This is a genomic window from Actinomadura kijaniata (assembly GCF_014138665.1).
Taxonomy (GTDB): Bacteria; Actinomycetota; Actinomycetes; order Streptosporangiales; family Streptosporangiaceae; genus Spirillospora; species Spirillospora kijaniata.
The window spans coordinates 220,664-435,552 of the sequence record NZ_JACJIA010000008.1 but is presented as its reverse complement, the minus strand read 5'-3'; the positions used below and the strand labels follow the sequence as shown (position 1 = coordinate 435,552).

Annotated in this window: 215 protein-coding genes, 2 tRNA genes and 3 pseudogenes; 119 read left to right on the top strand and 101 right to left on the bottom strand. The window is 73.6% G+C overall.

Annotation, left to right across the window (positions count from 1 at the left end; all coding sequences use genetic code 11):
* Positions 1-101: 101 nt before the first annotated feature.
* The 3 genes from HNR61_RS29620 to HNR61_RS29610 form a co-directional block, all read right to left on the bottom strand.
* Complete coding sequence (locus tag HNR61_RS29620) at positions 102-1,532, bottom strand: amino acid permease (RefSeq protein ID WP_246443890.1); 1,431 nt, start codon at positions 1,530-1,532, stop codon at positions 102-104.
* Positions 1,533-1,897: 365 nt separating this feature from the next.
* Positions 1,898-3,442 (bottom strand): hypothetical protein, encoded by a 1,545-nt coding sequence (locus HNR61_RS29615; RefSeq protein ID WP_182846445.1) that lies wholly within the window; start codon positions 3,440-3,442, stop codon positions 1,898-1,900.
* A 103-nt stretch (positions 3,443-3,545) separates the two neighbouring features.
* A complete protein-coding gene (locus tag HNR61_RS29610) occupies positions 3,546-4,283 on the bottom strand; it encodes a PaaX family transcriptional regulator C-terminal domain-containing protein (protein ID WP_182846444.1) in 738 nt (245 codons plus the stop codon).
* A 65-nt stretch (positions 4,284-4,348) separates the two neighbouring features.
* Here HNR61_RS29610 and HNR61_RS29605 point away from each other — a divergent pair, with 65 nt between their 5' ends.
* The 5 genes from HNR61_RS29605 to HNR61_RS29585 all read left to right on the top strand — a co-directional run bounded on the left by HNR61_RS29605 (position 4,349) and on the right by HNR61_RS29585 (position 10,042).
* Entirely contained in the window at positions 4,349-6,112 is a 1,764-nt protein-coding gene (locus HNR61_RS29605; protein WP_182846443.1) for an acyl-CoA dehydrogenase family protein, read from the top strand.
* 70 nt (positions 6,113-6,182) lie between these two features.
* The gene (locus HNR61_RS29600; RefSeq protein ID WP_182846442.1) at positions 6,183-6,728 is read left to right on the top strand and encodes a PaaI family thioesterase; all 546 of its coding nucleotides are present in this window, start codon (positions 6,183-6,185) and stop codon (positions 6,726-6,728) included.
* On the top strand, positions 6,728-7,495 hold the full coding sequence (locus HNR61_RS29595) for a crotonase/enoyl-CoA hydratase family protein (protein WP_182846441.1): 768 nt from the start codon (positions 6,728-6,730) through the stop codon (positions 7,493-7,495). The genes HNR61_RS29600 and HNR61_RS29595 overlap by 1 nt, the downstream gene beginning before the upstream one ends.
* 204 nt (positions 7,496-7,699) lie before the next feature.
* A complete protein-coding gene (locus HNR61_RS29590) occupies positions 7,700-8,938 on the top strand; it encodes a cytochrome P450 (RefSeq protein WP_312898156.1) in 1,239 nt (412 codons plus the stop codon).
* Positions 8,939-8,941: 3 nt separating this feature from the next.
* The gene (locus HNR61_RS29585; RefSeq protein WP_182846440.1) at positions 8,942-10,042 is read left to right on the top strand and encodes an NAD(P)-dependent alcohol dehydrogenase; all 1,101 of its coding nucleotides are present in this window, start codon (positions 8,942-8,944) and stop codon (positions 10,040-10,042) included.
* Between the two features lie 25 nt (positions 10,043-10,067).
* Here HNR61_RS29585 and HNR61_RS29580 read toward each other — a convergent pair whose 3' ends face one another.
* Positions 10,068-10,487: a VOC family protein gene (locus tag HNR61_RS29580; RefSeq protein ID WP_182846439.1), complete on the bottom strand. Its 420-nt coding sequence runs from the start codon at positions 10,485-10,487 to the stop codon at positions 10,068-10,070.
* Positions 10,488-10,574: 87 nt separating this feature from the next.
* Here HNR61_RS29580 and HNR61_RS29575 point away from each other — a divergent pair, with 87 nt between their 5' ends.
* A complete protein-coding gene (locus tag HNR61_RS29575; protein WP_182846438.1) occupies positions 10,575-11,159 on the top strand; it encodes a TetR/AcrR family transcriptional regulator in 585 nt (194 codons plus the stop codon).
* Between the two features lie 2 nt (positions 11,160-11,161).
* Here the strand turns inward: HNR61_RS29575 and HNR61_RS29570 are convergent, their stop codons facing one another.
* Entirely contained in the window at positions 11,162-11,452 is a 291-nt protein-coding gene (locus tag HNR61_RS29570) for a hypothetical protein (RefSeq protein WP_182846437.1), read from the bottom strand.
* Between the two features lie 99 nt (positions 11,453-11,551).
* Positions 11,552-12,475 carry an NAD(P)-dependent oxidoreductase gene (locus HNR61_RS29565; protein WP_182846436.1) on the bottom strand — a complete coding sequence of 308 codons (924 nt, stop codon included), beginning with the start codon at positions 12,473-12,475 and terminating at the stop codon, positions 11,552-11,554.
* 68 nt (positions 12,476-12,543) lie between these two features.
* On the opposite strand from HNR61_RS29565, the gene HNR61_RS29560 reads away from it, so the two are divergent.
* The 6 genes from HNR61_RS29560 (at position 12,544) to HNR61_RS29535 (ending at position 17,771) form a co-directional block, all read left to right on the top strand.
* Entirely contained in the window at positions 12,544-12,921 is a 378-nt protein-coding gene (locus tag HNR61_RS29560; protein WP_182846435.1) for a hypothetical protein, read from the top strand.
* Positions 12,914-13,930 carry a nitronate monooxygenase gene (locus HNR61_RS29555; protein WP_312898154.1) on the top strand — a complete coding sequence of 339 codons (1,017 nt, stop codon included), beginning with the start codon at positions 12,914-12,916 and terminating at the stop codon, positions 13,928-13,930. The genes HNR61_RS29560 and HNR61_RS29555 overlap by 8 nt, the downstream gene beginning before the upstream one ends.
* 55 nt (positions 13,931-13,985) lie before the next feature.
* The gene (locus HNR61_RS29550) at positions 13,986-14,819 is read left to right on the top strand and encodes a polysaccharide deacetylase family protein (RefSeq protein ID WP_220509915.1); all 834 of its coding nucleotides are present in this window, start codon (positions 13,986-13,988) and stop codon (positions 14,817-14,819) included.
* 106 nt (positions 14,820-14,925) lie between these two features.
* Complete coding sequence (locus HNR61_RS29545) at positions 14,926-15,858, top strand: ABC-three component system protein (RefSeq protein WP_182846434.1); 933 nt, start codon at positions 14,926-14,928, stop codon at positions 15,856-15,858.
* Positions 15,842-16,105, top strand: coding sequence for an ABC-three component system middle component 6 (locus tag HNR61_RS29540; RefSeq protein WP_182846433.1), 264 nt, complete (start codon positions 15,842-15,844; stop codon positions 16,103-16,105). The genes HNR61_RS29545 and HNR61_RS29540 overlap by 17 nt, the downstream gene beginning before the upstream one ends.
* Positions 16,083-17,771, top strand: a complete 1,689-nt coding sequence (locus HNR61_RS29535; protein WP_182846432.1) for an ABC-three component system protein — start codon at positions 16,083-16,085, stop codon at positions 17,769-17,771. Before HNR61_RS29540 ends, HNR61_RS29535 begins: the two co-directional genes overlap by 23 nt.
* 10 nt (positions 17,772-17,781) lie before the next feature.
* Here the strand turns inward: HNR61_RS29535 and HNR61_RS29530 are convergent, their stop codons facing one another.
* The gene (locus tag HNR61_RS29530) at positions 17,782-18,978 is read right to left on the bottom strand and encodes an exonuclease domain-containing protein (RefSeq protein WP_182846431.1); all 1,197 of its coding nucleotides are present in this window, start codon (positions 18,976-18,978) and stop codon (positions 17,782-17,784) included.
* A 288-nt stretch (positions 18,979-19,266) separates the two neighbouring features.
* Here HNR61_RS29530 and HNR61_RS29525 point away from each other — a divergent pair, with 288 nt between their 5' ends.
* Complete coding sequence (locus HNR61_RS29525; RefSeq protein WP_182846430.1) at positions 19,267-19,791, top strand: SRPBCC family protein; 525 nt, start codon at positions 19,267-19,269, stop codon at positions 19,789-19,791.
* Entirely contained in the window at positions 19,791-20,819 is a 1,029-nt protein-coding gene (locus HNR61_RS29520; protein WP_182846429.1) for an LLM class flavin-dependent oxidoreductase, read from the top strand. Before HNR61_RS29525 ends, HNR61_RS29520 begins: the two co-directional genes overlap by 1 nt.
* Here the strand turns inward: HNR61_RS29520 and HNR61_RS29515 are convergent.
* Positions 20,803-21,699, bottom strand: coding sequence for an alpha/beta fold hydrolase (locus HNR61_RS29515; RefSeq protein WP_220509914.1), 897 nt, complete (start codon positions 21,697-21,699; stop codon positions 20,803-20,805). The genes HNR61_RS29520 and HNR61_RS29515 overlap by 17 nt on opposite strands.
* Positions 21,700-21,869: 170 nt before the next feature.
* Between HNR61_RS29515 and HNR61_RS29510 the strand changes: the two genes are divergently transcribed.
* The gene (locus tag HNR61_RS29510) at positions 21,870-22,409 is read left to right on the top strand and encodes a hypothetical protein (RefSeq protein WP_182846428.1); all 540 of its coding nucleotides are present in this window, start codon (positions 21,870-21,872) and stop codon (positions 22,407-22,409) included.
* Here HNR61_RS29510 and HNR61_RS29505 read toward each other — a convergent pair.
* Both HNR61_RS29505 and HNR61_RS49455 read right to left on the bottom strand, forming a co-directional pair.
* A complete protein-coding gene (locus HNR61_RS29505; protein WP_182846427.1) occupies positions 22,393-23,394 on the bottom strand; it encodes a YihY/virulence factor BrkB family protein in 1,002 nt (333 codons plus the stop codon). The two genes, HNR61_RS29510 and HNR61_RS29505, sit on opposite strands and share 17 nt — an antisense overlap.
* A gap of 189 nt (positions 23,395-23,583) precedes the next feature.
* Positions 23,584-25,026, bottom strand: a complete 1,443-nt coding sequence (locus HNR61_RS49455) for an aminotransferase class I/II-fold pyridoxal phosphate-dependent enzyme (RefSeq protein WP_312898153.1) — start codon at positions 25,024-25,026, stop codon at positions 23,584-23,586.
* A 110-nt stretch (positions 25,027-25,136) separates the two neighbouring features.
* On the opposite strand from HNR61_RS49455, the gene HNR61_RS29495 reads away from it, so the two are divergent.
* Positions 25,137-25,496: a DUF3140 domain-containing protein gene (locus HNR61_RS29495; RefSeq protein WP_182846425.1), complete on the top strand. Its 360-nt coding sequence runs from the start codon at positions 25,137-25,139 to the stop codon at positions 25,494-25,496.
* 29 nt (positions 25,497-25,525) lie between these two features.
* Positions 25,526-25,717 (top strand): hypothetical protein, encoded by a 192-nt coding sequence (locus tag HNR61_RS29490; RefSeq protein ID WP_182846424.1) that lies wholly within the window; start codon positions 25,526-25,528, stop codon positions 25,715-25,717.
* Between the two features lie 55 nt (positions 25,718-25,772).
* Here HNR61_RS29490 and HNR61_RS29485 read toward each other — a convergent pair whose 3' ends face one another.
* The 3 genes from HNR61_RS29485 to HNR61_RS29475 all read right to left on the bottom strand — a co-directional run bounded on the left by HNR61_RS29485 (position 25,773) and on the right by HNR61_RS29475 (position 27,698).
* The gene (locus HNR61_RS29485) at positions 25,773-25,958 is read right to left on the bottom strand and encodes a hypothetical protein (protein ID WP_067827300.1); all 186 of its coding nucleotides are present in this window, start codon (positions 25,956-25,958) and stop codon (positions 25,773-25,775) included.
* A 14-nt stretch (positions 25,959-25,972) separates the two neighbouring features.
* Positions 25,973-26,524 (bottom strand): hemerythrin domain-containing protein, encoded by a 552-nt coding sequence (locus tag HNR61_RS29480; RefSeq protein ID WP_182846423.1) that lies wholly within the window; start codon positions 26,522-26,524, stop codon positions 25,973-25,975.
* Positions 26,525-26,921: 397 nt separating this feature from the next.
* A complete protein-coding gene (locus HNR61_RS29475; RefSeq protein WP_182846422.1) occupies positions 26,922-27,698 on the bottom strand; it encodes a GAF and ANTAR domain-containing protein in 777 nt (258 codons plus the stop codon).
* A 132-nt stretch (positions 27,699-27,830) separates the two neighbouring features.
* Here HNR61_RS29475 and HNR61_RS29470 point away from each other — a divergent pair, with 132 nt between their 5' ends.
* On the top strand, positions 27,831-28,433 hold the full coding sequence (locus HNR61_RS29470; RefSeq protein ID WP_182846421.1) for a DsbA family oxidoreductase: 603 nt from the start codon (positions 27,831-27,833) through the stop codon (positions 28,431-28,433).
* A 5-nt stretch (positions 28,434-28,438) separates the two neighbouring features.
* A complete protein-coding gene (locus HNR61_RS29465; protein WP_182846420.1) occupies positions 28,439-31,132 on the top strand; it encodes a helix-turn-helix transcriptional regulator in 2,694 nt (897 codons plus the stop codon).
* A 1-nt stretch (position 31,133) separates the two neighbouring features.
* On the opposite strand, the gene HNR61_RS29460 is transcribed toward HNR61_RS29465, so the two are convergent.
* Both HNR61_RS29460 and HNR61_RS49450 read right to left on the bottom strand, forming a co-directional pair.
* A complete protein-coding gene (locus tag HNR61_RS29460) occupies positions 31,134-32,033 on the bottom strand; it encodes an alpha/beta fold hydrolase (RefSeq protein ID WP_182846419.1) in 900 nt (299 codons plus the stop codon).
* A 71-nt stretch (positions 32,034-32,104) separates the two neighbouring features.
* Positions 32,105-34,744: a helix-turn-helix transcriptional regulator gene (locus HNR61_RS49450; RefSeq protein ID WP_182846418.1), complete on the bottom strand. Its 2,640-nt coding sequence runs from the start codon at positions 34,742-34,744 to the stop codon at positions 32,105-32,107.
* A 285-nt stretch (positions 34,745-35,029) separates the two neighbouring features.
* Here HNR61_RS49450 and HNR61_RS29450 point away from each other — a divergent pair, with 285 nt between their 5' ends.
* Together HNR61_RS29450 and HNR61_RS29445 are read left to right on the top strand one after the other, a co-directional pair.
* Positions 35,030-35,632: an RNA polymerase sigma factor gene (locus HNR61_RS29450; protein ID WP_312898152.1), complete on the top strand. Its 603-nt coding sequence runs from the start codon at positions 35,030-35,032 to the stop codon at positions 35,630-35,632.
* Entirely contained in the window at positions 35,625-36,716 is a 1,092-nt protein-coding gene (locus HNR61_RS29445; RefSeq protein ID WP_182846417.1) for a CU044_5270 family protein, read from the top strand. The genes HNR61_RS29450 and HNR61_RS29445 overlap by 8 nt, the downstream gene beginning before the upstream one ends.
* A 208-nt stretch (positions 36,717-36,924) precedes the next feature.
* Here the strand turns inward: HNR61_RS29445 and HNR61_RS29440 are convergent, their stop codons facing one another.
* Together HNR61_RS29440 and HNR61_RS29435 are read right to left on the bottom strand one after the other, a co-directional pair.
* The gene (locus HNR61_RS29440) at positions 36,925-37,110 is read right to left on the bottom strand and encodes a DUF397 domain-containing protein (RefSeq protein ID WP_182846416.1); all 186 of its coding nucleotides are present in this window, start codon (positions 37,108-37,110) and stop codon (positions 36,925-36,927) included.
* Complete coding sequence (locus HNR61_RS29435; RefSeq protein WP_182846415.1) at positions 37,101-37,928, bottom strand: helix-turn-helix domain-containing protein; 828 nt, start codon at positions 37,926-37,928, stop codon at positions 37,101-37,103. The genes HNR61_RS29440 and HNR61_RS29435 overlap by 10 nt, the downstream gene beginning before the upstream one ends.
* 154 nt (positions 37,929-38,082) lie before the next feature.
* On the opposite strand from HNR61_RS29435, the gene HNR61_RS29430 reads away from it, so the two are divergent.
* From HNR61_RS29430 to HNR61_RS29420, 3 genes are read left to right on the top strand one after another with little or no spacing between them, the layout of a single operon-like run.
* Positions 38,083-38,484: an ATP-binding protein gene (locus tag HNR61_RS29430; RefSeq protein WP_182846414.1), complete on the top strand. Its 402-nt coding sequence runs from the start codon at positions 38,083-38,085 to the stop codon at positions 38,482-38,484.
* Positions 38,481-38,684, top strand: coding sequence for a hypothetical protein (locus HNR61_RS29425; protein ID WP_182846413.1), 204 nt, complete (start codon positions 38,481-38,483; stop codon positions 38,682-38,684). Before HNR61_RS29430 ends, HNR61_RS29425 begins: the two co-directional genes overlap by 4 nt.
* Positions 38,681-38,974: a hypothetical protein gene (locus HNR61_RS29420; RefSeq protein ID WP_182846412.1), complete on the top strand. Its 294-nt coding sequence runs from the start codon at positions 38,681-38,683 to the stop codon at positions 38,972-38,974. Before HNR61_RS29425 ends, HNR61_RS29420 begins: the two co-directional genes overlap by 4 nt.
* 199 nt (positions 38,975-39,173) lie before the next feature.
* On the opposite strand, the gene HNR61_RS29415 is transcribed toward HNR61_RS29420, so the two are convergent.
* Positions 39,174-39,704 carry a DUF6879 family protein gene (locus tag HNR61_RS29415; protein WP_182846411.1) on the bottom strand — a complete coding sequence of 177 codons (531 nt, stop codon included), beginning with the start codon at positions 39,702-39,704 and terminating at the stop codon, positions 39,174-39,176.
* Between the two features lie 237 nt (positions 39,705-39,941).
* Here HNR61_RS29415 and HNR61_RS29410 point away from each other — a divergent pair, with 237 nt between their 5' ends.
* The 6 genes from HNR61_RS29410 to HNR61_RS29385 all read left to right on the top strand — a co-directional run bounded on the left by HNR61_RS29410 (position 39,942) and on the right by HNR61_RS29385 (position 42,707).
* Complete coding sequence (locus tag HNR61_RS29410) at positions 39,942-40,259, top strand: hypothetical protein (RefSeq protein ID WP_182846410.1); 318 nt, start codon at positions 39,942-39,944, stop codon at positions 40,257-40,259.
* 4 nt (positions 40,260-40,263) lie between these two features.
* Positions 40,264-40,746, top strand: coding sequence for a DUF6879 family protein (locus HNR61_RS29405; protein ID WP_182846409.1), 483 nt, complete (start codon positions 40,264-40,266; stop codon positions 40,744-40,746).
* Between the two features lie 6 nt (positions 40,747-40,752).
* Positions 40,753-41,613, top strand: coding sequence for a helix-turn-helix domain-containing protein (locus HNR61_RS29400; RefSeq protein WP_182846408.1), 861 nt, complete (start codon positions 40,753-40,755; stop codon positions 41,611-41,613).
* A gap of 244 nt (positions 41,614-41,857) precedes the next feature.
* The gene (locus HNR61_RS29395; protein ID WP_182846407.1) at positions 41,858-42,046 is read left to right on the top strand and encodes a hypothetical protein; all 189 of its coding nucleotides are present in this window, start codon (positions 41,858-41,860) and stop codon (positions 42,044-42,046) included.
* Entirely contained in the window at positions 42,039-42,257 is a 219-nt protein-coding gene (locus HNR61_RS29390; RefSeq protein ID WP_182846406.1) for a DUF397 domain-containing protein, read from the top strand. The genes HNR61_RS29395 and HNR61_RS29390 overlap by 8 nt, the downstream gene beginning before the upstream one ends.
* Before the next feature lie 21 nt (positions 42,258-42,278).
* Positions 42,279-42,707 (top strand): hypothetical protein, encoded by a 429-nt coding sequence (locus HNR61_RS29385; protein WP_182846405.1) that lies wholly within the window; start codon positions 42,279-42,281, stop codon positions 42,705-42,707.
* Positions 42,708-42,717: 10 nt separating this feature from the next.
* Here the strand turns inward: HNR61_RS29385 and HNR61_RS48345 are convergent, their stop codons facing one another.
* Both HNR61_RS48345 and HNR61_RS50535 read right to left on the bottom strand, forming a co-directional pair.
* Positions 42,718-42,897 (bottom strand): zinc-binding dehydrogenase, encoded by a 180-nt coding sequence (locus HNR61_RS48345; RefSeq protein WP_246443887.1) that lies wholly within the window; start codon positions 42,895-42,897, stop codon positions 42,718-42,720.
* Between the two features lie 473 nt (positions 42,898-43,370).
* A pseudogene (locus tag HNR61_RS50535) lies at positions 43,371-43,631 on the bottom strand (alcohol dehydrogenase catalytic domain-containing protein); the annotation flags it as partial.
* 190 nt (positions 43,632-43,821) lie between these two features.
* On the opposite strand from HNR61_RS50535, the gene HNR61_RS29375 reads away from it, so the two are divergent.
* The gene (locus HNR61_RS29375) at positions 43,822-44,592 is read left to right on the top strand and encodes a MerR family transcriptional regulator (protein ID WP_182846404.1); all 771 of its coding nucleotides are present in this window, start codon (positions 43,822-43,824) and stop codon (positions 44,590-44,592) included.
* A 21-nt stretch (positions 44,593-44,613) separates the two neighbouring features.
* On the opposite strand, the gene HNR61_RS29370 is transcribed toward HNR61_RS29375, so the two are convergent.
* The 6 genes from HNR61_RS29370 to HNR61_RS29345 form a co-directional block, all read right to left on the bottom strand.
* The gene (locus HNR61_RS29370; RefSeq protein WP_182846403.1) at positions 44,614-45,825 is read right to left on the bottom strand and encodes a serine hydrolase domain-containing protein; all 1,212 of its coding nucleotides are present in this window, start codon (positions 45,823-45,825) and stop codon (positions 44,614-44,616) included.
* A 127-nt stretch (positions 45,826-45,952) separates the two neighbouring features.
* Positions 45,953-47,413, bottom strand: a complete 1,461-nt coding sequence (locus tag HNR61_RS29365; protein WP_182846402.1) for an aldehyde dehydrogenase family protein — start codon at positions 47,411-47,413, stop codon at positions 45,953-45,955.
* 103 nt (positions 47,414-47,516) lie between these two features.
* The gene (locus tag HNR61_RS29360; RefSeq protein WP_312898151.1) at positions 47,517-47,975 is read right to left on the bottom strand and encodes a carboxymuconolactone decarboxylase family protein; all 459 of its coding nucleotides are present in this window, start codon (positions 47,973-47,975) and stop codon (positions 47,517-47,519) included.
* A gap of 14 nt (positions 47,976-47,989) precedes the next feature.
* A complete protein-coding gene (locus tag HNR61_RS29355) occupies positions 47,990-48,448 on the bottom strand; it encodes a carboxymuconolactone decarboxylase family protein (protein WP_182846401.1) in 459 nt (152 codons plus the stop codon).
* A 74-nt stretch (positions 48,449-48,522) separates the two neighbouring features.
* Positions 48,523-48,990, bottom strand: coding sequence for an RrF2 family transcriptional regulator (locus tag HNR61_RS29350; protein ID WP_182846400.1), 468 nt, complete (start codon positions 48,988-48,990; stop codon positions 48,523-48,525).
* A 16-nt stretch (positions 48,991-49,006) separates the two neighbouring features.
* Positions 49,007-52,012 (bottom strand): AfsR/SARP family transcriptional regulator, encoded by a 3,006-nt coding sequence (locus HNR61_RS29345; protein WP_182846399.1) that lies wholly within the window; start codon positions 52,010-52,012, stop codon positions 49,007-49,009.
* 100 nt (positions 52,013-52,112) lie between these two features.
* On the opposite strand from HNR61_RS29345, the gene HNR61_RS29340 reads away from it, so the two are divergent.
* From HNR61_RS29340 to gdhA, 3 genes are all read left to right on the top strand, one after another.
* On the top strand, positions 52,113-53,003 hold the full coding sequence (locus tag HNR61_RS29340) for an NAD(P)-dependent oxidoreductase (protein ID WP_182846398.1): 891 nt from the start codon (positions 52,113-52,115) through the stop codon (positions 53,001-53,003).
* 167 nt (positions 53,004-53,170) lie between these two features.
* Complete coding sequence (locus tag HNR61_RS29335; RefSeq protein ID WP_182846397.1) at positions 53,171-54,499, top strand: MFS transporter; 1,329 nt, start codon at positions 53,171-53,173, stop codon at positions 54,497-54,499.
* A gap of 73 nt (positions 54,500-54,572) precedes the next feature.
* On the top strand, positions 54,573-55,895 hold the full coding sequence (gene gdhA, locus HNR61_RS29330) for an NADP-specific glutamate dehydrogenase (RefSeq protein ID WP_220509964.1): 1,323 nt from the start codon (positions 54,573-54,575) through the stop codon (positions 55,893-55,895).
* Here the strand turns inward: gdhA and HNR61_RS29325 are convergent.
* Entirely contained in the window at positions 55,888-56,244 is a 357-nt protein-coding gene (locus HNR61_RS29325; protein WP_182846395.1) for a winged helix-turn-helix transcriptional regulator, read from the bottom strand. The two genes, gdhA and HNR61_RS29325, sit on opposite strands and share 8 nt — an antisense overlap.
* Before the next feature lie 59 nt (positions 56,245-56,303).
* On the opposite strand from HNR61_RS29325, the gene HNR61_RS29320 reads away from it, so the two are divergent.
* Complete coding sequence (locus HNR61_RS29320) at positions 56,304-56,918, top strand: NAD(P)-dependent oxidoreductase (RefSeq protein ID WP_182846394.1); 615 nt, start codon at positions 56,304-56,306, stop codon at positions 56,916-56,918.
* Between the two features lie 44 nt (positions 56,919-56,962).
* On the opposite strand, the gene HNR61_RS29315 is transcribed toward HNR61_RS29320, so the two are convergent.
* From HNR61_RS29315 to HNR61_RS29305, 3 genes are all read right to left on the bottom strand, one after another.
* Complete coding sequence (locus HNR61_RS29315) at positions 56,963-57,565, bottom strand: hypothetical protein (protein ID WP_182846393.1); 603 nt, start codon at positions 57,563-57,565, stop codon at positions 56,963-56,965.
* Between the two features lie 54 nt (positions 57,566-57,619).
* On the bottom strand, positions 57,620-58,678 hold the full coding sequence (locus tag HNR61_RS29310; protein WP_182846392.1) for an RNase A-like domain-containing protein: 1,059 nt from the start codon (positions 58,676-58,678) through the stop codon (positions 57,620-57,622).
* Positions 58,679-58,861: 183 nt separating this feature from the next.
* Positions 58,862-60,094 (bottom strand): GNAT family N-acetyltransferase, encoded by a 1,233-nt coding sequence (locus HNR61_RS29305; RefSeq protein ID WP_182846391.1) that lies wholly within the window; start codon positions 60,092-60,094, stop codon positions 58,862-58,864.
* A 339-nt stretch (positions 60,095-60,433) separates the two neighbouring features.
* On the opposite strand from HNR61_RS29305, the gene HNR61_RS29300 reads away from it, so the two are divergent.
* The gene (locus HNR61_RS29300) at positions 60,434-61,138 is read left to right on the top strand and encodes a DUF5995 family protein (RefSeq protein WP_182846390.1); all 705 of its coding nucleotides are present in this window, start codon (positions 60,434-60,436) and stop codon (positions 61,136-61,138) included.
* A gap of 39 nt (positions 61,139-61,177) precedes the next feature.
* Entirely contained in the window at positions 61,178-62,293 is a 1,116-nt protein-coding gene (locus tag HNR61_RS29295; protein ID WP_182846389.1) for a hypothetical protein, read from the top strand.
* On the opposite strand, the gene HNR61_RS29290 is transcribed toward HNR61_RS29295, so the two are convergent.
* Positions 62,266-62,847: a TIGR03086 family metal-binding protein gene (locus tag HNR61_RS29290; protein WP_182846388.1), complete on the bottom strand. Its 582-nt coding sequence runs from the start codon at positions 62,845-62,847 to the stop codon at positions 62,266-62,268. The genes HNR61_RS29295 and HNR61_RS29290 overlap by 28 nt on opposite strands.
* 126 nt (positions 62,848-62,973) lie before the next feature.
* On the opposite strand from HNR61_RS29290, the gene HNR61_RS29285 reads away from it, so the two are divergent.
* Positions 62,974-63,537 (top strand): PadR family transcriptional regulator, encoded by a 564-nt coding sequence (locus HNR61_RS29285; protein ID WP_182846387.1) that lies wholly within the window; start codon positions 62,974-62,976, stop codon positions 63,535-63,537.
* Here HNR61_RS29285 and HNR61_RS29280 read toward each other — a convergent pair.
* The 3 genes from HNR61_RS29280 to HNR61_RS29270 form a co-directional block, all read right to left on the bottom strand.
* Positions 63,527-64,285, bottom strand: a complete 759-nt coding sequence (locus HNR61_RS29280) for an SGNH/GDSL hydrolase family protein (RefSeq protein ID WP_182846386.1) — start codon at positions 64,283-64,285, stop codon at positions 63,527-63,529. The two genes, HNR61_RS29285 and HNR61_RS29280, sit on opposite strands and share 11 nt — an antisense overlap.
* Before the next feature lie 81 nt (positions 64,286-64,366).
* Complete coding sequence (locus HNR61_RS29275; protein ID WP_182846385.1) at positions 64,367-65,164, bottom strand: class I SAM-dependent methyltransferase; 798 nt, start codon at positions 65,162-65,164, stop codon at positions 64,367-64,369.
* A 54-nt stretch (positions 65,165-65,218) separates the two neighbouring features.
* A complete protein-coding gene (locus tag HNR61_RS29270) occupies positions 65,219-65,848 on the bottom strand; it encodes a class I SAM-dependent methyltransferase (RefSeq protein ID WP_182846384.1) in 630 nt (209 codons plus the stop codon).
* Between the two features lie 175 nt (positions 65,849-66,023).
* On the opposite strand from HNR61_RS29270, the gene HNR61_RS29265 reads away from it, so the two are divergent.
* The 4 genes from HNR61_RS29265 (at position 66,024) to HNR61_RS29250 (ending at position 68,578) form a co-directional block, all read left to right on the top strand.
* A complete protein-coding gene (locus tag HNR61_RS29265; protein WP_182846383.1) occupies positions 66,024-66,782 on the top strand; it encodes an SDR family oxidoreductase in 759 nt (252 codons plus the stop codon).
* A gap of 19 nt (positions 66,783-66,801) precedes the next feature.
* Positions 66,802-67,248, top strand: a complete 447-nt coding sequence (locus tag HNR61_RS29260) for a nitroreductase family deazaflavin-dependent oxidoreductase (RefSeq protein WP_182846382.1) — start codon at positions 66,802-66,804, stop codon at positions 67,246-67,248.
* 46 nt (positions 67,249-67,294) lie between these two features.
* Positions 67,295-67,756, top strand: a complete 462-nt coding sequence (locus HNR61_RS29255; RefSeq protein ID WP_182846381.1) for a DUF7919 family protein — start codon at positions 67,295-67,297, stop codon at positions 67,754-67,756.
* Positions 67,757-68,173: 417 nt separating this feature from the next.
* Entirely contained in the window at positions 68,174-68,578 is a 405-nt protein-coding gene (locus HNR61_RS29250; protein ID WP_182846380.1) for an ATP-binding protein, read from the top strand.
* Positions 68,579-68,605: 27 nt separating this feature from the next.
* Here the strand turns inward: HNR61_RS29250 and HNR61_RS29245 are convergent, their stop codons facing one another.
* The gene (locus HNR61_RS29245; RefSeq protein WP_182846379.1) at positions 68,606-68,767 is read right to left on the bottom strand and encodes a hypothetical protein; all 162 of its coding nucleotides are present in this window, start codon (positions 68,765-68,767) and stop codon (positions 68,606-68,608) included.
* Between the two features lie 698 nt (positions 68,768-69,465).
* On the opposite strand from HNR61_RS29245, the gene HNR61_RS29240 reads away from it, so the two are divergent.
* A complete protein-coding gene (locus tag HNR61_RS29240) occupies positions 69,466-70,416 on the top strand; it encodes a GlxA family transcriptional regulator (protein WP_182846378.1) in 951 nt (316 codons plus the stop codon).
* 13 nt (positions 70,417-70,429) lie between these two features.
* On the top strand, positions 70,430-71,014 hold the full coding sequence (locus HNR61_RS29235; protein ID WP_182846377.1) for a DJ-1/PfpI family protein: 585 nt from the start codon (positions 70,430-70,432) through the stop codon (positions 71,012-71,014).
* On the opposite strand, the gene HNR61_RS29230 is transcribed toward HNR61_RS29235, so the two are convergent.
* The gene (locus HNR61_RS29230; RefSeq protein ID WP_182846376.1) at positions 71,015-74,269 is read right to left on the bottom strand and encodes an NACHT domain-containing protein; all 3,255 of its coding nucleotides are present in this window, start codon (positions 74,267-74,269) and stop codon (positions 71,015-71,017) included.
* Positions 74,270-74,779: 510 nt separating this feature from the next.
* Here HNR61_RS29230 and HNR61_RS29225 point away from each other — a divergent pair.
* A complete protein-coding gene (locus HNR61_RS29225; RefSeq protein ID WP_182846375.1) occupies positions 74,780-76,339 on the top strand; it encodes a serine/threonine-protein kinase in 1,560 nt (519 codons plus the stop codon).
* Positions 76,340-76,474: 135 nt separating this feature from the next.
* Here the strand turns inward: HNR61_RS29225 and HNR61_RS29220 are convergent, their stop codons facing one another.
* The 3 genes from HNR61_RS29220 to HNR61_RS29210 form a co-directional block, all read right to left on the bottom strand.
* The gene (locus HNR61_RS29220; protein WP_182846374.1) at positions 76,475-77,155 is read right to left on the bottom strand and encodes a hypothetical protein; all 681 of its coding nucleotides are present in this window, start codon (positions 77,153-77,155) and stop codon (positions 76,475-76,477) included.
* Positions 77,156-77,344: 189 nt separating this feature from the next.
* Positions 77,345-77,587, bottom strand: coding sequence for a hypothetical protein (locus HNR61_RS29215; RefSeq protein ID WP_182846373.1), 243 nt, complete (start codon positions 77,585-77,587; stop codon positions 77,345-77,347).
* Positions 77,588-77,649: 62 nt separating this feature from the next.
* Positions 77,650-78,504, bottom strand: coding sequence for a TIGR03619 family F420-dependent LLM class oxidoreductase (locus HNR61_RS29210; RefSeq protein WP_182846372.1), 855 nt, complete (start codon positions 78,502-78,504; stop codon positions 77,650-77,652).
* 167 nt (positions 78,505-78,671) lie between these two features.
* Here HNR61_RS29210 and HNR61_RS29205 point away from each other — a divergent pair, with 167 nt between their 5' ends.
* On the top strand, positions 78,672-79,868 hold the full coding sequence (locus tag HNR61_RS29205; protein WP_312898149.1) for a PP2C family protein-serine/threonine phosphatase: 1,197 nt from the start codon (positions 78,672-78,674) through the stop codon (positions 79,866-79,868).
* A 12-nt stretch (positions 79,869-79,880) separates the two neighbouring features.
* On the opposite strand, the gene HNR61_RS29200 is transcribed toward HNR61_RS29205, so the two are convergent.
* Positions 79,881-80,942: a hypothetical protein gene (locus tag HNR61_RS29200; protein WP_182846371.1), complete on the bottom strand. Its 1,062-nt coding sequence runs from the start codon at positions 80,940-80,942 to the stop codon at positions 79,881-79,883.
* A gap of 499 nt (positions 80,943-81,441) precedes the next feature.
* Here HNR61_RS29200 and HNR61_RS29195 point away from each other — a divergent pair, with 499 nt between their 5' ends.
* The 4 genes from HNR61_RS29195 to HNR61_RS29180 all read left to right on the top strand — a co-directional run bounded on the left by HNR61_RS29195 (position 81,442) and on the right by HNR61_RS29180 (position 87,141).
* The gene (locus HNR61_RS29195) at positions 81,442-82,752 is read left to right on the top strand and encodes a tyrosine-type recombinase/integrase (RefSeq protein ID WP_182846370.1); all 1,311 of its coding nucleotides are present in this window, start codon (positions 81,442-81,444) and stop codon (positions 82,750-82,752) included.
* 274 nt (positions 82,753-83,026) lie between these two features.
* Positions 83,027-84,070: an anti-sigma factor RsbA family regulatory protein gene (locus HNR61_RS29190; RefSeq protein WP_182846369.1), complete on the top strand. Its 1,044-nt coding sequence runs from the start codon at positions 83,027-83,029 to the stop codon at positions 84,068-84,070.
* A complete protein-coding gene (locus HNR61_RS29185) occupies positions 84,057-85,118 on the top strand; it encodes a chemotaxis protein CheB (protein ID WP_182846368.1) in 1,062 nt (353 codons plus the stop codon). Before HNR61_RS29190 ends, HNR61_RS29185 begins: the two co-directional genes overlap by 14 nt.
* 67 nt (positions 85,119-85,185) lie before the next feature.
* A complete protein-coding gene (locus HNR61_RS29180; RefSeq protein ID WP_182846367.1) occupies positions 85,186-87,141 on the top strand; it encodes a CheR family methyltransferase in 1,956 nt (651 codons plus the stop codon).
* Between the two features lie 33 nt (positions 87,142-87,174).
* Here the strand turns inward: HNR61_RS29180 and def are convergent, their stop codons facing one another.
* Together def and HNR61_RS29170 are read right to left on the bottom strand one after the other, a co-directional pair.
* Complete coding sequence (gene def / locus HNR61_RS29175; RefSeq protein ID WP_182846366.1) at positions 87,175-87,693, bottom strand: peptide deformylase; 519 nt, start codon at positions 87,691-87,693, stop codon at positions 87,175-87,177.
* Positions 87,694-87,754: 61 nt separating this feature from the next.
* Positions 87,755-87,949 (bottom strand): hypothetical protein, encoded by a 195-nt coding sequence (locus tag HNR61_RS29170; RefSeq protein ID WP_182846365.1) that lies wholly within the window; start codon positions 87,947-87,949, stop codon positions 87,755-87,757.
* Positions 87,950-88,059: 110 nt separating this feature from the next.
* On the opposite strand from HNR61_RS29170, the gene HNR61_RS29165 reads away from it, so the two are divergent.
* The 3 genes from HNR61_RS29165 to HNR61_RS29155 are packed head-to-tail and all read left to right on the top strand — an operon-like array spanning position 88,060 to position 92,793.
* Positions 88,060-88,527, top strand: coding sequence for a MarR family winged helix-turn-helix transcriptional regulator (locus HNR61_RS29165; RefSeq protein WP_182846364.1), 468 nt, complete (start codon positions 88,060-88,062; stop codon positions 88,525-88,527).
* Between the two features lie 7 nt (positions 88,528-88,534).
* Positions 88,535-91,579, top strand: a complete 3,045-nt coding sequence (locus HNR61_RS29160) for an ATP-binding protein (protein ID WP_182846363.1) — start codon at positions 88,535-88,537, stop codon at positions 91,577-91,579.
* Between the two features lie 35 nt (positions 91,580-91,614).
* Positions 91,615-92,793: an FAD-dependent monooxygenase gene (locus tag HNR61_RS29155; protein ID WP_182846362.1), complete on the top strand. Its 1,179-nt coding sequence runs from the start codon at positions 91,615-91,617 to the stop codon at positions 92,791-92,793.
* A 33-nt stretch (positions 92,794-92,826) separates the two neighbouring features.
* On the opposite strand, the gene HNR61_RS29150 is transcribed toward HNR61_RS29155, so the two are convergent.
* On the bottom strand, positions 92,827-93,945 hold the full coding sequence (locus tag HNR61_RS29150; protein ID WP_182846361.1) for an MFS transporter: 1,119 nt from the start codon (positions 93,943-93,945) through the stop codon (positions 92,827-92,829).
* Between the two features lie 156 nt (positions 93,946-94,101).
* On the bottom strand, positions 94,102-94,707 hold the full coding sequence (locus HNR61_RS29145) for a class I SAM-dependent methyltransferase (RefSeq protein ID WP_182846360.1): 606 nt from the start codon (positions 94,705-94,707) through the stop codon (positions 94,102-94,104).
* Between the two features lie 156 nt (positions 94,708-94,863).
* On the opposite strand from HNR61_RS29145, the gene HNR61_RS50130 reads away from it, so the two are divergent.
* Positions 94,864-96,234, top strand: coding sequence for a serine hydrolase (locus tag HNR61_RS50130; protein WP_220509910.1), 1,371 nt, complete (start codon positions 94,864-94,866; stop codon positions 96,232-96,234).
* Here HNR61_RS50130 and HNR61_RS29135 read toward each other — a convergent pair.
* On the bottom strand, positions 96,210-97,166 hold the full coding sequence (locus HNR61_RS29135; protein ID WP_182846358.1) for a GlxA family transcriptional regulator: 957 nt from the start codon (positions 97,164-97,166) through the stop codon (positions 96,210-96,212). The two genes, HNR61_RS50130 and HNR61_RS29135, sit on opposite strands and share 25 nt — an antisense overlap.
* Positions 97,167-97,261: 95 nt before the next feature.
* Between HNR61_RS29135 and HNR61_RS29130 the strand changes: the two genes are divergently transcribed.
* Complete coding sequence (locus HNR61_RS29130; RefSeq protein ID WP_182846357.1) at positions 97,262-97,726, top strand: nuclear transport factor 2 family protein; 465 nt, start codon at positions 97,262-97,264, stop codon at positions 97,724-97,726.
* Positions 97,727-97,730: 4 nt separating this feature from the next.
* On the opposite strand, the gene HNR61_RS50125 is transcribed toward HNR61_RS29130, so the two are convergent.
* On the bottom strand, positions 97,731-98,768 hold the full coding sequence (locus HNR61_RS50125) for a PucR family transcriptional regulator (RefSeq protein WP_312898148.1): 1,038 nt from the start codon (positions 98,766-98,768) through the stop codon (positions 97,731-97,733).
* 84 nt (positions 98,769-98,852) lie between these two features.
* On the opposite strand from HNR61_RS50125, the gene HNR61_RS46970 reads away from it, so the two are divergent.
* The 3 genes from HNR61_RS46970 (at position 98,853) to HNR61_RS29115 (ending at position 101,628) form a co-directional block, all read left to right on the top strand.
* Entirely contained in the window at positions 98,853-99,782 is a 930-nt protein-coding gene (locus HNR61_RS46970) for a proline dehydrogenase family protein (RefSeq protein WP_220509909.1), read from the top strand.
* A 144-nt stretch (positions 99,783-99,926) separates the two neighbouring features.
* Positions 99,927-101,144, top strand: a complete 1,218-nt coding sequence (locus tag HNR61_RS29120) for a DUF6745 domain-containing protein (protein WP_182846356.1) — start codon at positions 99,927-99,929, stop codon at positions 101,142-101,144.
* 13 nt (positions 101,145-101,157) lie between these two features.
* Positions 101,158-101,628 (top strand): DUF8820 family protein, encoded by a 471-nt coding sequence (locus HNR61_RS29115; RefSeq protein ID WP_182846355.1) that lies wholly within the window; start codon positions 101,158-101,160, stop codon positions 101,626-101,628.
* A 145-nt stretch (positions 101,629-101,773) separates the two neighbouring features.
* Here the strand turns inward: HNR61_RS29115 and HNR61_RS29110 are convergent, their stop codons facing one another.
* Together HNR61_RS29110 and HNR61_RS29105 are read right to left on the bottom strand one after the other, a co-directional pair.
* Complete coding sequence (locus tag HNR61_RS29110; protein WP_182846354.1) at positions 101,774-104,170, bottom strand: ABC transporter permease; 2,397 nt, start codon at positions 104,168-104,170, stop codon at positions 101,774-101,776.
* Positions 104,170-104,901 (bottom strand): ABC transporter ATP-binding protein, encoded by a 732-nt coding sequence (locus HNR61_RS29105; RefSeq protein WP_182846353.1) that lies wholly within the window; start codon positions 104,899-104,901, stop codon positions 104,170-104,172. Before HNR61_RS29105 ends, HNR61_RS29110 begins: the two co-directional genes overlap by 1 nt.
* 132 nt (positions 104,902-105,033) lie before the next feature.
* Between HNR61_RS29105 and HNR61_RS29100 the strand changes: the two genes are divergently transcribed.
* Positions 105,034-105,639 carry a response regulator transcription factor gene (locus HNR61_RS29100; RefSeq protein WP_312898147.1) on the top strand — a complete coding sequence of 202 codons (606 nt, stop codon included), beginning with the start codon at positions 105,034-105,036 and terminating at the stop codon, positions 105,637-105,639.
* 10 nt (positions 105,640-105,649) lie between these two features.
* Here HNR61_RS29100 and HNR61_RS29095 read toward each other — a convergent pair whose 3' ends face one another.
* Complete coding sequence (locus HNR61_RS29095; RefSeq protein ID WP_182846351.1) at positions 105,650-106,000, bottom strand: DoxX family protein; 351 nt, start codon at positions 105,998-106,000, stop codon at positions 105,650-105,652.
* A gap of 3 nt (positions 106,001-106,003) precedes the next feature.
* The gene (locus tag HNR61_RS29090) at positions 106,004-106,837 is read right to left on the bottom strand and encodes a sigma-70 family RNA polymerase sigma factor (protein WP_312898146.1); all 834 of its coding nucleotides are present in this window, start codon (positions 106,835-106,837) and stop codon (positions 106,004-106,006) included.
* Between the two features lie 174 nt (positions 106,838-107,011).
* On the opposite strand from HNR61_RS29090, the gene HNR61_RS50120 reads away from it, so the two are divergent.
* Positions 107,012-107,341 carry a hypothetical protein gene (locus HNR61_RS50120; protein WP_182846349.1) on the top strand — a complete coding sequence of 110 codons (330 nt, stop codon included), beginning with the start codon at positions 107,012-107,014 and terminating at the stop codon, positions 107,339-107,341.
* A gap of 21 nt (positions 107,342-107,362) precedes the next feature.
* Here HNR61_RS50120 and HNR61_RS29080 read toward each other — a convergent pair whose 3' ends face one another.
* Positions 107,363-108,259, bottom strand: coding sequence for an RNA polymerase sigma-70 factor (locus HNR61_RS29080; protein ID WP_182846348.1), 897 nt, complete (start codon positions 108,257-108,259; stop codon positions 107,363-107,365).
* 202 nt (positions 108,260-108,461) lie between these two features.
* Here HNR61_RS29080 and HNR61_RS29075 point away from each other — a divergent pair, with 202 nt between their 5' ends.
* Positions 108,462-109,223, top strand: coding sequence for an SDR family oxidoreductase (locus tag HNR61_RS29075; RefSeq protein ID WP_182846347.1), 762 nt, complete (start codon positions 108,462-108,464; stop codon positions 109,221-109,223).
* Between the two features lie 156 nt (positions 109,224-109,379).
* On the opposite strand, the gene HNR61_RS29070 is transcribed toward HNR61_RS29075, so the two are convergent.
* Complete coding sequence (locus tag HNR61_RS29070; RefSeq protein WP_182846346.1) at positions 109,380-110,057, bottom strand: hypothetical protein; 678 nt, start codon at positions 110,055-110,057, stop codon at positions 109,380-109,382.
* Positions 110,058-110,233: 176 nt separating this feature from the next.
* On the opposite strand from HNR61_RS29070, the gene HNR61_RS29065 reads away from it, so the two are divergent.
* Positions 110,234-110,686 carry an iron chaperone gene (locus HNR61_RS29065; RefSeq protein ID WP_182846345.1) on the top strand — a complete coding sequence of 151 codons (453 nt, stop codon included), beginning with the start codon at positions 110,234-110,236 and terminating at the stop codon, positions 110,684-110,686.
* Positions 110,687-110,709: 23 nt separating this feature from the next.
* Here the strand turns inward: HNR61_RS29065 and HNR61_RS29060 are convergent, their stop codons facing one another.
* Complete coding sequence (locus HNR61_RS29060; RefSeq protein WP_182846344.1) at positions 110,710-111,231, bottom strand: hemerythrin domain-containing protein; 522 nt, start codon at positions 111,229-111,231, stop codon at positions 110,710-110,712.
* Positions 111,232-111,332: 101 nt separating this feature from the next.
* Between HNR61_RS29060 and HNR61_RS29055 the strand changes: the two genes are divergently transcribed.
* From HNR61_RS29055 to HNR61_RS29045, 3 genes are all read left to right on the top strand, one after another.
* Positions 111,333-111,920, top strand: a complete 588-nt coding sequence (locus HNR61_RS29055; RefSeq protein WP_312898145.1) for an HD domain-containing protein — start codon at positions 111,333-111,335, stop codon at positions 111,918-111,920.
* Positions 111,921-111,990: 70 nt separating this feature from the next.
* Entirely contained in the window at positions 111,991-112,449 is a 459-nt protein-coding gene (locus tag HNR61_RS29050; RefSeq protein ID WP_182846342.1) for a DUF5946 family protein, read from the top strand.
* A 110-nt stretch (positions 112,450-112,559) separates the two neighbouring features.
* Positions 112,560-113,588, top strand: a complete 1,029-nt coding sequence (locus tag HNR61_RS29045; RefSeq protein ID WP_220509908.1) for an alpha/beta hydrolase — start codon at positions 112,560-112,562, stop codon at positions 113,586-113,588.
* Between the two features lie 15 nt (positions 113,589-113,603).
* Here HNR61_RS29045 and HNR61_RS29040 read toward each other — a convergent pair whose 3' ends face one another.
* Positions 113,604-114,347 carry an SDR family oxidoreductase gene (locus HNR61_RS29040; RefSeq protein WP_182846341.1) on the bottom strand — a complete coding sequence of 248 codons (744 nt, stop codon included), beginning with the start codon at positions 114,345-114,347 and terminating at the stop codon, positions 113,604-113,606.
* A 92-nt stretch (positions 114,348-114,439) separates the two neighbouring features.
* Here HNR61_RS29040 and HNR61_RS29035 point away from each other — a divergent pair, with 92 nt between their 5' ends.
* A complete protein-coding gene (locus tag HNR61_RS29035) occupies positions 114,440-114,802 on the top strand; it encodes a winged helix-turn-helix transcriptional regulator (RefSeq protein ID WP_182846340.1) in 363 nt (120 codons plus the stop codon).
* Between the two features lie 21 nt (positions 114,803-114,823).
* Here the strand turns inward: HNR61_RS29035 and HNR61_RS29030 are convergent, their stop codons facing one another.
* From HNR61_RS29030 to HNR61_RS29015, 4 genes are all read right to left on the bottom strand, one after another.
* Entirely contained in the window at positions 114,824-115,810 is a 987-nt protein-coding gene (locus HNR61_RS29030) for a CU044_5270 family protein (protein WP_182846339.1), read from the bottom strand.
* A gap of 4 nt (positions 115,811-115,814) precedes the next feature.
* Positions 115,815-116,411: an RNA polymerase sigma factor gene (locus HNR61_RS29025; RefSeq protein WP_312898144.1), complete on the bottom strand. Its 597-nt coding sequence runs from the start codon at positions 116,409-116,411 to the stop codon at positions 115,815-115,817.
* A gap of 97 nt (positions 116,412-116,508) precedes the next feature.
* Positions 116,509-118,566: a sensor histidine kinase gene (locus tag HNR61_RS29020; RefSeq protein WP_220509907.1), complete on the bottom strand. Its 2,058-nt coding sequence runs from the start codon at positions 118,564-118,566 to the stop codon at positions 116,509-116,511.
* 33 nt (positions 118,567-118,599) lie between these two features.
* Positions 118,600-119,460 (bottom strand): helix-turn-helix domain-containing protein, encoded by an 861-nt coding sequence (locus HNR61_RS29015; RefSeq protein ID WP_182846338.1) that lies wholly within the window; start codon positions 119,458-119,460, stop codon positions 118,600-118,602.
* A gap of 103 nt (positions 119,461-119,563) precedes the next feature.
* Between HNR61_RS29015 and HNR61_RS29010 the strand changes: the two genes are divergently transcribed.
* The 3 genes from HNR61_RS29010 to HNR61_RS29000 all read left to right on the top strand — a co-directional run bounded on the left by HNR61_RS29010 (position 119,564) and on the right by HNR61_RS29000 (position 121,349).
* Positions 119,564-120,121, top strand: a complete 558-nt coding sequence (locus HNR61_RS29010) for a YceI family protein (protein WP_182846337.1) — start codon at positions 119,564-119,566, stop codon at positions 120,119-120,121.
* A 50-nt stretch (positions 120,122-120,171) separates the two neighbouring features.
* Entirely contained in the window at positions 120,172-121,023 is an 852-nt protein-coding gene (locus HNR61_RS29005) for a 3-methyladenine DNA glycosylase (protein WP_182846336.1), read from the top strand.
* Positions 121,024-121,112: 89 nt separating this feature from the next.
* The gene (locus HNR61_RS29000) at positions 121,113-121,349 is read left to right on the top strand and encodes a hypothetical protein (protein ID WP_182846335.1); all 237 of its coding nucleotides are present in this window, start codon (positions 121,113-121,115) and stop codon (positions 121,347-121,349) included.
* Positions 121,350-121,352: 3 nt separating this feature from the next.
* Here the strand turns inward: HNR61_RS29000 and HNR61_RS28995 are convergent, their stop codons facing one another.
* Positions 121,353-122,063 (bottom strand): DsbA family oxidoreductase, encoded by a 711-nt coding sequence (locus HNR61_RS28995; RefSeq protein ID WP_182846334.1) that lies wholly within the window; start codon positions 122,061-122,063, stop codon positions 121,353-121,355.
* Between the two features lie 429 nt (positions 122,064-122,492).
* On the opposite strand from HNR61_RS28995, the gene HNR61_RS28990 reads away from it, so the two are divergent.
* The 5 genes from HNR61_RS28990 to HNR61_RS28970 all read left to right on the top strand — a co-directional run bounded on the left by HNR61_RS28990 (position 122,493) and on the right by HNR61_RS28970 (position 125,521).
* The gene (locus HNR61_RS28990) at positions 122,493-123,425 is read left to right on the top strand and encodes a hypothetical protein (protein WP_182846333.1); all 933 of its coding nucleotides are present in this window, start codon (positions 122,493-122,495) and stop codon (positions 123,423-123,425) included.
* 57 nt (positions 123,426-123,482) lie between these two features.
* Positions 123,483-123,944 (top strand): hypothetical protein, encoded by a 462-nt coding sequence (locus HNR61_RS28985; RefSeq protein ID WP_182846332.1) that lies wholly within the window; start codon positions 123,483-123,485, stop codon positions 123,942-123,944.
* 76 nt (positions 123,945-124,020) lie between these two features.
* Positions 124,021-124,389 (top strand): hypothetical protein, encoded by a 369-nt coding sequence (locus HNR61_RS28980; RefSeq protein WP_182846331.1) that lies wholly within the window; start codon positions 124,021-124,023, stop codon positions 124,387-124,389.
* Between the two features lie 82 nt (positions 124,390-124,471).
* Positions 124,472-125,041: a TetR/AcrR family transcriptional regulator gene (locus HNR61_RS28975; protein WP_182846330.1), complete on the top strand. Its 570-nt coding sequence runs from the start codon at positions 124,472-124,474 to the stop codon at positions 125,039-125,041.
* A gap of 93 nt (positions 125,042-125,134) precedes the next feature.
* Complete coding sequence (locus tag HNR61_RS28970; RefSeq protein ID WP_182846329.1) at positions 125,135-125,521, top strand: DUF6463 family protein; 387 nt, start codon at positions 125,135-125,137, stop codon at positions 125,519-125,521.
* Between the two features lie 341 nt (positions 125,522-125,862).
* On the opposite strand, the gene HNR61_RS28960 is transcribed toward HNR61_RS28970, so the two are convergent.
* The 3 genes from HNR61_RS28960 to HNR61_RS28950 form a co-directional block, all read right to left on the bottom strand.
* Positions 125,863-127,389 (bottom strand): serine hydrolase domain-containing protein, encoded by a 1,527-nt coding sequence (locus HNR61_RS28960; RefSeq protein ID WP_182846328.1) that lies wholly within the window; start codon positions 127,387-127,389, stop codon positions 125,863-125,865.
* Positions 127,390-127,416: 27 nt separating this feature from the next.
* Positions 127,417-128,928 carry an MFS transporter gene (locus HNR61_RS28955; RefSeq protein ID WP_182846327.1) on the bottom strand — a complete coding sequence of 504 codons (1,512 nt, stop codon included), beginning with the start codon at positions 128,926-128,928 and terminating at the stop codon, positions 127,417-127,419.
* Between the two features lie 119 nt (positions 128,929-129,047).
* Complete coding sequence (locus HNR61_RS28950; protein ID WP_182846326.1) at positions 129,048-130,334, bottom strand: aspartate aminotransferase family protein; 1,287 nt, start codon at positions 130,332-130,334, stop codon at positions 129,048-129,050.
* A 103-nt stretch (positions 130,335-130,437) separates the two neighbouring features.
* Here HNR61_RS28950 and HNR61_RS28945 point away from each other — a divergent pair, with 103 nt between their 5' ends.
* Together HNR61_RS28945 and HNR61_RS28940 are read left to right on the top strand one after the other, a co-directional pair.
* On the top strand, positions 130,438-131,361 hold the full coding sequence (locus HNR61_RS28945) for a LysR family transcriptional regulator (RefSeq protein WP_182846325.1): 924 nt from the start codon (positions 130,438-130,440) through the stop codon (positions 131,359-131,361).
* Positions 131,362-131,456: 95 nt separating this feature from the next.
* Positions 131,457-132,395: a hypothetical protein gene (locus HNR61_RS28940; protein ID WP_182846324.1), complete on the top strand. Its 939-nt coding sequence runs from the start codon at positions 131,457-131,459 to the stop codon at positions 132,393-132,395.
* On the opposite strand, the gene HNR61_RS28935 is transcribed toward HNR61_RS28940, so the two are convergent.
* From HNR61_RS28935 to HNR61_RS28920, 4 genes are all read right to left on the bottom strand, one after another.
* A complete protein-coding gene (locus tag HNR61_RS28935; RefSeq protein WP_182846323.1) occupies positions 132,364-133,407 on the bottom strand; it encodes a hypothetical protein in 1,044 nt (347 codons plus the stop codon). The genes HNR61_RS28940 and HNR61_RS28935 overlap by 32 nt on opposite strands.
* Positions 133,408-133,497: 90 nt before the next feature.
* The gene (locus HNR61_RS28930) at positions 133,498-135,120 is read right to left on the bottom strand and encodes an alkaline phosphatase family protein (RefSeq protein WP_182846322.1); all 1,623 of its coding nucleotides are present in this window, start codon (positions 135,118-135,120) and stop codon (positions 133,498-133,500) included.
* A 158-nt stretch (positions 135,121-135,278) separates the two neighbouring features.
* Complete coding sequence (locus tag HNR61_RS28925; RefSeq protein ID WP_182846321.1) at positions 135,279-135,746, bottom strand: SLOG cluster 4 domain-containing protein; 468 nt, start codon at positions 135,744-135,746, stop codon at positions 135,279-135,281.
* 110 nt (positions 135,747-135,856) lie between these two features.
* Complete coding sequence (locus tag HNR61_RS28920; RefSeq protein WP_182846320.1) at positions 135,857-136,387, bottom strand: DoxX family protein; 531 nt, start codon at positions 136,385-136,387, stop codon at positions 135,857-135,859.
* A 165-nt stretch (positions 136,388-136,552) separates the two neighbouring features.
* On the opposite strand from HNR61_RS28920, the gene HNR61_RS28915 reads away from it, so the two are divergent.
* Positions 136,553-137,077: a winged helix-turn-helix transcriptional regulator gene (locus HNR61_RS28915; protein WP_182846319.1), complete on the top strand. Its 525-nt coding sequence runs from the start codon at positions 136,553-136,555 to the stop codon at positions 137,075-137,077.
* A 10-nt stretch (positions 137,078-137,087) separates the two neighbouring features.
* Here the strand turns inward: HNR61_RS28915 and HNR61_RS28910 are convergent, their stop codons facing one another.
* From HNR61_RS28910 to HNR61_RS28895, 4 genes are all read right to left on the bottom strand, one after another.
* Positions 137,088-138,560, bottom strand: coding sequence for an alpha/beta hydrolase (locus HNR61_RS28910; RefSeq protein WP_182846318.1), 1,473 nt, complete (start codon positions 138,558-138,560; stop codon positions 137,088-137,090).
* Positions 138,561-138,702: 142 nt separating this feature from the next.
* A complete protein-coding gene (locus tag HNR61_RS28905) occupies positions 138,703-139,938 on the bottom strand; it encodes an alpha/beta hydrolase family protein (RefSeq protein ID WP_182846317.1) in 1,236 nt (411 codons plus the stop codon).
* A 289-nt stretch (positions 139,939-140,227) separates the two neighbouring features.
* Entirely contained in the window at positions 140,228-140,506 is a 279-nt protein-coding gene (locus tag HNR61_RS28900; protein ID WP_067821582.1) for a GlsB/YeaQ/YmgE family stress response membrane protein, read from the bottom strand.
* A gap of 91 nt (positions 140,507-140,597) precedes the next feature.
* Positions 140,598-141,245 (bottom strand): peroxiredoxin-like family protein, encoded by a 648-nt coding sequence (locus HNR61_RS28895; RefSeq protein ID WP_182846316.1) that lies wholly within the window; start codon positions 141,243-141,245, stop codon positions 140,598-140,600.
* Positions 141,246-141,350: 105 nt separating this feature from the next.
* Between HNR61_RS28895 and HNR61_RS28890 the strand changes: the two genes are divergently transcribed.
* The gene (locus HNR61_RS28890; protein ID WP_220509905.1) at positions 141,351-141,980 is read left to right on the top strand and encodes a TetR/AcrR family transcriptional regulator; all 630 of its coding nucleotides are present in this window, start codon (positions 141,351-141,353) and stop codon (positions 141,978-141,980) included.
* A 189-nt stretch (positions 141,981-142,169) separates the two neighbouring features.
* Here HNR61_RS28890 and HNR61_RS28885 read toward each other — a convergent pair whose 3' ends face one another.
* The 3 genes from HNR61_RS28885 to HNR61_RS28875 all read right to left on the bottom strand — a co-directional run bounded on the left by HNR61_RS28885 (position 142,170) and on the right by HNR61_RS28875 (position 144,642).
* Entirely contained in the window at positions 142,170-142,517 is a 348-nt protein-coding gene (locus tag HNR61_RS28885) for a DoxX family protein (RefSeq protein ID WP_182846315.1), read from the bottom strand.
* A 95-nt stretch (positions 142,518-142,612) separates the two neighbouring features.
* Positions 142,613-144,211, bottom strand: coding sequence for a multicopper oxidase family protein (locus tag HNR61_RS28880; protein WP_182846314.1), 1,599 nt, complete (start codon positions 144,209-144,211; stop codon positions 142,613-142,615).
* On the bottom strand, positions 144,208-144,642 hold the full coding sequence (locus HNR61_RS28875; protein ID WP_220509904.1) for a hypothetical protein: 435 nt from the start codon (positions 144,640-144,642) through the stop codon (positions 144,208-144,210). The genes HNR61_RS28880 and HNR61_RS28875 overlap by 4 nt, the downstream gene beginning before the upstream one ends.
* 132 nt (positions 144,643-144,774) lie before the next feature.
* On the opposite strand from HNR61_RS28875, the gene HNR61_RS28870 reads away from it, so the two are divergent.
* Positions 144,775-145,680 (top strand): LysR substrate-binding domain-containing protein, encoded by a 906-nt coding sequence (locus HNR61_RS28870; protein WP_182846313.1) that lies wholly within the window; start codon positions 144,775-144,777, stop codon positions 145,678-145,680.
* Positions 145,681-146,297: 617 nt separating this feature from the next.
* On the opposite strand, the gene HNR61_RS28865 is transcribed toward HNR61_RS28870, so the two are convergent.
* The 3 genes from HNR61_RS28865 to HNR61_RS28855 form a co-directional block, all read right to left on the bottom strand.
* Complete coding sequence (locus HNR61_RS28865) at positions 146,298-146,660, bottom strand: cupin domain-containing protein (protein WP_067821646.1); 363 nt, start codon at positions 146,658-146,660, stop codon at positions 146,298-146,300.
* Between the two features lie 403 nt (positions 146,661-147,063).
* Entirely contained in the window at positions 147,064-147,312 is a 249-nt protein-coding gene (locus tag HNR61_RS28860) for a hypothetical protein (RefSeq protein WP_182846312.1), read from the bottom strand.
* Positions 147,313-147,641: 329 nt separating this feature from the next.
* Positions 147,642-147,727, bottom strand: a tRNA-Leu gene (locus tag HNR61_RS28855).
* Positions 147,728-147,848: 121 nt separating this feature from the next.
* Between HNR61_RS28855 and HNR61_RS28850 the strand changes: the two genes are divergently transcribed.
* The 3 genes from HNR61_RS28850 to HNR61_RS28840 all read left to right on the top strand — a co-directional run bounded on the left by HNR61_RS28850 (position 147,849) and on the right by HNR61_RS28840 (position 152,248).
* Positions 147,849-149,159, top strand: a complete 1,311-nt coding sequence (locus HNR61_RS28850) for a M20/M25/M40 family metallo-hydrolase (RefSeq protein WP_182846311.1) — start codon at positions 147,849-147,851, stop codon at positions 149,157-149,159.
* 103 nt (positions 149,160-149,262) lie between these two features.
* Positions 149,263-149,961 carry a hypothetical protein gene (locus tag HNR61_RS28845; RefSeq protein ID WP_182846310.1) on the top strand — a complete coding sequence of 233 codons (699 nt, stop codon included), beginning with the start codon at positions 149,263-149,265 and terminating at the stop codon, positions 149,959-149,961.
* A 190-nt stretch (positions 149,962-150,151) separates the two neighbouring features.
* Complete coding sequence (locus HNR61_RS28840) at positions 150,152-152,248, top strand: chaplin (protein ID WP_182846309.1); 2,097 nt, start codon at positions 150,152-150,154, stop codon at positions 152,246-152,248.
* A gap of 397 nt (positions 152,249-152,645) precedes the next feature.
* On the opposite strand, the gene HNR61_RS28835 is transcribed toward HNR61_RS28840, so the two are convergent.
* Positions 152,646-152,831, bottom strand: coding sequence for a DUF5703 family protein (locus tag HNR61_RS28835; RefSeq protein WP_067821619.1), 186 nt, complete (start codon positions 152,829-152,831; stop codon positions 152,646-152,648).
* Positions 152,832-153,104: 273 nt separating this feature from the next.
* On the opposite strand from HNR61_RS28835, the gene topA reads away from it, so the two are divergent.
* The 3 genes from topA to HNR61_RS28820 are packed head-to-tail and all read left to right on the top strand — an operon-like array spanning position 153,105 to position 159,079.
* Positions 153,105-155,834: a type I DNA topoisomerase gene (gene topA / locus HNR61_RS28830; RefSeq protein WP_312898143.1), complete on the top strand. Its 2,730-nt coding sequence runs from the start codon at positions 153,105-153,107 to the stop codon at positions 155,832-155,834.
* Positions 155,835-155,862: 28 nt separating this feature from the next.
* A complete protein-coding gene (gene tmk / locus HNR61_RS28825) occupies positions 155,863-157,911 on the top strand; it encodes a dTMP kinase (RefSeq protein WP_182846308.1) in 2,049 nt (682 codons plus the stop codon).
* A gap of 28 nt (positions 157,912-157,939) precedes the next feature.
* Positions 157,940-159,079, top strand: coding sequence for a DNA polymerase III subunit delta' (locus tag HNR61_RS28820; protein WP_182846307.1), 1,140 nt, complete (start codon positions 157,940-157,942; stop codon positions 159,077-159,079).
* A 15-nt stretch (positions 159,080-159,094) separates the two neighbouring features.
* Here the strand turns inward: HNR61_RS28820 and HNR61_RS28815 are convergent, their stop codons facing one another.
* Entirely contained in the window at positions 159,095-159,598 is a 504-nt protein-coding gene (locus tag HNR61_RS28815) for an FBP domain-containing protein (RefSeq protein WP_182846306.1), read from the bottom strand.
* A gap of 197 nt (positions 159,599-159,795) precedes the next feature.
* On the opposite strand from HNR61_RS28815, the gene HNR61_RS28810 reads away from it, so the two are divergent.
* The 4 genes from HNR61_RS28810 to HNR61_RS28795 all read left to right on the top strand — a co-directional run bounded on the left by HNR61_RS28810 (position 159,796) and on the right by HNR61_RS28795 (position 163,631).
* A complete protein-coding gene (locus tag HNR61_RS28810; RefSeq protein ID WP_182846305.1) occupies positions 159,796-161,526 on the top strand; it encodes a S8 family peptidase in 1,731 nt (576 codons plus the stop codon).
* Between the two features lie 114 nt (positions 161,527-161,640).
* Complete coding sequence (locus tag HNR61_RS28805; protein ID WP_182846304.1) at positions 161,641-162,177, top strand: permease-like cell division protein FtsX; 537 nt, start codon at positions 161,641-161,643, stop codon at positions 162,175-162,177.
* Positions 162,178-162,210: 33 nt separating this feature from the next.
* Complete coding sequence (locus HNR61_RS28800) at positions 162,211-162,753, top strand: SigE family RNA polymerase sigma factor (protein ID WP_246443885.1); 543 nt, start codon at positions 162,211-162,213, stop codon at positions 162,751-162,753.
* Positions 162,750-163,631, top strand: a complete 882-nt coding sequence (locus HNR61_RS28795; RefSeq protein WP_182846303.1) for a permease-like cell division protein FtsX — start codon at positions 162,750-162,752, stop codon at positions 163,629-163,631. Before HNR61_RS28800 ends, HNR61_RS28795 begins: the two co-directional genes overlap by 4 nt.
* Before the next feature lie 26 nt (positions 163,632-163,657).
* Here HNR61_RS28795 and HNR61_RS28790 read toward each other — a convergent pair.
* Positions 163,658-164,535 (bottom strand): annotated as a pseudogene (locus HNR61_RS28790) (IS982 family transposase).
* A gap of 57 nt (positions 164,536-164,592) precedes the next feature.
* Positions 164,593-165,021, bottom strand: coding sequence for a hypothetical protein (locus HNR61_RS28785; protein ID WP_182846302.1), 429 nt, complete (start codon positions 165,019-165,021; stop codon positions 164,593-164,595).
* A 79-nt stretch (positions 165,022-165,100) separates the two neighbouring features.
* On the opposite strand from HNR61_RS28785, the pseudogene HNR61_RS28780 reads away from it, so the two are divergent.
* A pseudogene (locus HNR61_RS28780) lies at positions 165,101-165,340 on the top strand (IS982 family transposase); the annotation flags it as partial.
* A gap of 282 nt (positions 165,341-165,622) precedes the next feature.
* Here HNR61_RS28780 and HNR61_RS28775 read toward each other — a convergent pair.
* Together HNR61_RS28775 and HNR61_RS28770 are read right to left on the bottom strand one after the other, a co-directional pair.
* Positions 165,623-165,829: a hypothetical protein gene (locus HNR61_RS28775; protein WP_182846301.1), complete on the bottom strand. Its 207-nt coding sequence runs from the start codon at positions 165,827-165,829 to the stop codon at positions 165,623-165,625.
* The gene (locus HNR61_RS28770) at positions 165,826-166,248 is read right to left on the bottom strand and encodes an ATP-binding protein (protein ID WP_182846300.1); all 423 of its coding nucleotides are present in this window, start codon (positions 166,246-166,248) and stop codon (positions 165,826-165,828) included. The genes HNR61_RS28775 and HNR61_RS28770 overlap by 4 nt, the downstream gene beginning before the upstream one ends.
* Positions 166,249-166,417: 169 nt before the next feature.
* On the opposite strand from HNR61_RS28770, the gene HNR61_RS28765 reads away from it, so the two are divergent.
* From HNR61_RS28765 to HNR61_RS28735, 7 genes are all read left to right on the top strand, one after another.
* Positions 166,418-167,212, top strand: coding sequence for a helix-turn-helix domain-containing protein (locus tag HNR61_RS28765; protein ID WP_182846299.1), 795 nt, complete (start codon positions 166,418-166,420; stop codon positions 167,210-167,212).
* The gene (locus HNR61_RS28760; RefSeq protein WP_182846298.1) at positions 167,203-167,388 is read left to right on the top strand and encodes a DUF397 domain-containing protein; all 186 of its coding nucleotides are present in this window, start codon (positions 167,203-167,205) and stop codon (positions 167,386-167,388) included. The genes HNR61_RS28765 and HNR61_RS28760 overlap by 10 nt, the downstream gene beginning before the upstream one ends.
* 98 nt (positions 167,389-167,486) lie before the next feature.
* Positions 167,487-167,672: a DUF397 domain-containing protein gene (locus HNR61_RS28755; RefSeq protein WP_182846297.1), complete on the top strand. Its 186-nt coding sequence runs from the start codon at positions 167,487-167,489 to the stop codon at positions 167,670-167,672.
* A 36-nt stretch (positions 167,673-167,708) separates the two neighbouring features.
* Positions 167,709-168,188 (top strand): low molecular weight protein-tyrosine-phosphatase, encoded by a 480-nt coding sequence (locus HNR61_RS28750; protein WP_182846296.1) that lies wholly within the window; start codon positions 167,709-167,711, stop codon positions 168,186-168,188.
* The gene (locus tag HNR61_RS28745; RefSeq protein ID WP_312898142.1) at positions 168,185-169,027 is read left to right on the top strand and encodes a fructosamine kinase family protein; all 843 of its coding nucleotides are present in this window, start codon (positions 168,185-168,187) and stop codon (positions 169,025-169,027) included. The genes HNR61_RS28750 and HNR61_RS28745 overlap by 4 nt, the downstream gene beginning before the upstream one ends.
* Before the next feature lie 227 nt (positions 169,028-169,254).
* The gene (locus HNR61_RS28740; RefSeq protein ID WP_182846295.1) at positions 169,255-170,286 is read left to right on the top strand and encodes a hypothetical protein; all 1,032 of its coding nucleotides are present in this window, start codon (positions 169,255-169,257) and stop codon (positions 170,284-170,286) included.
* A gap of 102 nt (positions 170,287-170,388) precedes the next feature.
* Positions 170,389-171,219 carry a PSP1 domain-containing protein gene (locus tag HNR61_RS28735; RefSeq protein ID WP_220509902.1) on the top strand — a complete coding sequence of 277 codons (831 nt, stop codon included), beginning with the start codon at positions 170,389-170,391 and terminating at the stop codon, positions 171,217-171,219.
* Positions 171,220-171,258: 39 nt separating this feature from the next.
* On the opposite strand, the gene HNR61_RS28730 is transcribed toward HNR61_RS28735, so the two are convergent.
* From HNR61_RS28730 to HNR61_RS28710, 5 genes are all read right to left on the bottom strand, one after another.
* Positions 171,259-171,765 carry a hypothetical protein gene (locus HNR61_RS28730; protein ID WP_182846294.1) on the bottom strand — a complete coding sequence of 169 codons (507 nt, stop codon included), beginning with the start codon at positions 171,763-171,765 and terminating at the stop codon, positions 171,259-171,261.
* Between the two features lie 191 nt (positions 171,766-171,956).
* Positions 171,957-173,093: a fatty acid desaturase family protein gene (locus HNR61_RS28725; protein ID WP_182846293.1), complete on the bottom strand. Its 1,137-nt coding sequence runs from the start codon at positions 173,091-173,093 to the stop codon at positions 171,957-171,959.
* An 11-nt stretch (positions 173,094-173,104) separates the two neighbouring features.
* Positions 173,105-174,181 (bottom strand): ferredoxin reductase, encoded by a 1,077-nt coding sequence (locus HNR61_RS28720; protein ID WP_182846292.1) that lies wholly within the window; start codon positions 174,179-174,181, stop codon positions 173,105-173,107.
* Positions 174,182-174,367: 186 nt separating this feature from the next.
* On the bottom strand, positions 174,368-175,129 hold the full coding sequence (locus HNR61_RS28715) for a DUF427 domain-containing protein (RefSeq protein ID WP_182846291.1): 762 nt from the start codon (positions 175,127-175,129) through the stop codon (positions 174,368-174,370).
* 55 nt (positions 175,130-175,184) lie between these two features.
* On the bottom strand, positions 175,185-176,150 hold the full coding sequence (locus tag HNR61_RS28710; RefSeq protein ID WP_312898141.1) for a glycoside hydrolase family 6 protein: 966 nt from the start codon (positions 176,148-176,150) through the stop codon (positions 175,185-175,187).
* Positions 176,151-176,309: 159 nt separating this feature from the next.
* On the opposite strand from HNR61_RS28710, the gene HNR61_RS28705 reads away from it, so the two are divergent.
* From HNR61_RS28705 to HNR61_RS28690, 3 genes are all read left to right on the top strand, one after another.
* Entirely contained in the window at positions 176,310-177,809 is a 1,500-nt protein-coding gene (locus HNR61_RS28705; protein ID WP_246443884.1) for an alpha/beta hydrolase, read from the top strand.
* A 55-nt stretch (positions 177,810-177,864) separates the two neighbouring features.
* Positions 177,865-177,937 (top strand) — tRNA-Thr (locus HNR61_RS28700).
* A gap of 514 nt (positions 177,938-178,451) precedes the next feature.
* Positions 178,452-179,540 carry a hypothetical protein gene (locus HNR61_RS28690; RefSeq protein ID WP_182846289.1) on the top strand — a complete coding sequence of 363 codons (1,089 nt, stop codon included), beginning with the start codon at positions 178,452-178,454 and terminating at the stop codon, positions 179,538-179,540.
* A gap of 176 nt (positions 179,541-179,716) precedes the next feature.
* Here the strand turns inward: HNR61_RS28690 and HNR61_RS28685 are convergent, their stop codons facing one another.
* Both HNR61_RS28685 and HNR61_RS28680 read right to left on the bottom strand, forming a co-directional pair.
* Entirely contained in the window at positions 179,717-181,030 is a 1,314-nt protein-coding gene (locus HNR61_RS28685) for an aspartyl protease family protein (protein WP_182846288.1), read from the bottom strand.
* 252 nt (positions 181,031-181,282) lie between these two features.
* Complete coding sequence (locus HNR61_RS28680; RefSeq protein ID WP_182846287.1) at positions 181,283-181,732, bottom strand: DUF6292 family protein; 450 nt, start codon at positions 181,730-181,732, stop codon at positions 181,283-181,285.
* Between the two features lie 210 nt (positions 181,733-181,942).
* On the opposite strand from HNR61_RS28680, the gene HNR61_RS28675 reads away from it, so the two are divergent.
* The 3 genes from HNR61_RS28675 to HNR61_RS28665 are packed head-to-tail and all read left to right on the top strand — an operon-like array spanning position 181,943 to position 185,246.
* A complete protein-coding gene (locus tag HNR61_RS28675) occupies positions 181,943-182,407 on the top strand; it encodes a helix-turn-helix transcriptional regulator (protein WP_182846286.1) in 465 nt (154 codons plus the stop codon).
* Between the two features lie 5 nt (positions 182,408-182,412).
* Positions 182,413-182,823, top strand: coding sequence for a VOC family protein (locus tag HNR61_RS28670; protein ID WP_182846285.1), 411 nt, complete (start codon positions 182,413-182,415; stop codon positions 182,821-182,823).
* A gap of 44 nt (positions 182,824-182,867) precedes the next feature.
* The gene (locus HNR61_RS28665; RefSeq protein ID WP_182846284.1) at positions 182,868-185,246 is read left to right on the top strand and encodes an ATP-binding cassette domain-containing protein; all 2,379 of its coding nucleotides are present in this window, start codon (positions 182,868-182,870) and stop codon (positions 185,244-185,246) included.
* A gap of 32 nt (positions 185,247-185,278) precedes the next feature.
* Here HNR61_RS28665 and HNR61_RS28660 read toward each other — a convergent pair whose 3' ends face one another.
* A complete protein-coding gene (locus HNR61_RS28660; RefSeq protein ID WP_182846283.1) occupies positions 185,279-186,157 on the bottom strand; it encodes an NAD(P)-dependent oxidoreductase in 879 nt (292 codons plus the stop codon).
* Between the two features lie 45 nt (positions 186,158-186,202).
* On the opposite strand from HNR61_RS28660, the gene HNR61_RS28655 reads away from it, so the two are divergent.
* Together HNR61_RS28655 and HNR61_RS28650 are read left to right on the top strand one after the other, a co-directional pair.
* Positions 186,203-186,553 carry a winged helix-turn-helix transcriptional regulator gene (locus HNR61_RS28655; RefSeq protein ID WP_182846282.1) on the top strand — a complete coding sequence of 117 codons (351 nt, stop codon included), beginning with the start codon at positions 186,203-186,205 and terminating at the stop codon, positions 186,551-186,553.
* A 166-nt stretch (positions 186,554-186,719) separates the two neighbouring features.
* Entirely contained in the window at positions 186,720-187,061 is a 342-nt protein-coding gene (locus tag HNR61_RS28650; RefSeq protein WP_182846281.1) for a VOC family protein, read from the top strand.
* Positions 187,062-187,071: 10 nt separating this feature from the next.
* Here HNR61_RS28650 and HNR61_RS28645 read toward each other — a convergent pair whose 3' ends face one another.
* Positions 187,072-188,013 (bottom strand): tetratricopeptide repeat protein, encoded by a 942-nt coding sequence (locus HNR61_RS28645; protein WP_182846280.1) that lies wholly within the window; start codon positions 188,011-188,013, stop codon positions 187,072-187,074.
* Between the two features lie 162 nt (positions 188,014-188,175).
* On the bottom strand, positions 188,176-189,027 hold the full coding sequence (locus HNR61_RS28640) for an SDR family NAD(P)-dependent oxidoreductase (protein ID WP_182846279.1): 852 nt from the start codon (positions 189,025-189,027) through the stop codon (positions 188,176-188,178).
* Between the two features lie 348 nt (positions 189,028-189,375).
* On the opposite strand from HNR61_RS28640, the gene HNR61_RS28635 reads away from it, so the two are divergent.
* The 3 genes from HNR61_RS28635 to HNR61_RS28625 all read left to right on the top strand — a co-directional run bounded on the left by HNR61_RS28635 (position 189,376) and on the right by HNR61_RS28625 (position 191,951).
* A complete protein-coding gene (locus HNR61_RS28635; RefSeq protein ID WP_182846278.1) occupies positions 189,376-189,888 on the top strand; it encodes a protein-tyrosine phosphatase family protein in 513 nt (170 codons plus the stop codon).
* Positions 189,889-190,150: 262 nt separating this feature from the next.
* Complete coding sequence (locus HNR61_RS28630) at positions 190,151-190,738, top strand: TMEM165/GDT1 family protein (protein WP_182846277.1); 588 nt, start codon at positions 190,151-190,153, stop codon at positions 190,736-190,738.
* Positions 190,739-190,748: 10 nt separating this feature from the next.
* The gene (locus HNR61_RS28625) at positions 190,749-191,951 is read left to right on the top strand and encodes a YibE/F family protein (RefSeq protein ID WP_182846276.1); all 1,203 of its coding nucleotides are present in this window, start codon (positions 190,749-190,751) and stop codon (positions 191,949-191,951) included.
* 98 nt (positions 191,952-192,049) lie between these two features.
* Here HNR61_RS28625 and HNR61_RS28620 read toward each other — a convergent pair whose 3' ends face one another.
* A complete protein-coding gene (locus HNR61_RS28620; protein ID WP_220509900.1) occupies positions 192,050-192,481 on the bottom strand; it encodes an SSI family serine proteinase inhibitor in 432 nt (143 codons plus the stop codon).
* Between the two features lie 144 nt (positions 192,482-192,625).
* Positions 192,626-193,051 carry a MarR family winged helix-turn-helix transcriptional regulator gene (locus HNR61_RS28615; RefSeq protein WP_246443883.1) on the bottom strand — a complete coding sequence of 142 codons (426 nt, stop codon included), beginning with the start codon at positions 193,049-193,051 and terminating at the stop codon, positions 192,626-192,628.
* Positions 193,052-193,126: 75 nt separating this feature from the next.
* Between HNR61_RS28615 and HNR61_RS28610 the strand changes: the two genes are divergently transcribed.
* A complete protein-coding gene (locus tag HNR61_RS28610) occupies positions 193,127-194,581 on the top strand; it encodes an MFS transporter (RefSeq protein ID WP_245681840.1) in 1,455 nt (484 codons plus the stop codon).
* A gap of 62 nt (positions 194,582-194,643) precedes the next feature.
* Here the strand turns inward: HNR61_RS28610 and HNR61_RS28605 are convergent, their stop codons facing one another.
* Complete coding sequence (locus tag HNR61_RS28605; RefSeq protein ID WP_182846273.1) at positions 194,644-195,516, bottom strand: LysR family transcriptional regulator; 873 nt, start codon at positions 195,514-195,516, stop codon at positions 194,644-194,646.
* 80 nt (positions 195,517-195,596) lie between these two features.
* On the opposite strand from HNR61_RS28605, the gene HNR61_RS28600 reads away from it, so the two are divergent.
* Positions 195,597-196,808: an MFS transporter gene (locus HNR61_RS28600; protein ID WP_182846272.1), complete on the top strand. Its 1,212-nt coding sequence runs from the start codon at positions 195,597-195,599 to the stop codon at positions 196,806-196,808.
* 128 nt (positions 196,809-196,936) lie between these two features.
* On the opposite strand, the gene HNR61_RS28595 is transcribed toward HNR61_RS28600, so the two are convergent.
* Both HNR61_RS28595 and HNR61_RS28590 read right to left on the bottom strand, forming a co-directional pair.
* Positions 196,937-197,593: a LysE family translocator gene (locus HNR61_RS28595; RefSeq protein ID WP_312898140.1), complete on the bottom strand. Its 657-nt coding sequence runs from the start codon at positions 197,591-197,593 to the stop codon at positions 196,937-196,939.
* Positions 197,594-198,103: 510 nt separating this feature from the next.
* Positions 198,104-198,760: a response regulator gene (locus tag HNR61_RS28590; RefSeq protein ID WP_182846271.1), complete on the bottom strand. Its 657-nt coding sequence runs from the start codon at positions 198,758-198,760 to the stop codon at positions 198,104-198,106.
* 695 nt (positions 198,761-199,455) lie between these two features.
* Between HNR61_RS28590 and HNR61_RS48315 the strand changes: the two genes are divergently transcribed.
* A complete protein-coding gene (locus tag HNR61_RS48315; protein ID WP_246443881.1) occupies positions 199,456-199,695 on the top strand; it encodes a hypothetical protein in 240 nt (79 codons plus the stop codon).
* 53 nt (positions 199,696-199,748) lie between these two features.
* Here the strand turns inward: HNR61_RS48315 and HNR61_RS28580 are convergent, their stop codons facing one another.
* The 3 genes from HNR61_RS28580 to HNR61_RS28570 form a co-directional block, all read right to left on the bottom strand.
* A complete protein-coding gene (locus HNR61_RS28580; protein WP_246443925.1) occupies positions 199,749-200,147 on the bottom strand; it encodes a TetR/AcrR family transcriptional regulator C-terminal domain-containing protein in 399 nt (132 codons plus the stop codon).
* A gap of 963 nt (positions 200,148-201,110) precedes the next feature.
* Positions 201,111-203,582: a VIT domain-containing protein gene (locus HNR61_RS28575; protein WP_182846270.1), complete on the bottom strand. Its 2,472-nt coding sequence runs from the start codon at positions 203,580-203,582 to the stop codon at positions 201,111-201,113.
* A 2-nt stretch (positions 203,583-203,584) separates the two neighbouring features.
* Positions 203,585-204,523, bottom strand: a complete 939-nt coding sequence (locus tag HNR61_RS28570; protein WP_182846269.1) for a MerR family transcriptional regulator — start codon at positions 204,521-204,523, stop codon at positions 203,585-203,587.
* Between the two features lie 141 nt (positions 204,524-204,664).
* On the opposite strand from HNR61_RS28570, the gene HNR61_RS48310 reads away from it, so the two are divergent.
* The 4 genes from HNR61_RS48310 to HNR61_RS28550 all read left to right on the top strand — a co-directional run bounded on the left by HNR61_RS48310 (position 204,665) and on the right by HNR61_RS28550 (position 209,339).
* Positions 204,665-205,408 carry an NERD domain-containing protein gene (locus HNR61_RS48310; RefSeq protein ID WP_182846268.1) on the top strand — a complete coding sequence of 248 codons (744 nt, stop codon included), beginning with the start codon at positions 204,665-204,667 and terminating at the stop codon, positions 205,406-205,408.
* Between the two features lie 210 nt (positions 205,409-205,618).
* Positions 205,619-207,340, top strand: a complete 1,722-nt coding sequence (locus tag HNR61_RS28560) for a sigma-70 family RNA polymerase sigma factor (RefSeq protein WP_182846267.1) — start codon at positions 205,619-205,621, stop codon at positions 207,338-207,340.
* A 2-nt stretch (positions 207,341-207,342) separates the two neighbouring features.
* Positions 207,343-208,020 (top strand): hypothetical protein, encoded by a 678-nt coding sequence (locus tag HNR61_RS28555; RefSeq protein WP_182846266.1) that lies wholly within the window; start codon positions 207,343-207,345, stop codon positions 208,018-208,020.
* A gap of 95 nt (positions 208,021-208,115) precedes the next feature.
* On the top strand, positions 208,116-209,339 hold the full coding sequence (locus HNR61_RS28550) for an NlpC/P60 family protein (RefSeq protein ID WP_312898139.1): 1,224 nt from the start codon (positions 208,116-208,118) through the stop codon (positions 209,337-209,339).
* A gap of 175 nt (positions 209,340-209,514) precedes the next feature.
* On the opposite strand, the gene HNR61_RS28545 is transcribed toward HNR61_RS28550, so the two are convergent.
* Positions 209,515-210,006, bottom strand: coding sequence for an inorganic diphosphatase (locus tag HNR61_RS28545; protein ID WP_067825409.1), 492 nt, complete (start codon positions 210,004-210,006; stop codon positions 209,515-209,517).
* A 218-nt stretch (positions 210,007-210,224) separates the two neighbouring features.
* Between HNR61_RS28545 and dacB the strand changes: the two genes are divergently transcribed.
* From dacB to hpt, 4 genes are all read left to right on the top strand, one after another.
* On the top strand, positions 210,225-211,541 hold the full coding sequence (gene dacB / locus HNR61_RS28540; RefSeq protein ID WP_312898138.1) for a D-alanyl-D-alanine carboxypeptidase/D-alanyl-D-alanine endopeptidase: 1,317 nt from the start codon (positions 210,225-210,227) through the stop codon (positions 211,539-211,541).
* A 199-nt stretch (positions 211,542-211,740) separates the two neighbouring features.
* Positions 211,741-212,877 carry an Rv3626c family coenzyme F420 biosynthesis-associated protein gene (locus HNR61_RS28535; protein WP_067825405.1) on the top strand — a complete coding sequence of 379 codons (1,137 nt, stop codon included), beginning with the start codon at positions 211,741-211,743 and terminating at the stop codon, positions 212,875-212,877.
* A gap of 36 nt (positions 212,878-212,913) precedes the next feature.
* Positions 212,914-214,011, top strand: a complete 1,098-nt coding sequence (gene tilS / locus HNR61_RS28530) for a tRNA lysidine(34) synthetase TilS (protein ID WP_182846263.1) — start codon at positions 212,914-212,916, stop codon at positions 214,009-214,011.
* A 25-nt stretch (positions 214,012-214,036) separates the two neighbouring features.
* A complete protein-coding gene (gene hpt, locus HNR61_RS28525) occupies positions 214,037-214,591 on the top strand; it encodes a hypoxanthine phosphoribosyltransferase (RefSeq protein ID WP_182846262.1) in 555 nt (184 codons plus the stop codon).
* Positions 214,592-214,889: the final 298 nt, after the last annotated feature.

Here is a 214,889-nt window from a genome sequence, read left to right as displayed (position 1 = left end):
GGGGGGGGCGCGGGGGGGGCCCGCGGGGGGGGGGGGGGGGGGGGGGGGGCCGGGGGGGCGGGGGGGGGGGCCCCCCCCGGGCCCCCCCCCCGCCCGCGGGGTCACTCGGACTTCCCGGCCCTCCGGCCGAGCAGCGAGTGCCGGTGGCTGTAGGCGAAGTACACCAGCGTCCCCAGCAGGAACCAGGCCGCGAACCGCAGCCAGGTCTGCCACTGGAGGAACGTGATCAGCCAGAACGAGAACACCACGCCGATGATCGGCACGACCGGCATGCCCGGCGTGCGGAACTCGCGCGGCAGGTCGGGCCGCTTGTACCGCAGCACGACCACCGCGATGCACACCACGATGAACGCCAGCAGGATGCCGATGTTGGTGAGCTCGGCGGCCTCGGCGATCGGCAGGAACCCGGCGATCAGCGCCGATCCCGCGCCCAGGATCCAGGTGATCCGGGTCGGCACATTCCGCGTGGGGTGCGTCTTGGCGAACCACATCGGCAGCAGCCCGTCGCGGCTCATCGAGAACCACACCCGCGCCGCGCCCATCATGAACGTGAACAGCACGGTCAGCACGCCGAGGATCGCGCCGACCGCGATGACGATCCCGACGGTGTTCAGCCCGACCGACTGGAACGCCGAGGAGAACGCCGCGTTGGGGTCGATGTCGCGGTAGTCGACCATGCCGGTCAGCACCAGGCAGGCCAGCACGTACAGCACCATCGAGATCGCCAGCGAGTACATGATCGCCTTCGGCATGTGCCGCCGGGCGTCCTTGGACTCCTCCGCCGCGGTGCTCATCGCGTCGTAGCCGAAGACGGCGAAGAACACGGTGGCCGCGCCGGTGACGGCGCCGCCGACCCCGAACGGGAAGAACGGCGAGTAGTTCCCTGCGTTGATCTTGAAGACACCGACCACGATGACCAGCAGCACGATGCCGACCTTCAGGTACACCAGCGCCGTCTCGAACCGCGCCGCGTTCTTCATCCCGAGGTTCAGCACCCACGCGATGAGCAGGCACAGCAGGGCCGCGAACAGGTTGACCTTGTAGCTGCCCGCCGCGACGCCCTCGGGTTCGGTCCCGGGCGCGCCCATCATCCACAGGGGCAGGTCGACGTGCATGAACCCGAGCAGGTCGTTGAAGTACCCGGAGATGCCGATCGCGACCACCGCCACGATCGCGGTGTACTCCAGCAGCAGGTCCCACCCGATCGCCCATCCGGCGAACTCGCCGAGCACGGCGTACCCGTAGGTGTAGGCGGATCCGGCGCGGGGGATGAGCCCGGCGAACTCGGCGTAGGAGAACGCCGCCGCCGCGCTCGCCACCCCCGCGATCAGGAACGACAGCAGCACCGCGGGTCCGGCCGTCTTGTTGGCCACCGCACCGGCCAACGAGAAGATCCCGGCTCCGATGATGCCGCCGACGCCGATCGCGGTGAGCTGCCACAGGCCGAGCGTCCGGCTGAGGCCGGACGACTCGCTCTCGTCATCGATCTGGTCGACGGGTTTGCGCCGCGTCATCGCGTGCAACACCGACATAGCGAGCCTCCTTACGCTGGCCTGCCACGTTGCAGGCCAACGCAGAACCATGCCCCCGGCGGCCCCGCTCGTCACTTCCGCAACCATCACAATTCGGTCACCCGAAACCCGGGCGCCGGATGGGGGAGGGGAAGGCGGGCGCCGCGCGGCCGCCCGAAGCGGCCGCGCGGCGTTCTTCCCGCTGTGCCCGTGCGGCTCGACGATCCCGGCGGAGCCCTTACCCCCCAGTTCGGGCGCCCGGTCGGAGCCCGCAGCGGACGAGATAGAAGGTAGCCGCGACCGCCCGCGCCGGGGCCCGTTCCCACCTCCCATCCGGCAAGCGGTGGGGACGGTGCGACGAACGGCCCCCGGCGCGGGGCGAGCGGTCAGCGCACGCCGTACGCGTTGGTGATCGTCTGCACGGAGGTCGCGCCCGCGTCGTCCTTCGCCGTGGCGCGCAGGGACACGAATCCCGCCGCGTTCGGGTTGCGGACCCGCACCACCCAGTGCGATCCCTCGCGCTTGACGGCCAGCTTCCGCCAGGTCCTGCCGCCGTCCGCCGAGGCCTCGACGACCAGGGACTTCAGCGTGGTGCGGGAGTCGGGGTGCCCCTTCACCGTCAGCGGGACGGAGGTCAGCGAGCCGCGGGCGGCGTGGTTGCGGGCGTCCAGGCCGCGCGGCGCGTAGACGGTGGTCAGCGCGCGCACCCCGCCGTGGCCGAGGCCGTCGTCGTAACCGCGCGCCTTGAACCGCAGGGTCGCGGCCACGCGGGTGGACAGCAGCGCCCCGGCCGGACGCCGGGCCTCGACCTTCAGCGTGTACCAGGCCGCCCTGGTCGGGATCTTGACGCGCAGGTCGCCCTTGCCCTGGGCCAGCAGGGTCGTGCCCCGGTACAGCCTGGCGGTCTTGGTGACGCCGCTCAGGCCGCAGTCCTGGTTGACGGTGCGCGGCGGCTGGCAGATCAGGGAACGCGGCGTCAGGTAGAGGTGGCGGCCGTCGATGGAGCCGCCGACACCGTTGCGGGACGGTCCCCACACGGCCCGGCCCCACGTCTCGGTGAACCGGCCCTTCTTGTAGGTCGGGTCGTCGTTGTGGTCACTGATGGTGGCGTTGCCGTGCGGGCCGCTGATGGTGACGTCCGGGTTCCAGCGGAGCCCCGGAGTCCGGTAGGAGACCACGGTGCGGGGGAGCGCGCCGAGCTCGGTGCGCATGTGGGTGAGCCATCCCCTGTTGTCGGGGGCGGCGGCCCGCAGGTCCATCCCACCGGTCTGGCCGTTGTCGAACGAGCGGACGTGCACGTCCACGCGGGCCAGGTCGGCGCGCTTGGAGCGGTACACCGGCGTGGTCGGGATACCGCCCTTGGCGACGCGGACCAGGTCGTACCGGTACGGGCTGGGGTTCTCCGCGCCGGAGCCCCTGCGCTCCAGCACGGCGTGCGCGGCGAGCGACACGTACTTGCTGGTGGTGGGGATGACGTAGGTGGCGTTCGGCGGGGACCAGCCGGAGATCGGGTTGACCGACCAGTCGCCGTTCACCAGCGGCAGCACGTTCAGGCCGGTGACCTCGGCGGTCGGGTCGTCCACCGAGAAGCGGACCTGCCGCCCCTTGCGGGCGTCGAACGCGACGGTCTGGCTCCTGGTGACCTTGACGACGCGGGTGCCGAGGGTGAGGGCCTCGCCGGTCTCGATCAGGGTGGTGACCGCGTAGGTCCCGGCCCGGACGCGGACGCCGCGTCCGCCGGGCACCTCCCGGCCCTGTCCGGTCCGGACGTCGATGAGGTAGGCGCCGGGCTTGACGGCCGCGCCGTCGCGGCCGACGGCGGTGACGGCGAGCGCGTGGGTGGCGGCGGCCTCGGCCGGGACCGCGGTCAGGCCGAGGGAGAGTCCGGCCGTGAGCGTGAGCGTGACGGCACGGAGGGGGCGACTGTGCAATGGAGCCTTCGCGTGAGGAAGAGGGGCGCGTCTGGGAGGGACGCGTGGGGCTGACGGTGCGGCGGGGGGAGGGCGTAATGATCCCGAGCGCCGGGACCCGCCGTCAAGATCCCAGGATGTGGGCGGTGAGCAGGTCCCGGAAGCCGGACTCGAACCGCTCGTAGTGCGCGCGCAGCCCCGGGCCCGGCCAGTCCCCGGGCAGCAGCTCGCGCGGCAGCAGCGGGTCGGCCAGCAGGTGCCGCAGCACCGCCGCCGCCACCGTGAACCGCTCGGCCATCGCGTCGGCCTCGTCCAGCGCCGCCCGCAGCGCCCGCGCGGTGTCCGCCCAGCCGGTCAGGTCCCACAGCGCCCCGGCCAGCGTGACCGGGTCCTGCTCGGGGCGGCCGGTCAGGAACGCGCACTGCCGCGCCACGATCTCCGGCCGGGGGCGCGCCAGGTTCGCCGGGCGCAGCCAGGCGCCCTCGCGGATCTCGGCGAGCCGCAGCTCCGACATGGCCTGGCGCAGGGCCGCGCGGTCGGCGGCGGGGCGGCGGTCGGCGGTGACGACGGCGATCTCCCAGGTCCCGTCCCAGGGGCGGGTGCGGGGCGAGCGGCTCTCGTCCTGCCGCCGCTGGCGGCCGAGGAGCCGTTCGGTGAGCTGGTAGTGGCCGTCCACCTGCGCCAGGTCCCCGGCGGCGACCATCCGCGACAGCGCGACCCGGACCGTCCCCTCGGCGATCCCGAACAGCTCGCCGACCCGGACCAGGTGCCGCGTGCGCAGCCGGGGCGGGTGCATGCCGAGCAGCGTGCTCAGCACCACCGAGCGGGCCGTGAGCGGACGCAGTCCCAGGGCGTTGGTCATCGTGCTCGGGACCCTACCGCGATTACACTCTTCCATCACGTGTAGAAAAGACGTAATGTCCGGGCATGGGTTCCTACCTCATCGAGCCGGTGGACCGGCTCCCGTTCGGCGGTCCGGACAAGGCGCGCCGCTACGCGACCGAGCGCTACCGCGGGGCCGTCGGCCTCGACTGGTACGCCTGCGACCCCACCCTCCGCTTCCTGCTCCGCCACCACCTCGGCGAACGCGGCCTCGCGTGGGCCGAGCCCCGGCTGCGGGAGCTCGGCGCGCTGATGGGCGGCCCGATCGCCGAACGCGCCGAGGAGACCGACCGCAACCCGCCCCGCCTGGAGAAGTACGACCGGTGGGGCCGCGACGTCAGCCGCGTGGTGATGCCGCCGTCGTTCGAGGAGGCGCGCCGCGACCTGGTCGCCACGAGCCTCACCCGCCCGGAGTTCCTGGCGGAGGCGCGGCGGGCGGGCGTGGACCCCGTGCCGCTGGCGGTGACCTGGAGCTACCTGCTGGACCAGGCCGACATCGGCATGGCGTGCGCGCTCGGCACCGGCGGCGACATGGTGGTGGGCCTGGCCGAGATGTTCGCGCCCGAGGACGTGAGGGAGCGGGTCCGCGAGCTGTTCGCCGCCGGGTACTTCTCCGGCGAGGCCGCGCAGATGCTCACCGAACGCTCCGGCGGCTCGGACCTCGGCGCGCTGGAGTCGACCGCGACCCCGGACGGCGACGCGTGGCGGCTCAACGGGTTCAAGTGGTTCGCCTCCAACGCGGGCGGCTCGGCGTTCGTCGTGCTCGCCAAGCCCGAGGGCGCGCCCGACGGCGTGCGCGGCGTCGCCCCGTTCCTGGTGCTGCGGGAACGCCGCGACGGCTCGCGCAACGGCGTGCGCATCCGCCGCCTGAAGGACAAGCTGGGCACGCGGTCGGTGGCGTCGGGGGAGGTGGAGTTCACCGACGCGGAGGCGTTCCTGCTGGCCCCGTCCGGGACCGGTGGCGGCGGCGGTGACGGCAGGGGGCTGGCCCGCATGATGGAGATGACCAACGCCGCCCGCCTCGGCATCGCGATGATGGGCCTGGGCTGCGCCCGGCGCTCCCTGGTCGAGTCGCTGTGCTACACCCGGGCCCGCGAGGCGTTCGGCGGCCCGCTGTACGACAAGCCGCTGATGCGCCGCCGGCTCGCCGAGATGATCGTGGAGACCGAGGCGGTCCAGGCGATGGTGTTCGACGGCTATCTCGCGAGCCCCCGCCTGCGCGTCGGGGCACCGCTGATCAAGCTGCGCGCCGCGCGTCTCGGCGTGACCGCCGCCAGTGCCGCGGTCGAGATCCACGGCGGCAACGGCTACATCGAGCAGTGGCCGGTCGCCCGTATCCTCCGCGACGCCCAGGTCAACCCGATCTGGGAGGGCGGCGACAACATCCTCTGCCTGGACGTCCGCCGCGCGATCGAACGCCACGACGCGCACGAGCCGTTCTTCGACCGGCTGGCCGCCGCGCTCGCGGACGCCCCCGCCGACGCCCCGGCCGACCTGGTCGCCGACCGCGCCGGCCACCTGCGCGAGGCGGTCGAGGCGTGGCGCAAGCTGGACCCGGAGACCGCCGAGGCGCGGCTGTACCCGCTGGCGGGCTACATGGCCGACGTGTACGCGGCGGCCCTGCTGGTGGAGCAGGCGGCCTGGGAGCGCGCGGAGCACGGCACCGACCGCAAGGCCCTGGTCGCCCGCCTCTACGTCCGCGCCCGCCTGGCCGACCACGGCCCGCTGCGCGGGATCGACGGCCCGGCCGAGGACCTGGAGCGCTTCGCCGACCTGGCGGACGGAGCCCTGGTGGACGACCGGTCGTAAGCGTTCCCGTACCCTCGGAGCCCGCAGGAAACCGAACTTCGCTCGGTATTCGATGCGGAAGGAGCCCCCGATGACGACGCCCTCCGTGGACCGCCTCCCCGCCGGCCCCGCCTCCTCCCGGACCACGCCTCCGCCCGGCGCGGCCGTCCCGGAGGAGGCCGGGCCCGACCCGCGGCTGACCGACGGCGTGCTGGCCGGCTACGCGGGATGCTTCGGCTGCGGCGAGGAGTCCCCCCACGGCCTGCGCCTCCGGCGCACCGGCCACGCCGACGGCGTCGTCCGCGCCGAGTACGTCGTCCAGCGGGCCCACCAGGGGGCGCCCGGCCTGGCGCACGGCGGGGTGCTCGCCACCGCGATGGACGAGATGCTCGGCTGGGCGGCGTGGCTGCTGGGCAGGCGGTACGTCACCGGCCGCCTGGAGACCGACTTCCTGCGGCCCGTCCCCGTCGGCGCCACGCTGCACCTGAGGGCGTGGTGCCGGGGCGTGGACGGCCGCAAGGCGTACCTCGAAGGGGAGGGGCGCGTCGGCGCGCCGGACGGGCCGCCCGCCGTGCGCGCGGCGGGACTGTTCGTCGAGGTCCCCCGGGAACACTTCACGAAGGAGCGGATGAACTGATGCCCACGGTACGCACCGAGCGCCGAGGCCCCGTCACCACCGTCATCCTGTCCCGGCCCGAGGTCCGCAACGCGGTGGACGGGCCCACGGCCGCCGCGCTGGCGGACGCGTTCCGGGCGTTCGACGCCGATCCGGACGCCGCCGTCGCCGTGCTGTGGGGCGAGGGCGGGACGTTCTGCGCGGGCGCCGACCTCAAGGCGATCGGCGCGGGCCGGGGCAACCGGGTCGCCCCCGACGGCGACGGCCCGATGGGCCCGACCCGGATGCGCCTGTCCAAACCGGTGATCGCCGCCGTCGCGGGCCACGCGGTGGCGGGCGGGCTGGAGCTGGCGCTCTGGTGCGACCTGCGGGTGGTGGAGGAGGACGCGACGTTCGGCGTGTTCTGCCGCCGCTGGGGCGTCCCGCTGATCGACGGCGGGACGGTCCGGCTGCCCCGCCTGATCGGCGCGTCCCGCGCCATGGACCTGATCCTCACCGGCCGCCCGGTCCCGGCGCGGGAGGCCCTGGAGATCGGCCTGGCCAACCGCCTGGTCCCGCCCGGCGCCTCCCGCGCGGCCGCCGAGGAGCTCGCGGCCGAGATCGCCCGCTTCCCCCAGACCTGCCTGCGCGGCGACCGCATGTCGGCACTGGAACAGGACGGCCTCACCGAGGAGGCGGCCATGGCCAACGAGCTGGAACACGGCACCAGGGCCCTGCACGAGGCCGCCGAGGGCGCCGCGAGATTCGCGGCGGGCCACGGCCGCCACGGCGACTTCGCCGACATCTAGCGCGGAGCCCGCTTCCGGCCGCGTTTCGCGGCGGGGTGGGCTCCTCCTGCGGAGATGTCGCAAGCGAGGGGTCGGATATGCCCGTTGGGCCCCGTTCGAGAAAATGATCTTCCTTGACCGGGTCGGGCTCGGCTCCTAGGTTCGCTCACGGGGTCGGGTCTCTCAGGGGATGAGGCGAGCATGGACATGATCGCGGGCTTGACCGTGGACGAGGCGGGCCGCGCGCTCGCCGACCCCACGGCGTACGCCGACGACCGGCGGCTGCACGAGGCACTGGCGCTGCTGCGCCGCGAGGACCCGGTGCACCGGGTGGAGCGGGAGGGCTACAACCCCTTCTGGGCCGTCACCCGGCACGCCGACATCATGGAGGTCGAGCGCGCCCACACGCGCTTCCTCAACGCCCCGCGCCCGGTGCTGGTCACCGCCGAGCTCGACGCGATGAACGCCGAACGCGCCGCGCAGGGCATCGCGCTGCGCACCCTCATCCACATGGACGACCCGGACCACCGGGTGATCCGCGCGATCGGCGCCGACTGGTTCCGCCCCAAGGCGATGCGCGCGCTGGAGCCCCGCGTCCGCGAGCTGGCCAAACGCTACGTGGACCGCATGGCCGAGCTCGGCGGCGCGTGCGACTTCGTCCAGGACGTGGCGGTCCACTTCCCCCTCTACGTGATCCTGTCGCTGCTCGGCCTGCCCGAGTCCGACTTCGACCGGATGCTCAAGCTCACGCAGGAGATGTTCGGCGGCGACGACACGGAACTGCGCCGGGGCACGAGCCCGGAGGAACGGCTCGCGGTCCTGATGGACTTCTTCGCCTACTTCCAGGAGCTCACCGCCGCCCGCCGCGCCCACCCCACCGACGACCTCGCCTCCGCGATCGCGAACGCCCGTGTCGACGGCGAACCCCTCAACGACCTCGACATCGCCTCCTACTACGTCATCATCGCGACCGCCGGGCACGACACCACCAGCTCCACGATCTCCGGCGGCCTGCGCGCCCTGGTCGAGCACCCCGACCAGCTCGACCGGCTGCGCGCCGACCCGTCCCTGATGCCGCCGGCCGTCGACGAGATGATCCGCTGGGTCACGCCGGTCAAGGAGTTCATGCGCACCGCCGTGGAGGACTGCGAGGTCGGCGGCAGGCGGATCCGCGCGGGGGAGGCGCTGCTGCTGTCCTACCCGTCCGGCAACCGCGACGAGGAGGTGTTCGAGGACCCGTTCCGCTTCGACGTGGGCCGGGATCCGAACCGGCACCTGGCGTTCGGGTTCGGCGTCCACTACTGCCTGGGCGCGGCGCTGGCCCGCATCGAGGTGCGCGCGTTCTTCGAGGAGCTGCTGCCGCGCCTGGAGTCCATCGAGCTGGGCGGGGAGCCGGAGGGCATCGCGACCACGTTCGTGGGCGGCCTGAAGCACCTGCCCGTCCGCTACACCCTGAAGGGCTGAGCCGTGCGGATCGAGGCGGCGGTGCTGCGCGCCCATGACGCCCCCTACGCGATGGAGTCCCTGGAGCTGCGCGACCCGGGCCCCGGCGAGCTGGTCGTCCGCATCGCGGGCACCGGCATGTGCCACACCGACCTGCTGGGCCGCGCCCCCGACGACCGCGTGGCGAAGCCGGTGGTCATGGGCCACGAGGGCGCCGGGACGGTCGAGGCGGCCGGCCCCGGCGTGGCGCTGGAGCCGGGAACGCCGGTCGTGCTGTCCCTCGACTCCTGCGGCGCGTGCGCCAACTGCCGCGCCGCCCGGCCCGGCAACTGCGCGCGGATGGCGGCGCTGAACATGTACTCCGCGCCGCTGGACGGCGTCGCCCGCCTGACGGCCGCCGACGGCACGCCGGTCAACAACCGCTGGTTCGGGCAGTCGTCGTTCGCGACGCACGCCCTGGCGACGGTCCGCAACACGGTCCCGATCGACCCGGACGTGCCGCTGGCGCTGATGGGCCCGCTCGGCTGCGGCATGCAGACCGGCGCGGGCTCGGTCCTGGTCTCCCTCGGCGTGGGCGCGGGCGACAGCCTCGCGGTGTTCGGCGCGGGGGCGGTGGGCCTCGCGGCCGTGATGGCGGCCCGCGTCGCCGGGGCCACCACGATCGTCGCGGTGGACCTGCACGAGTCCCGTCTCGACCTGGCCCGCGAGCTGGGCGCGACGCACGCCTTCGACGGGGCCGACGAGGACCTGGCCGCCCGGATCAGGGCGCTGACGCCCGGCGGCGAGGGCGTGCAGTACGCGCTCGACACCACGGCGGTCCCCGAGGTCGTGAGCGCGGCCGTCGCGTCCCTGCGCACCACCGGGGTCTGCGGCCTGGTGGGGGTGGGGGCGCGGGAGTACCGCCTGGACCCGACGCTCCTGCTGATGGGCCGCACGGTGAAGGGGATCATCGAGGGCGACGTCGTCCCCCAGCTGTTCATCCCGCGCCTGGTCGAGCTGTGGAAGCAGGGCCGCTTCCCGTTCGACCGGCTGATCGAGACCTATCCCCTGGCCGACGTCAACCGGGCCGAGGCCGACTCGCTGTCCGGCAAGGTCGTCAAGCCGGTCCTGCTGACGGAAACCTGACCTGCCGGCCCCGGCCGGGTGAGCGTCACTCCGGTGACGCGTACTGGGCGGCGTACTCCCCCGAGGGCGGGATCTGCGTGATGACGTCGACGAGGACGCCGTTCGGGTCGGCGACGATGAAGTGGCGCTGACCGAAGTCCTCGCTGCGCAGTGACAGCTCCTCCGCCAGGCCCTCCTTGACGACCAGGCGCTCGTGCTCGGCGTCCACGTCGTCGACCTCGAAGTTCAGCAGCAGGCCCCGCACCGGCCTGCGGTAGGCCTCCGGGACGGTCGGGTGCGCGTGGTCCACGAACGCCAGCTCGTAGTGGGGCGCGTCCGGCCGGCGCAGGCTGACGTACCAGTCCGCCTCGAACGTCACCTCGAACCCCAGCAGGCGGGTGTAGAAGTCGCGGGTCTCGGCGACCCGTTCGGTGCAGAGCACCGGATAGAAACCGGACAGGGACATGGCGTCCTCCAGGGCGGGCAGCGTGACATACCGTCGGTATGTGGCGCTAACGTAGGACGCATACCATCGGTATGTCAAGGAGGCCGGATGGACGCCAGAGCGGAACGCAGGGACCGGACGCGCGCCACGCTGATCGCGGAGGCCCGCCGGCTGTTCGCGGCCCGGGGCTACGGCGCGGTCGGCCTGGCGGAGATCGTCGCCGCCGCGGGCGTCACCAAGGGCGCGCTCTACCACCACTTCGCCAACAAGACCGACCTGTTCCGCGCGGTGCTCGACCAGGTCCAGCACGAGGTCGCCGACCGCGTGGCGGCCGCCGCCGACGCCCGCCCCGACCCGTGGGACCGGCTGGTGGCGGGCTGCCGCGCGTTCCTGGAGGTCGCCACCGACCCCGAGGCGCAGCAGATCATGCTGATCGACGGCCCGGCCGTCCTCGGCTGGAACGAGTGGCGCGCGATGGACGAGGAGAACTCCGCCCGCCACCTGGCCGACGCCCTGCGCGAGCTGACCGGGGCGGGCGTCATCCCCGCCCGGCCGGTGGAGCCCCTGGTCCACCTGCTGTCAGGCGCGATGAACGAGGCCGTCCTCTGGCTGGCCCGGACCGACGACCCGGACGCCCTCGCCACCACGACCGAGGCCCTGACCCGCCTCCTGGACGCCCTGCGCGCCCCCTGACGTCACCCGGGCGGCTGGACGGCCTGCCAGCGCCAGGAGTCGCCGTCGCGCGTCGCCTCCAGCACCACCAGCGGCGCGCCGTGGTCGGCCCGCCACCGGGCGAACTCCCCGGCCAGCTCCACGTCGAACCCCCCGGGCAGCGGAGCCCCGCCCGGATCGAGCGCGACCTGCAACGACGCCTCGGGGTTGTCCAGCGGCCAGACACGCGCCTCCAGCCCGTTGGCGCTGATCCGGAAGATCGACGACTCCCGGATCAGATGACCGTCAACACTGCGGACCCACACATCACCCATGTCCCCGCGTTACCCGCTCAGCGTCCGGGAAATCACGCTCTGTCCGCTTCGTTCCAGGGTCGGCGGGAGCAGGGCCGGGCCCCCGTCGAGGAACGCCTCTCAGCGGACGCGGTGCAGCAGCTCCTCCCCGGCGGCCAGGCGGCGGCAGTTCTCCGCCGCCACCTCGAAGTAGCGCGCCCACGTCTCGTGCGTCAGCCACGCCACGTGCGGCATCACCACCACGTTCTCCATGCCGAACAGCGGGTTGCCGGCCCCCACCGGCTCCTTCTCGAAGACGTCCAGGCCCGCGCCCGCCAGGTGCCCCGAACGCAGCGCCTCCACCAGCGCCGACTCGTCGATCACCGCGCCCCGCGCCGTGTTCACCACCACCGCCCCCTCCGGCAGCAGCGCCAGGCGCTCGCGGTCCAGCAGGTGGTGCGTCTCGTCCGTCAGCGGGATGTGCACCGACAGGACGTCGCTGGAGCGGAGCAGCTCCTCCAGCGGCCGCCACGCCGGGTCGCCGGGGCGCGGTGTGCGGGAGGTGTAGTGCACCGTCGCCCCGATCGCCTCCAGCATCCCCTTCAGCAGCATCGCGATCTGACCGCCGCCCAGCAGCCCCACCGTCCGGCCCGCGACCTCCCCGCCGGTCAGGGACCGCGGCGCGGGCCACCCCTCGCCGGCCCGCGTCCGCGCGTCGAACGCCACCACCCGCCGCAGCGTCGCCAGCGTCAGCAGCAGCGACGTCTCCGCCACCGCCTGCGCGTTCGTCCCCGGCATGTTCGCCACCGCGATCCCGCGCGCCGCGGCGGCGTCCAGGTCGATCGTGTTGACGCCCGTGCCCAGCTTCTGGATCAGCCGCAGCCGCGGCGCGCGGTCCATGTCCTCGGCGGTGATCGGGCGCAGCACGTGCCACAGCACCTCGGCCTCCGGCAGCAGCGCGTGGAAGCGGTCGTCGTCCTCCTCCGGGCAGCCCACGATGTCCAGCCCGGGTTCGCGCCCGGCGATGGCGCCGTGGTCGGCGTCGTAGTGCAGCAGCACCCGCATGTGATGGCCCTTCGCGATCCGTGAACTGCGCTTTCCGCACCCAGTGTGCTCCGGCTATCTTGCCGATCATGAATGGGGTCGACGCTCCCGGCCACGGGGCCATGGCGGTGCCGCGGTTCCTGGCCGAGCTGGCCGCCTGGGTGGCGGCGCCGTGGGCGCTGGCGCCGCACTCGGTGCCGCTGGCGGTGCTGGCGGTGGTCGTGCTGGTCGGGCTGCCGACGGTGTTCGCGACGCCCGGCGACAAGGCCAGCGTGATCGTCGCCGTGCCCGGGTATGTCACGGTCGCGCTGGTGCTGCTCCAGCTCGCCGCCGCCGTCGCGGCGTCGTGGGCCGCCTGGCCGCCGCCGGTCGCCGTGGCCGTGACCGCGCTGTGCGCCGCGGTGGTGGTGTTCGAGGTCCCGCGCTGGCGGTGGCTGCTGACCGAGAGGAGGAACGCCCGTGTCTGACTGGCTGCCGGAGGTCCCGGTCGTGCAGGCGCCGATGGCGGGCGGGGCGAGCACCCCCGAGCTGGTCGCGGCCGTGTGCGAGGCCGGGGGCCTGGGCTTCCTCGCCGCCGGGTACCGGACCGCCGCCCGGATGCGCGCCGAGATCACGCGCACGCGGGAGCTGACCCGCCGCCCGTTCGGCGTGAACGTCTTCCTGCCCGCCGCCGACCCCGTCGACGACGCCGCGGTCGCCGCCTACCGGGAGCGCCTGCGCCCCGAGGCCGAACGCCTCGGCGTCGAGCCCGGCGCGCCCGGCCCCCGCGACGACGACTGGGACGCCAAGGTCACGGACCTGCTGGCCGACCCGCCCGCCGTCGTCGGCTTCACCTTCGGCCGCCCGGACGCCGCGGTCGTCCGGGCGTTCCAGCGGCGCGGCACGGCCGTCGTCGTCACCGTCACCACCCCGGACGAGGCCCGCCGGGCGGGCGCCGCCGACGCCCTCTGCGTCCAGGGCAGGGAGGCGGGCGCGCACCGCGGCTCGTTCACCAACGGCGACGGGGAGCACCTCCCGGTCCGCGAGCTGGTCCCCCGGGTCAGGGAGGTCACCGCCACGCCGCTGATCGCCGCCGGGGGCATCGCCACCGCCGACCACGTCAGGGAGATGCTGCTGCTCGGCGCGGTCGCGGTCCAGGCGGGGACGGCGTTCCTGCGCGCCCCCGAGAGCGGCGCGAGCGAGGTGCACAAGAACGCCCTGGCCGACCCCCGCTACACCCGCACCGCGATGACCCGCGCGTTCTCCGGGCGTCCGGCGCGCGGGCTGGTCAACCGCTTCCTCGCCGAGCACTCCCCGCACGCCCCGGCCGCGTACCCGGACGTCCACCACCTGACCGCGCCGCTGCGCCGGGCCGCCGCCGCGCGGCGCGACCCGGAGGGCGTGAACCTGTGGGCGGGGGAGTCCTGGCGGCTCGCCACGGCCGAGCCCGCGCACCGGATCGTCGCCGCCCTCGCCGGAAAGATCACAAATTCGTGATCAACCGGTAGGTTCGGACCGAACCACTGAGAAGCCGGCACGGGGGAGGCGGCGCATGCTGCCCGGGGGACGCGGGGTTCGCGCGGCGGCGGGGGCCGTCGCGTTCGGACTCCTGGTAGGCGCGTGCGACGGCCCGAAGGCGGCCGACCCGCCGAAGCGGGAACGCGGGGCCGGCACCGTCGCGGGCGGGAAACGCGACGAGCGCGCGCTCTGGGCCCGGTGGGGCCTGAAGCCGCTGCGGCCCGCCCCGGCCCCGCCCGCCGTCAGGCCCCTCCGGCTCACCCGCAAGGACGTCAGGGTCTTCAACCACGTCCCCACCGGTGACCGCGTCGTGTTCATCACGATCGACGACGGCGCGGAGAAGGACCCGAAGTTCGTCCGGATGCTGGAGGACCTGCGGGTCCCCGTCTCGATCTTCCTCACCGACGACGCGATCCGGCCGCACTACGCGTACTTCCAGCCGATCCAGCGGCTCGGCAACGCCGTCCAGAACCACACCCTCAACCACCCGGTCATGACCGGGCTCGGCCTCGACGGGCAGAAGCGCCAGATCTGCGGCGCCCAGAGGATCCTGAAGCAGCGCTACGGCGTGAGCCCCACGCTGTTCCGCCCGCCGTTCGGCCTGTGGAACTCCCTCACCAAACAGGCGGCGGCGTCCTGCGGCGTGCACGGCATCGTGCTGTGGCGCGCCTCGATGCAGATCAACGACATGCAGTACGACGACCCCGCCCGGAAGCTGCACCCCGGCGACGTCCTGCTGGCGCACTTCCGGGGCCCGAAGGAGCTCAAGGGCCGCACGATGACCCACATGTTCGGCAGGATGCTCATGCGCATCCGCCGCCAGGGGTTCAGCGTCGCCCGCCTTGAGGACTACGTGCAGACCCCCTGACCGCGTTCCTCCCCACCCCTCCCTCACGCACCGTCACCGCCCGGCGCGGGGTTACCGTGAAATTGGGGACGACGGCGTGTCGCCGCGATTTCGTGTGTGAGGGCGGATGGGGCCGTACGACGGCCGGGACCGGGCCTGGTTCCACAGCCAGTTCATGTCGTTGTCGGTGCGTAAGACCGGCATGGAATGGCAGGCCTTCGTCAACGACCTGATGCACGCCGTCCACCCCGGCGAGTTCATGGCCGTGGACCCCACCGGGCGCGGCGACAAGGGCTGCGACGGCTGGGTGGGCGGGCTGATGCTCGCCTGCTACGGCGCCACCTCCCCCCACCAGGGCCGCGTCGCCAGGAAGGTGAACGACGACTTCCACACCGCCCTGCGCTACTGGGGCGACCACATGGAACGCTGGGCGTTCGTCCACAACAACGCCAACGGGCTGCCGGAGATGGCCGCCCGCGCCGTGCTGGACCTGCGCCGCCGCCACCAGGGCTCGATCCGGATCGAGGTGTGGCCCCCGCAGGTGCTGTGGAACCACTGCGCGTTCCTGGCCCGCGACCGCCTCGCCGAGATCGTCGGCTCGCCGCCGTCCGACCACCCCGCCGGGATGACCTACATCGCCCGCTGCGTCGAGTCCCTGGCCCGCACCCGGCTGCAACCCGGCCTCGACCCGGTCCGCGAGGTCGCGTTCGGGAAGATCGAGCACAACGGGTTCGGTCCCGAGGTCGCCGACCTCATCAAGCACCACCAGGCCCACACCGGCCACGTCCGCTACTACTTCGCCTTCGCCTCGCCCGGCGAGCAGGCCCAGGTCTCGGAGAACCTGCTGACCCGCTTCGCCGGGCTGCGGGCGGTCCTGCCCACCTCCGACGCGGTGTTCCACGCGCTGTGCGACGACCTGGTGGCCGAGGCGTTCGCCGGGGGCGGCTGCCCCGACCCGGCGCAGCGCCGCAGCGCCGCGCTCATGGTCGTCACCCACTTCTTCGAACGCTGCGAGATCTTCGAGTCCCCGGTGGAGGGCCGCCGTGCTGCTTCCTTCTAAGACCCTGCCCGCCGACCAGGCGCTGGTCGCCGTCGCCGCGCAGATCCTGCTGCAACTGGACCGCCCCCGCAGCGTCTCGGCGACCTGGGACCGGCTGCTGGAGTGGCGGTCGGCGCGCGGGATGGACCCCACGCCGCCGTTCTGGTGGTTCTCCCTGGCCCTGGACCTCCTCTACGCGATCGGCGCCGTCGAGCATCGCGACGGGGAACTGACGAGGAAGCACCGTGCTGCACGACCTGACCAGTGACCTGCCCGCCTTCCGGCCCGTGCGGTTCGGCGCGGGACTGAACGTCGCCGTCGCGCGCCGCCCCCGCGACCACGAGGGGGACGACCGCGACCCGGCCGGCACGACCGGCCTGGTGCGCCTGCTGGACTTCCTGCTCGGCGGCGACGTCCGCGTCGGCCACCCGCTGCGCCGCGCCGAGCTCGCCGGGGCCCGCTTCGCCCTCACCCTCGACCTGTCCGGCCGCCCGGCCACGATCACGCGCGGCGCGGCCGACCCCGCCACGGTCCGGATCGACGACGAGACGATGCGCCTGCAACGCCTCCGCGCCCACCTGGGCCGCGCCCTGTTCGGGCTGACCGGCGAGGGCAACGAGCCGTCGTTCCGCTCGGTGGTCCCGTACTACCTGCGCGACGTGGCGGCGGGAGGCTACGCGTCGCCGGTGGAGACCCACCGCGGGCAGCGCGCCACCGACGCGCAGCCCGCGCTGGCCCACCTGTTCGCCCTGGACGTGGACCTGGTGGCGAAGATGCGGGAGGTCGGCGAGACCGACCGGCAGCTGCGCGCCCTGCGCCGGGCCGCCAAAGAGTCGATCATGGGGATGACGCTGGGCCGCCTCGGCGACCTGGACGCCCGGATCCGCGCGCTGCGGGCGCAGCGCGCCGAGCTGGCCGCCGACCTCGCCGCGTTCCGCCTCGCCGGCCGCTACGACCGCCACCGCGACCGGGCCGACGCGCTCAGCCGCCGCATCCGCGAGATCAACGACCATCTCGCCGTCACCGAGCGCCGCATCCGCGACATCGAGACGGCGATCGCCGACGACGCCGGCGACCTGCCCGACCACGCCTACCTGCGCCAGGTGTACGAGCAGGCCGGGGCGGTGCTGCCGGACCTGGTGACGCGCCGGTTCGAGGAGGTCCGCGCGTTCCACCGGTCGGTCGTCGCCAACCGCCGCCGCTACCTGGAGTCCCAGCACGACCGGCTCCGCCGCGAGCGCGAACGCGAGCACGCCGAGCTGGACCGCCTGGACCGCGAACGCGCCGAGGTGATGCGCCTGCTCGACGCCGACGGGGCCCTCGCCGCCTACACCGAGCTGCACCGCCGCCTGGCCCACCTCGACGGACGCCTCGCCGAGCTGGCCGAACGCCGCGCCGTCGTCGCCCGCTGGAGCGAGGCGGGCCGCCACGTCCGTCACCGGTCCGGCGAGATCGAACGGCAGATCGGCGACGACCTGCACGACCGCCGCGACCGCGTCGCCGCCGTCTCCCGCCGCTACGCCTCCTACGCGCGGCGCCTCTACGGCGCCCGCCGCACCGCCGACCTGACGATCGAGGCGGGCCGTTCCGGCTACCGGTTCCTGCCGTCCATCGGCGGGAACGCGACGCCCGACGGGCGCGCGATGGCGCTGTTCTGCTTCGACCTGTGCCTGGCGGTGACGGCCCGCCGCTCCGGGCACGGCCCCGACTTCCTGGTCCACGAGAACCACCTGTTCGACCACGTGGACGCCCGCCGCACGGCCCTGGCGCTGGAGCTGGCCGCCGACGTGGGCGACCGCGAGGGCCTCCAGTACGTCGTGACGCTGGACTCCGGCCGCCTCGACGAGGCCCTCGCCCACAGCCCCGGCCTGCGCCACCACGTGTGCGCGGAGATGGCCGGGCGGGAGGGCGGCCTGTTCGGGATCCGCTACTGACCCGCGCCCGCTACTGACCCGCGAGCCGCAGGAACGTCCCCGGCGTCACGATCGGGACGCCGTAGATGCGGGCGCGCCGCGCCTTCTGCGACATCGTGTCCGGGTCGGCCGCGACCAGCAGCTTCACCCGGCGCGTCACGCGTGGATGCGGCACGTAGCCCATGGCGCGCACGCGCCCCTCCCACACGTGGCGCTGCTCGTCGGCCTCGCCGGTGAACGCCACCAGGTCGCCCGGCTCCAGCCGGAACCGCGCCAGCGGCGGCACGGCCGTGTCCCGCGCCCGCCGCAGCGCCTGGTCCGCCGCGTCCAGCGGCAGGTCCAGCAGGCGCGTGACGTGCACCAGCTCGGTGCGGCGCGCCTCGGTCGGCTCGCCGTCGGCCAGCGCCGCGCGGGCCAGCGCCGCCAGGTAGTCCAGGTGCAGCCGGTGCAGGTCGCTCCAGCTCAGTCCCACGCCCGCCGCGAACGCCACCAGCGCGTCCGCCGCCGTCGGCGAGATGTCGTGGTCGAGCAGCACCCGGTCCAGCAGCCCCAGGTAGGTGTCGGCCCCGCGCGGCTCGGGCACGCGCGGCAGCGTGTCCAGCACCCGCGCCAGGAAGTGCGTGTCCCGCTGCGTCGCCACGCCGCGCCGCACCGGCGGGGCCTCGCTGACCGGCAGGTCCGGCCAGAGGGTCCGCTCCGCCGTCGCCAGCAGCCCGGCCCACGGGACGTCCCCCTGGGCGCGCTGGATGTAGCAGCCCAGCAGCCGCGCCGCCGCCCGCGCGTCCACCAGCGCGTCGTGGTGCCCGTTGAGCGGCACCTCCGCCAGCGCGCAGCACCCGGCCAGGTTGCGGGGCGCGCCCGGCAGGAAGCGGGGCGCCCAGCGCATCGTGCACACGCCGTTCTCCGGGTCGCGCAGCGGCGCGGCGACGCCCGCCCGCCGGAACTCGGTGTACAGGAACGACTGGTCGAAGCGCAGGTTGTGGGCGGTGAGGACCCGGCCGCGCAGCAGCCCGGCGACCGTTCCGGCGATGTCGGGGAACGACGGCGCGTGCCGCACGTCCCGCGCGCTGATCCGGTGGATGCGCTGCGGCCCGAGATCGCGGCCCGGGTTGACGAGCGTGCCCCACTCCCGGGTGATCCGGCCGGAGGGGTCGACCTGGACGATGCCCACCTCGATGATCCGGTCGTGCCGTCCGGGCCGCAGCCCCGTCGTCTCGACATCGACCACCGCATACCCGTACGCGCCCACCGGCACCGCCCAGTCTTCTCGAAGTGCTGATCAGAACATTCCCGCTCTGACCAGCACCGACCCCCACAAACAGGGGTTTGCGTTATATATCTGACCCGGGCCTCAAGCGCCTGCCGGAGGCCTCGCCTGCAACACGCCCCGCGACCCCTGGACCCGCGTCCCACGCGCCCCTTACTGATCGGATGCGTGACCGAAAACCGGGCGTTGACATGCTGAGTCCATTTACGAAACCATCTCGGCACCCCCCACGCACGGAAGGTGGCCGCCATGGAGTGGACCGGCGCGCGCTACGCCGACGGACCGACCGCCGAGGTCGAGACCTGGATCGACGCCCCACCCGAACGCGTCTGGCCGGTCGTCACCGACGTCGCGGCGATGGCCGAGCTGAGCGAGGAGGTCCAGGAGGTCGCCTGGCTCGACGAGGGGGACGGCCCCGCGCTCGGCCGCCGCTTCACCGGCCGCAACCGGCACGCCGCCATCGGCGAGTGGACCACCACCTCCCACGTCGTCGAGTGCGAGGAGCCGCGCGTGTTCGCCTGGGCCGTCGAGGACCCCGACAACCCCAGCGCGACCTGGCGCTTCACCCTCGAACCCCGGGACGGCGGCACGCTGCTGCGGCAGTGGGTGCGGATCGGCCCGGGACCGTCCGGGCTCACCCTCGTCATCGACGCGCGGCCGGACCGGGAACAGAAGATCGTTTTCGTGCGGATGCGCGAGCACGAGCACGCCATGACCCGCACCGTCGCCGGCATCAAGGCCCGCGTCGAGGCCCGCGTCGAGGGAACGGGCTGATGCGCACCGCGACCACCGTCGAGCTGTCGCGCGACGCCCGCGCCACCCTCGACTTCGCCCTGGAGGCGGAGAAGCTGGGCCTGGACGTGTGCTGGGTCGCCGAGGCGTGGGGCTCCGACGCCCCCTCCGCGCTCGGCTACCTGGCCGCCCGCACCGAGCGGATGCTGATCGGCTCGGCCGTGATCCAGCTCGGCACCCGCACCCCCGTCGCCATCGCGCAGACCGCCCTCACCCTCGCCGAGCTCTCCCAGGGCCGGTTCCTGCTCGGACTGGGCGCGTCGGGCCCGCAGGTCATGGAGGGGCTGCACGGCGTCCCGTTCGACCGGCCGCTGACCCGGATGCGCGAGACGGTCGACATCATCCGGCGGGCCTGGGCGGGCGAGAAGATCAGCTACTCCGGGGAGACGGTCCGGATCCCGCTGCCCGGCGAGGCCCGGCCGATGCGCCTGTCCACCGCGCCCAACCCCGGCATCCCCCTCTACCTGGCGGCGCTGTCGCCGAGGATGCTGGAGCTCACCGGCCGCGTCGCCGACGGCTGGCTCGGCACCAGCTTCGTCCCCGAGGGGGCCGGCGCCTACCTCACGCACCTGGACGCGGGCCTGGCCGCCGCCGGGCGCACCCGCGCCGACCTGGACGTCTGCCAGGGAGCCGAGGTCGCGATCTTCGACGACGAGGAGCCGATGCGCGCCCACCTCCAGAGCCGCAGGGCGGAGCTGGCGTTCAGCATCGGCGGCATGGGCACCGCCACCACCAACTTCTACAACGCCGCCTACGCCCGCCAGGGCTGGTCCGACGTCACCGGCGAGATCTGGCGGCGCTGGCGGTCCGGCGACCGCGCGGGCGCGACCGCCCTGGTCACCGACGAGATGGTGCTGGCGACCACGCTGATCGGCACCGAGCCGATGGTCCGCGACCGCCTGCGGGTCTGGCGGGACGCGGGCGTGACGACCGTCCGCCTCTATCCGGCGGGCGACACCCTGGAGGAACGCCTGACCACCCTCGGCCGCGCCCTCAGCGTGATGCCGTGACGCCCGCCACGAACTCCAGGACCCGCGCGTTGACCACGTCGGGCCGCTCCATCGGCAGTCCGTGCCCGGCCCCCGCGACGGTCTCGGTCCGCGCGTCCGGGATCAGCGCCCGCACGCGCTCGGCCGCCTCCCGCGGCCGCAGCAGCGTGCTGCGCGCCCCGAACATCGCCAGCACCGGGACGTCCACCGCCCGCAGCTCCTCGTCGGTGAACGGCCGCACCAGGGGCCGCGCCGCCGGCCGGAACGTCCGCGCCGCCAGCATCACCGGCCTCATCAGCACCGGCGGCTGGGTCAGCGCGGCGTTGGCCAGCGCCCGGCCCAGCGCGGGCCGGAACCGGTAGGGCGCGAACATCGCCGCGCCCGCCAGCGCCAGCGTGGCGACGAACCGCGCGGGCACCCTCGCCAGCCCCGCCGGATCGAGCAGCGTGACCGACGCGACCCGCCCGGCCCCGCCGTGCACCACCTGGTTGAGCGCCAGCCAGCCGCCGTAGGAGTGCCCGACCAGGTGCGCGCGCTCCAGCCCGAGCCCGTCGAACGCCTCCGCCAGCCACCGCGCGTTGTCGGCCGAGTCCCGCGCCACGACCCGCTGCACGCTGCGCCCCGGATCGTCGAGCGTGTCGATCGCGATCACGGGATGCCGGGCGCCGAACGCCGCGACCTGCGGATGCCAGGCGGAGGCGTTCGAGCCGTGCCCGTGCAGCAGCACCAGCGGGATCCCCTCGCCGGCCCCGTACCGGTGCGCGTGCACGGTGCCGAACGAGGTCTCCACGTCGACCTCCCGCCGGGGCTCCGGCCACAGCGCCATCGCCGCGTCATAGGCGGCGAGGAACCGCGCCCGCGCGCCCTCGCCGCTGAACCGCCCGACCCCGGTCCTGGTCACGCCGCCTCCCCGACTCGTCGACGCGAACGTACCAACGATGATCCCGCCGGACCGCGCCTTCCGATGATCTCCCCCGCGCGGGGGAGCGGGGTGGCCCGCGCGCGGGAGGCCCCGGGGCGGGCCCGCGGACGAGCATGGAGGCGTTCGCGAGACCCGCCCAGGAGGACGCCATGACCGCCACCACCCGCCCCGTTCCCCGGTGGGCCGAATGGACCGCGCACGCCGTCCCGCTCACCGTCCTGCCGAGCGGCCTGTGGCGGATCGCGCTGGGGCTGGGCGTGCCGGTCGGGTTCAGCGGCTCGATGGCGGAGCTCTACCACGCGCCCGACCCGGTCCTGACGCCGTACGTGTTCGCCCTCAGCCTGGTCTCGGAGTTCTTCGCGCTGCTGACGCTGGGGCTGGTGCGGCCGTGGGGCGAGGTGTTCCCGCGCTGGATGCCGCTGGTCGGCGGGCGGAACGTCCCGGTGTGGCTCGCGGTCGGGCTGGCGACGGCGGGCGCGGTCGCGGTGACCCTCATCGGGTGGAGCGTGGCGGGGCAGTGGGCGGGGAACATGGCCAGCCCGGAGGCCCCGCAGGGCCTCGCCGGGGTGATCATGATCGCCTGCTACGCGCCGTTCCTGCTCTGGGGACCGCTGCTCATGATCGTCACCGTCCACTACGCCGTGCGCCGCACCCGCGGCGCCGGACGGGCCCTCACAGCCCTCCGCTGAGGCGGGGCGGCGTCTCCTCCTCGGACATGGCGCGGGTGTCGCGGGGGACGGCGAACGGCTCGGCGTCCTCCGGGACCCCCTCGGCCATCCGCCGCGCCCGCACCAGCTCGGCGTCGAACTCCGCGCCCAGCAGGATCGCCACGTTCGACACCCACAGCCACACCAGGAAGATCACCACTCCGGCGAGCGCCCCGTAGGTCTGGTTGTAGGAGCCGAAGTTGGCCACGTACAGCGCGAACCCCGCCGACGCCACGATCCACGCCAGCACCGCCAGCACGCAGCCCGGCGTGATCCACCGCCAGCCGGGCTGCCGCACGTTCGGGCCCGCCCAGTACAGCGTGGCGATGGCGGCGATCACGACGACCAGCAGCACCGGCCACTTCACGACCGACCACACGGCCACGCCCGCCGACTCGAACCCCAGGATCCGCCCGGCCTGCTCGGCCAGCCGCCCGGTGAAGGTGACCGCCAGCGCGCTCGCCCCCAGCACCACCACCATCGCCAGCGTCAGCGCGACCCGCAGCGGCGCGAGCTTCCACAGCGGACGCCCCTCGGGCATGTCGTAGACGGCGTTCAGCGCGCGGATCAGCGCGGCGACGTACCGCGACGCCGACCACAGCGCCACCAGCAGACCGGCGGTCGCCAGCACCCCGGCCGTCGGCGCGGACGCCGCCAGCCCCTCCACGGCCCGCAGCAGCACCTCCCGCACCTGGCCGGGGGCGAGCTGGCGGATGTTGTCGATCAGGGCGCGCCGCCCGTCCTGGCCGACCAGCCCGACCAGCGACACCATCACGATCATGCCGGGGAACAGCGAGAGCACCCCGTAGTAGGTGAGCGCCGCCGCCCAGTCCAGCAGCTGGTCGTCCTGGACCTCCCGGAACGTGCGCCGCCCCGCCTGCCACCAGCCGCGCCGGCCGAGATGCGTGGGCCGCTCCGGCACCTTCCCCCGCTTCCTCTCCCCCCGCGTCCCGCCGCGCAGTGCCACCGCCGCCTCCTCATCCCGGTGGCAAAGCCCTACCCCCGGAACCGCCCACAATTCACCAAGAAAGACGGCATGGCGGGCGGATCACCGGGGTATCGGGGCGAGAACGCGGCGGCCCCCGAAACGCCCGTGCGGGGCGGCGCGGCGCTGACCCCGCCCCGCACGGGTTCCTCCGCCGCCGCGCCGGGGCGGTCAGCTCCGCGCCAGCACCCGGATGGTGTCCAGCGACTCGTCGGCGGCGTCCGGCACGACCATCCCCGCCGCGACCCCCGACCGCAGGTAGTCCAGCACCGGCCGGGTGATCAGCTCGCCCGGCATGACCGCCGGGATGCCCGGCGGGTACGGCGTCAGCATCTCCGCGCAGACCCGCCCCGCCGCGGCGTCGGCGGGCACCTGCTCGGCCGGGCCGAAGAACGCGTCGCGCGGCAGGTCCGCCAGCTCCAGCCGCAGCTCGCCGGGGTCCGGCACCGCGACCTCCGGCCCGCCCCGCAGGTCGTCGGCGTGGTCGACCAGCTCGCGCAGCGCCCCCACCAGCAGGCCCGTCGTCTGCGCGTTGTCGGCGAACGTGAGCTGCGCGCTGATCCTGCGGTGGTCCGACAGGTGCAGGTTGATGCCGCAGTGCTCGCGCAGCCAGTCGGCCGCCCGGTAGCCGAGCACCCCCAGCGCCTCCAGGTCCACGACGACCTGCAACGGGTCCAGGTCGTAGGCCATGCCGGGCGCGGTGAACTCGTCCTCGCACACGTGCAGCCCGTCGATCTTCTCGACCTCCGCGCGGACCCGCCGGGACAGCTCGATCGCCTCCTGGAGCATCTCCCGGCCGTGCTCGACCATCTGCCGCCGCCACGCGTCCAGCCCCGCGTAGATCAGCACCGACGGGCTGGTGGTGCCGAGCAGGTCCTCGCGGGCCTTCAGCACGTCCGGATCGACGAGCCCGCCCTGCTGGTGGAACACCGACCCCTGCTCCAGGCCCGCGCCCATCTTGTGGACGCTGGTCACGCACACGTCCGCGCCCGCGTCCATCGCCCACGACGGCAGGTCCGGGTGGAACGGCAGGTGCGCGCCCCACGCCTCGTCCACGATCAGCGGCTTGCCGCGCCGGTGGCAGATCTCCGCGATCGCCGCCAGGTCCGCGCACGTCCCGTAGGGGGTCGGGCTGGTCACCAGCGCGCCGCGCGCGTCCGGATGCTCCTCCCACGCCCGCGCGAACGCCTCCGCCGACGGCGGGTGCGCCAGGTGCAGCCCGGCGTCCCAGGTGGGCTCCACCCACACCGGCCGCACCCCGCTGAGGATCAGGCCGGACACCACCGACTTGTGGGCGTCCCGCCCGACCAGCAGCTTCTCGTGGGGACCGGCCACCGACAGCATCGCGCTCTTCACCGACAGCGAGCTGCCGCAGGTGGAGAAGAACGCGTTCTCGGCGTGGACGGCGTCGGCCATCAGCGCCTGGGCCCGCGCCAGCACCTCGTGGTCGGACGTCCGCGTGTCCAGCCCGGAGACGGCGAGCACGTCCGAGGAGAACACCGCGTCCCCCAGCACCTCACGCGCCCGCGGATCGGCCCCCCGGCCCTGCTTGTGGCCCGGCGGGGTGAACGGCACGAAACCGCGCCGGTGGTAGTTCGCCAGCGCGTCCAACACGGGAGTCTCCGAATGGTCCATGCGTCTCGCATGCCCCGTCTGACGCCGATAACGCATACCTGGCCGTACGCAGGGTAGGGGCGCGCCCACAGCCAACTGGGAGGTGGAACGTGAACGACCGACTCGCCGCCGAGGTCGAGCTGCTCTGGGACGACTTCCACCGGACCGTCAACATGACCTCGGAGGAACTGCGCACCTGGTTGCTGACCGAGGCGTCAGGCGAGACGGCCATGCCCGCCGACCCCGGCATGGACCTGCCGGAGCTGGGCAGGCACGTGGTGAGGATCCTGGGCAAGCGCAAGGTGGACCTGACCTCCGACGACGTGACCACGATGCGGCAGGTCGTCGAGTACGTGCAGGAGCGCCTGGAGAAGCAGCCCGAGGAGGGCGCGAGCAACGACGAGTGGCGGCGCGACCTGATGACGGTCGGCCACGACCCGTTGCGGCCCGACAGCACCAGCATGCTCTGAGTCCGCGAGAACAGCATTGAGGGGGAGAGATGCCGAATCCGCAACAGCCGGAGATGCGCCGTTCCCAGCGCACCGCCGTGACCGACGAACCGGCCCCCGAGGCCACCGACCCGAAGAAGACCCGCACACCGGGCAACGCCCACGGCACCGACAAGGGTGACAAGGGCGGCGGCGAGGGCGGCGGGGTCCCGCCGGACCAGCAGCCGCCGCACCCGGCCTGAGCCGGGAGGGCACGAAGAAAGGGCCGCCCCGGCGGGGCGGCCCTTTCCCGTTCGCTCACGGCACCTCGGTCTGCGGGCTGTAGCCCTCGGCCTCCCCGCCGGGCGCGTCGTCGGGCGCGTTGGGCGGGTCGGTCGGACCGGGCGTGTGCTCGTCCCCGAAATCGTCGCCCGCGGCGGCCTCGGGGTCCTCGCGCCGGTCGGCGAGGGGCCGGTCGTCGGGATCCTTGCGGTCGTTCGGCATGCGCCCTCCCGGGGTCACTTCATCGCGTTGCGGATGGCGTCGCGGGTGCGGTCCATGACCGCCGCGAACGGTCCCACCATCAGGTTCTTCATCGGCGTCTCGACGCCCTGGTGCGGATGGGTCGGGGCGAGCCTCTCGGCCATCTCGACCGCCGCGCGCATCCCGCGCAGCTGCTGCTCGGTCCCCCTGCGCTCGATCTCCGGGAACTCCTCGTGCTCCTCGTGCCGGGCGTGCTCCTCCACGTCCTTGTGGAACCGGGAGAACAGCGGGCCGAACTCGGGTGCGTCGGGGCCGAGCCGCTCCAGCTCCTCCAGCATCCCCTTGGCCTTGTTCTCCTCCTTCAGCCGCGCTCCGACGACCGCGTCCCCGCGCGCGATCTCACGCTTGGCGAACGGGTGCACGATCTCCTCCTCGGCCGTCTCGTGCACGGCCAGCAGGTGACGCAGCCGGTCGAACGCCTCCCGGCGGGTCTTCCCGCTGCTGTCCTCCACCTTGGCGAACAGCGAACGGATCTCCTCGTGCTGCCTCTTCAGCAGGTCGACCACGGTCTCGGTGGTTCCGGCCATGGGCCCTTCCCTTCGGACGAAGGCGGTTGCGGAGCTGTCCCTACCCGGCGGGCGGGCTTCAACCGCGCGCCCCGCAAAGGCCCCGCAAAAGGGCGGGACCCTTGTCGTCGGGGGGGATAACGACAAGGGTCCCGTTCGGAACCCGCCCCGGCGGCACCGGAAAGACGACCGGGGGTCGGGCTCCGCGGACCGGATGACAGAGGGGCAGGACGTCTCCCGGTCCGAGATCATCGTGCGGAGCGGGGCGCCGTTCGCCGGAAGACAAGAGAGGAAACCAGGCGTCGCGGCGTGCTCCTGCACCGATGGGGAGCGGGCCGCGCCTCCGGACCCGTATGAGATGCAGCATATCCCGGCGTCCCGGTTCCCGACAGGGAGTCAGCCGGATGTCGCCCGGAGGTCAGTCCGGGTCGCCCTCCTGGAACGGGCCGGGCCGCGCGCGGTGCCCGGTGACGCCCTCCACGATCCCGGCGGCGATGTCCCGGAGCTTGCGGTTGCGCCGCTGGGAGGCCCGCCGCAGCAGGGCCAGCGCCTCCTCGGCGGGGATGCGGCGCTGCGCCATGATGATCCCCAGCGCCTGGTCGATGACCGCGCGGGAGGCCAGCGCGTCGCGCAGCTGCTCGGTCGTGCGCGCCCGGTCGGCGTGGCGCAGCACGCCCCGCAGCAGCAGCGCCGCGTGGTCGGCGATCACCTCGACGACCGGCTCGCTGCCCTCGTTCACGCCGCCCGGATCGGGGAAGTACAGGTTGAGCGCGCCGGGAACGCCCCGCCGCACGCCGAGCGGATAGCTGCCCACGCTGCGCACGCCCATCTCCAGCACGCGTTCGCCGAAGGCGCGCCAGCGCCCGTCGGCGGCGATGTCCTGGATCACCGTCCGCCGCTGGCCGTGCAGGCTGGCCAGGCACGGCCCGCCGTCCGCCTCCCTCCGCGACCCGTGCCCCAGCTCGTACTGGAGCAGGTCGGCGGTGCGCGCGAGCGGGCCGGAGGCCACCACGGTGGCGGGGCCGTGCCGGGTCCGCAGGGTGACGCTGGCCGCGGGTCCGCCGGGGACGGTCTTGGCGGCGATGTCGGCGACGTGCTGGAGCGCCTGGCGCACGTCCTCGGTGGAGACCAGGAGCTCGGTGAGTTCCCGCAGGCTGGAGAGGATCTCTTCGTTCTCGGAACGTCCGGCACCCATGGCGGCCTCCTGAGGTAAGGCCATGCCCCGTCACGCACGGGCCATGCCCCGTCACGCCGCCGGACCGGTCACCTGACGGATGCCGGGCGGCGGCCCGCGTCCGTAGCGTCGCCGGTGGAAGGGAGATCTGAGATGCGGATCGAGATGGTTCTGGACGTGCCCTGCGTGTGGTCGTACTTCGCGTTCGCGCGGTTCCAGCGGGCCGCCGCGCGGTTCCGGGAACGCGGGGGAGAGCTGGAGACGGTGTTCCTGCCGTTCCAGTTGCGGCCGGACGCGACCGTGGAAGGGGAGCCGAAGGTGGCGGTGCTGCGGCGGGCGTTCGGGGACGCCACCGAGGACGCCATCGCGGGCATCACCGCCAAGGCCGCCGACGAGGGGCTGACGTTCCGGCACGCGGGCGCGGTCATGTCCAGCACGTTCGAGGCGCACCGGCTGATCGCGGTCGCGTCGGAGCAGGGCCGGGGCGCGGCGATGGTGGAGCGCCTGTTCCGCGCCCACCACACCGACGAGCTGAACGTCGCCGACCCGGCGGTGCTGCGGCGGCTCGCCGCCGAGGCCGGGGTGGAGTGGAGCGACGCGAAGGCCGGGGAGACCCGGGCCGCGCTGGAACGGGTCCGCGCCTCCGGTATCCGGGGCGTCCCCGTCTTCTATGTCGACGGCCGGCGGCTGGGCGGGGCGCAGTCGGAGGAGGACCTGCTCGCCGCGTTCGAGGCGGCGCGCTCCACCGTAGGGTGACGGTCATGCTGTACGGACGGGACGCGGAGACCGCGACGATCGACCGGTTGCTCCAGGGGGCGCGCGCCGGGCGCAGCGGGGCGCTGGTGCTGCGCGGGGAGGCCGGGATCGGCAAGTCGGCGCTGCTGGCGCACGCCGAGTGCGCCGCCGCCGACATGCGGGTGCTGCGCGCCACCGGGACCGAGTACGAGCGCTCCCTTCCGTACGCGGGCCTGCACCTGATGCTGCGCCGCCACCTGGACCGGGTGGACGCGCTGCCCGGTCCGCAGGGGCGGGCGCTGCGCGGCGCGCTGGCGATGGAGGGCGGCGCCGGCGGCGACCGGTTCCTGGTCGGGCTGGCGGTGCTGACGCTGCTGTCGGACCTGGCCGAGGAGCGCCCGCTGCTGTGCCTGGTCGACGACGCGCAGTGGCTGGACGAGCCGACGGTGGAGGCGCTGCTGTTCGCGGTGCGGCGGCTGGAGGCCGAGCCGATCGTGATGCTGCTGGCGGCGCGGGACGCCGACCCGGCGGGGCGGGCCGCCGAGTTCACCGCGCCCGGCCTGCCGGAGCTGCGCCTCACCGGCCTCGACGACCGGGCCGCCGACGCCCTGCTGACCGGGCGCGCCGCCGCGCTGCCCGCCCCCACCCGGCAGGAGATCCTCGTCGAGGCCCAGGGCAACCCGCTGGCCCTGCTGGAGCTGCCCGCCGCCCGCCGCGCCGCGCCCGGCGAGCCGTCCTCCACCTACACGCGGCTGCGGTCCGCGTTCGCCGACCGGGTCGCCGCGCTGCCGGACGCCACCCGCACGCTGCTGCTGCTGGCGGCCGTCAACCACCAGGGCGACCTGGCGGTCCTGCTGCCCGCCGCCGAACGGCTCGGCGCGTCCGTCGCCGACCTGGAGCCCGCCGAACGCGACGGCCTGGTCACCGTCGCCGACGAGCGCCTGGAGTTCCGGCACCCCCTGATCCGCTCGGCGGCGGCCGACGCCGCGACGTTCGGGCGGCGCCTGGCGGCGCACCGGGCCCTCGCCGCGACGTACCGGGCGGCCGGGGACCGCTGCCACGTGTGGCACCTGGCCGCCGCCGCGACCGGCCCGGAGGAGCCCGTCGCGGCGGAGCTGGAGGAGGCCGCCGAGGAGATGCGGTCCGGCGGCGGCGTCGTCTCGACCGCCGTCGTCTACGAGCGCGCCGCCGCGCTCAGCCCCGACCCCCGCGACCGGGGCCGCCGGCTGGCGCTGGCCGCGCGCGCCGCCGCCGACGCGGGCCGGGCCGAGCAGGCCGTCGCGCTCGCCGGACGCGCCGCCCGCGACGTCACCGACCCGGTCGCCCGCGCCGACCTGGTGATGATCCACGCGACCCTCGCCGACGAGCAGGACCGGGGCCGGGAGGCGTTCGGGATGCTGGGCGAGGCCGCCGGGACCGTCGCCGACCGCGATCCGGTCACCGCCGGCTACCTGCTGTTCCAGGCGGCGATGGCGGCGTCCAACGCCGGGGACCTGCCCGCCCTGCGCGCCACCGCCGACCGCGCCGAGCGCCTCGGCCTGCCGCGCGCCGAGAACGTGCGGGCGCTGGCGGACCTGTTCGAGGGGCAGAGCCCGCTGTCCCGCCTGGACCCCGCCCGGAGCGTCGCGGCGCTGCGCCGCCTCATCGACGTCAACGACTCCTGCTACGGCCCCCGCGACCTGCTGCGCGCCGTGATGTGGCGACTGATGATCGCGGACGTGGCGGAGGCGAACGCGAGCGCCCGCGCCCTGGAGCTCCGCTTCCGCGCCGAGGGCTCGATCGGGCTGCTGTCGCTGACGCTGATGCCGCTCGCGCGCACCGAGCTGATGCTCGGCCGGACCCGCGACGCGCTGGCGCTGGCCACCGAGGGCATGCGCGTCGCCGCCGACACCGGCCAGCACCGCATCCGCGTCTACCAGGCCACGACGCTGGCGCACCTGGCCGCGCTCGGCGGCGACGAGGAGCGCTGCCTGGAGCTGACCGCCGAGCCGCTGGCCCGCGACATCCCGCCCAGCAGCGTCCACGCCGTCGCCGCCCGCAGCCTTCTCGACCTGGGGCTGGGCCGCCACGAGGCCGCGTTCGACCGGCTGGCGGGCGTGCTCACCGCCGAGAACCGCGCCGGCTCCATCGCCAGCGTCCCCGACCTGGTCGAGGCGGCCGTCCGGTCCGGGCGGGCCGGGCGCGGCCGGGAGGCCGCCGCCTGGTACGGCCGCTGGTCGGCGCAGGTCGGGCAGCCGTGGACCGAGGCGATCGCCGCCCGCTGCGCCGCCCTGCTGGACGACGACGAGGCGTCCTACGAGCGGGCCGTCGCCCTGCACCGCAAGGACGGCGGCATGCCGTTCGAGAGGGCCCGCACCGAGCTGCTCCACGGCGAGTGGCTGCGCCGCGACCGCCGCCGCAACGACGCCCGCGCGCCGCTGCACTCGGCGCTGGAGACCTTCGAGCGGCTCGGCGCGGTCCCGTGGGCCGACCGCGCCCGCGCCGAGCTGCGCGCGACGGGCGAGGCGATCACCGCCGAACGCCCCTCCGACGCGCTCGCCGCGCTCACCCCGCAGGAGATCCAGGTCGTGCGGCTGGCGGCGGCGGGGCTGAGCAACCGGGAGATCGGCGCGCAGCTCTTCCTCAGCCCCCGCACGGTCGGCTACCACCTGTACAAGGCGTACCCGAAGCTCGGCGTCGCCTCGCGCGGCGAGCTCGCCCGCCTCGACCTGGCGTCCTGACTCACCGGGCCGTGTGGCGGAGGATCCCCTCCGCCACCGCCCCGTGGACGGGCGCGGGGAACATGTGGCCCATGCCCTCGACCATGAGCAGCTCGCCGCGCTGCACGCGGTCGGCGATGAGGGCGCTGTGGCCCGGCTTGACGGGCTCCTCGGTGCCCTCCATCGCCAGCGTCGGCGCGGTGATCCTTCCAAGGACGTCCACCGGCTCGAACGCCGGGTCGGCGGCGAACGCGCGCTGGTGGTTGGTCTCCGAACCGGGCCGCCGCGCCCGGTCGAAGATCTTCTCGGCGAGCGCGCGCTCGGCGTCCTCGTCGAACGGCAGGGCGGTGCCGTGCAGGACGCGCGCCGTCGCCACCGCGAAGTCGATGAGGCTCTTGCGGTCGGGCGCGGGCGGGTTCACGGCCGCGCCGGCGAAGAACTCGACGAACTCCGCGCGGGGGAACGGCAGGTCGTCGGGGCCCGGCGCCTGCCCGGTCAGCGCGTTCATGATCGTGCGTCCCTCGCCCGCGCCGAGCGGCGAGGAGCCGACGGTGGTGAGGGTCAGGACGCGTTCGGGGTGCTCGGCGGCGACCCACTGCGCCAGCACCCCGCCCGCCGAGTGCCCGACCAGGTGGACGGCGTCCAGCCCGTACCCGTCGATGACGGCCAGCAGGTCGTCCTTCAGGTCGGTCCAGGTGTAGGGGGCGGCGTCGAAGTCGAGGGCGCTGGACCGCCCGGTGTCGCGGTGGTCGTACCGGATCACCCGGCGCCCGCCCGCGGCCAGCCGTCCGACCAGCGCGTCCGGCCAGGTGATCCCGGACGCCATGGAGCCGGGGACCAGCAGCACCGGCGGGTGCGCCGGGTCGCCGAACTCCTCGGTCCACAGCTCGACGGTCCCGTTGGTGATGAATCGCTCGGTCAAGTCCGGCTCCTTCGCTTCGTTCCTTCTGATGAAGAGAATGCCGGTCCCGGCCGCCCGCGCCTTCAGTGGTACTACTGGGGACCACCGGACCAGTACCGGGCCAGCTCGGTACGGGAGGACACCCCGAGCTTCGGATAGATCTTGTACAGGTGGTACTCGACGGTCCGGGTGCTGAGGAACAGCCGGGCGGCGACCTCCTTGTTCGTCGCGCCCTCGGCCACCAGCGCCGCGATGCGCCGCTCCTGCGGGGTGAGGTCGTCGCGCGCGTCGGGCCTCGGATCGGCCGACTCCCCGGCGGCGCGGAGCTCCTCCCGCGCGCGCCTCTCCCAGGGGGCGGCGCCGAGCCGCCCGAACGTCTCCGCCGCCGTCCGCAGCGGGTGCCGCGCGTCCCCAGCCCGATGGGCGCGCCGCAGCCGTTCGCCGTACAGCAGCGCGGTCCGCGCCCGCTCGAACGCGGAGCCCCCCTCGTGCAGCCGCATCGCCTCCTCGAACATCGGCAACGCGGCCTCTCCCTCCGCCACCAGCGCCAGGCACCGGGCGAGCAGCGCCCGCGCCTCGTCGCTGCGGGCGTTCGCTGCCCACCGCTCGTACCGCTCGACGGCCTCCTCCGCCGCGCCGGTCTCCCCGCACCCCACGGCGGCCTCCACCCGGTCCGGCGTCGACCGCCACACCGTCGTCGGGTGCCCCGCCCCGGGCCCGGCCGCGACCATCACCGCGAACTTCGAGTGCGCCGCCGCGAACCGCCCGAGGCCCAGGTCCAGCAGGCCGAGCGCGTACCGCGCGACGCTGACCCGCAGCCCGATCCGGTGCGGGATGGCGATGGCCAGTGCCTCCCGCGCGTACCGCTCGCACTCCTCCTCCCGCCCCCGCACGGCCGCGACGGCGGCGAGGTTGGCCAGATGGGCGGCGACGGAGTTGGTGTAGCCGGCCTCGCGCGCCAGCATCAGGCCCTCCTCCGAGACGGCGGCGCTGTCGGCGAGGCGGCCGTCGATACGTTCGGCGGTCGCGACGTACTCCAGCACCACGGGAAGCTGCCCGGCCAGCCCCGACACCCGCGCGACCCGCCCCGCGTCCACCGCCAGCCTCGCCGCCGTGTCGGCCTCACCGAGATAGCTCGCCGCCGCCGTCGCCCACAGGAAGTCGGCGGCCTCCTCCGGATCGGCGTCCCGGAGACCCTGCCGCAGGACGGCCGCGCCGCGTTCGGCGTCGCCCCGCAACATGGCGGCGATCCCGACGAGCATGCTCCGGTGGAAGGAGCCGCCGTACGCCTCGGCGCGTTCCCCGGTCCCCACGATGGCGGCGACGTCCCCGTGCACCGACGCGGCCTCCGCCGCGTCCGCCAGCAGCCCCACCACCAGCTCCGCCGGAAGCTGCGGCCGCGCGGCCGCAAGGAAGATCCGCTGCGCCTCGGCGACGTCCCCGGAGTTCAGCTCGAACCGGCCGCGCAGCCGTTCGGCCTCGGCCCGCGTCAGCTCGTCTCCGGCCAGCTCCCGCGCCTCGGCCAGGCAGCTCTGCGCCTGCCCCGGCCGCCCGCCCAGCCACGCCGCCGTCGCCGCGTCGATGAGCCGCCGCGCCCGCGTTCCGCGTTCGGGCGTCAGCTCGGCGGCCCGCGCGAACGCCGAGGCCGCGTCGCCGTACCCGCTGCGCTCCCTGGCGCGTTCCCCGACCCCGGCCAGCTCGGCGGCGACGCTCTCGTCCCGCGCATAGACCGACGAGGCCCGATGCCAGGCCCGCCGATCCGGATCGTCGAGAACGCCGGCCAGCGCCGCGTGAGCCCGCCGCTGTTCCGCAGCCTCGACAGCGCCGTACACGGCGGACCGCACCAGCGGATGCCGGAACCGCAGCGCCGCGCCCTCCACCCGCACGAGCCCGCTGGCCTCGGCCTCCTCCAACGCGCCCACCGGAACGTCCGCCGCCCGCAGCACGACATCGACGTCCCCGCGCCCCTCGGCGGCGGCGACCAGCAACAGCTTCCGCGCGTCCGCCGACAGCACGGAGACCTGCTCCCGGTAAATCTCAGCTCCCACCGGCAACGGATCGGGCAACGGCACCCGCCCGGCGAGCCGCTCCGCCCCCAGAACCTTCGCGGCCTCTTCCAACGCGAGAGGATTCCCACCGGTCAGTTCAACGAGCCGCTCCACAACATGGGCCGGAACGCCCTCACCCAGCACGCCCCGGGCCCCGTCGGCGTCCAGCCCGCCGACCACCAGCTCAGACAACCCACCAACGAGAACGTCTCCCCGAACGGCGATGAACATCGCCACCGGAACCTCACGGAGCCGCCGCGCCGCGAACACCAACGCGTCGGCCGACGCCCGATCGAGCCACTGGAAGTCGTCGACCAGGCACACCAGCCCGCCGTCCCCGGCGGCCTCCTCCAGCAGGCTCACGACCCCGGCCGACACGAGAAACCGCGCGTCCTCAACGGGCGCCGCAAGCCCCAGCACCCCGCGCACCGCGTCCCGCTGGGGCCCCGGCAGAGCATCAACGTGCTCGCTGACCGGCCACAACAGTTGATGCAACGCCGCGAACGCGAGCCCCTGCTCGGCCTCGTTCCCGATGGCCCGCAGGACGCGCGTTCCCCGGCCCGCCGCGTACTCCAGCAACGCCGACTTCCCGACCCCGGCCGGACCCCGCACCACCAGGGCCCCGCCGGACCCGTCCAGCAACGCGTCGATCGCCGCGAGCTCTTTCCCCCGCCCATGAAGCATGGACGGAATTGTCCACCACCCCGAGATCGTGGGGCCGTTCCCACCACAAGGAACGACCCCACGTGCGCGGATCTCCCTTCGCGACGACCTTCCGTCCCACAGCAGCCAGAACGATCATGACCGCGCCCGTAGGTCATTGCGTGCGGGCTGACGCTGTTGTGGGTCGTGCGCTGGGCGGGAGTTCGCGGGGCCTGGTGCGATCTTCGATGCGGAAGAGCGGAACTCGCGGGGCGACCGTGGCATAGAAGCGGGTGACATCTCCCCCACCGCGCAGAGAGGAGCACGGTGATCGAGCAGATCCCCGCCGCCTCCCCGCACATGCTCTCCCCGCCCGCCGCGCCCGACGAGGAGGACGCCGCGGTCATCCAGCGCTCCCTGCGGGAGCCCGAGGCGTTCGCTGTGCTGTTCCGGCGGTACGCGCCGGAGATCAGGCGGTACGTGGCCCGGCGGCTCGGCCCCGACGTCGCCGACGACATCACGGCCGACACGTTCCTGAACGCGTTCCGGCGTCGCGACAGCTTCGACACCGGCCGCGCCAGCGCCCGGCCGTGGCTGTACGGCATCGCCACCAACCTGGTCGGCATGCACCGCCGCGCCGAGGTGCGCCTGTACCGCAACCTGGCCCGCACGGGCATCGACCCGGTGACCGAGTCGTTCGCCGACCAGGTGGACGCCCAGGTCAGCGCGGGTTCCACCGCTCTCGCCGCCGCCCTGGGCCGCCTTCCGGCCGCGCAACGCGACGTGGTGTTGCTCATCGCCTGGGCCGAGCTGAGCTACGAGGAGGCCGCCACGGCCCTGAAGATCCCGATAGGGACCGTTCGTTCGCGCATGAACCGGGCGCGCGGGAAGCTGCGCGACGCACTCGGCAAGGAGACCGACCATGGATGAGATGACCGAACTGCGACGGTTCCGTTCGGCCGTCCCCGTCGAGCCGCTGGGCGAGCGGCAGACCGAGCGGGTGTTCGCCGAGTTCCACGCGCCGTCGTCCCGGGCGCGTGCCCGCCGGATCTGGACGCGCCGCCGTTCCCTGGGACTCGGTGTGCTGGTCGCGGCCGGTGCTGCGGCCTCCGTGGCGGTGGTGCCGCTCGGCGACGAGAAGCCCGAACGGCCCACCGGCCCGCCCTCGCCGCAGATGCTCCTGATCGCGGCGGCCGAACGCGCCGAACGGGACCTGGTGCGCTCGGGCGCGTTCTGGCACCAGCGCTTCCGGGAGACCCGGCAGTACTGGGCGCGCGGCAGGAACGGCGAGCGGTACGTCATCGAGGACCGCCGCATCACCGAGTTGTGGACGCCGACGCGGAACCCCGACAGCGCGGTGATCTCCGTCCGGGAACTCGGCGCGGGCCCGGCCACGCCCGCCGACCGGGCGGCGTGGCAGCGGGCCGGATCCCCCTCCGACTGGCCGATCGGCAACGGCATGCGCCTCAAGGCCAAGCCCGACCGGCGGCAGCCTGTCGTCCGGTCGCAGCGGGGGCGCGGCGGTTTCAGGTTCATGGGCGAACCCGTGACCCTGGCGGAACTGCAAAGGCTCCCGGCCGACCCGCAGGGGCTGCGAACCCTCATCCTGCGCGGTCGGAAACAGGCGGTCGACACCGGGCGCGCACCGCGTGAGAACGGACCGTCCGAGGCGGAGACGGTCTTCCTGGAGACGTCGGTCCTGCTGCGCCTGCCCGCGCCGCCCCGCACGCGCGGCGCGGCGTACCGGCTGATCGCCTCGCTGCCCGGACTGCGCTACGAGGGCCGCGCCCGCGACCCCCTCGGCCGTCCGGGGCCGGCCGTGGACCTGCCCGGCGGACGGGCCGCGACCGGGGCCGACGAGATGAGCGGGGTCACCCGGCGTCTGATCGTCGACCCGAAGACCAGCCACCTGCTGGCCTGGCAGGACCACACGACCGGGAGCCGCCGCCAACTGGTCACCTCCACGGCCTACGAGTCCATCGGCTGGACCGACACCCCGCCACCGCGAGGCTGACCCCGCACCACCGCGCTTGTCGACCCTGAGCGCCCGCAGGTGGTCGAGGAAATCGACCACCTGCGGTGGCAGCGCCAGCTCGCCGAGGTCCCTCCAAGAGGGCCGCACCCACGCCGGGAAGACGGTGCGTGGTTCAAGGTGCCGCCCGGGACGGGATGTGGGCCCCGAAAACACAAGAGCGCCCCCGGAACGAGGGACGCTCTTTCCTCTACAGACTCTTGATGATTCGGGAAAATGTTCGAGCTTCCTCATGGTCGATAATGACCTCAGAGCCATCAGGATTCTTACTGTCGCGAATAGCGACGATGCCGGGCGCTGAGGCAACCTCGATGCAGGCGTCGCCCTCCTCGTGACTGCGGGATGCCTTTCGCCACGGGGCGCTTCTCAGGTCCATCGTTCCTCAATCACCTTTCGAATCAGCGCCCGCGTGTCCTTGACATTGAGGGCTTCGGCTTGGAGGGTGGCCATGGTTCTTGCCGCCCGTTCTATATGGAACGGCTCGTGCGTCATCGCCCCGCCAAACTGATGAGTGGCGTACATGACCTCCTGCCGGTTGGGGAGTGTAGCAATGATGAAAGAGCCTCGCACGCCGCGATACCAGGAGACCGGGGCCACCTGGAGCTTTATGTTCTCCCGCTCCGACACCTCGACTAGGTATTGCAGTTGTTCGCGCATGACCTCCGGAGTGCCGATCTGGCGATAGAGAATGCTCTCGTCCAGCACCGCGCAGAGAAGTGGGGCGGGGTTGCGGGCCAGCCACTCTTGGCGTTTGATCCGCCTGGCGAGCGCGTCTTCGTCATTGAGCAGCACGCGTGCGTAGGACTGCGTCTGTAGCAGGCCGTGGACTCGATAGGCTTCGTAGGCCCGGATTTCATTGGCCTTCTGCTCGGCCTTCTCGAAATCCGCAAAATACTGCGGGATGACGTCATCTTCGTGAAGCGGCTCGATGAACTCTTTCCAAGCCTCGTGGATCTCGGTTCCCGTGTTGAGCGCTGAATCCATGCGCTGGGCGAAGTCTTCCCTGCACTGGGCGGCGCCCGTCTCCACCTGGGAGATGTAGGACCGCACGACGCTCAATCGGTCGGCGAGTTCCTGCTGGGAGATCTTCGCGCGCTTTCTCCGCTGCCTGACTTCACGGCCGAAGTTGATCGACTCCGTGGTCTTCGGGGGATTTCCCACGGCCTGGAACCTCCGATAGTCGACGTCAGCCAACGGTCAGACGTTGCCAGCCACCCGCATGTGCTGCGCGCGGACCGGTCGCCTCACGTGGCGATGCTATGCCGCGCGATGCCTGGATTGAAGTGCATCACCCGTCACGGAACGCGACGAGACCGAGGCAGCGGCAATGATCACCTCACCCCCACCGGTGGCGACCACCGACCCGTCAATTCTGCTGATCACCTCCACTCCGGAGGCGATCAAGGCCGCTCGTGACTTCGCACGGAGTTGGCTCGAATGCAAGGGCGTCGATCACATGGCGGTTCAGGTCGGACTTCTCGTGGTTAATGAACTCGTCACAAATGCCCACCGCCACGGCAGCGCGCCGGGGGACGCGATCTCCGTCCGCATGTACCTGTCCGACGCCGGACCGGTCGCGGAGGTTCGCGACCCGAGCGACGCCGAACCGCGAGCCCTGCCGCTGACCCTCGACTCGTTCTCGGGGCGGGGATTGGCGATCGTCAGCGAACTCGCGGACCGGTGGGGATACCGGCCCCTGGCGTCCGGCGGGAAGGCCGTGTACGCCGTACTGCGGGAGGTCGTGAAGTGAGTCCCGCCAACGCCCTGCTGGCTGTCCTGCGCGAGTGGTTCCCCGGCTGGGACATCTGGTACGAGCGCGGGGTGTGGCGCGCGGCCGGGTTCATGCTGATCAGCTCCTCCACGGCGGACGGGCTGGTCGAACACCTCGCCGGGGCCGACCCCGACGCGTTCGCGAGGGTCGCGCGCAGGTTCGAGGGGCGTACGGCGTGAGCGGCGACGAGTTCCACGAGTGGGATGAGGAGGGCGAGACCCTGCGCCTGGTCTCCCTGATCAGGGAGTTCCGGGAGATCGACCGGCCGTTGTACGCAGCGATCTACACCCCACCAGCGGTCGCGCCGCACATGAGGTTGGCCTACCTGGACGGGCGGGTCCAGAACGTGACCGAGATCTTCGCGTTCGACGGCTGGTTCGCTTGCTCGTTGGGCCTGTTCCCCGCAACCGACACGAACCGGGCAGCGCGAGCCCTGGCCAAGGCACTGTCGACCCCTCAACCACGATGAACAGGGGTGGGGCCCAGACCTCGTCCACGGAACGAACTTGGTGGCGGTGACACGCCGCGTCGGCGGAGCAGCGGCCCGTTGGATCATCGGCGTGCGTGACTCCAAGGACGCGCAGGGCCCGCTACCCTCCTCCCTCACTCTGTCTTCCGCGCCCTCTCACTGAGGTCCGCAACGGCACGCACGACCTGTAGCCCGACGTTCAGAGGCGGTATTCCTCGTGTGGGACGGCTCGTTCCCACACCATCTCGAACGCCGCGACGACCTGGGCGACCCTGCGTGGGTCGGACACGAACTCGTACTCCTCCAGCATCGTTCCGTCGCCCGCGTCGAAGTGGAACCGCACGAGACGTTGGTCGAACATCCAGAAGTCCGCACCGGGAAGCATCAGATCCCATGCCTGACGGCGCGGCAGCCAGCGGACCTCCTCTCCCGCCTTGATGTTCACGTCCGTGACCATGTGCAGCCAGCGAACGTAGTCCGAGACCGGTTCGCTCACGACACGCGCCCGCCGCATCCTCACCCCCCGAGCCACGGCCTCCTCGACCAGCGAGACCCACTTGGAACGGTCGGTACGGCCCGATCCACCGGCCTTCCAGTCGTCGAACCCCGGCGAGGGCCGGTAGAAATCCCGCATCTCCAGATGCACGGCTGATCGTCTGGTGTTGGCCAGCAGCTCGGCGAAGGCCGGAACGCCGTGTCCTCGACGGCGGCGGCCCGGTTGGTCGGGCACCAAGATCTGAGTCCTCTCAATGAAGATCCGCAACGGAACCACGACCTGTAGCCTCGGCGGGCGCTCTTCCGGGACGGCTGGCCTCATGGTGACCCGGCAGTGGCCCGCGAGGCCGGGCCCCATTGCGTCAGGGCGACGGATTGTTTCGACTTTCGAACCTCGTCTTGACGCCTTCCACGCGACGGCGGAGGCTGCCGGAGGGCAACCTCAGGCAACCGGCTCGCTGGGGAGTGCGGCATGGCACTGGATTTCGTGGGTGTCGATCCAGGAAACCCGGATGACGACTGTCCGGCCGTATGGGTGGATTCCGAGACCGGGGACTTCTACTTTCAGGGGGAGACGGTCACCGAGCCCGACACCTTGGCGTGGATCAACTCCGACAGCCGGCTCAAGGACACGGAGTCGGTCGTACGGCTTCCCGCCGCAATGGCGCAGATCATCATGGAGGCGGCCAGTGGGCACCACGAGCGTGGCAGGCGACGCTTCACGCCCGAGAACCACCCCCGCCCGGCTGAGGACGTACGGACGCGACGAGCGCAAGCCGAGCTTCGCTGAACTGATGGCGGAGTGCACGACTTCGGCGGTCCATCTGGAGATCCATGACTGGCACATCACCGACGACCCCCGGTTCACGGCGTGGAAGGAGAGCCGCCCGCAGCCAGAGGTGACGGTCGGCGGCGCGTTCCAGACGGCCGTGCGTGATGCGGTGAAGCGGGGCGTACAGGTGCGACGCGTCCGGATCGTTTCCGAACCGGTGAACGATTATGTGCGCTGGGAGTACAGCATCACGGCTGAGCACAACATCGCGGCTGGGGAAACCGTTCGCTGGCTCCCGCGACCGCTCGCCTCCACACTGGCGCTTCCTGGGAACCCCTTTTGGGTCTTCGATGCTCGACGCGTGCGCTTCTCCATCTTCGACGGAGACGGAAACGTGGTGGGGCACCAGTTCAGTGACGACCCGGATGTGGTCGCACTGTGCTCCTCGGCCTTCGCGGCGGCGTGGGACCTCGCCACCGACCACGAGGACTACACGTTCGACTGATCACCCGTGCCATCCTCTTCCTCCTCCAGCGCTCAGCGGGCTCGTCAGGCACTGGCCGACCAACTCCGGGAGATCCGCCAGAGCGCGGGCCTGACCGCCAAGGAACTCGCCCGGCGTGCGGGCTGGCACGGCAACTCCAAGGTCAGCAAGATCGAGCACGGCACCCGGCCGGTCTCGGCTGAGGACGTCAGAACGTGGTGCAGGGTCTGCGGTGTCTCTGAGCGGCGAACAGAGGAGTTGCTCGCGGAGCAGCGTTCGGTGGCCGGGATGTGGACCAGCTACCAGCGGCTCAACCGGGCAGGGCTCAGACAGGCGCAACAGTCGGTCAGGCCGATCTACGAGCAGGCGACTCTCATTCGCTCCTATCAGTCGAGGACGTTCCCGGGACTGATCCAGACTGCGGCGTTCCTGACCACGACGTTGGAACAGGTACGTCTACGGCAGGGCGTCCACATCGATGACGTGGCCGCAGCCGTGGCGGAGAGAGTGGACCGGCAGCGAATCCTGAGAGAGGGGCAGAGGCGCTTCGTCTTCATCCTTGAAGAGGCCGTGCTTCGTTACCGTCTCACCGGACCGGCCGCGCACGCCGAACAACTCGGCCATCTTCTCGAAGTGATGGAGCTTCCAGCGGTGTCGCTGGGGATCGTCCCTCTGGACGCCGACCGGATCCAGGCGAGGCCCACCGAAGGGTTCGTCATCTTCGACGACGAGCAAGTATCGGTCGAACTCGTCTCCGGCTATCTGAAGCTCACCCAGCCGAAGGAGGTCGAAGCCTACGTGCGGCAGTTCTCGACCTCGGTCAAGGCCGCCGTTTTCGGTCGGCGCGCCCGCGCGCTGATCGCCGATGCCCTGGCTGCCCTCGCCTAGCCAGGGGCAACGTTGGGCAACCTCGTTGAGGGGGTTTCCAGCAGGCTCGTAGCGTCCGGCGTATGAGCTTCGACAGGTCACGGCGTGTGGCGGGTGCGGCCGGTCGGCCGTTGCCCTCCCATCAGCGCGGTGCTCTTCTGGAGGTGCTGCGGCAGGTGATCACCGAGACCCGGCCGGGGTTGCGGGCGGAGCCGGTGGTGCGGGCCATCGCGTACGCGCTTCGGGCCGACCCGGGGAGACGGAGGTGACCGCCTCGCCGGAGAGGGCGTTGGCGATGCGGCTGGCGGCCGAGGTGGTCAAGGCCGCTTATGAGGAGGCGATGAGACGGCACGGGCTGCTTCCGAGCACCGTCGCCCTGATCAGCGATTACGCCGAACAGAACCTCGCAGCGCTGCATGCGGAGGGCCAAGGGGAGGAGATCCGGGATGGCTGAGTCGAACAGGTACGTGTTCAGGGCCAGCAGCTTGTGCAACGGCGAGGACTCCGGGTGTGGATGCGTGGAGGTCGCCACCAATCTCGCCGACGTCGCGACCGGCGGCACGGTCGCGCTTCGCGACTCCAAGACCGGGCTCGTCTCGGTGTTCACCCCGCACGAGTGGCGGGGGTTCGTCCGAGGTGTGAAGGCCGGAGAGTTCGACATCTGATCGCGAGCACGGGGGCATTGGATGGGTGTTCCGCGTTTCGACTATGACGCCTGGCGTGGCGGTGAGCCGACGGTCTGGAGGGCCATGGGGCTGCACTGGCATTGCCACTCGTCCCGGATGGACGGTCAGGAGTACGGGGACGAGCCGGCGCGTCAGGATCTGTCCACCGAGTACGCGCCGAAGCTGCTGCGGGACTGGCTGCGGAAACCCGCGCGTACGATCCGGCACGTCGCCGCGACTCCCGAGGACGGCGTTCGGTGGCTGCGGTCGTGGTGGGAGCCGGTCAGGGACCAGAGCGGCGAGGCGCACGTGGTCCCTGACGAGGTCCGGTTCGGTCGTGCGCTGTATGACCTGCGGTGTGGCAACGACCTGTGCTGGGGGTTCTGGCTGGGCGGGGCGGTTCACCTGCATCTCGCCTTGGTCGGCACGGTGGAGCAGTGTCATCGGTGAGCCGGGCGGCTCAGCCGAGGTCGAAGACCGCCTTGCCCGTGACGCGGCGGCCGCGCAGCGCGTCGGTCGCCTCGGCGAAGTTCTCCCACGGGCCGCGCCAGCCGATCTCGGGTGCCAGGACGCCGTCGGCCGTGAGCCGCACCAGCTCGGCCAGGTCGGCGGCGGCCGCGAACTCGTTGACGTAGGACACGAGCGTCTTGGGCGGGCCGACCGTCGCGTAGGGCGGGAAGACGGCCGGTTCCCCCGAGGCCCATCCGACGGACTGGAGGCTGCCGCCGGGGGCGAGCAGCCCCAGGCCGTGACCAACTGGGGGCCGCCGACCGTCTCCACGACGATGTCGACGGGCTCCTTGACGTCCTCCAGGCCCACGACCACCTCGTCGGCGCCCAGGCGGGCCAGGCCGTCGCCGCGCGCGGGGGAGCCGACCGAGGCGATGACGTGCGCCCCGGCGTGGGCGGCGAGCCGCACGGCGTACCGCCCCACGCCGCCCGAGGCGCCGGTCACCAGCACGCGCTTGCCGGGGGCGACCGCGGCGGTCCGCAGCGAGCGGAGCGCGGCCAGGCCCGCCGTCGGCAGCGCCGCCGCCTCGGCGAGCCCGACGCCGTCCGGGACCTCGGCCACCGACGCCGCGTCGACGGCCACCCGCTCCGCGAACGCGCCGTCCGCGAACAGAACGACGCGGGTCCCGGCGGCCGGGCCGGAGCCGTCCGCCGCCTTCCGCACGACGATCCCGGCCGCGTCGAGGCCCAGCGCCGCCCCGGCCGGGAGGCGTCCGTTGCTCGCGTTGTTGAGGTCCGCGTAGTTGAGCGAGGCGTGCCGGACCTCGACGAGCACCTGTCCGGGACCGGCGACGGGGTCGGCGACCTCCCCGAAGCCGATGCTGTCGTGAGCGGACGGGTCGACGATGAGGGCGCGCGTGGACATGGTGTCTCCCGGAGGTGAGGGGGCGTGGCGACAGCAACGACACTAGCAGATAGTCTATTAAAAAACTATCTGCTTGTTTATCTCCTTCCCGGCGGAGATCCGCGGCGGCATGGCCGGTAGCCTCGGCGGTCGGTGGTTCTCGGCGGCCCGCACGCACGCGGCCGCGCACGTTCAGGAGGTTGCCGGGGCGATGGCCGAGGGGCTCACGATCGGGCAGGCGGCGAGGTTCGTCGGGGTCACGATCAAGACGGTGCGGCACTACCACCGGCTCGGCCTGGTCCCCGAGCCCGAACGCGACGGCTCCGGCTACCGGCGTTACCGGTCGACCGACCTGCTGCGGCTGGTCCAGGTCCGGACCCTGGCGGAGGCGGGGGTGCCGCTGGCGGAGATCGGCGACCTGCTCGACGCCGGCCCCGAGCGGTTCGCCGCCGCCCTGGACGACGTCGGGCGGCGGCTCACCGAACGGATCGAGGACCTGGTCGCGCGCCGCGACACGCTGCACCGGCTCGCCCACGGCGACCGGGTCCTGCTGCCCGAACGGGCCTGCGCGGTCCTGGACCGGCTCGCCGGGCTGGACTTCCAGGCCGACTACGTGGACGCCCAGCGCGAGGCCCTGGTGCTGACCCGGGCCCTGGTCCCGGAGATCTTCGAGGTCTTCGTGACCCGGCTGGAGCACTGGCTCGACGACCCCGAGTGGATCGAGCTGACCAAGCGCGGCTGGGCGGCGGCGTCCTGGGACCCCGATGACCCGCGGCTCCCGGAGCTGGCGTCCGGGCTGGCGGGCAGGGTGCTGGCCGACCGCGAGCGGCTGGCGATGCCGGCCGGTTTCACGGCCCGGTCCGACGCCGCCGCCCGGTACGCCACGGTCAACCGCCACCGGGCCGACTCACCGGCCCTGGTCCGGTTGAACGCGCTGGTCGAGGCGAACCTGCGCGCGGCCGGCGTCGACGTCCCCCGGTAGCGACGCCGGCCGCGAACGGCCTCAGCCCGCCGTCCGCCCCTCGCAGAACACCTGCTTGACGAGGTCGTCCGCCAGCTTCTCGAAGTCCTTCGCCGGGCCCCTGGTGGCCTCGTCCACCCAGGTCACCGCGCCGGTCACGGTCTTCCTGCCGTCGAGCGAGCTGTACATCAGCGCGCCGTAGCCGTGCGGGGGGCTGCCGTTGTGGCGGACGACGGGAGCGCAGCCCGGGCCCAGGTTCTGCACGAACATCCCGAGGCCGTAGCCCATCTTCGGGTGCGGCGTGCGCATCTCGGTCAGCAGCTTGGACGGCAGGAGCCTGCCGCCGTTCAGCGCGGAGAAGAACCGGTGCAGGTCCCGGGTGGTCGAGACCAGGTCACCGGCGCCGGCCAGCAGGGAGAGGTTCTGGCGGCTGATGTCGACGACCTTCCACCGGCCGGTGGCGTCCTGGTAGCGGTAGTAGCCGTGGGAGTGCGGACCGGGGAGCCGCGTCCGGTGACCCGGCACCACGGTGCCCGTCAGCCCGAGCGGCCGCAGGATGCGCCGCTTCATCTCCTCGGCGTAGGAGCGGCCGGTGACCTTCTCGACCAGCAGCATGGCCAGCGTGTAGTTGGTGTTGGAGTAGTCCTGGTTCGCCCCCGGCGCGAAGGCCGGCCCCTTGGACAGCGCGAACCGCACCAGCTCCTCGGGCCTGTAGCTGCGGAAGCGGTTGTCCAGCCACTCCTTGCCCGCGGCGGGGATGCCCGGCACCCACTTCCCGTCGGGGCCGAAGCCGCCGGTGTAGTTGAACAGGCCGCTGGTGTGCTGGAGCAGCATCCGCACGGTGATCCGCCGGTCCAGGCCGAACTCGGGCAGGTGGTCGGCGACCGGGGTGTCCAGCCCGATCCCGCCCTCGGCCACCAGTTGCAGCACCAGGGTCGCGACGAACGTCTTGACGTTGCTGCCCGCCCAGAACCGCCCGTCGGCCGGCGGCTTCGCGGCGCTGCCCAGCTTGCGCACCCCGGCGCTGCCGACCCACTCGCCCCGCTCGTCGTTCACGCGCACCTGCACCCCGGTGAACCCGGCGTCGACGAACGCCTGCGTGGCCTTCCGCAGCTCCGGGCGGTCCTGCCCGGCGGCCCTGGTGTCGGCGGCGACTCCGGGCGCGGTCACCCCGGCCAGCAGCGCGGCCGTCACCATCGTGACCGCCGCCCGCCGCGGGATCCTGCTGGTGACGGTGTGGGGGGACTCGCCCATGGTCGTTCCTCATCTCGCGTCAGGTGGTCATCGGCCCCTTCCCGGCGGCCATGCGATGATCGTGGACCCTGACCCGAGGTCAAGGTCAACACCGGTCGCGATCGAGGACGTTCCGCGGGCGGCGCGCTCAGAACGGGTAGTGCGCCCGCTGGGTCGCCAGCGTCAGCCAGCGCGTGTTCGAGAACGCCTCCAGGCCCCAGCGCCCCCCGAAGCGGCCGTAGCCCGACGCCTTGAAGCCGCCGAACGGCGCCTGCGGCTCGTCGCCCACCGACTGGTCGTTGACGTGCACGATCCCGGTCTTCAGCCGGCGCGCCACCCGCAGCCCGTGGGTGCCGTTCTCGGTGATGATCCCCGCGGTGAGGCCGTGTTCGGTGTCGTTGGCCTTGGCCACCGCCTCGTCGTCGGTCGCGAACGTGTCCACCACGCACACCGGCCCGAACGCCTCGCCCCGGTACAGGTCGGCCTCCGGCGGGACGTCCGCCAGCACCGTCGCCGGGTGCACCGCCCCGGCGGGCCCGCCGCCGCCCGTCACGACCGTCGCGCCCCTGTCCACCGCGTCCTTCACCAGCGCGGCGACCCGGCGCGCGGCGGCCGGGGAGACCAGCGGGCCGATCACCGTCGTGGGCTCGGTGGGGTCGCCGGACGGCAGCGCGGCGACCTTCGCCGCGAACCTTCGGGTGAACTCCTCCGCCAGCGACTCGTGCACCAGGATCCGGTCGCCCGACATGCAGATCTGCCCGGCGTTCATGAACACGCCGAACGTCGCCGCGTCCACCGCGTAGTCCACGTCCGCGTCGTCCAGCACGATGATCGCGTTCTTGCCGCCCAGCTCCAGCAGCGCGGGCTTCAGGTGCCGGGCGGCGTGCACGCCGATGATCCGCCCGACCTCGGTGGAGCCGGTGAAGTTCACCGCCCGCACGCGCGGGTCGGCGATCAGCGCCTCGGCGACCTCGGCGGCGTCGGCCGGGTCGTTGGTGACCACGTTCAGCACGCCGTCCGGCAGGCCCGCGTCGCGCAGCACGTCGGCGACGAACAGCCCGCACGCGAGCGGCGCGTCCTCGCTGGGCTTCATCACGACCGTGTTCCCGGCGGCCAGCGCGGCGGCCACCGAGCGGACGCCCAGGATGATCGGGGCGTTCCACGGGGAGAACGCCGCCACCACGCCCACCGGCTCGCGCACCGCCAGCCCGAGGACGCCCTCCTGCTGCGCGGTCAGCACCTCCCCGCGCGGCGCGGTGATCGCGGCGGCGGCCTCGCGGAGCATGTTCGCCGCCAGCATCACGTTGAACCCGGCCCACGGGCGGGTCCCGCCGACCTCGGCCGCCATCAGCGCGATCGCCTGCTCGGCGCGCTCCTCCAGCAGGTCGGCGGCCCGCAGGAAGAGCGCGCGGCGGGCGAACGGGGACAGCGCCGCCCACTCCTCGAACGCCGCCGCGGCCGCGTCCACCGCCGCCGTGACGTCCTCGGGCCCGGCCGCCGCGACGGTCGCGTACACCTCGCCGGTCGCGGGGGAGACGTCCCGCGCCCGCCGTCCGGAACGGGCGGGCACGTCCTTGCCGCCGATCAGCAGCTCACGGTGGATGGCCATGGGTCTCCTCACGAGGGTCGTCCTCCCCACAGCCTGTGGCCCGCACCGGCACCGCCGCGCCCGTTCTTTCCGCTGGGCGGAAAGAACGGGCGGCGGGTCGCGGTCAGAGCCGGTAGAACCCGGCCGGGATGTGGGCGGTGACGCCGATGCGGTTCCAGGCGTTGATGAGGGCGATGGCGGCGATCAGCGCGGCGAGCTGCTTCTCGTCGAAGTGCTCGGCGGCCTCGTTCCACACGTCGTCGGGGACGCCGTCCGGGTTGTCGGCGATGCGGGTGGCGGCCTCGGTCAGCGCCAGCGCGGCGCGCTCCCGGTCGGTGTAGAACGGGGCCTCGCGCCAGGCGGCGACCGACCACAGCCGCTCGTCGGTCTCCCCCTCCGTCTTGGCGTCGTGGGAGTGCATGTCCACGCACAGGGCGCAGCCGTTGATCTGGCTGGCCCGCAGCTTCACCAGGTGCACGATCGCGTCCGGCAGCTCGCTGCGGTGCAGGAACCTGTCGACGCTCGCGAACCCCTGGTAGCCCTCCCCGATCAGCTCGGGGATGTTCGCCATACGGATCGACACGGTGTTCTCCTCTCTCAGGGGCGGTGGGAACCCGCCGGGTTGCGCAGGATGACGTTGATGCGGTTCCAGGCGTTGATGTTGGCGATGGCGGCGATCAGCGCGGCGAGCTGCTTCTCGTCGAAGTGGTCGGCGGCCTCGTCCCAGATCTCGTCGGGGACGCCGCCCGGGTTGTCGGCGATGCGGGTGGCGGCCTCGGCCAGCGCCAGCGCCGCGCGCTCCTCGTCGGTGTAGAACGGGGCCTCGCGCCAGGCGGCCAGCGACCACAGCCGCTCGTCGCTCTCGCCCGCCTTCCTCAGGTCGTGGGCGTGCATGTCCACGCAGTACGCGCAGCCGTTGATCTGGCTGACCCGCAGCTTGAGCAGGTGCAGGAGCGCGTCCGGGAGAACGCCGCCGTGCAGGAACCCCTCGACGGCGAGGAAGCCCTTGTAGGCGTCGGCGGCGTGGGTGGCGAAGGTGGTCATCCGTTTCTGCATCACGGTCTCCTAACTGGATATTCAATGTCCAGTTTGAGGGCCCGCGAAGGGCCCGGGTGGTCGGGGAGCGGAGATCAGACCCGCGCGCGGTACCGCTCGGGGAGGTCGGGGGCGGCGCGGGCGACCTGGTCCCGGATGTCGGCGAGGGTCTGTTCGGCCAGGGCGCGGCGCCAGGCGGTCTCGGCCCGGCGGAACGCCGCGTTGATCTGGCAGGGGGAGTCGAACATCGACGCGGGCGCCGTCGCGCCGAGCCCGCGCTGCCGGATCTCGGTGCACTGGAAGGCGGGGTCGGGCCCCTCGATCGCCGTGACGACGTCCATCAACGTGATCTTCTCCAGCGGCCGGGCCAGCCGGAAGCCGCCCCGGGCCCCCGCGGTCGAGGTGGCGACGCCCGCCTTGACCAGGGCCTGGAGCTGCTTGTTCAGATACGGCGCGGGAAGGTCGTGGGCGGCCGCCAGCCGGGCCGTCGAGACCGGCCTGCCGTCGTCCAGCCAGTCGAGGAGCAGGCAGACGTGCGCCGCCCACTCGACTCCCTCGCTCATCCGCATAACCTAGATGTTAGATGTCTAGATTGGCCGGCGCAAGCCGGGCGCGGATCCGGTCGACGTCGCCGCGCTCGGCGGGCGGCAGCGGTGCGCCCGTCCCCTCCCGCAGCGCGGTCGCCTCCGCCAGCAGCGCGGCGGCCCGCGCCAGGTCCCCCAGCAGGGAGTACGCCCCGGCCAGCCCCTCCTTCGCCAGCGCCACCGCGCGCGGGTCACCGGTCGCCTCGGCGGCCCGCAGCCCCTCGGAGTGCAGGTCGAGCGCCGCCTTCCCGTCCCCGCGCTGCTCGGCGACGAACCCCAGCTCCGCCAGCGTGAACGCCGTCCCCGCCGTCCCGTCCACCGACCGCAGCCACTCCAGCCAGGGCCGCAGCAGCGCCTCGGCGGCGTCCAGGTCGCCCCGCCGCCGCGCCACCAGCGCCAGCCCGACCGCCGCGAACTCCTCGGCGGTCTTGCCCGAATGCGCCACCCCCAGCTTCAGGGCGCGTTCATGCAGGTCGTGGGCCTGGTCGAGATCGCCGCGCAGCAGCGCCAGCCGGCCGAGGTGCGACAGCTTGAACGACACGTCCGTCCACAGCCCCAGCTCCTCGGCGATCCGCAGCTCCTCGCGCCGCAGCCGGACGGCCCGCTCCAGGTCGCCGACCGTCTCGGCGTGCCGGGAGAGCGCGTCGGTCGCCTCCTGCCGCCCCCAGTCGTCGCCGAGCCCGGTGAACAGCGCCAGCGCGCGTTCCCCGTGGTCGCGCAGCATGGCCAGGTCACCGTGCATGATGACGATCTTGGCGAGGACGACGAGCGCGGCGGCCTCGCCCCAGCGGTCCCCGCACGCGCGGAACGTCTCCAGGCACTCGCGCGTCCGCGCCTCGTTGGCGGCCAGGTCGCCGTAGTGCCAGTGCAGGAACGTCAGCGACCACTGCGCCCGCGCGCGGGGCAGCGGGTCCCCGCCCGCCGGGAACGCCGCCAGCGCCGCCCGCGTCAGCTCCTCCGGGTCGCCGATGCCCAGGGAAATCGTCATCCCGGCGTGCCAGGCCCCGGCCACCGCGCGTTCGGTGGCCGAGCCGCCCGGCCGCGTCAGCGCGTGCGCCAGGGAACGGCGCGCCTCGTGGAACCGTCCCCGCAGATACCAGTACCAGCCCAGCGCGTTCGCCAGCCGCAGCGGCTCGTCGCCGTGCTCCAGCGCGAGGCGCAGGTTGGCGGCCTCACGGTCCAGGCACGTCAGCCAGTCGCGCTGCTCGGGGCCGTGCAGGAGGGCGCGTTCGGCGAGCCCGGTGTAGTAGCGCGCGTGGCGGCGCCGGTACTCGTCCTCCTCCCCGGCCTCGCGCAGCCGCTCCAGGCAGTACGCCGCCACCGACTCCAGCAGCCGGTACCGCCCGTCCGCCCGCGCCACCAGCGAACGGTCCACCAGCCGCGGCAGCACCTCCAGGTCGGCCCCGCTCACCGCCTCGGCGGCGTCGAGCGTGCAGCCGTCGGCGTGCACCGCCAGCCGCCGCAGCGCCGCGCGCTCGGGCTCGGGCAGCGGCTCCCAGCTCCAGTCGATCATCGCGCGGAGGGTGCGCTGCCGGGCCGGGCCGCCGCGCTTGCCCGCGTTCAGCAGCCGGAACCGGTCGTCGAGCCGCGCGGCCAGCTCGTGCACGCCGAGCGCGCGCACCCGCGTCGCGGCCAGCTCCAGCGCGAGCGGCAGCCCGTCCAGCCGGCGGCAGATCGCCGCGACGGGCGCGGCGGTCTCGGCGTCCAGCGCGAACCCCGGCGACGCGGCGGCGGCCCGCGCCACGAACAGCCGCACCGCGCTGTAGGTCCGCAGCGTCTCCGGCGCGATGTCGGCCCCCGGCAGGTGCAGCGGGCGCACGGCCCGGACGTGCTCGGCGGAGACCCCCAGCGGCTCCTGCGAGGTCGCGAGGATCCGCAGCCCCGGCGCGGCGGCCAGCAGCCGTTCCGCCAGCTCGGCGACCTCGTCGACCACGTGCTCGCAGTTGTCCAGCACCAGCAGCGTCCGCTGGTCGCGCAGCGCGTCGCCGAGCCCCCGCGCCGAGCCGTCGCGCACCCCCAGCGTCGCGGCGACCACCTCGACGGGCTCGGCGTTCGACGCGGCCAGCTCCACCAGCCACACCCCGTCGGGGAACGCCAGCCCCGCCGCGACCTCCAGCGCCAGCCGCGTCTTGCCGACCCCGCCCGGCCCGGTGAGCGTGACCAGGCGTTCGGCGTCCAGCAGCGCGCGGGTCCCGGCGACCTCCTCGTCCCGCCCGATCAGCTCCCCGGACACGGCGGGCAGGTTGCCGCGCGCCCGCCGCGGCGGGGCCAGCGACGGCGACTGCTCCAGGATCGCCTGGTGCAGCGCGGCCAGTTCGGGCCCCGGATCGAGCCCGAGCTCCTCGGCCAGCCGCTCCCGGACGTCGGCGTAGCCCGCCAGCGCCTCGCTCTGCCGCCCCGCCCGGTACAGCGCGAGCAGGTGCGCGGCGCGCAGGCGCTCCCGCAGCGGATGCCGCGCGACGGCCCCGGCCAGCTCGTCGGCCAGCACGGCGTGCTCGCCCAGTTCGAGCCGGGCCTCGGCGTGCTCCTCCAGCGCCGTCAGCCGCTGCTCCTCCAGGTGCGCGATCACCGGCTGCGCGAACGGCAGGTCCGCGAAGTCCGCGAACGCGGGCCCCCGCCACAGCCCCAGCGCCTCCGCCAGCAGCCCCGCCCGCGCCCCCGGGTCCTCGGCCCCGCGCGCCCGCGCGACCAGCGCCGCGAACCGTCCCGCGTCCACCGCCTCCGGATCGACGTCCAGCGCGTACCCCGGCGGCCGCGCCACGACCAGGGACCGGTCGCCGAGCGCCGACCGCAGCTGCGACACCCGCGCCTGGAGCGTCCCGACCGGGTTGCGCGGCGGCCGGTCGCCCCACAGATCCTCGACCAGGCGGTCCACCGACACCGGCCGGCCCGGCGTGATCAGCAGGTCGGCCAGCAGCGCCCGCACCTTCGCCTCGCGCACCGCGACCGGCGAGCCCCCGACCGTCCAGACCGCCAGCGGCCCCAGCACCCCGAAACGCACCGCGCCAGCCTAACCGCCGTGGCGCGCCCGTAGCCGATCCGAAGGACCCCCGTAGCGCCCCGGCCGAAGGTGGAGCCATCCCGACAGCGAGGAGCACACCATGTCAGAGAAGAAGCACGTCGCGGTGGTCGGCCTCGGCCCGATGGGCGCGACGATGGCCGAGACGTTCCTGAAGGCGGGCCACCCCGTCACCGTGTGGAACCGCACCGCGAGCAAGGCCGACGCCCTGGTCGCCCAGGGCGCGACGCTCGCCCCGTCCGCCGCCGGGGCCGCGGCCGCCGCCGACGTGACGGTCATCAGCCAGACCGACTACAAGGCGATGTACGCCTCGTTCGGCGACCCGGGCGACGCGCTGCGCGGCCGGGTCCTGGTCAACCTCAGCTCCGGCTCCCCCACCGAACTGCGCGAGGCCGCCACCTGGGCCGAACGGCACGGCGCCACCCTCCTCACCGGCGGGATCATGGTTCCACCGCCCGGCATCGGCCAGCCCGGCGCCTACGTCCACTACAGCGGCCCCGAGTCGGCCCTGGATGAGCACCGCGCGACGCTCGCCGTCCTCGCCGAGCCGGTGCACCAGGGCGCGGACCACGGTCTGGCGATGGCGTTCTACCAGGCCGAGCTGTACGTGTTCTGGTCCACGCTGACCTCCTACATGCACTCGGTGGCGATGCTCGCTGGCTACGGGGCGAAGCCGGGGTCGCTCCGGCGGTTCACCGCCAAGATGCTGACCGACCTCGCCGGGGACGGCCCGATGGGCTTCGTCGGCCACCTCACCCGGGAGATCGAGACCGGCGAGTACGAGTACGCGGAGAACACGCTGCGGATGCAGGCGGTCGGCATGGACCACATCGTCGAGACCAACGAGGACGCCGGGGTGGACACGACCGTCCCGAAGGCGCTGCGCGACCTGTTCTGGCGTCCGGTGCACGAGATCGGCGAGGAGACCGGTCTCGGCTCGGTCTACGAAGCGATCCGCAAGCCGCAGGGCTGACCTGCCCAACCCCCCGGTCCCCGGACGCGCCCGGGGACCGGGGGAAACACAGGTGCCCCCGCAACCCCACCCGTCACAACGGGGTTCCGAACAGTACGCAACCCGGCCGGAACCGAATCCCAACGCCCCCTTCCGAAGCTGGGATCCACCGCGCCAGAGGAGCCCCCATGACGATCGCCCTTCCCCTCGCCGTGCCCGTGCCCGTCGCCGGGGCGGCGCGTTCCCGGTGGGCGTTGCCGCTGCTGCTGTCCGCCGTGTTCATGACGACGCTGGACTTCTTCATCGTCAACGTCGCGCTGCCGTCCGCCCGCCGCGACCTGGGCCTCGGCCCGAGCCTGACGCAGCTGACCGCCGCCTCCTACGGGCTGGCCTACGCCGCGTTCCTGGTGGTGGCGGGGCGGCTGGGCGACCGCTACGGGCGGCGGCGCGTCTTCGGGATCGGGCTGGCGCTGTTCACCGCGGCGTCGGCGGCGTGCGGGCTGGCCCCGACCGGCGCCGCGCTCGTCGCGGCCCGCACCGCGCAGGGCGTCGCCGCCGCCCTGCTGGCCCCGCAGGTCCTGGCCCTGCTCGGAACGCTGTACCCGGGCGCGGAACGAACGCGCGCCTTCGGCTGGTACGGGACGGCGGTGGGGCTGGCCGGGGTGAGCGGGCAGGCGCTCGGGGGACTGCTGATCGCCACCGGGCCGGGCTGGCGGACCTGCTTCCTGGTGAACGTCCCGGTCGGGGTGGCGGCGTTGCTGGGGCTGCGGCGGGCGGTGCCCGAGTCGTTCGGCACGGCCCGGCCGCTCGACCTGCCCGGCGCGGCGCTCCTGGCGGCGGGCCTGGCGCTGGCGGTGCTGCCGTTCACCGCGCCGGAGTGGTGGCCCCTCGCCCTGCTGGCCGCGCCCGCCCTGGCCGCGTTCGCGGCGCGGCAGCGCCGCGCCGCCGACCCGCTGCTGGAGCTGGCGCTGCTGCGCGACGGCGGGTTCGCGGCGGGACTGGCCGCCGTGGCGCTGCTGTTCGCGACGTCGGCGGGCCTGTCGTTCGCGTTGTCGCTGGCCCTCCAGGACCGGCACGGCCTCTCCCCGCTGACCGCCGGGCTGATCTTCACGGCGCTCAACGCGGGCTTCGTGCTGGCGGCCCCGCTCGCCCGCCGCCTGCCCGAACGCCGCGCCCCGGCCCTCGGCGCGCTGGTGCTCGCGGCCGGTCTGGCGCTGCTGCCCGCCGCCGGCGACCCGTTCCACCTCCCGCCCGGCCTGCTGCTGGCCGGGGCCGGGATGGGCCTCACGATGGCCCCGCTGATCTCGACGGCCCTCGCCCGCGTCGCCCCCGGCTCCTCCGGCCAGGCGTCGGGCCTGCTCGGCACCGTCCAGGAACTCGGCGGCGTCCTCGGCGTCGCCGCCACCGGAACGGCGCTGTCCGCGCCGGGACACGGCCTCGCGGTACCGCTGGCGCTCGCGCTGGCGCTGCTGGTCCTCGTCCTCCGGGTGAACGGCCGCACGGCCGTTCGCGTATGAACCCACAGCCAACGAAGGGAACACCGTGACGCTGTCCTACCGCCGCCCGGTCCCGGCCGCCGCCGCCGACGCACTGGAGGCGCTGTACCAGCGGATCCTGCGCCGCGACCCGGGCGAGCCCGAGTTCCACCAGGCGGTCCGCGAGGTCCTGGAGTCCCTGGCCCCGGTGGTCGCCGCCCGCCCCGAGCTCGCCGACGTGGTCGACCGCCTCGCCGAGCCCGAACGCCAGGTCCTCTTCCGCGTCCCCTGGCAGGACGACTCCGGCGCGGTCCACGTCAACCGCGGCTTCCGCGTCGAGTTCAACGGCGCGCTCGGCCCCTACAAGGGCGGCCTGCGCTTCCACCCGTCGGTGAACCTCGGCATCGTGAAGTTCCTCGGCTTCGAGCAGATCTTCAAGAACGCGCTGACCGGCCTGAACATCGGCGGCGGCAAGGGCGGCAGCGACTTCGACCCGCGCGGCCGCTCGGCCGCCGAGGTGATGCGGTTCTGCCAGTCGTTCATGACCGAGCTGTACCGGCACCTCGGGGAGCACACCGACGTCCCGGCCGGGGACATCGGCGTGGGCGTCCGCGAGCTGGGCTACCTGTTCGGCCAGTACCGCCGCGTCACCGGACGCTGGGAGGCGGGCGCGCTCACCGGCAAGGGCGAGGGCTGGGGCGGCTCGGCGGGCCGCGCCGAGGCGACCGGCTACGGGACGGTCCTGTTCACCCGCGCGATGCTGGGCGTCCGGGGCGAGGACCTGGAAGGCCGGCAGGTGATCGTCTCCGGGTCCGGCAACGTCGCGGTGCACGCCGTCGAGAAGGCCCGCGACCTCGGCGCGCACGTGCTCACCGTCTCCGACTCCGCCGGGTACGTCGTCGACGAGAAGGGCATCGACCTGGACCTGCTCAAGCAGGTCAAGCTGGCCGAACGCGGCCGCGTCGCCGACTACGCCGAACGCCGGGGCGCGTCGGCGACCTACGTGCCCGGCGGCCGGGTCTGGGACGTGCCCGCCGACGTCGCGCTGCCGTGCGCGACGCAGAACGAGCTCGACGCCGACGCCGCGCTCACCCTCGTCCGCAACGGCGTCATGGCCGTCGCCGAGGGCGCGAACATGCCGACGACCCCCGAGGCGATCCACCTGTTCCAGGACGCGGGGGTGGCGTTCGGCCCCGGCAAGGCCGCCAACGCGGGCGGCGTCGCGGTCAGCGCGCTGGAGATGCAGCAGAACGCCGCCCGCGAGAACTGGACGTTCGCGCAGGTCACCGCAAAGCTCGCGCAGATCATGAACGACATCCACGCCACCGTCGCGCAGACCGCCGAGCGGTACGGCGCCCCCGGCGACTACGTGGCCGGCGCGAACATCGCGGGCTTCGAGCGCGTCGCCGACGCGATGCTCGCCCAGGGCCTCACCTGACGTCGGCGGCCTCGCGGGCGTCGAGCATCTCGTCCCAGTGGTCCTCGGCCCACTCGCACAACGCGTTGAGCGGGCCGAGGAGGCTGCGGCCGAGCGGCGTCAGCGCGTACTCCACCCGCCGCCCGTGCGCGTTCCGCACGACGTACCCGTCGCGTTCCAGCCCGCGCAGCGACTTGGTCAGGGCCTTCGCCGTGACCCCGCGCAACGGCACCCGCAGCTCCGAGAACCTCCGGGGCCCGCCCTCCAGGCAGCGCACGACCATCCCCGCCCACTTGTCCCCGAACCGCAGCGGCACGAGCCGCGACGGGCACACCGGGTCGAACATGTCGGGATCCAACGGCTCGGTCATGCGCCCACCGTAGACGGGGTATCCGATCGGAAACCATCCCCTGTCCTACCGTCGCGGACATGAGCAGAATCGTCATCTTCGGCGCGGGCGGACGCGGCGGCCGGGCGGCCGTCGCCGAGGCCCGCCGCCGCGGCCACGAGGTCACCGCCGTCGTCCGCGACCCCGCCGCCCACCCCGGCCTGGACGCCCACGTGATCGCCGGGGACGTCACCGACCCCGCCTCGGTCGCCGCCGCCTCCCGCGGCCACGACGCCGCGATCAACTCCACCTACGCGGCGGACGCCGACCCCGCCGCGTTCTTCCCGGCCGCCGCCCGCGCCCTGCTGACGGGGCTGGCCGCGCCCCGCCTGGTCAGCGTCGGCCTGGCCTCGGTCATCCCGGCGGCCTCCGGCGAACTCCTCATGGACACGCCCGGCTACCCGCAGGAGCACCGCGCGTTCCTGCTGGCGCACCAGGCGGGCGACGAGGTGTTCCAGAAGGCGGACACCGACCTGGACTGGCTGGTCATCAGCCCGTCCGGCGACTTCGACCACGAGGGGACGCCCACGGGCCGTTACCGCCTCGCCCCGGGCGACGCCGCGTCCCGCATCACCTACGCGGACTTCGCCCTCGCCCTCCTGGACGAGATCGAGACGCCCCGCCACCACCGCACCCACATCGGCGTGGAGGCCTAGAACCCGCCGTTGAGGACGCCTCGATCCACCCCGGCGGCATGCGGCTACGAGCCCGTGAGGTGTTCGAGGCGTGCCAGGAGATGATCTCCGTATCCGAAGCGGCGCCCCGTCCTCCACACCGCCGCCTCCAGATCGTCGTCCAGGCGCGCGTGGTGGTTGACGGCGACGCTGATGAAGAGGCGCAGAGCCAGCTCCGGACGGCCGCTACGGGCCAGGTCGGCGAGAGCCGTTCGCAGGAACCCCTCATCAACGGGATCGCGCCAGAAATTGCTGCGGAAGGACAGCCTTCCCACGATGTCGACGACCTGGCCGACCACCGGGTCCTGCGGATCGACGGCGTCGGCTTCGCCGGCCTCTCGCCCCGCCCGCTCCACGAGCGGGGTCATGAGTTCGGCGAGCCGCCGGAACCAGGCGCGCCCGCCGAGCCCTTCGGCCGCGGGACGGTGGTTGCCCCCCGTCACCGAGACCCACACCGCTTCCAGCTGGTCGTTCGTCAGCGGGGAGCCCGACAGCGCCAGCGCGTCGTGCAGGTACTGCTCGGCGATGTCGGCCGACACCGTGGCCACGGCCTCCGCCACCGCGGCGGTGGCGGAGGCGTGACGGCTCCACCAGGACGGCACGAAGACCCCCGCCGCCAACGCGGTCAACCCGAAGTCGTCAGTCCTGTCCCGCATCACTCTTCCCGGCAGAGGTCATCATGATCATGGCAGAGGAAAGGCGGTGTAGACGTAGTACCCGCCCCTGTGTCCCGGAGCGCGCTTCAGGACCACCCGGTAGCGGTTGCCGGCCGGGACCTTCGTGCCATCGGCCCGCATGACGTCCCCCAGCGAGGCCCCTCCCGGGAACTGCATGTCCAGGCTCAGCGTCGGAGGCCCGTTGTCGCCCTTCCTCAGCCAGTTCGCGATCTTCAGCGGGTGGTCGACCTTCTTGGTCTTGTGCACCAGGGCGTAGTCGATGGCCTGCTCGGCGGTGGACCTGTCCCCCCATCGACCCGCGACGCCCGAGGTGTTGCCCGGGTCGCGCGCCTTCCTGAGCAGTTCGGCGTCGGTGGCGTCGACATGGTCCCGGAGGGTGTGCCCGAGCCTGAGGGGGTCGGGCACTCTCGGCCGCGGGCTGGGTTCCTCGTGCCGGTCGAGATCGTGGCAGTTGTGGACCAGGACGTCACGGGCACCGGTGGAGACGTAGTAGCTGCGCAGGTCGTCGACCGTCAGGTTGTGGACGCGCACGACCCGTTCGTGGCGCCGGCCGGAGAGCACCATCGCGGTGCGGCCGTCCGGGCCGGTCAGCATGTCGCCGAAGACCAGGCCGCCCGCCTCGATCCAGTCGGCCGACCCGCTCACCCAGAAGCGGTGGCCGAGGGTGGCGGTGATCCGGTCGGTGGGACCGCCCAGTTCCCCGTCCAGGTCGACGGTGAGATCGACCAGGCGCTTGCGCCCCTCGCCGACGATCCGGTCCGTCACGACCCGGACGCCGCTCCGGCCGCTTTCGGGATCCGTCGCCCGGACGCGGTCGCCGACGCGTATTCGCTCGATGGGTTTTCGCGTGCCGTCGGCCAGCAGGACCGGAGTCCCCGCGACGAAGCTGTTGGGCTTCTCCTTCTGGAGTTTGCAGGCCTCCTCCGCGTCGTCGGCGCGCTTCTTGGCGTTCTTCCGGGCCTGGCGGGCCTTCTCCAGGCGACGCTTGATGTCCATCATCCGGTCGAGGACCTTGACGACCTTGGGGATGGTCTTCGGGAGCTTGCCGATCTTGCCCCATGGCACGACGTCCAGCAGCGCCCACAGGCAGTCGCTGATCTTGGGGTCCTTGACGCACTTGACGATGTCGCCCGCGATGAAGTCCAGACCGAGTTTGGTGATCTCCTTGAGGAGGTCGAACTCGTTTTCAGGCCCGCGTTCCGCCAGGCGGGTATCCAGACGTTCTGCGCGGGACTTCTGGGAAGGGGCTCAGAACTCGTCGACCGTGTGCGGCAGGTGGCCGGTGGCCAGCGCGGCGTCCAGCAGGGCCGCCGAGCCGGGAGTGTGCTCGGTGGCCACGCCCGCCTGGACCGCGTGCGCGGCGCGCGTGCCGCCCAGGTAGCAGGCCGCGAGGTCGCGCACCTCGAACGTGAGGTCGGGCGCGTCCTCGGACGGCCGGCAGGACGCGACCCCGTCCTTGACGGTCAGCCGGTGGACGCCCGCGTTGCCGGGCGCCAAGCCGTCGCGGACCTCCAGCGCCAGGTCGATGTCGGCGGCCCACGACCGGCTCTCCAGCGCCGCCCGCGCGTCGACCAGCCGTACCCACAGCCCCGGCCACTCCGCGGTCACCTTCACCTGGTCCCGGTCGGCGGCGAACAGCAGCAGCGGGTCGTCGGCCGGACGTCCCCACGCCTTGACGACCCCGATCAGGTCGATCGAGACGAGGTAGCGCCACAGCGCCGCCGCGACGTGCGGCGAGTCGGCCTCGATCTCGTAGACCCAGAGCACGCCGGGCCTGCCGGTGTCCTCGTCGCCGCTCCTGGTCCGGTAGATCGCGTATCCGGCCAGGGGCTCGCCGAGGGCGACGATCCGGGGCGGCGACAGCTCCTCGTCGTCGGAGTCCTTCTCGGCCAGCCACTCCTCGCGCCACCACCGCTCGGTGCGGGCGATCCGCCCGGCCCGCCCGGCGCGCGTGCGTTCGTAGTAGGGGGCGAGCAGCTCCGGGGCGTCCTCGGGGGAGACCAGCCGCAGGGGCCGTCCGTCGGGCTCGATCCGCAGCGCCAGCGGGCGCCGCGCGTCGATCTCCACCAGGAGCCCCCGGGTGCCCTCCCCGTACCCGAACCGCCCGTAGATCACCGACTCCGACGCCCACAGCGCCGCCATCGGCCGCCCGTCGGCCGCGCAGCGCCGGAAGAGCTCCCGCATCATCCCGGACAGGACCCCGCGCCGCCGGTGCGTGGGCGCGACGGACACGAACGTCACGCCGGGGCAGGGCAGCTCCCCGCCCGGAACGGACATGGTGAAGGGGAACGCGCAGAGCGTCCCGACCAGGGTGTCCCCGTCGTAGGCGCCGATGCGCTCGCATCCCTGGAGGAGCCTGCGGTGGTGTTCGCGCCGCTCCTCCTCGGGTCTGCCGTGGAAGGCGAGGTAGACGAGCTCCAGCGCCCGTTCGATGTCGGCCTCGGGGATGTCACGGAAAACGACGTCGTTGTCCACCGGCATCACGCTAGGCGCGGACCTCCGCCCGCGGCCATCGAATTTCCGCCGCCTCGACCGCCCGCACCGAGCCCATGGCCGCGCCCGGACGCGAGGTGCCCGTCCGGCCACTGTTTCCCTCCCTGCCGGGGCCCCGCCGGCCCAGGGCCTGTCTCGCGGTGGGCCCCGGCCGCGCAGCCGGGCGCGTCACCTGACCTGCGGGCCCGCAGCCGGAGGCGAGGGTCCGCGGACCAGACCGCGAAGCGATGCCGCGCTCGCCGGGCCTCGGTGGGAGGCGAGCGCCGTGGGCCAGGGCCTCGCGACACGCCTAGGGTTCGGGGCAGGGACCCCCACGGAAGGCCGGCCATGAGCACGATCACGGACGTCATCGACCGCATGCGGGAGATCGACCGGGGGCTGGACCCCCACGACGGCGTCGCCTGCTTCAACCGCGTCTACCTCAAGGTCACCGAGCGGATCGCCCACGAGCTCACCACCGGCCTCTTCGCCGACCCGCCGTTCGTCGAACGGCTCGACGTCGACTTCGCCGGCTTCTACCTCGCGGCCGTGGACGCCGCCGTCGCGGGCCGTCCCGCGCGGCCCTGGCGCCCGCTGTTCGCGGCCCGCGCGGACCGCTCCGTCTGGTCCCTGCAGTTCGCGCTGGCCGGGATGAACGCCCACATCAACCACGACCTGGCCCTGGCCGTCATCACCACCTGTACGGACACCGGCCGCGACCCCGACGACGACCCGATCCACCACGACTTCCTGCGGATCAACGAGATCCTCGAGGACGTCGAGTCCGAGGTCCGCCGGAGCCTCGAACCCGCCCTCCTCAAGCTCGCCACCAAGGACGCCGAGACGCTCAAGCACATCGTCGGGACGTTCTGCGTCGCCCGCGCCCGCGACCTGTCGTGGTGCTCGCTCCAGACCCTCTGGCCCCAGCGCGGGCACCCCTTCCTCTACGACAACTCCGTGGCCCTGCTCGCCCAGACGGTGAGCGTGATGGGCCGCCTGCTGGTCACCCCGGTCACCGACGTCCCCGACCTGTGGGACCTCGACGGCGACTGACCGTCCCGCGCCACCGGCCCCGTCCGGGATGATTCCCGCATGCATCCGCTGGACGACCCCCGTTTCTGGACCCGGTTCCTCCTCGGCGAGGAGGCGGCCGAGGACGACGATGACGACGAGGACGGGTTCGAGGCCCACACGGTCGAGTTCGCGCTGAGCGACGGCCACGGCCTGCGCCTGGACCTCGAACCGGACATCGACATGTACACGCTGTCCCTGCTCGACGGCCCCGAGCTGGGCTGGGACGACGAGGCCCACCCGCACCCGCACGTCCTCCGCTGCGCCGAACTCGACCTGCTGTGCCGCGCCTGGGCCGTCACGGACCCGTCCGCCGCGCACCCCGGCGCGCCGCTCGTCCTGCTGGGCCGTTTCGCGATCGTCACCGAGGACGCCGAACTGGACGCGGTCGCCCCGCTCGTGGAGACGGCGCTGCGCCGCGTCGCGGCGCCCCTCACCGTCGGCGCCTGGCTGGAGCGCCGGGACTTCCGGGACGCCGGCGTCACCTGGCGGCACGACCCGCGTACCGGCCGCTGGACGGTCGGGCAGGACTCCGGCGGGGACCGCGACCTCTACAGCCTCCGGTCCGGCGACGGGTTCCCCGCCGCGGGCCTGGCCGGGCTGCTCGCCGAGGCCGAACGCGTGCTGGAGGAGGCGTTCGGCCCCTGGCGCGCGGCGCTCGCGATCCCCGGCGACCCGGTCCGCGAGGCCCCCGCCCTCGCCCGGAGGCTGCGCGACGCGGGCTGCGACCACCCCGCGATCCCGGCCGCCCTCGCCTCACCCGAGCCCGCCGAGCGCTGCTGGGTCCTGGAGGAGCTCGCGGGCCTGGAACGCGGTGCGCTCCTCCGCCGCCTCGCCCCGGTGCCCCGGCCCCGCGTCCACCGGTTCGACCTGGAGGTGGACGCCCCCGGCGACCGCGCCCTGCGGATCGTCGCCGACCTCGACGCGGAACTCTCCTCCCGGGGCCTCGGCGGCGCGGAGATCACGGGCGGCGGCATGACCCGGAACGCCGCGGGCGAGATCGTCGGCGAGACGGCCCACCTCGAAGTCCTCGTCCACGGCGATCCGGACCGGGCCCGCGCCGTGGTCCGGGACGTCCTGGCCCGCCACGGGGAGACCCCGCCCGGCGGTCAGAGGGAGGGGCTCCTGCCCAGGTAGCGCAGCAGGTCGGCGACCGGGTCGCCGTCCTCGCCCGGCACCGCGTCCGCGTAGGCGCCGTACGCCCGCAGCGGCTCGACGAATTGCACGGCCGCGGCCTTCAGCTCCCGCGCCAGCTCCGGCGTGAGCGGCGACGGCCGCCCGATCGCGACGGCGACGTCCCAGGCGTGCACGGCCGCGTCCAGCGCGCACGCGTCCGCGCCGAGCCGCGCGGTCATCTCGTTCGGGGGCACCGGGACCGCGACCTTCGCGGCCTCGGGGTCGACGGCGGCCCACGCCTCGGCGGAGGCGGCCACGGCGCGCTCGACCAGCGCGGGAACGTCCGCCCCGCCCTCCCCGGACGGGTCGAACGGGTCGAAGTCGGGCCCCTGCCCGCCGGTGAGGAACGCGGCGAACCCGAGCTGGTCGCCCGCCGCGTGCCGGAGCACCTGCGCGACGTTCCACCGGGCGCAGGGCGTCGGACGGTCCCAGGCGTCCGCCGGGACCGCGGCGGCGACCTCCCGCAGGGCGTCGAGCGAGACGTCGAGCGAGGCGAAACCGGTGGCGAAGCCCATGGAGATCTCCTGTCCGGAGGGGACGCCGTCCGCGTCCCGAGGGGACCAGTCTATCAGAACGGAACGATCTATTCCATTATGATGGTCAAGGAGTTGGCTATTCAAAAGCGCGCTACGCTGGCCGCCATGGCACTGCGCAACGCGCTCCTGGCGGCCCTCCTGGACGGCGAGGCGTCCGGCTACGACCTGGCCAAGTCGTTCGACGCCTCGGTGGCCAACTTCTGGATGGCCACGCCCCAGCAGCTCTACCGGGAGCTCGACCGGATGGAGTCCGAGGGCCTGGTGCGGGCGCGCGTCGTCCAGCAGGAACGCCGTCCCAACAAGCGCCTGTTCGCCCTCACCGAGGAGGGGCGGCGGGCGCTGCGCGCGTTCACGGCCGCGCCCACCAGGCCCGGCGCGATGCGCGAGGAGCTCATGGTCAAGGTCCAGGCCGTGGACGCCGGCGACGTCGAGGCGGTCCGCGCGGCCGTCGCCGAGCGCCTGGAGTGGTCCCGCGCCAAGCTGGCCCGTTACGAACGCCTGCGCGACCGCATGCTCGACGGCCGCGGCGAGGACGACTACCTGGCCACCGCCGACCGCGTCGGCCCGTACCTGACCCTGATGCGGGGCCGGTCCTTCGAGGAGGAGAACATCCGCTGGGCCGAGCGCGCCCTGGCCGTCCTCGCCCGCCGCGCCGCCGCTACGGCCTGACGGGCAGCAGCGACGGCCGCTTGGCCGACCGCCCGTCCCCCGACGACCGCCCCCGGATCCGCCGCACGACCCACGGGCCGAGGAACGTCCCGACCCACACCGCCTCCCGCCGCCACGACATCGCCGGAGGCGGCCCGGCCAGCGGCTCGGCCCAGGCGGAGTCGCTGCCCGGCAGCCCCAGCGCCTCGGCCGCGGCGGCGGCCATCCGCGCGTGCCCGAGCGGCGTGGCGTGGATCCGGTCGGCGCTCCACAGCCGGGGGTCGCACGTCACCGGCAGGTGGAAGGCGTCCACCACGACGGCCCCGTGCCGCTCCGCCGCGTCCCGGATCCGCGCGTTGAGCTCCACCACCCGGGGCCGCAGCCCCCGCGCGACCGGCGCGATGCGCCCGACGTCGGGGAAGGTGAACGTCACCACCCGCGCCCCGGCCCCGCTCAGCGCCGCGTACATGGCCTCCAGCTCGCCCGCCACGCGCCCGACGTCGCAACCCGGCCGCACGAGGTCGTTCATCCCGGCCATCACCGACACCAGGTCCGGGCGCAGCGCCAGCGCCGCCGCGAGCTGCTCGCCCCGTACCTGCCCGGCGAGCTTGCCGCGCACCGCGAGGTTGGCGTAGAGCACGCCGGGCTCGGCGTCGGCGAGCAGCTCGGCCAGCCGGTCGGCCCACCCGCGATACCCGGTCGTCTCGTCCCCGTCGTTCAGCCCCTCGGTCTGGCTGTCCCCGATGGCGACGTACCGCAGATAGCTCACCGCACCTCCATTACCCAACTTGTTGAGTAATGTACTGCGCTACCAGGAAGCCCGCCAGGGGGGAGTCCGGGCCCGGCCGCGTCAGCGGGTGCCGTGCGCCAGCAGCGCGCAGGCGGGCAGCGCGACCCTTCCGTTCCCGGCGGCGTACCCGGCCACCAGCCGGTCGTACTCCCGCCGGATCCGCGCGACGACCTCCGCCGGCTGCCGCCCGATCATCGCGCCGTTGAGCGCGGTCCCGTCGACCACGTCCTCCCACCAGGCGTCCGGGTCGACCTCGTGCGTCCACCGCACGGTGTCGGCGGCCGCCCCGATGAACCCGGCGCCCTTCAGCAGCCCGGCGAACGCCCGGGGCTCGGCGTACTCCCGGAACGGGGACTCGGGGACGTCGGCGGGCCGCTCGACCCCGGCCGCCGCCATGGCGTCGGCGAACACCGAGTTCACCACCGCGCCCGGATACCGCCAGCAGGTCAGCGCGATCCGCCCGCCGGGCCGCAGCACCCGGTACAGCTCCGCCAGCGCCGCGGCCGGGTCGCTCACGTTGTTGACGACGAAGTTCCCGACCACCGCGTCGAACGACTCGTCCGGGAACGGCAGCGACGGCAGCGCCGCCATCCGCACCTGCGCGTGCGCGTGCCGCCGCGCGACGACCTCCATCATGTCCAGGTCGGCGTCCACCGCCGTGACCTGCGCTCCCCGCGCCAGCGCCGCGGCCGTGACGTCCCCGGTCCCGCAGCCGACGTCCAGCAGCCGGGTCCGCGGCCCCGTCTGCACGCTCCCGAGCAGGGACTCGACGAGGAACGCGGTCAGCCGCGCGTACCCGCGTCCGTACGCCTCGGCCCGCCCCTGCCAGTTCTCCCGCTCGAACGCGTCGAAATCCACGCCAACCGCCCTTCCCAGACTGTCCGGCAAGCCTAACGACCTGCCCGGACGCGGCTAGCGGGGCTTGCGCCAGACCAGCGAGTAGCGCCAGAGGACGTGGCGCCGGAACACCGCGCCCGGCAGCAGCCGCGCCGCCGCCTCCCGCACCTCCGCCCAGGTCATCTCGGGATCGGTCAGGGGAACGTCCGGGCCGCCGACGAGCCCGCGCCGCCGCAGCCGGTGGTAGTAGTGCGCGGGCAGCCCCGGCGCGCCGGCCACGTAGTCGCCGAGCCCGCCGTTGCGGGCCAGCCCGACCACCGCGAGGCTCCCGCCGGGCCGCAGCAGGTCGCGCATCCTCGACAGCCCCGCCGCGAAGTCCATGTGGTGCAGCGCCGCGACGCTGCACACGAAGTCGAACCCGTCCTCGGGCGGCTCGTAGCCGAGGAAGTCGGCCGCGACGAACGTGACGTTGTCGAACCCCTCGCTCAGCCTCCGCGCCCTGGCGATGACCTCCGGCGAGCGGTCCACCCCGGTCACCCACTGCGCCCGCCGGGCGAGCCGCCGCGCCAGCAGCCCGTCCCCGCACCCCACGTCGAGCGCCTGCACGCACCCGCGCGGCATCGCGGCCAGCAGAAGCGGGTGGTAGTGGGTGTTGTGGTTCCAGTACTCCCCACTCGGAACGCCCCGCGCCGCCACACGCGTCATGACTCCCCCTCCGCCGATGGAACCCGCCCTCCCACACTGCCAGATCCCGCGCCCGGCGGTGCTCTCACGGTTCCTCGGTAACTCCAAAGTGCCTACTTCCCCTCTGGCCGCCGCTCGCGCAGGATGAACATGGTTCTCAAAGGGAACTGATCACACCTATCGGAACGAGGGAACCATGAGTAACAAGAAGGCGGTCGTGACCGGCGGAACGCACGGCATGGGCCTGGCGATCGTCCGGGCGCTGCTCGACCGGGGCGCGGAGGTCGTGCTCACCGGACGCGACGCGGCCAAGGTGGAGGCCGCCCGCGCCGAACTGGCCGCGTTCCCCGGAGCACACGTCCTGCGTTCCGACGCCGCGGACCTCGACGACATCGCGGAGCTCGCCGCGTTCACCGGCGACACCCTCGGCCGCGTCGACGCCCTGTTCGTCAACCACGGCCTGGCCGTCCTCGAACCCCTCGACCAGGTCACCGAGGAGACCTACGACCGGTCGTTCGCCGTGAACGCCAAGGGCTCGTTCTTCACCGTGCAGCGCCTCGCGCCGCTGCTCGCCGACGGCGGCGCGATCGTCTTCACCACCGTCGCCAACGACCTGGTCTTCCCCGGCATGAGCGTCTACTCCGGTTCCAAGGAGGCGGTGCGCGGCTTCGCGCAGGTCCTCGCCGCCGAGCTCCTGCCGCGCCGCATCCGCGTCAACTCCCTCGCCCCCGGCTTCATCCGCACCCCGACCATGGGCGTTCCCGGCCTGACCGCCGAGGAGCGCGCCGCGTTCGAGAAGCAGGGCGAGGAGCTGACGCCGCTCGGCCGCAACGGCACCGTCGAGGAGGTCGCGGCGGCGGCGCTGTTCCTGGCGTTCGACGCGACGTTCACCACCGGCACCGAGTTCCCCGTCGACGGCGGCTGGGGACAGGGCGTCCCGGCCGCGGCGCACTGACACCGAACAGGAGACGACGATGTCCATCTGGGACGCCCCCGTCCTCGACAGCCCCGAGCCCAGCGTCGCCGAGCACGTCGCCCGCTACCTGCGCACCGACGGTGAGAGCGGCTACCTGGAGGCCGGGGTCACCAACCTCGTCCTCACCACCGTGGGACGGAAGACCGGCAGGCTCCGCCGGACCGGCGTGTTCTTCGGGGAGGACGAGGGCCGCTACGTCCTGATCGCCTCCTCGTTCAGCGGCGGCCCGCGCCACCCCTCCTGGTACCTGAACCTGCGCGCCCACCCCGAGGCGCAGGTGCAGATCAAGGGGGAGAGGTTCCTGGTGCGGGCCCGCACGGCCGGGGGCGAGGAACGCGCCCGCCTCTGGCGGCGGATGACCGACGTCTGGCCCGCGTACGACACCTACCAGGCCCGCTCCACCCGCGAGATCCCGGTGGTCGTCCTGGAACGCGTCCCGGACTGACCGCCGGGCCTCGCCGCCCGCCCGCCGCCTGCGGTAGACAGCACCCGTGACGTACTACGAGGACCTCAGCGTCTACGAATACTTCGACGAAGAGGACGTGATCTCGACCGAGACCGGCGGCTACATCGTCGTCAGGCCCACCTACACGCGTCTCAACGTCGGCTGGCTGAGCGACGAGCAGCCGTTCCCCCGGGGAACGCCCCCCGACGGCCTGCTCCCCGCGCTCCGCTGGCTCACCGAAGGCCAGGGGGTCAACCTGACCCGGGGCTGGCACTGGTGCGAGCTGTGCGCCCCGAAGGGGGAGGAGGTGACCGGCAACGGCGAGATCCGCGTCCCCGGCGCCCCGGGCGTCGTGTACGCCGCCCCCGTGATGATCACCCACTACGTGGCGGAGCACGGCTACCTCCCGCCCGCGGAGTTCGTCACGGCCCTGCTGGCCTACCACGGGACGGGCGACGACCCGGCCCTTCCCTCCTGGGTCCCCGCCGACGCGGAGAGGATCCTCTGAAAGTGAGGTGACAGGAGGGACGGGTGGGAGCCGTGTCGCCTTCCGCGACGGGAAGAACGTCACCCCGCCCGCTGTTGAGCGGGCAGCCGAGGAACGTTCGAGGCGGCCTTGAACGGCGGACGCCCGCCCAGCCGTAAAGCGGGGTGAGGGGCGACTCCGAAGGAGGGCAGCCGTCGTTGCTGACGCCGCGAACGCGATTCGAACGGTTGGTCCGGTTGGCGTGGAGGCTGCGTGCGGTCCCGGTGACCCCGCGGGCGGCCGCGCCCGGCGACGGGGAGCTGTGCTGTGGGTGACGGGAACGCGTGGGCGCGGTGGGACCGTGCCGCGGGACCTTCGGACGGGCGGGCGGCGGCCCCGGCGAGGGACGGAACCGGAGCGCCGGTCCGGCGCGGCGCGGCGGGCGGCGGGGGCGACGGCGTGACCAGGGTGCTCGGGACCATCACGCTGCCGGGCGTGCGGCCCTCGGTCGGATCCGCGCGCCGGTTCCTGCGGGACCTGCTGCCCGAGGACCACCCCCTGCGCGACGACCTGGTCGCCGTCGGCAGCGAGACCGTCTCCAACGCCATCACGCACACCGCGTCCGGCCGGGAGGGCGGCGAGGTCACCGTCCTGCTCGCCGCCGAACGCGGCCGCTACCGGCTGGAGGTCGCCGACGACGGGGCCGGGGGGACGCGCCCGCACGTGAAGGCCGACTCCCTGGCCGAGAACGGGCGCGGCATGCGGATCGTGGAGGCGCTCGCCTCCCGGTGGGGCTACCGGGAGGACGGCGAACGGACGGTGGTGTGGGTGGAGTTCGAGAGGGAGGCCGCCCCGAGCCGCTGAACGGCGGCCGGGGCGGCCCCGCCGGGGTCAGCGCCCCCGGTTGAGCTGCCGCGTGGGCAGCTGGCGGGCGTTGCGCCGCGCGTTCGCCGCGTGGCTCGCCGCCCTGGCGTCGAAGCCCTTGCGCTGGTTCTTCCTGGCGAGGGCCTTCTGGAACGGGTTGTTGTTGTTGTCCTCATGAATGGCGCGCATAAAGAAACCACCTCCGGGAAAGCGTGAATTCGGCCGCACGAGGGGCCGACGAGAAATGACGGCGGGAAAAGCGCGCGCACGGGTGCCGTGGAACCCCTGGAACCCGTTCGACCTGGTCGCGGGCGTGCGAACGCCCGCGTGGACGGCGCGGTGAAAGCGCCGGACCGGCGTGTGAACGAAGAGGGGTGCGCCCGTGGCGCCGGAGGGTGGGAGCGGGCCGCAGTCACGCTGCGGGCGGCTCAACCGTGGGGATCAGAGCTCCATGCGAGAGATATTAGCCCGACTTTCGGTAGCGGTGTCAACTGCTTTGTGCCGCGAATTCTCCCGTCCCGTTCGATCCGCTTCCGCAATTCCCGCACGCGCTCGGCGGGAACCGTCACCGCGGGCCGATCGAGGTGGACGTCCAGCCGCATCGGGGGACCCGAGGGACGGCACCCCGGCAGCGCGGCGGGCAGCGCGACGAGCGCCGCCACCGCTCCCGCGGCCGCCAGCGTCCTGGTCCTCATCGCTCACCTCCCGGACTCCAGGCTCCTCCGCGCGCCTCCTCCCGCGCGTCAACCGCCGGAATGATCCTCGCCCCCTCCGATCCGGGGAGGCGCCGTCGACCAAGGTCGCGAGGGCGCATCGACCAAAGGATGGCGCGAATCGTGGGATGGGCGGCATTGACGCCATCACCGGGGCACCGCGAGCCTGGAGGCATGCAACGCGTCGTCTTCCTCGTCTACCCGGGCTTCCAGTCGCTCGACCTGACCGGGCCGTTCGAGGTCTTCCAGACCGCGGGCGGCTACGAGTGCCTGGTCGTCGCCCCCGCCGCCGGGCCGGTGCGCGCGGGCAGCGGCCTGCCCGTCCACGCCGGGCACGGCGTCGCCGACCTGCCCCCGGACGGCGTCGACACCCTGATCGTCGTCGGCGGCGACGGCGTCGACGCGGCCCGCCACGACACCGCGCTGCTCGGCTGGACCGTGCGGGCCGCCACCGGCGCGCGCCGCGTCGCGTCGGTGTGCAGCGGCGCGTTCCTGCTGGCCGCCGCCGGGCTGCTGACCGGCCGCCGCGCCACCACCCACTGGAGCCGCGAGGAGCAGTTCCGGCGCGAGCACCCGGACGTGGCCCTGGACTGCGACCCGATCTTCATCCGGGACGGGCGGATCTGGACCTCGGCGGGCGTGACCGCCGGGATGGACCTGGCCCTCGCGATGGTCGAGGAGGACCGCGGCCGCGACGTCGCGCACGCCGTCGCCCGCGAACTGGTGCTGTTCCTGCGACGGCCCGGCAGCCAGTCGCAGTTCAGCGTCCCGCTGTGGTCGCGGCAGCCGGCCACCGACCCGATCCGCGCGGCCGTCGCCGCGATCCACGCCGACCCCGGCGCCCGCCACACCATCCCCGACCTGGCCGACCGCGCCGGGCTCAGCCCCCGCCACCTGCAACGCCGCTTCACGGCCGAACTCGGCGTCCCGCCCGCGACCTACGTCGAACGGGTCCGCGTCGAGGCCGCCCGCCGCGCGCTGGCCGAGAGCGCCGACCCCGTCGAGACCGTGGCCCGCCGCCTCGGCTTCGGAACGGCCGAGACGCTGCGCCGCGCGTTCCACCGCCGCGTCGGCGTCGCCCCCACCGACTACCGCGACCGCTTCCGCGCCGCGATCCCCCACTGAGAGAGGAACCGCCATGACGACCTACGGCCTGCTGATCTTCGAGGACGCCGAGGAACTGGACTTCGTCGGTCCCTGGGAGGTCTTCGGCACCTCGGCGGCCCTGCGCGAGGCCGGCGACCGCACCGTCCTGATCGCCGAACGCCCCGACCCGGTCCGCGCCGTCAAGGGCATGCGGGTGCTGCCGGACCACACCTTCGACGACCACCCGCCGCTGGACGTCCTGCTGGTCCCCGGCGGCGACGGCCGCCACCAGATCTCCCCCGAGACCCTGACCTGGATCGCGAAGACCGCCGCCGGGACGCCATGGGTGACCAGCGTCTGCACCGGCTCGATCCTGCTGCACCAGGCGGGCGTGGCGAAGAACCGCCGGGTGGCGACCCACCACGCCTCGGAGGAGGAGCTGGAGGCCCGCGGCGACGTGACGGTCGTCCGCGGCGAACGCTGGGTGGTGGACGGCAACCTGATCACCAGCCAGGGCGTCTCGGCGGGCATCGACATGTCCCTGTGGCTGGTGGACCACCTCCACGGCCGCGACCACTTCAAGCAGGTCCGCGGCTACATGCAGTACGACCCGGCCCCGCCCTACGCCGACGAGTAGTCACTCCCGCACGAGAACGAGCCGGTCGAGGCCGAGGGGTGGGTTCTGCCGCAGTTTCTCCAGGCAGCCCAATGACCGGTAGACGTCGAACAGCATCTTGCCCTTCATGCTCTCGCCCTCCGCTTTCCACGTGAGCGCGCATGCGGCGAGCAGGGCGAGACGGGCGGCGGCGAACATCAGGGCGTCTCCGCTGGACCGCCGCTCCAGAACCGGGGTGAGCAGGCGGTACGCGTCCTGGAGCAGCGTTCGCACGCAGGAGAGGTCGGTTTCCCTCATGTGGTGCGGCGAAGGCGGCAGAGAGGCCAGCGCCTCGCGCAGCTGCGCGTCCGTGTCCTGACCGGTGACGGGCCCGTCGAGGGAGCGGGAGACCAAGGAGTCCAGATAGGGAACGAAGGACATCTCGGCGCTCCGCCGTTGCGCGAACCACGTGCCGATCAGGATGCGCGTCGCCCAGCGGGCGAGCAGCAGGCTCTGCGGCTCGCCCTCCCGGACGGTCCCGCGTCGGCGCATCTCCGCCAGGCCGGGCCCGGTCAGAGCGAACGGCTCGTACGGCCTGCCCGGTTGGAAAGCCTCGCGATACGTGAAGTCCCGCGGGCTCCGGAGGAGCAGTCCGGGGTGGTAGGAGCGGGCGTAGCGGACAGGGGCGGGAATCTCCCAAAGCTGCATGTCGGGCAGTTCCCGCAGGAACGCGGCGACCTGCTCCTGCTCTTCGTCCGAGTGCACAAGGGGGTTCAGAGCTTCGAGAGCGCTCCTCACGCCGGGCTCCCACGCCTCGCTGGCGTACGCCCTCTCCTCGCGAGCGTCCGGCAAGGCGGCCAGACGCCCCAGAAGGAACGCGCTGCCTCCGCCGATCTCCGCGGCGGCGCGCCGCGTCTCCTCCACGGCTTCGGCGATCCGCCGGGCGGTCGGCTCCAACGGCGGGCAGCCCAGGCCGGACGCCACCAGCAGGTCACGAACGTGAGAGTGGTACAGGGCTGTGACAAGCCGGGCCATAACCGATGGGACGATCGAGGACTCGGGATGCCTCCTGTCTGTCGCCAACTTCAGGCTCAGCCCCCGCGCGTAGTCCTCGAACGCGTAGTACGGCAGGGGTGCCGTCGCCAGGGCCCCCTCAACGAGCACGAGGTCCCGTTCTGGGGAGAGCGGCGGTTCCCACTCCAGGAGCAGCCGGCGTGCCTGCGGCAGGAGATGCAGGGAAGGTCCCGCGGCCGAGTCCTCCCATAGCGCCCCTTCGGCCGCCTCCCTGGTCAGGGCGGGGGCGACGGTCGACATCTCCCGGGACGAGGGCAGCCGGTGCCTTTCCCCGGTCAGCGGCGTGTTCCGCTGGTTGACCTGCCTGTTCAGCCACTCCACGAGCCGCGTGATATCTCCGCTCCACAGCCCGCCCACCGGCTCGTCGCCGCCGCCCTGCCCGACCGGGAACCCGCTACGACCGGCGGCCCGCTCGTCCGCCAGGAACAGCCGGTACAGCCGGTACGTCACCGGCTGCGCGCACACCCGCACCCCGTCGACGTCCTGGACCTCGCGGAGCAGTCGCGTCGCCACCACCGCGCGCACCAGCCCCGCGCGCGGGCTCCCCGGTTCGGAGGCTTCACCGAGGATCCGTTCCATGTGCTCCCGGACCGCGTCATCCACGCGCTGCGCCTCGTCCAGGCAGTCGAACGCCAACGCCATCGCCTGCACCGTCCCCGATTCCAGGCAGGCCCGCAGCACGGGGGTGGCGTCGGCGTTCGCCGCCCACAACAGCGTCGTCTCCCGCCACCACATCTCGTCCACCTTCGAGGCCAGCACCTCGACCTGTTCGGGGCCGGTGACATACGCGGCGGCCAGGTACTCCTGCAACGTCAGGTGCGCGAACTCGTAGAGGCCGCTCTCCCGTTCCACCAGCAGCCCGCTCTCCGCGCACGCCTCCAGGAACGCCGCCGGACCCAACCGCCGCGACACCTGCCGCAGCGCCGGTGCGACGATCTCCCGCGCCTCCGCCGCCGTGACGACGGAATCCTGGCGGCTCATCAACGTCCACGCCAGGTGCCGGGCGACGTGCTCCTTCTGCGAGCCGCGCAGCTCGGTCGGGTCCGGCAGCCCCTTGGCCTCCTGGCGGCGGTGCAGCAGCACGTCGCACATCTCCCGGTACAGGTCGGCGCGGCTGCCGGGCAGCGCGCCCCGGAACAGGTGCACGTTGGCGATCATCGTGAGGAGGAGCGGGTTGGCGGTCAGATCGGTGAGCGCCGGGTTGACGCGAAGACGTTCCAGCAGGTCGTCGGCCTTGCGCCGGGCGGCCTCGGTCACCTCGGCTCCGGACGAGCCCGTCGCCCGCTGCTCGATCGCCAGGTACCAGTTGTGCAGGAACTCGCCGACCTGCTCGGGGGTGAAACGCCGCACCTGGAGCACGTCGGCGGTGTCGATCGGGTCGGTGCGGTAGCCGTGCGGACGCGAGGTCAGCACGAACTGGTTGCCGGGATGGCGGGCGATCTGCTGCTTGACCCAGACGGCGACGCGTACGCGGTCGTCGGCGTCGGCGATCTCGTCCAGGCCGTCGAGCAACACCAGGCAACGGCCCCGGTCGAGCTGGTCGCGCAGCCAGGTGGCGTCCACCTTGTCCGCCAGCCACGGGGCCTGGACGGCGATCTCGGCGAGCGCGGGCGGAGGATCGGCGGCCAGTGCCGCGGCATGATCCCGCAGGTACAGCAGAACGGGAAGCCGCTGCCGCCGCCGGAACCGGCGCCACCGCGTCAGATCGAGAGCGGTGTGCCGGACCAGGGTCGTCTTCCCGGACCCCGGCCCGCCGATCACCACCAGCACCCGCGACCCGGCCTCCAGGAACGAACGCAGGCTGCGGCGTTCCCCCGGAGCGCCCCGGACCTGCCCCACGAACGGCTCACGCGCCGCCTCATGCGTACGCGGCATCAGGCTCACGTCCACATAGACCTGCCGCATGTCCAGCGAGTACGGCCCGCGCGTGGCGATCCCCATGGCCTCCATGTACCGAACGCTGGCCTGGGTCTGCCGCAGGTAGATGCGGCGCAGCCGCCCCGCCGCCAGCCCCCGCGCCCCGCCCTCGGCGGACCCGAACCGCGCCCCGAGCACGGTGACCGTCGCCAGCAGCAACGCGAAGCACGCCGCGATGACCAGCCACTGGCGGCTCCACTTGCCGTCGTTGAGGACCTGGTTGGCCGTGACACTGCTGCCCAGCATCAGGGCCCCGGAGATCACGACCCAGGTGACCCATCCCAGTCCCCGCAGAACGCCGCCCACACGACCAGGGAACGGGGCGCACCACCCCTCTGTCAGGCGATCACGACGAAACCCCCTGGCCGGATCAGGCCCACCCCGGCAGCCCGCCCTCGACCCGGCCGAGCTCTCCAGGCAACTCGGCGGAGCCGCCCACGCGCCCTGGCCGCCCGCGTCCCTCCGGTGCCGCCGTACCGGCGGTACCAGCCGGGCTTCGGCGCCGTGCTCGTCCGGATGCTCGCCAACCGGAATCTGGACTGGCCGAGAGCGGCCCCAGCCCTGTTCCACGTGACCGGAGATCGGCACGGTGGGTCGCGGCCGTAAGGAGCTGCCGGGCGACATCTCTCCGAACCCGGCGGCGGCAGATGCGGGTCGGTTGATGGGGGCCTACGGCGCCTGACCGCCGACCAGGCACAGCGGGTCCGGGCCACGGCCGGATCCATGCCGGACGGATGACCGGACCGCCGCCTCTCCAGCGCGCCGCGCCATCACCGATGGCGGGTCGGCGGTGGGGTCCGGATCACATAAACAAGGATGTTTGTTTCATATGCGCCTCTGTCGCTAGTGTGCGTCGGTAGGGGATCTGGGCTCCTGTCGGGACGCTACGAGCTGCTGGAGGCCATCGGGCGTGGCGGTATGGGCACCGTCTGGCGGGCCCTGGACCGTGATCTGGACCGTACCGTCGCCATCAAGGAGCTCCACCTTCCCGCCGGTGTCACCGCCGAGGAGGCGGCCACCATCTTCGGCCGGATAGAACGGGAGGCCAGGGCGGCGGCCAGGCTGCGTCACCCCGGCATCGTCACCGTCCACGATCGCCTGTACGGTCCCGACGGCAGGCCCTGGATCGTCATGGAGTACGTCCAGGGCGGTTCCCTGGCGGACATGCTGGCCGAGCGCGGGCGACTGGAGGTCCCCGCCGTGGCCTCGATCGGCCTGGCGATCCTGACCTCACTGCGGCTGGCCCACTCCGCCGGGGTGGTGCACCGGGACGTCAAGCCGGCCAACGTCCTGCTGGAGGGCGACCGGGTCGTCCTGACGGACTTCGGTATCGCCGCGGTCGAAGGAGACGCCACCCTCACCCAGTCCGGGGTGCTGCTGGGCACCCCGGCGTTCATGGCCCCCGAACAGGTGCGAGGACTGGAAGCCACCCCTGAGACCGATCTGTGGGCGCTGGGGGCGACCCTGTACGCGGCCGTCGAGGGCCGGGCCCCGTTCGAGGGAGCCGGCGCGGGCGCCGTTCTGCTGGCGATCGCCACCCAGCCCCCCGCGCCACCGGTGCAGGCCGGACCGCTCACTCCCGTTCCGACCGGGCTGTTGCAGCGGGAGCCCGCCGCGCGGCTGTCGGCGCAGCAGGCCCACGACCATCTCACCGCCCTGGCCCGGGACGGAAGGCCGCTGCCGCGAAGGACCGGCCCGCCCCCGAAGCCGTCTCCCGCGCTCCCGGAGCCGCCTCCCATGGCCGCGGCCCCGCCGCCACCGGCGGGGCTCCCGCCGGCAGGACCTCCACCCCAGCTGTGGCCTCAGGCCACACGCGACAGTGCCGGGCAGCGCAAGAACGTCAGCCGGTTCATGCTCGTCGGGTTGTCCTGCGCACTCGTCGCCGGCGTCGCGGTCGGGGCGGCGCTGTGGCCAGAGGGTGACGGCTCGCCCGATCGCCGTCCCGGCGGCCACGTCGCCGACAGGCCCGCGCCTTCTCCCACCGGCGCCCCCACGACCCAGCAGTCACCCGAGCCCGTCTCGACGAAGGCGCCCATGGACCCCGCCAAGGTGAAGCGCGTCTTCACCACCTATATGACGGGGCTGGTCACGCATGACCTGAAGAAGCTCAAGTCGGGGAACTGCCCCGAGTCCCGGCACCGGTTGGTCGGCTTCGCGCTGAACGGGATGTACGTCACCGACTGGAAGCTGACCGAACCGATCGACATCCCGCCGGACGCGGACGTGGTCACGGTGGACGCTCTGATCTCCCTGAAGCACCCGGAGTCCGGGCGGTCGGGCGGCAAGGTCCACAACCAGTGGCTCGTGGAACGCCGCTCCAACGGCGATCACTGGACGTGCGGCTGGCTCAACGCAAAGGACCCGAACCACCCCTGACCCCGCGCATCGCGGGGCTCGTCCGGGATGATCGCGGCGCGGAACCCCAAGGAACCGAGTGGTCCGGGTGCCGGGGCGTCGCCGCACCATCAGTGGATCTTGCCGTACTCGTCTAAGCGGTAGCGGGTGCAGGTCTCACAGGCGTGCGGCGAGGCGTTCGCGGAGTGGTTCGTAGTCGTGCTCGGGGAACAGGACGGGCAACGCCTCAAGCATGCGCTCCACCCGCCTTCGCACCGACTTGAACTCCTGTTCGCCAAGCGGTGCCCGGGTGAACAGGAACTGCCAGTCGAAGGCGCCCATGGTCACCTTCAGCGCGTCCAGGTATTCGCGATAGCCGATGTCCATCCTCCAGGCGCCATGGTGCGGGGTGGCCACCCACCAGACCTCGGGTTCTCCTCCGCCTGGAAGCAACCGCAGCGCGGCGTAGCGTCCTGTCCCCGTGACCGGATGCTCGTCGATGATGCGTAGCTCCGATGACGGAAACCGCTCGTCGTCCTCGTCCGAGGGAATCCACGTCGGATCCGCTGGGCCGGCCGCTCGCGCGATGTGGGTCAGGTAGAACTCACCGTCGACGTTCGCCTCTACGGCGCCCCACTGCCGTCCCAGCTCTTGAAAGCGCAAGTAGCACCGCTCCAACCCGGTGGGCGCCTCGATCCGCCGGGGACGCACCAGCGCGTCCCACGAGGCGGCGGCGTCCGCGAAGTCCGTATCGAGTCGCCCCTCCAGTCTGGAGGAGACCTCGATCCCGGGATGGTCGTCCAGGCCGTCGCAGATCCCGCGCCATCCGGCCTCGTACGCCGTCAGTTCCACCATCACGCACCGTTCCGACACCCAGTGATCATCTGGCTGGTGGAAGAGTACGAGGCGGCGACCGCCACCGCAGCCTGATCAATGACTTTCCCGGACCAGCCGGCGGGCCCGGTGTTCGGCGGCCAGGCCGTAGGCGAACGCGGCGACGCCCCCGGTCCGGAGCGGGCCGGGGGCGTCTCCTCCGTGGGGCCGGGGTCAGCCGTAGATCCAGAGGTTCCACCACTCGCGGGTGAAGCTCTGCTGGCAGTGGTAACCGGTGCCGCCGTCCGCGTAGTACCGGCCCGCCTCTTCGCACGCGTCCTGGTGCGGGTAGCGGCCCCCGAACGTGGTGCCCTGCGCCGACACCCCGCCCGAGGCGGACGCCGCCGCCGGGACGGCGGTTCCGACCAGTGCGGTGGCGCCGATGGCCAGTGCTGCGAAAGCGTGCTTGACCGACAAGATGCTCTCCTTCTGGATGATCACGTGCGCCGGTCTTGAACGAATTTGTGCATGCCGGGCCGTCAGCCGGAGAGGGAGAAGCGGTCGGCGAACGCGGACATCTCCTTCCGCTGCCCTTCCGGGTCCGCCGTGGTGGGGGCGACCACGATGCGGGTCACGCCCTGGGCGGCGAACGCCTCGACCCGTTCGGGGGTCATGTCGATCGATCCCCATCGCGTGTACTCCAGCGCGTCGGGGTCGCGTCCGGCCTCCGCGGCGGCGGACCGGGCCAGTTCCCACTGGGCCGCGCGCTCCCCGGGGGTGAGCGCGCCGCCGGGGAAGTAGCCGTCGCCGCGTCGCCCGGCGCGGCGGGCGGCGGCCCGGCTCGACCCGCCGACGTGGATCGGCAGGTGCGTGACCCCGTGCGGCTTGGGGTAGCTGACCGCCCGGTCGAGGCCGAAGAACCCGCCGTCGAAGTCGACGCCCTCCCCGTCGCCCTCCCACAGCAGCCGCAGCACGTCGATGGCCTCGTCGGCGCGGCGTCCGCGCGTGCCGAAGTCCACCCCGACCGCCTCGGCCTCGCCGGGCAGGGCGCCCAGCCCGACGGTCAGCAGCCGCATCCGCCCCCTGGACAGCACGTCGATGGTCGCCAGGCGCTTGGCCAGGGTCACCGGGTGGTGGTACGGCAGCAGCAGCACGGCCGTGCCGAGCAGGATGCGCCGGGTGGCCGCCGCGACGAAGGTCAGGCAGTCGAGCGGGTCGGGGTAGGGCAGCGTCGGCGGGAACTCGAAGGAGCCGAGCGCGGCGCCGGGGTACAGCACGACGTGCTCGGGCAGGTACAGGCCCTCGAAGCCGCAGTTCTCCGCATGCCGGGCGTAGGCCACGAGCCGGTCGGGGTCGAGGCCGCCGGCCGTGGAGTAGCTGATCGCGAATTTCATCGTCGTCCTCGGGATTCGGTGGTCGCGATCACGCTAGAAGCCTGACGCCGACGTCAGGCAAGCGTGCGGTCCCTCCCGCGGCGCCCTCGGTGTGATCTTCGGATGCCGGAGATTCCTCGGGCCGGCCATGGGAAGAAGAGGGGGACCCAGGAGGATGCGAGGTGGGCGTGGACGGTCTGAGACTGGAGGAGCTGCTGGCCGCGGCCGAGCGGGCCGCGCCGATGGAGTCGGTGGACGTCGTGGCCGCCAACCTGCGCCGGCGGTTCGACGCCGGACGGGTGTCCTTCCTGTTCGCCGACCTGGTCGGCCAGCAACTCGTCCGGCTGACGGCCCAGGACCGGGAGCGGAACGACGACGACGTCGAACGCATCCGGCTGGCCGGGAGCGTCTACGACGAGGTCCTGCGTGACCAGCGTCCCCTGCACGACTCCCGGGCCGAGGACGGGCACCGTGTGATCGCGCCGGTCACCAACCGCGGCGACTGCATCGGCCTGCTGGAGCTGACCCTTCCCCACGTCGACGACCACGTCCTCGACCAGGTGGCCGAGGCGGCCCACACGCTGGCCTACGTCATCGTCACCGACCGTCGCTTCACCGACCTGTACCACTGGGGCAGGCGCACCACCCCCGTGAGCCTGGCCGCCGAGATCCAGCACCGGCTCCTGCCCTCGGCGTCCTGCTGCGAGGCCTCCCAGTTCGCCCTCGCCGGCGCCCTGGTGCCCGCCGACGACATCGGCGGCGACACCTACGACTACACCCTCGACAGCCGCACCCTCCACGTCTCCATCACCGACGCCATGGGCCACGACGTCGACTCGGCCCTGCTGGCCACCCTCCTGGTCGGCGCGCTGCGCTGCGCCCGCCGCGAGGGCCGCGGCATCGTCGAGCAGGCCGTGGAGGCGCATCGGGCGCTGGCGGACAACGGGCGCGAGGGCTTCGCGACGGGGCAGCTCCTGCGCGTCGATCTGGAGAGCGGATCCTGCCAGGTGGTCAACGCCGGTCATCCCTGGCCGATCCTGCTGCGCGACGGGCGGGCCGAGCGCCTCGCCCTGGAGGTGGACCTGCCGTTCGGCATGCCCGTCGCGATGCCCTACCGCGCGCAGAGGCTCGATCTGCGCCCCGGCGACCGGCTGCTGCTGCTCACCGACGGCGCGCTGGAGCGCGGCGCCGCCTCCCTCGACGTCTTCGAGCTGTTGTGCAAAACCCGCGACCTGCACGTCAGGGAAGCCGTCCGGGCACTGACCGCGGCGGTCGACGACGCGTGCGGGGGCCACCTCCAGGACGACGCCACCGTGCTGTGCCTGGACTGGCACGGCACGGCCGCCGCCAGGCGACAGGCCGACGAGGGCTCCTCCGGCCCCTGACGGGGCGGCCGGTCAGGACCAGCGGTCGTGCAGCTCCTCCAGGCGCCGCGCGCGGTCCTCGTCGCCCAGCGCGATCCTGATCCGCGCGGGCCGGCCGGCCGCGTCGAGGTCGGCGTGGACGGGGTAGAGGCCGTCGCCCCAGCTCGTCGCGAACGCCAGCGTCCGCGCCCCGCCCACCTCGGTCACGCCGCTCCCGGCCGCGCGGATCAGGGACAGGGCCTCGAAGTGGTGGGAGTGCGGGCGGAAGTCCACGGCCAGGAGGCGTTCGGGGGAGGCGTCCGCCCACTCCTGGACCGCCATGGCGCGCTCGACGGCCGTCCGCACGTCCAGGTCCGCCCAGCCGCGCACGCCCTCCTCGCCGGGCCGTCCCAGCGGGGGAGCGTCGAAGCGCGCCGCCGCCTCCTCCTGCGAACGCCCCCAGAACGCCACGTCCGCCAGCCCGTCCAGCGGCTCGTCGTGCCGCCAGGCCCCCAGCGCGTCGGCGTCGATCAGGCTGAGGCGGGCCGCGTCCACGCCCACCGTGTCCAGGCGGCGGGAGGCCACGGCCTCGGCGTCCGAGACATGGACGGTGATCGTCTCCCAGCGCACGCCGATGCGGCCGTAGTCGCGGCGGGTCCCCGTCACCCGCGGCGCGCTCCCGGCGGGCAGCGGGGCGACCACCACCGGCACTCCCTGCATGACGAAGCCGTCGCCGCCCGCGCGGGCGGCGCGCTCGGCGCGCTCACGGTGGGGAACGCGCTCGGGGAGGCGTTCCACGCGCGCGTCCAGCCCGTGCTCGCGGCGGTGCGCCTCGAACGACTCGACGATCTTCGGGACGCCGTGCGCCGGGATGTCGTACAGCCACGTCCCCGACTGGCGGTCGAAGCTCCGGGCCGCCCGTTCCGCGTCCGGGCCGACGATCTCCAGGTCGGCCGCGTTCGCCACGCTCTCCCGCAGCTCCGGGTCCGTGATCCCCGCCAGCAGGTCCGCGTCGGCGACGGGCGCGGCGTCCCCCGACCACAGGCCCAGATAGCCCGTGTCGGCGATCACCAGGCGGCCGGAGGGGCAGGTGACGGTTCCGAGTTCGATCTCCACCGGACGCAGTATGGGCGATCGGTGAAGGAAGCACATCCGGCGCCGCCGGTTCCGTCCCGTCCGCGCGGACCCTCCCGCGGGGACGCCGATCGCGGTTGCGGATGCTGAATTCGGTCCGTATTCGGCCCTTAAAGGTGCGGCACATAATCGGCCGTGACCGTCGGATCGGATCGCGTGCGGTGCTCGCCGAAACGCCGAGGATTGCGGAATGTCCGTGATGGTGAACATCTGGGAGCAGAGGAGTGAATGCGGCATTTGCGCAGGTGATAGACGGTTGATCCGGTGTTGACCGCGTCAATGGCCGCACCGGCGGCGGGCGTGAGGGGCGGCGGCTCGGGCTCATGCTCCCGTCGACTGCCGAAAACAAAGCAGTTTCGGAAATTTCCTGGCCAGCGCCTGGTGGTTGACGTTCAATGGGTTCCGAACGGTCGGACGCACTGGAGGGGCGGCGATGTCTGTTCCGGCAGCGCGTCAGGCGACGACCCGGAGCGGTTGCCGGATGCGGCTGTCACCCGCCCGGCACGCGGCGGACGCCCGGTGGTGTCCGGAGCGGGAGGTGTGGGAGTCCTACCGGGCGACCCTGGAACGCTGCGGCCTGTCCGCGGGCACCCGGCGGGTGTACGCCTCCCGGCTGGGCGAGTTCCTGGGCTGGCTGGCCCGGACCCGGACGGAGGACGGCGCGCACGCGGGCGTCGACGCCGCCCTCGCCCTGCGCGACGGCGCCGAGCGGGAACGGGCCGTGCGGCGGTTCCGGGAGCATCTGGTGGACGAGCACGGATGCGGGGCCGCGACGATCAACAACTACCTGGCCGCGCTCGACCACTTCTACCGGACGCACCAGGGTCTGGGAGCCACGGGGGCCTCCCGGGAACGGCCCGCGGGCCCGGCGACCGCGCCGGACTCGACGGAGCTGCGCCGCTTCCAGGCGGTGGTGGCGCGCCTGCCGTCGCCCCGGGACCGCGCGATCTGCGCGCTGGCCCGGTACGGGGGACTGCGGGTGGCGGAGCTGGCCGCCGCGGGCGTGGACGACGTGGTGTACGACGAGGACGGGATGCGGGTGGTGGCGCGGGGCCCGGACGGGACCGTGCGCCGGACCGGCCCGGTGCTGCCGGAGGCCGCGCGGGCCGCGGTGGAGCACTGGCTGCGGCGCGGACCGTCGGCCCCGTCCCCGGACGGGCGGTCCCGTGACCGCCGGCCGCTGTTCCCCGGCCGGGGCGGCCGGGGCCTGTCCGAGCGCCGGATCAGGCAGATCCTGGCCGAGGTCGCCGCGGCGGCGACCGTGCCGGTCACCGCGCACCGGCTGCGCCTGGCCCTGACGGCGCAGCTGTGCCGCTCCGGGCATCCCGCGGCGCAGGTCCAGCGGTGGCTGGGCGGGCGGTCCCCCGAGCCCGGCGCCTCCCCGGTCCGCCGGCCGGTGCCGGCGGACCGTCCGCTGCCGGAGATCGCCGAGGCCCGCGCACAGCGGATCGCCGAGGCCCGCGCACGGCTCGAACGGACCCGGGCGGAGGCCGCGCGGCTGGCGGCCACCGGGGAGCGGCTGCTCGCCCGCGCCACCCACCAGATCCGCAGCGGGCATCTGACCGTGGCCCGAGCCCACAAGGCGGCGGCCGCCGCCTACGAGTATCTGGCCGACACCGATCCCGCCCGGTACGGGGGCAAGGTCCGCAGCTCCCAGGAGGCGGCGACGGCCGCACGCGAACGCTCACGCGCCTGCCGGACCCGCCCGGCCGGGCCCGCGAGCCCACCGGCGGAGAGCCCGGCGCCGCCCGCCTCCACCGGCAGACGAAGACGGACCCATGAACGCACATAGCGAACACCACAGGCCCGGGCGGCGGTATCCCCCCACTTGCCGTCCGGAGGGTTGGCGGGGCGCGCTCCCCTCCTGCCATCACGTGCTGCTCCGCACGGATGCGCTCGGCGCGCCCCGCCAACGCCCTTCCGCTCCGCCCGGCGTCATGGCGGGTTCGGCGGCGCTTCCCCAGGGCTCCGCGACGCCTGACGAGTCTCCCATGCCCGGGCCCGGGGAGGGGGGCTCCCGCCGTCTCGCCGGCGCCCGTGCCCCGCGGTAGGAAAGGACGTCGGTCATGTCCGGATCTCCGGACCGGTCGCGCGACGGGCCCCGGGGCCCGTGCACGCACCAGACGTTGCCGTACACCAGCCAGACCCGCCTGCTCAGCGCCGCCCGGCCCTACGTGGAAGAGGGGCTGGCACGGGGTGAGACCGTCGTGGTGGTGGCCGCCGACGCGTTCCTGGGCCGGTTGCGCGATCTCCTGCCGGAGGAGATCACCGACGGGGCCGGTCCGGAGCGGATCCGCCTCGTGCCGGCGGACGCGTGGTACACGCACCCGGCCCGCACGCTGACCACGGTCCACGACATGGTCGCCCAGGCCCGCGACGACGGGGAGCGGATGCGCTTCTGGGGGGAGCTGCCCTGGGCCCGGTGGAGCGTGCCGCAGGCGCGGCAGTGGCTGCGCTACGAGACGCTGCTGAACGTCATGCTGGCCGGGCAGCACGTGACCCTCTGCTGTCCGGTCGACCTCGCCCGCCTGCGGCCGTCGGTCCTGGAAGGCGTGTACGCCGCCCATCCGTACCTGGTCGAGTCCCGGCGGCGGGCCAACCCGCGCTACCAGTCGCCCGAGCGCCTTCTGCGGCGGCTCAACCGCACCCGGCTGCCGGATCCCCCGGCGGACGTCCGCCGCATCGACTTCGACCACCGCGACCTGGCGGAGGTGCGCCGGTCCGTGGCCGCCACCGCCCGGTCGGCCGGGCTGCCCGACGACCGGGTCTTCCCGGTGGTGCTGGCGGTGGCCGAGCTGGCGGCCAACGCCGTGGTCCACGTCGACGGGCCCGGCCGGCTGGAGGTCTGGTCGTCGCCGGGCGAGCTGGTGTACCAGATCCGCAGCACCGGAACGGCGCCGATGCCCCCGGCCTGCGGGTTCCTGCCCCCCGACCCGCTCAGCACCACCGGCCGGGGACTGTGGATGGCACGCCAGCTCGCCGACGTGCTGGAGGTGGGGATCTGCGACGGGGACGGCCGGGGCCGCGCGGACGGCGGTGACACCGCCGTCCGCGCCCACTTCGCCCTGCCCCGCCGCACCCGTGCATGGGAACCGGATGCGAGGGCATGACCAGACCGTGGCCGACCAGCCGGATCCGGAGCACCGCCGGGACACCGTCGTGATCGCCGCGTCGGCGGGCGGGATCTCGGCGATGCAGAAGCTGCTGGCCCGGCTGCCCCGCGACCTGCCCGCGACGATCCTGGGCGTGGTGCACCTTCCCGCCACCGCCAACAGCGTGTTGCCGCAGGTGGTGACCCGCCGGTCGGAGGTGCCCGCGGAGTTCGCGCGCGACGGCGTCGAGCCCCGGCCGGGACGGCTGTACCTGGCCCCGCCCGACCGGCACCTGCTGCTGGTCGAGGACCGGCTCCGGCTGTCGACGGGCCCCCGCCAGAACGGGTTGCGCCCGGCGGCCGACCCGCTGTTCTTCAGCGCCGCCCTCGCGCGCGGCCGGCGGCTGATCGGGGTGGTGCTGAGCGGGATGCTGGACGACGGCGCGGCCGGATGCGCGGCCGTCCAGGAGCACGGGGGCCTGGTGGCCGTCCAGGACCCGGCCGAGGCCGACTACGACGGGATGCCGAGTGCCGCCCTGGCCTCGACCACCGACGCCTTCCTCGGAAACCTGGAGGGCATCGCCCGATTCGTCAGGGACCAGACGCGGGAGGCGGGGATGACGGACAAGGGTCCCGACCCGGACCCGGACCTGCACCAGGCGGTGGAACGCCTGCTCAAGGTGGACAACGGCTGGACCGAGTCACCGCCGCACGAGTACTCGGGGCTCACCTGTCCCGAGTGCGGCGGTCCGCTGTACAGCCGGTCGGCGCCCGCCGGGTCGATGCGGATGGAATGCCGGATCGGCCACGGCTGGTCCCCGCAGTCGCTGCTGGAGAGCCAGGACCGGACGGTGGAACGCGCGTTGTCGATGGCGGTCACGCAACTGGCCGAGCGGAGCGTCCTCACCCGCAGGCTGGCCCAGGCCGCCGCCGAACGGGGTCACCGGCTCTCCCGGGACCAGTTCGCCGACAAGGCCCGCCAGACCGAGGAGGCCGCCGAGACGCTCCAGCGGATGCTCGCCGAACTCCTCGCCCGGCAGGACGATCTCGCGAACGGCTCCCGCTGAGACGGCTTCCGCTGGGCGGTCCGGCCGTGTCCTGCGCGCGGCGGCGTCGCTGTCTAGACTCGAAGCCGTGACCGAACGCGACCCCGACAGCACCGGCGAACCCGGCGACGGCCAGGAGGGTTTGCAGGAGGTGCTGAGGTTGCTGCACGCCTCGCGCGGCATCGACTTCACCGGGTACAAGCGTTCCACCCTGCTGCGCCGGATCAGCCGGCGCATGGCGGCCCTCAACGCCCGCACCTACGCCGACTACTGCGATCTGCTGGAACTCCATCCCGAGGAGTTCACCCGCCTGCTGGACAGCCTGCTGATCAACGTGACGGGGTTCTTCCGCGACCCGGCCGCCTGGGAGGTCGTCGCCGAGCGGGTGGTGCCCCAGATCCTCGCGGGCAAGGCGCCCGGCGCCCCGATCCGGGTCTGGAGCACCGGCTGCGCCACCGGCGAGGAGGCCTACACCCTGGCGATCATCCTGGCCGAGGCGCTGGGCATCCCGGCGTTCCAGGAGCGCGTCAAGATCTACGCCACCGACGTCGACGAGCAGGCGCTCCAGACCGCGCGGACCGGGGTGTACGCCGAGCGCCGCGTCCAGGACGTGCCGCCGGAGCTGCGCGACCGGTTCTTCGAACCGCTCGGCACCGGGTACGCCTTCCGCCGCGACCTCCGCCGCCAGGTGATCTTCGGGCGCAACGACCTGACCCGCGACGCCCCGATCTCCCGGATCGACCTGCTGACGTTCCGCAACACCCTGATGTACTTCAACTCCGAGACGCAGCGCTCCGTCCTGCGCCGGATCCACTTCTCGCTCACCGACTCGGGCTACCTGTTCCTGGGCAAGGCCGAGATGCTGGTCCACCACGGTTCGCTGTTCGAGCCGGTCGACCTCCGCAAGCGCGTCTTCCGCAAGCTGCCCGGATCCGCGCCCCCGGAGCGCCGCCAGGCCGAGCCGCCGGAGGAGCTCACCGCGCGCCTGGGCGTGGTGCGCGCCGCCGCCCTCGCCGCCGGTCCGGTGGCGCAGCTCGCCGTCGGCGTGGACGGCGACCTGGTGGTCGCCAACACCCGCGCCCAGCACCTGTTCGGCCTGTCGTCCAGCGACATCGGCCGCCCGTTCCGGGACCTGGAGATCTCCTACCGGCCGGTCGAGCTGCGCTCCATGATCGACCAGGTCAAGCGCACCCTGCGTCCGCAGGAGGTCCAGGGGGCGCAGTGGCGGGGGCCGCAGTGGCAGGCCGACACCGACGCCACCTTCGTCATCCTGGACATCTGCGTGGTGCCGCTGCTCGACCGCACCTCCACCCTCGTCGGGTTCGGGATCAGCTTCACCGACGTCACCAGCGGCGTCCAGCTCCGCGAGGAGCTGGAACACGCCAACGAGGAGCTGGAGCGCGCCTACCAGGACGTGCAGTCCCTCAACGAGGAGCTGGAGACCACCAACGAGGAGCTCCAGTCCACCAACGAGGAACTGGAGACCACCAACGAGGAGCTCCAGTCCACCAACGAGGAGCTGGAGACGATGAACGAGGAGCTGCGGTCGACCAACGACGAGCTCCAGGACATCAACGACGCCCTGCGCTCCCGGACCGAGGAGCTCCACCACACCAAGACGTTCTTCGAGTCGGTGTGGGAGAGCCTCGGCCACGCCGCCCTGGTCCTGGACGACGAGCTGCGCGTGATCGTCTGGAGCCAGGGCGCCACCGAGCTGTGGGGCCTGCGCGCGGACGAGGCCCAGGGCCGCCATCTGGCGACGCTGCCCATCGGCCTGCCCGCCAAGGACCTGCTGCCGAGCCTGCAACGGATGCGGCGCTCCCCGGCCCCGCCGCTGCGGTCGACCTTCGACGTCGACGCGGTCAACCGGCTCGGGCACCCCCTGAGGCTGGAGGTGGACGCCCTGCCGCTGCGGCAGGGACCCGCCAGCGGCGGGATCATCCTGCTCGTCAACCGCGTCGACGCGGCCGAGGAGGCCGTGTCCCCGTCGGCCGACGGCGGAAAGGGCCGCCCGGCGGTCTCCCCGGCGGCCGAGGACGGCTAGGGCGCGCGGGGCCGCGGCGACGGCCGCCCGGCGTCACGCCTCGGCGCGCATCTCCTCCATCTCCTTCAGCACCTTCTTGCGGGCGCGGGCGGAGAGGCGGTCGATGTACAGCTTGCCGTTCAGGTGGTCGGTCTCGTGCTGGAGGCAGCGGGCCAGCAGGCCGGTGCCCTCGACGGTGATGGGGGAGCCCTTGACGTCGAAGCCGGTGACGGCGGCGCGGTCGGGGCGCGCCACCGGGGCGTGCGGGCCGGGGACCGACAGGCAGCCCTCGTCGCCGTGGTCGAGGTGGCGGTGCTCGGGGAGTTCGAGCGTCGGGTTGACCACGACGCCCTTCTGGTGCACGCCGTCCTCGTCGGGGCAGTCGTAGACGAACACGCGCAGGTCCACGCCGATCTGGTTGGCGGCCAGGCCCACGCCCTCGGCCGCGTACATGCTGGCGAACATGTCGTCGACCAGTGCGGCCAGCGCGTCGTCGAACTCCTCGACCGGACGGCACGGCCGGTGCAGCACCGGCGTTCCCACGATCGTGATCGGTCGCGCCGTACCCGTCATGCGCCTCCCCTTCCGAAAGTCCCGCCACATGGTATTCGGCGACGGAGGGTGACGGGGAGGGTCAGCCGTGCCCGTTGAAGACCAGCCAGACGCCGGCCAGCACGTGCGCGACCAGGGTGATGGCCAGCGCGACCTTGAACAGGGCCTTGGCGGTGGGGTGGTCGAACTGCGAGCCCTTCTCCGGCCCGACCGCCGACCGCTCCAGCGCCTGGTCCTCCAGCTCGTCCAGGGAGGGCAGGAACGAGGGGCGTCTCATCGGGTCTCCTCTCGGCGCGCCGGCGTATCCGTTGGCCCGCAAATACTTTGTACACCAATCATTGGTACGATTCCTTTATAGTTCAGGACGCTCGCCGGGTGGAGTCCGTGATGGCTGATGTGACCGAGACCACCGATCCCCTCGCCCTGGAGAACCAGGTGTGCTTCGCGCTGGTCGTCGCCTCGCGGAGCGTGCTGGCGCTCTACCGGCCGATCCTGGAGCCGATGGGCCTCACCCACCCCCAGTACCTGGTGATGCTGGCGCTGTGGGAGCACCGCCACCTGTCGGTGAAGGAGCTGAGCCGGCTCCTGCAACTCGACCCCGGCACGCTGTCCCCCCTCCTCAAACGCCTGGAGGCGGCCGGTCTCATCCAGCGCGAGCGCGACGCCCGCGACGAACGCCTCCTCCGCGTCACCGTGACCGCCGAGGGCCGGGCCCTGCGCGAGCGGGCCGAGCGGATCCCCGCCCGGATCATGGAGACGCTGGGCATGGGCATGGCCGAGCTCCAGGACCTGCACCGCACCCTGACCCGCGTCATCGACGCCGCCTCGGCGAACGACCCCCGGTCCGGCGGATAATCGCCGCGTGCGGTTCGGGGTCCTGGGGCAGACGCGGGCGTGGCGCGCCGACGGGACCGAGATCCCGTTGGGCGGCCCCGCGCGCCGCGCGCTGCTCGCGCTGCTGCTGGAACGCCCCGGCGAGGTCGTCCCCGCCGGGCTGCTGGTCGAGGAGCTGTACGGCGGGGACGGCGCGCACGCGTTGCAGGCGCAGGTGTCCCGGCTGCGGCGCGACCTCGTCGTGGAACGCGCCGGACCCGGCTACCGGCTCGACGCGCGGCCCGAGGCCGTGGACGCGGGCCGCTTCGAGCGGCTGGCCGGCGAGGGGCGGGCCGCGCTGCGCGCCGGGGACCCCGGGGGCGCGGCGCGGCTGCTGCGGGAGGCCCTGGACCTGTGGCGCGGCGAGGCGTTCGCCGACGCCCCCGGACGCGCGACGGCCCTCCGCCTGGAGGAACGCAGGCTCACCGCCCTGGAGGACCGGCTGGAGGCCGACCTGGCGACCGGCCGGGACGTCGTGCCCGAGCTGCGCGGGCTGGCCGCCGCCCACCCCCTCCGCGAACGCCTCCACGCCCTGCTCATGCGGGCCCTGCGCGCGGAGGGCCGCCCGGCCGAGGCGCTGTCGGTGTTCGAGGGGACCCGCCGGACGCTCGCCGCCGAGCTCGGCGCCGACCCCTCGCCCGACCTGGCGGGCCTGCACCGCGACCTGCTGACCGCCGCGCCCGCCCGGCCGCCCGCGCCGCTCACCGGGTTCGTCGGCCGCGCCGACGAGATCGCCGGGCTGCGCGGCCTGCTCGCGGACGCCCGCCTGGTCACCCTGGTCGGGCCCGGCGGCGTCGGCAAGACCCGGCTGTCGATCGAGGTCACGCGGCGCTGGGACGGCGAGGTCTGCTTCGTTCCGCTCGCGGCCGTCGGCGAGGCGGCCGGGCTGCCGCTCGCGCTGCTGGGCGCGCTCGGGCTGCGCGACGGCGGGCTGCTGTCCGGGCCCGGCGGCGAGCCGGTGGAACGCCTGGTCACCGCGCTCGGCGACCGCGAGCTGCTGCTCGTCCTCGACAACTGCGAGCACCTGGTCGAACCCGTCGCGGACCTGGCGTGGGGGCTGCTGTCGTCGTGCCCGGGGCTGCGCGTGCTGGCGACCGGCCGCGAGCCCCTCGGCGTGACCGGGGAGCACCTGTGGCAGGTGCGGCCGCTGCCGGGGGACGCGGCGGAACGGCTGTTCACCGAACGCGCGCGGGCGGTGCGGCGCGGGTTCGTCCCGGACGCGCGGGTGGGCCGGGTGTGCCGGGCGCTGGACGACCTGCCGCTGGCGATCGAGCTGGCGGCGGCGCGGCTGCGCACGCTGACGCTGGAGGAGCTGACCGACCGCCTCGACGACCGTCTCGGTGACCGGCTCGGCCTGCCCGGCAGCCGCGCGGGCGAGGCGCGGCACCGCACGCTGCGCGCCGTCGTCGGGTGGAGCTGGGACCTGCTGACCGGCGAGGAACGCCGCGCCGCCGCCCGGTTCTCGGTGTTCGCCGGGGGCGCGACCGCCGCGGCGGCGCGGGCCGTCTGCGGTCCCGGGAAGGCGGAGTCCCTGGTCGACAAGTCGCTGCTGGAGTTCGACAACGGCCGGTTCCGCATGCTGGAGACCATCCGCGCCTACGCCGCCGAACGCCTGGCCGCGCTCGGTGAGACCGCCGACGCCGAACGCGCCCACCTCGCCCACCACCTGGAGACGGCCCGCGCGCTCGCCCCCGACCTGCTGGGCCGCGGCCAGCTCGCCGCGCTGCGCGCCCTGGCCGCCGACCACGACGACCTCATGGCCGCGCTGCGCCGGACCGTGCGCGCCGGGGACGCGGACGCCGGGCTGCGGCTGCTCGCCGCGCTGTCCACATACCTGTGGATATCCGGGCGGTGCCGGGACGCCGCCGGGACCGCCGGGGCGCTCCTCGACCTCGCCGGGGACGCCGTCCCCGCCGGGCTGGAGGAGGAGTACGCGCTGTGCGCGACGGTCGCGGCCTCCGACCGGGCGGGCCTGGCGGCCTGGCGGCGGCACCGGGACACCGCCGCGGCGGCCGTCCTCGCGGGCGACGGGCCGCGGCGGCACCCGGCGCTGGGCTTCCTGTGGCTGATGGCCCGCGCCGCCGACAGCTCGATCGAGCTGGCCTACGCGCTGATCCACGCCGACCTGCGCAGCCCGCACCCGTGGGCGCGGGCCGCCGCGCACCTGATGTGCGGCTACCCGGAGACGGCCCGGGGCGACGCCGCCCGCGCGGAGGCGGAGTTCGGCCGCGCCCGCACGCTGTTCCGGGAGGCGGGGGACCGGTGGGGGACGGCGTTCGCGACCGACTCGCTGGCCGGGCTGCTGGCGCTGCGCGGCGAGTGGGACCGGGCCGTCGCGCTGACCGACGAGGCGCTGCGGCTGATGGAGGAGCTCGGCGCGGTGGACGACCAGTGCGACCTGCTGTGCAACCGGGGCGACCAGCGGTTCGCCGCCGACCCGGACGGGGCGCGCGAGGACTACGCCCGCGCCGCCGGGCTGGCCCGCCGCGCGGGCAGCGCCACCTACCTGGCGTCGGCGCTGCGGGGCCTCGGCGACGTCGCGCTGTGGCGGGGCGACGTCGCCGGGGCGCGGCGGCTGTACGAGGAGGCGCTGGACCGGTTCGACCCGCGCTGGCTGCGGACCCTCGGCAGCCGGGCCCGCGCGTTCGTCGGCGCGGGCCGGGTCGCGGTCCGGGCGGGCGACACCGCCGGGGCGCGGGAGCGGTTCCGGCAGGCCGCCGCGTCGGCGGCGTCGCTCGGGGTCTACTACGAGTCGGCGCGGGCGGCCGTCGCGATGGCCGGGATCGAGCCCGACCCGGCGGCGGCGGCGCGCCTGCTCGGCGCGGCGTCGGCGCTGCGCGGCGCCCTCGACGACGGCGAGTGGCGGGCCGCCGCGGACACGGTCCGCTCCGCGCTCGGCGACGACGCCTACGACGCCGCGTTCGCGGACGGCGCGCGGCTGCGGCGCGACGGCGCGCTGCGGCTGCTCGGGGTCGGCGAGGACGTCATCGCCGCCGCCCCCGTCCTGGCCGGCCCGCCGGTGAGCGAGCGGTGAGGGCGCGGTGAGCGCCGCCGGACAGGCTCGCCCCCATGAACGACGTCCTCGTCTCCGGCGCCTCGGTCGCCGGTCCCGCGCTCGCCCACTGGCTCACCCGGCACGGCTACTCCGTCACGATCGTCGAGAAGGCCCCCGGACTCCGTGACGGCGGCTACGCCGTCGACTTCCGGGGCCGCGCCCACCTCACCGTGCTGCGCCGCATGGGCATCCTCGACCAGGTGCGCGCCGCGCGGACCGGGCTGGGGCCCTTCACCCTGGTCAACGCCGACGGCGAACCGCTGGTGGAGCTGCCCGGCGACCTGTTCTCCGGCGACATCGAGATCCTGCGCGGCGACCTCGGCCGCATCCTGTACGACCTCACGAAGGACCGCGCCGAGTACCGCTTCGGGGACTCGATCGCCGCGCTGGAGGAGGACGGCGGCGGGGTGACGGTCACGTTCGACAGCGGCCCGACGCGCCGCTTCGACCTGGTGGTCGGCGCCGACGGGCTGCACTCCAACGTGCGCCGCCTGGCGTTCGGCCCCGAGGAGCGCTTCGTCCGCCACCTCGGCCTCTACACGGCCGTGTTCAGCACGGGCAACCTCCTCGGCCTCGACCACGCGGGCCTGGGCCACAACGCCCCGGGCCGCGTCGTCGGGTTCTACAGCGCCCGCCACGACACCGAGGGCCGCGCCGTCTTCTTCTGGGGATCCCCACCGCTGGAGTACGACCGGTACGACACCGCCGCCCAGAAGAGGATCCTCGCGGAACGCTACGCCGACGTCGGCTGGGTCACCCCCCGGCTGCTGGCCGCCCTCGACGACGCCCCCGACTTCTACTTCGACGCCGTCGCCCAGGTCCGCGCGGACACCTGGACGCGGGGCCGCGTCGCGCTGGCCGGGGACGCCGCCCACTGCCCGTCACCGCTGTCGGGCATGGGCACGGGCCTGGCCATGGTCGGCGCGTACGTGCTGGCCGGGGAGCTCGTCGCCGCCGGAGGGGACCACCGCGTCGCGCTGCCGCGCTACGAGCGGGTCATGCGCCCCTACGCGCAGGGCTGCCTGAGGCTGGGCCAGGGTGCGGCGAACTTCATGGTCCCGCCCAACCGCCTCATGAACTGGTTCGTGCGGGCCAACTACCGGGTGCTGCCCTACCTGCCGTGGAAGGGCCTGATGGCCCGCGCCGCCCGCAACGCCGCCGAGGGCGTCGACCTGCCCGACCACCGGCTGTGACGCCCCGCGGACCGGCGCGCGGCCGGGAGGCGGCTACGCCCTCCGCGCCGCGCGCCGGTCCAGCAGCGCGGGCACCAGCGCCGCCGCCATGACGGCCGCCGTCACCGCGAACCCCACCCGGTAGTCGAACCCGCCCGCCACGAACCCGAACCCCACGGCCCCGATCCCGATGCCCGCGTCGTAGGCGAGGTTCCACAGCGTGCTGACGGTGTCGAACTCCTCGCGCTCCACGCGTTCGAACATCACCGCCAGGGTCGCGTTCTGCGCGATCCCGAACCCCGCCCCGAACAGCGCCGCCGCCGTCAGCGCCACCACCGGCGCGTCGACCCGCACCAGCAGCGCCAGCCCCGACGCCGCCAGCACCACGCTCGGCACCAGCAGCGCCGCCGACCGCCCGTGACGTCCCGCCGCCCACCGCGCGACCGGCGTGACGCACGACTGGACGAACAGCGCCACCGCCGCCCAGCGCCGCTGCCCCGGGGGCATGGCCAGCGGCAGGAACGTCGACATCACCCCCGAGGCCACCGTCGTCGCCCCGAAGATCAGCGAGGGGCGCAGCAGCCCGGCGTTCCGGATCCCCGCCAGCAGACCGGCGCCGTGCGCGACGCCGTCGAGGTGCCGCGACGGCAGCCCCGGCGTCGCCGCCAGCGGCAGCAGCGCCACCAGCGCCCCGGCGGCGAACACCGGCCCGTACCCGACGTGCAGCCCCAGCCACACCCCGAGCGGCAGCCCCGCGATCCCGGGCGCGCTGACCACGACCCCGTAGACGCCCAGGACCTCGCTGCGGCGCCCCTCGGGCGCCAGGTCGGCCACCACCGAGGTCGAGACGACGACCACGATCCCCAGCCCCGCCCCGCGCACGAAGCCCAGCGCCAGCACCGGCAGGAACGCCCGCGAGTCCGCCGCCGCCAGCGCCCACAGCCCCAGCGACGGCACCCCCAGCAGGAGCAGCCCCGCCGCCGTCACCGCCCGGGGGCCGAACCGCCGCGTCCACCGGGGCGTCAACGGCTCCGCCAGCACCGTTCCCAGCATCAGCACGCCCGTGGACAGGCCCGCGCCCGCGTCCCCGGCCCCGTTGGCGGACACGAACAACGGCACCGACGACATCAGCAGGAAGACGCTCGACACGGCCCCCGCCGTGGAGACGAACATCAACGCGAGCGGACGGCCCACCAACCGAGGCCGCCGAACCCCACCCACCACAACGCCTCCCAGTCCCGACGCCCACCTCAGCCCAGCTTCGGTGAAGACGGCCCGCGGCGGATCGGCCGGATGCCCTATTCCGGTGCCGGAACCGGGGAGCGGACGTCAGTGGCGGGGCGCGCGGACGGCGCGGACGAGGGTGTCGACCGCGTGCCGGGTCTCGCCGTCGACCTCGACGGGGCGCAGGACGCGTTCGGCGCGCTGGATCGTCAGGCCGGGCAGCGCGCCGGTCACGCTGTCGGGGGTGTGCAGGATCGCCGGGTCCTGCGGGCCGCCGACACCGTCGGTCAGGTTGGCGCGGTCGTGGCCCACGAACAGCAGCACGCCGCCGGGGCGCAGCGCGGCGGCGGCCTTGCGCAGCACGTCCGCCATGTCCGCGGCGGGCAGGTGCAGGTAGGCGATCACCACGGCGTCGAAGGAGTCCTCCTCCGGCCGCCACGCCGTGATGTCCGCGGCGACGACCTCGACCTCCAGCGACCGCGCCTTCGCCAGCTCACGGGCGCGTTCGACGGCGACGGGGGAGAAGTCCACGGCGGTGACGCTCCAGCCGTGCTCGGCGAGCCACAGGGCGTTGCGGCCCTCCCCGGCCGCCAGGTCCAGCGCCCGGCCGGGCGTCCTCCCGGTGAACTCCTCGGCGACGAACCGGTTCGGCTCGGCGGACCACAGCATCTCCCGCGCGGCGTATCGACTGTCCCAGGCGTTGGCGTCCACGCCGCCATCGTAGACGTCGCCCCCGACGGCACGGGCGGCCCGGTGGCCCTCCGGGAGTGCCGTGATCTTCCCCTTTTCCGAAGTCCGCTACCAAGATCACGATATGGTCGGGTTCCTCCAGGGAAGGGGAAACCTGTGGGTCGTCCATGGTTCCGCGTGTCCGTCGCGCTCGCCGTCACCGCCGCCGCCGTGTCCCTGCCGGGACAGGCGCAGGCGGCCTCCGAGCCGCTCGCCGAGAAGCTGCGGCGGACGATCGACGGCCTGCGCTTCCAGGAGGTCCTGGACACCGCGCCGCCCGCCTCGCCGCAGGCCAAGCGGCTGCCGACCGTGGACCGGGAGCGCCAGACCACCGCCGACGTGCGCCGCCTGGCCGCCACCGCCGCGCCGCAGCCGATCTCCCAGCAGCCGCAGCTCGACGCCACCGTCATCGAGCTGGACGGCAAGGGGCGGCCGATCCGGTCCGGCACCGTCCTGATGAGCCCGCTGTACCCGAAGGGCGTCACGGTCCCGGTCGACCGGAACCTCTCCACCACGTCGGTCCGCTGGCGGCAGTGGGACGACAAGGGCTGGTACGCCAACAAGGGCCAGGGCACGATCGACGTGGTCCCGGGACGCGAGAACGCCCCGCTGGACCACATGCTCGCCTACCCCGCCTCGGTCCTGAAGCTGATGGTCAACTTCGGGGTCCTGCGCCTGGTCGACAAGGGCGAGATCACGCTCGACACCGTGTACGACTACCGGCCCGACCCGGTCAGCCCGCTGTGCGGCGGCGCGACCTCCAAGCCGGTCCGCCAGTACATGGACGAGTCGCTGACCTGGTCGTCCAACGGCGCCTCCTGCGCCCTCATCAAGCTCCTGCACGACCGCGGCGCGATCGACCCGCTGAACCAGGCGTTCCAGGACCTCGGCCTCCGGACGCTCCAGCTCAAGAACACCAACCCCGCCAACGGCGGCCGCTGGTCCAACTCCGTCACGATGAGCTCGCTGGACACCGCCAAGCTGCTCACCCTGATCAACGGCGCGCCCGGCACGGTCTGGAGGGCCCCGGACGGCACGCCGGTCACCCGGAACGTCCTGTCGGCCGCCTCCCGGCGCTTCTTCCTGGAGAAGCTCTCCCAGCAGGGCTTCAACGACATGCTCTCCTCGGTCAACCGCTGCGGCGCGGCCTACCCGGCCCCCGGCATCCCGCACAAGGTCGCCGACCGCTGGATCGGCCCCGACGGCACCGTCACCGTTAACGGCCAGAAGTTCGGCCGCGACGTGCGGCCCTGCAACGCCAAGGCCGAGGTGACGTTCGCGCACAAGACCGGCTGGGTGAACAACTCGGCCGCCGACGCGGGCATCGTCCGCTCCATCAGCAAGAACGGCCGCCGTTACGTCGTCGCGGTCTTCTCCAACCTCGGCACCCAGTACGTCGACGCGAACCGGCCCGCCGTGGAGCCGGGGACCTACCCGTACTCCTACACCGAGAAGTTCGCGAAGCTCGGCAACCTGATCGACGCCTACGAGAGGCGCCGCGCCTCCTGACGCGAGGTCCGGAAGCGCGCCCGGTACTCCGACGGCAGCACTCCCAGCCGCCGGAGGAACGCCCTCCGCAGGGACTCGTCGCTTCCGAACCCCGCCCGCGCCGCCGCCTCCGCGACCGACTCCCCGGCGTCCAGCGACGCCTGGGCGGCCTCCACCCGCACCGCCTCGACGTAGGCGGCGGGCGTGCCGCCGACGTGCTCGCGGAACAACCGGGTCAGGTGCCGGACGCTGACGCCGGCCCGCGCCGCCATCGCCACCGCCGAGTGGTCGGCGGCCGGGTCGGCGACCACGGCGTCCACCGCCGCCCGCAGCGGCCCGCTCCGGGGCCGGGGGGTGCGCGCCGCCACCGAGAACTGCGACTGCCCGCCCGGCCGTTGCAGGAACACGACGAGGTCCCGCGCCACCTCCCGCGCCAGGTCCGCGCCGTGGTCCTCCTCCACCATCGCCAGCGCCAGGTCGATCCCGGCCGCGACCCCGGCCGAGGTGAGCACCCCCCGGTCCCGCACGTAGATCGCGTCCGGTTCGACGGCGACCCCGGGATGCAGCCGCGCCAGCAGCCCGGCGTACCGCCAGTGGGTCGTGGCCCGCCGCCCCTCCAGCGCCCCGGCCGCCGCCAGCACGAACGCCCCCGTGCACACCGACGCGACCCGCCGCACGCGGGGGGCCGCCTCCCGCACCGCCGCCAGCAGCCCCTCCGGCAGCGCGTGCCGGGGCAGGTCCGGCCCGCCCGGCACCACCAGCGTGTCCGCCTCGGGCACGCCGCGCGCCGTCACCAGCCGCGTCCCGGCGGCCGTGCCGACCTCGCCCCCGTCCGGGGAGCACAGCACCGTCTCGTACGCGGCGCCCAGCCGCCCCGCCGTGCCGAACACCTCCAGCGGGGCCGTGACGTCCATCAGCCGCACACCCGCGTACGCCAGGACCGCGATCCTCATCCCGCCACGCTAACCGCCCCGCATGTCCGGATGTGCGGGATTCCTGGCCGGACGGACACGGCGCGGCGGTGGCCGCCCCCGGCATGCTCGACGCCATGGACACGACCCGACGACCGCCGTTCCCGCCGTTCACCGAGGAGACCGCCCGCGCGAAGGTCCAGGCCGCCGAGGACGCCTGGAACACCCGCGACCCCGAACGCGTCGCCCTCGCCTACACCCCCGACTCGGTCTGGCGGAACCGCGACCGGTTCCTCCGGGGCCGCGACGAGATCGTGAGGTTCCTGACCGCCAAGTGGGAGCGCGAGCGGGACTACGCCCTGCGCAAGGAGCTGTGGGCGTTCACCGACGACCGCATCGCCGTCCGCTTCCAGTACGAGTGGCACGACGACGCGGGCCAGTGGTGGCGCAGCTACGGCAACGAGCTGTGGGAGTTCGACGGCGACGGCCTGATGCGCCGCCGCGAGGCCAGCATCAACGACGTGGCGATCACCGACTCCGAGCGCCGCGTCCGGGGTCCCCGCCCGCCGGAGGAGCACGGCGCGCCGATCCCCCTGCGCTGACCGGTCAGCGCAGGTGGGCGGCCTTGAGCGCCATGTGCAGCAGCAGCCGGTCCGCCCCGGAGTCGAGGTCCAGACCCGTCAGCTCCTCGATCCGCGACAGCCGGTAGTAGAGGGTCTGGCGGTGGACGTTCAGCGCGGCGGCCGTGCGCTGGGCGTTCCCCGCCTGGTCCAGGTAGGTCTCGGCGGTCAGCCGCAGCGGCGCGTTCTTCGGGTCCAGCAGCGGTGCGACCGCCGGATCGCCGTCCGACAGCTCCGTCAGCATCCGGTACGGCCCCAGCGCGTCCCACGCCGCCACCGGCCCCGCGCCCGGAACGTCCCGCGCCACCCGCAGCGCCGCCCGCGCCTGCCGGACCGCCTCCCGCACCCGCCCCAGGTCCCGGCCCAGCCCGCTGATCCCGACCGCCCCGGCCCGCGCCGCGATCCGCGCCGCCTGGGCCCTCCCCTCCGCCAGGTCCCGCACGGGCGCCAGCAGCACGTCCCGCGTCGCGATCATTCCGTACGGCGCGGGCCGCAGCTCGCCGCCCACCACCATGACCACGAACGGGGAGGCCGCCACGGCGTGGTCGGCCAGCAGGGAACGCCCCTCGGCGCGCTCGGCCTCCGCCTCCGCCAGCAGCAGTCCCAGCGCCCGCGACGGCCGCCCCTGCTCGGCCAGCAGCGCCCCCGCCGCGCCGGCCAGCCGCATGGCCTCCGCCAGCCGGGGGTCGTCGAGCCCGATCGCGCCCTCGTCCAGCAGCCACAGGTACCCGTAGGTCACGCCCGCGTCCCGCGCGGGCAGGCACAGCCGGGCCAGCACCCCGGTCCTCGGATCGTGCGGGGTCCGCACCGGCCCGGCGGCCCGCGCGATCCCGAAGCTCTCGAACCAGGCCCGCACCCCGGCGGGAGAGCTGCGGCGCAGGATCGACCCGGTCCGCACCGCGTCCAGATCGCCCTCCTGCGCCGCGAAGGCGATCAGCCGGAAGTCGCGGTCCTCCAGCGTCGCCGGGGCCGCCAGCAGCGCCGACACCTCGTCGACGAGCGCCTGGAAGTCGCCTTCATACACATGTACAAGTATGTTCCGCCCGTTGTCGCTGTCCCGGCACCGCCACGCCTCCCTACCGTCGGGGACGGAAGAAGGAGGTGCCCGATGCTCGGTCCCGTTCTGTTGGTCGCGTCCCGCAGCGACGCGATGCGCAAGCTGGTCGCCGGCGCGCCCGTCACCCGGCCCGTGGTGGACCGGTTCGTCGCGGGCGAGACGCTGGCCGACGCCCTGACGGCGGTCCGCTCGCTGACCGGCGACGGCATCGAGGTCACCCTCGACCACCTCGGCGAGGACATCACCTCCGCCGCCGAGGCCCGCGCCACCCGCGACGCCTACCTCCGCCTGCTGGAGGCCCTGGCCCGGGAGGGCCTCGGCACCCGGGCCGAGGTGTCGGTGAAGCTGTCGGCGTTCGGCCAGGCCCTCCCGACCGGCGGCGACGACCTGGCCTACGAGGGCGCGCGCCGCGTCGCCGAGGCCGCCCGCGCCGCCGGGACCACCGTCACCCTGGACATGGAGGACCACACCACCGTCGACTCCACCCTCGGCATCCTCGCCAGGCTGCGCGAGGAGTACCCCGAGACCGGCGCGGTGCTCCAGTCCTACCTGTTCCGCACCGAGGACGACGCCCGCGCGCTGGCCACCGAGGGCTCCCGCGTCCGCCTGGTCAAGGGCGCCTACCGCGAGCCCGCCACGGTCGCCCACCAGGACAGGGCCGAGGTCGACCGCGCCTACGTCCGCTGCCTGAAGATCCTCATGGCGGGCCGGGGCTACCCGATGATCGGCTCGCACGACCCGCGCCTGATCCGGATCGCCCAGGAACTGGCCGCCCGCCACGGCCGCAAGCCCGGCGACTACGAGTTCCAGATGCTCTACGGCATCCGCGCCGACGAGCAGCGCCGCCTGACCGGGCAGGGCCACCGCGTCCGCGCCTACATCCCTTACGGCGCCGACTGGTACGGGTACTTCATGCGCCGCCTGGCCGAGCGCCCCGCGAACCTGACGTTCTTCCTCCGCTCGTTCCTGCCTTCCAGGTGAAGAGACTTCGCCCTGCGCACAACGGCGTGCGCCGGGCGGAACCCCGTCGGGACCGGCCGCGCGAGAAGACCCTTGTGCCCGCGCGGCCGGTCCTGTCATCATCCAGGGCATGATCGATGGAAAGGCGGCCGGCGAAGTCACCCGGTGACCCGCCCGGCGAAGCCGCGCGAGCGCGGCGCACGAGTTCCCGTCCCCTCCCCGATCGACCGCTGGCGTGAGGCCGCGGCGATCCGGGACGAGTGGCTGACCGAAGCCCTCTCCACGCGACCGGCGGACCGTTCCGCGGCGGAGACCGCGATCGGCGGCCTGTACTCCCTGGTCGGCAGGGAGCCCCCGGACTTCGTCTGGGTGGACTCGCCCGCCGCCGCGCTGAACGCCCTCCCTCCCGACCCGCCGCCCCGCCCGAACGGGGACTTCCTGCGCACGGACCCCGGCGGCTGGCCGGTGGCGCTGCTGCTGGCCAACCTGGTCTCCGACCTGCGCGCGGGCCTGGACGCCCGCCGCCGGCAGCCCCGGCGGGGCTGGTGGCAGCGGCCCGCGGACGACAGCGCGCCGGAAGACCTGCTGGCCGACGGGGAGGAACTGCCCGACGTCCTCCAGTGGGCGTTCCGTGACCCCCTCCGGGCCTCCGTCCTCGACTCGCTGCGGAACCACATCCGCGCGGTCCTCGGCAACGAACGCGGTGACCTGCCCTGGAGCGGCCAGCACGACGCGCACTGGGTCGCCGAGTTCGACGTCCACCGGCGGCTCGGCATGGCGCGCTACCGCGGGCCGGACGAGGCCCAGCTCGACCTGTGGGCGACGCTGGCGCGTTCCTGCGGCTGGTGGTGGCCGTACGAAGAGGTCTGCGTCGTCTCCGAACGCCCCGCCGAGATCCACGCCGAACCCGAGCCGGGCCGCCCCGACGGCGAGGTCCGGCTCCACAACCCCGACGGACCGGCCCTGCGTTACCGCGACGACTGGGCCCTCTACTTCTGGAACGGCACCCGCGTCCCGGCCTGGGTCGTCACCGACCCGGACCCGGCGCGCGTCGCCGCCGAGCCGAACATCGAGGTGCGCCGCTGCGCCATCGAGAAGATCGGCTGGGAGGCGTACATCGAACGCGGCGGCCTGCGCCTGCTCGCGGCCGCTCCCGACCCCGGCAACCCCGGCTGCGAACTGCGGCTCTACGAGCAGCCCGGCACCGGCCCGGCCTCGTTCGCGAACATCCTGCTCGCCGTCAACGGCTCCGTCGAGCGCGACGGGCGCCGCCGCCGCTACGGCCTGAACGTCCCCTCCTTCCTCGACGATCCGGTGGCCGCCGCGGCCTGGTCCTACGGGCTGGACGCCGCCCAGTACGCCACCCTCGTCCGACGTACCTGAACAGGTGATGCGCATGACCACCCTTACCCTCTCCGACCTGACCGCCCGCACCGGCCTCGACGTCCTGGACCACCTGGAGCGGGACGTCGCCATCCCCGTCCTCGACGGCCTCCAGGCCCAGGGCGACCTGCTCGTCATCCCCCTGGCCATGCTCGGGAAGGCCGTCTCGATCGACTCGTGGGCGTCCTGGCTGGAGGTGTCCGCCGGCGGCGTCGAGGTGCTGCGCGGCGCCGCCGGGGGCAACCCGCACACCCTCGTCGCCGAGCCCGGCGCCTGCGAGTGGACGACCAACCTGGCCGACACGACGCGCCTGGCCGTCGGCGCGTTCCGCACCACGGCCCCGGCCTACCTGCTGCATCCCGAGCACGGCGGGTCGGGCGTCGCACCCGGCACGTACGTGATCCGCCGCCAGCGCGAGCGCGGGGTGGCGCCCACGCCGTTCTCCGGCGTGCGCACCGGGGGCGTCCGCTTTATCGCCGACTGAACGCGGCGGGGCCCCGCCACGCGTCGGGGGCGTGGCGGGCCTCGTTCCGCGGGTCGGATCGCGAAGCGGTGTCGCGCCCGCCAGGACCCGGTGAGGTGCGAGCCCCCGGGGCGAGCGCCGTGGGCCAGGGCTTTTCGGACACGACCTACTCGCGGACGCCGAGGCCCTCCACCGGCGCGGGCCGCAGTGCGGCCCGTGCCGGGAGGGCGGCGGCCAGCAGCGCCAGCAGCCCGGCCCCGCCGACGATCCCCAGGTAGCCGAGGACCGGGACGTGCGGGGTGGCGGTCCCGGTCATGCCGGAGCTGTAGGCGACCAGCGTCACCAGCGCGACCAGCGTTCCGAGCACCGCCGCGACCAGCACGACCGCCAGGGTCTCCAGCCGCACCATCCGCAGCACCTGCCGCCGCGTCGCGCCGACCAGGCGCAGCAGCGCCAGCTCCCGGGAGCGGCCCGCGACGGCCATGGCCAGGGTGTTCACCATCGTGATCGCGGCGAACGCGACGATCAGCCCGAGCGCCAGCCGGTTGACCGCGCCGCCGTCCCCGCGTTCCACGGCCGCGGCCCGGTCCCGCACCGGCGCCCCCGCGGCGGCGGCCAGCGCGTCCCGCGGCACGCCCGGCGCGGCGACCAGCACCGTGCTCAGCGGGGCGTCCACGTGCGCGGCGACCAGCGCGTGCGGCAGCGTCAGGTCCCCGAACCCGAGCCCCCGCCGGTAGACGGCCACGACCCGCAGCGTGACCGGCGTCCCGTCGGCCATGGAGAACGACACCCGGTCGCCGACCTTCATGCCGACGCCCTCCCGGGCGGCCATGGTCCCGTTCCCCAGCTCCGCCAGCGACCCGGACGTCACGCCGAGGTCCATGGTCGCCTCCAGCCCCTCGGCCGTCACGCCCTGCACGCTGTAGGGGCTGTTGATCGCCCGCACCCGCGTGTGCAGCACCTCGGTCGCGGCCCGCACGCCCGGCACCCGCCGCACGGCCTCGGCCGCCCGCGCCGGCACACCGGGGCCGATCACGTGGGTGGCGAGGGTGCCCTCCCTCGCCTGCCGTTCGCCCGCGCCCGTCAGCGTCGTCCCGGCGAACAGCAGCGTCGAGGACAGCGCGATCATCAGCGTGAGCGGCGCGACCACCGGGGCGAGGCGGCGCGCGCCCGCCCGCAGGTTCAGCGACGCGAGCCCGCCCGTTCCCGGCAGCGGGGCCAGCGCCAGCGCGGGCGGCCCCAGCACGACCCGGGCGAGCACCGGGCCCAGCAGCGTCACCGCCGTCGTCCACGCCAGCGCGGTCAGCGGCGTCAGCGGCCCGGCCGCCGCGTCGGTGCGCACCGACGCCAGCACGCCCGTCAGCACCGCGCCCACCGCCAGCGCGACCACGCCGCCGGCGACCCGCGCCCACGGCACGCGCGTCACCGCGCCCGACGCCTCGCCCAGGGCCTCCACCGGCCGCAGCCGCGCGACCCGCCGCGCCGCGACCCGCGCCGCCAGCCACGCCGCCGGGACCGTCGCCGCCACCGCCGCGACCGGCGGGAACACGCCCACGCTGAGCGGCAGGTTCGCCGGGATCGCGCCCAGCCCGGTGAACGCCCCGTGCAGCCACCCGCCCAGCAGCATCCCCGCCAGCGCCCCCGGCACCGCCGCCGCGAGCCCCAGCACCAGCGCCTCACTCCCGATCATCTTGCGGAGCTGCCGCGGCGTCATCGCCACGGCCCGCAGCAGCGCCAGCTCGCGTTCGCGCTGCTGCATGGCCAGGCCGAACGTGCCCACCACCGACAGCAGCGCCACGATCAGCGACGTCCCGCCGAGGGCCGCGCCCATGCTCACCAGCCGGGCCCGCGCCCCGTCGGCGCCCAGGAACTCCACGCGCCCCCGGCCATCCCCGACCTGCACGACCGCGCCCGACCCGCGCACGGCCTCCCGCACCGCGCCCTCGGCCCCGGCGGGCCACACGCCGACGGCGTTCACCTTCCCGGCCCGGACCGCCAGCCGCCGTGCCTCCCCGGTCGAGAGGAACACGACACGCTGGTGCTCCAGCCGCTCCCTGGTGACGCCCACGACCCGGTAGGACCCGACGCGCGCCCCGACCCCGGGCCCGCCGGCGTCGACCACGATCTCGCCGTCGGCCACCGGAGCCCGCCCGGCCCGCAGCGTGAACGGCGTCAGCGCCGCCGACTCCCAGCCGTGCCCCTCGGCCCCCGTCCCCGGCACCGGGAAGCTGACCTCGGTCACCACCGAGCGCACGCCCGGCACGCCCCGCAGCCGCTCCGCCAGCTCCGCCGGGATCCACGCCCGCGCGGTGTTGGGCTTGCTCTTCACCTTGGTCTTGACCTCGTCGTCCTTCACCTTCCGCTTCTGGAAGCGGGTCTCGGGGTCCCCGGCGACGACGATCGGCGCGCCCGCGTACCGTTCGGGCTTCACGGTCCCGCGCAGGCCGGTGTCCAGCAGCATCCCGCACGCGCACACCATCGCCGCCGCGCAGAACAGCGCGACGAACGCCCCGGCGAACGCGGCCTTGCGGTGCCGCAACGTGCTCCAGGCGAGTGACAGCATCAGGCGTACGCCCCCAGACGGGTCATGCGCTCGGCGACGGCCTCGGCGGACGGCGTGTGCATCGTGTCCACGATCCGCCCGTCCGCCAGGTAGAGGACGGTGTCGGCGTACGAGGCGGCCACGGGGTCGTGCGTCACCATCACCACCGTCTGCCCGAGCTGGTCGACGGTCTCCCGCAGCAGCCGCAGCACCTCCCGCGCGGTCATGGTGTCCAGCGCCCCGGTCGGCTCGTCCCCGAACACCACCTCCGGCCGCGTGACCAGCGCCCGCGCGATCGCGACCCGCTGCTGCTGCCCGCCCGACAGCTGCGCGGGCCGGTGCGACGCCCGCGCGCCGAGTCCCACGCGTTCCAGCACCTCGCCGAGCCACGCCCGGTCGGCCCTGCGGCGGGCCAGGCGCAGCGGGAGGGTGACGTTCTGCTCGACGGTCAGCGACGGGACCAGGTTGAACGCCTGGAACACGAACCCGATCCGCTGCCGCCGCAGCTCCGTCAGCCGCGCCTCGCCCATCCCCGACAGCTCAGTGCCGCCGAGGCGCACCTGCCCGGCCGTCGGCCGGTCCAGCCCCGCCGCGCAGTGCAGGAGCGTGCTCTTGCCCGACCCCGACGGCCCCATCACGGCCGTGAACCGGCCGCGGGGCAGCCCCACCGACACCTCGCGCAGGGCGGCGACCGCCCCGCGCCCCTTCCCGTACACCCTGCTGACCGCGTCCAGCTCCACCGCATCGCTCATGTCTCCAAGCCTGCTGACCTGCGACGTCCCGCAGTAGAGCGCCGATCACGCGGCACCCGTGAATTCCTCACGGGTGGAGGACGCCCGCGTGCGCGGCCGGGACCCCCGGGAACAGGCTCTAGGCTCATGATCGTGATCCGGGTACTGCTCGCCGAAGACCAGCACGTCATCCGCGGCGCGCTCGCCGCGCTGCTGAACCTGGAGGCGGACCTGGAGGTCGTCGCCGAGGCGTCCGACGGCGCCGAGGCCGTCGACAGGGCCCTGGCCCTGCGCCCCGACGTCGCGGTGATGGACATCGACATGCCCCGCAAGGACGGCCTGGCGGCGGCGGCCGAGCTCCGCGCGAGGCTGCCCGCCTGCAAGGCCCTGATGCTCACCGCCCACGGCAAGCCCGGCCACCTGCGCCGCGCCCTGGACGCGAAGGTCCAGGGCTTCCTGCTCAAGACGGCCCCGCCCGAGGAGCTGGCCGCCGCGATCCGCCGCGTGGCGTCCGGCGAACGCGTGCTGGACCCGTCCCTGGCGGTCACCGCGTGGGACCTGTCGGACAACCCCCTGACCCCGCGCGAGCGGGACGTCCTCGCGCTGGCCGCCGGGGGCGCCGAGCCCGACGAGATCGCGACCCGGCTGCACCTGTCGCCCGGCACGGTCCGCAACAACCTGACGGCGATCATCACGAAGCTGAACGCCCGCGGCCGCACCGACGCGGTCCGCATCGCGGCCGAGTCCGGCTGGATCTGACGGCCGCCCCTCAGCGCAGGACGGCGAGCGCCAGCGAGCCCACCGCCAGGGCGAGGAAGGCGCCGGGGAACGCGATGTTGTGGAAGACCCGCGCCCGCACGTGCGCGACGACGGCCCCGAGGAAGAACAGCACCAGCCCGACGGCGGCGGCGATCCCGAGGAGCTCCACCCCGAGCAGCCCGAGCAGCAGCCCGCCCGCGCCGGCGGCCTTCAGCAGCGCCAGCGCGGGAAGGGCCGACCGGGGCACCCCGACCTCGGCCGAGTTGGCCAGCACGAACCGGGCCCCGGCCAGGTCGGCGACGGCGATGGCGGCGTTGGCCACGATCGTGGCGACGGTGACGGCGACATAGGCGACGAACATCGGTCAGCCCTCGATCCGCAGCAGGTCCAGACGCCGCGGGTCGGCGACGACGTCGTAGTGGACGATGAGCCCGCCGACGACCCGGAAGACCAGCGCGAGGCGCGACCCGACGGCGATCCCGGGCCGCCCGTCGACGGTGACCAGCCGGGCGCGCCGGGCGTTGTCCCGAAGCGCCCGGGTCTCGGCGACGACCTCCCGCGCGCCCCGGATCCGCTGGGCCGCCCCGGCCGGAACCGCCTGGGGGTCGGCGGTCCGCACGACGTCCGGGTGGAGGACGGCGACGAGCCCGTCGAGGTCGCCCTGCCGGGCGGCCCGGAGGAACGCCTCCACCACGGGCCGGGCCCGGCGGGGCTCGTCGTCCTCGGGCGCGTCGGCCCGGCGCAGCCGCCCCCGCGCCCGGCTGGCCAGCTTCTTCGCCGACGCGGGGGAGGTGTCCAGGACGCGGGCGACCTCCTCGAAGGGGACGCCGAACACGTCGTGGAGGATCAGCGCGACCCGCTGCGGCGGCGTCAGCTCCTCGACGACGACCACCATCGCCGAGGTCAGCTCCCCGGCCAGCGCCACGACCTCCTGCGGGTCCTCGCCCCCGTCCACGGCGGGAAGTTCCTCGGGCCGCCGGGGAACCTCCCGGTCCCGCCGCAGGAAGTCCAGGCACAGCCGCGTCACCACGGTGGTCAGCCACGCCTGGGTGTTGCGGATCTCCGCGAGGTCGGCGGCGGCGTACCGCTCCCAGGCCTCCTGCACGACGTCCTGGGCGTCGGCCTCCGAGCCGAGCACCCGGAACGCCACCGCGAGCAGACGCGGCCGCTCCCGCTGAAAAACCCCGTTCCGATCCACCGAACGCTCCCTTCGAGTCACCCACCAGACGCGCGGCGCCCCCGAAAGGTGACCCACCGCGCCGAACCGGGACCGTTCCGGGTCCGGGCGGACCCGATCAGGGCCGATGATGGAGTGGTCCGTGCGACGGGGGAGGAAACCGCCATCAGATCGGCTCGCGACGACACTTCCCGGGTGAGGCGGCGCCGGGCCGCGATCGCGCTCGCCGTGGCCGCCGGAGCCCTGTACCTGGCCGGCCTGTTCCTGCTCGTCCCCTGGGAGAACGACTACCACTCCTGCAACCTGTGGCGTTACGGCGTTCCCGACCCGCCCGCCGCGCGGGGGCCCGCCTTCGACGGCATGGAGCGGAGGGCGTTCCCGCCCCAGGCGACCTGCCGCTGGGAGGACGGCTCCACGGTGGACCGCGTGCCCTGGTACCTCGGCCTTGGCGTGCTGTTGTGCTCGGCGGCTTCGGCCGGGGCCGCCGTGGCGGGCCGCCGCGGCCGGGGCACGACCGCGACGTGATCCGCTCGGGGCGGTGCGGGCTCAGCGGCTCAGCTCGGTCTCCCGCCCCACCCGCGACAGCTTCTCGGGGTTGACCACGAAGTAGAGCCCGGTGACGAGACCGTCCTCGATCCGCATCGCCGCGACGCCGTGGATCCCCCCGTCGCGCCGCAGGACCAGCGCCGGGTGGCCGTTGACCTGGACCGGCTCGACCGACGTCCAGGCGCCGACCTTGTGCCAGCCGACGGCCAGCAGGCGGGCCACCTTGTCGGCCCCCGCGACGGGCCGCTGCACGGCGTGCACGACCCCGCCGCCGTCGCTCAGCAGGACGACGTCCGGTGCGAGGACGTCCAGCAGACCTTGCAGGTCGCCGGTTTCGAGCGCGCGCCGGAACGCCTGGAGCGCGGCCCGGCTCTCGGCCGGGGAGACGACGTCGCGGGGCCGGCGGGCGGCGACGTGCGCCCGTGCCCGGTGGGCGATCTGGCGGACGGTGGTCGGAGTCCTGTCGACGGCCTGGGCGATCTCGTCGTAGTCCAGGCCGAACACCTCGCGCAGCACGAACACGGCCCGCTCCGTCGGGGCGAGGGTCTCCATCACCAGCAGCATCGCCATCGAGACGCTGTCGGCCAGCTCCACGTCCTCGGCCACGTCGGGCGTGGTCAGCAGCGGCTCGGGCAGCCACGGCCCCACGTAGGACTCCTTGCGGCGGCCGAGCGTCCGCAGCCGGTCCAGCGCCTTCCGGGTGGTGATCCGCACCAGGTAGGCCCGCCGGTCCCGCACCTCGTCCAGGTCCACGTCCGCCCACCGCAGCCAGACCTCCTGGAGGACGTCCTCGGCGTCGGCGGCCGAGCCGAGCATCTCGTAGGCCACGGTGAACAGCAGGTTGCGGTGGGCCACGAACGCCTCGGTGGCGGCGCCCATGGAATCGCCCTCGCTCATACCCGGCTCCCGCCCGTCCGTTCTCGACTGTGCTCCAGGCAGAAGACTCCGGAACCCGCCGCCGCGTGACATCCGCGGCCGGTGACGTACGTCACGTGAACGGCGCTGTCACGGCGGGTGGGACACCGGCGTCTCCATGGTCGTCAGCATGCCGCGCCGACGATCCGCGCGGCACACGACCCCCACGAGTGAGGACGAGGCCATGGCGACCACGAAGGCGCGGACCCCGGAGGAGCGGACCACGGTGCTGGTGACCGGGGGCAACAAGGGGCTCGGTTTCGAGACGGCCCGGCGGCTCGGCGAGCGGGGGTGGACGGTCTTCCTCGGCTCGCGCGACGAGGGCCGGGGAAGGGAGGCCGCCGCCCGGCTGGCCGACGGCGGCGTGAACGTGGTCATGGTCCCGCTGGACGTGACCTCGGACGCGTCGGTGGCCGGCGCGGTGCGGCTCGTCCGGGAGCACACCGACCGGCTGGACGTACTGATCAACAACGCCGGTACGCCGGGGAACGTCGTCGCGCCCGTGGACGCCACGGCCGAGGAGATCCACGCGGTCTACGACACCAACGTGTACGGGCCGGTCAGGGTCACGCACGCGTTCCTGCCCCTGCTGCGGGCGGCGGACGGGCCGCGGGTGGTCATGGTGTCCAGCGGCGGCGGCTCGTTCGCGGTCGTGACCGACCCGGACCAGCCCGTCTCCCGGATGCACGAGCTGGCCTACAGCTCCTCGAAGGCGGCGCTGAACATGATCACCGTCCGGTACGCCCAGGCGCTCCCGGACGTCAGGTTCAACGCCGTCACCCCCGGGGAGGTCGCCAACCGCAAGTTCACCGCCACCGACATGAACCATCACACCGGCCAGCTGACGGTCACCGAGGGCACCGACCCGATCATCCGGCTCGCGACGCTCGACGCCGACGGCCCGACCGGGATCTTCATCGACCGCCTCGGCACCGTCGCGTGGTGACCGCTCAGCCGGTCCCCGGGCGGCGGCACGGCAGCCTTGGACCCTGACCGCGCCGCTTCCCCACCTGGTCCTGATCCTGCTGGTCTCGGTGGTGAAGACGGCCCGCCACGCCGCCCCGGGGACCGGGGACCGGCCCGCCCGACCCCGGCCGGGGGTTCACAGCCCGAACGCCGCCGCCACCCGCCCGGCCAGATCGTCCTCGGTCATCGTGGTGTCGACCTCGATGGCGGGCAGCCGGAGGTCCCTGGTCCGCTCGCGGAGGCGTTCGGTGAACAGCCGGTCGCGTTCGAGCAGGTTGCGCAGGGCCCGCTCCGGATCACGGGTCCTGCGGGCGATGTCCCAGGTGGAGCCCCTGGCGTCGATCGCGGCCCGGCGGAAGCCGGGCGTGGGGAGCAGCCAGACGGCCTGGCCGGGCGCGGTGAGGAGGGGCCGCACGAGGTGCGGCAGCAGCCGGAAGCCCTCGACGATCACACCGGGTTCCGGCGGGAGGCGCAGGAGGTCCTCGACGATCAGGGGGAAGCCCTCGCCCCGGAACCAGTGGAACGTCTCCAGCATGGTCTCCGGGGACCTGTCCACCCACCGCTCGTCCATGTCCATGGCCTTGAACGCGCTCAGCGACGGGCCGTCCCCGGGCGCGGTCCGGCGGGCGTGGTCGGGCATCACGTCGTCGGTCGCGTAGAGCCGCAGACCGTGCCGGGCCGCCAGGCGCCGGGCGATGGTCGACTTGCCCGCGCCGGATCCGCCGCCGAGCCAGCGGACGTGCCGCAGCCGGGCCCGCGGCGCCGCGGCGTCGGCGGTCTCCTCGTGGCCTCCGGGCCGGGTCGCGTCGTTCATGGCGGCTCCTCGGGCGTCGTCGGGGTGCACCGGGGGCCGGCACCGATCCGTTCTCCGTGGTGGGTTCCGTGGTCAGCACGGAAGCGGCCCGTGCCCCGGCCGGGGGACAGTATGACCACGGAGGTCGACCCGGCACCACCGGGCGGACCAGGACCCACGAACATCAGGGAGTGACCATGGCCGGCACCGCGAACAGCAACTACGAGGGGTTCACCGCCGAGGAGCGGGCCGCGATGAAGGAGCACGCCCAGGAGCAGAAGAAGGCGGCCCGCCGCGCCTCGCGGGCGGACAAGGCGGCCGAGGCGCTGCGGGACGTGCTCGCGAAGATCGCCGAGATGCCGGATTCGGACCGGGTCATGGCCGAGCGCGTCCACGCCGTCGTCACCGCCAACGCCCCGGCCCTCGAACCGAAGCTCTGGTACGGGATGCCCTCCTACGCGCTGGACGGCAAGGTCGTCTGCTTCTTCCAGAGCGCGGAGAAGTTCAAGGCGCGCTACGCGACGCTCGGGTTCAACGACCTGGCGAAGCTGGACGACGGCCCGATGTGGCCGACCGCGTTCGCCCTGACCGAGGTGACGGCCGAGGTGGAGGAGCGGATCGGCGAGCTGGTGCGGCGGGCGGCCGGCTGAGCCGCCCGGTGAACGGACGCGGGCTACGGGGGCGTCGGCGTGCCCGCCCGCAGGAAGGCGGGCGGCGCGCCCGCCCATTCCGGGACGTTCAGGGCGTCGAGCGCCTCGACGAGGCTGCGCTCCTCGTACCGGAAGTGCGACTCCACGATCGCCATCAGGCCGTCCAGTTCCCCGCGCACCCGCTGCGCCTCCCGGGGGTCGCCGGTCCCGGGGCCCAGCCCGCCGACCAGTTCCTGGAGCCTGCGCAGGATGCCGGAGACCAGCCAGTGGTCCTCGCGCAGCTTGTCCAGCGTGGGGGCCAGTTCGGGGTACCGCTCGGCCAGCGCGGGGAACGCCCCGGCGTCCTCGCCGGTGTGGTGGCGTTCCAGCGCGGCGCAGAAGGTCAGGCAGTGCGCGCGCAGTTCCCGGGGCGGCGTGCCGCCGTCGAGGTGGGCGTCTACGTCGTCGCTGAGGCGGGCCAGCTCCCCGCGGAGCCAGTCATGGACTTCGACCAGCTGGGAGCCGAACGCCGTCAGGCGCGCGTCCGGTGCGTCGGAGGATTCCATCTGCGCCTCATCCTGGGGCGCGCCGGTCCGCCCGTCAAGATCGGAAGCCGGGTCGTGCTCTACGGTCGTCGTGTGGTCGGCGTTCGTGGGAAGGGATGGGCGTGGCGGACGAGACGGAGCGGCTGGCGGGGTTCCTGTACGAGATCGGGCTGCTCAAGCGCTACCGGCGGACGGGCTGGCTCGTCGCGGGTGTCGGGGACCCCGAGAGCATCGCGGACCACTCGCTCCGCGCGGCGGTCATCGCGAGCGTGCTGGCCGCGCTGGAGGGGGCCGACCCCGCGCGGGCCGCGCTGCTCAGCCTCTTCCACGACAGCCAGGAGACCCGCCTCACCGACCTCCCCCACCTGGCCCGGCCCTACGTCACGAAGGCGTCGAACGAGCGGGTCACCGCGCACCAGACGCGCGGGCTGCCCGAGGCCGTCGCCGCCATGATCACAGGCGCCGTGTCCGAGTACGAGGGGAAGGCCAGCCCCGAGGCCGTCTGCGCGCGCGACGCCGACAAGCTCGAATGCCTGATCCAGGCCGTCGAGTACCGCGAGCAGGGCAACCGGAACACCCGGCCCTGGATCGACAGCTCCCTGGAGCAGCTCCGTACCGAGTCCGCCAGGCGCCTGGCGCGGCAGGCCCTGGAGACGGGCTCGCTCGACTGGCTCGCCCGCGCGATGAACGGCGACGACCCCGCTCCTTGACCCTCCAGCAGGTGGAGATCCCAGACTCGGGGACGGCGGCGCGCGGCATGTCAGGGAAGGGGGCGCGACGGTGACCCACTGCCCGGAATGCGGGGCCCCGGCGGAACCGCGCTCCTGCGAGGAGCTCTTCCACGCGCTGCTCGCGCTGGACCACTCCCGGCGGCCGCCCTGGGGTCCGCTGCACGGGGTCTCGGTCTCCTGCTTCCTGCTCCAGCACCCCAGCCGGATCCCGGGCCCCGACGCCGCGCCTCCCTGGAGCCTCCTGCACGCGTACCTGCGGGACGGTCTGGACGGCGCGGACCGGCGGGTCCGCCACGTCCGGCGCGGCGACTCCCACCGCGGTCCCGGCGGGGCCCCCGCGGCCGCCCCCGGGGTCGCGGCCCCGGCCCTGGACCGGCCGCCGGCGCGCTTCGCCGTGACGATCGCGGAGGTCGCCGGGGGCGGGGACTTCCCCGCCGAGGGGTTCGCCGAGCGCGTCCGGGACTGGGCCGCGGCGACGGTGGACGCCTGGACCTCCCGCCCCGGGTGAGGTGAGCGCCGTGTCGCGGGACGTCGACCCCCCGTCCAAAAAACTCTGTACAACGTACAAAGATTCTCTATGTTGTGTGGCGTACAGAGTTTCCTTGGACGAGGAGATCCATGCGCACCTTCCCCATCGCCGCGGCCGCGCTGACGCTCTCGGCGCTCGCGCCGGTCCCGGCGGCGCACGCCGCCGCCCCGGCCCGCTGCCAGGACGTCACGGTCGCGGTGTCGATGGCGCCCGGCGAACCCGCCGACCAGCGCGTCGCGGGCACCCTGTGCACGCCCCCCGGCCGGCGGGCGACCACGGTGCAGGTCCTCGTCCCCGGCGGCACGTACGGGCAGGGGTACTGGTCGACGCGGCCCGCGCCCGGCGTGCCGTCGTACGTCGAGTCCATGAACCGCGCCGGGTACGCGACGCTGGCGATCGACCGGCTGGGGGCCGGGCGCAGCTCCCGGCCGTCCAGCGACCGCTACCGGCCCCAGACCCACACCGGGACCGTCCGGCAGGTCCTGCGCGAGCTCCGCGCCGGGCGGATCGGCGGCCGCCCCTTCGCGCGCGTCGTCCTGGCGGGGCACTCGCTCGGCTCCGCGATCGCCATGCGGATCGCCGTCGACCAGCCCCGGGCCGTCGACGGCCTCGTGCTCACCGGGGTGGCCAGCCGGCAGAACGACGCGGCGTTCGCCGAACTGGAGCAGGCCCTCCATCCGGCCAACCGCGATCCGCGTTTCGCCGGTCGGGGGCTCGACGACGGCTACGTGACCACCAGGCCCGGAACGCGCGCGGACTTCTTCTACCACCGCCCGACGATGGCGCCCGCCACCCTCGCCCGGGACGAGGCCGCCGCGCAGCCGGACGTCTTCCCCTCGTTCGAGGCGTTCCCCACGCCGGAGGAGTACCGGCGCATCCAGGTCCCGGTCCTGCTCGCGGTCGGCCGGCACGACCGGCTGATCTGCGGCGGCGCCGGTTCCGACTGCTCCGGCCCCGCCGCCCTGCGGGCGCAGGAGGCCCCCTGGTACGGGCCGTCCGCGCGCCTGCGGGCGGTGGTGGTCCCCGGCTCCGGCCACTCGATCAACCTGCAGCGCACCGCCCCCGTCCTGTTCGAGGCCGTCCGCTCCTGGGCCGACCGGTACGTCGCGCCCCGCTGACCCTCGGGCTGACCCTCAGGGCGCGGTGAGGACGCGGAACCCGGCGTCCACCGGGACGCGGACGCCGGTGACCGCGGGGAAGCCGCCGTCGAGCAGCGCGGCGATCACCGGCGCCACGTCGGCGGGCTCGACCATGCGGCCGAGGACGGACCGCGCGCTCAGCTCGGCCTCGGCCTGGGCGCGCGCGGCCGGGGCGTCGGTGCGGACGGCGCCGGGGGAGACGACGTTGACGGCGACGCCGTGCGGCCCCGCCTCGGCGGCCACGTGCCGGGCGAAGGCGTCCAGCGCGGCCTTGGCGGTGGCGTGGGCGATGGCGCCGGGGCGGGTCAGCTCGGCGCTCAGGCTGGAGACGTAGACGATCGCCCCGCCGCGCCGCTCGCGCATGCCGGGCAGCAGGGCGCGCGTGACGTGGAAGGCGGCGGCCAGCTCCCCGCCCACCTTGTCCATGAAGGCGTCCCACGGGATGTCCTCGAACGGCGCGAACGGCGGGGCGATGTTGGCGTTGCAGACCAGGGCGTCCACGGGACCGCAGGCCGCGGCCATGTCCGCGACGCCGCCGGCGTCACGGACATCGGCCTGGAACGGGCGCGCGGTACCCCCCGCCGCCTCGACGGCCCGGACCGTCCCCCGGGCCGCCGCCGCGTCGCCGCGGTAGTTGACGATCACATGGAAGCCGCGACGGCCCAGTTCCACGGCCGTGGCGGCCCCGATGCCGCGCCCGCCTCCGGTGACGAGCGCGACGCGCTGTGCGTTGTCCATGCCCCGACGATAGGAAAGCAGCTTACTTTTCGGAAGTACGTACCTTCGGGTAAGGTACTGAGCCACACGAGGGCTCGCAGGTGGGGGACGGTATGGAGAGGGACGACGTCTTCCGGCGGGACTGCCCGGCGCGGATGGTCCTCGACCACGTCACCGGCCGGTGGGGCGTCCTGGTCCTGACCGCGCTGCGCGAGGGCGACCTGAGGTTCTCCGAGCTGCGCGCGAAGGTGGAGGGGGTCAGCGAGAAGATGCTGTCCCAGACGCTGCGCACCCTGGTCCGGGACGGGCTGGTCAGGCGCACCGTCGAGCCGACCGTCCCGCCCCGGGTGTCCTACGGGCTGACCCCGCTCGGCGCCGGGATCACCGAGCCCCTCCAGGCCCTGACCGGCTGGATCAAAAGCCACGCGGCGGAGATCATCGAGGCGCAGAGCACCTACGACGCCTCGCCCTCCTGAGCCCGCGCCCCGGCCTGCGGGTCAGGAACGCCGTCCCGGCCGGTCGACGATCCCCTGGTCGAGATGGGCGTACCAGCCCAGGACGGTGCCCGCCCGGTAGGTGACCGTCCTGTCGCCGACCTTGTCGGTGCGCGTGCGGGCGACCGCGTGCCGGGTCCCGAGGTAGCGGTAGGTGGCGGGGTCGAGGACGATGCTCCGACGGTCGCCCAGGTGGTCGGTCCGGGCGAACGCCACGCCCCTGCGGCCCGCCGCGTCGGGGACGTCCCGCTCCGCCCCCACGCCGGAGACCTTGGGCAGGGCCCGGTAGACGGCGGCGCGGAGCTTGGGCGGCAGGGGGTGTTCCAGGATGCGGCTCATGGTGTCGAAGACGCCCTGCGGGTCGTTGGGGCCGACCTCGGCGGTGATCCTGCGGAGGAGGGCGTCGGGGTCGGTGGGAAGCGTGTGGTAGTTGCCCGGGTGGAACGCCGGGCGCTTCTCGTCGGACTGGTCGCCGTTCGCCGTGTAGTCGGTCACCTGCAGCTTCCCGGCGTGGATTTCGGCGCCGGCCTTGCCGTCGGCCCGTTCCCACTGCTCGACGGTCTCGCGGCCCTTGGGGTCGACGCCCTCCCACGGCCGGTTCATGTCGAAGCCCGACGCCGTGACGAACCGGGTGTAGATCCACTGCTTCGGGCTCGGCGGCTTGTACGGCAGGCGTTCGGCCGCCTCGGCGGCGCGGTCGCCGAGCTCGGTCGCGCTGACGAGCCGGAGGGCGGGCGACGTTCCCGGAACGGGGCCGCCGCCGTCCGGGAGCGCGACGACGCCGCCGACGCCCGCCGCGGCCACCAGGGCCCCGGCCAGGCCCGCGCGCAACGCGAACCGCCGGGAGGGGCGGCGGGCGGCGCGTCCGCGGTCGGCGGGCCGGTCACCGGCGGCGAGCCCGCGCAGTCCCCGCCGCACGGTGTCCTCGACGGAGGAGGGCATCTCCGGCATCGTGTTCCGCAGCTCCTTGACCATCTTCATCTCGTCCATGTCGTCACGACTCCTCTGCGGTCGGGTCGGTGTCGCCGAACGCGGCGCGGATCCTGCGCCGGGCCCGGTTGAGGCGCGAGCGCACGGTGCCCACGGGCACGCCGAGCGCGGCCGCGACCTCCTCGTAGGTCAGATCGGCCCAGGCGACGAGCAGCAGCACGTCGCGGTCCCGCCGGTGCAGGGACGCCATCGCCTCCGCGAGACGGCGGTCCTCCGCCTCGGCGGCCACCCGGCGCACCACGGTCTCGGCCAGCGGCTCGGGCACCGGGTCCAGGCCGGTGCGGCGCAGCGTCCGGTAGTGCCTCTCCTCCACGCGCCGGTGCTTGGCGATGAGGTTGGTGGCGATGCCGTACAGCCACGGCCGCGCCAGCGTCTGGGCGGTGTCGTAGGCGGCGCGGCGGCGGAAAGCGACGAAGAACGTCTCGGCGACGATGTCCTCCGCCGCCTGCGCGCCCAGCCGCCGCGCCGCGTAGTCGTAGATCCGGCGTCCGTGGCGGTCGAACAGCGCCGCGAACCACTCCGGCTCGGTCAGCGACCGGCGGATCAGCTCCACGTCGGCGAGTTCCGCCGCCCGGTGCACGTCCGCCGCCGCGGCGGTCACGGCGTCCCCTGGGTTCGGTGCGTCATGGCGTCCCTTCGTCTCGGGGGTGGGCACCGGTTGTTGCCCGAACGGCCCGAGGGGGTTCACGGCGCGCCGGTCAGGGGGCGGGACGGAGCGCCGCGGTGAGGACGAAGGCGCCGTCCCCGGCCGGTCCCGCGGTCAGGGCGGCGTCCACCGCGGACAGGCGGGTGGCCAGGTTGCCCAGCCCGGAACCCGGGGGAGTCACCGCGCCGGACACCCCGTCGTTGCGGACCGTCAGGCCGGCCGCCGAGACCTCGACGGCGCAGCGCGTCGCGGCGCTGTGCCGCAGCACGTTCGTGACCGCCTCGCGCAGCACCACCGCCAGGACCGGCTCGGCCTCGGCCGGGGGAGCGCCCGCGACGGTCACGGTCACCTCGATGCCGGCCGCCGCCAGGATCGACCGCGCCGTCTCCACCTCCTTCGCCAGCTCCAGGCGCGGGGCCTCACCGGCGACGGTCGCCATGTCGGCGCGGGCGCGTTCGGCCATCGCCGCGATGTCGGCCAGCTCGGCGCCGGCCCGGTCGGGCGGCAGGCGGCGGGCCAGCTCCGCCTTCAGCAGGATCGCCGTGAGGCTCTGGCCCAGCAGGTCGTGCAGGTCGCGGGCGGCGCGCAGCCGCTCGGAGACCACCGCCGAACGCGCCAGGTCCGCCCCGGCGGCGCGCAGCTCGTCCGACAGCCGCGCCAGCGACGCCATCCCGTAGACGATCAGGCCGGTGACCAGGGCGCTGACCACCGCGTTCGCGGTCGTCGCGGTGTCCGCGCCGAGGACGGGCGCGAGCACGCCCACGCTCGCGACGACCAGCACGGCGACCGGCCACGCCGCCGCCCCGAACAGCACCAGCAGCGACCCCAGCAGGAACCCCGGCACCGGGGCCCACGTCCCGCCGAGCCACGGCATCGGCAGGTAGCTCAGCACCGCCTGCGCGCCCAGGAACCACCGCCAGTGGCGCACGCGCGGCCGCGTCCACAGGAACTGCGCCCCGCAGACCACCACCAGCGCCGGGACCGCGATCCACAGCCGCGACGGGGGGACCTGCAACAGCCCGCGCAGCGACAGCCCCGCCAGCACCACCCCGAGCAGCGCCAGCGACATCCGGCGTTCCGCGCTCGGCCGGGGCCGCGGCACCGCGGTCACCTGCACCGACGCCGCGACCCGGAACCGCCCGCCGGCGTCCAGCCCGGTGTCCAGCCGCCCCCCGGCCGCCGCCAGCCGCCGCCGCACGTCCTCCAGCGCCTCCGCGCCCCGCGCCGCGGTCGGCACGCCGTCGCTGACCACCCGCAACGTCAGCAGCCCGCCCTGCTCGTCGGTCTCGATCACGCACCGCCGCGCGGTCCCCAGCCGCACCACGTCGGTCACCGCCTCCCGCAGCACGGTCGCCAGCAGCGCCCCCGCCTGCCCCAGCGGCTCGGCGTGCCGGACGTCCACCGCCACCTCGACCCCGGCCGCCGCCAGCAGCGACCGCGCCGTCGCGATCTCCGGCGCCAGCGACAGGCTCCGCAGGTCGGCGGCGGCCTCCCGCGCGGCGCTCAGCGCCGACCGCGCCACCGGCAGCGCCGCCGCCGCGTCCCCCGGCCGCGCCAGCGCCTCCAGCGCCCGCCCGATGCTCGCCTCCAGCAGGGCGGCGACCCGCAGCCGCTCCTCCCGCACGGCCGTCAGCGCCCGCGTCAGCCGCGCCGCGCCCGCCGCCTCCACGCGCTCGGTCAGCGCGCACAGCCCGTAGGTCGCCAGCGCGGCCAGCACGACCGTCCCCGCCGCGTCGAGCGCGCCCGCCACCGACGCCGCCCGCTCCGCCGCGACCCCCACCCCGGCGGCGACGACCAGCGCCGACGCCCACCACCGCGACCCCAGCAGCAGCGCCCCGGCCGCCACCCCGAGCAGCCCGACCGGCCCCCCGAACCCCGCCACGGCCACCGCCGCGGCCCCGGTCTGCGCCACCGGCAGCCACCACCGCCGGAACCGGGCCAGCCCCGGCACCACGTGCGGCAGCAGCGCCGCCAGCACCACCAGCTCCAGCGGCACCAGCGCGACCGCGCCCGGCCGTCCGAGCGCCCCGACCACGTACACGCCCACGAACGCCGACAGCGCCGCGACGGCGATGGTCCGGGCCGTCCGGGGTCCGTCCAGGGGGATCACCCTGGAATGGTACGAACCAGACGGCGCGCGGGATCAGGCGGTGACCATCCGCAGCGTCCCCGGCCGCCGCCCCGTGATCCGGTCCAGGGCCCGCGCCGTCGCCTCGTCGTCCGGCAGGTACACGACCAGCTCCTGGCCGTCGGTGTCGGGCAGCGCCAGCGACTCGAACGCCAGCCGCAGCTCCCCCTCCGGATGCGCGATCCGCTGCGTCCCGCTCCGCGCCGCGAACGCCGCCGCCGCCGCGACCCGCTCGGTGAACACCTTCCCCGCCACCAGCGTCAGCTCCTGCGCGAGGGCCGCCGCGTGCTCGTCGATCCGCACCGCGTCGTCCTTCAGCACCGCCGCCTGCTGCGTCGCGACCCACTCCCAGTCGGGGAACACCTCGCGGGAACGCGGGTTCGCGAACACGTAGCGCACCAGGTTCGGTCGCTCGCCGTCCAGGATCCCCAGCGGCCGCACCAGGCGCTCGTAGCCGGAGGTGTAGGCGATCAGGTCGTTGAGGCGGTTGACGACCACGGCGGGCGTCGGCTCCAGGCGCTCCAGCAGCGCCAGCACCGTGGCGCGGGGCCGCAGCGTCGGCGGTACGGCCGCCGGGCAGGTCAGCAGGCTGGTCTTGCCGCCCGCGTGCTTGGTCGCGAACAGCAGGTGCATGCGCTCCTCGTGCGACAGCCGCAGCGCGTCGGCGATCGCCGCCAGCACCTGGAGCGACGGGTTGCGGTCCCGGCCCTGCTCCAGCCTGGTCAGGTACTCCACGCTGATCCCGGCGAGCGTCGCCAGCTCGGCCCGCCGCAACCCGGGCGTCCGCCGCCGCGGCCCGGTGGGCAGGCCCACCTCGGCGGGGGTGACGGACTCGCGGCGCAGCCGCAGGAACGTGCCCAGCTCGTTGTCGCTCACAACGGCCACGGTAACCGCCGCCCGGCCGTCTTATCGTGGCCGTGTCAGGGCCAGTCTCGGCGCGGTCTCCCTCCCCGCCGCGCGCCCCGGCAGCGTTGGGGCCATGAGCACCGAAACCGTGAACACCGGAACCACCGCCCTGCCCCTGTCGCCCGGCGACTGGGCGCTCGACCCGTTCCACTCGTCGGTCGGGTTCGTCATCCGCCACCTCGGCATCTCCAAGGTCCGCGGCCGCTTCAACGACTTCACCGCGGCCCTGCGGGTCGGCGAGACCCTGGCCGACGTCGAGGTCACCGCCACCGTGGAGATCGCCTCCATCGACACCGGCAACGCCGACCGCGACGCCCACGTCAAGCGGGAGGACATGCTCGACGTCGCCCGCCGCCCCCGCATGACGTTCCGCTCCACCGCGATCACCGGCTCCGGCGAGGACTGGACCATGGCCGGGGACCTCACGATCGGCGACGTCACGCGGCCGATCACGTTCGCCGTGGAGTTCGACGGCGTCCGGGAGTTCCCCGGCACCGGCAGCCGCCACGCGGGCTTCGAGGCGACCGGCGAGCTGAGCCGCAAGGAGTTCGGCCTGGCCTTCGGCGCGGGCATGCTCGGCGACACCGTCAAGATCCAGCTCGACATGCAGTTCGTCGAGCCCTCCTCCTGACGCCGGAGACGGGGCGGGGGAACCTCCGCGGGCTCGCATACCATGCGCCCGTGGAGGTTCTGGAGGAACGGGAGTGGCGGGCCCGCGCGCAGGCGCACCGGGCCCGGGTCGACGCGTGGGTGAACCCGCACCTGGAGCGCCGCGAGCAGGGCCGGAGCCATCCCGTCGAGGACTTCCTGTTCACCTACTACAGCCACCGCCCCGCCAAGCTCCGCCAGTGGCACCCCGGCGCGGGCGTCGTCCTGCGGAACGCCGCCGGCTACGGCCGCGACTACCGCGACACCCCCGACGGCGCGACCCTCGACACCGCCGCGCTCATGGAGCGCCGCAAGCAGTCCGTCGACTGGATCGCCGGGCTCCTGGCCGCCACCGCCTCCCGGCCCGCGTTCTTCGGCTGCTTCGGCCTGCACGAGTGGGCGATGGTCTACCGCACCCCCGAGGTCCGGCACGCGTCCTGGCCGCTGCGCCTCGGCCCGGACGGCGTCGCGGCCGTCGTGGAGGAGCGCGGCGTGCGGTGCAGCCACTTCGACGCGTTCCGCTTCTTCACCCCGCTGGCCCGCCCGCTCAACGCGCTCCAGCCCACCCGCGACGGCCAGAAGGACCTGGAGCAGCCCGGCTGCCTGCACGCCAACATGGACCTGTACAAGTGGGCCTACAAGCTGTCGCCGCTGGTCAGCAGCGATCTGGTGGCCGACTGCTTCGAGCTGGCCCGCGACGTGCGCGCCCTCGACATGCGCGCCAGCCCCTACGACCTGCGCGCCCTCGGCCACGAGCCGGTCCGGATCGAGACGCCCGAGGGCCGCGCCGACTACGCCCGCCGCCAGCAGGAGTTCGCCGAACGCGCCCGCCCGCTGCGGGACCGCCTGCTGGCCGCCTGCGAGGCGCTGCGCACGGCGCCCTGAGCCCCCGCCCGGCCTCCTCCGCCCCTGAGGTGTGAAACGCCCCCACGGGGAACGAATCCCAACCCAGGCGTACACCGAAGGAGACGACGATGACCAGGGCCGGAGGAATAGGCGGCGAGTCCGACATCGTGGCGCTGCGCGCCGGAACCGAGGTCGGCGAACCCGCCCCGCCGGGGGAGGCCCCGCACATCGTTCCCCGGGACGTCCCGATCGACGACTTCACCGATCTTCCCGAGGGGCTGAAGGAGTACCACGCCAGGGAGCGCGAGGCGCTCGACGACGACCCGAAGACCGAGCCCACCCGGGAGGCGGGCCCGGCCTCCTGACCGTCAGGACCGCTCGGGGACCGCGCAGGCCCCGTCGGCGCAGGCGTCGCCGTCCTCCCCGACCAGGGAGATCGACGGCCGCGCGTCCGCCCACGCCCGCCGGAGCACCTCCGCGAACGCCTCCGCCGGCTGCGCCCCCGCGACCCCGTACCGGCGGTCCACCACGAAGAACGGCACCCCGGTCGCGCCGAGCTCCCGCGCCTCGCGCTGCTCGGCCGCGATCTCCGCGGCGTACGCCCCGGACTCCAGCGCCGCGCGCGCCGCGTCCCCGTCGAGCCCCGCCTCCACGGCGACCGCCACCAGCTCGTCCCGGTCGAACAGGGACCGCCGGTCGGTGAAGTGCGCCCGGTAGAACGCCTCGACCACCGCGTCCTGCACGCCGTTCTCCCGCGCCAGGCGCAGCAGCCGGTGCGCGTCGGCGGTGTTCCCGACCCGGCCCCCGTCCAGGTGGTACTCCAGGCCGTCCTCGGCGGCGCGGCGCTCCATCTCGCGTTCCATCGCGGCGGCGCGTTCGGGGGTCATCCCGTACTTGGCGGACAGCATGTCCACCGTCAGCCGGGTCTCGTCCCGCGGCGCGTCCGGGTCGAGCTGGAACGACCGGTGGACGACCTCCACCCGGTCCCGCTGCGGGAACGCCGCCAGCGCCTTCTCGAACCGCCGCTTACCGATGTAGCACCACGGACAGATCACGTCCGACCAGATCTCGACGCGCACGGGAACACCTCTCCGGAAACGGGACAATCCTCCGGACAACACGCCATGACCTGGATTGATTTCCGGCGCGGGCTGGATGGGCCCCTATCGAGGCAGGCCCGGGCCCGCCGTCCCGCGGCACGCCGCCCGGCCCTGCATTCCCCTCCGGCCACATCCAGCCGCGCCCGTCCCGCGTCCGCCGGAGGCCGCGGGACGCGGACGGCCGTTCGGGTTCCACCGTCCCGGGGACCCGGCCGGCCGTCCGAGAACGCCGGGCCCAGGAACGCGTCTCGGCGGTGCCGTGCGCGCCGCCGCCTGAGGGCACCACTGTAGGCACAGCGGGCCGGACGGCGGGGCGGCCTCCGGCGAATCGGTCCCCGACCAGGCCGAACCGCCGGACCGTCCGGGGAGTCTAAGGAGCGACCGCTCCACGATCACGACAGGAGGACCATGTCGGCCCCCGCACCCGACATCATCGGTGACGCCCTGCTGCGCGCCTTCGCCGAACGCGGCATGGCGGCGACGCTGCCCCAGCCCGACACGTTGCGGCTCACGTTGCCCGACGGCACCGCCACCACCCGGGACATCGCCGAGTGGCGACGGTACGCGGGCCGCAACTCCCGCGCCGACCTGCCCGGGATCGCGGCGCAGTACGCCGAGCAGACCGCCACGATGTTCGCCCGCAGCGCCACCCACTCCGACACCCGGAACCTCCTGGACGGCGAGCGGCTCCGGCTGCGCCTCTACCCCGACGAGGCGCTGACCCCCGAGATGCGGTCGGCCCTGGTCACCCGCCCCCTGGCCCCCGGCCTGCTGGAGACGGTGGTCGTGGACTACCCCGACTCGCTGATGCCGCTGAACCGCGGCGAGCTGGACGGGGTCACCGAGGAGGCCGCCTTCGGCGCGGCCCTGGAGGCGTCCCTGGACCGGGAGGAGCACTACTCCCGCACCGACGACATCCAGGGCGTCCCGATCATGCACGTCGGCGGCACCCACCGCTACGTCGGCTCCCACGTCCACGTCCTGAGCCGGTACGTGGACCCGGCGGCGGCCCGGTACGGCGCGCTGGTGGCGTTCCCGATCCCCGAGTACGTGGTGGTCCACGTGATCGGCCCGGTGCACCTGTTCGCGGCGTTCGAGACGATGCACGAGCTGGTCGAGCGCCACTTCCAGGCGGGCGAGAAGGCGATCACCCCCCGCCTCTACTGGTGGCGTCCCGGCCCCTACGAGCAGCTCCCCGAACGGCAGGCCCTGCACAGCGGCCAGGTCCCGGCCCTGGTCCCGGTCGGCCTGAAGGTGGACCACCAGGAGAAGAGCATCCAGCCGACGACGGCCGAGACCGACCAGTTGATCGAGCTCTGGCTCCGCGACAACCCGATGTGACGCGCCCGGCCCGCCCCCCGCGGGCGGGCCACCGGCGGCCCCTGCCATGATCCTCCGGTGAGCGACTTCGTCGTGTCGGTGATCCCCACCGACCCCCGCTGGCAGCCGGCCCCCGAGGCGGCCGACGCCTGCGCCGACCTGCTGCGCGCCCTGCTCTACCCGGAGGAGCCCGACCCCGAGGTCGAGATCGGCTGGTACGACCGCGTCGCGATCGTGCACCCCCACGAGAACCTCCAGCACGTCACCTGCCCCCGCTGCGGCCGCGAGATCTCCGACTGGTTCGACGGGCTGGCCGAGGAGGCGGAGGAGCGGCAGGGGCTGACCGAGCTGGAGGCCACGGTCCCCTGCTGCGGCGCGCGGATCCCCCTGACCGGCCTCCGCCACGACTGGCCGTGCGGCTTCGCCCGCTTCGAGATCGCCGCCTGGAACCCCGAACGCCAGCCCCTGTCCGGCGCCGACCTGACCGCCCTCGGCGAGGCCCTGGGGCATGCCGTCCGCCAGATCGAGGCACACATCTGACCTGCGCGGGAACCGCCGCCACCACCGTCACGTCAGAATCGCGAACCCCACGGACACACCACCGGACGGAGCACGGATGCGGGTCAAGGCGATCACTCTGGGCGCGGCGCTGGCGCTCCTCACGACGGGCCTCACCACGGGCTGCGGCGCGTTCACCCCCGTGATGGCCGAGGGCCGCGTCAAGGCCCGCGTCGCCGAGAGCCCCATGTTCGCGTCCGAGGACTCCAACGTGAGCGTCACCGTCCTGTCGTCCACGGTGAAGCAGGTCCGCAAGGACGACAGCGGCACCGTCCCGCGCACCGACGTCCCCTGGCTGCGCCGCGGCGACCTGCCCAAGGAGATCCGCCAGGGCAGCGTCGTGGAGTGCGACGTGGAGATCCGCCGCAAGTTCCAGAGCAACGACTGGGGCCAGCCCCGCGCCACGGACTGCGAGATCGTCGGCTGACGGCCGGCCACCCACCCGCGGAGCGCGGGCCCGTCCGGCCGTGTAATGTCCATACCAAACATTTTGGTATGGAGGCGGACGCATGGGGAGCGCGGGAGCGCGGGAGTGGCTGGCGGAGGGCCTGCGGCTGCTGGCCGAGCAGGGCGCCCCGGCGGTGACGCTGGAGCGGGTCTGCGAGCGCATGGGCATGTCGAAGGGGGCGTTCTACCACCACTTCGGGTCGGTGCCGAAGTTCCGGACCCGGCTGCTGGCCCACTTCGAGGCCGAGTACACCACCGCGGTCATCGACGCGGTCGAGGGCGCGGCCGGCCTGCCCGCGCGGGAACGGCTCGACCTGCTGGTCGCCGAGGCGCTCCGGGACACCACCCCGGACCTGGAGATCGCGGTCCGGGCCTGGGCCAAGCAGGACCCCGAGGCGGCCGCGGTGCAGGAACGCGTGGACGCCACCCGCATCGCCTACGTGCGGGACCTGTGCGAGCGGGCCGGCCACGCCGACCCGGACCGGACGGCCACGCTGGTGTACCTGGTGCTGATCGGGGGCGCGCACCTCGCGCCCCCGCTCCCGCACGAGGACAAGCGCGCCCTGTGCGCCCTGGTCCTGGGACGGGCGGACGCGGCGGCCGCCGCGCCGCGGAGGGGCCCGACGCCGTGAGGCCCGCCACCGCCACCCCGAGCCCGCCGTCCATCCGCTCCACCACCTGATCGTCGCCGCCACGGGCGCCGTGCCCGGGAAGAAGGGACCGTCATGAGCCCCACGGGACTCCACCGCTGGCTTCCCCGCCTGATCCTGGCCGCCGCCGCCGCGCACCTGGCGGTGGGCGCGGTCGAGTCGGCCCCGCACTGGCGCGACATGCTGTCGGAGGGCCTGTGGAACACCGTCGCCAACGACGACGCCCCCCGCATGATGGCGCTGTGGTTCATGTTCAGCGGCGTCGCGCTGGTCGGCCTCGGCCTGCTGGCCAGGAGGAGCGTGCTCGCCACCGGCGCGCTGCCCGTCGAGATCGGCTGGCTCCTGCTGCTGTCCGGCGTCCCGGTGGCCCTGCTCGAACCGGTCTCGGGCGGCTGGGTCCTGCTGACCCTCGGCACCCTGGCCGTATACGCGACACGGCGCTCCGCACCGGACCGGCCCTAGGTTGTGCCGTCAAGGTTCATGGCCCCATCAACAGGCTCGGCGGTCCTGTCCTGGCGGGTGGCGATGCCGCGCCGGTGTTTGAGCCGGTTGAAGCAGCGCTCCACCACGTCGCGGCGTTTGTGGATCCGGGCGTCGGAGGCCGGCGGGCGTCCGCCGGCGGAGCCGGGGCCGCCCCGGCCCCGGGTGCGGCACCCGGATCCGCTCCAGCACCGCTGCGAACATGGTGCAGTCGTTGACGTTGCCGCCAGCGAGTCTCGGCCAACTCATGACGACGAACCGCAGGCCGACGGGGCAACGGGCAGGTCGGCGAGGGGGCGTGGAAGCGCGGGTTTTCGCCGCCATCACCCCGGCCGCCCTGTTGAGGCGGCTGTGAACCTTGACGACACGACCTGGCCCGCGGCGGTCGGGACCTTCGGTGTCGCGCGCATCCCCACGTACACGCACTCGGTGCCGTCCGACAGCGTCGAGAACACCACCGGCATGTGGTCCTCGCTGAACGAGGGTCCCGCGCCCGACGCCGCGAACACCGTCCCGTGCCCGGTCTCCGTCACCGGTGTCAGGTCCATGTCCAGGGGCGGCGACACGTCCTTCATGTCGTCCACGAACTCGTACCGCATGTGCGGCGCGCCGTCCCTCTCGCCCACGGTGACCACCACGCCCGCCCGCCGGTAGGTGCCGGTGAACGGCGCCACGTCGATCGCGGGCGGCGTCGCCGGGGCGCCGAACGGCTCCGGCATCCGCACCCCCGCCAGCTCGGCCAGCAGCTCGCGGAAGAGTTCGTGGTACAGCCGCCGCGCGCCGCCGCCGTTGGTCAGCAGCACCACCGCCACCCCGGCCGACGGGACGACGCGCAGGTAGGCGTACTGGCCGATGGCCGCGCCGTCGTGGCCGTAGCCCGCGACGCCGTCCCAGTCGTACAGGGTCCAGCCGAGGCCCCAGCCGTCGGCGCTGACGGTCCACCTGTCGGGGACGTCGGCCTCCCGGCGCCGCATCGCCGCGACGGTCCCGGGCTCCAGCACGCGCGTCCCGTCGGGGGCGAGGCCCCCGTCCAGGTGCATCCGGGCGAAGCGGGCCATGTCACCGGCCGACGAGATGATCCGCCCGGCGGGCCCGACCGAACGCGGCATCAGGTCCCACGCCGGGGCCGGCTCCGGGTCGGCGCCCGCCTCGCCCAGATGGCTCATCGCCGCCCGGAACCGCAGCGCCTCCTCCGGCAGCGTCATCGTGTGCTCCAGCCCCAGCGGCGCGAGGACCTTCTCGCGCAGCGCCCGGTCCCAGGTCATCCCGGTCAGCACCTCGACGATCCGGCCGAGCACGACGTAGCCGAGGCCGCCGTAGGAGATCGCCGTGCCGGGCGGGCAGTCCAGCGGCACGTCGCGGGCCGCCGCCACGTAGCCGGCCAGGCAGTCGTCGCCGCGCCCGCCGTCGTGGTTGAAGTCGTTGGTCACGCCGCCGGTGTGCGACAGCAGCCGCCGGACGGTGATCTCCCGCGTGGCCGCCGGGTCCGGCGTCGCGAACTCCGGCAGCACGTCGGCGACCCGCGCGTCCAGGTCCAGCAGGCCCTCGTCGACCAGCCGCATGACCAGCGTCGCGGTGTAGACCTTGGCGATCGATCCGCACAGGAACACCGAGTCGGGCGTCGCGGCGACCCCGGTGCCCCGGTGCAGGACGCCGCTGGCCAGCTCGTGGACGCGGCCGTTCACCAGCACCGCCAGGGCCGCGCCGGGAACGCGGTGGGCGGCGCGCAGCCCGTCCAGCCGCGCCTGCCAGCGCGCCAGGTCGAGGTCCCGGCCCCGGGAGTCGCGGGCGCCCCACTCGCCGCCGGCCTGCCAGTCGCCGTTGTCGTCCCAGGTCACGTCGTTCGCCATGGTGGTCTCCGTCAAGGGAAGGGGGTGTCAGTGGAGGGCGGGGGCGGTCGTGCCGGCCGCCTCTTCGGCCGTGGCCGGGGTGTCCTTGGGGTCGCGCATCACCACCAGGGCGAGCACCGCGGCGGCCAGCACCCCCGCGGCGGCGATGGTGAAGCCGGTGCCCATCGCGGAGGTGAACGCCTCCCGCGCGGTCCCCGCGAGGCCCGCGTCGCCCAGCGCCAGGGCCTCGCCGAGGGAGCGCCGCGCCCGCTCGGGCGCGTCCTCCGGCATGGCACCGGTGAAGCCCGCGGTCACGACGCTGCCGAGGATCGCCACGCCCAGGGCGGCGCCGGCCTGCTGGATGGTGTCGTTCAGCGCCGACCCGACCCCGGCCTGCTCCGGCGGGACCGTGCTCATCAGGGCCGAGATCGCCGCGGGCGCCGCCAGGCCGCCGCCCGCGCCGAGCACGAACAGCGCCACGCCGAGCGGCCAGAACCCGTCCTCGGCCGACAGCGAGGCCAGCATCGCGAACGCGGCCGCGATCACGGCCAGCCCGCCCGCGGCGGCGACCCGGTTGCCGATCCGCCGGCCGAGGGCCGCGCCCAGGCCGTTGAACAGCAGCGACGCGACGGCCATCGGCAGGAACGCCAGTCCCGCCTCGGTGGGGGAGTAGCCGAGCACGAGCTGCAGGTATTGGGTCAGCACCAGCAGCAGGCCGCCGTTGCCGATCTGGACGAGGGTCAGCGACAGGCTGCCGCCGGAGAAGTTGCGGGCCCGGAACAGGCCGAGCGGGACCATCGGGGAGGCGGTGCGCAGCTCCCAGGCGACGAACCCGGCGAGACCGGCGACGGCCAGGCCGAACGCCGGCAGCGTGACCGGGTGCGTCAGGCCGTGCCGGGGCCACTCGATGATCGCCCACACCAGGGCGGTCATGCCGACGACCGACAGCACGGCGCCCAGCGGGTCCGGCCTGGTCCACGGGCCCCTCGACTCGGGCATCAGCACCAGCGCGGCGACGATCGCCAGCACCGCGATCGGAACGTTGATCAGGAAGATCGCGCCCCACCAGAACCACGCGATCAGCGCGCCGCCCAGCACCGGACCGCCGACCAGGCCGACCATCGCGACCGCCGACCAGACGGCCATCGCCGTGCGCCGCTCCGCGTCGTCGAACACGGTGATCAGGATCGACAGCGTGCTCGGCATGATGAGCGCGCCGCCGATCCCCATCACCACGCGGGCGACGATCAGGTGCCACGGCTCGGTGGCGAGGGTGGCCGCCAGGGACGACAGCCCGAACAGCGCCAGCCCGACCAGCATGACCCGGCGGCGGCCGAACCGGTCCGACAGGCTGCCCGCCGTCAGCAGCAGCCCGGCGAACACCAGGATGTAGGACTCCAGGATCCACTGCGCGTCCTGCGGGGTCGCGCCGATGTCCTCGGCCAGCGGCGGGATCGCCACCGTCAGGACCATGTTGTCGATCACCAGGACCAGCGTGCTCAGGCAGAGCACGACCAGGATCCACCAGCGGCGCGGGTGCCGCCCTCGCAGCGCTTCCATCACAGCCCCTCTCGGCGCCGCCCCTTTCGGGAACGACGTTCTCTCGTTGCGAACACTGTACGCAGAAGGAGGTGTGTACGCAAGAGCGCACATCGTTCGCAACGGTCGAGGGGGTGGTGTCAGCCCTTCTTCGCGCCGGTCAGCGCCTCGTCAAGGATCTCGGCGGCGGTGTCGATCTCGTCGTCGGTCACCGTCAGCGGCGGCGCGATCCGCAGGCACGAGCTGAGCCCGCTCCGGTCGCCGCGCACGATGTTCATGCACAGGCCCGCCGTCTCGCACCGCCGCGTCACCTCGTCGCCGAACTCCACCGCGGGCTCCCGCGTGTCCCGGTCGCGGACCAGCTCCACGCCCCACAGCAGCCCCATCCCCCGGACCTCGCCGATCTCCTCGTGCCGTTCGGCCAGCTTCCGCAGGTGCCCGCCGAGGCGCTCGCCGCGCTCCCGCGCCCGCGCCGCCAGGTCCTCCTCCTCGACGACCTCCAGCACCGCCAGCGCGGCCGCCGCCGGGAGCGGGTCGGACTGGTGGGAGGTGTAGTAGAACAGCCCGGCGTCGTAGGCGGCCCGCTCGATCGCCGCCGTGGTCGCCACCGCCCCGATCGGCAGCCCGCCGCCGAGCGTCTTGGACAGCGTCACCAGGTCCGGCGTCACCCCGAACAGGTCCATCGCGAACATCGCGCCGAGCCGCCCGAACCCGGTCTGCGCCTCGTCCAGCACGACCAGCAGGGAACGCTCGTGCGCCAGCTCCACCAGCCGCGCGAAGTACCCCGGCGGCGGCACCAGCACCCCGCCCGCCGACAGCACCGGCTCGGCGATCACCGCCGCCGGGGCCCCCACCGACTGCTGGTCGTACAGCTCGAACCCGACCTCCAGGCAGGTCGTGTCGCAGGTGCCCGCGCAGTGCCGCACCGGGCACCGGTAGGCGTACGGGGCGGGCAGCGCGAAGATCCCCGGCGGTGTCGGCCCGTGCCCGCGCCGCCCTCCCGAGAACGTCAGGGCCTGGCTCCCCGCCGTCATCCCGTGCCAGCTCCGCGTCAGCGCCAGCACCTCGAACCCGCCGGTGGCGAGCTTGGCCATCCGCAGCGCGACCTCGTTCGCCTCCCCGCCGGTGCTGACGAACATCGCCCGGTCCAGGCCCTCCGGCAGCACCCCGACGAGGCGTTCGGCCAGGTCCAGCACGGGCGTGGACAGCATCCGCGAGTTGAGGTGGACGACGTCGCGCAGGGAGCGTTCGACCGCCGCCCGGATGCGGGTGTGGCCGTGCCCGATCGTCGCGCAGATCTGGCCCGAGGTGAAGTCGAGGACGCGCCGCCCCTCCGTGGTCGTCAGCCACGCGCCGTCCGCGCTCTCGATCACCTCCGGCCAGAATCCGCCCGCGTACCGGACCATCAGTTCCACACGTGCGTCCATGCGGTCTTCCCTTCGTGAGCGGCCTCACGGAGGATCGTCGGACGGCGGGATCCGGCCCATCCATCGCAAGATTCCGGCCGAAAACATCGGAGGTTCCCGAACGATGCTCGACCTCCAGCGCCTCCGCCTGCTCACCGAGCTGCACCGGCGGGGCACCGTCACCGCCGTCGGCGAGGCGCTGTCCTACTCGCCCTCGACCGTCTCCCACCAGCTCGCCGCGCTGCAGCGCGAGGCGGGCGTCCCGCTGTTCGAACGCGACGGCCGCGTCCTGCGCCTCACCGAGGCCGCCCACGTCCTGGTCCGGCACGCCGACGTCCTGCTGGACCGCGTCGAGCGCGCCGAGGCGGAGATGGCGGCGGCCGCGGGCGCGGTGACCGGCGTGGTGCGGATCTCGGTGTTCCAGACCGCCACCCGTCTGCTCGCCCCGGTCCTCGCCGACCTGTCGGCCCGCCACCCCGGGCTGCGCGTCGAGACCCGGATCGAGATCGACCAGGCGCTGGGCGCCCTGGAACGCCGCGACTGCGACCTCGCCGTGGTCTGGGAGGACGAGCACGCGCCCCGGCCGCGCCCGGCGGGGCTGGCGTTCGAGGTGCTCCACGAGGAGCACATGCTGCTGGTGCTGCCCGCCGGGCATCCCGCCGCCGCGCTCCCGCACGCCGACATCCCGGCCCTGGAGTCGGCGGTCTGGGCGGGCGGCCCGCCCGGCTTCGGCCACGGCCGCACGATCCAGGACACGTGCCGCAGGTACGGCGGCTTCACCCCCGACCTGCGCCACCACACCGCCGACGAGGCGGCCCTGCTCACCCTCGTCGCCGCGGGCCAGGCCGTGACGCTGCTGCCCGAGCTGGCCCACCCCGAGCGCGCCCCCGGCGTCGTCGTCCGCCGGATCACCGACCCGCCCGTGATCCGCCGCGTTCTCACCGTCACCCGCCGCGCCAGCCTGTCCCGCCCGGCCCTCGCCACCGTCCGCGCCGAACTCGCCCGCGCGGTCCGCCGGGACGGCGCGCCGGACACGGATCCTCCTTGAAAAGACAGGAACGTCCGGATGGTCGTGATCCCGGTGGTCACCTGCGGGTCCGGCTCGCCCCACGGAAGGGGGCAACGCCCCTATAGTCCAGCCTCATGGGTTTTGTAACGGTCCTGGTGATCCTGCTCGCCGGGGTGGTCGTCGTGCTGGAGATCATGATGCTGCGCACCGACAAGCAGCGCCGCGCCGAACTGGCGAAGCTCCGCGACGACCTGGCCGAGCTCACCGGGAACGCGCGCTCGCTCGCCGCCGCCACCGACCTGGCGGCCGTCGAGACCAGGACCGACGAGGAGGCCCGCGCGCTGCGCGCCACGCTGGACGAGACCGCCCGCCGCACCACCGGCGACCTGGACGCCCTGCGCGCCGACGCCGAGACGGCCTCGCGCACCCTGAACACCCTGCGCAAGGAGGTCGCCGACCTCCGCCAGTCCCTCGGCCGCCTGGAGGCCGCCCGCCGCTCCCTCAACGAGCTGCGCGAGACCGCCGCCGCCCACCGCGAGACCCTGGACGACCTCGCCGAACGCGCCACGACCGCCGCCGCCCGCCTCGACGAGCGCGAGACCGCCCACCTGTCGCTGGTCCGCGCCCTGGAGACGACCGAGGCGGAGCTCGCGGCCCTGCGCGCGGCCGTGACCGCCGACTTCGACCAGCGCGCCACCACCGTCCTGCCCGGCCGGATCACCACCACCGACGAGGCCGCGCGCCCCGTCCTCACCGACCTGTACGAGGTCCTGGCCGCCTCCGTCGGGCTGCGCGTCGGCCACACGCCGCCGTCGGGGGACACCCGCTACCTGTTCGGCACGGCCCCCGACCTGGACGAGCGCCTCGACGCCCAGCTCCGCGCGCAGGAACCGTCCCCGGAGCTGGCGGCGCTGCTGGTCGCCGCGTTCCACGCCGCCGACGCCCGCGTCCAGCTCGGCCCGCTGCGGATCGAGCAGCGCGGGGGCCAGCTGCTGGTCGGCGTGCACCCGATCGGCGGCCGGGCGGCGCGCCCGATCGACCTCACCGAATGGGCACGACGCCAGCGCGGCTAGGCACCTCCCACAGCGTCAGCCGCTCCCCGCCCGCCGCCAGGATCTGGCTGCACCGCGGCACGCCGTCGACGACCTCGACGTTCAGCGCGATCCCGGCGTCCTCGTCGACCAGCACGACCTGCCGGACCGCCCGTCCGGTCCGCACCGACCGGGCGGCGGTCCACGGCAGCCCCTCCTGGTAGGTCATCAGGTGGACGACGCTGCGCGCGTACCGCAGCACCGCAGGCCCGTCCACGATCCGCGCCCCGAGGTCGCCCAGCGCGCACCGCAGCACGACCCGGAACTCCGCGCCCCTGCCCGGGACCCGCGCCGGATGGTCGCGCCGCGCCCGCCGCCGCCGCGCGGCGGCGACCGCCTCCTCCCCGAACGCCTGGCACTCGGCCACCAGGTCGTCCAGGGCGCGCTGGAAGCGCTCCTGCTCGTCGCGGCCGCTGAGCCCGTTCAGGACGCGCTCCACGTCGCCGGGGTCCATGCCGAGGGCCGGGGGCAGCAGCAGCGCGACCTGCCGCGCCCGCTCCCCCGACTTCGGCTCCTCCGACAGCGCGGCCAGCGCCGACACCGCCCGCGCCACCGTGAGGATCCGCTCGTCCTCGGGCCGCTCCTCCTCCGCGGGGGGCTCGGCGACGGGCCGTTCGCCCTCCCGCGGCGACCGGACGGGCCGCCGCACGGCCAGCACCTCGTGGAACTCGTCGTCGCCGCCGGAGCGCGGCCGTTCCAGGATCATCGCGTCGTGCGGCGGGCGCTGCCCCGGCGCGAGCCCCGGGACCGGCGACCCGAACCGCGGCCGCCCGTCCTCCCCGTCCGCCAGGGTGAGCGACAGCCACCGCTCCGGGTCGAACGCGACCGGGGCGCCCACCGTCCCCTCGGCGGAGTCGACGATCACCCGCGTCCGCCGCGCCGCGCCCCCCAGCCCCGGCAGCGCCGCGTCCAGCGCCGCCGTCAGCATCAGCCAGGCGACCCGCGGATAGAGGCTGTCGGCGAACCCCACGCGCACGTACGCGGGACCACTCACACGACCACACGGCATGGGCGCCTCCCCAACCGGACGATCTCCACGGTAAACCGGCGGGGCGTTCGGCCACAGGCCCAGAAAACGGCGGTGTCAGCGGTGGGCGTCCGGGTCGGGGCGCGACCCGAACGCCGTCAGGAACCGGTCGCGGAAGTCCCGCATCGACCACACCGGGGCGTCCGGCCCCGGCCTCAGCCCGTCCCGCCAGCCCCAGCCCGCGATCCGGTCCAGCACCTTCCGGTCCCGCGCGACGACGGTGACCGGCACGTCGCGGCCGGCGTTCTCGCCGGTGATGAGCGGGGCGGGCTGGTGGTCGCCGAGGAAGACCAGCACCAGGTCGTCGTCGCCGTGGGTCTCGGCGTAGGAGACGAGGGTGCTCAGCGAGTACTCGATGGAGCGCCGGTACGCGCCGCGCACGTCGGCGGGCATCCGCGCGTCCAGCCCCGCGCCCTGCCCGTTGAACACCGACCCGTCCCCGACCCGCCGCCAGTCGACGACCCCGTTCGGGACGGCCGCCCAGGGCGCGTGGCTGGACACCAGCGCGGTCTCCACCATCACGGGACCGGCGTGGGCGTCCCGCTCGAACCGCTGGACGGCCGACAGCGTGTACTGGTCGGGCATGGTGGCGTAGGCGAAGCGGGGCCCGCGGTATCCGAGGTTCCGGGAGTCGTAGACCTTGCCGTACTCGAAGAACCCGCCCTCCGGCCAGGCCCGCGTGATGGCGGGCATGAACGCGCTGGTCCGCCAGCCCGCCCGCCGGAAGGCCCCGTTGAGCGTCAGCCGGTCGCCGGAGACGAGCGCGCGGTACCGCTGCTGGCTGTCGACCCACACCCCCGACAGCAGCGTGGCGTGCGCGAGCCAGCTCCCGCCCCCGGCCGTGGACGAGGTCAGGAAGGCGCTGCGGGCCCCGACCCCGGCCCTGCGCAGCCGTTCGGTCCCGGCGTCGAGCACGGCCCCGACCCGCCGCGCGTACCGCGGATCCTGGACGGCGCTGCGCCCGTAGCTCTCCACGAAGGCGATCACGACGTCCTTGCCCCGCAGCGCCTCCAGCATCCGGCTCCCCGGAACGCCGCGGAAGGCGTCGGCCTCGGCCTCCCTGGCGAACGCCCGCTTGTCCCGCAGCCCGTCCCGCACCTTGAGCGCGCGCCCGACGGCGAGCCGGGCCGTGTCCCGCGACGCCACCGGGACCCCCGGCACGAACTGCGCGCCGAACACGGTCCCCGCCGTCCACACGGCCCACAGCCCGATCACGACGCGGCCCGCGACGTCGCCGTTCCGCCCGGCGACCCCGGCCACCCGCAACGAGGCCAGGGCCATCAGGACGACGGCGACGATCCCCGCCGCCACCACCGCCACCCCGGCGAACACCCCGCCGTACGAAGCGGTGAAGAACTCCCACCCCGCCCCCACGAAGGCCCAGTCGAGCACGGGGTCCCAGGGCCGCACGAGGACCTCGTGGAACCCCATGTCGAGGACCTTCACCACCAGCACGATCCCGAGGAGCGTTCCACCCAGGACGGCGGCGGCCTTCCGCCAACGCCCCCGCAGCAGGAGCAGCGCCCCGAGCCCGCACACCCCCTCGATGGGCACCCGGACGAACGCCTCGGGAGCGACCCGCCCCACCCGGTTGGGAAGCAGCAGGGCGAACAACACGAACGCGAGGGCCGCCCCGGTGACGACCCACGACACGACCCTCCGCCAACGCCCCGCAGACACCCGGACCCCTCCCCACAGCAGCACACGAAGCCCTACGTCCACCGCCCCCCACCGGGTTCAACAGGGGTGTCGGGGCGCGGAGCGGCTCCGGGCCGCGCGGGCGCACGGGGAACGATCCTTCCAGGCGGCGGCGGAGCTTCACGCCCCGGCTCGCCCGGCTAGCCGAACAGCCCGGTGAGCCAGAGGGCCTCCACCGGGCTGTCGGCGTAGCGGACCCCCTCGACGGGCCGTCCCTTCTCGTCGACGACGCGCCAGCCGCCGAGCTGGACGACGACCGTGCCGTTGCGCCGGGCCAGGGCGAGTTCCGACAGGGTGCCCCAGGAGCCGCCGACGACGATGACGGCGTCCCCGGCCAGGGCGATGACGGCGTTGCGCGCCTCCCCCATCCCCGTGGGGATGGCCACGGTGAGGTAGGGGGTGGCGCCTCCCCGGGTGGGGCCGGACAGGACCCCGACCACCAGCCCGCCCACCGAGGACGCGCCCTCGGCCGCGGCCTCCATGACCCCGCCGTAGCCCCCGCAGATGACGGCCGCGCCCCGTTCGCCCAGCAACCGCCCGATTTCTCGGGCGTTGGCGACGTCCTGCGGCGCGGCCTCGCGAGGGCCGCACACCGAAACCTGGATCATCCGAACCTCCTCCGCCGTGCACCGCCACCGCCAGGGCATCATGCAGGCACGGCGGGCCGGGCGGGAAGGCGTCGGACACGCCGGGGCCCGAAGTCCGGCTCAGCGGGGTCTCACCTTCCGGCGGCCGCGCGCTCGGCGGCGTCGGGCCGGACCGGGGCGGGCTCGGCGCGCCTCGCCCCGACCCCGGCCGCCCCGAGGGCGACCGCGATGAAGACGATCTGCTCGGGGATCCGGAACCACAGCGGGGTGGCGGGATCCCCGTTCAGGGGCACGTCCGCCAGGGCGGCGTGGATGTTGGCCGGGAGCATCAGCACGAAGAGGACGGCGAGGCCGACCCCGGCGGCGAGGCGCGTCCGCGCCACCACGAGCCCCAGCGCGCCGAGGAGTTCGAGCACGCCGGTGGCGTAGACCGCCAGGTGGGGGAACGGCACGAACGGGGGGACCATCGTGACCATGTCGTCGTGACCGGGCATCACGGTGACGCTGTCGGGGACGAAGTGTGCGGCCCCGGTGAACACCAGCATGAGCGCCAGCCCGTGCCCGGCCGCCACGCGCCAGTCGGCGAAGCGGCGGACGCCCAGCGCCCCCAGCAGGCGGAACCCCAGCAGGGGACCCAGCAGCAACATCAGAGTGTCGAACATGGTCACCCTCTCCCTCGCGAGAGGCCGGGTCTGCCGCCTCCGCATCTTGTCGATGGAAAGATTGAGCCACGCAAAACTAGTCACTGTCAAGTTCTGGCGGGAGTTCCTCCGCGGCGACCGCGATGAACTGCTGGGTCTCTTCGATGGATTGACTATGCTCGGGCCATGAAACGCACGTCGTTCTCCCACTGGCCGTGCTCGATCGCCCGGACGATGGACCTGCTCGGCGACTGGTGGACCCCGCTGGTGCTGCGGGAGGCCTACTACGGCGTGCGGCGGTTCGACGAGTTCCAGAAGGGCCTCGGCATCGCCCGCAACACCCTGTCCGACCGCCTGCGGCGCCTGACCGAGGCGGGGATGCTGGAGCGGCGGCGGTACGAGACCCAGCCGGTCCGCCACGAGTACGTGCTGACCGAGTCGGGCCGCGACTTCTACGGCGTCGTCGCCGCGATGAGCCGGTGGGGCGACCGGTGGCTGTCCGGCGAGGACGGCCCCCCGGTGCTCTTCCACCACCGCCCCTGCGGCCACGACGCCGCCGCCGAGGTGGTCTGCTCCCACTGCCGCGCGCCCCTGCGCGTGGAGGACGTCGCCCCGCGCCCCGGTCCCGGCTACCCCGACGGGCTGCTGAGCCGCCCGGACGTCCGCGACCGCTTCGGTCTCGACGCCCCGCCCGACGACCGGACGGCCTGAGGGGGACCGGTCAGGTCCCCACCGCGGGGCAGCGGGTGCCGCGCGGCGGGACCGCCAGCTCGACGAGGTAGCGGTCGACCGCGTTCTCCATGCACGGGCCGCTGGTGACGCTGCCGTGGCCCGCGCCCTCGTAGGTCAGCAGCACGCCCTGGCGGCCGAGCTGCCGCGCCACCGAGACCGCCCACGGGTAGCCGGTGGCGGGGTCGTGCACCGCGTTCGACACCAGGATCGGCGGGGCGCCGCGCACCTTGAGGCGGTGCTGCGGGTCGTCCGCGGGCTGGCCCAGGCACGCCGCCACCACGTGGAGCGGCATCAGGTACGGCATGTCCGGCGCGACCCTGTCCATCTCCCGCACGATCGAGGCGTACTCGCGGTGGTCGCGCACCGGCAGGCGCCAGTCCGAGCAGAAGACCGGGACGGTCATCGGGATCGGCGCGGGCGCGGTGGCCGACGGCGGCAGCGGCGCGCTCGCCTCCATCCCGGCGACGGTCCTGGCCAGGCCCGCGTAGTCGGCCTTGTAGAACGACCGGAAGGCGATCAGGTTCACCAGGTCCATCGGCGACAGGGAGGTGCCGCGCCGGCCCGGGTTCTCCAGCTCGCCGCGTTCGGCGCGGGCCAGCAGGCCCCGCCAGACCGCCCGCACGTCACGGCCGTGCAGCGCGCAGTCCGCCGTGCGGCCGCACCACTTCACGAACTCCTCGAACGAGTCCTGCGCCGCGGCCCCCTGCGCCCTCAGGAACCCGCGGGCCGTGGGGACGCTGTGGTCGATCACGCTCTCCAGCACCATCGCGCGGATCCGGCGCGGGTAGGTCTCGGCGTACTGCGCCCCGAGCATCGTGCCGTACGAGCTGCCGTGGAAGGTCAGCTTCTCCTCGCCGAGCGCGGCCCGGACGGCGTCCAGGTCCCGGACGGTGTTCCCGGTGTCCAGGTGGTCGAACACCGGGCCGCTGCGCGCGCGGCAGTCCGCGCGGAGCCGCCGGTTGTACTCCACGGTGCGGTCGAAGTCCGCCTGGCCGTTCATCCTGGGCGACGGCCGCTGGGCCAGCAGCTCGCCGGAGCACACCACCGCGTCGCTGCCGCCCACGCCGCGCGGGTCGAAGCTGACGACGTCGAACCGGCGGAGGACCTCGGGGCTGAACCGCTGGATCCCGGTCACCACCCTGCTGACGCCCGAGTCGCCGGGCCCGCCGGGCCCGAAGACCAGTGAACCGACGCGCGCGCCCGGATCGGCGGCCCTGCGGCGGGCCAGCGCCAGGGCGAACCTCGGCCCGTCCGGGCGGGCCCAGTCGACCGGCAGCCAGAGATCGGCGCACTCGGCCCCCGGATACCTCGGATCGCACGGAGCCCACCGCAGCTCCTGGGCGGCGGCCGGCGCCGCCTGCCGGGGGGAGGGGGCGGTGAAGCCGCTGACGGCGCCGGCGACCATGGCGACCCCCGCCGCCACGGCCGCGCCGCGCACCACCAGATTTCTTCGAAAAGGCATGGGCTGTCCCTTCAGGACCAACGTGCCGGTGAGGCGACCGGAGCCGCCGGAATATCGATCACGTTAGGTCCGCGCCCGCCCTTCCGAGGCCCCTCCCAGGGGAGGTTCAGGGTCGGCTCAGGGCCGCGTCAGGGTCGTCCGTTCAGCCGATGAAGCGGAAGTCGGGGTGCCGGGGGGAGGGGCGGTCGAGGACCGGACGGTGCCGGCCGCGCAGCGTCCGGTCGAAGAACGCCGTGACGTAGGCCCGCGTCGAGGCGGTCATCCGCTGGGGATCGACCGTCCCGATCAGGGCGGCGCGGTCCCGTTCGGGGATGTCGAGCCTCTCGTCCAGCGCCGGGAGGACGGCCTGGACGTCGGTGTAGGAGTAGTGGCCCGCGGCGGGCGCGTTGAGGTCGCGCTTCCAGCCGGTCGAACGCTTCCAGAACGACCCCCAGGACGGCGAGGTCAGGTGCGTCTGCGGCGTCCCGCCGGTCGCCGCGCCCATCAGCAGGAACGGCCGGTCGAGGCCGGTGCGGGCCACCTGGACGAGGTCGCCGTCCGCGTACTGCAGGGTGCCGTCCATGTCGACCCCCGCGTCCAGGCGCCGGTCGACGCGCATGGTCTCGGCCGCCTGGATCCCGCCGGCCGAATGCCCGACCATGCCCACCCGGGACAGGTCGAGCAGCCGTCCCAGCCCGCGGGGCAGGCGGCGGTCCCCGGCGTCGGGGTTGCGGCCGCGCCGCAGGTCGGCCAGCCGGTCCAGGACGAAGCGGGTGTCCCTGACGCGGGTGTCGAGCGCGGTCCTCAGCCGCGCCGGGCCCTGCTCGGGCAGGCGCTGGACCTCGACCCGCCCGCCGGGGAACTCCACCGGCGCCGTCTCGTAGGTGTGGTCCATGGTGACGACCACGTACCCGCGGCTGACCAGCTCCTCGGCGACCGTCGTGCCGAGGGCGCGGGGAACGCCGAAGCCGGGGGAGTACAGGACGACCGGCCGCGCGCCGCGCCGGACGTCGGCCGGGGCGGTCTCGGCGGCGTGGGCGCGCGCGCCCGCCCAGTCGACCGTTCCCGCCTTGAACACGCCGAGCGCGTCGGCCTGGGCGAGCGTCCGGGCGACGCCGGGACGCAGGTACGGCGCGGTCCGGCCGGACGGCGCCGCCGCCGGGTACCAGACGCTGGCCATCAGCTCGCGGGTCCGGCCCGGCACCCAGGGGTCGGGGCGGCCCCGGTCCACCAGGTGCAGTTCGGTCGTCCCGATGGCCTGGTGCGGGCCGGTCGGGCGCGGCAGGGCGAACCCCGCCGGGGCGGCGGCCGTCCTCACCACCGGAACGGACGTGCCGCACGCGGCCAGGGCCAGGACGCCCGCGGCGGCGAGCGCGGGGAGAAGCACAGGTGATCGCATGCGGACCACCCTCGACGGCCCGGCGCCTCCGCGCCATGGCCGTAAGAAAGCCGCCCACCCCGACCTTCGTCGGGGCGGGCGGCGGAAGCGTGTGGACCGGTGTGCGGGTCGCCTCTCGGCGAGTGGCACGACGCGGCTCCAGCCGGACGGTGTTCCGCGAAGGCGTCAGGTGAGGCCCGGGGACACCAGGCACACCAGCCATCAGGGGTGACCGCGCGGCCCGCGTCGTTGTTCCCGAGCCGAGCGGCGGCGGCACGGGGCCGGGCCCCGCGCCGCCGCTCAGGCCCGGTTACCGATGGGTGCCGTGGCCCCGTCGCCGGAACGCGGCGACGGCGGCGACACCGACGACGGCCAGGCCGATCTGGAAGACCAGCTCGATCCAGTCGATGCCGTCGGTGGTGGCGACGCCGACCGACTGGGCGATCGCGGTGCCGAGCAGCGCGGCCACGATGCCGATACCGATGGTCAGCAGGATGCCGATGGGCTGCCGCCCCGGCAGCGCCAGCCGTCCGAGCGCGCCGATGATCGCACCGATGACGATCGCGGTGATGATCCCGGTAACAGTCATCTCCGTCCTCCTCACGAAGGTTACGCCGCCTCTATGCCCAAATAAGCGGGCCTACACCTTCGGCGGGTCCGGACGGCGGGGAAGGGCGCGTTCAGCCGAGCGCGTCGAGGGCGGCGAGGACGTCGGCGGGCTCGGCGCGGGTGGTGTAGTCGGTGGTGACGAAGGCCCAGCGGATCACGCCGTCGCGGTCGATGACGTAGGTCGCGGGCAGGGGCAGCGTGCGGGCGTGCCCGGCGTTGGAGCGGCGCAGGTCGATGCCGAGGCCGTCGTAGACGGCGGCCAGGTCGTCCGGCAGGTCGAAGGCGAGACCGTACCGCTTGGCGACGTCGCAGCCCAGGTCGCTCAGCACGTCGAAGCCCAGCCCGTGCTTCTCGGTCAGGGACAGGGACTCGTCGGGGACCTGCGGGGAGACGGCGACCAGGCGGGCCCCACGGGCGGTGATGTCGTCGTGGTGCCGTTGCAGGGAGCGCAGGGCGATGTTGCAGTAGGGGCACCAGGCGCCGCGGTAGAAGGTCAGCACCACCGGCCCCTGCGCGAGCAACTCGTCCAGGGCGACGGTCCGTCCGGTGGCCGAGGGGAGGGCGAAGGACGGGGCCGTGGCGCCCGCGTTCAGGGCGCGGCCGGCCTGGCCGGACTCCTCCTGCTCGCGGGCCGCCCGCCGCATCACGGCGCGGATGTCGGCGGGGATCTGCTTCTGGCGGCTCTCGTAGAAGGCGCGCAGCTCGGCGTTGACGCTCACGGGGGTCCTCTCGCCACAATTCTTGGAACGACCGTTTCAAGATAGACGCGGTCGCGTCCCCGTGGCCACCCCCGGAGCGGAGTATCTTGGAATCTTCATTTCAAGATGACGGGGTGGACCATGCCGGACGTCAAGCATTTCGATCCGGACGCGGCCCTGGAGACGGTGGTGCGGCTGTTCTGGCGGCAGGGCGCCGCCACGACCGGCGTCCAGGACATCGTGAACGCGACCGGGCTCAACCGCTCCAGCCTGTACGCCACCTTCGGCGGCAAGCAGCAGCTCTACCGCGCCGCGCTGGAGCGCTACGTGCAGAGCCGCTCCCGTCCGGCCCTGGAACGGCTCGCCGGGGACGACCGCGGGCTGCCCGCCGTCACCGACTTCTTCACCGCGCTGATCGAGGCGCGCTGCACGGGCGAGCACGCCCGGTGGGGCTGCATGGTCTCCAACGCCCACGCGGGCGCCGAGAACGGCGACCCCGAGGTCCAGGCCGTCCTCGACCGGCAGCACCAGGGGTTGCGCGACGCCCTGCGCGCGGCGCTCCTCACCGCCCGCGACCGGGGCCAGCTCGCCGCCGGGGCCGATCCGGAGTCCGCCGCCGAGGTCCTGGCCCTGCTGGCGCACGGGGTGAACCTGCGTTCCCGCGCCGGAGCCGACGCCCGGCGGCTGCGCGCAAGCGTCGCGGCGGCGATCGACGCGGTGACCGGCCGAACCGGCCCGATCACCGACCAGCCGTGAGGACGCGTTCGGCGACCTGGCGGGAGTCGTGCAGGGCGCTCCCGGAGACCGCTCGCGCCAGCAGGGGCCGCGGCGCCGACCCGGGGTCGGCGAAACCGGCGGGGTCAAGCAGGACGAGGGAGGCGGCACGCCCTGACGCGGCGAGGTCCCGGACCGCCCTACCGGCCCGGGACCTCGCCGTACAGCGGGTCAGACGGTGGCTCCGACCACCAGGGTGGCCACGACCGGAACCAGGTACAGCACCGGGAAGGCCACGGTCTTGTACGACCGCGCCCGCAGCACGGTGACGACGGCGCCCAGGAAGTAGGCCACCAGGCCGACCCCGGCCGCCACGCCGATCGCGGGCACCGCCAGCCCGGCCAGCAGGCCGACCGCACCGGCGGCCTTGGCCGCGCCCAGCCACGTCCACCAGGTCTGGGGCACCCCGTAGGCGATCAGGGGCTGGACCACGAAGTCGGCGCGGCGCAGCAGCGAGAAGCCGGAGAACCCGACCCAGGCGGCGGTCAGAACGGTGACGACGGCGAGCGTGGCGGACATCGGGGCCTCCCGGCGGCTGGTGGAACTCGTTCACTGCCCTGACGGACCCCGCCCGGCGAATGTGACCGGACCGCCCCGAAGTTTTTCCGTCGGGGTCAGATGACCTCCAGGTTGGCCATCATCCCCATGTCCTCGTGCTCGGCGTTGTGGCAGTGGAACAGGTAGCGGCCGCGGTAGCCGTCGAACCGGGTGATGATCTCCGCCGACTCGCCCGGCCGCAGGGAGATCGTGTCCTTGAGGCCCGCGTCGTGGGGCAGCGGAGGCCGCCCGCCGCGCGACAGCACCCGGAAGCCGACCAGGTGCAGGTGCACGGGATGGTGGACGTCGGCGACCAGCCGCCACACCTCGACGTCGTCGAGGCGGACGGTGACGTCGGAGCGGGCCGGGTCGAACGGCAGCCCGCCGATCAGCCACCCGTGGCCGCCGTGCATCCGTCCGGCGCGGAAGGAGAACTCGCGCACCCGGACGGCGTCCGACCGCCGCCAGACCGGCAGGTCGTCCGACAGGACGCGCGGGACGCGGCTGTCGTCGGCGACCCTGCGGGCGACCCGGAAGGCCATCACGTCGCGGGTGCGCCCGGAGCCCAGCCGGTTGACGAGCCGGACCCGGCCGCCGACCGGAACGGACGAGAAGTCGACGACCACGTCGTAGCGTTCGGCCGGGGCCATCGGCAGCCGCCGGTGGGTGACCGGCGCGGCGAGCAGCCCCTGGTCGGCGCCGACCTGGACGAGGGCGAGCGGACGTCCGTCGTCGGTGACCGCCTCCAGCTCGTAGTGCCGGGCGTTCGAGCCGTTCAGGATGCGCAGCCGGTACCGGGCCGCGTCGACCTCGTGCACCGGCCACGGGGCGCCGTTGACCAGGATCACGTCACCGAGGACCCCCGCGAGATAGGGCTCGCGGACGCCCGGCCGGCGCCGCAGCGCCGGATCGAGGGCGGGGTAGACGAGGCTCCCGTCGTCGGCGAACGCCCGATCGGCGATCATGAGGGGCAGCTCGCGCCGCCCGGCGGGCAGGCCGAGCGCCTCCTCGGCGTCGTCGCGCACGATCTGCAGCCCGGCCAGGCCGCGCCAGATCGCGGGAGCGGTGAAGTCCATCCGGTGGTCGTGGTACCACAGCATCGTCGGCCGCTGGTCCAGCGGGAACGTGTAGTCCCGCGTCCGCCTGGTCACCACCGCCCGGGGGTCGTGCATCCCATGGCCGCCGTGGGCGTGGCCGTCCACCCACCCGTCGGGCAGGACCAGATCGGTCGGATAACCGTCGGAATCGGCCCGGGTCCGGCCACCGTGCAGGTGCACGACGGTCGGCACGGGCAGCTCGTTGCGGTGCGTCACGATGACCGGCCGTCCCCGCCGCGACTCGATCGTCGGCCCGGGGAAGGTGCCCTCGTACGTCCACAGCGGCGTCCGGACACCGGGCAGGATCTCCGCCGCCGCCTCGCGCTGGGTGATCTCGTAACGGTCGGCCCCGCCCGCGGTGCCGACCGGCTTCAGCACGGCGGGAACCGGCAGCGGCACCTGGAACGGGGGCGGCAGCGGCACGGCGCTGCGCAGTTCGGCGCCGGTGTGCGACGGGCGGCGGGCCAGCGCGGCCGAGGTCGAGACCCCGGCGAACGCCACCGTCCCGAGGGCCCCGCCGATGCCCAGCACCCGCCGCCGCGTCACTCCCCGGACCGGGGCGGCCTCGCGTCCGCTCATCGCCGGGGCTCCTTCGCGGACCGTCCGAGGGGCTGCCGCCACACGTCGATGAACATCACGGTGAGCCCGACGATGGTCAGCACCCCCAGCGGGAAGTGCAGCCACAGCGCGCCCTCCATCCCGGCGAAGTACTGCACCGTCTCGGCCGCCACCAGGACCAGCGTGGCGAAGAACGGCCAGGCCCGGCGCAACCGCACCCAGACCACGACCGCCACGACCACCTGCAGATAACCGATGGAGGTGACAACGTTCGCGCCGGTCAGATGCCAGCGCAGGCCGTCGTAGTCACCGCTCAGGAACACACCGGCGAACACCGGCTGCCCGACCCCCGCTATCGCGTGCGCGCTCACGACGGCCCGCAGCACCCACCCACTGGCTCTCGTCCGGCGCCCGGCGCGCACCGGCACGGACCTGTCGGCTGCGATGACCATGGCGTCCTCCCCACTACTGATCCATCGACGCCTCCAAGCTATGCCTCACCCGCTATCTTGTCTAAGATCAATATGGCTATGAAGTTATGATCCTGCGGACATGACGGATCCACCGAAGGAAAACCGACGATCATGGACCTGCACACGCTCAGGCAGTTCCTGGTGGTGGCGCGCCTGGAGCACCTCAGCCGCGCGGCCGAGGAGCTCCGCGTCGCCCAGCCGTCCCTGAGCCGCACGATCGCCCGGCTGGAGAACGAACTCGGCACCCCCCTGTTCGACCGGGCGGGCAGGCTCCGCCTGAACGAGGCGGGCAGGCTCTTCCGCGGCTACGTCGAACGTTCCCTCGGCGAACTCGACGCGGGACGGCGGGCCGTGGCCGAATCCACCGGCGAGGGGTTCGGCACCGTGAGACTGGCGTCGGAGACCTTCCTGACGTTCACCGGGCCGCTCGCGGCGTACAAGCGCGCCCACCCCGGCATCGAGGTCGAACTCCACCAGATGCCGGCCGCGGAGATGGCCCGCGCCCTGCGGGCCCAGGAGATCGACCTCTGCGTCGCCTCCCAGCCGATCCCCGCCGACGACCTGGAATCGATCCGACTCTTCGACGATCCGGTGGGAGTGGGCACCTCGCACGACCACCCCCTGGCGGGCCGCCCATCGGTGAGCGTCGACGACCTCGCCGACGAGTCCTTCATCTCCGCGAGCAGGGGACACTGGCAACGGCGGCTGCTCGACCGCCTCTTCGCCACCCGGAACCTCACCCCGAAGATCATCTGCGAGGTCGACGAACTCAGCGCCATCGCCGAACTGATCGGCGCGGGCCTCGGCATCGGCCTCGTCCCCGGCATGGCCCGGAACACCGCCACCCGCCTCCCCGGCACCTGGATCCCCGTAGACCACCCCGACTGCCGCCGCACGGTGACCCTGTCCCGATGGACCGGCGCCCACCCCTCAACAGCCACCCGCCTAATGCAAACCACGATCACCACTTGGAACTGGACCTCAAAGAACAACGGCCCCGCAGTACGACACGAATAGCTGTCGGGCCCACCTCCCCAGACACCCGGCACACCAAGCAACCCTCGCGGCCCACATCCCGCTGGAGAACGTGTAATTCATTAACGTCTGCCTCCGTGCCGCCCCGCTGATGTCGATGGGGTGGCGGAGATCGGATGCTCCCGGCGAGCCCGTCAAGGGTGGTGCGGATGTTCTCCGGGGGTTGTTTCCGGCGGTCGACCTCGGTGTTGGAAACGATGGTGCCGCTCTTGGTGATCCACGAGGCGGAGAGGTCCTTCGGGGTCCGCCCGGCGGCTTGGGGGTTCAGCCGCCTCGCCCGGCGGACGATCAGGCGGGCGACGACCGCCTGGCCCGTGGGACGATGGCTGCGATCGCGGCCTTGACCTGCGGGTTCATCTTCGCAGTGGCCGAAAAGCACGCCCGGGGGCGGCGGGGTGGATCAGGGCCCCTGCGTCTCGGAGCGGCGCCGAGGGATGCGGTCATCTCATCGGCCACGATTTGGCGCACGGCGGAACCTGCCGCGGTGGGTGCGTCCCAGGGGCCCGGGCTCCGTCAGACGGGCGCTGGGGCGTTGGCGGCGTTGAACGGTTGTCCGGTCCCGTCCCCACGGGTGTGAGGATGGGACCGGAATGCTCCTGTCAGGAGCGCTTGGCGTACTCGGAGATCTCCCCGAAGTCGAGCAGGACGCACGTCTCGTCACCCACCACCTCGGCGTCGTGGCCCGGCGGTATGGCGACGGCGTCGCCGGGGTTGACCTCCTGCTCCGTGCCGTCGGCCATGTACACGCGCATGTGCCCGGAGACGCAGTAGCCCAGGTGCGACACCTGGCACAGGTCGGTGCCCGCGATCGGCTTGACGTTGTTGGACCAGCGCCAGCCGGGTTCGAAGACGCCGCGCCCCACTGCCCGGTCGGCCATCATGACGATGTCGGCGTGGCCCTTGCCCTCGAACGAGCGTGTCTCGTCGGGCTTGTCGAAGTTCTTGACTTGAATATGCGCCATCATGTCCCCCCGTGGGCGCAATGTGACTTTTGCGGCGCTACCCCTACCCCACAGCCTTGATCGCCTAACCACGGTTGGGGCGCCCGGGTTCGGTGGGAGGCTCTGATGTGGCCCACCTTCCGCGGAGTCAGGCACCACGGAAGTACCCCATCGAGCCGCGGGAACGGCGGTGGCGATGGTGTTCGAGCTGTATGGGCAGGGGCGAGTGCCGTGCGGGCTCTTGACATCCACGTCCAGCACGCGCCTGCGGCCAGTGGGCGCACCGGCGGACGTCCCTCGCCGTGCTGCGGGCAGGTCGAGGGGGTCTTCTGTGCTACGGGGTTTCCTTGATTGCGGAAACTACGCGGTGGAAGTTGGCGCGTGCCATTTGGAGGATCATCGCGGCCACGGTGAGCCCGGATCGTCAGGCTCGGAGAACACGGCAGATCTTCCAGAGATGCTCGGGCGGTAGCGGCGCGTGTTGGAAGACGGTCAGTGCGTCGTGCAAGTGTGCCGCAGTCGAGGCGGACGACAGGGCACCGGTGATCTCCGGCGTGGAGGCGGCCGATGCCAGCGCGGCGGCGCTGGCCGACAGTCCAGGGACGATCAACTCGGCGAGTTCCTCGCTGACCAGGGTGACGGTTCGCCGCCGTTGAGTGGGGCGGACGCCCATACCTCGTGACCTTCTCGGGTTGCCTGGGCGATCGGCCCGTCCTCGTTGAGGGCTTGGGCGAGTGGTGCGGGGTGAACCAGGCTGACCGGAAGCTGGATGGCGGTGAAGCGGGCTCGGGTTCGCCGACGGCTTGCCGGGCGACGGCGAGCAGTTCGGGGACGGTGAACGCGCCGCCGGAGAAACCACTCCAGGGCGCGACGCCGTATCCGGTGATGCGGCCTTGGCGGACGGCTTGATCGCACGCTTCGAACGCGTGGGAGCACCCATCGCGAGCACCTACCGCAAAAGAAGAAGCCGCAGGTCAGAGACCTGCGGCTTCTTCTGTGCTGTGTCCGAGGGGGGACTTGAACCCCCATGCCCCGTAAAGGGCACTAGCACCTCAAGCTAGCGCGTCTGCCTATTCCGCCACCCGGACAGGTGTGCATGTCGCGGCTCTGCGCGACGGGGTTCACCATACCAAAGGTCCGGACTCGCGGCGAAGTCGATCGAGGGGGCACCATGGGCGGGTAGCTGCTGTCCAGGGTGAGGGGGTCGCTGTGGCCGACGGGAACGTCGCTGAGGACGAGGTCGTCCGGATCTGCCAGGAGCTGATCAGGATCGACACCAGCAACCCCGGGGACAACTCGGGGCCGGGGGAGCGCGCGGCCGCCGAGTACGTGGCGGGGCTGCTCGACGAGGTCGGCCTCGAGGCGCGGATCTACGAGTCGCACCCCGGGCGGGCCAGCGTCATCGCCAGGATCGAGGGGACCGATCCGGGGCGGGACGCGCTGTTGCTGCACGGGCATCTCGACGTCGTGCCCGCGCGGGCCGAGGACTGGACGCGGGACCCCTTCGGGGGTGAGATCGCCGACGGGTGCGTCTGGGGGCGCGGGGCCGTCGACATGAAGGACATGGACGCCATGATGCTCGCCGTCGTGCGGCGGCGGCTGCGGGAGGGGCGGCGGCCCTCGCGGGACGTCGTGCTCGCGTTCCTGGCGGACGAGGAGGCCGGGGGCAAGTGGGGGGCCCAGTGGCTGGTCCAGGAGCACGCCGGGCTGTTCGAGGGGTGCACCGAGGCGGTGGGGGAGGTCGGGGGCTTCAGCCTCACGGTGCCCGGTGACAAGCGGATGTACCTCATCGAGACCGCCGAGAAGGGCATCGCCTGGATGCAGCTCACCGCCGGCGGGACCGCCGGGCACGGGTCCATGGTCCATCCCGACAACGCCGTCACCGCGCTGGCGGGGGCCGTGGCGAGGCTGGGGGAGCACCGGTTCCCCGTGCAGATGACCAAGACCGTGCGGGCGTTCCTGGAGCGGGCCTGCATGGCCTACGGCGTCGAGTTCGACCCCGCGGAGCCCGAGAAGTGCCTGGCGGAGATCGGGCCGCTCGCCCGGATGATCGGGGCCACGCTCCGGCACACGCTGAACCCCACGCGCCTGGACGCCGGATACAAGACGAACGTCATTCCCCAGACCGCCACCGCTCAGGTCGACGGGCGTTTCCTGCCGGGATATGAGGAAGAGTTCTTCACGGTCGTGGACGAACTTATCGGTCCGGACATCAAACGCGAATTCGTCTATCACGACCAGGCGCTGGAGGTCGAGTACGAGGGGGCCCTGGTCGCCGCCATGGAACGGTCCCTGATCTCGGAGGACCCCGGCGCCCTGCCCGTTCCGTACTGCCTGAGCGGGGGGACGGACGCCAAGCACTTCGCCAAGCTCGGCATGCGCTGCTACGGCTTCGCGCCGCTCAGGCTCCCCCCGGAACTGGATTTCTCCGGAATGTTCCACGGGATCGACGAACGCGTCCCGGTCGATGGTCTGCGCTTCGGCGTGCGCGTGCTCGACCAATTCCTTGATCACGCCTGATTTTCTCGCCGAAACGCCGTCACGGGTGCGAAGCGTGGTGCTACGGTCACCAAACGTGGAGGGCGGGATGACCCGCTCTTGGTGTGAACGGTGAGGAGCACCTGTGACCTTCGGCGCGGCACTTCGGCGGGCGGTCTCCGCCGTGCCGTGCCGTGGCGCGGTCCGCAGGCTCCTGGTCGTCGTGGGGCTCGCGGCCGCGGGCTGGCTGCTCGGTGGGGCCGCGCAGGCCGAGGCCGAGACCCCCGACGCCCGGCGCGTCGTCGTGGACACCCCGGTCGTGGGTGACGCCGTGCGCGTCGCCGAGCGGCGCGTGTTCCCGGAACGACCCGTCCGGGAGATCGTGCGCGCCGTCAAGGACCGCGAGGTCGCGCCTCCCGTGAAGGTCGAGCGGCCCCCCGTGGAGCCGCCCGTCCGGCCGGTCGTGCCGGACGCCGGCGAGGTCCCGGTGGCCAAGGCCGACAAGGGCGGGCCGGTCGCCGAGCGTTCCGTGAGGCGGAACGCCCCCAGGCGCGTCCACCGGACCGCGGGCGACCCGCACGTCTTCGCCGGGACGTTCGAGAAGAACGCCTCCCACTCCGGCGCCGCCGACCAGGCGGCCCCGGTCGCGCCGATCCCGGCGCTGGCACAGGCCGGGGGCGTCAGCCCGGCCGCCGGCCTGATCCTCATCGGTGGGATCGGCGCTCCCCTGGCCCGCCGGGCCTGGATTCCGGGCCGTCCGCAGGGCGTGCTGCTGCGCGCCCCCGGCGCGGTCCCGCCGGCCGTCCGCACCGCCGCGGACGAGCCGAGCTTCGCACCTGACTAGTTCCCTCTCTCAGGTCCCCCGCCCGTGCGGCTCGGGCGAATCGGACCGCGACGCGACGCCCCCTGGCGGCGCGTCACCCCCGAGATGATCCCGCGCGACTCCAACCCGTGGCCTCGCCATGCCCTCGCGCGCCCGCATCTCGGCTCTTCCCTGCAAGTCATCAGTTCTCCCCCGAACAAAGAGGAGCATCATGCGTACGTGGGCCATCGGTACCGCCCGTACCGCCGCGCTCACCGCGAGCTTCGTCGCTCTCGGTGCGTCCGCCATCCCCGCCGCGGCCTTCGCCGACACCACCTCCGGCCAGTCCGGCGTCCTGGGCGGCAACCAGGTCAACCTGCCCATCTCCGCCCCGGTCGACATCAGCGGCAACGGCCACGGCAAGTCCAAGGGCGGCGCGACCGTCCACAACAACAGCGGCGGCGGCGGAGGCCAGCAGACCTCCGGCAAGCACGGCGTCGCCTCCGGCAACCAGGTCAACGCCCCGATCTCCGCGCCCGTCAACGCCTGCGGCAACGCCCTGGGGGTGCTCGGCTCGGCCAAGGCGGGCTGCAAGGGCGGCGCGACCGTCCGCAACAACGGCGGCGCGAGCGGCCAGCAGACCTCCGGCAAGAGCGGCGTCGCGTCCGGCAACCAGATCAACGCGCCGGTCTCGGCCCCGGTCAACGTCTGCGGCAACGCCCTGGCGGTGTTCGGTTCGGCCGAGGCGGGCTGCAGGGGCGGCGCCAAGGTCGACAACGGCGGCCACGGCGGCCAGGTCACCGACGGCACGAGCGGCGTGATCGCGGGCAACCAGGTCAACGCGCCGGTCTCGGCGCCGATCAACATCTGCGGCAACTCCGCCGCCCTGTTCGGCGACGCGGTCGCGGGCTGCGACGGCGGCGCCAAGGTCAAGAACGGCGGCCGCACCGGCGCCGGGCAGCAGACCTCCGGCAAGTCCAGCGTCGGCGGCGGCAACCAGGTGAACGCCCCGATCTCCGCGCCGGTCGACGTCTGCGGCAACGCCGTCGGGAACGCCACCGCCGACTGCGACGGCGGCGCCAGCGTCCGCAACGGCGGGCACGGCACCGGCAGCCAGACCACCAACGGCGACCACTCGGTCCTGGGCGGCAACCAGGTGAACGCCCCGGTGTCGGTGCCCGTCAGCGTCTGCGGCAACGCCGTGGCCGTGCTGGGCGAGGCGGGCGCGTTCTGCCAGGGCGGCGCGCACGTGCGCAGCAGCTCCGGCGGCGACCAGACCACGAGCGGCACCGGCGGCGTGCTGGCGGGCAACCAGGTCAACGCGCCCGTCACCATCCCCGTGAACGTGTGCGGCAACGCCGTGGCCATCCTCGGCGACGCCGCCGCGGGCTGCCACGGCACCGCCGTCGTCGAGGGCCCGCAGAGCTCCGGCAACCACACCAAGGGCGGCAACCAGACGCACGCGCCGACCAAGGCCCCGGTGGACGTGTGCGGCAACATCGTCCAGGTCGCCGGGAAGACCGACCCGCAGTGCGGCGGCAACGGCCCGAGCTGGGGCGGCTACCACTCCTACGAGAAGAACGGGAAGGCCTCGCGGACCCCCGGGCTGCCCGCCGTGCGGGAGCTGCCCCGCGCCCTGCCGATGAGCCCGGCCGCGGCGCTGCCCGCCATGCCGAAGCTGCCCGCCGCCTCCGACGCCGCCCGCGCAGCGAAGCCCGAGCCGCTGCCCGCCGTCCCGTCGCTCGGCAACGGCCTGCCCCAGCTCCCGCTGGACACGGGCAGGACCGTCAAGGGGCTGCCGGTCCAGAACCCCGCCGCCCGTACGGCCACGCCCGCCCCGGCGATGGACCTGCCGATGGTCGGCGCGCTGCCGGTGAAGCCCTCGGCGCTGCCGCTGGACCCGGCCGCGCTGCCCGCCGACGCGGCGACCCTGCCGGTGGACACCAAGCGGCCGCCGGTGGCGCTGCCCAAGGTCCCGCACCTGCCCGGCACCGGCGTCCTGCCGAAGGTCCCGGTCGTCCCGATGGCCCCGGCGCCCGCCGAGCGGACCCAGGCGGCCGGGAGCGGCGACCTGCCCGGCGTGGACGGCGTGCAGCTGCCCCAGCTGTCGAGCCTGCCGGTGGCCGGCGACGTGAAGGCCCCCGAGACCGGCGGCCTCCCCGAGGTGGGGAACGTGACCGACACCCTCGGCGCGGTGAAGCCGGTCGCGGCGACCGAGCCCATGGAGAAGGAGTCCGGCTCGGTGTGGGTGCTGGTCGCCGCCGTCGTGATGACCGCCCTGTCGGGGACGCTGGCGCTGGGCCGCCGGCTGCGCCCCGGCCGCCGGTGACCCGGACGGGCTGACCGTAAAACCGTTCGCGGTATGTCCGTGAACCGCGGAACGCCGATCCGGCGGCCGGGCCCCGGGTCCGGTCGCCGGAGAGGACGAGCCGCCGGCCCGCCCGGGTGGCAACGGCCACGAGGTCCGCACGGTTGACCGAACGTGGCCGCTGGGCGCGGCGGGGCACGGCGCCCCGCACGGCCGGTCGGCCCGGCGAAACCCCTGATCGTGGCGGTGTCGGGACAACCGCACACCGCCGCGGGAGGGGGCCACCAGACGCTTTGCCCGTCCCGGAGGCGCGGTCCGGGGCGGGCAAAGCCCTGTCCGGGCACCTATCATTGCGGCACCGAATGATTACCGCACGTCATAGCATTGGTACGTAGTGCTACGCTCCGGGCGGGACCGGTCAGAACGTCCGGACCTGGCGAATGATCTTCCGGCGCAGTTGGATCCACCGGCTACCGTCGGGGTGAACGCGCAGCCGGTCCAGTTCCCAGCCCCCGTGCTCGGCGTGCTCGGTGAGGACCTGCCGGGCGGTTTCACGGGTGGTGCCGCGGGGCAGTCGCAGGACGAGGTAGGTGTACTCCACCATTGCGGCCAATTATGGCCCGCCGATGTACGGCGGAGGAGCCTCCGGTAGCGGGCGCGGTCCGTGCAGCGGCGCGGACGTGTCATCCTGTCGGAGTCGCGGCACCTCTGGCGCCGCCCGTCCCGAGTGGACGGGCGACGGCCACGGAGCGGCGGCGGGTGGGCGGACCGCCGCCCGTGGGAACGCCGACGGGAGAGCGCGGGAAGCAAAGCGCCGCCGGGCGGCGTTGACGTCGGTTCGGGGTAGAAGAGACCAGACAGCGAGGTTGGAGCGACTGTGCCAGCCAACAACGGCACTGCGAAGAGCGGCGGGACCCGCCTGGTGATCGTGGAGTCGCCGACGAAGGCGAAGAAGATCGCCGGATACCTGGGCCGTGGCTATGTCGTGGAGTCCAGCATCGGCCACATCCGGGACCTTCCCGGGAGTGCCGCCGAGGTCCCGGCCAGGTACAAGGGGGAGGCCTGGGCCAAGCTCGGCGTGAACGTCGAGCACGACTTCGAGCCGCTGTACGTGGTCAACGCCGACAAGAAGGCCCAGGTGGCCAAGCTCAAGAAGCTGCTGGCCGAGGCCGACGAGCTCTATCTCGCCACCGACGAGGACCGGGAGGGCGAGGCGATCGCCTGGCACCTCCAGGAGGTCCTCAAGCCGAAGGTCCCGGTGCACCGGATGACCTTCAACGAGATCACCGAGGACGCGATCCGGCACGCCGCCGCCAACCCTCGCCAGCTCAACCTGCGCCTGGTCGACGCCCAGGAGACCCGCCGCATCCTCGACCGCCTCTACGGCTACGAGGTCAGCCCCGTGCTGTGGAAGAAGGTCATGCCGAGGCTGTCGGCGGGCCGCGTGCAGTCGGTGGCGACCCGCCTGGTGGTGGAGCGGGAACGCGAGCGCATCGCGTTCGTCCCGGCGAACTACTGGGACATCGCCGCCGAGTTCGACACCGGCAAGGGGGAGGAGCCGCGTGTCTTCAAGGCCACCCTCGTCTCCCTCGACGGTAAGCGTGTCGCGCAGGGCCGTGACTTCTCGCCCCAGGGCGTGCTGAAGACGCAGAACGTCCTGCACCTGGACGAGGCCGCCGCGCGCGGGCTGGCCGAGCGGCTCACCGGCCGCCCCTACGAGGTCAGGTCGGTCGAGAGCAGGCCGTACACGCGCAAGCCGTACCCGCCGTTCCGGACCACGACGCTGCAGCAGGAGGCCAGCCGCAAGCTGGGGTTCTCCGCCAAGTACACGATGTCGGTGGCGCAGAAGCTGTACGAGAACGGCTTCATCACCTACATGCGGACCGACTCGATCACCCTGTCGGAGACGGCGATCACGGCGGCGCGGCGGCAGGCGTCGACGCTGTTCGGCGCGGAGTACGTGCCGGACCGGCCGCGCGTGTACGCCTCCAAGGTCAAGAACGCCCAGGAGGCGCACGAGGCGATCCGCCCGGCCGGCGAGGTGTTCCGCACCCCGGCCGAGACGGGCCTGAGCGGCGACCAGTTCCGGCTGTACGAGCTGGTGTGGAAGCGCACGATCGCGTCGCAGATGAAGGACGCGGTCGGCCAGTCGGTGTCGGTGCGGGTGGCCGGGGTGTCGACGCGGGGCGAGGCCGTGGAGTTCGGCGCGACCGGTAAGACGATCACGTTCCACGGGTTCCTGAAGGCGTACGTGGAGAGCGCCGACGACCCCGCGACCGACCGCGACGACGCCGAGCGCCGCCTGCCGAACCTGGCCGAGGGCGACCCGCTGGCGGCGCGCGCGCTGGAGGCGCTGGGTCACACGACCAAGGCCCCGGCGCGCTACACCGAGGCCAGCCTGATCAAGGAGCTGGAGGAGCGGGAGATCGGCCGCCCGTCCACCTACTCGTCGATCATCTCGACGATCCTGGACCGCGGCTACGTGTTCAAGAAGGGCACGGCGCTGATCCCGTCGTTCCTGGCGTTCGCCGTGACGAACCTGCTGGAGAAGCACTTCGGCAACCTGGTCGACTACGACTTCACCGCGCACATGGAGGACGGTCTCGACGAGATCGCGCGCGGTGAGGCGCAGCGGGTGCGCTGGCTGACCCGGTTCTACTTCGGCGACGGCGGCGTGGAGGGTCTCAAGCAGCTCACCGAGGACATCGGGGACATCGACGCCAAGGGCATCTCCTCGTTCCCGATCAGGGGCACCGACATCATGGTGCGGGTCGGCCGGTACGGGCCCTACCTGGACCGCGACGGCGAGCGCGTCAACATCCCCGAGGACCTGGCGCCCGACGAGCTGACGGCGGAGAAGGCCGAGGAGCTGTTCGCGCAGCCGTCCGGCGACCGCGAGCTGGGCGTGGACCCGGGGACCGGGCACCGGATCGTCGCCAAGTCGGGGCGGTTCGGCCCGTACGTGACCGAGATCCTGCCCGAGCCGGCCGAGCCCGCCGAGGGCGAGAAGAAGAAGCGCACGAAGAAGGCGGACGCGCCGAAGCCGCGCACCAGCAGCCTGTTCAAGTCGATGAGCCTGGACACGGTCACGCTGGACGACGCGCTGAAGCTGCTGTCGCTGCCGCGCGTGCTCGGCGAGATCGACGGCGAGCCGGTCACCGCGCAGAACGGCCGCTACGGGCCGTTCATCAAGCGGGGCACCGACTCGCGTTCGCTGGGCTCGGAGGACGAGCTGTTCACCGTCACGCTGGAGCAGGCCAGGGAGTTGCTGGCCCAGCCCAAGCAGCGGGGGCGGGGCCGGGCCGCGGCCGCCGCGCCGCTGCGCGAGCTGGGCGACGACCCGGTCAGCGGCAAGCCGGTGGTGGTGAAGGAGGGCCGCTTCGGCCCGTACGTGACCGACGGCGAGACCAACGCGTCGCTGCGCAAGGGCGACGAGGTCCAGTCGATCACCATCCAGCGCGCCGCCGAGCTGCTCGCCGAACGCCGTGAGAAGGTGGCCGCGGGCGGCGGTCCGAAGAAGCGGACGACGACGCGCAAGCCGGCGGCCAAGAAGAGCACGGGCAAGTCGGCGAAGTCGGCGCCGTCCTCGGCGAAGTCGGGCTCCTAATGACATTCCCGCCGATACCCTGACGGGCATGACCAGAACGGGCGTCACTCGGCCGCGTTCCGCCGAGCCGCAACCCGGTGACGAGCCGCTGCGGCGGCTGCGTCCCCCGCTGTCGCTGTCCAGCCTCGGCCACTGGCTGACGGTCCCGGCGTTGACCGCGATGGCGGCGACGCTGACCCGCGACGACGCCCTGGCCACCCGCGCGCAGTCGGTGGGCCTGGTGCTGGTGGCGTGGCTGCTGCCGGTGCTGCTGGCGCCGGTGTTCGGCACGGCCGCCGCGCGCCTGGACCGCCGGATCGCGCTGGTGGCCGCCGACGCGCTGCGGGCGTTCCTGATGCTCTCGGTGCCGGTGGTGGACCTGCTGGTCACGGCGGTCAACCCGGTGCTGTGGACGGCGATCGTGGCGGTCCTGGTCTCGTGCGCGGGCATGGTGTGGAGCGCGGCGGCGGCCTCCGCCGTCGAGGGCGTCGCCGCGGGCGTCGCCGACGACGAGGACGGCACGGTGGGGCGGGCGGTGCGCCGCCGCGCCCTGCGCCTGGTCTTCGGGACGGCCCCGCTGGCGGCGCTGGCGTTCGTGCTGCTGGCGCTGCTGGCGGACGCGCTGCTGGGCGGCGCCGACCGCGTCCACCTGGTGCTGTACGCCACGGCGGTGGTCTTCGGGGCGGCCGGGGCCGCGACGGCGATGCTGGGCGGCGGCCTGCCCGGCGGCGAGGCGGAGTTCCCCGCGCCGGTCGCGGCCCTGCTGCGCCGCGAGGGCGGCGTCCCCGGCCTGCCGGCGGCGGTCGTCGGAACGGTCCTGCCGGTCGCGGCGCTGCTGGCGGTCGCCCGGGTGCACGTCCGCGTGCTGGGCGGCGGCGACCCCGGCTACGGCGCGCTGCTGCTGGGACTGACGGCCGGGCTGGCGTACGGCGTGTTCGCCGGCCCGCGCCTGCTGGCCCCGCTGAGCCGCCGCCGGCTGCTCGGCCTGGCCGTGGTCGCCGGGGCGGTCGCCCTGCTGGTGGCGGCCCTGGTCACGAACCTGGTCGTCGTGGTGGTCGCGGCGGCGCTGACCGGCGTGTGCGCCGGGGTCGCCTGGGCCACCGCCGCCGCCGTGGACGACACCCCGCGCCCCCGCGCGCTGGCGCTGGTCGCCGCCCTGGTCGCGGTGGTCGCCGCACCGCCGCTGGCCGGGATCCTCGGCGACCGCCGCCTGGGCCTCGGCGACGCGGCCTACACCTTCACCGGCAGCGGCGCGGCCCTGCTGGCCGCGGCCGTGCTGGCGCTGGTGGCGGGCGCGGTCGCGCACCGCCGGCTGGACGACCGGCGCGGCGTTCCGCTGCGGCCGGACCTGGCGGCGGCGCTGCGCGGCGAGCGGTACGTCCCGCCGCGGGAGGAGCCGGCGGAGGAGCAGAGGGCCCGGACCGAGCGGGGCGTGTTCATCGCGTTCGAGGGCGGCGAGGGCGCGGGCAAGACCACCCAGTCGCGGCTGGCGGCGATCTGGCTGCGCGACCACGGCTACGAGGTGGTCACCACCCGCGAGCCCGGCGCGACCAAGACCGGCATGCGGCTGCGCGCCCTGCTGCTGGACAAGGAGACCACGGGCCTGTCGTCGCGCGCCGAGACGCTGCTGTACGCCGCCGACCGCGCCGACCACGTCGCCAACGTCATCCGGCCCGCGCTGGAGCGCGGCGCGATCGTGGTCAGCGACCGGTACGTCGACTCCTCCCTGGCCTACCAGGGCTACGGCCGCGAGCAGGACGTCGAGGAGATCGCCGCGGTGAACGCCTGGGCGACCCAGGGCCTGGTGCCCGACCTGACGGTCCTGCTGGAGGTCCCGGCCGAGACGGGCCTGAACCGGCTGTCGGAGCCCGCCGACCGGCTGGAGTCGGAGCCGCGCGCGTTCCACGACCGGGTCCTGCGGGGCTTCCGCGAGCTGGCCGAGGCGCACCCGGAGCGCTACCTGATCGTGGACGCGTCGCGTCCGCAGCAGGAGATCAGGCGCGAGATCCAGGACCGCATCCGCGAGATCCTGCCCGACCCGGTGCCCGCCGCGGCCGAGGACATCACCTCCACGTTCCCCGCGATCACCGACGTCTGAGTCCGGCGCAGCCCGTAGCCTTGTCGCCATGAGCGTGTGGGATGACCTGGTCGGGCAGGCGCCGGTGGTGGAGCAGCTGTCCTCCGCCGCCGGGGGCGAGGGCGGGCCCGCGCACGCGTGGCTGTTCACCGGCCCGCCCGGGTCGGGGCGGACCACCGCCGCGCGGGCGTTCGCGGCGGCGCTGCAGTGCGGCGAGACGCCGCGGGGCTGCGGCCACTGCGCGTCCTGCCACCAGGTCCTCCAGGGGACGCACGCCGACGTCGAGGTCATCCGCCCCGCCGGGCTGTCCTACGGCGTGAAGGAGACCCGCGAGCTGGTGCTGCGGGCCTCCTCGTCGCCGTCGGGCGGACGCTGGCAGATCGTGCTGTTCGAGGACGCCGACCGCGCCACCGAGGCCGCCGCCAACGCGCTGCTGAAGGCGATCGAGGAGCCCCCGCCGCGGACGGTCTGGCTGCTGTGCACGCCGTCGCCGGAGGACCTGCTGGTCACCATCCGGTCCCGGTGCCGCCTGGTGACGTTGCGCACGCCGCCGGCCGCGGCGATCGCCGAGGTGCTGCGGCTGCGCGACGGCGTGGACCCCGAGACGGCGGAGATCGCCGCCCGCGCCGCGCAGGGGCACATCAGCCGCGCCCGGCTGCTGGCGACCGACCCCGAGGCCCGCAGGCGCCGGGGGGAGGTCCTGGCGGTCCCGCGCCGCCTGACCTCGGTGGGCCCGGCGGTGACCGCCGCCGAGGCGCTGGTGAAGGCCGCCGACGCCGAGGCCAAGGCGACCGTCGAGACGCTGAACGAGTCCGAGACCGCCGCCCTCCGCCAGGCCCTCGGCGAGAGCGAGAAGGGGCGGATGCCGCGCGGCACGGCGGGCGCGCTGAAGGAGCTGGAGGACCGCCAGAAGTCCCGCGCGACCCGCCTCAAGCGCGACGCGCTGGACCGGGCCCTGCTGGACCTGGCCTCCTACTACCGCGACGTCCTGACGTTGCAGCTCGGGGTCCGGGGCGAGCTGGTCAACACCGAGCTGGCCCCCGAGCTGCGCTCGGCCGCCGAGGACACCACGCCGGAGTCCACGCTGCGCCGCCTCGACGCGATCATGGCGTGCCGCCGGCAGCTCAACGCGAACGTGAACCCGCTGCTGGCCGTCGAGGCGATGACCCTGGCCCTGCGGACCCGCTGAGCGGGAGGCCTCCGGTCAGGAGGTCACGCGGTCGACGAAGGCGTGCGCGTTGGCCAGGACGCGGGCGGTCCGTTCTCCCAGCGGGACGCTCTCGTCGGGCGCCGCGCCCAGCAGGGTCTGCTTCTTGCCGCGCACGTAGAGGGAGCAGGCCAGGTCGGCGCACAGGTACTGCCCGACCGAGTCGCCCTGGCGGCCCGCCTCGCCGGCGCGGCGCGCGGTCATCAGCGCGACGCCGCCGCCGATGTGGGAGGTCAGGCACAGCGAGCACAGGCTGGTCGAGGAGAAGCCGCGCGCCGTTCCGGGCGCGGACGCCCGGCGCAGCGCGATCCCGGTGGGCCGGCCGTCGCGTTCGACGACCAGGTAGGCGCGGTCGGGCGCCTTCGGATCTCGCCAGCCGAGGAAGTCCAGGTCGTCCCAGGGCAGGCCGGCGAAGTCGGCGGGGAGGGTCAGGCGCCTGGCGTCGCCCTTGGAGCAGTTGACGAAGGACGCGCGAAGCTCGCGTTCGGTGATGGGTCGCATGGGCGGCGACCCTAGATTTACCTAGTGGAGCTAGGCAACCGGTTTATCGGCCTAGGCGAAGTGGAGCGTAAGGGACAGTAAAATTCCCATCTGTCCCAATTCGTTACTTTTCTGTGCGCCAACCTCAATGAGACCATCGGTAGCGTCGCCGGGTTATGTCCGTTAAGCCGGACTGCTCCCTGAGTCAGGAGGTATCCGTGCGGCGTACCATCATCACCGCCGCCTGCGCCGTCGCCACCGCGACCACGGCGCTCGCGCTCCCCGGAGCCGCGGTCGCCAGTCCCGTGCAGGCCCAGGCCGAGGTCTCCGAATACGTCGTGCTCTACCGGAAGGGCGCCCAGCTCGGGAAGGCCCACGCCGCCGTGAAGGCGGCCGGGGGAACGATCATCCGTGAGAACCGCGCGGTCGGGGTCGCCACCGTCCGTTCGGCGAACCCGAAGTTCACCGTCGCCGCCATGCGCCAGAAGGTGCTGGAGGGCGTCGCCCACAACCGCGTCATCGGCCAGGCCCCGAAGACCTCCGCCAAGGCCCGCGGCCGCCACGTCGAGAAGGAGTCCGGCTCGCGCGGACCCGCCGCCAAGGCCGCCACCACCCCCCGCAAGGGCGAGGAACCCCTCGCCGACCTGCAGTGGGACATGAAGCAGATCAACGCGACCGCCAAGGGCTCCTACCGCACCGAGCCCGGTGACCGCCGCGTGCTGGTCGGCGTCATGGACACCGGTGTGGACGGAAACCACCCGGACATCAAGCCGAACTTCAACGGCAGGCTCAGCCGCAACTTCACCGTCGACGTCCCGACCGACGCCGACGGCAACGAGATGGACGGCCCCTGCGCCAACGAGCCCGACAAGTCCTGCAACGACCCCAACAACGTCGACGAGAACGGCCACGGCACGCACGTCGCCTCCACCATCGCCTCGCCGCGCAACGGTCTGGGCATGGCGGGCGTCGCCCCCAACACCTCGATCGTCAACCTGCGCGTCGGCCAGGACTCCGGCCTGTTCTTCCTCCAGCCGACCGTGGACGCGCTGACCTACGCCGCCAGGACCGGCGTCGACGTGGTCAACATGAGCTACTACATCGACCCGTGGCTCTGGAACTGCGCCAACAACCCGGCCGACTCCTGGACCGACAAGGTCGAGCAGCGCACCATCATCGCCGCCACCCAGCGCGCCCTGGACTACGCGCGCAACCGCGGCGTGACCCTGGTCGCGGCGGCGGGCAACGAGTACGTCGACTACACCAAGAACAACACCGACGCGACCAGCCCCGACTTCGCCTCGCGTCCCGGTGAGAAGCCCTACGAGCGCACCGTCACCCCCGCCTGCGAGTCCATGCCGTCCGAGGGCCGCGGCGTCGTCGCCGTCTCCTCCACCGGCATCACCAAGCGCAAGGCCGTGTACTCCAGCTTCGGCAACGGCTACATCGACGTCGCCGCGCCCGGCGGCGACAAGTACGACAACCCGGAGGGCAAGCCGGACGACAAGCTCGGCATCTGGGCCGCCTACCCCGAGGCGCTGGCCCGCGAGGCCGGTGAGCTGAACCCCGACGGCACCCCCAACACCACCCGCGTCATCCGCGACTGCAAGAACGGCGTCTGCGGCTACTACCAGTCGATCCAGGGCACCTCGATGGCGTCCCCGCACGCCGCCGGCGTCGCCGCCCTGATCGTCAGCCGGTACGGCAAGAAGGACCGCGCCCGCGGCGGCCTGGTCCTGACCCCGCGCGTCACCGAGGGCATCCTGCTGGGCACCGCCAACGAGCGCGCCTGCCCGAGCCCCCGGACCGTCGAGTACGTCTGGTACCGCAAGAACGCCCAGGGCGAGTGGGTGAGGAACACCTCCAAGCAGACCTGTGAGGGCGGCAAGGCCCGCAACGGGTTCTACGGCCACGGCATCGTGGACGCCCTCGGCGCGGTGAAGCGCTGACCCGCACCACCCCATGATCACGGCCCCCGGTTCTCCCCCGGGGGCCGTGCTCTTTTCCGGCGGCTCCCGCATCCTGTCACCGATCACGTCGTCCCCCGAGAGGAACCCGAGATCATGAACGCGCCGCCCCCCGCCCCGGACCCGGCGAGCCGTCCACCGGCGCGCCGTCCCGTACTGGTCGTCGCCGTGGCCGCGCTGGTCCTGGCCGTCCTGGTCGCCACGACCGCCGTGTTCGTCTGGAAGCGGCGGGACGCCCCCACCACCACGAAGTCGTCGTCGGAGGTGACGGTCTCGGTCTTCCTGTGCACCCGGACGGCGGCGAACCCGAAGTGCGGCAGGACCAACGCGACCGCCCAGCAGAAGGCGGAGGTGGAGACAGAGCTGAAGCGGATGCCGGGCGTCCGGAAGGTCGAGTACGAGAGCTTCGAGGAAGCCTACGAGCGCTTCAAGAAGGTCTTCGCGGACAGGCCCGACATGCTCAGGAGCGCCAGGCTGGGCGACATCCCGGACTCCTACCGCGTGCGGGTCGCCGGGGACCGGGAGGCCGCCGCCCTCCAGGGGAGCATGCGCGGCCGACCCGGAGTCGACCAGGTGACGATCCAGCCGCGCCCGGCCGCGGGGGCCCGGCGGGGCCCGTTCTCCGGGACGTGAGCAACCCGGGGGCCCCTCAGGGGTCTCTGGGACATGGAAGCAGCCGAGATGGTGAGGATCGAACGCGGGGCGGCGAGCGACGCAGCCGCCGACGCGGACTCGGCCGTCACCGATCTGTACCGGGGTCACGCGCTGGGACTGATGCGCCTGGCCCTGGTGATGGTCGGGGACCGGCCCACGGCCGAGGACGTCGTGCAGGAGGCGTTCGCCGGGCTCTACCGGCGGTGGGGCGGCCTGCGCGACCGCGACAAGGCGTTGACGTACCTGCGGTCGGCCGTGCTGAACGGGTCCCGCAAGGTGCTGCGCCGCCGCCGACTGCCGTTCCGCGTCCAGCACCAGCCGCCGGTCTGGTCGGCGGAGACCGCCGCCATGGTCGGCGAGGACCGGCGCGAGGTCATGGCGGCGTTGCACCGCCTGCCCGCCCGGCAGCGCGAGGCGCTGGTGCTGCGCTACTTCGCGAACCTGACCGAAGAGGAGATCGCCGCGGCCATGGGCATCAGCCGCGGCACCGTCAAGTCGACCGCCTCGCGCGGGATCGCCGCGCTGGGCCGGATGCTGGGGGAGGACGCCGGATGAACCGCACCGAGGAACGGCTCACCGACGCGCTGCGCGGCGCGGGAGAGGCCCTGGAACCGGGCGACGTCCCCGCGCCCGACTTCGCGCGACGCCGCCGCTTCGCGTGGCGGCCCGTCCTGGCCGTCGCGGGCGCCGCGCTGGCCGTCGTCGCCGCCGTGGGCACGGGAGTCGCGGTGACCGGCGACGACGACCGCGCCGACCGGAAGGTCACCCTCACGACCCCGGCGGACAAGGGTGTCTGGGCCGCGATCTTCCTGTGCACGAAGACCTCGCCGAACCGGCTCTGCTCCAAGGAGGACGCCACCCCCGCGCAGCGCGAGGAGCTGATAACGGCCCTGAGGGCCCTCCCGGCCGTGCGGCGGGTCGAGTACGAGGACCGGGACGCGGCCTACGAACGGTTCAAGGAACGCTTCCGCGACAGCCCCTCCTTCGCCGGCGCCATCAAGCCCGGCGACATCCCGGCGTCGTTCCGGGTCCGGCTCGAAAGCGCCGGTGACTACCCCGAGCTCCGGAGAATCCTGCTCGGCCGCCCCGGAGTCGACCAGATCATCCTGGAGAGTCCGCGCTTCCGCATCAAGCTCTGCGCGAAGGGCACCCCGGGCCCCCGCTGCGACGGGCAGAGCGCCACCCTGGCGCAGTTGCGCCGCCTGGAGCAGTGGCTGGAGGCGCTCCCCGGGAAGGTTGATCTCGCATACGAGATCAGGGGACGCAGGGAGCCGGCCAGCGGCCCGAACCGGGCCGACGCGGACACCATCGCCAGGGTCCTGCGGTCGAACGCGCCCGTCGTGCTCCACGTGACCCTGCACTCGGGCGACGCCGTCAGCGCGTTCCGGGCGGTCACCGTCCACCCCGGTGTGGACCAGGTGTCCGCCGGCTAGATGGTTGATTCCAGGGGGTGTGGTGTTCAGTGGTCGTAGGCGAGTAGCGATCGGTTGGCCGGTTGGCCGGTGTGGTCGTTGTGCCAGATGGCCGCGGTCAGCGCCAGGATCCGGGCCGCTACTCGCGCCAGCACTCCGGTCACGGTCCGGCCGCCGTGGCATTCCAGGTCCAGCTGGCCCTTGAGGGTCTGGTCGATCGATTCGATCACCTGCCGCAGCGGCTTGAACAACGCCGCGCCGGGCCGGGGCCGCTCGCCCTTGCGGGCCGGGCGCAGCAGGCGTACCTGTCGCTGGGTGAGTTCGGTTTCGAAGGCGCGGCCGTAGTAGTGCTTGTCGGCGATGAGGGTCTGTCCGGGGCGGGCGGCCACCAGGGCGGCGTCGGCCTCCAGCATCTCCAGCAGCGTGGTGCGCTCATCGGCCTTGGCCCCGGCCAGGGCGGCCATGACCGGCAGCCCGCCCAGCGTGCACACCAGGTGCAGCCGCAGCCCCCCAAAAGAACCGCGAATGCGAAGCGCAGTAGCCGTAGGCGGCCCAGCCCGCCAGCGCCGAACGGGTGGCGGTCTGGCGGGAGTGGCCGCATTCGATCGGGGTGGAGTCGACCAGCCACACGTCATCGCTCCACAAGGTGGTGTCGGCCGCCAGGACGCGACCCATGTGCATGATCAGTGCGGTGGTCTTGCGCAGGCGTTCGTTGTAGCCGGACCGGCCCGGCAGGTAGGGGAACATGTCGGCGAAGTCGCGGTGGGCGCGGCGCAGCCAGCGCCGCTCGGACGCACATCCCAACAGGGCCGCCAGCACCGCCAGGGTGATCAGCTCAGCGTCGCTGAGCTTGGGGGCGGGCCTTCGGCTCGTCGTCGATCTTGACGTAGGGTGCCGTGGTGAGGGTGTTCAGGTCCGGAGTCACAACCGATCATGGACACCCTCGCCTCTTTTTCGCAGCCGATCCCCTGGAATCAACCATCTAGGCGATCCCCGTGACGTACCGGCTGCAGCTGCTCGAAATGATCGAGCCGCCCTTGGCCGTGCACACCTTGAACCTGATCTTGGTGCCTTCCCGCATCTTCAGCGTCCACTGCTTGTTGCGGTAGTAGCCGGCGGTGACCGTCTTGTAGTACGGCCCGATGTTCTTCAGGTCATAGCGGTAGTAGACGACGGCGACGGAACGCCCGTCGGAGGACGTGTCCGAGAGGTAGAGGGCCTCGGTGCCCTTCTTCCTCTCGGAGAAGAACTTCCCCCGGCAGGCCGGCACGCGGGAGTCGCTCATGGAGTCCTTGGTCTTTCCGCAAGTGGTCATGACGTCCTGCGCCGCGAGGGAGACGCCCGGAGTGAGGGCGACGACGGTCGTGACGGCGCCGGCGGTGACAGCCAGGCGACTCAACATCTTCTGCATCCGATGATCATGAAGTATCCCGGGCCACGACGAAACCGGCGACTCCCCACAGGATCGCCCGAACGATTTTGTGATCTTCAGCCCAGCCCGAACGGGGCCCCGGCCCGGCGCGGCGTTGTTCAAGCCGCTGCGGCAGGTGATCGAATCGATCGACCAGACCCTCAAGGGCCAGCTGGACCTGGAATGCCACGGCGGCCGGACCGTGACCGGAGTGCTGGCGCGAGTAGCGGCCCGGATCCTGGCGCTGACCGCGGCCATCTGGCACAACGACCACACCGGCCAACCGGCCAACCGATCGCTACTCGCCTACGACCACTGAACACCACACCCCCTGGAATCAACCATCTAGCCGGACCGGCCTCCGCCGACCGGCGGCCGTCACGCTCACCGCTCCAGGGAACGATCTCGTGGAAGGCGCGGCGTGCCGGACGAGGCCGAGAACGCGTGGCGGGCGGCCACCCCGGCCCCGGTGGCCGCCGCGCCGCACGTCTTCGACCCCCGCACCGGCGTCCGGAGACCTTCGGGGCCGCTGCCTGGAGGACCCGGGTGTTCGTGCCGGGCCACGACGAGCGGGTCGTGGTACGACGAGGGCGGCGCGCGATCATGCGGAACGCTCCACGAACCTGCGCGCGGCCTTCGCGAACGAGTCGGGGTCCGCGCCCGCCAGATGCTCGACCAGCCCCTCGACCGTCGAGGAACTGACCAGCATGAACCCGGCGGCCCGCCACACGCCCCGGTCGCACACCCAGATCTCCCACTGCGGGAACAGGTCGCGCAGGACGACGAGGAGGACGTCCCGGGGCGTCACGCCGCGCCTCCGTTCAGGACGGCGTACACGGTCTTGCCGCCCGACGCGAGGTGCCGGACCCCCCACGCCTTCGTGAGCTCCGAGACGATCGCCAGCCCGCGCCCGGAGAACCGTTCCAGCGTGAGCGGCAGCGCCCGAGGCTCGGCGTCACTCCCGTCCCGAACCTCGACCACGGGCCCGTCCGCCGACAGGTAGAGACGGACCGAGATCACCCCACCCGGCGCACTCCCGTGCCGGTAGGCGTTGGTGACGAGCTCGTTGATCACCAGCAGCGCGACCCCCACCGCCTCGCACTCGTAGCCCTTCGCGTCAAGCCAGCCCCGCGCGAAATCCCGCGCCGTCTTGATCGATTCCGGAGCGGAAATGATCATCAGCGTCGACGGGTCGGTGAACGCGGCGGGCGGAGGCGCACTGATCATGGCGGCTGCCTTCGTTTCGTGACTCCCGGTCAATGTCGTGTGACGCGCTTACATGAAGGCACTCGCGGACGTAGCGTTTCCACGTGAGCCGCCCGGCACCCGCGCACCACCCACGAGCGGCTAACGCTTCTGACATTCCGCTGACAGGCCGCTAGCGAAGAGGCTGATCATGGCGAACCCCCCTCGAACGCCTGAGTCGATGAACTTCGGCCGCGAGGTCAGGAAGTGGCGTAAGCGCGCAAAGATCACCCAGGACGACCTCGCGGAACGGCTGAACGTCGTGCGCTCTTACATCTCCCAGGTGGAGACAGGGGCTACGCAGTGCCGCCAGGACTTCGCGGTGCGAATGGACGAGGCTCTCGGGGCAGAGGGCGAGATCTTGACGGCCTGGCGAGAGTTCATCGAACCGCTGCAGGAGGATCCCGTCTTTCCGCAGTACTTCGCGAGCTTCGAAAAGGCTGAACAGCGAGCATGCGAGATCAGGGCGTACGAAGCGTACTTCGTCAACGGCCTACTCCAGACGGAGGCGTACGCGTCGGCCCTACTGCGCGACGAAGAGGCCGTCGCTCTTCGCATGAAACGTCAAGGATGGCTGAAGCGGGAACCAGCCCCACTTCTCCATGTCGTTCTGGAGGAGAGCGTGCTTTATCGAGAGATCGGTACTCGCGAAGTAATGCGCGAACAACTTGAACATCTTGTCGCGGTGTCGCGCCAGGATGGCATCAACGTTCAGGTGGCTCCCTTCGCGGAATACAAGGGCGTACGGGGTTCGTTCATCGTCGCCACTCTTCCCGACCGCCGAGAGGTCCTGTATACCACCGACGCCGTAGGTGGGAACATGAGCTACGAGCCTGTACACCTTGCGCGCGTATCCAAGACGATGGCTACACTGCAAGCCGAATCCCTCAACGCGGCAGATACGAGGGACTTTATTCGGAAGGTGATTGAGCAGAGATGGACCTGAGTAACGTCACCTGGCGCAAAAGCAAGCGGAGCCATGCTGAGGGGGATGCCTGTGTTGAGCTGGCAGCCGTTCCTGGTGCTGTAGCCGTGCGCGACAGTAAAAACCCTGAGGGCGGAGTGGTGCTCATCGGCTGCGAGGCGGCTTCTGTGCTCTCGCGGGCCGTGAAGAGCCTGTAGAGGGGAGAGTGCCCCTCGTTCGAGGTACTTCCTGGACGTTCGGCTGTCTACCCAGGTGATAGCGCTCTGTGTGCTGATCAAGGAGCAGAGGTGGAGCGATGGGGTTGAGGATCACTGCTTGGCGGAAGGCGTCGCGGAGTACGGAGAACGGTGGGCATTGCATCGAGGTCGCCGGTCTCGGTGAGGGTGTCGGTATTCGCGACAGCAAGGATCCTGGCGGTCCCATGGTCCTCATCGGCCGTGAGGAAGCGCAGGCGCTGGCGGTGTTCGTCAAGAGTCTGTAGTCGGGGCGGTGGGGGTGCTCGGGCAGGATGGAGGGCATGTCCTATCGCGTCACGTTCGTTTGCACGGGCAACATCTGCCGCTCTCCCATGGCCGAGTGGGTGCTGCGTCACCACGTCGAGCAGGAGGGGCTGGACGTCGAGGTCGACAGCTCCGGAACGGACGGCTGGCACGCGGGGGACGAGGCCGACCCGCGCACGGTCGCGGCGCTGCGGCGGGCGGGCTACGAGTCGTCGCACACGGCCCGGCAGTTCCGGGGGGACTGGTTCGGGCAGTACGACCTGATCCTCGCGCTGGACCGGGGCCACCTGCGGGCGCTGCGTTCGCTGGCCCCGGACGCGGAGGCGCGCGACAAGGTCCGCCTGGTGCGGGAGTTCGACCCGGACGCCGGGGACGACCTGGACGTGCCGGACCCCTACTACGGCGAACGCGCCGACTTCGAGCACGTCCTGGAGCTGGTGGAGGCGGCCGTTCCGGGCCTGCTGGAGCACATCCGGGCGGGCCTGAAGGAGAAGTGACCGTGCGGGAGCTGCTGGGGGTCCGGGTCGAGCGCGTCACCGACCTGGGCTCCAGCCATTCCTGGACCCTGCACCGGGCGGCCCTCGCCGACGGCCGCGAGGTGTTCGTGAAGGCCGCCCACGGGCGGGGCGGGGTGTTCGCGGCCGAGGCCGCCGGGCTGCGCTGGCTGGCCGGGGCCGGACCGGACGCGCCCGTTCCCGAGGTGCTGGCCGCCGACGGGCACCGGCTCGTCCTGCCCTGGCTGCCCGCCGAGGCCCCCACCGCGCGGGCCGCCGAACGGTTCGGCCGCGACCTGGCCGCCCTGCACGCCGCCGCGCCGGACGCGTTCGGCGCGCCCTGGGACGGCTTCATCGCCGACCTGCCCCTCGACAACACCCCCGACCCGGGGCCGTGGCCGCGCTGGTACGCCGAACGCCGCCTGGCCCCGTTCCTGCGCCGCGCCGCCCGCGACCTCGGCGGGGACGGCGTCCGCCTCGTCGAGAAGGTCATCGAGGGGATCGACGCCCTCGCCGGGCCGCCGGAGCCGCCCGCCCGGATCCACGGTGACCTGTGGTCGGGCAACGTCCTGTGGACCGGCGGCCGCGCGATGCTGATCGACCCCGCCGCGCACGGCGGCCACCGCGAGACGGATCTGGCGATGCTGGCGCTGTTCGGCGCGCCCCACCTCCAGCGGATCGTCGCCGCCTACGACGAGGCCGCCCCGCTCGCCGACGGCTGGCGCGAGCGGATCCCGCTGCACCAGTTTCATCCGTTGCTGGTCCATGTCGCCCTGTTCGGCAGTGGTTACCGAGAGCAAGCGGTGGCCGCGTCCCGCGCCGCCCTGGCGTTGCCCCCCTGACCGGCGACGCTATGGAGATCCGCGGTAAGGGTCGCGCATTGGACCGCACCATTCGGGCAGAGGAAAAACTACTTTGGGTAACGGATACCGCCCGACCGGACGCGTTCAGGGAACATTCAGGGTTCGCTGACATCGTCGGATTCGGTAATCATGGCTGTTTGTCATGAGATAGAAGTGTTGGTGACGACCGGCAGCGACAAGGGCGAAAGCGGGCAGACGGAACCCCCATGGATGGAAAGCACACGGATTCGGCCTCTCCTTCGCGTGTCGTTCGGTACTGGCGCCGCGCCGTTCCCCTCGGGGTGGCGGCGGCGGTCGCGGCGGGCATCGGCGGCGGGGTGGACCTGGTGCACCGCTTCCAGGAGGACGACGACAAGCCCGCGAAGGCGTCGGCGAAGCAGGCGTCCGACCAGCAGGACACCTCCGGCCCCCGGTACGTCGTCGGCGTGCGCCGCACCGGCACGGCCCTGGTCGTGCGGGAGGTGAAGACCGGCAGGGACGTCGGGCCGCCGGTCGCCGCGCCGCAGGGGCAGCGGTTCCGGCACATCGCGGCCGGGGGCGAGGGCACCTACGTGGTGTCGGCCGTGACCGACCGGCGGAAGGTCGTGTTCAACCGGCTGCGGCTGGACTCCGACGGCACCCCCAAGGACCTGGCCGCGATCCCGAACGTCACCGTCGACGGCACCGCCACCGCCTGGTCGGACCTGGCCGTCGACCGGAACGGCGACCGGCTCGCCTCCGTCACCTACCGAGGGCAGACCGGCCGCGTCGACGTGGTGTCGCTGGCCACCGGCGAACGCCGGTCCTGGACCACCAGGCTCCCCGGCCGCATCACGAACCTGTCGTGGGCGGGCAGCACCCTGTCGTTCGTGTGGAACCCGGTCCGCACGGTCAACGGCCGCCCCACCGTCGTCAGCCACCAGCTCCGCCGTCTCGACACCGCCGGCCCGGCCGGCGACCTGCGGGTCAGCAAGGCCGTCATGAAGCTGCCCAAGGGCAGCGTCTCGGCGATCCTCAGCCACGACGGCCGCACCGTCGTGGTCGGCGTCGGCCAGGGCTCGGAGCTGACGCTCCAGACCTACTCGTCCGCCACCGGGCAGCCCGCCCAGGTGCTGTGGAAGCGGCAGCAGGACGCCACCCCCGCCCGGATCTCCCCGGACGCCACCGGCCATCACCTGCTGGCCGTGGGCGACGACGGCCGCCTGTACGCGCGCGGCGGGGCCGTCCCGGCCCAGGACTTCTCCGACGCCGCTTGGTGACCACGGGCTGGTGATCACAATTCGGTGATCTTGACCACACCGGTGGACGCTCCCGCCGCGTAGGGTGGGAGGCGCGGAACCGGGGCGGAACGGAGCGAGACCATGGGCATGGTGATGGCCGTCAGCTTCACCCGCTACGGACGGCTGTACTACCTGGATCCCGGCTCGCACACGTTCCGGGTGGGCGACAGGGTCCTGGTGCCGACCGACGCGGGGCCCGAGGTCGCCGAGTGCGTGTGGGCGCCGCAGTGGGTGAGCGAGGACATCGGCGGCCTGCCGGTGTGCGCGGGTCCGGCGACCGAGGAGCACCTGGCGCGCGACGAGGCCAACCGCCGCCGCCGCGCCGAGGGCCGGTCCATCGCCAAGCGCCTGATCCGCAAGCACGGATTGCCGATGAAGGTGATCGGCGTGGACTTCCTGGACGCCGACAACGTCTTCAAGGTCTACTTCTCGGCCCCGCACCGCGTCGACTTCCGCGCGCTGGTCCGCGACCTGGCCCGCTCCATCAAGGCCCGCGTCGAGCTGCGCCAGGTCGGGCCCCGCGACGAGGCCCGCCTCCAGGGCGGCATCGGGCCGTGCGGCCGGGACCTGTGCTGCGCGACGTTCCTGAAGGACTTCGAGCCGGTCTCGGTCCGCATGGCCAAGGACCAGGACCTGCCGGTGAACCCGCTGCGCATCGCCGGGGCCTGCGGCCGCCTGATGTGCTGCCTGAAGTACGAGCACCCCCTGTACGTGCAGGCCCACCAGGAGATGCCGAGGCTCGGCGAACGCGTCGAGACCCCCGAGGGGCCCGGCCAGGTCGTCGCCCGCAACGTCCCCTCCGACACCGTCACCGTCCGGCTCAACGGCGGTGGCCGCTGCTCCTGCCCGTCGGCGTCGGTGTGCTCGCCGCGCAAGCAGCACGACGCGATGTACGGCGACGAACGCCCCTGACGCCGCCGGCCGCCCACCGGCGCCCGTGCTCGGCGCGGGTCAGGGGATGACGTCGGCGACGATCGTGACGCCGGCCTTCCGGCAGGAGGACACGCGGCCGGAGCTGGTCGCGGCGGCGGCGGTGTTGCTGACGCAGGTCCAGCCCTCGACGGTGGCGAGGCCGCCCGAGCCCTGCTTGGGCGTGTCCCTGCGGTAGTACGTCCGGAAGACCCGGAGGGCGGTCGCGCACTCGGCCCGCCCCTTGTAGACCGCCACCGCGAGGATGTCGCCGTTCGGCGGCTGGACCTCCCCGCAGCCGGTGCGCGGCCCGGAGAGCACCGGTTTACGGGAGGGCTTCGCCGGGCGGGTGCGGGGCTTGGTCGGGGTGGCCGACGGCTTGCCCGCAGTCGGGGACCCCGTGGTGGGCGTGGCCGTGGCGGGTTCGGTCGTGGCGGGCGTGCTCGCGGCGGCGGGTGGCGACGGGGGAGGCGGCGCGGTCTTCTCGTCGCAGGCTCCCACGGCGAGGAGCAGGGCGGGAACGGCGAGCGCCAGGGAGCGCGTGCGCACGGTCGTGCCTCCGGGGGGTCGGCTTCAAGATCGCCATAGTTTCGCACGCGCCGCGGCGCCATCCCACGCGGGGGTGGCGCGGGTTTCCGCCGGTAGGCGGCGCCTCGCCGGTCCCCGGCCCCGGGCCGTCCCGCCCCGGGGAGGGCGAGCGGACCCGGGGCGCTCGGCCGCCCGCGACGTCCCCGGCCTCCTCAGGCCGCGACCGGCCGCCGTCCGGCCAGCGGCGCGCGCGGCGGGACCGGGACGCGCTTCGGCCCGGGGAACGCGTAGCGGGCGATCTTCTTCCAGGTGGAGCCGATCTGCCTGCCGAACGGGCCCGTGTGGTACGGCAGCCGGTACTTCTCGCACAACTCCCGGATGCGCGGGGCGATCTCCGCGTAGCGGTTGCTGGGCAGGTCCGGGAATAGGTGGTGCTCGATCTGGTGGCTGAGGTTCCCCGTCATCAGGTGGAACAGCGAGCCGCCGCTGATGTTCGCCGAGCCGAGGAGCTGGCGGACGTACCACTCGCCCCTGGTCTCGCCGTCGAGCTGCTCCTCGCCGACCTCGAACACCTCCACGTCGCCGGGGAAGTGTCCGCAGAAGATGACCGAGTGCGCCCAGACGTTGCGGATGATGTTGGCGGTGAAGTCGGCGCCCAGCGTCGTCAGGAACTGCGGGCCGCTGAGCAGCGGGAACGCCAGGTAGTCCTTGCCCCACTGGCGGCGGATCTTCTTGCCGATCGCGCGCAGCTTCTCCTTGGTGACCTCCGGGTCGGCCTTCCCGGTGCGGACCTTGTCCAGCTCCAGGTCGTGGACCGCGACGCCGTACTCGAAGAACATCGCCAGCAGCGCGTTGTAGAGCGGCTGCGCCAGGTAGACGGGGTGCCAGGGCTGCTCGGGCGTGACGCGCAGGATGCCGTAGCCGACGTCGTTGTCCTTGCCGATCACGTTGGTGAACGTGTGGTGCACGAAGTTGTGCGAGTGCTTCCACTGCTCGGCGGGGGAGACGTTGTCCCACTCCCAGGTCGTGGAGTGGATCTTCGGGTCGCGCATCCAGTCCCACTGGCCGTGCATGACGTTGTGCCCGATCTCCATGTTCTCCAGGATCTTGGCCACCGACAGGGTGGCCGTCCCGGCGATCCAGGCGGGCGGCAGCGACGACGCCATCAGCAGGGCGCGGCCGGTGACCTCCAGCGCGCGCTGCCACCGGATCACCTTGTGGATGTAGGCGGCGTCGCGCTCGCCCAGATCGGCGGTGATCTCGTCGCGGATGGCGTCGAGCTCGCGGGCGATGGCCTCGTAGTCGGCGGGGGTCAGGTGGGCGACGGTCGGGTGCGGTTCGGTGGTCATGACGGCTCCTCTCACAGGTCGATCTCGACGGGTCCGGCGGCGGCGGAGACGCAGGTCTGGACCAGCTGGCCCTCCTCGCCGTGCACCTCGCCGGTGCGCAGGTCGCGGACCCGGCCGGAACGCAGGCGGCCGACGCACGAGTAGCAGATGCCCATCCGGCACCCGCTGGGCAGCAGCGCGCCCGCCTCCTCTCCGGCCTGCAACAACGGGGTCGAGCCACCGGCCTCGACGGCGATCTCGCTCCGGGTGAAGCACACCCGGCCGCCCTCGCCGCCGGCGCCCTTCAGGACGGTCCGGAACCGCTCCACGCGGAGGCGGCCGGCGATCCCGGCGGCCGCCCAGTGCGCCTCGGCGTCGTCGAGCATGTCGGCCGGGCCGCACGCCCAGGCGTCGCGTTCGGACCAGTCGGGGCACAGGTCGGCCAGGTCGGCGGGCTTGATCCGGCCGTGCGCGGCGGTGTGCCGCTCCACCAGCGTCAGCGCCGGCAGGCGGGCGGCCAGGGCGCGCAGCTCCGTCCCGAAGATCACCTCGTCGGGGGTGCGGGCCGAGTGGACCAGCACGGTGTCGGGCACCGCGCCCCGGTCCGCCAGGTCGCGCAGCATCGCCATGACCGGGGTGATCCCGCTGCCCGCCGTCAGGAACAGCAGCCGCTCCGGAACGGGGTCGGGGAGCGTGAAGTCCCCCTCGGGGTCGGCCAGCCGGATGATCGTCCCCGGCCGGACCCGGCGCACCAGGTGGCGGGAGACGCGGCCGGACTCGTTGACCTTCACGGTGATCGTCAGCCGGCCGTCGGGGCGCGGCGGCGACGACAGCGAGAACGTGCGCCAGTACCGCACGCCATCGACGTCCACGCCGATCCGTACCCACTGCCCGGGCCGGTGACCGGGCCAGGCGTGGCCGGGCCGGATCGTCAGGGTCGCCGCGCCGGGGGCCTCGCGCCGGACGGCCTCGATCCGTCCGCGCCGCTCGGTGTCCGACCACAGCGGGTTGAGCAGCGAGAGGTAGTCCTCGGGCAGCAGGGGAGTGGTGAGCCTGCGGGCGGCGGCGACGAGCCGTTCGCCGAGCGGGCGGGCGTGCGGAGCGGTCAAGGCGGGCCTCCCCGGGCGCTTCCAACTTACGGTGGCGTAACCTACGCTTACGTAGCCGTAGCCATGAGGGCAAGAGCCCGCCCGCAAAAGCGACAGGCATCACACCATCGCACTATGTGCCATCAAACGGTGTAATGCCTGCTGCCAAAAGCGTCGTGTGAAGTTGTGAGCGAAGGCGCAAACCCGTCAGAACGCGGTCCTGGGCCTCTCCTGGAGGACCCCGTCGACGTACACGTCCACCTTCTCGTCGTAGAACGCCACCAGACCGTCGACGCCCCGGCTCTCCGGCAACGGCGTGGGGTATGACCAGGCCAGATCCTCGTGGAGCCGGTCCCCGGCGCGCACCGACCAGTACCGCGCCGTGCCCTTGTAGGGGCAGTGGGTCACCGTCCCGCTCGGCTCCAGCAGATCCATCCGGACATGGGCCTTCGGCAGGTAGTACCGGGTCGGCAGGCCGGTCTCGAACAGCAGCCGGGGCGCGTTCGACTCGGCGACGACGACCCCGTCCACCTCCACCCGCACGTGCCGCGAGCTCGGCAGCACGTCCACCCGCGTGTACGGGCTGCGGGGATGCACGAAGACCTCCTCGTCCTCCTCGAACCAGGCGTCCATCGCGTCCCACTCCAGCCGCACCAGCCCGCGCAGCTCCTCGACCGGGGACTCCTCGTAACGCAACGCCGCCCCGGACGCCTCCACGCCGTCCACCCGCACGGTGTAGAGGGTCGAGCCGCCCTTGCTGGGCGACCGCCGCCCGGCGCCCTCCTTGACGAGTTCGGCCCGGACGTCGTCGACCGGAACGTAGTAGGTCGGGTAGTAGGGCGATTCCCAGACCAGGGAGGGGCGGACGGTGTCGGCCACCAGATGCCCGCCCAGATAGGCGCGGACGCGCTTGGCGCTCGGCTCGATCCGGACCCGCGTCCGCCGCGTCGTGTCCTGTGGGGTGCTCATATCCGGGCAACGGCCCCCGGCGGGCCGGTATTTCGCCGCCGGGGACCGTATCCGGTCAGCGCCCGTCGATCAGCCGCATCGCCAGGTCGGGGCTGAACTGCCCGGCGGGCGTGTTCGGGGCGACGCCGCACTTGCCGTCGGAGTCGCCCGGCACCTTCACCCACAGCAGCATCTCCGCGCCGCCGCCCATCTGGGAGACGGTGCCGAGCTTGGCCCCGGCGGGGTTGCACCAGTCACCGGGCCGGCCGCCCTTGCCGTTACGGCTGGTGTCCACCACGAACGTGCGGGTGTAGCCGTACTTGGCCGACAGCGCGGCGTTGACCTCCTTGGCGTACTTCACGGTGTCGGCGGTGGTGAAGTAGTTGGAGACGTTCAGGGCGAACCCGCGAACGTTCTTGAGCCCCGCCGAGTGCATCAACGCTGCGATGTCGGCGGGCTTGTGCCACCTGGCGTTCCCGCCGTCCAGGTAGACCTTGGCCTTGGGCGCCTTGGCCTTGAGCTGGTTGACCGCGTGCTTGAGCAGGTCCCTGCGGGACTTGCGGGCGGCCTCGGTGGGCAGGCAGCCGATCTGGGCCACGGCGTCCGGCTCCAGCACGACGACGGCGGGCCGCGTTCCGATCCCGGCCGCGAACGCCTCGATCCACGCCCGGTACTTGGCCGGGCTGCCCGCCCCGCCGCTCGAATGGCCGCTGCAGTCGCGGTCGGTGATGTTGTAGGGCACCAGGATCGGCGTCTTGCCCGCCCGCTGCGCCGCCGCCACGTAACCGTCGGCGGCCTTGCGGACGTCACCGCTCCACCCGCCGAACCAGCGGCCCATCGGACGCTGCGCGACGGCCTGCTTGATCTTCGCTGCGCGCGGGTCGTTCGGATGGGCGCGCACCCAGTTGGCGGGGTTGGAGCCGGGGTCCACGTAGAACGGGCTGGCGACCGCCTGGCTGGCGGCGCTCACCTGGACGTCCTGCTGCGCGCAGCCGGCCAGCGCCACCACCGGGAGCAGGACGAGAAGCTTCCTCGCGAGCACGGGTCTCCCTCCGAACATGATCATTACGGTCGGGCCCAGTCTGGGGGCAGCGGGACGCCCGACGCACGCGAAACCGAATTATCCACACCAACGACCGACCCGATGGTCCTCCCCCTTCCGGGCACGTAGCGTGGTCGCAGAACAGTGGAAGGGATCCAGATGCGGGCAGTGAAGATCACCGGTGCCGTCCTGATGGCGTGCGCCCTGGCGGCATGCACGGACAGCGCGGTCCCTCAGGCCACGCCCACCGGCACACCACCCGGCCTGGACCGCTTCTACGGCCAGAAGGCCTCCTGGAAGGACTGCGACGGCGACTTCCAGTGCGCGACGGTCGAGGTCCCCCTCGACTACGCCAGGCCCGGCGGCGAGACCATCCGGATCTCCATGGTCCGCCTGCCCGCGAGCGGGCGGTCCGGCCGCATCGGCTCCCTGTTCACCAACCCCGGCGGCCCGGGGGCGTCCGGCGTGGAGTTCGTCCGCAAGACGGCCCGCGCGTTCAGCCCCGAGCTCCTGCGCCGCTTCGACATCGTCGGCTTCGACCCCCGCGGCGTCGGCGCCAGCGCCCCCGTCCGCTGCCTGGACGGCCCCGGCCTCGACCGCTTCTTCAGCACCGACTCGTCCCCCGACGGCCAGCGCGAGACCGACGCGCTGGCCGACGAGAGCAGGACGTTCGCCCAGTCCTGCCAGACCGGCTCCGCCGCCCGCCTGCCCCATGTCGGCACCCTGAACGCGGCCCGGGACATGGACATCCTGCGCGCCGCGGCCGGCGACCGGAAGATGACCTACTACGGCGCCTCCTACGGCACCTACCTGGGCGCGTACTACGCCGACCAGTTCCCCAAGAACGTCAGGGCCCTGGTCCTGGACGGCGCGGTGGACCCCAAGCAGACCTCCACCGGCCTCCTCGTGGAGCAGGCCAAGGGCTTCGAGACGGCCCTGCGGTCCTTCGCCGAGGACTGCGTGAAGACCTCGGCCTGCCCCCTCGGCGCCACCGCCGACGCGGCGGTCGACCGGGTCTCCGCCCTCCTCCGCCAGGCGGACGAGCGCCCCCTCACCAACCGCCGCGACAGCCGCAAGGTCACCGAGTCCTGGGTGGCGATGGGCATCGCGACGGCGCTCTACAACAAGGAGAGCTGGCCGTTCCTCCGCCAGGCCCTGGGCCAGGCGGTCGGCCAGGGCGACGGCACCCAGCTGATCACCATCGCCGACCTGATGGTGGAGCGGAAGCCCGACGGCACCTACAGCAACCAGGTCGCCGCGAACATGTCCGTGAACTGCGTGGACAAGCCCAACCCGCCCGACGCCAGGACCTACGGCGAGTCCGTCGCCGAGGCCCGCAGGTCGGCGCCGCGCTTCGGCCCGTTCGTGGTCTGGGGCGGCCTCCCGTGCGTCTACTGGCCGGCCAAGCCCGAGGCCGAACCGAAGCCTCCCACCGCGACCGGCGCGGCCCCCATCCTGGTGATCGGCACCCTGCGCGACCCGGCGACCCCGTACGCCTGGTCCGAGGCCCTCGCCAAGCAACTGGACTCGGGCGTCCTGCTGACGTTCAACGGCGACGGCCACACCGCCTACCTCCAGGGGGACCGCTGCGTGACCCAGGCCACCGACCGCTACCTGACCACGGCCGAACCCCCGACGAACGGGACCCGCTGCGGCTGATGCACACACACCCCGAAAGATTGGGTAGACTTCTGCCCGCCACCCCAGGTGGCACGCCGCCTTAGCTCAGTCGGCAGAGCGATTCACTCGTAATGAATAGGTCATCGGTTCGATTCCGATAGGCGGCTCCCAGGTAGAAGGCCCCTTCCGATCATCGGGAGGGGCCTTCTTGCTGACAGCGCCTCCGTCCATGGCCTTGGTGTGGACCCGCAGCGTGAGCGCCGTGTCCGCGTGCCCGAGCCGGACGGCGACCAAGCGGACGGGAACGCCGTTGGGGAGCAGCGTCGTCGCGTGGACGTGCCGGAGGACGTTCGCCGTCTCCTGGTCGATGGTCACCGCGCGGGTGCACCCGCTCTTGGTCGGCCCCTGGACCCGCTCCCCGTTGATCACGCCGGTCGAGCCCTTGAGGGTGATCTTGAGACCGTCGGGGTGGACGTCCGACGATGTGGCGGTTCCCCACGGCGGAGGCCGCCAGGTGGGGAACGTGAGCTGGATCGGAGTCCGGGCCGTTCGCTTCTCGGTTTCCCGGGGCTTGAGCGGCGGTGCCTAGGGCGTTTTCGCTGAATATGAGTATTCGTACTCAGGTGCGCGAAGATCGTTTTGGTCAGGATGAGGGGCGAGCACCGAGATCGGAGAACCCCCTTGAGAACGACCGTCCTGACCCTCGCGACGGCGGGAGCCGTCACCGCCGCGTTGCTGACCGCCCCGGCCGCGCGGGCCGCGACGAGCCCCGCCTGGCGGGCCTCCATGCAGCACGAGTCGCTGCGTCACGGGTCCCGGCTGCTGACGGTGGGCAAGACCACCTGGGCCTTCGGCGGCCGCGGCTACCGGGACGGCCGCGCCACCGCGTTCCGGCGTGAGGGACCCACCTGGCGGCAGGTCGCGTTGCCCTCGCAGGCGCGCGGCGAGGTCGTCGCCGCCGACGCCGGTTCGGCCAGCGACGTGTGGGCCGCGACGCTCGGCACCAAGAACGGGCAGCCCGTCGCGATGCGCTTCGACGGCAGGAGATGGAAGACCGTTCAGACGCTCGGGAACACGATCGTGACCGCCGTGACGGTCGTCGGCCCCCGGAACGTGTGGGTCTTCGGGACCGACGGGCCGACGGACCGCCGTCCCGTCGCCTGGCACGGCACCCCGCGCGGCTGGAAGAAGACGACCATGCCGTTCGTCGTCTGGAGCGCCGACCTGCGCTCGGGCAGGGACCTGTGGGCCGTGGGCTGGCGGAGTGGCGGCGGGCCGGTCGCCGGACGCTTCGACGGCAAGCGCTGGCGGTCGGTCCCCGACCCGCGCGGCTCACTGCCCGCCGCGCTGCGCGACCCCGCCAAGGCGCAACTCGTCTACGGCAGGCTCTTCGCCGCGCGGGGAACGCTGTGGCTGGCCGTGAACGCGAGCATCTGGTCCGCGCAGCGCACCGACGCCTACCTGCTGCGCTTCGACGGCAAGCGCTGGCGCTCCGAGCGGCTGCCCAAGCGCGTGGCGTGGCACGAGAACGGCTCGTTCGTGCCCGACGGCAAGGGCGGGCTCTGGATGTTCGCCTCCACGGGCGACTATCGGTCGTTCCTGTTCCGTCGCACGGCTTCGGGCTCCTGGAGTAGTTCTCCTGTGAAGGGGACGGGCCTCCAGTACGTCGAGCTGGCCGACCTCGCGCCCGCCCCGGGCGGCGGCCTGCTCGGATCGGCCGGCTGGGAGACCCGCACCACCGCGACCGGCGGGGTGCTGTCCTACCGCTGACCCATGGCCGGTCTCCGGAGGTGTCGGCCTCCCGACCACCCCTGGAGACCGGCCCCGGGTCATGAACGTCGCCGTTCATGACCTACGAGGACGCGTGGTTTGCCGGATTCCCCTCCCGGGGGCGGCGGGCGATGCGGTGCCATGGAGCCGGGAGGGTTCCCGTCGCCTCGGAACGGTCAGGTGGCCTTGCCGGAGGCGATGTAGAGGTTCATGCGGGTGAAGTCGAGGGTGATGTTGTAGGGCTTGAAGAAGCTCTGGAAGAAGGCGGCCGGGACATCGAACCCCGGTCCGTAGGGCCAGGGCACGTTGATCGGCTTGTTGGGGTGCGTGGTGCAGTAGATCTCCCTGGCGGCGGCGCCGCCGAGGCGGATCTCCTTCGGGTAGCAGGGGTAGACGACGGCCGGGTGGCTTTGGGCGAACGTCCCGAGCGGCCGGTCGTGGTCGGTGCGGATCCGCAACCGCTCGGCCGTTTCCCCGAACACGACCGCGGCCTGCTCGCCGGTTCCGCCGAAGTTCACGCCCACCACCCGTGGGCCGGAGCCGGCGATGCTGCCCCTGCTGTGCAGGTAGTGGTCACGGGCCAGCCACAGCGGCAGGGGCTCGGCCCCGGCCCGCGCGGCGGCGGCGCGCGCCCTGCCGGCCGCTTCGGGGGTCGGGCGGCGCAGGATCAGCGACCGGCCGGCGTAGTCGAAGGTGGTCAGCAAGTGGTAGAAGACCCACGTGCCGATCATGCCGTCGCTGTCGGTGTCGACGTCCTCGCCCGACTCCGTCGCCGACCAGCCCACGGGGACGTTGCGCAGCTCGATCCCGCCCAGCTCGAACGACTCCAACACCCCGTAGTGCGCCCATACGGAGCCGCCCTCGACGTCGATCTTCTGGCTGGCGACGGGGCTCAGCCCGGCTTCCCTGGCGACCGTCGAGGTCAGGCTCAGGTTCGGGGCGCCGGTGTAGAACGTGAAGCGCTTCGCCGGTCCGCCGTTGACCGAGGCCTCCACCAGCGGCATCGGGTCCACCTGCTGGAACGGCACCCGGCCGACGTCGCCATGGATCTGGTACGGCTCGCCGCGGACCGCCGCGAACCATTTGGCATAGGGCTCCTCGTCGGCCGCCCGCCAGCGCGGTACGGAGAGGGAGAACTTGTCCTGCCGGATGTAGCAGTCGCCCAGCAGCCAGTTGGTCTCCTTGTCGCCGGGCGCCAGTCCGAGGGCCATCGTGAGGTACTTCTCAGCCTCGGGGAACCTGTTGGCCAGTAGCCCGACATAGCCGCGCTGCCGCGCCGCGTGCAGATCCGTGGGGTCCTTTTTCAGGATCTCCTCATACGCGCGGCCGGCCTGCTCGAACTTCCCGGCCTTGAACAACGCGTCCGCGTCACCGCCCTCGGCGTGCGCCGTCGCCGCCTTGCCCAGCAGCGGTGTGGTCGCGGCGGCGCCGGCCACCACGGCCGCCCCCCGCAACAGCGAACGCCGGTCCCATCTCCCGTCAACAGCCACGGTCTTCCCCTCTTCCGTGCTCACCTTCCGGAGCCGGGGGCGCCGCGCCCCCGGCACGGACCGCTGCGGTCCACGCCCCACCGAAGACGGATGAGTGTTGCGGTGGCGTATGCGAATTTCGATACGCCCGCGATACACCCGATCCTCGGCGGCGGGAGGATCCCGCCGCAGGTGACCGTGACAGCCCGGCCACCGCACAGGTCGCGAGCCGGGCGCGTCGGCGATGACGCGGCCAGACGGGTTGAACGTGCGTCAGGCCAGGAGGTAGGCGGCCAGTGCCGCTTCGAACGCCGGGTCGTGCTCGGCGGCCGAACGGTGGCAACGCCCCACGGGGTCGAAGCGGCCGGGGCTGCCGGTCCTGAGCATGTGCTGAACGTGCAGCACGACCTTTTCCGGTTCGGGGACCAGGCCGAGGTCGAGGTTGTACTGCCCGTGCGCCATGCCCCGAGCGGCGCCGGGCTCGTGGATGTCGTGCATCATCCAGCCGCGTTCCTCATCCCATTCGAGGTAGAGGGACAAAGTGGTGTGGGAGTCGTCGTAGTCCCAGATCACCTCTCCGCCGAAGCCGATGGCCGCGGTGCGGCGCTTGTATTCACGCGACATGCCGCCGGTGACCCCGCCGGTCGCGATGCCCTGGGCTTTCAGCGCGTTGCCAACAGCCTCGATGTAGTAACGGTGGTCAGTGCGCTCACGTCTGGTCATGGCTCCGATGCTCGCACCTGTGGTTAATGCCCTACAGGCGATAAGAGGCGACTTGCGGGCCGGATGAATTCCAAAAGGTGTTTCACGGCCCCTTCGAAGCCGGCGAGACGTCGTACTCGGTGCCTTTCATCCGTGCGGAGAGGAACGGTGAGCACCTTCGCGCGCTCCGAGGTCTGCCCACGGGCGGACGGTTCGTGGGAAAATGGGGGTGTGGGGCACCATCGATCGGAGCCTGAGGACGCGAGCCGGCAGCGGCTGCGTGATCTCGCGCGGTTGCGTCAGGTCCGGGACCGGATCGATCGGGAGTACGCGCGGCCGCTGGACGTCGAGGCGCTGGCCCGCGGGGTGAACGTGTCGGCGGGGCATCTCAGCCGCGAGTTCCGGCGCGCCTATGGCGAGTCGCCGTACGCCTACCTGATGACGCGGCGCATCGAGCGCGCGATGGCGCTGCTGCGGCGGGGCGACCTCAGCGTCACCGAGGTCTGCTTCGCGGTCGGCTGCTCGTCGCTGGGCACCTTCAGCACCCGCTTCACCGAGCTGGTCGGCGTGCCGCCCAGCGTCTACCGGCGCCGCGCGGCGGGCGCGACGGCGGGGATGCCGTCGTGCGTGGCGAAACAGGTGACCAGACCGATCAGGAATCGAGAAGCGCCGGTCACGGAGCCGCAGCTAGCGTGACCGGCATGGGTATCAACATTCACGCGAGCTTCCTGCCGCATGACGACCCGGACGCCTCACTGGTCTTCTACCGCGACGTCCTCGGGTTCGAGGTCCGCAACGACGTCGGGTACGACGGGATGCGCTGGATCACGGTCGGTCCCAAGGGCCAGCCCGAAACGTCCATCGTCCTGCAGCCGCCGGCCGCCGATCCCGGTGTCACCGACGAGGAGCGCCGCACCATCGCCGAGATGATGGCCAAGGGCACCCTCGCCGGCATCGTCCTGGCCACCGACGATCTCGACGGCACCTTCGAGCGGGCGGTGGCGGGCGGCGCCGAGGTCGCCCAGGAGCCGATCGACCAGCCCTACGGCGTTCGCGACTGCGCCCTGCGTGATCCCGCGGGCAACATGGTCCGCATCCAGGAACTGCGCTGAGCCGTCCGGTCAGGACCGCGGCCCGCCCGACCAACGGAGACACGATGAGCATGCCCACGGGGGACGCGCGGCCGCACGCCGCCGACAGGCACGACCTGATCCGCGTGCACGGCGCGCGCGAGAACAACCTCAAGGACGTCAAGGTCGAGATCCCCAAGCGCCGGCTGACGGTGTTCACCGGCGTCTCCGGCTCGGGCAAGAGCTCGCTGGTGTTCAGCACGATCGCGGCGGAGTCGCAGCGGCTGATCAACGAGACCTACAGCGCCTTCGTGCAGGGCTTCATGCCGGCGCTCGCGCGTCCCGAGGTCGACGTGCTGGACGGGCTGACGACCGCGATCGTCGTCGACCAGCAGCGGATGGGCTCCGACCCCCGCTCCACGGTCGGGACCGCCACCGACGCCAACGCGATGCTGCGCATCCTGTTCAGCCGGCTCGGGGAGCCGCACATCGGCCCGCCCAGCGCGTACGCCTTCAACGTCCCCTCGGTCCGGGCGAGCGGCGCGATCACGGTCGAGCGCGGCGCGAAGAAGGCGGTGAAGGCGACCTTCACCCGCACCGGCGGCATGTGCCCCGAGTGCGAGGGGCGCGGCAAGGTCTCCGACATCGACCTCGCCCAGCTCTACGACGACTCCAGGTCGATCGCCGAGGGCGCGTTCACCATCCCCGGCTGGAAGTCCGACAGCTTCTGGACCACGCGGGTCTACGCCGAGTCGGGCCTGCTCGACCCGGACAAGCCGATCCGCGAGTTCACCGACGAGGAGATGCACGCGTTCCTGTACGGGGAGCCGACCAGGGTCAAGGTCGAGGGCGTGAACCTCACCTACGAGGGCCTGATCCCGAAGATCCAGAAGTCGTTCCTGTCCAAGGACAAGGAGGCGATGCAGCCGCACATCCGGGCGTTCGTGGAGCGGGCCGTCACCTTCACCGCCTGCCCCGAGTGCGGCGGCACCCGGCTGAGCGCGGCGGCCCGGTCGTCGAAGATCAGGGGGATCAGCATCGCCGACGCCTGCGCGATGGAGATCAGGGACCTGGCGGCGTGGGTGCGCGAGCTGGACGAGCCGTCGGTCGCGCCGCTGCTGGCGGCGCTGGGGGACACCCTGGACTCGTTCGTGGAGATCGGGCTCGGCTACCTGGCGCTCGACCGGCCGGCGGGCACCCTGTCGGGCGGCGAGGCGCAGCGCACCAAGATGATCCGCCATCTCGGCTCCTCGCTCACCGACGTCACCTACGTCTTCGACGAGCCCACCACGGGCCTGCACCCGCACGACATCCAGCGGATGAACGAGCTGCTGCTGCGGCTGCGCGACAAGGGCAACACGGTGCTGGTCGTGGAGCACAAGCCGGAAGTGATCGCCATCGCCGACCATGTCGTCGACCTCGGTCCCGGCGCGGGCGCGGCGGGCGGTGACGTCTGCTTCGAGGGCACCGTCGAGGGGCTGCGGGACAGCGGCACCGTCACCGGCCGCCACCTGGACGACCGGGCCACGCTGAAGGAGACGGTGCGGAAGCCGGCCGGCGCGCTGGAGATCCGCGGCGCGACGGCCAACAACCTCCGGAACGTCGATGTGGACGTCCCGCTCGGCGTGCTGTGCGTCGTCACCGGCGTGGCGGGTTCCGGCAAGAGCTCGCTCGTGCACGGGTCGGTGCCCGCCGGCGCGGGCGTGGTGTCGATCGACCAGACGCCGATCAAGGGCTCGCGGCGGAGCAACCCGGCGACCTACACCGGCCTGCTGGACCCGGTCCGCAAGGCGTTCGCGAAGGCCAACGGCGTCAAGCCCGCGCTGTTCAGCGCCAACTCCGAGGGCGCCTGCCCCGCCTGCAACGGCGCCGGCGTCGTCTACACCGACCTGGCGATGATGGCCGGGGTCGCCACCACCTGCGAGGACTGCGAGGGCAAGCGGTTCCAGGCGTCGGTGCTGGAGTACCGGCTCGGCGGCCGCGACATCAGCGAGGTGCTCGCGATGTCGGTGGCCGAGGCCGGGGAGTTCTTCGGCGACGGCGAGGCGCGCACGCCCGCCGCGCACCGCGTCCTCGTCCGGCTCGCCGACGTCGGGCTCGGCTACCTCACCGTCGGCCAGCCGCTCACCACGCTGTCCGGCGGCGAGCGGCAGCGGCTGAAGCTGGCCACCCACATGGCCGAGAAGGGCGGCGTCTACGTCCTCGACGAGCCGACCGCCGGGCTGCACCTCGCCGACGTCGAGCAGCTGCTCGGGCTGCTCGACCGGCTCGTCGACTCCGGCAAGTCGGTCATCGTCGTCGAGCACCACCAGGCGGTCATGGCGCACGCCGACTGGATCATCGACCTCGGTCCCGGCGCCGGGCACGACGGCGGCCGGATCGTCTTCGAGGGCACCCCCGCCGACCTGGTCGCCGCCCGCTCGACCCTCACCGGCCGGCACCTGGCGGACTACGTCGGCGCCTGACCCGGCGCCCCCCGCGCCCGCCGCGGGGGGCGTCAGCGGCGTCCCAGCAGCTCGGTGACCCGGAGGAAGCCGTCGGTGCCGTGACCCAGCCCGATGACGCGGCGGGCCAGGCCCTCGGCGGCCCGCATGACGCCGGCGTCGATGCCGTGGCCCTCGGAGGTGTGGATGATGTGGGCCATGGACGACGCCGCCGAGGTGATCGGGTTGCCCTCGCCGGAGAAGTCCCCCTCGTCCACCCTCGCCGCGAGCTCTTCGAAGCCCGGCGACAGGATCGCGCTGATGCCCTTGGCGAACGGCGCCAGCTCGCGCGCGGTGATCCCCTCCGCCTTCGCCACGGCCAGGGCGTGCGCGTAGCCCGTCATCGCGGTCCAGAAGATGTCCAGCAGCGCGATGTCGTACGCGGCGGCGCGGCCGATGTCCTCGCCCAGGTGGGTGTGGGTGCCGCCCAGCGCCTCCAGCACCGGCAGGTGCTCCCGGTAGAGGTCGTGCGGGCCGCTGTGGATGAACACCGCGTCGGGGGTCCCGATGGTGACGGTCGGCGTCATGATCGCGCCGTCCAGGTACCGGATGCCGTGGTCGGCCGCCCAGGACGCGGTGGCGCGGGCCCGTCCGGGCGTGTCGGCGGTCAGGTTCACCACCGTGCGGTCCTTGAGCGCGGCGGCGACCGCGTCGCGCCGCAGGATCGCGTCGGCCGCGTCGTAGTCGACCACGCAGACCACGGTCAGCCCGCTCGCGGTGACCGCCTCCTCCACGGAACGGGCCCGGACCGCGCCGCGTTCGACCAGTTCGCGGTCCCGGCCCGGGGTCCGGTTCCACACGGTGGTCCGCACACCGGCGTCCACGAACGCGCCGGCCAGGGCCCGCCCCATCGGTCCCAGACCGATCACGGTGACGGCAGACTTGTCAGACATGGTTCAACCTCCACGACAAAGCGAAGAACAACGGACGGGACAGTGATGACGCGCAAGCTCGCCCAGAACACGAACGTCTGCGGGGTGACGGCCGCGATCGCCGTGATCGACGGCAAGTGGAAGACGGGCCTGCTCTGGCTGCTGGAGGACCGCCCGCACCGGCCCGGCGAGCTGCGCCGGCGGCTGCCGGGCCTCAGCGAGAAGGTGCTGACCCAGGCCCTCCGGGAGATGGAGGACGACGGCCTGGTGCACCGCGAGGTGCACGAGGGGCTGCCGCTGAAGACGGTCTACTCCCTGACGGGGTTCGGCCGCGACCTGTCCGAGGCGCTGGCCCCTCTCTCCGACTGGGGCCACCGGCGTCTGGAGAAAGTCGTCGAGGCACGGTCGGCTTCCTGACCACGCGCCCCCTCCGTTCCTCCTCGGCCGTGCGGCCCGCCGACCGCCCGACACCAGGTTCGCCCCGCCGCCGCGTCCCCGCCAAGTACCCACAAAAAAGTGGGTGTCGGCTGGGGGCGAGGGGCACCGGCCCAACTCTGTCCGAGGGGGTTCCTAGGATCGTGGCATGGCTCTGGACCTGTTCGCGGGGATCCCCGTCGCCGACTACGCGGCGGCCCTGGAGTGGTACGAACGGCTGCTGGGCTCCCCGCCGACGTTCGTCGTGAGCGACACGGAGGCCGTGTGGGAGCTCGCCGAGCACCGGTCCGTGTTCGTCGAGCACCGGCCCGAGCGCGCCGGCCACGCCATGCACACGGTCTTCGTCGACGACTTCGACGAGCGCCTCGCGCGGATCGCCGAACGGGGACTGCACCCGGCGGAGCGGGAGACGTACTCCAACGGCGTGCGCAAGGCCACGTTCCGCGACCCCGAGGGGAACGAGATCGGCTTCGGCGGCGCTCCGCTGTGACCCGTCCGGATCACGGAGCCGGTGCCGTGGCCGCGTAGAAGCACGGCATGCCGTCCATGCGCAGAACGCGTCCCGGCGGCAGCGGCGGCTCCAGCGGTTCGTCAACCGGGACGCCCGACCAGTCGATGGCGAACGGCCCGACGTCCGGGTGGTCCGGCACCCGGCTGATCAGGTCGTAGGTGGTGACGGGCCGGCCCGGCAGGCGCACTTCCAGTTCCAGCCTCAGCGTGTGCTCCAGGAGCTCCCGTTCCAGACCCTCGTCATCGCGCACGGCCGCGTCGGCGTCCGCGCGGGCGGCGGCGAGGGAACCGTAGAGCCGCCGTTGCTCGAACCATTCGGAATTGGTGACGCGGTCCTCCACGCGCAGCGCGGCGAAGCCGTAGCGGCGTCGGCTGACCGGATCGGCGGGTGGCGGCTTGGGGGGATCCACGTCGAGCATCCCCAGGCATTCGCCGGCGGCGCCGTCCCACGGGTCGCGCCGCAACGCCTCCGCGTAGGCGGCGACGGCGCCGTCCCGGTCACCGATCCAGGCGAGCGCCTGCCCCAACTGGAGGGGCACCAGGGGATCGTCGGGGTCGGCGTCGAGGGCCGCCCGCGCCACCCGGACGGCCCGTTCGGCGGCCGCGGCGGAGACGCCGTCCTCGTCCCACTCCTCCATCTCGCCGAGCGGAGGGCCCTCGTGGTCCCAGTCCCATCCGCCGTTGAGCCCATGCTCGACGTCCACGCACAGCCGCAGCGCGAACGCGGCGACGGTGGAACGCCCGATGGCGACCGTGGCCGCGCTCTCCACGTCGCCCGGCGTCTGGTCGGTGAACGAGTCGTACAGGCGTTCCGCCTCGGCGAGGTGGTCGGCGATCTCCTCCGTGCCGTTGCCGAACCGGAAGCGCCACCAGCACTCGGCGAGCAACCGCCCCGCCCGCACCAACCGGGCGTCCCCGCCGTCATCGATCATGGGGCGCACGCTATCCCGCACCGGACGGGCGCGGTGGCGGTTCCGCGCGACGCGGTCCGCGCCCCTCCAGCGCCGGGGCGGCGCTGAAGGGGGAGGGGGCCGGGCGTTCCGGCGGCATCGTGGCGATGCGCGTCGATCACCTTCGTCAGCGTCTCGCCGGGGTCACCGGCCCGCCTGGTCGAGGTCGCCGTGGGCCGCCGCCGCCAGGTCCTGCCCGTCGTCCCAGGTCCTGACCCGGTCGGTGTAGGCCTGCCGGATCATCGGGTAGAAGCCCTGGCCGAACAGCACCCGCAGGGGCGGCTCGTCGGAGTCGACGATCTTCAGGAGGGTCCGGGCCGCGGCGGCCGGGTCTCCGGCGGGCTGCTTTCCGGTGACCGCGGCCAGGCGCTGGCGGAGACCGGCGTAGGCCGGGTCGGGCTGGGCCATGTGACCGTTGTTCAGCGGGTCGGGGTTCTTGCCGGAGCGGGTGGCGAACCCGCCCGGCTCGATGATGGTCACCTTGACGCCGAACCCGGCGACCTCACCGGCCAGGGCCTCGTTCAACCCCTCCAGGGCCCACTTGGAGGCGTGGTAGGCGCCGCCGAGCGGCATCGCGATCAGCCCGGCGGCCGAGGACAGCTGGATGATGTGCCCGGAACCCTGCGCGCGCAGGTGGGGCAGCGTGGCCTGGACCACCCACACCGCGCCGAACAGGTTGGTCTCCATCTGGTCGCGCAGTTCCCGCTCGGTCAACTCCTCGACCGCGCCGATCTGGGCGTAACCGGCGTTGTTGACGATGACGTCGAGGCGGCCGAAGCGCTCCTTGGCCCGCTTCACGCTCTCGAACACGGCGGCCCTGTCGGTCACGTCCAGTTCGAGGGGGAGCACCGCCTCGCCGTAGGTGGCGACCAGGTCCTCAAGGCTCGCGGTGCTGCGGGCGGTGGCGGCCACCTTGTCGCCGCGCGACAGGGCGGCCTCGACGAACTCGCGGCCCAGGCCGCGCGACGAACCGGTGACGAACCAGACCTTGCTCATGATGACGTTCCGTCCCTTCGCGGTGGCGGCGTTCCGGGGTCGCCCCGGGCCGCCGCTGTCGGCTGTTACGCCCTCCAGACACACGACCCGGCGAAGCTGTGACACCCACCGGGAGTGACCTGCGTCTCCCCACGCCCTCTCGCGCTCCCACGCGCCGGAGTCGCGGGGCGGGGTGGCCTGCGTAGCCACCAGCAGGCCAGAAGCGGCGGAACCACCGCCAGCAACGTCCAGGCCCCTCCACCGGTGTGACTCCGCGGGCGCTTCGTATGCCGTGGTGGCCGGTTCGGGCCAGCGGGGGCGGGGCGGGACGGCCGCAGTGGATCATGGGGGTTCCGGACAGGGGGTCGTATGCGTCTCAAGGGGCCAGTTCCCGATGCCGAGTCGCCGTGGAACGAGATCGTGCCCGGCCTGTTCATGGGCGGGCACCACTGCCGCGGGAGCGGCGGCGAACCGGTTCCCGTCGTCGTCGGGCGCGAGTTCGACGTCGTCGTCAGCCTCCACCGGCGGGACGGGTGCGGGCCCGGGGACGGGGTCGCGCACCACTGCCGGGAGGTCCCCGACGGGCCGTTGAGCGCCGGCCAGATCACCGCCGTCCGCGAGCTGGCGGAGATCGTCGCCGACGACGTGCGCGAGGGCCGGCGGGTGCTCGTGCGGTGCCGGTCGGGGTACAACCGGTCGGGTCTCGTCATCGTCCAGGCGCTGGTGGAGCTGGGGTATCCCGTGGAGGACGCGATCTTCCTGGTGCGGTACCGGCGGTCCCGGTGGGCGCTCAACAACCAGCTTTTCGTCGACTACCTGACCACCGGGCTCGGCGTCGCCGAGCTGCTGGTGGGGCTGGACGAGGTCAGCGACGACGCCTGAGGCCCGGTGGCGCGGCGGGGTCGACCGCGTCGGGTAGGGTGAGCGGCGGCGAAGGGGAGTAGTCCCGAACCGCCGAGAGGTCGACATACTGGCCGCCCCCAGGGGTGGCCCGGCCCTCGGGCCGCGTGGAGCGGTGGACGAGACCTTCGGCCTGGTAGGACGTGCCCGGGAGACCGGGCGCATTCGTCATGCCGGGCCGAGTGGTCCTCCCGTCCCGGGTGGCGTCGCGCGGCCCGGCCCGTCGGGAGAGGCCGCCGGTTCCATGTCGTTCGACGTCGCCACGTTCGCGACCACGTTCGTGCTGATATTCCTGGCCGAGTTGCCGGACAAGACCATGTTCGCCTCGCTGGCGATGGGCACCCGGATGCGCCCGTCGTGGGTGTGGCTGGGAACGGCGAGCGCGTTCGTGGTGCACGTCGCCATCGCCGTGGCGGCCGGCAGCGTGTTCTCGCTGCTGCCCGAGATGCTGGTACAGATCGTGGCGGCGGCGCTGTTCGCGTTCGGGGCCTGGACGCTGCTGCGCGGCGGGGACGACGGGGAGGACGACGACGTCGCGCGGGGGCGGCGGGTGACGGGCTTCGCGGCGACCTGGGCGACGGCGTTCACGGTCGTGTTCGTCGGCGAGTGGGGCGATCTGACGCAGATCACCACCGCGAACATGGCCGCCACGCGCGAGGCCCTGCCGGTCGCGGCCGGGGCCCTGCTGGCGCTGACGACGGTGTCGGCGCTCGCGCTGGTCGCCGGCAGGTTCATCGCCGACCGGGTTCCGTTGAAGACGGTGCAACGGGTGGGCGGCGTGGTCATGCTGGCGCTGGCAGTCTGGTCACTGGTCGAGGCGTTCACGGGATAGGGCGGAAACGATGGGTGCGCATCACGGACGGGTTCCGGCGGCGCCGGGCGCGGTACGGGCGAGCCTGGCGGTCGTGGTGCCGCTGGCACTGGTCACGCTGGTCGCGTTGGTGTGGATGTGGCCGTCGGAGGTGAAGTCCGGGGGCGGGCAGAGCATGCCGAGGTTCAACGGGGAGGTCGTGGGGATCGACCTCAGGCCGTGCCCGCCGCCGGTCGGCGCGGCGAAGTCCGACCCGCGGACCTGCGGCCAGGCGCACGTCCAGCTGACCTCGGGCCTCAGCAAGGGGCAGGTCGTCCCGGTCGAGCTGCCGAACGGCCCCGGCTCGCAGGTGTTCTCGACCGGCGACGACGTCGTGCTGATCAACGCGGGCGAGTCCCCGGACGGCAACCCCTACCAGCTGTCCGACCACGACCGGTCGAACGCGCTGTGGCTGGTCGGGCTGGCGTTCGTGCTGGCGGTGGTGGCGTTCGGGCGGTGGCGCGGGCTGACCGCGCTGGTCGGGCTGGCGATCACGTTCGTGCTGCTGCTCCAGTTCCTGCTGCCCGCGATCCTGGACGGCGCGCCACCGCTGCTCGCCGCGATCGTCTGCGCGTCGGCGATCATGCTGACGGTGCTGTACCTGACGCACGGGTTCACGGTCACCACCTCGGTCGCGGTGGTCGGAACGCTGGTCAGCCTCGTCCTCACCGGCGCGTTCGCCTGGGCGGCGATGGAGATGGCGCACCTGAGCGGGTTCGTGGACGACAGCGCGCTGAACCTGAACCTCGGCTACCAGATCAGCACCGAGGGGCTGCTGCTGGCGAGCATCATCATCGGGTCGCTGGGCGTGCTCGACGACGTCACCGTCACCCAGGCCGTCACCGTCGCCGAACTCGCCCACGCCAACCCCGCCTCCCGGTTCCGGGACCTGTACCGGGCGGGCGCGCGGGTCGGCCGGGCGCACATCGCCTCGGTGATCAACACGATCGTGCTGGCCTACGCGGGCGCGTCGCTGCCGCTGCTGCTGCTGTTCACGGTGGGGCGGCAGCCGCTCGGCGAGGTGGTGACCGGGCAGATCGTCGCGCAGGAGATCGTGCGGAGCGTCGCCGGGACGATCGGGCTGATCGCGGCGGTTCCGGTCACGACGGTGCTGGCGGCGCTGGCGCGGTCGCGCGGCGACGCGGCGGCGGGGCGGCCCGCCGAGCCCGAGCCGCACGCCGCCCACGTCCACTAGATCGTGTTCCCAAGCCCCGGCCCGCGGCGCGTGACCTCGGGCCCGCAGGTCAGGGAACGCGCTCGCGCGCTTGGCCGAGGCCCACGTCGAAGCAGGCCCTAGTCCCAGAACCGGAACACCGGGCCGGTCCTCGCGTCCATCTCGCAGGCGTTGGCGAACGTCCGGCTCCACCACACCGGGACGCCCTGCCGGACGCCCGTCGCGGTCGCGGTGACCGGGGCGTGCCCCCGGGCGCAGGAGTGGAGGGCGCCGGGCAGGCGGTCGAGGTCCCCGCCGACCGATTCGAGGACGGCGCAGGTCTCCTCGCCGTGGGGATGGTTGCCGAGGCCGTCGGGGCAGGTCAGGAGCGCGCCGCGCAGGGGCGTTCCGGCCGCGTCCGCCACGGTCAGGTCGAACTCCGCGGTGGGCGGGCCGAGGACGGCGTCGGTCGGAAGGGCCGTGGCGGGGATCAGGACGGCGGGGATCAGGACGGCGGGGATCAGGGCGGCGGTGAGCAGCGCGGTTACGCCGGAGAGGGCGGGGACACGCAAGGTTGCCTCCACTGTGTAGTGATTCCTGTACACAGTGTGACGGCAGTGGGATGGCGGACGCGCGGGACGCGGGGTGACGGATGGCTGCCGGCGGGGCAGGTTGCTGTCCGCGCCGGGTGACGTAACGGCCCTCGGTGAAGGCCGTCAGCGGGTGGTGGCCGGGGCCTCGGCGGGGGCGAGATGCTCGGCGAGGACCGCCAGATGGGTCCGGCGGGCCTCGGCGTGTCGCCGCCGCCCCGCCTCGGTGACCACGACGATGACGCCGCGCCGGTCGACCTCGCACAGGGCTCGCTCGACCAGCCCGTCCTTCTCCAGGCGGGCGACGGTGCGGGACAGGGCGCTCTGGCTCAGGTACATGTCCGCCGCGATCTCCTGCATGCGGCATTTGTCACGTTCGTTGGCGACGAGGCGGTCGAGGGTCTCGAACTCGCTCATCGTCAGGCCGTGCTCGTCCTGCAGCGCGCGGTCCAGGCGGCAGGCGACCGTGTTGTAGCTGGTCAGCAACGAGCGCCACTGGCCGATCAGCTCCGCCTCCGACTTCATGCCGCGCAGCGTACCATGCGCACGCATCAGATGCACGTGAATTAAATGTGAACGCAATAAGTGCTTGGACATTTGATGCATGCGCATGTACTGTCCCGTGGCGTGACCATCACCGAAACCCCCCGTGCATCCGGAAGCCCGACCGCGGCCGGCTCCGCGCCGGTCGAGCAGCGATGGACCCCCAGGTTGTGGGGCGTCCTCGGCGTGCTGTGCGCCGTGCTGTTCCTGGACGGCCTGGACGTGTCGATGGTCGGCGTCGCCCTGCCGTCCATCGGGACCGAGCTCGGCCTGTCCACCACCTCCCTGCAGTGGATCGTCAACGGCTACGTCCTCGGCTACGGCGGCCTGCTGCTCCTCGGCGGGCGCACCGCCGACCTCCTCGGCCGCCGCCGCGTCTTCCTGATCGCGCTCGCCGTGTTCGCCGTGGCGTCGCTGATCGGCGGGCTGGTCGACAACGGCCCGCTGCTGATCGTCACCCGCTTCGTCAAGGGCCTGGCCGCCGCGTTCACCGCGCCGACCGCCCTGTCCATCCTCACCACCACCTTCCACGAGGGACCCGCGCGCAACCGGGCACTGTCGGTGTTCTCGGTCTTCGGCGCCAGCGGGTACTCCTCGGGCCTGATCCTGGGCGGCCTGCTGACCAGCTTCGGCTGGCGGTGGACGTTCCTGACGCCGGTCCCGCTGGCGATCCTGGCGCTGGTCGCGGGACTGGCGCTGATCCCGAAGGACAAGCCCGCCGACGGCGGCGGCCACGACCTGGTCGGCGCGGTCACGCTGACCGCCGGCATGCTGCTGGCCGTCTACACCGTCGTGTCCGCGCCCGAACGCGGCTGGCTCGACCCGCTGACGATCGGCTCGATCCTGCTGGCCGTCGCGCTGCTCGCCGCGTTCCTGATCACCGAGAACCGGGTGCGGCACCCGCTGATCCGGCTCGGCATCCTGCGGATCGGCTCGATCGTGCGGGCCAACCTCAGCGTGGTCGCGCTGTTCGGCTCCTACCTGAGCTTCCAGTTCATGATGACGCTGTACCTCCAGGACGTGCTGCGCTGGTCGCCGCTGAAGATGGCGCTCGCGCTGCTGCCCGCCGGGCTGATCGTGGCGTTCGGCTCGCCGTTCGTGGGCCGGCTCATCGACCGGTACGGCACGTCGCGGCTGATCCTGGCCTCGATGGCGTCCCTCAGCCTCGGCTACGTGTGGTTCATCGCCACGGCCGGGAACACGCCGCACTACGCGTTCACGGTGCTGCCGACGATGCTGCTGCTGGGCGGCGGGTTCGCGTTCGGCTTCAGCTCGATCATGGCGCAGGCCACCGAGGGGATCGACGACTCCGAGCAGGGGCTCGCCTCCGGCCTGGTGCAGACGTCCGGGCAGGTCGGCGCGGCGCTGGTGCTGGCCGCGGTGACCGCGCTGGTCGCGGGCGGCACGCACGGCGGTGGCGACTTCGGCCAGTTCCACGCCGGGGTGAACCTGGTGACGGCGGTCGCGGTCGTCGGCCTGGCGCTGAACGTGGTGCCGCTGCTGCGGCGCCGCCGCGAGCCCGCCCTCGCGTCCTCCTGACCCGCCCCGATGATCGTCCTGCGGCCCCCGGCCCGGTCCACACCGGGGGCCGCAGGCGCGGATCAGGGGGCGCAGCCGAGGGCCTCCAGGAACGCGGTGGCGGCCGGACTCGGTGTGAAACGGCTCCACACCAGGACCTCGATCCGGGCCGGGGCGTCCTTCACGCAGATCGTGCGGACGCCGTCGAGCTGCGGCGTGAACGCGGCGGGCAGCATCGCGATCCCGAGGCCGCTGCGCACCATCCGTACCATCAGCTCCCCGGCCGACACCTCGAACGGCACCTCGCGCCGCACGTCCGACGCCGCGAACGCCGCGTCGGACTGGGCGCGGCCCACCGTTCCGGAGGGGAAGTCGATGAACGTCTCGTCCGCCAGCCGCCGCAGCTCGACCTCCGGTTCGCCCGCCAGCGGATGCTCGGGGTGGACGACCGCGACGAGGTTGTCGTGGGCGAGCCGGCGGTGGCGGACGCCGCGCGGCTCCATGCCCGGCAGCAGCCCCAGCAGCGCCGCGTCCAGCGTCCCGTCGCGCACCTGCTCGACCAGGACCTCGCTGGCCATGGTCCGCAGGCTGATCCGCACGCGCGGGTGGCGGCGGTGGTACTCCTTCAGCACGTTCGGCAGGTCGACCGCCGCGACCGTGGGGATCGCGCCGATCGCCAGGTTCCCGCGGATCTCCCCGGTGACCGCCGCGACCTCGGCGCGGGCGCGTTCGGCGGCGTCCAGGGCCTGCCGGGCGGCGGGCAGGAACGCCGCGCCCGCCGGGGTCAGCCGCACCATCCGGCTCGTCCGGTCGAACAGCCGCGCGCCCAGCTCGCGTTCCAGCTTGGCGATCTGGTGGCTCAACGCCGACTGCACGACCAGGCACCTCTCGGCGGCGCGGGTGAAGCTCCCGGTGTCGGCGACGGCCACGACGTAACGCATCTGCTGCAGGTCCACGCCATCTATCGTGAATCACGATCGTTCCGATGACAAACATGTGTTGGACTCATTGATCGCTGTCAGGCCAGGGTAGGGGCATGACCACGATCGCGTTGCGCACCCGCCCCGCGGAGACCCGGCAGGCCGCCGGGCTCGGCCGCGGGCTGCTGTTCCTGATGTCGGCCGCCACCGGCCTGTCGGTGGCCTCCAACTACTTCGCCCACCCCCTGCTCGACCTGTTCAGCCGCGAACTGAACCTCGGCACCTCGATGGCCGCGATGATCGTCACCGCCGCGCAGATCGGCTACGGCGCGGGCCTGCTCCTCCTGGTCCCGCTCGGCGACCTGCTGGAGCGCCGCAAGCTCGCCGTCGGCCTGTTCATGGTCACCGCCGCGTCGCTGCTGGTGTCGGCCACCGCCCCCAACGGCGCGGTGCTGCTGGCCGGGACGGTCCTGACGGCGTTCGCGTCGGTCGCCGCGCAGGTGCTGGTGCCGTTCGCCGCCGCGCTGGCCGCCCCCGAGCAGCGCGGCCGCGTCGTCGGCACCGTCATGACGGGCCTGCTGCTGGGCGCGCTGCTGTCGCGCACCGTCTCCGGCGGCCTGTCGGAACTGGGCGGCTGGCGCACCGTCTACTGGGTGAACGCCCTGCTCATGGCCGCGATGGCGGCGCTGCTGTGGCGGGCCCTGCCGGCGATGCGCTCCGACGCGGGCCTGTCGTACCCGGCGCTGATCAAGTCGACGCTGCTGCTGTTCCGGGAGGAGCCGGTGCTGCGCTGGCGGGCCGGGATCGGCGCGCTGTCGTTCGCCGCGTTCAACGGCGTGTGGGTCGCCCTGGCGTTCCTGCTGGCCCGCCCGCCCTACGGCTGGACCGAGGCGGCGATCGGCCTGTTCGGGCTGGTCGGCGTGGGCGGCCCGATCGCGGCGTCGATGGCCGGACGGCAGGCCGACCGGGGCGGCGCCCAGCGGGTGACCGGGGTGGGCACGCTCGGGATGCTGGCGTCCTGGGGCCTGCTGGCGCTCGGCGGATCGTCCCTGCCGTGGCTGCTGGGCGGGCTGATCCTGCTGTCGCTCGCGCAGCAGGGGCTGCTGGTGGCCAACCAGAACGTGGTGTACGCGCTGCGGCCCGAGGCCCGCAACCGGCTGAACGCGGCGTTCATGACCTCCAACTTCGTCGGCGGCGCGGCGGGCTCGGCGCTGGTCTCGGTGGCGTGGGTCAACGGCGGCTGGTCGGGGGTCGTGCTGCTGGGGACGGTGCTGTCGGCGGGCACGGTGGCGCTGTGGCTGCTCGAGCGCGCCCGGACGAAGAAGTGAGGGCGGGCTGTCGAACCGCCGCCGGTGTAGCCAAGCGCACCGGCGGCGGTTTCGTTCTGCACGCGGTCCGTTCCCCGGGCCCCGCCGGACCGCGCCGCCAAGTCCCCGAGGGAGCACCGCCTCCGGAGTTAGTCGCCCACCGCCAGCCGCACGCCCAGGGCGACGAGGACCACGCCGGAGAGGTACTCCACGCGGCGGCGGACGGCGGGGCGCTGGAACAGCCGCCGGACCTGGCAGACCGCCACGACGACGCCGAGGTACCAGGCCAGGTCGATCAGAGTGGAGGCGGCGGCCAGCAGGAGCAGCGTCGGCAGCACCGGGGCGCCGTCGGGGACGAACTGGGGGAGGAAGGAGAGGGCGAACACACCGGCCTTGGGATTGGCCAGATTGGTGAGCAGCCCCATCCGGTAACAGCGCCACCGGGACCGCCGACGGGGCGTGGCGGACGTGCCGCCGGTGCCGCCGGTGCCGTCGGAGGCGTCGCGGCGGATCGAGCGGCGGGCCCGCAGCAGCGCCTGGACGCCGAACCAGATCAGCACGGCCGCGCCGGCGACCCGCAGGACGTCGTAGGCCAGGCGGGAGGCCAGCAGCAGGGCCGACAGGCCGAAGGCCGCCGCCAGGCACCACGCCAGCCAGCCGGTCTCGTTGCCCAGCACGGTGGCGATCCCGGCGGGCCGCCCGGCGTCGATGGACTGCCGGATGATCACCACGGTGGTCGGCCCCGGCGCCATGGAGACCAGCAGCGACGCCAGGGCGAAAAGCAGCAGGGTGTCGAACACGGTCACTCCCGGATCGGGCGGCTCGCGATCGGCTCCCGGGGACGATCTCCCGCTGCCCGGCGTGCCGCCGGGACGGACCCGGGACTTGCGCTCTCGCCCACACGGTAGGCGACACCGTTCCACACGACCAGCCCGAGCACGCGACGGTCCGCCGGCCGGGGGCCGGTGCGCTGCCTTTGAGGCGGAAGTCCGGTGCGGGGCGCGCTCGGCGGACGTCGTGACGGGCGCCCGGTCCGAGTACGCGGTGATCTGCTGGGCGGGGGCTGGTGCGTTGTCTTGAGGTGGAAGGCCGGTGTGAGGAACGCTCGGTGGACGTCGTGGCGGGCGCCCGGTCCGAGCACGGGGCGGTCTGCTGGGCGGGGCCGGTGCGCTGTCTTTGAGGTGGAAGGCCGATGAGGGGAACGCCCGGCGGACGTCGTGACGGACCTCTCTGTGGTCTGCTTCCGCTGGGCTGTTGAACGTGAGGGTCGCGTTGCCGGGTCGCGTGGCGCGATTCGTTTTCCGTCGTGGGGGCGGTCAGGAACTCCCGGGACGGTCGAGGCCCGTGGCGCGGGCTATGGCGACGGCCTCGTCGCGGGTGTGGACGTCGAGCTTGCGCATCACGGACGAGCTGATGTTGCGGACGGTCTTCGGGGAGAGCGACAGGCGGGTGGCGATGGCGGCGTTGTCCAAGCCGCGGATCATGCCGTCGAGGACCTGGCGTTCGCGGCCCGTCAGGTCGGGGAACGGCTCGACCGGCGCCTCGGCGGGGGAGGCGCGTTCGGCCAGGTGGGACGCCAGGACGGGACCGATGACGGCCTCACCCCGGTGCGCCTGGCGGATGGCGCGGCGCAACTCGTCGCTCCGCGCGCCTTTGAGGACGTAACCGCAGGCCCCGGCGTTGATCGCGGCCAGCAGCGGGCGTTTCTCCGCCCGTCCGCTCAACGTCAGCACCCGCGCGTGCGGGACCGCCTCGACGATGCGCCGGACCACGGCGATCCCGTCGCCCGGCAGCCGCAGATCCACCAGCGCCACATCGGGGCGCCCCGTGAGGACCTGGGCCAACGCCGCGTCCGCGTGTTCCGCCTCGCCCACCACCGCGATGTCCCCGGCTCGCTCCAACAGCGCGCGGACCGCCCGCCGGTACGCCCGCCGGGCCTCGGCGACCAGAACGCGGATGACCTGGTCGTTCACGAGGCCTCCAAGAAACGTCCGCCCGAGCCGAACACCGTGCGCCCCGCTCCGCCACCCCCCTCCACGATGTGCCGCCGCGCCGTCGCGTTTCCGTGCGTGCCGAAGCTCCGCAACTTCATGGTGTGCCGCCGAACCTGCGAAACGCTGCCACGTCCCGTGGCGGAGCACGCCGCCCAGCAGCACGCCTGTGGTGCGTCAGCGTGTCCTGCAGTACGTTGCGCGTTCTCGCGGCACTCCGCCTTTGGCGCGCCGCTGATTCCACTATCCGCCTCCTCGGACCTTCCGCCTACCCGTCCGCCCTCCCCTTTGCGGAACACGTCCTGGCGTTCGGGCTGGAGAGCGTTCGATATCGGATCGCGTGAGACGGATGCCGGCTGGCACGCTGGCCCTGTGGACCATGCGGAAGCGCTGCTCATCGGCGGGCGGGCCGGAGTCGGCAAGACGACGGTGGCGTGGGAGGTCTCGGCGTTGCTGCGGGCCGCCGCGGTCTCGCACGCGGTCATCGACGGCGACTTCATGGGCCAGGTGCACCCGGCCCCGGAGGGGGATCCGGACCGTTCGCAGATCACCGAGAGCAACCTCACCGCCGTGTGGGCCAGCTTCGCCCGGCGCGGCTACCGCCGGCTGGTCTACACGAACACCCTCAGCGTGCTGCCCGAGACGACCGGCATGTTCCGGCAGGCCATGGGGAGAGCGTGCGGATCCTTCTCACCGCCTCGGACGCCACCGCCCATGAGCGGCTGGCGGGCCGGGAACTCGGCTCGGAGCTGGAACGGGAACTGGCGGGCAGCGTCCGCAAGGCGCGGCTTCTGGACCGGCGCGCCCCCGCGGGGACCGCGCGGGTGGCGACGGACGGGAGGAGCGTCGTGGACATCGCGCGCGAGGTCCTGTCCGCCACCGGCTGGCCCGGACCGCACTCCGCGACCGGGCCGTGAGCGTGCCGTCCGGGACGGAACGATCGCCGAGGTTCGAGAACGGGCCTTGAGCCCTACGCGGCGGTATCGGGGCCCTTGCTCCGGCGGGCTTCGAGCGCGTCCAGGATCAGGTCCAGGCCGTAACCGAACTCGCTCGTGTGGTCGTAGCCCGGCCGCAGGGCGTGGTGGACGATCACCTCCGTGAGGTACGGCAGCTCGCCCGCGGGCAGGTCCTTGAGGATGCCGCCGGCCACCTCCTCGACGTCGTCCGGCTTCGCCACCGGCAGGTTCGCCTCCTGGAGGACGAATCCTCCGACGTAGCTGTCGATGAGCGAGACGGCGTGCACGGCCATCGGCAGCGTGAACCCCGCCTCCCGGAGGACGCCGAGGACGGCGTCGTGGTGGCGGAGCGTCGCCGGTCCCGGGGCGCGGCGGGAGTCCATGAGGCCGAGGGCCCAACCGTGCCGCGACAGGACCGCACGCGTGGAGGAGGCGCGCGCACGGATCGCGTCGCGCCAGTCGCCCCTGTTCGTCCTGGTGTACGGGTCGGGCTCGGACTGGGTGCAGAACGTTCTGGCGGCCGGTGGCGCGCGGCTCCGGGTCGACGGGAGGGAGAGAGCTCACCGACCCGCGCCTCGTCGGGAAGGACGAGGCGTTCCAGGCCCTTCCCGCCGAGGTGGCGCGCCCGCCGAGGCTGCTCCGCATCACCGAGTTCCTCCGTATGGACCTGGCCGCAAGCTGACGATCAGCGTCCAACGCGAAGCCTCGGCCCGGCCGGGCGCCTGGTGGAGCGCCGGGGCAGATCGTCGGGAGGGCCGTGGCCGGGTTGCGCGAGGTCGACATGTTGCTCACGGGGATGAGCGGCGGACCCTCCTCCGCGTCCGACGCTTCCTCCGCCTGCCGTTCAACGCGGCCCGGCTGATCGACGGCCCGATGGCCCGCTTGCGGCTCTCGGACATTCCCGGCGGAACCCGCTCCGCTCGGCTTGGCCCTGGCCTGGGAATCAGGCGTTAGGCGGCTGAAGGGTCGTTCCCCATGCGGCGGCGCGGCACGACGGCCGACTCCCGGTCGGCGATCCGGACGGCGATGGCCGGGGAAGGTGGCGGCCCGGCTCGCCAGAGCCTCGGGGCGGACGGCGCGGCGCGGCGCCACGGATTTGAGAGTCCTGCTCACCAAGGGTTTGGGGTTTTGGGAACGGTCGCAGAGGTTTCTGTGGATGCCTTGTCGGGTTGGACGTGGGTAGGGCTCGCCCCTTCAGGGTTGGCCCGCGTGGAGAGGCGGGCTCGGCTCCATGCTCGATGTCCGTAGCCACCTGGGGTTATGAGCGCGGAGCCGATGGCTGTCCGGGGCTTTCGGTTCAGGCTCGGGTTGGGTTTGCGGTTGATGGAGCCGGTCCGGGGTGGCCGGGGCTCGTTCGGGGAGCCCCGGCCAGGGGGTCAGGAGCGGCGCTTCCAGAACGCTCGCTTGGGGGGTGGCGTCGTGAACTCCTTGAGGGTCTCGATGGTGCGGGTCCAGAGCTCGTCCAGGCGGGTGGGGTCGGCGGGGGATACGGCTCGGAGGTCGGTGAGCAGGGCCGACAGGGAGCGCGGGGTATCGCCCCAGTGGTCGAGGTCCTGGACGGTCGTCTCCAGGACCGGCAGCAGGTGCGCCAGGAGGTACTGGTGACGGTCGGCCTGGGAGGCGGACCGCAGGTCGGTGAGGCGGCGCAGCTCCTCGGCGAGATCGCGGCGGGCGTTGTCCAGGCGCTGGGTGGCCGCGTCGCCCTTCGCGCGGCGGCGCGCTTGGGGAGCGGGCATGCCCGGCGCGGCGGGGCTCGGGGGTGCGGGGCTCGGGGGTGCCGGGGACGTGCGGAAGTCGGGGACGTCCAGGCTTTCCGCTGCGAAGCGCTCGGTGCCGCGTGCCGCGCCGCCTCGGGGCGCGCTGGGCGGTGCGGCCGTGGCCCGGGGCATGGCGGCGGGCATGGCGGGGGCTCCGTAGGAGGCCGCCATCAGCGTGGCCTGGGGGCTTTCCCAGCCGCGGGGCGACTCGACCGGCTGGACGACCTGGTGCGGGGCCTGGCCTTCGGTGACCACCCGGCTGTCGATCGCCACGAACGCGGTGAAGCGGCACAGCACGCCGAAGCGCAGCGAGGCGTCCACGATGCGCCGTTCCAGCTCGTCGGAGCCGGAGACGGCGTAGCGGTCCTCCAGATCGCGAAGGTGGGCGCGGGCCCAGATCGAGGTGATCGAGCGGTTGCCGGTGACGGTGGCCTTGGCGTCGCGTTCCCATCCGGTGCCGTCGGAGCCGGTGCCGCGGACGGTCAGCGTGCCGGAGGGGGCTCCCCGGAAACGGCCGGAGACCACCAGGGGGACACCGGGGAACAGCGCGCCGAGGCGGCTGGGCGCGACCGTGTCGGGGACCAGCGTCAGGCCCTCGGCGTGCAGTGACAGGTCGGTGGCGAGCGGGGCGCCGATGCGGTGGTGGATGTGCTCCATCGCCGTGTCGAGCCGGTCCTCGGACTCGACCAGCTCGCAGCGGCCCTGTCCGATCTCCGCCAGGCGGTTCAGGAAGCCCGCGTTGACGGCCTGGTCGATGCCCACGGTGTGGATGCGCACGCCCTGGAGGCTGGGGCCGAGCTGGGCGAGGATCTGGTCCTCGTTGCCCACCTGGCCGTCGGTGATGAGGACCAGGACGCGGTCCCGGTGCGGGTCGGCGAGCAGCGCGCACGCCTCCTGGAGCGGGGTGAGCAGCTCGGTGCCGCCGCGCGCGTCGACGGAGGCCAGGTGCTCGACGGCGCGGAACCGGTTGCGGTCGGTGCCGGGGACCAGGCCCGCGCCGAGGTCGCGGGGCCGTTCCACGACGGTGTCGAACGACAGCACCGCGAACCGGTCGCCGGCGGTGAGGGTGTCCACGATGCGGGCGGCGGCCCGGCGGGCCGCGACCATCTTCCAGCCGTGCATGCTGCCGGAGCGGTCGAGGACCAGCACGACGTCGCGCGGCCGGGGGCGGCCGCGGCCGGACGGCAGCACCGTCAGCGTGAAGGTGCCCTCGGCGCCGGACTCGTCGGGGACCAGCGTGAGGGAGGCCGGCGCGGCGGTGTCCTCGCCGTCCCGCGCGGCGTAGACCAGGCGCAGGATGAAGTCGCGGTCGAGCCGTTCGCCGGGGACCAGGCGGACGGTGCCGCCGGCGGGGCCCGTGCCTTCCGCGCGGTCCTCGTCGGCGGTGGTGACGTGGAGGGCCGAGCGCAGCTCGGTGAGGGGGAGCCCCGCCGGGTCGATGTCCACGGTGATGGCCAGCCGGACCGGGTTCGGGAAGCCGGGGAGCAGCACGGGCGGGGAGATCCGGGAGGCGTCGGGGACCGCGTCGGTGTCGGGGGCGGTGCCCTGGCCCGCAGCCTCGTCCCCGAGCGGGGTGCCGGGGATGTAGCGGGGCGCGACGACGAGCGGGAAGCGGAACGTCGCCTCGCCGTCGCCGTGCTGGTCCGTCTCGTACGGGAGCGGCTGGTCGAGGGTGAGGCGGATCGTCACCCGTTCGCCGGGGAGGATGTTGCCGACCCGCATGGTGAAGACGTCGGGGCGGTCCTCCTCGGCGATGGCGGCCCGCTGGCCGGCGGCGACGGCGCGGTCGTAGTCCTGGCGGGCCTGGCCGCGCTCCTTGAGGACGCCCTCGATCGTCCGGTCGTCGGCCTCCATGCGCAGCCCGGTCACCGCCGCGCGGTCGGGCAGCGGGAACACGTAGGTGGCTTCGAGCGGGACGTCGAACGGGTTGCGGAAGCCCTGGACCACCTCGACGCCCGCGACCAGTCCGGTCACCGAGGCGCGGACGTCCACGGTGTCGAGCGGCAGGTTGCCCCTGTCGGTGGTGAGCGCGCCCAGGCCGCCGTCGGGTTCCGGGAGCGTCGGAGTCTCGGGAAGGGGGGTGATGCGCATGGTCACTGGGACCTCCCGGCTGGATCGGCTGACGTGGTGGAGGGATCGGTGGGTTCCGCGGCGGAGGGATCGGCCGTGGTGGGCGGCTGCCCGGCCGCGTGGGAACGCGGGATCTCTTGCGGGTGTGGCGTCTCTTGCGAACGTGGTGGGTCGTGGGGACGCTGCGCGTCGGGCGAGGTGTGCCCGGTGGGGAGGAGGCCGCGGCGGTGGAGCTCGGCCAGGAGGGGGCGGGCGGCGGACTGGAGGGCGGCCAGATCCTCCGGAGTCGGCGGGATGGGACCGGGTCCGCCCGGGATCGGGGCGTCGAGCATGACGACGACGCCGGGGGCGAGGCGGATTCCCTGTACCAGCGCGGCCGGTTGCGCGGCGGGCTGTGCGGTCGGCCGCTGGGCCGGTCGCGCGGTGGATGGTGTGGTCGGCTGCGGGGTGAGTCGTGGAGCGGGCTCGCGCAGCTCGGGGGGGAGCGGGGCGGGGGAGTGGAGGTCCTCCTCGGAGATCTCGTGGTCGGGGGAGAACGACACGTCGGGACGGGCCGCCCAGAAGCGGGGACGGCTGCCCGCCGGTGCCTCCGCGGGGAGACCCCCGAGGTCTTCGAGGTCCTCCCCGGGAAGGTCCCGGAGGTCCCCCTCGGGCAGGGTGGCGATCTCGCGCAGCATCGCGTCGGTCGCGCCGGTCAGCTCCCGCTGGATCTCCGCTATGGAACGGCCCTGGGACTGGCGGCGCTTGACCGCCACCAGCTGGAGCAGGTGGCGGCGGCCGTACAGGGCCGTGCGGCCCCGGCGGCCCAGCGGCGGGTCGAGGAGGCCGATCGTGGTGTACCAGCGGATCAGGCGGGCGTTGGGCAGGTCGCGAACCCGGCCGTTGACCCGCACGGGAGCGCCCGCGGCGAGGGCCGCGGCGGCGCGTTCGGCGAGTTCGGCGATGGTCCAGGCGGCGTCCATGCCCCGATGATGACACTGTCATCGTGACACTGTCAACGACGCGCTTTTTCGCGATGTGGGAACGACGAGGTCAAAGTCCTTGAAGGACGGTGGCGGCTGCCGCACGCTTGTGCCTTCGGTCCCGAGCGGAAGGGGCGTTCGGTGCGGGACAGGGTGAGGGGCGCGGGCGACGCCGGGGCCTCCGCCTGGGCTCGGTACCGGGTGCTGGCCGCCGAGTACCGCCGGGAACGCGTGGCCGTCCGCGGCCTGGTCGCCGTGTCGGCGGGGGTGGTCGCCGCCGGGGTGCTGCCGTGGCGGGCGGGGCCGGTTGTGGCCATCGTGGTGTTCGTCGGGCACACCCTGTACGAGCGGTCGCGGCACGAGCCGCTCGCGGAGTGGCGGCGGGGCGCGCTGGCCGAACGCCGCACCGGGCGGCGGTTGCGGCGGCTCGATCCGGTGGGCCACCACGTGCTGCACGACCGGGCGCTGCCCGGCGCCACCGCCAACCTCGATCATCTGGTGGTGGGTCTGACCGGCGTGTACGCCATCGTCAGCCGCCGCTGGCGGTGGGGCGTGCGGGTGCGGGTCGAGGGGCGGCGGCTGTGGGTCGGGCGGCGGCCCGCCGGGAACGTCGCCGTCGCCGCGCGGGCGGCGCGGACGGTCTCCGAGGGGCTGTCGAAGGAGCTGGACCACCAGGTCGCGGTCATGCCGCTGGTGGCGGTGCACGGCGCCCGGGTGCCCCGGGGCGGGCTGGAGCACGCCGGGGTGGCGCTGTACGCGGTGCGGGAGGTCGCGGCCGTCATCGCCGGAGAGCCGGTGATCTTCACCAGCGCTCAGGTCGCGACCGTCGCGGCGGCCGCGGAACGGCTTTTCCCGCCGATGGCGGGACCTTATCCCGCCAGGTGAGCCACCATTTCGAGCTTGTTTACGAAGAGTGTGTGCCCGGATGCGTGGTGACAGATGATGCTGTTCGGAGCGCTCACTTGAAGAGGTATCGCAAAGCGGACATTATTCTCTAATCGATTAATCGTCTCATTCTAGGGTGGTCGGATAAAGGGTCGACCGTTCTTGGAGAATCGCCGGTATGAAGCGCGGCGAGCCTTTACTTTTCTGGTCATGAATGACCACCTCCTGGTCGAGGCGATGCGTGAGCGGGAGCCCGGCGCGACGTCCGCGGCGTACGACTCCCACGCCGAACGGCTCTACGCCTACTGCTGGTTCCGGCTGCACGATCGGGACGCCGCCCAGGCGGCGCTGCGCGACACGTTCGTCGTGGCGGAGGCGCACGTCGACCGGCTGCGCGACCCCGGACGCCTGCGCGCGTGGCTGCTCGCCCTCGCGCGGCTGGAGTGCGCGCGCCGCCCCTCGGCCGAGGACCGGCCGCCGGACGTGCCGGTCGCCAGCCACGACCAGGAGGACGTGGACGAACGCATCACCGCCTGGCACGCGACGTCGAACATGCCCCCGTCCAGCCGCGAGCTCCTCGAACTGCGGTTCCACCACGGGCTCCCGCTGGACGAGGCGGCCGCCGTCATGGGCATCCCGGACAAGGAGTCGGAGATCGCCCTGGCGCGGGCGCACGTGGACCTGGAGGCCGCGCTGACCGCCGAGCTGCTCGCCGCCCGGGGCCCCTACGGGTGCGCCGAACGCGGCATGCTGCTGCGCGACTGGCGCGACGATCCCGGCCCCGCCCTGAACGGCCTGCTCCTGCGGCACGCCCGGGAGTGCGGGGCGTGCGCGGTGGCGCGGCCCGCGCGGGTCGCCTCCTCCAAGGTGTTCGGCCTGCTGCCCCGCCCGGAACCGTCCGATGCGCTGCGGGACGAGGTCATGGCCTGCTTCCACGATCCCGAGCTGGTCGGCTACCGGCTGTTCGCCGCCACCCGGGTCACCGGCTTCCACGCCGACGGCTTCCCGGTCCAGGCGCGGACGTCCCGGCGGCGGCGCCCCCGGTTCGGGGCCGTCCGCGAACCCCGGCGCGTCGCCGCCGTGGCCGCGGTCATCGCCGCGCTGGTGGCCGGTGGCGCGACGGCGTCCACGTTCCTGCACCCCGCCCCCCACGACGCGGGCCGCGCGGCGCTCGGACCCTCCGGGCGGCCACCGGTCCCCGCGCCGCCGAGCGGGGGCGGGGACATCGACGGGCGGGTGGAGTCGGCCCCGGTCTCGGCGACCTTCCCGCTGGGGGCGCGCGTTCCGGCCGTGCCGCCCGGCGCGTTGTCGTCCCCGCCGCCCCGCCGCGACTACCAGTCGGCCCCCGGCACCGAGCCGTCCGCGCCGCTGCCGCCCGGCGGATCCGGGGCGCTGGCCGTCTCGCCGCTCCACCTGGACCTGGCGGGCGGCTCCCACGGCGCCGTCGAGCTGCGCGCCGAGGGCGGACCGGTGCACTGGCGGGCCGTCACCCGGGGGCCGGTCCGGCTCAGCCGGAACTCCGGAAGCCTGGAGGCCGGGCAGTCCGTGACCGTGGGCGTCCAGGTGTTCCGCGACGCGCGTTCCGGGGGCGAGGGCGGCGTCACGTTCCGGCCCGGCGGCCTCCAGGTCCATGTCACCTGGCGTCCCGGCCCGCCCCCGACCGACCCGCCGACCAGCCCCCCGACGACCCCTCCCACGAATCCGCCGACGAGCTCCCCGACCGGCCCGCCGACGTCCCCCACCAGCCCGTCGAGCCCGCCGCCCTCGTCGCCTCCCGGCACCCCGCCCACGAAACCGGACCCGACCACCCCCGGCCCGACGCCCGCGCCCCCGCCGCCGAGTGATCCACCCCCGCCCAGCGATCCGCCGCCCCCCAGCGACCCGCCGGCCACCTCCGGCTCCTCCCCGGAACCCCGGGGCTCGGACGGCTGACCATGAGCGACCCCGCGTTCGTGCTCCGGCCGGACGCCCGGGTGAGCCCGCAACCGGTCGCCGCCACGCTGGTCCGGCTGGTCGCCGAGATCCAGCGGGTGAGCTGGCCGCTGTGGATCGAACCGGCCGTCCGCGCCCGCCGCGAGGTCGCCGGCCTGTGCCGGCTGCAGACCGCGCGCGGGCTGACGGTGCTGTCCTGGATGGCGCTCGGCCCGGACGCGGACGTCCCCGAGGACGTGCGGTGGCTGCTGACCACCAGCCGCCTGACCGGCGCCCGCCAGGAACGCATGTACGCCGCCGCCGACCTGCTGCCCGCGCCCGTCCGCGCGCTCGCCGTCGCCAACTGGACGTGGGCGCTCGGCTCCCCGCACGGCGGGCAGACCACGGCGGCGTTCCTGGCGGGCGGGGCCTACCCCGAGGACGGCTACTCGGCCGCGCACGCGACGGTCGCGCTGCTGCGGCTGTGGGAACGGCGGCCCGAGACGCGTCCCCCGCTGGCGGCGGCGTGGGCGGCGATCCGCACGACCGCCGACTGGTGCAAGGCCGCCGAGCTGCGCTCCGCCTACGGCGCGCCGGTGCCGATCTTCAGTTATCCCCGGGTCGCGCCGCCTCCCGGTGTCCCCGTACGGCCCTGGATCACGCGGTTGCTGGGGCCGGTGGACGGGTGCGACACGGGTTGACCTGCGTGGCAGCCGTGACGGAAGTTCCGATCGCCGCCCCGTTGAACTACTCTCGGTAGTCGATCGCGTGCGTCATGTGCGGCAGGGGGAGGTCTGTGTTTCCATCACCGGGCACCGCGCGGCGTCTCGTCGCCCTGTCCTCCGGAACGGTCGTCGGCCTGACCATGCTGGGCTCCCCGCTCGCCGAACGCCCGGCGGCGGCCGAACCCCCGCCCAGCGCCCGCGACGTGCGGGAGAGCAGGCGCCAGGTGGAGCAGCGGGCCGCCGAGGTCGGCCGGATCAAGGCCAGGCTCGCGCGCGCCGACGGTGAGCTGGAACGCCTCGGCGTCGCCTCCGCCACCGCCGTGGAACGCTACAACGGCGAGCTGGTCAAACTCGATCAGGCGCGCCGTACCCATGCCGAGACGCGGCGCCGCGCCGCCGACGCCCGCGGGCACCTGGACGAGGCGCAGCGCGAGCTGGCCCGGTTCGCCGCCGACGCCTACCAGGCCGGGACCGGTTACAACCCCTGGTCGGCGATCGTGGCCGGGGAGGGCGGCCCGCAGGGCTTCATGGACCGCGCGGGGCTGCTGGAGGTCCTGGCGCACCGCCGCGCCGGGATCGTCCAGAGGGTGGAGGCGGCCCGCGACGTCGCCGAGCTGTTCCGCCGCCAGGCGCAGGCGGCGTTCGAGGAGCAGCGCGCCGCGACGCTCCGCGCGGCCGCCGCCAAACGGGCGGTGCAGGAGGCCGTCGCCAGGCAGCGGACGCAGGTGCGGCGCATCGAGGCGGAGAAGGAGCGCCTGGAACGGAGCCTCGGCAGCGCCCGGGCCCGCGCCGCGCGCCTGGAGCGGGAGCGCCGGGCGGCGTTGGAACGCGCCGAGGCGGCCCGGACGCGACAGCTCTACGGGGGGACGGCCCAGGTCAAGGGTGCCGGACGCGGCGCGCAGGTGGTGCGCTGGGCCCTGAAGTGGCTGGGCACGCCCTACTCCTGGGGCGGCGGCACCCCGGCGGGGCCGAGCTACGGCATCGCGCACGGCTCGGGCATCCACGGCTTCGACTGCTCGGGGCTGGCGTTGTACGCCTGGAGCAAGGTGGGCGTCCGCCTGGACCACTGGACGGGGACCCAGTGGACGTCGGGCCCCCATGTGCCGCTCGACCGCCTGGCCCCCGGCGACCTGGTGTTCTTCGCGAACGACACCTCGGATCCGGACACGATCCACCACGTGGGCATCTACATCGGCAAGGGCCGGATGGTGGAGGCGCCGTACACGGGCGCGAGGGTGCGGATCGCCGGCATCCACCGCAGCGGCCTGATCGGAGCGACCCGCCCCGCGGGGTGACCGTCCCGCGGGAGCACGGGTCCGTGGGCCTCGACGATCGTGGGGGCGGCCGTGCCCGGCCGCCCCCACATCGGAATGTCAGCGCGCGTCAGAGGTGCGCGGCGGTGCCGGTCCGGAGCGGAGGCCCCCCGGAGACCGGAGTGAGGACGGACACCACCGCGCCGGCGGGGACGCCTCAGTGACCGCCGGCCTCGATGAAGCGCTTGCGGGAGCGCTCGACCTCCTGCTCGGCCTCGACACGGCCGACCCAGTTGGCGCCCTCGACGGACTTGCCGGGCTCCAGGTCCTTGTAGACCTCGAAGAAGTGCTGGATCTCCAGGCGGTCGAACTCCGGAACGTGGTGGATGTCGCGCAGGTGCTCCATGCGCGGGTCGGTGGAGGGGACGCACAGGAGCTTGTCGTCGCCACCGGCCTCGTCGGTCATCCGGAACATGCCGACGGCGCGGCAGCGGATCAGGCAGCCGGGGAACGTCGGCTCCTGGAGGATGACCAGCGCGTCCAGGGGGTCGCCGTCCTCGCCCAGGGTGTCCTCGACGAAGCCGTAGTCGGCCGGGTACTGGGTCGAGGTGAACAGCATGCGGTCGAGCCGGATGCGGCCGCTCTCGTGGTCCACCTCGTACTTGTTCCGGCTACCGCGCGGAATCTCGATGGTGACGTCGAATTCCAAGATGTCCTCCGCTCCCTGCGCGCTGGCAGTGAATAGTCTTTCGTGAGTCCGCCGCGGGCGAGGCCGACCCGCACAGAGTCATGGTTCTCATATAAGGATGTCGCACGTTGGTGAGTGCTGAGCAGGTGAGGGGCGGTCACGCGCCGCGACGGGCCCGTGTACTCGCCATGACCGTGCTGTCCCTCCTCAGCGTTTTCGCCGCCGGTGCCGGGACGGCAGTGGCGAAACTCACACCGGAGCGGCGGCTGGTGCCGCAGCCCCCCACCGTGGCCGAACGCGAGCCGCTGCGGCCGGTCGCGGCGGTGGCCGCGGCCGACCCCGCGGCGGCGCGGGTGCCCGACGCGTCCGCCCTGGCGGGGCGGTTGTCGGCGCTGGCCGGCGACCCGGCCGCGAAGATCAACGCGGTGGTGATCGACGCGGTGACGCGCAGGCCGCTGTTCCAGCAGCGCGCCGACCGGCCCGCCACCCCGGCCTCGACCACCAAGCTGGCCACGTCGGTGGCGGCGCTGGCGGCGCTGGGGCCCGGGCACCGCATCACCACGCGGGTCGTGCGGGGCGCCGGGAACGGCGTGGTACTGGTCGGCGGCGGGGATCCTACCCTGACCGCGCTGCCGCCGCGTCCGGAAGGGGAGCATCGGGGGCTGCCCGGCGCCGCCTCGCTGACCGAGCTGGCCCGCCGGACCGCCGCCGCGCTGAAGGCCGCGGGGACGACCCGGGTCCGCGTCGACTACGACGACTCCGCCTACACGGGTCCGCGCACCGCGCCGGGCTGGAAGCCCAACTACCTGCCCGACGGCGAGGTCGCCCCGGTCAGCGCGCTGACCGTGGACGAGGGGAGGACCGCCCCGGACGACCCGACGGTCAAGACGCGGGTCGCCGACCCCCCGGCGGCGGCCGTCGCGACGTTCGCCAGGCTGCTCACCCGGGAGGGCGTCCGGGCGAGGCCGGGCCGCCGCGCACCGCACCGGGAGGACGCCGCGCGGCTCGCCCAGGTCCAGTCGCCCCCGCTGTCGGCCCTGGTGGAACGGCTGATGAGCGCCAGCGACAACGACATCGCCGAGGCCGTCGCCCGCCAGGTCGCGATCGGGAAGGGGGCGCCCGCGTCGTTCACCGGGGCGGCCGCCGCCGTTCGGGCGGCCCTGGACGGGCTCGGCGTCGGCGAGGGGGTCTCGGTCAGCGACGGCAGCGGCCTGTCCACCCGCAACCGCATCACCCCGCTGGCGCTGGCCCGGATCGCGGCGCTGGCGGCCGCGCCGGAGCGTCCCGGCCTGCGCGCGGCCGTGACCGGGATGCCGGTCGCCGGGTTCTCCGGGACGCTCGCGACCCGCTACCTCACCTCCGACAGCCAGGCGGCCGCGGGCATGGTGCACGCCAAGACCGGGACGCTCAACGGCGTCAGCACCCTCGCCGGGATCGCCCGCGACGCCGAGGGGAGGCTGCTGGCGTTCGCGTTCATGATGGGCGACGGGAAGGGGCACGCCGACCCGGCGGTGCTGGACCGGCTGGCCACCGCGATGGCGACCTGCGGCTGCTGAACCGTGCCCGTCTCTTCCCGCCGCACCCCCCGGTCACGTCACAAATCACCCATGCCGGGGCGTTCCTCTGGCGTGTGGCGGGGGACGTACGGGAGATAACCAGAACGGTTGTTCGTTGAACGATCGTGCAGGGCTGCCACCGGCGGAGACCGGCGGCACGCAGCGGCCGAGAGCAACGGTGGAGTACATGAGCGCCTCAATGATCGACTGGAACGTCGCGGTCCAGACCGGAATCCGGCTGGTCCGGCCCGGACCCCAGGTCAGCCAGTCCGAGGCCCGCGAGGTGGTGGCGGAGCTGCGCGAGCTGTCGACGATCGCCCACGGGCATGTCCGGGACTTCACCGGCATGGACATCGACCCGAACCCCGAGCCCGCCACGATCGTGGACCGGCCCGGCTGGATCCGCGCCAACGTCGACGGCTTCCGCGTCGTGCTCGAACCGCTGATGGAACGCCTGGAGGCCAAGCGCGGCCCCGGCCTGCTCGGCGGCGGCCCCGGCGGCGTGATGGTGCAGGCCGTCGGGTCCCGCGTGACCGGCATGCAGGTCGGCGCGATCCTCGCCTACATGGCCAGCCGCGTGCTCGGCCAGTACGAGCTGTTCCTGCCGCCGGACCCGTCCGGCCGCGCCCCGACCGGCCGGCTCACCCTCGTCGCGCCCAACATCGTGCACGTCGAGCAGGAGCTGGAGGTCGATCCGCACGACTTCCGGCTGTGGGTGTGCCTGCACGAGGAGACGCACCGCGCCCAGTTCACCGGCGTCCCGTGGCTGCGCGAGTACGTGCAGGAGCAGATGACCGAGTTCCTGCTGGCCTCCGACCTGGACCCGGGGGCGCTGCTGGACCGGATCCGGGAGGCCACCGACGTGCTGGTGGACGCGGTGCGCGGCGGCGAGGGCAACCTGATCGACGCCATCCAGACCCCCGAGCAGCGCGCCATCCTCGACCGCCTCACCGCCGTGATGACGCTGGCCGAGGGGCACGGCGACTTCGTCATGGACGCGGTCGGGCCGGGCGTGGTGCCGTCGGTGCAGCAGATCCGGTCCAAGTTCCAGGGGCGCCGCGACGGCGGCACCCGGCTGGACAAGACGATCCGCCGCGTCCTCGGCCTCGACCTGAAGATGAAGCAGTACGCCGAGGGCTCGCGGTTCGTGCGGCGCGTGGTCGGCGAGGTCGGGATGGAGCAGTTCAACCGGATCTGGGAGTCGCCCGCCACGCTGCCCACGCACGCCGAGATCAAGGAGCCGGCGCTGTGGATGGACCGCGTGCTCGGCCCCCGCGTGCTCGACCCGGCCCCCGAACTGGACGCGCCCCGGACGGACGAGGCCGAGGGGGCGTGATCGCCGCCCCCGCCCCCGATGGGGTAGAAGAGGGGCATGGGGCCTGATCCGGCGGTGGCGGCGGTGCGGCTGGCGGTCCGGCGGGTGCTCGCCGGCCGGCCGCCCGGCGCGATGGTGCTGGCCGCGTGCAGCGGCGGCGCGGACTCCCTGGCCCTGGCCGGGGCGCTGGCGTTCGAGGCCGCCCGCTCGGGCCACCACGCGGGCGGCGTCACCGTCGACCACGGCCTCCAGGAGGGCTCGGCCGGACGCGCCGAGGCCGTCGTGCGGGTGATGGCCGGTCTCGGCCTCGACCCCGCCGGGTCGGTCGCGGTGACCGTCGGGGAGCGCGGCGGCCCCGAGAACGCCGCCCGCGAGGCCCGGTACGCCGCGCTCGACGAGGCCGCCGTCCGCCTGAACGCCTCCGTGGTGCTGCTCGGCCACACCCGCGACGACCAGGCCGAGACCGTCCTGCTCGGCCTGGCGCGCGGGTCGGGGACGCGCTCGCTGGCCGGGATGCCGCCGGAGTCCGCCCGCCGCCTGCCCTCCTCCCTGCGCGAACGGCTCGACGCCCCCGGCGCCGTCGAGGTCTCCGAACCCGTCGCCGTCCGCTACGCGCGCCCCCTGCTGGACCTCGACCGCGCCACCACCCGCCGCGCCTGCCTGGCGATGGGCCTGGACCCCTGGGACGACCCCCACAACGACGACCCCGCCTACACGCGCGTGCGGGTCCGCCACCAGGTGCTGCCCGCGCTGGAGGACGCCCTCGGCCCCGGCGTCGCCGAAGCGCTCGCCCGCACCGCCCGGCTGCTCCGCGACGACGCCGAGGCGCTGGACGCGTACGCGGCCCGCGCCTACGCCGACTGCGAAATCGCGGCGGCCCCGGGCGACCCCGCGGCGGACGCCGCGACGGCCCCGATCGCGCTGCGCGTCGCGGACCTGGCCGAGCTGCCGCGCGCCGTGCGGACCCGCGTGCTGCGCACCGCCGCGATCAGGGCGGGCAGTCCACCGGGTACGCTCGCGGCCGTCCACGTAGAGGAAGTGGATCGCCTGGTCACGGCCTGGCGCGGGCAGCGACGCGTCGATCTGCCGGGGGGCGTCCGCGCGTTCCGACGGCATGAGAAGCTGCTGTTCGGCCCGGCCGACGCCGGGTCGTAAGCGTGCCGTCACAAAGGGTGGGGTTGTGGACGAGAAGGACCTGGGCAACGACCTGGCCAAGGTGCTGATCCCCGAGGACCAGCTACAGGCCAAGATCAGGGAGTTGGCCGCGCAGATCGACGCCGACTACCAGGGCAAGGATCTGCTGCTGGTGGGGGTGCTCAAGGGCGCCGTCATGGTGATGGCGGACCTGGCCCGCGCGCTGCACACGCCGGCCTCCATGGACTGGATGGCGGTCTCCTCCTACGGGTCGGGCACCAAGTCCTCGGGCGTGGTGCGCATCCTGAAGGACCTGGACACCGACATCCTCGACAAGCACGTGCTGATCGTCGAGGACATCATCGACTCCGGCCTGACGCTGTCCTGGCTGATCAGCAACCTGCGGTCGCGCGGCCCGGCGTCGCTGGAGATCTGCGCGCTGCTGCGCAAGCCCGAGGCGGTCAAGACCGAGATCGACTGCCGCTACCTGGGCTTCGACATCCCCAACGAGTTCGTCGTCGGGTACGGACTCGACTATGCCGAGAAGTACCGCAACCTCCCGTTCGTGGGTACCCTCGCCCCGCACGTGTACGGAGGCTGACGGCGCCGCGGGGCGCCTGACGCACTTGACGGGACGCGAGTAGGTGTGACCCGCGAAGGGTGGGGGACACCCGCGCAGGGAACAAGACACCGTGACGGATCGTTGCAAGGGTCGTTGACGCGTATATCGAACGGATCAGGGGAACGCGCTGGCTGCGTCCCCTGTGCCCTGCGGTGTACCGTCGATGTTCCGGGCCACGGGCCGGGGCCGCGCTCGCGGTGCGCCGCCCCGGAACCGGAACGGCCGCACACCAAGCCGGCTCACAGTGGCGTCCGTCCCACCGGACGGGCGAGTATCG

What these genes read in the sequence shown, in the direction of transcription:
- HNR61_RS29620 (WP_246443890.1), bottom strand. Translation starts at nt 1,532, where the DNA reads ATGTCGGTGTTGCACGCGATGACGCGGCGCAAACCCGTCGACCAGATC.
- HNR61_RS29610 (WP_182846444.1), bottom strand. Translation starts at nt 4,283, where the DNA reads ATGACCAACGCCCTGGGACTGCGTCCGCTCACGGCCCGCTCGGTGGTG.
- HNR61_RS29605 (WP_182846443.1), top strand. Translation starts at nt 4,349, where the DNA reads ATGGGTTCCTACCTCATCGAGCCGGTGGACCGGCTCCCGTTCGGCGGT.
- HNR61_RS29600 (WP_182846442.1), top strand. Translation starts at nt 6,183, where the DNA reads ATGACGACGCCCTCCGTGGACCGCCTCCCCGCCGGCCCCGCCTCCTCC.
- HNR61_RS29595 (WP_182846441.1), top strand. Translation starts at nt 6,728, where the DNA reads ATGCCCACGGTACGCACCGAGCGCCGAGGCCCCGTCACCACCGTCATC.
- HNR61_RS29580 (WP_182846439.1), bottom strand. Translation starts at nt 10,487, where the DNA reads ATGTCCCTGTCCGGTTTCTATCCGGTGCTCTGCACCGAACGGGTCGCC.
- HNR61_RS29575 (WP_182846438.1), top strand. Translation starts at nt 10,575, where the DNA reads ATGGACGCCAGAGCGGAACGCAGGGACCGGACGCGCGCCACGCTGATC.
- HNR61_RS29570 (WP_182846437.1), bottom strand. Translation starts at nt 11,452, where the DNA reads ATGGGTGATGTGTGGGTCCGCAGTGTTGACGGTCATCTGATCCGGGAG.
- HNR61_RS29565 (WP_182846436.1), bottom strand. Translation starts at nt 12,475, where the DNA reads ATGCGGGTGCTGCTGCACTACGACGCCGACCACGGCGCCATCGCCGGG.
- HNR61_RS29560 (WP_182846435.1), top strand. Translation starts at nt 12,544, where the DNA reads ATGAATGGGGTCGACGCTCCCGGCCACGGGGCCATGGCGGTGCCGCGG.
- HNR61_RS29550 (WP_220509915.1), top strand. Translation starts at nt 13,986, where the DNA reads ATGCTGCCCGGGGGACGCGGGGTTCGCGCGGCGGCGGGGGCCGTCGCG.
- HNR61_RS29545 (WP_182846434.1), top strand. Translation starts at nt 14,926, where the DNA reads ATGGGGCCGTACGACGGCCGGGACCGGGCCTGGTTCCACAGCCAGTTC.
- HNR61_RS29525 (WP_182846430.1), top strand. Translation starts at nt 19,267, where the DNA reads ATGGAGTGGACCGGCGCGCGCTACGCCGACGGACCGACCGCCGAGGTC.
- HNR61_RS29520 (WP_182846429.1), top strand. Translation starts at nt 19,791, where the DNA reads ATGCGCACCGCGACCACCGTCGAGCTGTCGCGCGACGCCCGCGCCACC.
- HNR61_RS29510 (WP_182846428.1), top strand. Translation starts at nt 21,870, where the DNA reads ATGACCGCCACCACCCGCCCCGTTCCCCGGTGGGCCGAATGGACCGCG.
- HNR61_RS29490 (WP_182846424.1), top strand. Translation starts at nt 25,526, where the DNA reads ATGCCGAATCCGCAACAGCCGGAGATGCGCCGTTCCCAGCGCACCGCC.
- HNR61_RS29485 (WP_067827300.1), bottom strand. Translation starts at nt 25,958, where the DNA reads ATGCCGAACGACCGCAAGGATCCCGACGACCGGCCCCTCGCCGACCGG.
- HNR61_RS29480 (WP_182846423.1), bottom strand. Translation starts at nt 26,524, where the DNA reads ATGGCCGGAACCACCGAGACCGTGGTCGACCTGCTGAAGAGGCAGCAC.
- HNR61_RS29475 (WP_182846422.1), bottom strand. Translation starts at nt 27,698, where the DNA reads ATGGGTGCCGGACGTTCCGAGAACGAAGAGATCCTCTCCAGCCTGCGG.
- HNR61_RS29470 (WP_182846421.1), top strand. Translation starts at nt 27,831, where the DNA reads ATGCGGATCGAGATGGTTCTGGACGTGCCCTGCGTGTGGTCGTACTTC.
- HNR61_RS29465 (WP_182846420.1), top strand. Translation starts at nt 28,439, where the DNA reads ATGCTGTACGGACGGGACGCGGAGACCGCGACGATCGACCGGTTGCTC.
- HNR61_RS49450 (WP_182846418.1), bottom strand. Translation starts at nt 34,744, where the DNA reads ATGCTTCATGGGCGGGGGAAAGAGCTCGCGGCGATCGACGCGTTGCTG.
- HNR61_RS29445 (WP_182846417.1), top strand. Translation starts at nt 35,625, where the DNA reads ATGGATGAGATGACCGAACTGCGACGGTTCCGTTCGGCCGTCCCCGTC.
- HNR61_RS29440 (WP_182846416.1), bottom strand. Translation starts at nt 37,110, where the DNA reads ATGGACCTGAGAAGCGCCCCGTGGCGAAAGGCATCCCGCAGTCACGAG.
- HNR61_RS29410 (WP_182846410.1), top strand. Translation starts at nt 39,942, where the DNA reads ATGGCACTGGATTTCGTGGGTGTCGATCCAGGAAACCCGGATGACGAC.
- HNR61_RS29405 (WP_182846409.1), top strand. Translation starts at nt 40,264, where the DNA reads ATGGCGGAGTGCACGACTTCGGCGGTCCATCTGGAGATCCATGACTGG.
- HNR61_RS29390 (WP_182846406.1), top strand. Translation starts at nt 42,039, where the DNA reads ATGGCTGAGTCGAACAGGTACGTGTTCAGGGCCAGCAGCTTGTGCAAC.
- HNR61_RS29385 (WP_182846405.1), top strand. Translation starts at nt 42,279, where the DNA reads ATGGGTGTTCCGCGTTTCGACTATGACGCCTGGCGTGGCGGTGAGCCG.
- HNR61_RS29375 (WP_182846404.1), top strand. Translation starts at nt 43,822, where the DNA reads ATGGCCGAGGGGCTCACGATCGGGCAGGCGGCGAGGTTCGTCGGGGTC.
- HNR61_RS29370 (WP_182846403.1), bottom strand. Translation starts at nt 45,825, where the DNA reads ATGGGCGAGTCCCCCCACACCGTCACCAGCAGGATCCCGCGGCGGGCG.
- HNR61_RS29365 (WP_182846402.1), bottom strand. Translation starts at nt 47,413, where the DNA reads ATGGCCATCCACCGTGAGCTGCTGATCGGCGGCAAGGACGTGCCCGCC.
- HNR61_RS29355 (WP_182846401.1), bottom strand. Translation starts at nt 48,448, where the DNA reads ATGCAGAAACGGATGACCACCTTCGCCACCCACGCCGCCGACGCCTAC.
- HNR61_RS29350 (WP_182846400.1), bottom strand. Translation starts at nt 48,990, where the DNA reads ATGAGCGAGGGAGTCGAGTGGGCGGCGCACGTCTGCCTGCTCCTCGAC.
- HNR61_RS29340 (WP_182846398.1), top strand. Translation starts at nt 52,113, where the DNA reads ATGTCAGAGAAGAAGCACGTCGCGGTGGTCGGCCTCGGCCCGATGGGC.
- HNR61_RS29335 (WP_182846397.1), top strand. Translation starts at nt 53,171, where the DNA reads ATGACGATCGCCCTTCCCCTCGCCGTGCCCGTGCCCGTCGCCGGGGCG.
- HNR61_RS29325 (WP_182846395.1), bottom strand. Translation starts at nt 56,244, where the DNA reads ATGACCGAGCCGTTGGATCCCGACATGTTCGACCCGGTGTGCCCGTCG.
- HNR61_RS29320 (WP_182846394.1), top strand. Translation starts at nt 56,304, where the DNA reads ATGAGCAGAATCGTCATCTTCGGCGCGGGCGGACGCGGCGGCCGGGCG.
- HNR61_RS29305 (WP_182846391.1), bottom strand. Translation starts at nt 60,094, where the DNA reads ATGCCGGTGGACAACGACGTCGTTTTCCGTGACATCCCCGAGGCCGAC.
- HNR61_RS29300 (WP_182846390.1), top strand. Translation starts at nt 60,434, where the DNA reads ATGAGCACGATCACGGACGTCATCGACCGCATGCGGGAGATCGACCGG.
- HNR61_RS29295 (WP_182846389.1), top strand. Translation starts at nt 61,178, where the DNA reads ATGCATCCGCTGGACGACCCCCGTTTCTGGACCCGGTTCCTCCTCGGC.
- HNR61_RS29290 (WP_182846388.1), bottom strand. Translation starts at nt 62,847, where the DNA reads ATGGGCTTCGCCACCGGTTTCGCCTCGCTCGACGTCTCGCTCGACGCC.
- HNR61_RS29285 (WP_182846387.1), top strand. Translation starts at nt 62,974, where the DNA reads ATGGCACTGCGCAACGCGCTCCTGGCGGCCCTCCTGGACGGCGAGGCG.
- HNR61_RS29270 (WP_182846384.1), bottom strand. Translation starts at nt 65,848, where the DNA reads ATGACGCGTGTGGCGGCGCGGGGCGTTCCGAGTGGGGAGTACTGGAAC.
- HNR61_RS29265 (WP_182846383.1), top strand. Translation starts at nt 66,024, where the DNA reads ATGAGTAACAAGAAGGCGGTCGTGACCGGCGGAACGCACGGCATGGGC.
- HNR61_RS29260 (WP_182846382.1), top strand. Translation starts at nt 66,802, where the DNA reads ATGTCCATCTGGGACGCCCCCGTCCTCGACAGCCCCGAGCCCAGCGTC.
- HNR61_RS29245 (WP_182846379.1), bottom strand. Translation starts at nt 68,767, where the DNA reads ATGCGCGCCATTCATGAGGACAACAACAACAACCCGTTCCAGAAGGCC.
- HNR61_RS29240 (WP_182846378.1), top strand. Translation starts at nt 69,466, where the DNA reads ATGCAACGCGTCGTCTTCCTCGTCTACCCGGGCTTCCAGTCGCTCGAC.
- HNR61_RS29235 (WP_182846377.1), top strand. Translation starts at nt 70,430, where the DNA reads ATGACGACCTACGGCCTGCTGATCTTCGAGGACGCCGAGGAACTGGAC.
- HNR61_RS29225 (WP_182846375.1), top strand. Translation starts at nt 74,780, where the DNA reads ATGTTTGTTTCATATGCGCCTCTGTCGCTAGTGTGCGTCGGTAGGGGA.
- HNR61_RS29210 (WP_182846372.1), bottom strand. Translation starts at nt 78,504, where the DNA reads ATGAAATTCGCGATCAGCTACTCCACGGCCGGCGGCCTCGACCCCGAC.
- HNR61_RS29195 (WP_182846370.1), top strand. Translation starts at nt 81,442, where the DNA reads ATGCGGCTGTCACCCGCCCGGCACGCGGCGGACGCCCGGTGGTGTCCG.
- HNR61_RS29190 (WP_182846369.1), top strand. Translation starts at nt 83,027, where the DNA reads ATGTCCGGATCTCCGGACCGGTCGCGCGACGGGCCCCGGGGCCCGTGC.
- HNR61_RS29185 (WP_182846368.1), top strand. Translation starts at nt 84,057, where the DNA reads ATGCGAGGGCATGACCAGACCGTGGCCGACCAGCCGGATCCGGAGCAC.
- def (WP_182846366.1), bottom strand. Translation starts at nt 87,693, where the DNA reads ATGACGGGTACGGCGCGACCGATCACGATCGTGGGAACGCCGGTGCTG.
- HNR61_RS29170 (WP_182846365.1), bottom strand. Translation starts at nt 87,949, where the DNA reads ATGAGACGCCCCTCGTTCCTGCCCTCCCTGGACGAGCTGGAGGACCAG.
- HNR61_RS29165 (WP_182846364.1), top strand. Translation starts at nt 88,060, where the DNA reads ATGGCTGATGTGACCGAGACCACCGATCCCCTCGCCCTGGAGAACCAG.
- HNR61_RS29155 (WP_182846362.1), top strand. Translation starts at nt 91,615, where the DNA reads ATGAACGACGTCCTCGTCTCCGGCGCCTCGGTCGCCGGTCCCGCGCTC.
- HNR61_RS29150 (WP_182846361.1), bottom strand. Translation starts at nt 93,945, where the DNA reads ATGTTCGTCTCCACGGCGGGGGCCGTGTCGAGCGTCTTCCTGCTGATG.
- HNR61_RS29135 (WP_182846358.1), bottom strand. Translation starts at nt 97,166, where the DNA reads ATGAGGATCGCGGTCCTGGCGTACGCGGGTGTGCGGCTGATGGACGTC.
- HNR61_RS29130 (WP_182846357.1), top strand. Translation starts at nt 97,262, where the DNA reads ATGGACACGACCCGACGACCGCCGTTCCCGCCGTTCACCGAGGAGACC.
- HNR61_RS46970 (WP_220509909.1), top strand. Translation starts at nt 98,853, where the DNA reads ATGCTCGGTCCCGTTCTGTTGGTCGCGTCCCGCAGCGACGCGATGCGC.
- HNR61_RS29115 (WP_182846355.1), top strand. Translation starts at nt 101,158, where the DNA reads ATGACCACCCTTACCCTCTCCGACCTGACCGCCCGCACCGGCCTCGAC.
- HNR61_RS29110 (WP_182846354.1), bottom strand. Translation starts at nt 104,170, where the DNA reads ATGCTGTCACTCGCCTGGAGCACGTTGCGGCACCGCAAGGCCGCGTTC.
- HNR61_RS29105 (WP_182846353.1), bottom strand. Translation starts at nt 104,901, where the DNA reads ATGAGCGATGCGGTGGAGCTGGACGCGGTCAGCAGGGTGTACGGGAAG.
- HNR61_RS29095 (WP_182846351.1), bottom strand. Translation starts at nt 106,000, where the DNA reads ATGTTCGTCGCCTATGTCGCCGTCACCGTCGCCACGATCGTGGCCAAC.
- HNR61_RS29080 (WP_182846348.1), bottom strand. Translation starts at nt 108,259, where the DNA reads ATGAGCGAGGGCGATTCCATGGGCGCCGCCACCGAGGCGTTCGTGGCC.
- HNR61_RS29075 (WP_182846347.1), top strand. Translation starts at nt 108,462, where the DNA reads ATGGCGACCACGAAGGCGCGGACCCCGGAGGAGCGGACCACGGTGCTG.
- HNR61_RS29070 (WP_182846346.1), bottom strand. Translation starts at nt 110,057, where the DNA reads ATGAACGACGCGACCCGGCCCGGAGGCCACGAGGAGACCGCCGACGCC.
- HNR61_RS29065 (WP_182846345.1), top strand. Translation starts at nt 110,234, where the DNA reads ATGGCCGGCACCGCGAACAGCAACTACGAGGGGTTCACCGCCGAGGAG.
- HNR61_RS29060 (WP_182846344.1), bottom strand. Translation starts at nt 111,231, where the DNA reads ATGGAATCCTCCGACGCACCGGACGCGCGCCTGACGGCGTTCGGCTCC.
- HNR61_RS29045 (WP_220509908.1), top strand. Translation starts at nt 112,560, where the DNA reads ATGCGCACCTTCCCCATCGCCGCGGCCGCGCTGACGCTCTCGGCGCTC.
- HNR61_RS29040 (WP_182846341.1), bottom strand. Translation starts at nt 114,347, where the DNA reads ATGGACAACGCACAGCGCGTCGCGCTCGTCACCGGAGGCGGGCGCGGC.
- HNR61_RS29035 (WP_182846340.1), top strand. Translation starts at nt 114,440, where the DNA reads ATGGAGAGGGACGACGTCTTCCGGCGGGACTGCCCGGCGCGGATGGTC.
- HNR61_RS29030 (WP_182846339.1), bottom strand. Translation starts at nt 115,810, where the DNA reads ATGGACGAGATGAAGATGGTCAAGGAGCTGCGGAACACGATGCCGGAG.
- HNR61_RS29010 (WP_182846337.1), top strand. Translation starts at nt 119,564, where the DNA reads ATGAGCACCGAAACCGTGAACACCGGAACCACCGCCCTGCCCCTGTCG.
- HNR61_RS29000 (WP_182846335.1), top strand. Translation starts at nt 121,113, where the DNA reads ATGACCAGGGCCGGAGGAATAGGCGGCGAGTCCGACATCGTGGCGCTG.
- HNR61_RS28990 (WP_182846333.1), top strand. Translation starts at nt 122,493, where the DNA reads ATGTCGGCCCCCGCACCCGACATCATCGGTGACGCCCTGCTGCGCGCC.
- HNR61_RS28980 (WP_182846331.1), top strand. Translation starts at nt 124,021, where the DNA reads ATGCGGGTCAAGGCGATCACTCTGGGCGCGGCGCTGGCGCTCCTCACG.
- HNR61_RS28975 (WP_182846330.1), top strand. Translation starts at nt 124,472, where the DNA reads ATGGGGAGCGCGGGAGCGCGGGAGTGGCTGGCGGAGGGCCTGCGGCTG.
- HNR61_RS28970 (WP_182846329.1), top strand. Translation starts at nt 125,135, where the DNA reads ATGAGCCCCACGGGACTCCACCGCTGGCTTCCCCGCCTGATCCTGGCC.
- HNR61_RS28960 (WP_182846328.1), bottom strand. Translation starts at nt 127,389, where the DNA reads ATGGCGAACGACGTGACCTGGGACGACAACGGCGACTGGCAGGCCGGC.
- HNR61_RS28955 (WP_182846327.1), bottom strand. Translation starts at nt 128,928, where the DNA reads ATGGAAGCGCTGCGAGGGCGGCACCCGCGCCGCTGGTGGATCCTGGTC.
- HNR61_RS28950 (WP_182846326.1), bottom strand. Translation starts at nt 130,334, where the DNA reads ATGGACGCACGTGTGGAACTGATGGTCCGGTACGCGGGCGGATTCTGG.
- HNR61_RS28945 (WP_182846325.1), top strand. Translation starts at nt 130,438, where the DNA reads ATGCTCGACCTCCAGCGCCTCCGCCTGCTCACCGAGCTGCACCGGCGG.
- HNR61_RS28940 (WP_182846324.1), top strand. Translation starts at nt 131,457, where the DNA reads ATGGGTTTTGTAACGGTCCTGGTGATCCTGCTCGCCGGGGTGGTCGTC.
- HNR61_RS28925 (WP_182846321.1), bottom strand. Translation starts at nt 135,746, where the DNA reads ATGATCCAGGTTTCGGTGTGCGGCCCTCGCGAGGCCGCGCCGCAGGAC.
- HNR61_RS28920 (WP_182846320.1), bottom strand. Translation starts at nt 136,387, where the DNA reads ATGTTCGACACTCTGATGTTGCTGCTGGGTCCCCTGCTGGGGTTCCGC.
- HNR61_RS28915 (WP_182846319.1), top strand. Translation starts at nt 136,553, where the DNA reads ATGAAACGCACGTCGTTCTCCCACTGGCCGTGCTCGATCGCCCGGACG.
- HNR61_RS28910 (WP_182846318.1), bottom strand. Translation starts at nt 138,560, where the DNA reads ATGCCTTTTCGAAGAAATCTGGTGGTGCGCGGCGCGGCCGTGGCGGCG.
- HNR61_RS28905 (WP_182846317.1), bottom strand. Translation starts at nt 139,938, where the DNA reads ATGCGATCACCTGTGCTTCTCCCCGCGCTCGCCGCCGCGGGCGTCCTG.
- HNR61_RS28900 (WP_067821582.1), bottom strand. Translation starts at nt 140,506, where the DNA reads ATGACTGTTACCGGGATCATCACCGCGATCGTCATCGGTGCGATCATC.
- HNR61_RS28890 (WP_220509905.1), top strand. Translation starts at nt 141,351, where the DNA reads ATGACGGGGTGGACCATGCCGGACGTCAAGCATTTCGATCCGGACGCG.
- HNR61_RS28885 (WP_182846315.1), bottom strand. Translation starts at nt 142,517, where the DNA reads ATGTCCGCCACGCTCGCCGTCGTCACCGTTCTGACCGCCGCCTGGGTC.
- HNR61_RS28880 (WP_182846314.1), bottom strand. Translation starts at nt 144,211, where the DNA reads ATGAGCGGACGCGAGGCCGCCCCGGTCCGGGGAGTGACGCGGCGGCGG.
- HNR61_RS28875 (WP_220509904.1), bottom strand. Translation starts at nt 144,642, where the DNA reads ATGGTCATCGCAGCCGACAGGTCCGTGCCGGTGCGCGCCGGGCGCCGG.
- HNR61_RS28870 (WP_182846313.1), top strand. Translation starts at nt 144,775, where the DNA reads ATGGACCTGCACACGCTCAGGCAGTTCCTGGTGGTGGCGCGCCTGGAG.
- HNR61_RS28865 (WP_067821646.1), bottom strand. Translation starts at nt 146,660, where the DNA reads ATGGCGCATATTCAAGTCAAGAACTTCGACAAGCCCGACGAGACACGC.
- HNR61_RS28860 (WP_182846312.1), bottom strand. Translation starts at nt 147,312, where the DNA reads ATGGGCGTCCGCCCCACTCAACGGCGGCGAACCGTCACCCTGGTCAGC.
- HNR61_RS28840 (WP_182846309.1), top strand. Translation starts at nt 150,152, where the DNA reads ATGCGTACGTGGGCCATCGGTACCGCCCGTACCGCCGCGCTCACCGCG.
- HNR61_RS28835 (WP_067821619.1), bottom strand. Translation starts at nt 152,831, where the DNA reads ATGGTGGAGTACACCTACCTCGTCCTGCGACTGCCCCGCGGCACCACC.
- tmk (WP_182846308.1), top strand. Translation starts at nt 155,863, where the DNA reads ATGACCAGAACGGGCGTCACTCGGCCGCGTTCCGCCGAGCCGCAACCC.
- HNR61_RS28820 (WP_182846307.1), top strand. Translation starts at nt 157,940, where the DNA reads ATGAGCGTGTGGGATGACCTGGTCGGGCAGGCGCCGGTGGTGGAGCAG.
- HNR61_RS28815 (WP_182846306.1), bottom strand. Translation starts at nt 159,598, where the DNA reads ATGCGACCCATCACCGAACGCGAGCTTCGCGCGTCCTTCGTCAACTGC.
- HNR61_RS28805 (WP_182846304.1), top strand. Translation starts at nt 161,641, where the DNA reads ATGAACGCGCCGCCCCCCGCCCCGGACCCGGCGAGCCGTCCACCGGCG.
- HNR61_RS28800 (WP_246443885.1), top strand. Translation starts at nt 162,211, where the DNA reads ATGGAAGCAGCCGAGATGGTGAGGATCGAACGCGGGGCGGCGAGCGAC.
- HNR61_RS28795 (WP_182846303.1), top strand. Translation starts at nt 162,750, where the DNA reads ATGAACCGCACCGAGGAACGGCTCACCGACGCGCTGCGCGGCGCGGGA.
- HNR61_RS28785 (WP_182846302.1), bottom strand. Translation starts at nt 165,021, where the DNA reads ATGCAGAAGATGTTGAGTCGCCTGGCTGTCACCGCCGGCGCCGTCACG.
- HNR61_RS28770 (WP_182846300.1), bottom strand. Translation starts at nt 166,248, where the DNA reads ATGATCAGTGCGCCTCCGCCCGCCGCGTTCACCGACCCGTCGACGCTG.
- HNR61_RS28765 (WP_182846299.1), top strand. Translation starts at nt 166,418, where the DNA reads ATGGCGAACCCCCCTCGAACGCCTGAGTCGATGAACTTCGGCCGCGAG.
- HNR61_RS28760 (WP_182846298.1), top strand. Translation starts at nt 167,203, where the DNA reads ATGGACCTGAGTAACGTCACCTGGCGCAAAAGCAAGCGGAGCCATGCT.
- HNR61_RS28755 (WP_182846297.1), top strand. Translation starts at nt 167,487, where the DNA reads ATGGGGTTGAGGATCACTGCTTGGCGGAAGGCGTCGCGGAGTACGGAG.
- HNR61_RS28750 (WP_182846296.1), top strand. Translation starts at nt 167,709, where the DNA reads ATGTCCTATCGCGTCACGTTCGTTTGCACGGGCAACATCTGCCGCTCT.
- HNR61_RS28740 (WP_182846295.1), top strand. Translation starts at nt 169,255, where the DNA reads ATGGATGGAAAGCACACGGATTCGGCCTCTCCTTCGCGTGTCGTTCGG.
- HNR61_RS28735 (WP_220509902.1), top strand. Translation starts at nt 170,389, where the DNA reads ATGGGCATGGTGATGGCCGTCAGCTTCACCCGCTACGGACGGCTGTAC.
- HNR61_RS28725 (WP_182846293.1), bottom strand. Translation starts at nt 173,093, where the DNA reads ATGACCACCGAACCGCACCCGACCGTCGCCCACCTGACCCCCGCCGAC.
- HNR61_RS28715 (WP_182846291.1), bottom strand. Translation starts at nt 175,129, where the DNA reads ATGAGCACCCCACAGGACACGACGCGGCGGACGCGGGTCCGGATCGAG.
- HNR61_RS28705 (WP_246443884.1), top strand. Translation starts at nt 176,310, where the DNA reads ATGCGGGCAGTGAAGATCACCGGTGCCGTCCTGATGGCGTGCGCCCTG.
- HNR61_RS28680 (WP_182846287.1), bottom strand. Translation starts at nt 181,732, where the DNA reads ATGACCAGACGTGAGCGCACTGACCACCGTTACTACATCGAGGCTGTT.
- HNR61_RS28670 (WP_182846285.1), top strand. Translation starts at nt 182,413, where the DNA reads ATGGGTATCAACATTCACGCGAGCTTCCTGCCGCATGACGACCCGGAC.
- HNR61_RS28665 (WP_182846284.1), top strand. Translation starts at nt 182,868, where the DNA reads ATGAGCATGCCCACGGGGGACGCGCGGCCGCACGCCGCCGACAGGCAC.
- HNR61_RS28660 (WP_182846283.1), bottom strand. Translation starts at nt 186,157, where the DNA reads ATGTCTGACAAGTCTGCCGTCACCGTGATCGGTCTGGGACCGATGGGG.
- HNR61_RS28655 (WP_182846282.1), top strand. Translation starts at nt 186,203, where the DNA reads ATGACGCGCAAGCTCGCCCAGAACACGAACGTCTGCGGGGTGACGGCC.
- HNR61_RS28650 (WP_182846281.1), top strand. Translation starts at nt 186,720, where the DNA reads ATGGCTCTGGACCTGTTCGCGGGGATCCCCGTCGCCGACTACGCGGCG.
- HNR61_RS28645 (WP_182846280.1), bottom strand. Translation starts at nt 188,013, where the DNA reads ATGATCGATGACGGCGGGGACGCCCGGTTGGTGCGGGCGGGGCGGTTG.
- HNR61_RS28640 (WP_182846279.1), bottom strand. Translation starts at nt 189,027, where the DNA reads ATGAGCAAGGTCTGGTTCGTCACCGGTTCGTCGCGCGGCCTGGGCCGC.
- HNR61_RS28635 (WP_182846278.1), top strand. Translation starts at nt 189,376, where the DNA reads ATGCGTCTCAAGGGGCCAGTTCCCGATGCCGAGTCGCCGTGGAACGAG.
- HNR61_RS28630 (WP_182846277.1), top strand. Translation starts at nt 190,151, where the DNA reads ATGTCGTTCGACGTCGCCACGTTCGCGACCACGTTCGTGCTGATATTC.
- HNR61_RS28625 (WP_182846276.1), top strand. Translation starts at nt 190,749, where the DNA reads ATGGGTGCGCATCACGGACGGGTTCCGGCGGCGCCGGGCGCGGTACGG.
- HNR61_RS28615 (WP_246443883.1), bottom strand. Translation starts at nt 193,051, where the DNA reads ATGCGTGCGCATGGTACGCTGCGCGGCATGAAGTCGGAGGCGGAGCTG.
- HNR61_RS28600 (WP_182846272.1), top strand. Translation starts at nt 195,597, where the DNA reads ATGACCACGATCGCGTTGCGCACCCGCCCCGCGGAGACCCGGCAGGCC.
- HNR61_RS28575 (WP_182846270.1), bottom strand. Translation starts at nt 203,582, where the DNA reads ATGCGCATCACCCCCCTTCCCGAGACTCCGACGCTCCCGGAACCCGAC.
- HNR61_RS28570 (WP_182846269.1), bottom strand. Translation starts at nt 204,523, where the DNA reads ATGGACGCCGCCTGGACCATCGCCGAACTCGCCGAACGCGCCGCCGCG.
- HNR61_RS28560 (WP_182846267.1), top strand. Translation starts at nt 205,619, where the DNA reads ATGAATGACCACCTCCTGGTCGAGGCGATGCGTGAGCGGGAGCCCGGC.
- HNR61_RS28555 (WP_182846266.1), top strand. Translation starts at nt 207,343, where the DNA reads ATGAGCGACCCCGCGTTCGTGCTCCGGCCGGACGCCCGGGTGAGCCCG.
- HNR61_RS28535 (WP_067825405.1), top strand. Translation starts at nt 211,741, where the DNA reads ATGATCGACTGGAACGTCGCGGTCCAGACCGGAATCCGGCTGGTCCGG.
- tilS (WP_182846263.1), top strand. Translation starts at nt 212,914, where the DNA reads ATGGGGCCTGATCCGGCGGTGGCGGCGGTGCGGCTGGCGGTCCGGCGG.